Annotated in this window: 136 protein-coding genes, 1 tRNA gene and 2 pseudogenes; 66 read left to right on the plus strand and 73 right to left on the minus strand. The window is 73.0% G+C overall.

The window, feature by feature from the left end; translation table 11 throughout:
* Positions 1 to 35: 35 nt before the first annotated feature.
* Positions 36 to 1,394 carry an ROK family protein gene (locus tag ACFVDM_RS30130; protein ID WP_383647599.1) on the minus strand — a complete coding sequence of 453 codons (1,359 nt, stop codon included), beginning with the start codon at positions 1,392 to 1,394 and terminating at the stop codon, positions 36 to 38.
* A gap of 145 nt (positions 1,395 to 1,539) precedes the next feature.
* On the opposite strand from ACFVDM_RS30130, the gene ACFVDM_RS30135 reads away from it, so the two are divergent.
* The 4 genes from ACFVDM_RS30135 (at position 1,540) to ACFVDM_RS30150 (ending at position 6,162) form a co-directional block, all read left to right on the plus strand.
* Positions 1,540 to 2,850, plus strand: a complete 1,311-nt coding sequence (locus ACFVDM_RS30135; protein ID WP_383647603.1) for an ABC transporter substrate-binding protein — start codon at positions 1,540 to 1,542, stop codon at positions 2,848 to 2,850.
* 9 nt (positions 2,851 to 2,859) lie between these two features.
* Positions 2,860 to 3,870, plus strand: a complete 1,011-nt coding sequence (locus ACFVDM_RS30140) for a carbohydrate ABC transporter permease (protein ID WP_383647606.1) — start codon at positions 2,860 to 2,862, stop codon at positions 3,868 to 3,870.
* A 73-nt stretch (positions 3,871 to 3,943) separates the two neighbouring features.
* Entirely contained in the window at positions 3,944 to 4,783 is an 840-nt protein-coding gene (locus ACFVDM_RS30145) for a carbohydrate ABC transporter permease (RefSeq protein WP_383648035.1), read from the plus strand.
* A gap of 20 nt (positions 4,784 to 4,803) precedes the next feature.
* Positions 4,804 to 6,162, plus strand: coding sequence for a GH1 family beta-glucosidase (locus ACFVDM_RS30150; RefSeq protein WP_383647610.1), 1,359 nt, complete (start codon positions 4,804 to 4,806; stop codon positions 6,160 to 6,162).
* 174 nt (positions 6,163 to 6,336) lie between these two features.
* Here the strand turns inward: ACFVDM_RS30150 and ACFVDM_RS30155 are convergent, their stop codons facing one another.
* Both ACFVDM_RS30155 and ACFVDM_RS30160 read right to left on the minus strand, forming a co-directional pair.
* On the minus strand, positions 6,337 to 6,993 hold the full coding sequence (locus ACFVDM_RS30155) for a hypothetical protein (RefSeq protein WP_383647614.1): 657 nt from the start codon (positions 6,991 to 6,993) through the stop codon (positions 6,337 to 6,339).
* Positions 6,994 to 7,053: 60 nt separating this feature from the next.
* On the minus strand, positions 7,054 to 7,647 hold the full coding sequence (locus tag ACFVDM_RS30160) for a TetR-like C-terminal domain-containing protein (RefSeq protein WP_383647619.1): 594 nt from the start codon (positions 7,645 to 7,647) through the stop codon (positions 7,054 to 7,056).
* Positions 7,648 to 8,124: 477 nt separating this feature from the next.
* Between ACFVDM_RS30160 and gndA the strand changes: the two genes are divergently transcribed.
* A complete protein-coding gene (gndA, locus tag ACFVDM_RS30165; RefSeq protein ID WP_383647622.1) occupies positions 8,125 to 9,564 on the plus strand; it encodes an NADP-dependent phosphogluconate dehydrogenase in 1,440 nt (479 codons plus the stop codon).
* Between the two features lie 21 nt (positions 9,565 to 9,585).
* Here the strand turns inward: gndA and ACFVDM_RS30170 are convergent, their stop codons facing one another.
* From ACFVDM_RS30170 to ACFVDM_RS30180, 3 genes are all read right to left on the minus strand, one after another.
* Positions 9,586 to 10,209 (minus strand): class I SAM-dependent methyltransferase, encoded by a 624-nt coding sequence (locus tag ACFVDM_RS30170; protein WP_383647627.1) that lies wholly within the window; start codon positions 10,207 to 10,209, stop codon positions 9,586 to 9,588.
* 77 nt (positions 10,210 to 10,286) lie between these two features.
* Complete coding sequence (locus ACFVDM_RS30175) at positions 10,287 to 11,507, minus strand: chitinase (protein ID WP_383647632.1); 1,221 nt, start codon at positions 11,505 to 11,507, stop codon at positions 10,287 to 10,289.
* Positions 11,508 to 11,683: 176 nt separating this feature from the next.
* Positions 11,684 to 12,379, minus strand: coding sequence for a type 1 glutamine amidotransferase domain-containing protein (locus ACFVDM_RS30180; RefSeq protein ID WP_383647638.1), 696 nt, complete (start codon positions 12,377 to 12,379; stop codon positions 11,684 to 11,686).
* Between the two features lie 136 nt (positions 12,380 to 12,515).
* Between ACFVDM_RS30180 and ACFVDM_RS30185 the strand changes: the two genes are divergently transcribed.
* Entirely contained in the window at positions 12,516 to 13,475 is a 960-nt protein-coding gene (locus ACFVDM_RS30185) for a LysR family transcriptional regulator (protein WP_383647644.1), read from the plus strand.
* Positions 13,476 to 13,492: 17 nt separating this feature from the next.
* Here the strand turns inward: ACFVDM_RS30185 and ACFVDM_RS30190 are convergent, their stop codons facing one another.
* Positions 13,493 to 14,431, minus strand: a complete 939-nt coding sequence (locus ACFVDM_RS30190) for a MerR family transcriptional regulator (RefSeq protein ID WP_383647649.1) — start codon at positions 14,429 to 14,431, stop codon at positions 13,493 to 13,495.
* A gap of 267 nt (positions 14,432 to 14,698) precedes the next feature.
* Here ACFVDM_RS30190 and ACFVDM_RS30195 point away from each other — a divergent pair, with 267 nt between their 5' ends.
* The 3 genes from ACFVDM_RS30195 to ACFVDM_RS30205 all read left to right on the plus strand — a co-directional run bounded on the left by ACFVDM_RS30195 (position 14,699) and on the right by ACFVDM_RS30205 (position 17,453).
* Positions 14,699 to 15,304 (plus strand): DinB family protein, encoded by a 606-nt coding sequence (locus ACFVDM_RS30195; protein WP_383647656.1) that lies wholly within the window; start codon positions 14,699 to 14,701, stop codon positions 15,302 to 15,304.
* A gap of 278 nt (positions 15,305 to 15,582) precedes the next feature.
* On the plus strand, positions 15,583 to 16,656 hold the full coding sequence (locus tag ACFVDM_RS30200) for a Dyp-type peroxidase (RefSeq protein WP_383647661.1): 1,074 nt from the start codon (positions 15,583 to 15,585) through the stop codon (positions 16,654 to 16,656).
* On the plus strand, positions 16,656 to 17,453 hold the full coding sequence (locus ACFVDM_RS30205; protein WP_383647665.1) for a family 1 encapsulin nanocompartment shell protein: 798 nt from the start codon (positions 16,656 to 16,658) through the stop codon (positions 17,451 to 17,453). Before ACFVDM_RS30200 ends, ACFVDM_RS30205 begins: the two co-directional genes overlap by 1 nt.
* Before the next feature lie 441 nt (positions 17,454 to 17,894).
* Here the strand turns inward: ACFVDM_RS30205 and ACFVDM_RS30210 are convergent, their stop codons facing one another.
* The 3 genes from ACFVDM_RS30210 to panD all read right to left on the minus strand — a co-directional run bounded on the left by ACFVDM_RS30210 (position 17,895) and on the right by panD (position 19,414).
* The gene (locus tag ACFVDM_RS30210; protein WP_383647670.1) at positions 17,895 to 18,530 is read right to left on the minus strand and encodes an arylsulfatase; all 636 of its coding nucleotides are present in this window, start codon (positions 18,528 to 18,530) and stop codon (positions 17,895 to 17,897) included.
* 65 nt (positions 18,531 to 18,595) lie between these two features.
* Entirely contained in the window at positions 18,596 to 18,958 is a 363-nt protein-coding gene (locus ACFVDM_RS30215; protein ID WP_383647674.1) for a GNAT family N-acetyltransferase, read from the minus strand.
* Positions 18,959 to 18,988: 30 nt separating this feature from the next.
* Entirely contained in the window at positions 18,989 to 19,414 is a 426-nt protein-coding gene (gene panD / locus ACFVDM_RS30220) for an aspartate 1-decarboxylase (RefSeq protein ID WP_383647679.1), read from the minus strand.
* A gap of 1,614 nt (positions 19,415 to 21,028) precedes the next feature.
* Here panD and ACFVDM_RS30225 point away from each other — a divergent pair.
* Together ACFVDM_RS30225 and ACFVDM_RS30230 are read left to right on the plus strand one after the other, a co-directional pair.
* Positions 21,029 to 21,673, plus strand: coding sequence for a hypothetical protein (locus ACFVDM_RS30225; protein ID WP_383647685.1), 645 nt, complete (start codon positions 21,029 to 21,031; stop codon positions 21,671 to 21,673).
* Positions 21,674 to 21,939: 266 nt separating this feature from the next.
* On the plus strand, positions 21,940 to 22,137 hold the full coding sequence (locus ACFVDM_RS30230; RefSeq protein ID WP_383647690.1) for a hypothetical protein: 198 nt from the start codon (positions 21,940 to 21,942) through the stop codon (positions 22,135 to 22,137).
* A 235-nt stretch (positions 22,138 to 22,372) separates the two neighbouring features.
* On the opposite strand, the gene ACFVDM_RS30235 is transcribed toward ACFVDM_RS30230, so the two are convergent.
* The 3 genes from ACFVDM_RS30235 to ACFVDM_RS30245 all read right to left on the minus strand — a co-directional run bounded on the left by ACFVDM_RS30235 (position 22,373) and on the right by ACFVDM_RS30245 (position 36,801).
* Complete coding sequence (locus tag ACFVDM_RS30235; protein WP_383647696.1) at positions 22,373 to 28,354, minus strand: hypothetical protein; 5,982 nt, start codon at positions 28,352 to 28,354, stop codon at positions 22,373 to 22,375.
* 222 nt (positions 28,355 to 28,576) lie between these two features.
* Positions 28,577 to 30,901, minus strand: a complete 2,325-nt coding sequence (locus ACFVDM_RS30240) for a hypothetical protein (RefSeq protein WP_383647700.1) — start codon at positions 30,899 to 30,901, stop codon at positions 28,577 to 28,579.
* Positions 30,898 to 36,801: a DEAD/DEAH box helicase gene (locus ACFVDM_RS30245; protein WP_383647705.1), complete on the minus strand. Its 5,904-nt coding sequence runs from the start codon at positions 36,799 to 36,801 to the stop codon at positions 30,898 to 30,900. The genes ACFVDM_RS30240 and ACFVDM_RS30245 overlap by 4 nt, the downstream gene beginning before the upstream one ends.
* A 365-nt stretch (positions 36,802 to 37,166) precedes the next feature.
* Between ACFVDM_RS30245 and ACFVDM_RS30250 the strand changes: the two are divergent.
* Both ACFVDM_RS30250 and ACFVDM_RS30255 read left to right on the plus strand, forming a co-directional pair.
* A pseudogene (locus ACFVDM_RS30250) lies at positions 37,167 to 37,340 on the plus strand (thioredoxin-disulfide reductase); the annotation flags it as partial.
* Between the two features lie 98 nt (positions 37,341 to 37,438).
* Positions 37,439 to 38,884 (plus strand): hypothetical protein, encoded by a 1,446-nt coding sequence (locus ACFVDM_RS30255; protein ID WP_383647710.1) that lies wholly within the window; start codon positions 37,439 to 37,441, stop codon positions 38,882 to 38,884.
* Positions 38,885 to 39,820: 936 nt separating this feature from the next.
* Here the strand turns inward: ACFVDM_RS30255 and ACFVDM_RS30260 are convergent.
* The 3 genes from ACFVDM_RS30260 to ACFVDM_RS30270 form a co-directional block, all read right to left on the minus strand.
* Entirely contained in the window at positions 39,821 to 39,988 is a 168-nt protein-coding gene (locus ACFVDM_RS30260) for a hypothetical protein (protein ID WP_383647714.1), read from the minus strand.
* Positions 39,989 to 40,042: 54 nt separating this feature from the next.
* Complete coding sequence (locus ACFVDM_RS30265; protein WP_383647717.1) at positions 40,043 to 41,179, minus strand: tyrosine-type recombinase/integrase; 1,137 nt, start codon at positions 41,177 to 41,179, stop codon at positions 40,043 to 40,045.
* A gap of 466 nt (positions 41,180 to 41,645) precedes the next feature.
* Entirely contained in the window at positions 41,646 to 42,017 is a 372-nt protein-coding gene (locus ACFVDM_RS30270) for a winged helix-turn-helix transcriptional regulator (RefSeq protein ID WP_383647720.1), read from the minus strand.
* 78 nt (positions 42,018 to 42,095) lie between these two features.
* Between ACFVDM_RS30270 and ACFVDM_RS30275 the strand changes: the two genes are divergently transcribed.
* Positions 42,096 to 42,506, plus strand: coding sequence for a RidA family protein (locus ACFVDM_RS30275; RefSeq protein WP_383647724.1), 411 nt, complete (start codon positions 42,096 to 42,098; stop codon positions 42,504 to 42,506).
* Between the two features lie 15 nt (positions 42,507 to 42,521).
* Here ACFVDM_RS30275 and ACFVDM_RS30280 read toward each other — a convergent pair whose 3' ends face one another.
* Both ACFVDM_RS30280 and ACFVDM_RS30285 read right to left on the minus strand, forming a co-directional pair.
* Complete coding sequence (locus ACFVDM_RS30280; protein ID WP_383647727.1) at positions 42,522 to 43,118, minus strand: NADPH-dependent F420 reductase; 597 nt, start codon at positions 43,116 to 43,118, stop codon at positions 42,522 to 42,524.
* 40 nt (positions 43,119 to 43,158) lie between these two features.
* Positions 43,159 to 44,043 carry an inositol monophosphatase family protein gene (locus ACFVDM_RS30285; protein WP_383647732.1) on the minus strand — a complete coding sequence of 295 codons (885 nt, stop codon included), beginning with the start codon at positions 44,041 to 44,043 and terminating at the stop codon, positions 43,159 to 43,161.
* 138 nt (positions 44,044 to 44,181) lie between these two features.
* Between ACFVDM_RS30285 and ACFVDM_RS30290 the strand changes: the two genes are divergently transcribed.
* The 4 genes from ACFVDM_RS30290 to dhaL all read left to right on the plus strand — a co-directional run bounded on the left by ACFVDM_RS30290 (position 44,182) and on the right by dhaL (position 50,185).
* Positions 44,182 to 45,090, plus strand: coding sequence for a LysR family transcriptional regulator (locus ACFVDM_RS30290; RefSeq protein ID WP_383647736.1), 909 nt, complete (start codon positions 44,182 to 44,184; stop codon positions 45,088 to 45,090).
* A gap of 571 nt (positions 45,091 to 45,661) precedes the next feature.
* Positions 45,662 to 47,608: an FG-GAP-like repeat-containing protein gene (locus tag ACFVDM_RS30295; RefSeq protein ID WP_383647742.1), complete on the plus strand. Its 1,947-nt coding sequence runs from the start codon at positions 45,662 to 45,664 to the stop codon at positions 47,606 to 47,608.
* An 851-nt stretch (positions 47,609 to 48,459) separates the two neighbouring features.
* Positions 48,460 to 49,458, plus strand: a complete 999-nt coding sequence (locus tag ACFVDM_RS30300) for a dihydroxyacetone kinase subunit DhaK (RefSeq protein ID WP_383647747.1) — start codon at positions 48,460 to 48,462, stop codon at positions 49,456 to 49,458.
* Positions 49,459 to 49,513: 55 nt separating this feature from the next.
* Complete coding sequence (gene dhaL / locus ACFVDM_RS30305) at positions 49,514 to 50,185, plus strand: dihydroxyacetone kinase subunit DhaL (RefSeq protein ID WP_383647750.1); 672 nt, start codon at positions 49,514 to 49,516, stop codon at positions 50,183 to 50,185.
* 28 nt (positions 50,186 to 50,213) lie between these two features.
* Here the strand turns inward: dhaL and ACFVDM_RS30310 are convergent, their stop codons facing one another.
* Complete coding sequence (locus ACFVDM_RS30310; protein ID WP_383647753.1) at positions 50,214 to 50,894, minus strand: HAD family hydrolase; 681 nt, start codon at positions 50,892 to 50,894, stop codon at positions 50,214 to 50,216.
* Between the two features lie 549 nt (positions 50,895 to 51,443).
* On the opposite strand from ACFVDM_RS30310, the gene ACFVDM_RS30315 reads away from it, so the two are divergent.
* The 3 genes from ACFVDM_RS30315 (at position 51,444) to ACFVDM_RS30325 (ending at position 53,945) form a co-directional block, all read left to right on the plus strand.
* Positions 51,444 to 52,079, plus strand: a complete 636-nt coding sequence (locus ACFVDM_RS30315) for a ScbR family autoregulator-binding transcription factor (RefSeq protein WP_383647757.1) — start codon at positions 51,444 to 51,446, stop codon at positions 52,077 to 52,079.
* 99 nt (positions 52,080 to 52,178) lie between these two features.
* Positions 52,179 to 53,399, plus strand: coding sequence for a metallophosphoesterase (locus ACFVDM_RS30320; RefSeq protein WP_383647760.1), 1,221 nt, complete (start codon positions 52,179 to 52,181; stop codon positions 53,397 to 53,399).
* A 132-nt stretch (positions 53,400 to 53,531) separates the two neighbouring features.
* Entirely contained in the window at positions 53,532 to 53,945 is a 414-nt protein-coding gene (locus tag ACFVDM_RS30325) for an SgcJ/EcaC family oxidoreductase (protein WP_383647763.1), read from the plus strand.
* Positions 53,946 to 53,999: 54 nt separating this feature from the next.
* On the opposite strand, the gene ACFVDM_RS30330 is transcribed toward ACFVDM_RS30325, so the two are convergent.
* Together ACFVDM_RS30330 and ACFVDM_RS30335 are read right to left on the minus strand one after the other, a co-directional pair.
* On the minus strand, positions 54,000 to 54,950 hold the full coding sequence (locus ACFVDM_RS30330; protein ID WP_383647766.1) for a sigma-70 family RNA polymerase sigma factor: 951 nt from the start codon (positions 54,948 to 54,950) through the stop codon (positions 54,000 to 54,002).
* A gap of 22 nt (positions 54,951 to 54,972) precedes the next feature.
* The gene (locus tag ACFVDM_RS30335) at positions 54,973 to 55,398 is read right to left on the minus strand and encodes a DUF3592 domain-containing protein (RefSeq protein ID WP_383647769.1); all 426 of its coding nucleotides are present in this window, start codon (positions 55,396 to 55,398) and stop codon (positions 54,973 to 54,975) included.
* Between the two features lie 330 nt (positions 55,399 to 55,728).
* On the opposite strand from ACFVDM_RS30335, the gene ACFVDM_RS30340 reads away from it, so the two are divergent.
* Together ACFVDM_RS30340 and ACFVDM_RS30345 are read left to right on the plus strand one after the other, a co-directional pair.
* Positions 55,729 to 56,643: a diiron oxygenase gene (locus ACFVDM_RS30340; RefSeq protein WP_383647772.1), complete on the plus strand. Its 915-nt coding sequence runs from the start codon at positions 55,729 to 55,731 to the stop codon at positions 56,641 to 56,643.
* A 58-nt stretch (positions 56,644 to 56,701) separates the two neighbouring features.
* Positions 56,702 to 58,372 (plus strand): FAD-dependent oxidoreductase, encoded by a 1,671-nt coding sequence (locus ACFVDM_RS30345; RefSeq protein WP_383647775.1) that lies wholly within the window; start codon positions 56,702 to 56,704, stop codon positions 58,370 to 58,372.
* 79 nt (positions 58,373 to 58,451) lie between these two features.
* On the opposite strand, the gene ACFVDM_RS30350 is transcribed toward ACFVDM_RS30345, so the two are convergent.
* Positions 58,452 to 58,982 carry a DoxX family protein gene (locus ACFVDM_RS30350; protein ID WP_383647778.1) on the minus strand — a complete coding sequence of 177 codons (531 nt, stop codon included), beginning with the start codon at positions 58,980 to 58,982 and terminating at the stop codon, positions 58,452 to 58,454.
* Positions 58,983 to 59,212: 230 nt separating this feature from the next.
* Here ACFVDM_RS30350 and ACFVDM_RS30355 point away from each other — a divergent pair, with 230 nt between their 5' ends.
* Positions 59,213 to 61,228 (plus strand): FAD-dependent oxidoreductase, encoded by a 2,016-nt coding sequence (locus ACFVDM_RS30355; RefSeq protein ID WP_383647781.1) that lies wholly within the window; start codon positions 59,213 to 59,215, stop codon positions 61,226 to 61,228.
* 62 nt (positions 61,229 to 61,290) lie between these two features.
* Positions 61,291 to 61,839 carry a PadR family transcriptional regulator gene (locus tag ACFVDM_RS30360; RefSeq protein WP_383647784.1) on the plus strand — a complete coding sequence of 183 codons (549 nt, stop codon included), beginning with the start codon at positions 61,291 to 61,293 and terminating at the stop codon, positions 61,837 to 61,839.
* 4 nt (positions 61,840 to 61,843) lie between these two features.
* Here the strand turns inward: ACFVDM_RS30360 and ACFVDM_RS30365 are convergent, their stop codons facing one another.
* Positions 61,844 to 62,575: an SDR family oxidoreductase gene (locus tag ACFVDM_RS30365; protein WP_383647787.1), complete on the minus strand. Its 732-nt coding sequence runs from the start codon at positions 62,573 to 62,575 to the stop codon at positions 61,844 to 61,846.
* Between the two features lie 95 nt (positions 62,576 to 62,670).
* Here ACFVDM_RS30365 and ACFVDM_RS30370 point away from each other — a divergent pair, with 95 nt between their 5' ends.
* Complete coding sequence (locus ACFVDM_RS30370; RefSeq protein ID WP_383647791.1) at positions 62,671 to 63,519, plus strand: LysR family transcriptional regulator; 849 nt, start codon at positions 62,671 to 62,673, stop codon at positions 63,517 to 63,519.
* 187 nt (positions 63,520 to 63,706) lie between these two features.
* On the plus strand, positions 63,707 to 64,351 hold the full coding sequence (locus ACFVDM_RS30375; RefSeq protein WP_383647793.1) for a GAP family protein: 645 nt from the start codon (positions 63,707 to 63,709) through the stop codon (positions 64,349 to 64,351).
* An 18-nt stretch (positions 64,352 to 64,369) separates the two neighbouring features.
* On the opposite strand, the gene ACFVDM_RS30380 is transcribed toward ACFVDM_RS30375, so the two are convergent.
* The 3 genes from ACFVDM_RS30380 to ACFVDM_RS30390 all read right to left on the minus strand — a co-directional run bounded on the left by ACFVDM_RS30380 (position 64,370) and on the right by ACFVDM_RS30390 (position 67,633).
* A complete protein-coding gene (locus ACFVDM_RS30380) occupies positions 64,370 to 65,701 on the minus strand; it encodes a DUF1254 domain-containing protein (RefSeq protein WP_383647796.1) in 1,332 nt (443 codons plus the stop codon).
* Positions 65,702 to 65,819: 118 nt separating this feature from the next.
* Complete coding sequence (locus tag ACFVDM_RS30385; RefSeq protein ID WP_383647799.1) at positions 65,820 to 66,770, minus strand: hypothetical protein; 951 nt, start codon at positions 66,768 to 66,770, stop codon at positions 65,820 to 65,822.
* Positions 66,767 to 67,633: a phosphatase PAP2 family protein gene (locus tag ACFVDM_RS30390; RefSeq protein ID WP_383647802.1), complete on the minus strand. Its 867-nt coding sequence runs from the start codon at positions 67,631 to 67,633 to the stop codon at positions 66,767 to 66,769. Before ACFVDM_RS30390 ends, ACFVDM_RS30385 begins: the two co-directional genes overlap by 4 nt.
* Before the next feature lie 157 nt (positions 67,634 to 67,790).
* Here ACFVDM_RS30390 and ACFVDM_RS30395 point away from each other — a divergent pair, with 157 nt between their 5' ends.
* The 5 genes from ACFVDM_RS30395 (at position 67,791) to ACFVDM_RS30415 (ending at position 71,665) form a co-directional block, all read left to right on the plus strand.
* Positions 67,791 to 68,420, plus strand: a complete 630-nt coding sequence (locus ACFVDM_RS30395; RefSeq protein ID WP_383647804.1) for a TetR/AcrR family transcriptional regulator — start codon at positions 67,791 to 67,793, stop codon at positions 68,418 to 68,420.
* 219 nt (positions 68,421 to 68,639) lie between these two features.
* Positions 68,640 to 69,653 (plus strand): SPFH domain-containing protein, encoded by a 1,014-nt coding sequence (locus ACFVDM_RS30400; RefSeq protein ID WP_383647807.1) that lies wholly within the window; start codon positions 68,640 to 68,642, stop codon positions 69,651 to 69,653.
* Positions 69,650 to 70,549: a hypothetical protein gene (locus ACFVDM_RS30405; protein ID WP_383647811.1), complete on the plus strand. Its 900-nt coding sequence runs from the start codon at positions 69,650 to 69,652 to the stop codon at positions 70,547 to 70,549. The genes ACFVDM_RS30400 and ACFVDM_RS30405 overlap by 4 nt, the downstream gene beginning before the upstream one ends.
* Positions 70,550 to 70,611: 62 nt before the next feature.
* Positions 70,612 to 71,130 (plus strand): NUDIX hydrolase, encoded by a 519-nt coding sequence (locus ACFVDM_RS30410; RefSeq protein WP_383647818.1) that lies wholly within the window; start codon positions 70,612 to 70,614, stop codon positions 71,128 to 71,130.
* 40 nt (positions 71,131 to 71,170) lie between these two features.
* Positions 71,171 to 71,665 carry an FBP domain-containing protein gene (locus ACFVDM_RS30415; protein WP_383647822.1) on the plus strand — a complete coding sequence of 165 codons (495 nt, stop codon included), beginning with the start codon at positions 71,171 to 71,173 and terminating at the stop codon, positions 71,663 to 71,665.
* Here ACFVDM_RS30415 and ACFVDM_RS30420 read toward each other — a convergent pair.
* The 10 genes from ACFVDM_RS30420 to ACFVDM_RS30465 all read right to left on the minus strand — a co-directional run bounded on the left by ACFVDM_RS30420 (position 71,656) and on the right by ACFVDM_RS30465 (position 82,349).
* Positions 71,656 to 73,002: a cytochrome P450 gene (locus ACFVDM_RS30420; RefSeq protein WP_383647828.1), complete on the minus strand. Its 1,347-nt coding sequence runs from the start codon at positions 73,000 to 73,002 to the stop codon at positions 71,656 to 71,658. The two genes, ACFVDM_RS30415 and ACFVDM_RS30420, sit on opposite strands and share 10 nt — an antisense overlap.
* A 151-nt stretch (positions 73,003 to 73,153) precedes the next feature.
* Positions 73,154 to 74,881 (minus strand): CocE/NonD family hydrolase, encoded by a 1,728-nt coding sequence (locus tag ACFVDM_RS30425; RefSeq protein ID WP_383647833.1) that lies wholly within the window; start codon positions 74,879 to 74,881, stop codon positions 73,154 to 73,156.
* Positions 74,878 to 75,834, minus strand: coding sequence for an MBL fold metallo-hydrolase (locus ACFVDM_RS30430; protein WP_383647837.1), 957 nt, complete (start codon positions 75,832 to 75,834; stop codon positions 74,878 to 74,880). The genes ACFVDM_RS30425 and ACFVDM_RS30430 overlap by 4 nt, the downstream gene beginning before the upstream one ends.
* 38 nt (positions 75,835 to 75,872) lie before the next feature.
* Positions 75,873 to 76,796, minus strand: coding sequence for an alpha/beta hydrolase (locus ACFVDM_RS30435; RefSeq protein ID WP_383647843.1), 924 nt, complete (start codon positions 76,794 to 76,796; stop codon positions 75,873 to 75,875).
* Between the two features lie 4 nt (positions 76,797 to 76,800).
* Positions 76,801 to 77,916: an FAD-dependent oxidoreductase gene (locus tag ACFVDM_RS30440; protein WP_383647847.1), complete on the minus strand. Its 1,116-nt coding sequence runs from the start codon at positions 77,914 to 77,916 to the stop codon at positions 76,801 to 76,803.
* A gap of 11 nt (positions 77,917 to 77,927) precedes the next feature.
* Complete coding sequence (locus tag ACFVDM_RS30445) at positions 77,928 to 78,887, minus strand: phosphotriesterase (RefSeq protein ID WP_383647853.1); 960 nt, start codon at positions 78,885 to 78,887, stop codon at positions 77,928 to 77,930.
* A gap of 54 nt (positions 78,888 to 78,941) precedes the next feature.
* Complete coding sequence (locus ACFVDM_RS30450) at positions 78,942 to 79,916, minus strand: phosphotriesterase (RefSeq protein WP_383647858.1); 975 nt, start codon at positions 79,914 to 79,916, stop codon at positions 78,942 to 78,944.
* Positions 79,917 to 80,267: 351 nt separating this feature from the next.
* The gene (locus ACFVDM_RS30455; protein WP_383647861.1) at positions 80,268 to 80,876 is read right to left on the minus strand and encodes a TetR/AcrR family transcriptional regulator; all 609 of its coding nucleotides are present in this window, start codon (positions 80,874 to 80,876) and stop codon (positions 80,268 to 80,270) included.
* Between the two features lie 106 nt (positions 80,877 to 80,982).
* Complete coding sequence (locus tag ACFVDM_RS30460) at positions 80,983 to 81,657, minus strand: 3-oxoacid CoA-transferase subunit B (RefSeq protein ID WP_383647866.1); 675 nt, start codon at positions 81,655 to 81,657, stop codon at positions 80,983 to 80,985.
* Entirely contained in the window at positions 81,657 to 82,349 is a 693-nt protein-coding gene (locus ACFVDM_RS30465; RefSeq protein WP_383647870.1) for a 3-oxoacid CoA-transferase subunit A, read from the minus strand. Before ACFVDM_RS30465 ends, ACFVDM_RS30460 begins: the two co-directional genes overlap by 1 nt.
* Positions 82,350 to 82,645: 296 nt before the next feature.
* On the opposite strand from ACFVDM_RS30465, the gene ACFVDM_RS30470 reads away from it, so the two are divergent.
* Together ACFVDM_RS30470 and ACFVDM_RS30475 are read left to right on the plus strand one after the other, a co-directional pair.
* Positions 82,646 to 83,422 carry an IclR family transcriptional regulator gene (locus ACFVDM_RS30470; protein WP_383647874.1) on the plus strand — a complete coding sequence of 259 codons (777 nt, stop codon included), beginning with the start codon at positions 82,646 to 82,648 and terminating at the stop codon, positions 83,420 to 83,422.
* Positions 83,423 to 83,852: 430 nt separating this feature from the next.
* The gene (locus tag ACFVDM_RS30475; protein ID WP_383647877.1) at positions 83,853 to 85,475 is read left to right on the plus strand and encodes an MFS transporter; all 1,623 of its coding nucleotides are present in this window, start codon (positions 83,853 to 83,855) and stop codon (positions 85,473 to 85,475) included.
* A gap of 73 nt (positions 85,476 to 85,548) precedes the next feature.
* Here the strand turns inward: ACFVDM_RS30475 and ACFVDM_RS30480 are convergent, their stop codons facing one another.
* The 7 genes from ACFVDM_RS30480 to ACFVDM_RS30510 all read right to left on the minus strand — a co-directional run bounded on the left by ACFVDM_RS30480 (position 85,549) and on the right by ACFVDM_RS30510 (position 115,078).
* Positions 85,549 to 85,788, minus strand: a complete 240-nt coding sequence (locus ACFVDM_RS30480) for a hypothetical protein (protein WP_383647880.1) — start codon at positions 85,786 to 85,788, stop codon at positions 85,549 to 85,551.
* Positions 85,785 to 86,579: an SRPBCC family protein gene (locus ACFVDM_RS30485; RefSeq protein WP_383647883.1), complete on the minus strand. Its 795-nt coding sequence runs from the start codon at positions 86,577 to 86,579 to the stop codon at positions 85,785 to 85,787. Before ACFVDM_RS30485 ends, ACFVDM_RS30480 begins: the two co-directional genes overlap by 4 nt.
* 52 nt (positions 86,580 to 86,631) lie before the next feature.
* Positions 86,632 to 87,879 carry a cytochrome P450 gene (locus ACFVDM_RS30490; RefSeq protein WP_383647886.1) on the minus strand — a complete coding sequence of 416 codons (1,248 nt, stop codon included), beginning with the start codon at positions 87,877 to 87,879 and terminating at the stop codon, positions 86,632 to 86,634.
* The gene (locus ACFVDM_RS30495; protein ID WP_383647889.1) at positions 87,876 to 88,091 is read right to left on the minus strand and encodes an MbtH family protein; all 216 of its coding nucleotides are present in this window, start codon (positions 88,089 to 88,091) and stop codon (positions 87,876 to 87,878) included. The genes ACFVDM_RS30490 and ACFVDM_RS30495 overlap by 4 nt, the downstream gene beginning before the upstream one ends.
* 3 nt (positions 88,092 to 88,094) lie before the next feature.
* A complete protein-coding gene (locus tag ACFVDM_RS30500; protein WP_383647892.1) occupies positions 88,095 to 112,118 on the minus strand; it encodes a non-ribosomal peptide synthase/polyketide synthase in 24,024 nt (8,007 codons plus the stop codon).
* Positions 112,119 to 112,253: 135 nt separating this feature from the next.
* Positions 112,254 to 114,560: an ATP-binding cassette domain-containing protein gene (locus ACFVDM_RS30505; protein WP_383647896.1), complete on the minus strand. Its 2,307-nt coding sequence runs from the start codon at positions 114,558 to 114,560 to the stop codon at positions 112,254 to 112,256.
* A 194-nt stretch (positions 114,561 to 114,754) separates the two neighbouring features.
* A complete protein-coding gene (locus ACFVDM_RS30510) occupies positions 114,755 to 115,078 on the minus strand; it encodes a DUF5132 domain-containing protein (RefSeq protein WP_383647899.1) in 324 nt (107 codons plus the stop codon).
* Between the two features lie 494 nt (positions 115,079 to 115,572).
* Between ACFVDM_RS30510 and ACFVDM_RS30515 the strand changes: the two genes are divergently transcribed.
* The 7 genes from ACFVDM_RS30515 (at position 115,573) to ACFVDM_RS30545 (ending at position 125,395) form a co-directional block, all read left to right on the plus strand.
* Positions 115,573 to 117,147 carry an ABC transporter substrate-binding protein gene (locus ACFVDM_RS30515; protein WP_383647902.1) on the plus strand — a complete coding sequence of 525 codons (1,575 nt, stop codon included), beginning with the start codon at positions 115,573 to 115,575 and terminating at the stop codon, positions 117,145 to 117,147.
* Between the two features lie 12 nt (positions 117,148 to 117,159).
* Positions 117,160 to 118,128 (plus strand): ABC transporter permease, encoded by a 969-nt coding sequence (locus ACFVDM_RS30520; RefSeq protein WP_383647905.1) that lies wholly within the window; start codon positions 117,160 to 117,162, stop codon positions 118,126 to 118,128.
* A 2-nt stretch (positions 118,129 to 118,130) separates the two neighbouring features.
* The gene (locus ACFVDM_RS30525; protein WP_383647908.1) at positions 118,131 to 120,026 is read left to right on the plus strand and encodes a dipeptide/oligopeptide/nickel ABC transporter permease/ATP-binding protein; all 1,896 of its coding nucleotides are present in this window, start codon (positions 118,131 to 118,133) and stop codon (positions 120,024 to 120,026) included.
* An 11-nt stretch (positions 120,027 to 120,037) separates the two neighbouring features.
* Positions 120,038 to 120,814 carry an ABC transporter ATP-binding protein gene (locus ACFVDM_RS30530; protein WP_383647910.1) on the plus strand — a complete coding sequence of 259 codons (777 nt, stop codon included), beginning with the start codon at positions 120,038 to 120,040 and terminating at the stop codon, positions 120,812 to 120,814.
* Positions 120,811 to 122,745: a histidine decarboxylase gene (locus ACFVDM_RS30535; protein WP_383647912.1), complete on the plus strand. Its 1,935-nt coding sequence runs from the start codon at positions 120,811 to 120,813 to the stop codon at positions 122,743 to 122,745. Before ACFVDM_RS30530 ends, ACFVDM_RS30535 begins: the two co-directional genes overlap by 4 nt.
* A gap of 141 nt (positions 122,746 to 122,886) precedes the next feature.
* Complete coding sequence (locus ACFVDM_RS30540; RefSeq protein WP_383647915.1) at positions 122,887 to 124,227, plus strand: glutamine synthetase family protein; 1,341 nt, start codon at positions 122,887 to 122,889, stop codon at positions 124,225 to 124,227.
* A gap of 133 nt (positions 124,228 to 124,360) precedes the next feature.
* Positions 124,361 to 125,395: a 3-oxoacyl-ACP synthase III family protein gene (locus ACFVDM_RS30545; RefSeq protein ID WP_383647918.1), complete on the plus strand. Its 1,035-nt coding sequence runs from the start codon at positions 124,361 to 124,363 to the stop codon at positions 125,393 to 125,395.
* A gap of 34 nt (positions 125,396 to 125,429) precedes the next feature.
* Here the strand turns inward: ACFVDM_RS30545 and ACFVDM_RS30550 are convergent, their stop codons facing one another.
* The 10 genes from ACFVDM_RS30550 to ACFVDM_RS30595 form a co-directional block, all read right to left on the minus strand.
* Positions 125,430 to 127,454 carry a hypothetical protein gene (locus ACFVDM_RS30550; RefSeq protein ID WP_383647921.1) on the minus strand — a complete coding sequence of 675 codons (2,025 nt, stop codon included), beginning with the start codon at positions 127,452 to 127,454 and terminating at the stop codon, positions 125,430 to 125,432.
* Positions 127,451 to 131,716: a DUF5682 family protein gene (locus ACFVDM_RS30555; RefSeq protein ID WP_383647924.1), complete on the minus strand. Its 4,266-nt coding sequence runs from the start codon at positions 131,714 to 131,716 to the stop codon at positions 127,451 to 127,453. Before ACFVDM_RS30555 ends, ACFVDM_RS30550 begins: the two co-directional genes overlap by 4 nt.
* A gap of 3 nt (positions 131,717 to 131,719) precedes the next feature.
* The gene (locus ACFVDM_RS30560) at positions 131,720 to 132,979 is read right to left on the minus strand and encodes an AAA family ATPase (protein WP_383647926.1); all 1,260 of its coding nucleotides are present in this window, start codon (positions 132,977 to 132,979) and stop codon (positions 131,720 to 131,722) included.
* Complete coding sequence (locus ACFVDM_RS30565; RefSeq protein WP_383647927.1) at positions 132,976 to 138,141, minus strand: hypothetical protein; 5,166 nt, start codon at positions 138,139 to 138,141, stop codon at positions 132,976 to 132,978. Before ACFVDM_RS30565 ends, ACFVDM_RS30560 begins: the two co-directional genes overlap by 4 nt.
* Complete coding sequence (locus tag ACFVDM_RS30570) at positions 138,138 to 138,998, minus strand: DUF4132 domain-containing protein (protein ID WP_383647929.1); 861 nt, start codon at positions 138,996 to 138,998, stop codon at positions 138,138 to 138,140. The genes ACFVDM_RS30565 and ACFVDM_RS30570 overlap by 4 nt, the downstream gene beginning before the upstream one ends.
* Positions 138,999 to 139,481: 483 nt before the next feature.
* Complete coding sequence (locus ACFVDM_RS30575; RefSeq protein ID WP_383647931.1) at positions 139,482 to 140,216, minus strand: peptidylprolyl isomerase; 735 nt, start codon at positions 140,214 to 140,216, stop codon at positions 139,482 to 139,484.
* 318 nt (positions 140,217 to 140,534) lie between these two features.
* The gene (locus ACFVDM_RS30580; protein ID WP_383647933.1) at positions 140,535 to 141,728 is read right to left on the minus strand and encodes an ABC transporter permease; all 1,194 of its coding nucleotides are present in this window, start codon (positions 141,726 to 141,728) and stop codon (positions 140,535 to 140,537) included.
* Positions 141,725 to 142,495, minus strand: a complete 771-nt coding sequence (locus ACFVDM_RS30585; protein ID WP_383647935.1) for an ABC transporter ATP-binding protein — start codon at positions 142,493 to 142,495, stop codon at positions 141,725 to 141,727. Before ACFVDM_RS30585 ends, ACFVDM_RS30580 begins: the two co-directional genes overlap by 4 nt.
* Positions 142,492 to 143,556, minus strand: a complete 1,065-nt coding sequence (locus ACFVDM_RS30590; protein ID WP_383647937.1) for a peptidoglycan-binding protein — start codon at positions 143,554 to 143,556, stop codon at positions 142,492 to 142,494. The genes ACFVDM_RS30585 and ACFVDM_RS30590 overlap by 4 nt, the downstream gene beginning before the upstream one ends.
* Positions 143,553 to 144,203 (minus strand): hypothetical protein, encoded by a 651-nt coding sequence (locus ACFVDM_RS30595; protein ID WP_383647939.1) that lies wholly within the window; start codon positions 144,201 to 144,203, stop codon positions 143,553 to 143,555. Before ACFVDM_RS30595 ends, ACFVDM_RS30590 begins: the two co-directional genes overlap by 4 nt.
* A 134-nt stretch (positions 144,204 to 144,337) precedes the next feature.
* On the opposite strand from ACFVDM_RS30595, the gene ACFVDM_RS30600 reads away from it, so the two are divergent.
* From ACFVDM_RS30600 to ACFVDM_RS30620, 5 genes are all read left to right on the plus strand, one after another.
* Positions 144,338 to 145,030: a response regulator gene (locus tag ACFVDM_RS30600; RefSeq protein ID WP_383647941.1), complete on the plus strand. Its 693-nt coding sequence runs from the start codon at positions 144,338 to 144,340 to the stop codon at positions 145,028 to 145,030.
* Positions 145,031 to 145,089: 59 nt separating this feature from the next.
* Positions 145,090 to 146,592: an ATP-binding protein gene (locus ACFVDM_RS30605; RefSeq protein WP_383647944.1), complete on the plus strand. Its 1,503-nt coding sequence runs from the start codon at positions 145,090 to 145,092 to the stop codon at positions 146,590 to 146,592.
* Positions 146,583 to 147,065, plus strand: coding sequence for a hypothetical protein (locus ACFVDM_RS30610; RefSeq protein WP_383647946.1), 483 nt, complete (start codon positions 146,583 to 146,585; stop codon positions 147,063 to 147,065). The genes ACFVDM_RS30605 and ACFVDM_RS30610 overlap by 10 nt, the downstream gene beginning before the upstream one ends.
* 133 nt (positions 147,066 to 147,198) lie before the next feature.
* Positions 147,199 to 148,191 (plus strand): GlxA family transcriptional regulator, encoded by a 993-nt coding sequence (locus ACFVDM_RS30615; protein WP_383647948.1) that lies wholly within the window; start codon positions 147,199 to 147,201, stop codon positions 148,189 to 148,191.
* 96 nt (positions 148,192 to 148,287) lie between these two features.
* Complete coding sequence (locus tag ACFVDM_RS30620; protein ID WP_383647950.1) at positions 148,288 to 148,911, plus strand: cysteine hydrolase family protein; 624 nt, start codon at positions 148,288 to 148,290, stop codon at positions 148,909 to 148,911.
* Positions 148,912 to 149,170: 259 nt separating this feature from the next.
* On the opposite strand, the gene ACFVDM_RS30625 is transcribed toward ACFVDM_RS30620, so the two are convergent.
* Positions 149,171 to 150,265: a lytic polysaccharide monooxygenase gene (locus tag ACFVDM_RS30625; RefSeq protein ID WP_383647952.1), complete on the minus strand. Its 1,095-nt coding sequence runs from the start codon at positions 150,263 to 150,265 to the stop codon at positions 149,171 to 149,173.
* 189 nt (positions 150,266 to 150,454) lie between these two features.
* Positions 150,455 to 151,477, minus strand: a complete 1,023-nt coding sequence (locus ACFVDM_RS30630; RefSeq protein WP_383647954.1) for a LacI family DNA-binding transcriptional regulator — start codon at positions 151,475 to 151,477, stop codon at positions 150,455 to 150,457.
* A gap of 241 nt (positions 151,478 to 151,718) precedes the next feature.
* Here ACFVDM_RS30630 and ACFVDM_RS30635 point away from each other — a divergent pair, with 241 nt between their 5' ends.
* Complete coding sequence (locus tag ACFVDM_RS30635; RefSeq protein WP_383647956.1) at positions 151,719 to 153,104, plus strand: cellulase family glycosylhydrolase; 1,386 nt, start codon at positions 151,719 to 151,721, stop codon at positions 153,102 to 153,104.
* Positions 153,105 to 153,267: 163 nt separating this feature from the next.
* On the opposite strand, the gene ACFVDM_RS30640 is transcribed toward ACFVDM_RS30635, so the two are convergent.
* Entirely contained in the window at positions 153,268 to 154,260 is a 993-nt protein-coding gene (locus ACFVDM_RS30640) for a MerR family transcriptional regulator (protein ID WP_383647958.1), read from the minus strand.
* Between the two features lie 87 nt (positions 154,261 to 154,347).
* On the opposite strand from ACFVDM_RS30640, the gene ACFVDM_RS30645 reads away from it, so the two are divergent.
* On the plus strand, positions 154,348 to 156,030 hold the full coding sequence (locus ACFVDM_RS30645) for a carboxylesterase/lipase family protein (RefSeq protein ID WP_383647960.1): 1,683 nt from the start codon (positions 154,348 to 154,350) through the stop codon (positions 156,028 to 156,030).
* Between the two features lie 330 nt (positions 156,031 to 156,360).
* On the opposite strand, the gene ACFVDM_RS30650 is transcribed toward ACFVDM_RS30645, so the two are convergent.
* Both ACFVDM_RS30650 and ACFVDM_RS30655 read right to left on the minus strand, forming a co-directional pair.
* Positions 156,361 to 156,434 (minus strand) — tRNA-Pro (locus tag ACFVDM_RS30650).
* Positions 156,435 to 156,483: 49 nt separating this feature from the next.
* Positions 156,484 to 159,117: an ATP-binding protein gene (locus tag ACFVDM_RS30655; protein WP_383647962.1), complete on the minus strand. Its 2,634-nt coding sequence runs from the start codon at positions 159,115 to 159,117 to the stop codon at positions 156,484 to 156,486.
* Between the two features lie 106 nt (positions 159,118 to 159,223).
* Between ACFVDM_RS30655 and ACFVDM_RS30660 the strand changes: the two genes are divergently transcribed.
* A complete protein-coding gene (locus ACFVDM_RS30660; protein ID WP_383647964.1) occupies positions 159,224 to 159,757 on the plus strand; it encodes a DUF309 domain-containing protein in 534 nt (177 codons plus the stop codon).
* An 82-nt stretch (positions 159,758 to 159,839) separates the two neighbouring features.
* Complete coding sequence (locus tag ACFVDM_RS30665; protein ID WP_383647966.1) at positions 159,840 to 160,346, plus strand: hypothetical protein; 507 nt, start codon at positions 159,840 to 159,842, stop codon at positions 160,344 to 160,346.
* Here ACFVDM_RS30665 and ACFVDM_RS30670 read toward each other — a convergent pair.
* The 3 genes from ACFVDM_RS30670 to ACFVDM_RS30680 form a co-directional block, all read right to left on the minus strand.
* On the minus strand, positions 160,336 to 161,589 hold the full coding sequence (locus ACFVDM_RS30670; RefSeq protein WP_383647968.1) for an FAD-dependent oxidoreductase: 1,254 nt from the start codon (positions 161,587 to 161,589) through the stop codon (positions 160,336 to 160,338). The genes ACFVDM_RS30665 and ACFVDM_RS30670 overlap by 11 nt on opposite strands.
* Before the next feature lie 31 nt (positions 161,590 to 161,620).
* A complete protein-coding gene (locus tag ACFVDM_RS30675; protein ID WP_383647970.1) occupies positions 161,621 to 163,042 on the minus strand; it encodes an NAD(P)/FAD-dependent oxidoreductase in 1,422 nt (473 codons plus the stop codon).
* Positions 163,043 to 163,103: 61 nt separating this feature from the next.
* Positions 163,104 to 164,537, minus strand: coding sequence for an FGGY family carbohydrate kinase (locus ACFVDM_RS30680; RefSeq protein ID WP_383647972.1), 1,434 nt, complete (start codon positions 164,535 to 164,537; stop codon positions 163,104 to 163,106).
* A gap of 321 nt (positions 164,538 to 164,858) precedes the next feature.
* Here ACFVDM_RS30680 and ACFVDM_RS30685 point away from each other — a divergent pair, with 321 nt between their 5' ends.
* Together ACFVDM_RS30685 and ACFVDM_RS30690 are read left to right on the plus strand one after the other, a co-directional pair.
* On the plus strand, positions 164,859 to 165,866 hold the full coding sequence (locus ACFVDM_RS30685) for a hypothetical protein (protein WP_383647974.1): 1,008 nt from the start codon (positions 164,859 to 164,861) through the stop codon (positions 165,864 to 165,866).
* A 128-nt stretch (positions 165,867 to 165,994) separates the two neighbouring features.
* Complete coding sequence (locus ACFVDM_RS30690) at positions 165,995 to 167,524, plus strand: amino acid permease (protein WP_383647976.1); 1,530 nt, start codon at positions 165,995 to 165,997, stop codon at positions 167,522 to 167,524.
* Between the two features lie 55 nt (positions 167,525 to 167,579).
* Here the strand turns inward: ACFVDM_RS30690 and ACFVDM_RS30695 are convergent, their stop codons facing one another.
* On the minus strand, positions 167,580 to 168,347 hold the full coding sequence (locus ACFVDM_RS30695) for a sulfite exporter TauE/SafE family protein (RefSeq protein ID WP_383647978.1): 768 nt from the start codon (positions 168,345 to 168,347) through the stop codon (positions 167,580 to 167,582).
* 140 nt (positions 168,348 to 168,487) lie between these two features.
* On the opposite strand from ACFVDM_RS30695, the gene ACFVDM_RS30700 reads away from it, so the two are divergent.
* The 3 genes from ACFVDM_RS30700 to ACFVDM_RS30710 all read left to right on the plus strand — a co-directional run bounded on the left by ACFVDM_RS30700 (position 168,488) and on the right by ACFVDM_RS30710 (position 172,685).
* Positions 168,488 to 169,651 (plus strand): substrate-binding domain-containing protein, encoded by a 1,164-nt coding sequence (locus ACFVDM_RS30700; RefSeq protein ID WP_383647980.1) that lies wholly within the window; start codon positions 168,488 to 168,490, stop codon positions 169,649 to 169,651.
* Positions 169,652 to 169,746: 95 nt separating this feature from the next.
* Positions 169,747 to 170,787 (plus strand): hydroxyacid dehydrogenase, encoded by a 1,041-nt coding sequence (locus tag ACFVDM_RS30705; RefSeq protein WP_383647982.1) that lies wholly within the window; start codon positions 169,747 to 169,749, stop codon positions 170,785 to 170,787.
* Positions 170,784 to 172,685, plus strand: a complete 1,902-nt coding sequence (locus ACFVDM_RS30710; protein ID WP_383647985.1) for a DUF2264 domain-containing protein — start codon at positions 170,784 to 170,786, stop codon at positions 172,683 to 172,685. Before ACFVDM_RS30705 ends, ACFVDM_RS30710 begins: the two co-directional genes overlap by 4 nt.
* A 50-nt stretch (positions 172,686 to 172,735) precedes the next feature.
* On the opposite strand, the gene ACFVDM_RS30715 is transcribed toward ACFVDM_RS30710, so the two are convergent.
* From ACFVDM_RS30715 to ACFVDM_RS30725, 3 genes are read right to left on the minus strand one after another with little or no spacing between them, the layout of a single operon-like run.
* Positions 172,736 to 173,368 carry a lactate utilization protein C gene (locus ACFVDM_RS30715; RefSeq protein ID WP_383647988.1) on the minus strand — a complete coding sequence of 211 codons (633 nt, stop codon included), beginning with the start codon at positions 173,366 to 173,368 and terminating at the stop codon, positions 172,736 to 172,738.
* Entirely contained in the window at positions 173,365 to 174,912 is a 1,548-nt protein-coding gene (locus ACFVDM_RS30720; protein ID WP_383647990.1) for a LutB/LldF family L-lactate oxidation iron-sulfur protein, read from the minus strand. Before ACFVDM_RS30720 ends, ACFVDM_RS30715 begins: the two co-directional genes overlap by 4 nt.
* Complete coding sequence (locus ACFVDM_RS30725; protein WP_383647993.1) at positions 174,909 to 175,676, minus strand: (Fe-S)-binding protein; 768 nt, start codon at positions 175,674 to 175,676, stop codon at positions 174,909 to 174,911. Before ACFVDM_RS30725 ends, ACFVDM_RS30720 begins: the two co-directional genes overlap by 4 nt.
* Positions 175,677 to 176,023: 347 nt before the next feature.
* Here ACFVDM_RS30725 and ACFVDM_RS30730 point away from each other — a divergent pair, with 347 nt between their 5' ends.
* Positions 176,024 to 177,700, plus strand: a complete 1,677-nt coding sequence (locus ACFVDM_RS30730; RefSeq protein ID WP_383647996.1) for an L-lactate permease — start codon at positions 176,024 to 176,026, stop codon at positions 177,698 to 177,700.
* Positions 177,701 to 177,717: 17 nt separating this feature from the next.
* Here the strand turns inward: ACFVDM_RS30730 and ACFVDM_RS30735 are convergent, their stop codons facing one another.
* The 4 genes from ACFVDM_RS30735 to ACFVDM_RS30750 all read right to left on the minus strand — a co-directional run bounded on the left by ACFVDM_RS30735 (position 177,718) and on the right by ACFVDM_RS30750 (position 181,165).
* Positions 177,718 to 178,479, minus strand: a complete 762-nt coding sequence (locus tag ACFVDM_RS30735; protein ID WP_383648001.1) for a FadR/GntR family transcriptional regulator — start codon at positions 178,477 to 178,479, stop codon at positions 177,718 to 177,720.
* A gap of 101 nt (positions 178,480 to 178,580) precedes the next feature.
* The gene (locus tag ACFVDM_RS30740) at positions 178,581 to 178,982 is read right to left on the minus strand and encodes a DUF4440 domain-containing protein (protein ID WP_383648003.1); all 402 of its coding nucleotides are present in this window, start codon (positions 178,980 to 178,982) and stop codon (positions 178,581 to 178,583) included.
* 63 nt (positions 178,983 to 179,045) lie between these two features.
* Complete coding sequence (locus ACFVDM_RS30745; protein ID WP_383648005.1) at positions 179,046 to 179,786, minus strand: class I SAM-dependent methyltransferase; 741 nt, start codon at positions 179,784 to 179,786, stop codon at positions 179,046 to 179,048.
* A 137-nt stretch (positions 179,787 to 179,923) separates the two neighbouring features.
* Entirely contained in the window at positions 179,924 to 181,165 is a 1,242-nt protein-coding gene (locus tag ACFVDM_RS30750) for a cytochrome P450 (RefSeq protein ID WP_383648007.1), read from the minus strand.
* Between the two features lie 258 nt (positions 181,166 to 181,423).
* Between ACFVDM_RS30750 and ACFVDM_RS30755 the strand changes: the two genes are divergently transcribed.
* Both ACFVDM_RS30755 and ACFVDM_RS30760 read left to right on the plus strand, forming a co-directional pair.
* A complete protein-coding gene (locus tag ACFVDM_RS30755) occupies positions 181,424 to 182,341 on the plus strand; it encodes a DUF2510 domain-containing protein (RefSeq protein ID WP_383648009.1) in 918 nt (305 codons plus the stop codon).
* 109 nt (positions 182,342 to 182,450) lie between these two features.
* Positions 182,451 to 182,756, plus strand: a complete 306-nt coding sequence (locus ACFVDM_RS30760; protein ID WP_383648012.1) for a hypothetical protein — start codon at positions 182,451 to 182,453, stop codon at positions 182,754 to 182,756.
* Here the strand turns inward: ACFVDM_RS30760 and ACFVDM_RS30765 are convergent.
* Positions 182,741 to 184,084: a hypothetical protein gene (locus ACFVDM_RS30765; RefSeq protein WP_383648014.1), complete on the minus strand. Its 1,344-nt coding sequence runs from the start codon at positions 184,082 to 184,084 to the stop codon at positions 182,741 to 182,743. The two genes, ACFVDM_RS30760 and ACFVDM_RS30765, sit on opposite strands and share 16 nt — an antisense overlap.
* Positions 184,085 to 184,574: 490 nt before the next feature.
* Here ACFVDM_RS30765 and fusA point away from each other — a divergent pair, with 490 nt between their 5' ends.
* Positions 184,575 to 186,668: an elongation factor G gene (fusA, locus tag ACFVDM_RS30770; protein WP_383648016.1), complete on the plus strand. Its 2,094-nt coding sequence runs from the start codon at positions 184,575 to 184,577 to the stop codon at positions 186,666 to 186,668.
* A 120-nt stretch (positions 186,669 to 186,788) separates the two neighbouring features.
* On the opposite strand, the gene ACFVDM_RS30775 is transcribed toward fusA, so the two are convergent.
* Entirely contained in the window at positions 186,789 to 188,234 is a 1,446-nt protein-coding gene (locus tag ACFVDM_RS30775) for a glyceraldehyde-3-phosphate dehydrogenase (protein ID WP_383648018.1), read from the minus strand.
* Between the two features lie 149 nt (positions 188,235 to 188,383).
* Here ACFVDM_RS30775 and ACFVDM_RS30780 point away from each other — a divergent pair, with 149 nt between their 5' ends.
* The 4 genes from ACFVDM_RS30780 (at position 188,384) to ACFVDM_RS30795 (ending at position 196,216) form a co-directional block, all read left to right on the plus strand.
* Positions 188,384 to 189,310 carry an LLM class F420-dependent oxidoreductase gene (locus tag ACFVDM_RS30780; protein ID WP_383648021.1) on the plus strand — a complete coding sequence of 309 codons (927 nt, stop codon included), beginning with the start codon at positions 188,384 to 188,386 and terminating at the stop codon, positions 189,308 to 189,310.
* A gap of 330 nt (positions 189,311 to 189,640) precedes the next feature.
* A complete protein-coding gene (locus ACFVDM_RS30785; RefSeq protein ID WP_383648023.1) occupies positions 189,641 to 192,589 on the plus strand; it encodes an ATP-binding protein in 2,949 nt (982 codons plus the stop codon).
* Between the two features lie 115 nt (positions 192,590 to 192,704).
* On the plus strand, positions 192,705 to 192,857 hold the full coding sequence (locus ACFVDM_RS30790; protein WP_383648025.1) for a hypothetical protein: 153 nt from the start codon (positions 192,705 to 192,707) through the stop codon (positions 192,855 to 192,857).
* Positions 192,854 to 196,216, plus strand: coding sequence for a S8 family serine peptidase (locus ACFVDM_RS30795; protein ID WP_383648027.1), 3,363 nt, complete (start codon positions 192,854 to 192,856; stop codon positions 196,214 to 196,216). The genes ACFVDM_RS30790 and ACFVDM_RS30795 overlap by 4 nt, the downstream gene beginning before the upstream one ends.
* Before the next feature lie 86 nt (positions 196,217 to 196,302).
* Here the strand turns inward: ACFVDM_RS30795 and ACFVDM_RS30800 are convergent, their stop codons facing one another.
* Positions 196,303 to 197,610 (minus strand): cellulase family glycosylhydrolase, encoded by a 1,308-nt coding sequence (locus ACFVDM_RS30800; RefSeq protein ID WP_383648029.1) that lies wholly within the window; start codon positions 197,608 to 197,610, stop codon positions 196,303 to 196,305.
* Between the two features lie 532 nt (positions 197,611 to 198,142).
* A complete protein-coding gene (locus ACFVDM_RS30805) occupies positions 198,143 to 198,760 on the minus strand; it encodes a TetR/AcrR family transcriptional regulator (RefSeq protein WP_383648031.1) in 618 nt (205 codons plus the stop codon).
* 499 nt (positions 198,761 to 199,259) lie between these two features.
* Here ACFVDM_RS30805 and ACFVDM_RS30810 point away from each other — a divergent pair.
* The 3 genes and pseudogenes from ACFVDM_RS30810 to ACFVDM_RS30820 form a co-directional block, all read left to right on the plus strand.
* Positions 199,260 to 200,342 (plus strand): annotated as a pseudogene (locus ACFVDM_RS30810) (MmgE/PrpD family protein); the annotation flags it as partial.
* Between the two features lie 141 nt (positions 200,343 to 200,483).
* Positions 200,484 to 201,668 (plus strand): CaiB/BaiF CoA transferase family protein, encoded by a 1,185-nt coding sequence (locus ACFVDM_RS30815; protein ID WP_383648037.1) that lies wholly within the window; start codon positions 200,484 to 200,486, stop codon positions 201,666 to 201,668.
* Between the two features lie 27 nt (positions 201,669 to 201,695).
* On the plus strand, positions 201,696 to 202,586 hold the full coding sequence (locus ACFVDM_RS30820; RefSeq protein ID WP_383648033.1) for an enoyl-CoA hydratase-related protein: 891 nt from the start codon (positions 201,696 to 201,698) through the stop codon (positions 202,584 to 202,586).
* Positions 202,587 to 202,645: the final 59 nt, after the last annotated feature.

The following is a 202,645-nucleotide window of genomic DNA, read 5'->3' on the forward strand; positions in this document are numbered from 1 at the left end:
GGCGGGCCCCGCCCGCCCCGGTCGCGGCGCACGCCTCACCCCGTCGCGTCCGATGCGGTGCGGGCGCGCTCCCTGCTCCGTACGGTGTCGGCGGCCGTGCGGAAGCCGGGGGGCGGGGCGGCGGGCTGCGGTTCGGGGGCCGGGCGGCTGCCGCCCCGGGCCAGGAAGTCCGCGAGGGGCAGCGTGGCGGCGCCGACCGTCACGGCGTCGGGACCCAGGCGCCCCATCTCGATGGTGGTGCGGGCCGCCGCGTGGCGCAGCGCGTACTCCTCGGCGTAGCGGCGGATGTCGGGCAGCAGATGAGGGCCGATGAGCAGGCCGGCCCAGCCGCCGATGAGGATCCGCTCGGGCAGGAAGAGGTTGATCAGGTCGCCGAGGGCGGCCCCGAGGCATTCGGCGGTCTCGTCCAGGAGGGAGACGGCCAGCGGGTCGGGGTCCGCCCCGCCGTCCGGGTAGGCGGCGGCGAGCAGGGCGGCGAGCGCGGTCTCGTCGTCGGCGTCGGCGGGCAGCGGGCCGCCCGCCTCGTGCCAGCGCCGGCGCATGGCCTCGGCCCCCGCGTACGCCTCCAGGCAGCCGATCGAGCCGCAGCGGCAGCGCCGGCCACGCAGCTGCACGGTGGTGTGGCCCCATTCGAGGGCCATGCTGTCGCGGTCGTCGTCGAGCAGTTCGCCGCGGTTGACGCAGGCGTTGACGCCGGAGCCGATGAGGGCGATGGCCGAGGCGCCCGCGCCCCGTCCGCCGCCGAACCACATCTCCGCCTGGCCGAGCGTCTTGGCGCCGTTGTCGATGAAGAAGGGCACCTCGGCGGGGACCTTGACGGCGTCACGGAGCAGCCGTTCGAAGGGGACGGCGCTCCAGTCGATGGTCTGGCCGTGGACGACCGAGCCGACGTCGCCGATCGCTCCGTCGGGGGCGTCGCGCTCGATGATGCCGGGGACGCCGATGCCGATGCCGAGCAGTGAGCGCGGGTCGGCCCCCGCGTCGCGCAGGACGTCGGCGACGCCGCTGCGGACATGGCCGACGATGCGGTCGACGTCGTAGCCGTGCTGGGCCAGCAGCCGTTCGGTACGGGCCAGCTCGGTGAGCGCGAGGTCGAACAGCTCGACCCTGATCCGGGTCTCGCCGATGTCGATGCCGACGAGGAGCCCCCCGCCGGGGGCGACCCGCAGCAGCGTGCGGGGGCGGCCGCCGTCGGAGTCGACGACTCCGGCCTCCTCCAGCAGGCCCTCCGCGACGAGTTCCGCAACAACGTTGCTGATGGAACCCGAGCTCAGCCCGGTGGCGGGACCCAGCTCCTGGCGGCTCAGCGGGCCGTCGAAATACAACCGTTGCAAAACCCGGGCCCGGTTGCCCCGTCGCAGGTCACGCACGGTCCGTCTGTTGCGCTCAGCCATGTGGCTCCTTCCCTTCCCGCAACATACCGCGACCGCGGGACTTGACGCGACCTTCTCTCACCTCTTAAATCACGTCATAAATTAAGCCCTGAAGGCCGTTCGGTTCCCGGACACGGCCTTCCTCCCCGGAAAGGGGCCATCCCGTATGCGCACCATCAGAGCCGCAGCAGCCGCCACCCTCGCCGTCTCCATCGCCGCCGGAGTCACCGGCTGCGGCGGGGGCACGTCCTCGGGCGGCAGCAACGATTCGCCCAAGACCCTCACGTACTGGGCGTCCAACCAGGGCCCCAGCATCGAGGCCGACAAGAAGATCCTGACCCCCGAGCTGAAGAAGTTCGAGGAGCAGACCGGCATCAAGGTCAAGCTGGAGGTCGTGCCCTGGGCCGACCTGCTCAACCGGATCCTCGCCGCCACCACGTCCGGTCAGGGCCCGGACGTCCTCAACATCGGCAACACCTGGTCCGCCTCGCTCCAGGCGACCGGCGCGCTGCTCCCCTGGGACAAGGCGAACTTCGACGCGATCGGCGGCCGGGACCGCTTCGTCGACTCCGCGGTGGCCTCGGCCGGCGCCGAGGGCAAGGACCCGTCCGCGGTGCCGCTCTACTCCCTGGCGTACGCCCTCTACTACAACAAGAAGAGCTTCGCCGAGGCCGGCATCAGCAAGCCGCCGGCCACCTGGGACGAGCTGGTCGAGGACGGCAAGAAGCTGTCCAAGAACGGCAAGTGGGGCCTGGGCGCGGAGGGCTCGAACCTCTCCAACAACATCCACCAGACCTTCGTCCTGGGCCAGCAGCACGGCGCGGACTTCTTCGACGCCGAGGGCAAGCCGACCTTCACCTCCGACGGCGCCGTCGCGGCCGTGAAGCAGTACATCGACTTCATGGCCAAGGACAAGATCATCGCGCCCGGCAACGCCGAGTACGCCCAGAACCAGTCCCTGACGGACTTCGCCAAGGGCAAGACCGCGATGGTGCTGTGGCAGGCCGCGGCCTCGACCTTCGCCTCCCAGGGCATGAAGCCCGAGGACTGGGGCGCGGCCCCCGTGCCCGTCGCCTCCGGCACCCCCGGCCAGGGCAAGAACGTGAACTCGATGGTCGCCGGCATCAACATGGCGGTCTTCAAGAACACCAAGAACCTCGACGGTGCCAAGAAGTTCGTGAAGTTCATGACGAGCGACGCCGAGCAGAAGCTCCTCAACAAGACCTACGGGTCCATCCCGCCGGTCAAGACCGCCCAGGCCGACGCCGCGTTCTCCGCGCCCGACCTGGCGGTGCTGCGCGACACCCTGGCCAAGAGCGCCGCGCCGCTGCCGCAGGTGCCCAACGAGTCGCAGTTCGAGACCGCCGTCGGCACGGCCGTCAAGGAACTGTGGGCCGATGCCGCGGCCGGACGCCCCGTGACCACCGAATCCGTCAAGGCGCGCCTCGAAAAGGCCCAGCAGACGATGCAGCAGTAAGGCAGCTTCATGACCGCCACCGTGACCACCGACCACCCGAAGCGGACGTCGGGCGGGGTGACGAGCCGGGGCACCGGGGGTGCGCGCAGGAGACTGCCGCGCATCCCCGACCGGATCCGCCAGGGCGGACTGCCCTATCTCCTGCTCCTGCCGGCCGTCCTGCTCGAACTCCTCGTCCATGTGATCCCGATGATCATCGGGATCGTGATGAGCTTCCGCCAGCTCACGCAGTTCTACATCAACAACTGGGGCGGGGCGCCCTGGAGCGGCTTCGACAACTTCAAGGTCGCCGTCGACATCAACGCCCCGATCGGCGAGGCACTGCTGCACTCGTTCTTCGTGACCTGTGTCTTCACCTTCTTCGCCGTCGGCCTGGCGTGGCTGTTCGGCGTCGCGGCGGCGATCATGCTCCAGGAGAACTTCCGCGGCCGCGGCATCCTGCGGGCGATCTTCCTGGTCCCGTACGCGCTGCCCGTCTACGCGGCCGTGATCACCTGGGCGTTCATGTTCCAGCGGGACAACGGGCTGATCAACCACGTGATCCACGACCAGCTCGGGCTCACCGACCAGCCGTCGTTCTGGCTGATCGGGGACAACAGCATCTACGCGCTGATCATCGTCTCGGTCTGGAAGGGCTGGCCGTTCGCCTTCCTCATCGTGATGGCCGGCCTCCAGAACATCCCGCGCGAACTGTACGAGGCCGCCTCGATCGACGGCGCCGGCATCTGGCAGCAGATCCGCAGGATCACGCTGCCCTCGCTCCGCCCGGTCAACCAGGTCCTGGTCCTCGTCCTGTTCCTGTGGACGTTCAACGACTTCAACACCCCGTACGTGCTGTTCGGGAAGGCGGCGCCGGAGAACGCGGACCTCATCTCGATCCACATCTACCAGTCGTCGTTCGTCACCTGGAACTTCGGCACCGGATCCGCGATGTCCGTCCTCCTGCTGCTGTTCCTGCTGCTCGTGACGGCCGTCTACCTGTTCGTCACCTCGCGCGGAAGGAAGGGTTCCCATGCCTAGTCACGCCCAGCCGGCCGCGCTGCCGGCCCAGCGGGGAACGCGCTCGCGCCCCCGTTCCCGCACCCGTTCGCCGATGGCCGCGCCGCAGTCCTTCCTGTGGACCCGCCGCGTCATCCTGACGTTCCTGGCGCTCTTCGCGCTGCTGCCCGTCTACGTCATGATCAGCAGCTCGCTCAAGCCGCTCCAGGACGTGTCCGGGAAGTTCCACTGGATCCCGTCCGGGCTGACCGTCAAGCCGTACTTCGACATCTGGAAGACCGTCCCGCTCGCCCGCTACTTCGTCAACTCGCTGATCGTGGCGGGCACGGCGACGGTCCTCTCGGTGATCATCGCGGTGTTCTCCGCGTACGCCGTGAGCCGCTACAAGTTCCGCGGCAAGCGCGTCTTCACCGTCACGGTGCTGTCCACCCAGATGTTCCCGGGCATCCTCTTCCTGCTGCCGCTGTTCCTCATCTTCGTCAACATCGGGAACAGCACCGGGATCGCCCTGTACGGCTCGCGCGGCGGCCTGATCCTCACGTATCTGACCTTCTCGCTGCCGTTCTCCATCTGGATGCTCATCGGCTACTTCGACTCGATCCCGAGGGATCTGGACGAGGCGGCACTGGTCGACGGATGCGGACCGCTCGGCGCCCTGTTCCGGGTCGTCGTCCCGGCCGCGGTGCCCGGCATCGTCGCCGTCGCGGTGTACGCGTTCATGACGGCGTGGGGCGAGGTCCTGTTCGCCTCCGTCATGACCAACGACACCACCCGCACCCTCGCCGTCGGGCTCCAGGGCTACGCCACACAGAACGACGTGTACTGGAACCAGGTCATGGCCGCCTCGCTCGTCGTCAGCGTGCCGATCGTCGCCGGGTTCCTGCTGCTCCAGCGGTATCTGGTGGCCGGCCTCACCGCGGGAGCCGTCAAGTGACCGCAACGGAAAGGAATCCGGTGAACGACCTCAGCGCCCTCCCGGCCGGCTTCACCTGGGGCGTCGCCACGGCCGCGTACCAGATCGAGGGAGCCGTGGCCGAGGACGGCCGCGCCCCCTCCATCTGGGACACCTTCTCCCACACCCCCGGGAAGGTGGCCGGCGGCGACACCGGCGACGTGGCGTGCGACCACTACCACCGGGTGCCGGAGGACATCGCCCTGATCAAGGAGGTCGGGGCGGGTGCCTACCGCTTCTCGATCGCCTGGCCGCGCGTCGTCCCGGGCGGCGACGGCCCCGTCAACGAAGCCGGTCTCGACTTCTACGACCGTCTCGTCGACGGCCTCCTGGAGTCCGGGATCACCCCCTTCGCCACCCTCTACCACTGGGACCTCCCCCAGTCCCTCCAGGACCGGGGCGGCTGGACCGTACGCGAAACCGCGGAGCACTTCGCCGCGTACGCCTCGGTCGTCGTCGACCGGCTCGGCGACCGGGTCAAGGACTGGGCGACCCTCAACGAGCCGCTGTGCTCGGCGTGGATCGGCCACCTCGAAGGCACCATGGCCCCGGGGCTCACCGATCTGACCGCCGCGGTCCGGGCCTCCTACCATCTGCACCTGGGACACGGCCTGGCCGTCCGCGCCATCCGCGCCGCGTCCCCGGACGCGCGGGTCGGCATCGTCAACAACCTCAGCCCGGTCGAACCGGCCACCGACCGCGAGGCGGACCGCGCGGCCGCGGTCCGCGGCGACGGCCACACCAACCGCTGGTGGCTCGACCCGATCCTCGGCCGCGGCTACCCGCAGGACATGCTCGATCTGTACGGAGTCGAACTCCCCGTCCAGGACGGCGACATGGAGCTGATCTCCGCGCCGCTGGACTGGCTCGGCGTGAACTACTACTTCCGCCAGGTCGTCACCGCCGACCCGGCCGGGCCCGTCCCGCACGCCAAGCAGGTCTACCTCCCCGGCTCCCGCCACACCCACATGGACTGGGAGGTGCACGCCCAGGGCCTGGAGGAACTGCTGCTGCGCCTGACCGAGGAGTACGGCGTCCAGCGCCTCTACGTCACCGAGAACGGCTCCGCCTACCAGGACGTCGTCCTCCCCGACGGCTCCGTCCACGACCCCGAGCGCACGCGCTACCTGGAGGAGCACCTCTCCGCGTGCGCCCGCGCCGTCCGCAAGGGCGCCCCGCTGGCCGGCTACTTCGCCTGGTCCCTCCTCGACAACTTCGAATGGGCCTACGGCTACGACAAGCGGTTCGGCCTCGTCCACGTCGACTACGCCACCCAGCGCCGCACGGTGAAGACCAGCGGCAGGCGCTACGCCGAACTGATCCAGGAGGCCCACGCCCACCGCAACCGCAGAGCCTCCTGACCCCTCCCCGCGAGGGCCCCCACCACCCCCGGCCGCGACGGACCACCGCCGCCGCCGGGGGTTTCGGGGTGCCGGAAGTCCCGGGCGACGGACTCATCATCCGTCGGCCCGGGGCTCCGCCTCCGTCGGAGCGGTCCCCCTGTCCGTCACACCGGCGCTCGTCCCCGCCCTGCGTCAGCCGCCCTCCGCATCGGCCTCCGGCTCATCGCCCGCCCCGTGCCGGGCCTGCAGGCGTGCCACCCGTTCGTCCGACGCGATCCTGAGCCGTTCCGTCTCCGCTTCGAGGGTGTCCTTGCGGCGCTGGGTCGTCGCCTCCAGCTTCGCCCGGGCCACGGAGGCCGCGGCGGTCACGGAGGCAGCCACGGCCCCGCCGGCGAGGATCTCGTTGATCAGCCCGGCTTCGGACTGCCGCGCGAGCGCCTGGGCGGCCGATTCGACGATGCCGGTGGGACCGGTGCCGTCGGTCGTCACGACGTCGTCGGCCGGTCGGTGGGGCACACGGACGGACTTGGTCTGGAGGACGTCCTCGTCACAGGGGGCGTGCGGGCGGGGCCGGGCGTCCTCGGACGGCCCGAACTCCGTTATCTCGTAAGGAAATCCCAGCGTCTGCGCGAACGAACGGGCGATGGGAGCGGCCTGTTCGTCGAGGTGGATCACGGCGGTCAGATACCGCTGTGCGGCCACCCAGTCGGTGGCCAGGGCACTGTCGGCCGCGGCCGTCAGGAGCCGCCGCACGGTGGTCCTTACGGCGTCGTCGGTGAGGTCGGTCGTCCGGTCCAGCGCCGCCCGGAGATCACGGGCGACGGCATCCGCCCGATCGGTTGCGTCCATACGGACAGCTTCCCCCGGGACGGGCGGCCGGAACAGGAGAAGCCCGGTATCCGGCCGCCCTCACTCCGGCTCGTCCGCCTCCCCCACGGCGGCCGGCCAGTGCTCCAGGAGGTAGTGCAGGGCCTCGACACCGCGCTCCCAGGACGTCTGGACGGAGCGGGCCGCACCGAAGCCGCCCGCCGCCTCCAGGGCGGCGAAGCCGTGGAAGGTGCTGCGGAGCAGGCGTACGGCGTCGGTCAGGTCGGGTTCGGTGAGTCCGTAGGCGCGGAGCATGGACGCCGTGGTGTCGAGGGTGCGGTGGTACGCGGGGGACGCGGCGACGGTCTCCGGGTCGACGCGCGTCTGCGTGGCCCGGTACCGGCCGGGGCACTCCAGGGCGAAGGAGCGGTAGGCGTCGGCGAAGGCGGTCAGCGCGTCCTTGCCGGCCCGGCCGGCGACGGCCGCCTCGATACGGTCGATGAACTCGCCCGCGGCCAGCAGGGCCACCCGGGTGCGCAGGTCCTGGAGGTTCTTCACATGGGAGTAGAGGCTGGCGTCCTTGACACCGAAGCCGCGGGCCAGGGCGGAGATGGTGACCCGGTCGAAGCCGATCGAGTCGGCGAGATCGGCCGCCGCCGCCACGACCCGGTCGGTCGTGAGCCCCGCGCGTGCCATTCCTTACCCCCACAGCCGTGCTGCCTAGACCCCTTAGCTTTGTCCCGAATATACACAGCCGGATCCGGACCGCCCGGCCGGGAACGCCTTCGGCCCGCGGCGGTCACGGGGTCGCGCCCGCCGCGGGCCGGTGCACCGCGCCGACAGCGGGGAGTGGGACGGCACGGGCAGTTCCGGGAAGACGGAGAGCGCTCTCCTCCCCAAGGCCGATGAAAGGCCGGCGCACGGCCCGGCCGACGGTCCCACCCGCCGGCCCATCCCCTCCATTCGGCCGGGAGAGCGCTCTCCCTCGTCATGTCAGTGTCGCGTCGGGGCCGAGGGAGTGTCAAGGGAACGGGCGGGCCGGGCGGCGGTGCGCGTCCGCGTCGCCGAACAGGCCGTCCCGGTTCCCCGTATCCATACTGGACAACGCGGCGCCCCCGCGCCCCTCCCCCGGCGGCACCGCCGCCTCCCCCGACGGATTGCAGGTGTGGACCCATGAGCGGCACTGCGCAGATCGGCGTCACCGGGCTCGCGGTGATGGGCAGGAACCTGGCCCGCAACTTCGCCGGCAACGGCTACACGGTCGCCGTGCACAACCGGACGGCGGCCAAGACGGACGCACTGGTCGCGGAGTTCGGCGAGGAGGGGGCGTTCGTCCCGGCGCACACGCCCGAGGACTTCGTCGCGGCGCTGGAGCGCCCGCGCCGGCTGGTGATGATGGTCAAGGCGGGCGAGGCGACGGACGCGGTCATCCAGGAGTTCGCCCCGCTGCTGGAGGAGGGCGACATCCTCATCGACGGCGGCAACGCCCACTTCGAGGACACCCGGCGCCGGGAGAAGGAGTTGCGCGGGCGCGGGATCCACTTCGTCGGCGCGGGCATCTCGGGCGGTGAGGAGGGCGCGCTGAACGGACCGAGCATCATGCCGGGAGGCAGCGAGGAGTCGTACGCGGCGCTGGGGCCGATGCTGGAGAGGATCTCCGCGAAGGCCGACGACGGCGCCCCGTGCGTCACGCACATCGGTCCGGACGGCGCCGGGCACTTCGTGAAAATGACGCACAACGGCATCGAGTACGCGGACATGCAGCTCATCGGCGAGGCGTACCAACTGCTCCGCGATGTCGCCGGATACGAGCCGGCGCGGATCGCGGAGATCTTCCGCACGTGGAACACCGGACGCCTGGACTCCTATCTGATCGAGATCACCGCCGATGTCCTGGCGCACGTCGACGCGGCGACCGGCCGGCCCTTCGTGGACGTGGTGCTCGACCGGGCGGAGCAGAAGGGCACCGGCCGCTGGACCGTGCAGATCGCCCTGGATCTGGGTGTTCCGGTGTCGGGCATCGCGGAGGCGGTCTTCGCCCGCTCGGTCTCCGGTCACGCCGCGCTCCGCGCGGCCTCCCGCCATCTCGCCGGGCCGTCGCCCCGCCCGCTGGACGAGGACGACGCGGCCGCCTTCGCCGACCGGGTCGAACAGGCGCTGTACGCGTCCAAGATCGTCGCCTACACGCAGGGCTTCCACGAGATCGCCGCGGGCAGCGAGCAGTACGCGTGGGGCATCGACCTCGGAAAGGTGGCCGCGATCTGGCGCGGCGGCTGCATCATCCGGGCGGCGTTCCTCGACCGGATCACCCGTGCGTACGAGGAGCGGCCGGACCTGCCGAGCCTGCTCTCCGACCGGGGCTTCGCCGAGGAGATCGCCGCCGCCCAGGACGACTGGCGCGCGGTCGTCGCGACCGCCGCCGCCCAGGGCGTCCCCACTCCCGCCTTCGCCGCCACCCTCGCGTACTACGACTCGCTGCGCGCCGACCGCCTGCCCGCCGCCCTGACCCAGGGGCAGCGCGATTACTTCGGCGCGCACACGTACCACCGCACGGACCGGGAGGGCACGTTCCACACGCTGTGGGGCGGTGACCGGAGCGAGGTCGAGCGCTGACGGCCGCCGGGGGGCGCCGGCTCAGCCCGTGCTGTCAGGGCGGCGGTGCACGCTCACCGCGTAGCCGCCGCCGTCGTAGGGCGCGGCGTCCCAGGTGGCGAAGCGGTCCACGGGGGTGAGGCCGGCCGCGGCGCAGGCGGCGTCGTAGTCGGCGAGGGTGAGGGCGGGCGGAACGGGCAGGTGCGCGGCGTCCAGGCCGAAGCCGGCGACGAGGAGACCGCCGGGGCGCAGGGCCTCGGAGAGCCGGCGGACGACGGTGGATTCGGTGCCGGGGGCGAGGAGGGCCATCACATTGCCCGCGGCGACGACGAGGTCGAAGCCGGGGGCGATTCCGAGGGCGGCCGGGTCGAGGGTGGCGAGGTCGGCGTGGAACCAGGGCAGTGCGGGTGCCTGCTTGCGGGCGACGGCCAGCATCGAGGCGTCGACGTCCACGCCGGCGCAGTCGTATCCCAGTTCCGTGAGCCGGATCGCGACCCGGCCGGTGCCGCAGCCGGCGTCCAGCACACGGGCCCCTGCGGGCACGAGGGCGGCGCAGAGGCTCGCCTCGCCGTGGACGTCCTTGCCGCTGCGGGCCAGGGCCGCGAAGCGGGCGGCGTAGTCCTCTCCCGAGGTGTCTCCGGTCAGTTCCGTCCAGCGGTTGCTCATGCGGCCCACTGTAGACGGGCCGCGCGACGGCCCGGAGGAGCGGCACCGTTCGCTCCTCCGGGCCGGGCGGGAGGGGGTCAGCAGCTCCCGAGGTCCTGCCAGACCCCCCATTCGCCGGTGGAGCCGGGGGTCTCGTTCTGGGTCCACCACTTGGCCTTCCAGGTGTGGCCCGCGTACGAGACGGTGGCGCCTCCGGTGTAGACGGACCCGCTGTTCCACGCGGCGGCGGTGCAGGTGCCGGTGGGCGGGGGTGTGGTGGGCGGCGTGGTGGTGGGCGGGGTGACGCCGGCGAACCGCACGGCGTACTTCGCGAAGTCCCAGTCGGACTGGGCCACGCTGCTGCAGGTGCCGGAGGTCTTGCCGTTGTTGTCCGGCGGGGTGCACTGACGGTCGCGGTTGAGGGACCAGAAGGTGAAGCGGTCCATGTGGTGCGTGGTGGCGAAGTCCAGCACGGTCTGGAAGTCGGCCTGGGTGAAGTACTCACCGGTGTCGCTGCGGCCGTTCATGCCGGAGAAGCCCTCGTGGGCGTACGCGGTCGCCTCGTCCCAGCCGAAGGTGGAGCGCAGGATCGCGTTGAAGTTGGTGAGGGCACCGGTCTGGGCGGCCGCCCCGTTGAAGCCGCCGTCGAAGGGCATGATGGAGAAGTTGTTGGGCGTGAATCCCTGCGCCTTGGCCTCGTTGAGCATCTGCTTGCCGAACCAGCCGGTGCCGTCCGCGGTGGCGGCGGTGGTGACGGAGACGTAGAGGCCGGGGTTGTTCTGCTGGAGTATCTTGGCGGCGCCGATCTCGCGGGCGATGGCCGCCGTGTTCTCGTACTCCGGCTCCTCCAGGTCGAAGTCGATCGCCTTCAGCTGGTACTTGGTGATGACCTGCTGGTACGCGGCCGCGGTGGACGCGGCGTCGGAGCAGGTCTGGCCCAGTTTGGTGCCCCCGTATCCGCCGGCGGAGACCGAGACGTCCCCGCCCTTGGCCCGGATGGCGGCGACGACGGAGGCCACGGCGGTGTCGGTCGAGACGGGCGAGGTCCCGTCCCAGGTCGGGCTGCACCCGCCGCCGTTGGGGGCGAGGACGAACGCCAGCTGGAACGCCTTCAGCCCGGAGGCGTCCATGATGGCGCCCGCGTCGGGCGGATTGTTGTCGTGGGGCATCAGATAGGGCGCGGCGGCGTACCAGCGGGTGCTGAGCGCGGTGTCGGCCGCGGAGGCTCCCGAAGCCTGCTGGGCGGCGAAGGCGGCGAGGCCCGCGGTGGCCAGCGCGGCCGTGACCGCACCACTGAGCAGAGCGCGAAGACGCTTCATAGGGGCTCCCGTCGGAAGAAGGTTCCGCCAGAATCGAAGCGTGACGCATTCACGTCAATGCGTTGGCCTAGACCATTGCTCAGTCTTGAAGATTGCGGGTCGAGGCGCCTCCCCGCGCCCGGGTGCGGACCGCCCCGGACACCCCCGATCCGGCCGGCGGCCGCCCGCGCCCGGTGTCAGGCGATCCGCTTGAGGAGTTCGTCGGCGAGCGGGGCCGACGACGCCGGGTTCTGGCCGGTGACCAGGTTGCGGTCGGCGACCACGTGCGGGGCCCACGGCTCGCCCTCCTGGAAATCGGCGCCCACCTCCACCAGACGGTCCTGGAGCAGCCACTTGGCCCGGTCCGCGAATCCGGCCTGGCGCTCCTCGGCGTTGGTGAATCCGGTGAGCCGGTACCCGGCGAAGGCGTTGGTACCGTCGCCCCGCACCGCGGCGAGCAGGGCGGCGGGGGCGTGGCAGACGACGCCGAGCGGCATCCCCGAGTCCAGCGCCCGCACCAGCAGCCGGCCCGAGTCCGCGTCGACCGCCAGATCCTCCATCGGGCCGTGGCCACCCGGGTAGAACACGGCCGCGTACTCCGCCGGGTCGACCTCCTCGAGCTTCGACGGCGTCCGCAGTTCCGTCATCGCGGCCAGGGTCGCGGCCACCCGGTCGGCGTTCTCCTGGCCGCCGTTGGCCTCGGCGGCCAGACTGCCGGCGTCCGCCTGGGGCACCACGCCCCCGGGTGTGGCGACGGTGATCCGGTGGCCGGCCGCCGTGAACCGCTCGTAGGGGGCGACGGCCTCCTCCGCCCAGAAACCGGTCGGGTGGACCGTGCCGTCGGCCAGGGTCCAGTGGTCGGAACCGGTCATCACGAAAAGGATCTCTGCCATGTCACGCCTCTCGGTGGCCGGGGCGCGCGACGCCCCGGGGTGGTGTGCGCCGGGCGGTCCGCCGGTGGACCGCCCGCGCGCCGACGCCGTCGACCGTACGGCCCGAGACCTCTGCTCCTCCAATAGGATCGGCCGCATGAGCGATAGGGAATCCGATGGGATGACGGGAATGCGGCAGACGGCTGCTCCCGGCCCGCCGGACCTCCCCCTGCTGCGGACGTTCCTGGCGGTCCACCGTGCCGGATCGTTCACCGGGGCGGCGCGTCTGCTCGGTCTGTCGCAGCCCACTGTCACTGCCCAGATCCGTTCCCTGGAAAGGCAGTTGGGACGTGAGCTGTTCGAGCGACGGGCCCGGGGCGTGGTCCCGGTGCCGTACGCGGACACCCTCGCCTCCCGGGTCGGCGCCCCGCTCGACGCCCTCGCCGCAGTCACGGGCGACGACGCCTCCGACACCCCGCCGGAGCCCGGCCCCGTCCAGCTCGCCGGACCGGCCGAACTGCTCTGCGTACGCGCGCTTCCGGCGCTCGCACCGCTGGTGGCCGAGGGCGTACGCCTGCGGGTGACACCGGGCCTCACGGATCAGCTCCTCGACGAGCTGCGCGCCGGCCACCACGATCTGGTGATCGCCACGACCCGGCCGCGCGGACGCGCGCTGAGCGCGGCTCCGCTGATGGACGAGGAGTTCGTCCTGGTGGCGGCACCGGACACCGCCGCCCGCGCCGGGGGCGCACCGGCCGTCGCCGCCGACGGCCCGGCCGCCCTCGACGCGCTGCCGCTGGTGACGTACGCGGAGGACCTGCCGGTCGCCCGCCGCTACTGGCGCCATGTGTTCGGCAGGCGCCTCGGCCGGACGGCAGCCGTGACCGTACCCGATCTGCGCGGGGTGCTGGCCGTGGTCCGCGCGGGGACCGGCTTCACGGTGCTCCCCCGCTACCTCTGCGCCGAGGAGCTGGCCTCGGGAGCACTGGTGCTGCTCGCCGACCCCGAGGACCCGCCGATCAACACGGGCTATCTGGTGCGCAGACCCGGTGCGTCCGCCAACCCGCACGTCGAGCGGGTGAGCGAGCTCCTGCTGCGCGCGGGGCGCGGCTGGTAGCCCGCCGGCCCCCGCGCTCAGCCGGTCGCACGAGCACGCAACGCCTCCTGGAACCAACCGAGTTCGGGCCCCAGCGGCTCCGGGGCCGGCCATCGGTTGACCACGGCGAGCAGTTCGGCGTACCGCTCGCGCCGGGGATCGTGCACGGTCTCCAGCCGGTCCAGCAGCCGCTGCCGGAGCCTGGCGTCGTCGGGGCGCCCGCAGTGGACCGCGTACGAGGCCGTCACCGCGTCCACGACGGACCGCGCCCGCGCGGACCCGGGAGCGACCCCCGCCCTGTGCGCCGGAGCGGCGAGCGCGCACACCACCGTCTCCGGACCCGGCCTCGGCACACCGTCGGCGTGCACGGCCCGGTCTCCGACGTGATGGTCGACGATCCGGCCCATGAGCTCCCGGAACGCGGCGTCGCCGGAGAGTTCGGCCAGCTCGATCCAGGCCGCCACCTCCGCCTCGGCCGGGTCCTCGGCCAGCTGCGGCGTCATCGACCGGGCGACGCCCGGCAGACCGGGGGCCCGGCCCAGGTCGCCGAACACCTCGTCCAGGAACGCCCCGGTCAGCGCCTGCCGTTCGTCCTCGGTCAGTGCGGCCAGTCGATGCATCAGTTCCCACTCCTCGGGGGTCGCGTCGCGTTCCGCGGCGGTCGTCAGAACGGCGCGCCGGGCACCCAGCTCCCGGATGCGCTCGGCAAGCTCCGCCGCGTGCGCCGCCGCGATCTCGCCGGGCGGGGTACCCCGGTCCAGTGCCTCCCGGATCGCCGCCAGCCCGACCCCGAGCGCCCGCAGCGTCCGCACCCACCGCAACCGGGCCACGGCCTCGGGGCCGTAGCGCCGGTAGCCCGCAGGAGTGCGCCCGGCGGGCGGCACGATGCCCCGGTCCGAGTACGAGCGCACGGCCTTGACCGTGAGCCCGGTCCGCCGGGCCAGCTCGCCGATCGAGAGATGCGCGTCGCCGTTCATGGGCCCACAGTGCCGTCTCCCCCGGGGGGAGACACAAGGGGGTGGGGGCGTGCGTGGTTGGGGGGTACGCGGGGCGGGGGCCCCTGTGCTGCGGGCGCCCCTGGGCGGACGGACGCCGGCATACGCGCTCGGGGGGGTACGTGGCCGGTGGGGGCGGGGCATGCTGGGGGCCGGGGACGTGGAAGGTCAGGGGACCCAGCTCCACGTACAGCCTTCGAATCCTTATCTCCGTGGTGCCGGCGGCAGCGGGCGGTCATGATCGGCCCCATGTCCGACACCGACGCACCCACCGCGACACACTCCACCGGTTCCGTGCCGACGGTCTGCCCCGCCCGGCCCTCGCATCGGCACGGCGGGGTCGAGCGCCGGGAGGGCGAGCCGCGAGCCGTCGGCCGACTCCAGGGTGAGCACGACACCCTGGCCGACCGTCTGCGCGACCAGCGCCGCACGCTGGAGCTGAAGTGCTCCGGCCTCGATGCGGAGGCCATGGCTCGGCGTGCCGTGGAGCCGTCGCCCCTGTCCCTGCTGGGTCTGGTGCGCCATCTGGCGGGAGTGGAGGCGCACTGGTTCCGTCGGGTCATGGCGGGCCGGGACGAACAGCGCCCGTACCGGACCGAGGCCGACCGCGACGCCGCCTTCACCGGGGCGGTGGCCGATCCCGCGGTCGTCGCGGAGGCCTGGGCGACCTGGCGTGCCGAGGTGGCGTTCGCCGAGCGGTTCGTGACCGGGGCACCGGGGCCCGGCACGCGCGCGCTCGACGCGGGTGCGTCGAAGGAGCTGCGGTGGGTGCTGGTCCACATGATCGAGGAGTACGCCCGCCACAACGGCCACGCCGACCTGCTGCGCGAGCGGATCGACGGGGACGTGGGGTGACAACCGCCCGGGGCGGTCGGCGGCTGAGCGGGACGGGTACCGGGCGGGAGGGGAAACCGCCGGGCCCAGGAACGGGCGGGCGGCCGGGATGCGACCGGCGGCCGAGGGCGAAGGCAGGGAGGAAGGGACGAGAATGCGGGGTCGCCCGAACGGGTGAGCCGGGGATGCGGTGGCGTTCCGGACGTGGGTAAGTGGCAGCGGGTCCCGCCGTCCTCGTCCGCGACGAGGTCGCGGGCGCACGCCGTCGTCGTCGCCGAGCCAGCGCATGGAGCCGCCGCATGTCCGAGACTCCCGGGGAGACGCCGGCGGCACAGCCGGTCGCCTCGCCCCTGACCAGTGCGGCCCTGATTCTGGTCGCCACGATCGAGCCGGGGGGTGAGCAGGTGGTGCACGAGGCGCTGCCGGACCTGGCGGCGTTCGCCCGCTCGATCGACTTCCGCTATCCGTCGGCCGGGCTCGTCTGTGTCACCGGTTTCGGATCCGACGCCTGGGACCGGCTGTTCTCCGGCCCCCGGCCGGCCTCGCTGCACCCCTTCCGCGAACTGCACGGCGCCCGCCATCACGCCCCGGCCACCCCGGGCGATCTGCTGTTCCACATCCGGGCCGAGCGGATGGACGTGTGCTGGGAGTGGGCGTCGCGGCTCACGGACCGGCTCGGCGACGCGGTGAGGATCGTCGACGAGACGCACGGGTTCCGCTACCTCGACCACCGCGATCTGCTCGGGTTCGTCGACGGCACCGAGAATCCGGTGGGCGACGACGCGCGTGCGGCGGCGCTGGTGGGCGACGAGGACCCGGCGTTCGCCGGCGGCAGCTACGTCATCGTGCAGAAGTACCTGCACGATCTGACCGCGTGGAACGCGCTGTCGACGGAGGAGCAGGAACGCGTGATCGGCCGGACCAAGTTCACCGACGTCGAACTGGACGACGACGTGAAACCCGCCGACTCGCACGTCGCGCTCAACACGATCACCGACCCGGACGGCACCGAGCGCGACATCCTGCGCGCCAACATGCCGTTCGGCCACTTCGGGCAGGGCGAGTTCGGCACGTACTTCATCGGGTTCGCCGCCGACCCGGACGTCACGGAGCGGATGCTCCGCAATATGTTCCTGGGCGATCCGCCCGGGACCCACGACCGCATCCTCGACTTCTCGACCGCGGTCACCGGCACGCTCTTCCACACCCCGGACGCCGACTTCCTCGGCGCTCCGCCGCCGTTGCCCGGTGCCGCGGAAGCCCTTCCCCGGCCGGAACCGGCGTCCGCCCCGGTGGGCGGGCGGCCGGTGGCCGCGCCGGTGGTCCGGAACGGTTCGCTGCGCATCGGCAGCCTGCAAGAAAGCGCCCAGTGATGAACAACCTCCACCGCGAACTCGCCCCTGTCACTCAGGCCGCCTGGGACCAGATCGAAGAAGAGGCCCGGCGCACCTTCAGCCGTCATCTCGCCGGCCGCCGGGTCGTCGACGTCAGCGATCCGGGAGGCCCGGCACTGGCCGCGGTGGGCGACGGTCATCTGCGGGACATCGATCCGCCCACGCCGGACGTCCTGGCCCACGCCCGGACGTCGATGCCGGTCGTCGAGTGGCGGGTGCCCTTCACCGTGACCCGGGCCGCCGTGGACGACGTGGTGCGCGGCTCGGACGACAGCGACTGGCAGCCGGTCAAGGACGCGGCCCGTACCTGCGCGTTCGCCGAGGACATGGCGATCATCGACGGTTACGCGGCGGCCGGCATCACCGGTCTGCGCGACGGCTCCTCGCACACGGCCCTTCCCCTGCCCGCCGACGCCCGCGACTACCCCGCCACCGTCAGCCAGGCCCTGACCCAGCTGCGTCTCGCCGGTGTCGACGGCCCGTACCGGCTCCTTCTGGGCGCGGACGCCTACACCGAGGCGACCGAGACCTCCGACCACGGATACCCCGTCTTCACCCACCTCGCCCGGCTCCTGGAGGACCCGATCCTGTGGGCCCCCGCCGTGAAGGGCGGCGTCCTGCTCTCGACCCGGGGCGGCGACTTCGAACTCTGCCTGGGCGAGGATCTGGCCATCGGCTACCAGGACCACGACGCGACGGAGATCCGGCTGTACTTCCACCAGTCGTTCACGTTCCGGATGCTGACTCCGGAGGCGGTCGTCCCGATCATCGCGTGACGGCGAGCCCCGGCATACGGGGGCGCGGCTCGGCGTACGCCGGCACACACCGACACACGCCGGCGCGGCTCGGCCCCGTTTCGGGAGCCGTGCCGGGCGGCGGGCCGGGTCAGCCGACCGGTGAGGGTTCGGGTTCGGGCGGCGGCACCGGTTCGGGGTCGGGCGAGGGCGGCTGGGGAATCGGGTCGGGTGCCGGTCCGGGCGGGGTGGGCGAGGGCGGCGTCGGGGCGGGGCCCGGCGGGACCGGCGTGGGTTCCGGAAACGGCTGGGGCGGGCCCGGCATCGGTCCCGGGGTCGGCGCCGGCGGGACGGGGTCGGGGTACGGGTGGGTCATCACGGACCTCCGGTCGACATCGGTGGCTCTCTTCCACCGTCTCCCGGAGCGGCTGCCCTCGCCCGCCGAGTCCACACGTGGAGTGGTCCGCCCCTCCCCCGGCCGGCTCAGTGCCCGACCGCGGCCGCGGCGTCGAGACCGGCCCGGGGGCTGGTCAGCACGGGGATCCGGGTGGAGGTCCGGTCGGCCGCGCCCGCCATCGAGACCTGGGCCAGCACGATCACATCGGCGTCGGTCACCAAGTCGGCCGCCGCGGCCACCCGGTCCAGATAGCCGTCGCGGTCACCGGCCTCGAAACGGTCCCAGGCCCCTTCGACCACCAGGGTGCGCACCTCGGCGCCCTCCGCCCCGGCCCGGTGCGCCTCCTCGGCGAGCAGGGCACCGGTCGGCTCCACCGTGGCGGGGTGCGCGACGAGCACGGTGATCCGGCGGGCCCGCACGGCCTCGGCCGCCATGGGCCGGTCGACGCGCAGCACGGGGCGGCCCAGCCGGGCCCCGGCCGCCTCGGCGATGCCGCCGAGCGTGGAACAGGTGCAGAGCACGGCGTCGGCCCCGGTGGCGAAGGCCTCCTCGATCACGGCCCCGACCTCGTCCGCGACCGCGTCCGGCCCGAGCGCGCCCGCCCGGCCGAGCAGGTCCTCGTACACGCGGTGGCGCAGGTCGAGCCCGGGGTGACGGGCGTCGCGCAGGGCGTCGAAGACCGGAATGTGCACCGGCGAGGTGTGCAGCAGAACAAGGCTCATCCGCACACGCTACCGGCGCCCCCGGAACACGTTCCCCGGAGGCGCCGGACGCGAAGGTGTGCGCGTCAGTACAGCTCGGGACGCTCGGCCAGCTGCGCCTTGGCCCGCTCGACCAGCTCCGCCGGTGCCACGGGCGCCTCCTCGGGGTGGCGCGAGGCCCACTTCGCGGCGTACGGGCAGAGCGGCACCACGGGCACGCCCTCGCGCCCGGCCATCGCGTAGAACTCCCTCACCAGGGCGCCCCCGATGCCCTTGCCCTCGTGCCCCGGCTCCACGATGGTGTGCACCGCGACCAGCCCCGCGGGCGTCCCGTCCATCACGAAGTAGACGATGACCCCGGCGGCCTCACCGTCCACGTACGCGAGCAGTCTGCCCGCCGCCCGGTCGTCCCGGATGTCCGGCGTGATCGGTCCGGTCTGCTCTGCCATGGCGGATGCTCCCTCGCTGAATGGAGCGCCTCAGCGCGCCGCGGGCACGGCGTGCGGACTGCGCTCGGTGTCGGATCCCGGCACGGGGGCGGAGGCGTCGGCCCCCAGCTCGACGATCCGGTTCCCCGCGTCGACATGGACGATACGCGGAACCAGCGCCCGCGCCTCGGCATCCTCCACCTGCGCGTAGCTGATCAGGATGACCAGGTCACCGGGGTGCACCAGATGCGCGGCGGCACCGTTGATCCCGATCACCCCGGAACCGCGCTCCCCCTCGATCACATACGTCTCCAGCCGGGCCCCGTTGTCGATGTCGACGATGTGGACCAGCTCGCCGGGCAGCAGATCGGCGGCTTCCATCAGCTCCGCGTCGACCGTGACGGATCCCACGTAGTGCAGGTCGGCCTGGGTGACGGTGGCGCGGTGGATCTTGGACTTGAACAGAGTGCGCAGCACTTGGGACTCCTCGAAGACGGCTCCCTGCCTGCTTTGTGCAGGTCAAGGGCGGTCTCGACTGTACACCGGGACGCACCGAACGATGTTTGTGAGGAACATCGCTCCGGTCGGGCTGGACGACTTTCCACCTGGGCTTTCCCTTAGCACCGGCGCCTGTGGGGACGACCGTCTCGGAACGCGCGGGGACTCATGCTGACCGAATGCTGACTTACCTGATATGCCATCAGGCGGTCGACGCTCGACCGCTCAGGAAGTCGGCTCGCTGTCTGCGGCCCGCCCGAGGTCCCTCGGCAACGTGGAACTCGCGAGCGACGGCGCAGAGCAGCAGGGTCTCCTCCGGGGTGGTCATCGTGGAACTGGACGACAACTGACGCCCTCGCAAGCCGATTCACGAAATGGAGCCACAAACCAGGGCTCGTCGCTCGCGCTGAAGCGCGAGAATCATCGCATGGTTCGCTCATACTCCCGCACTCCTTCTTCCGACCGCGCGGGTGCAGGGCGCCCGCGCGGTGAAGCAGCCGAGGCCAGGCACACCACCGCGATGCGGGCGGCCGGATATGAGCCGCTGGAGCCCTATCCCGGGAGCGGGAATCCGTGGCACCTGGCGTGCGGAAGCATCGTCTCCCCGCGACCGGCGTATCTCAGCGCCAGCCGGGTCGGGTGCACGGAGTGCGCGAAGGAGATCCGCCGGGCAATCTTCCAGGAGCGCGCCGGTGGGGCCGAGCGGGCCGAGGCGGACATGCGAGCGGTCGGTCTGGAACCGCTGGAGCCCTACCGCAACAGCCAGATGCCATGGCGCTGCCGCTGCACCGCGTGCGGGGCCGTCGGCACACCACGGCTGTCCGCGGTCCGGAACCTGATCAAGGAGAAGGTCGCGTCGGGCTGCGCCACGTGCAATCGCAGAGCCCGCGGCCGGCGGCAGCGTGAAGCCAAGGCCGAAAAAGCGGAGGCCATGATGCGCGAGGCAGGGTACGAGCCGCTGGAGCCGTATCTGTCTGCCGCCGCACCGTGGAGCTGCCGTCATGCCGTGTGCGGCAAGGTGGTGCGGGTAAAGGCGTCGAGTGTCCGCAGCGGCTACGACCCGTGCCCTGTCTGCCGGGCGGAGGGATACAAGCAGCGGGCTACTGCCCGCCGTACCGATGCGGCTGAGGCTGCCGCCCTGATGCGGGCGCACGGCTTCGAGCCGCTGGAGCCGTATCCCGGTGCTTCGGTGGGTTGGCATTGCCGCTGCACGACGTGCGGGAAGGAGTCGAAGCCCCTGTACCCCAGGGTCAAGGGCCGTGGGTACGGGTGCGGGCACTGTGCGGGAAGCGCGCCGCTCGACCCTGCGGAGTGCGCGGCCGAGATGCGGGCGGCCGGGTTCGAGCCGCTGGAGTCCTACCCTGGCAGTGACAAGCGGTGGTTGTGCTGCTGTCCGGCGGGGCACGAAGTGCATCTTCGGCTGGCCGGTGTCCGTACCGGCAAGGGATGCCGGATGTGCGCCACCCACGGCATCGACCTGGCAGGACCGGCGAAGCTCTACGTGATCACCCACCGGGAGTGGAACGCGGTCAAGGTCAGCATCGGCGCCTGCACCGGCTACAACTCCCGCCTCCTGCAGCACGAGCGCCAGGGGTGGGAGTTGTACCGGCCCGCGACTACACGACCGGCGCCGCCGCCTACGATGTCGAACAGGCCGTCCTGGACCGCCTACGGGGCGCCAAGCTGTGTCCGCTCCTCACCAAGGACGTCATGCCGAACGGGTGGAGCGAGACCTGCTCCGCCGACCGCGTCACCGCGGACGAGGTGTGGGCCATGGTCGAGGATGAGACCCACCACGGAACCGACGTCTACGCCCCGAGGGCCGGCGCCCGCCCCCGCGCCGCCGTCCTGTTCGACGCCGATGCCGGCGCCGAGGAGATGCGCGCCCGTGGGTACGAGCCGCTCGTGCCCTACCCGGGCCGCACCAACGCGACCTGGCCCTCCCGGTGCACCACGTGCGGGCACGAGGGCCGACCCGCCTTCAACGCCGTACGCAACGGAGGCCAGGGCTGCCGTATCTGCCGGACCAGGGCGGCGCAGGCCAAACGTGCCGCCGCGACCGCGCCCAAGGCGGTTGAAGTGATGCGCGCGGCAGACTCCGAACCGCTGGAGCCGTACCACACCAGTCAGACCCCCTGGCGCTGCCGCTGCACCACATGCGGCCGCGAGACTACCCCCATCTACTCCAACGTCCACAACGGAGGGAACCGCTGCCGCTTCTGCTCCTCCAGCGTGTAGAACGCCGAGCAAGCCGCGGACGAGATGCGCGCGGCTGCTTTCGAACCGTTGGAGCCCTACCCCGGCCGTACAACGGACCCGTGGCGCTGCCGCTGTTCCTGCGGGAACGACGTCATGACGCGTCTGTGCTTCGTCCGGTCAGGAACGACGGGGAGTAAGAAGTGCCCCCGGGGCGGCGGCCGAACCGACGCTTCGAAGGCAGCCGCCGAGGCTCAAGAGGCCGGGTTCGAACCCATGGAGACCTATCCCGGAAAGACCACCGACCGGTGGCGCTGCCGCTGTGTTTGCGGGGCCGAAGCCACGGTGACCTTGACCGCTATCAGGCGCGAGCGAACCAGGTGCGGCGCCTGCTCCAGGGACAACGCCATCTGACCCCTGCCAGAGTCATCGGCGCCTCGGTCAAGGCCGTCGAACACGCCCTGAGTCCTTCCGCCATTGACGAGTCGATCACCAACGTCACGTGATACGCGCTGTCGTCCACCCTCCCGGAACAGGAGGGGGGACTCTGGTTCCACGCTCAGGCCTCTCTGCTCGCTGCCTTGGTTCGCGTGGACGGCGAGTGCACTGGGGTGCTCCGGCCGCTCGCCGGGAACCGCGGCGCACGTGCGGGGAGGCCCTCGACGGAGTGACCGCGGAGCGGGTGGTCAGCGGGGCCGTGAGGGCCGGATCCGGAGGATCGCGGCCCTCACCTCTTCGTCATTACCAGGTGCCCAGGCTGCCGAGGGTTTTGTGAAGGACCGGCTCCACGCGCAGGCGGGCGCCGTCCCGGTCGAGGACCTGGAGGGTTTCCAGGCAGGCGAGGGCCCATCGTGCGTCGTCCGGAGAGAGACCGGCGAGCTCGGCCGCGGTCGTGCAGTCGGCTTCGGGGTTCCACCCGATACCGAGCTCCCCGACGACGGCTTCGTAGCCTTGCCTGACCAGGCCATCCTCACCATCCACGACGGTTGGCGCCAGGCCTGTGGCGTCGACGAAGTCCTGCGCGTTCTCCTTTCGGGCCAGCCACTTCTCCAGCTCCTCCAGGGCACTGTCCTGGTCCCGGTGCGGAGCGCGCAGGTCCAGGACCTTGTCCAGCAGGATCGGCCAACCGCCGGTGGTCGCGGCCAGCCGCGTCAGCCGCTCCTCGGTCTCGTAAACGCTGTGCTGCTGCGTCCAGTCCCTCAGGCCCCGCCGGTCGTAACGGCGCAGCACCACCGCGGTGCCACCGTCTCCGTCCGCCGTCTCGGGGTCGGCGAGCAGGTCGCGCCAGAAGTCGATCTGCTCGGGGCTCGACACCAGGACCACCGAGCGGGTCGCCCCGATGGCGGTGGGCAGTGTCGTCCTGGCCTGTTCGAACGACTCCCGGCAGGACTTGTCGCTGCCCAGCGCGAGGTCGCTGATGAGCAGGCGGCGTTCTTCGGCCCGGCCCCCCGCGAGTTGCCGACGGTAGGTGTTGGCGCTCCCGATCGGCGGGAGGGTCCAGCCGGCGATCCGACCGGTCGCGTCCCTCAGGGTGCGTTCCACGTCCCCGATGCCTGTCGCCCTGGTGCCCATGACGACGCGGACCTGGTTCCTCCGCTCCCCTAGCAGATAGTCGATCTGGTTGATCGTCAGTGGCGCGGAACGGCGCCCGTCGTCAAGGCCGGGACGGCTCTCCAGGACCACGGCCTCCTCCAGGCGGTACTCCCGCTCGGCGCCCAGGAGGCGTGCTTCGATCTCCTGGGCGGTGCCAATCATGCGCAGGGCGTTGGGGCCGCGCAGATGCCAGCCCTGCCCGTCATGGTTCGGCGCGAGGACGCCGAGGCCCACCATCTCCTGCAGATAGGCCCGGAATCCCTCGCTGTCCAGCTTGTCGAAGCCCTGCGGCCACCAGCCGGCGCATTCGTCGCGCAGTTCCCGGTCGCTGAGCCTGGTCTCCAGGCCGTTGTCGCGGGCATGCTGGGCGAGGACATTGGCCACGACGTTGTATCGGTCGTCGAGGGCGAGGGTGTCCTTGAAGGCCGCCGTGATGTCGGAGCGCAGGGACGCGTCCTGCTCCACGGCGTCCACGTCGGCCGCCTCGATCGTGTAGGGCGGGGGAAGCACCGGCTGCCGCGCCCGCTTGTCCTGCATGACCTGCACCATCCTGCTGCCGAAGATCTGCAGCAGGAAGGGCTGGTACGAGCAGAATCCCAGGACCCGGTTGACGAGGTCGACGTGCTCGAACTCGAATCCCAGGGCCCGCATCGGGTGGACGATCAGGTCGGCGGCGAACTGCGGCGTGAGCGGTCCGACGACGGTCGGTGTCTGGGCAAGGTGGCTGAACGGTCCGTTCCTGGCGAGACGCGTGAAGCGCTGCACGGAGTGCAGACCGGCGAAGACGACCTTCGCGCGGCCGCGCGAGTCCTCGCCCAGTCCCCGCAGACGGCGGGTCTCCGTGCACTCGGGCACATCGGCCTCGAAGAAGCGGTCGCACTCGTCGAGCAGGATGAGCAGGCGCCGGTCGGAGTCCTGGTCCAGCCAGGTGGCGATGCCGTCCGTGACCCGCTGCCACGGTTCCGGCTTGGGCCCCCTGCGACGGGGTTCCTCCAGGACGCCTTCCTTGGTCAGCTCCTGGTCCAGCGTGTTCCAGATGGCCGCGGCGCCGAGAGCGGTGCCCTTTCCGATGCCGATCTTGTCGAGGTTGAGGTAGAGCTTGCGGTGCGAACCCGGGCGCTGTTCCACGAACCGGTCGCCCGCGTCGGCGAGGAGTGCCGACTTTCCGAGGCCGCGGCCACCGTAGATGATCTGCGTCCCGGCCGGATCGAGGATGCTCTTGCGTTCGCGGTCGCGTCCGTAGAACATCTCACGGCCGATCTGTCCCCGCTTCTCCTTGATGTAGGGGTTCACTCCGGAGAACGGCAGGAGGGTCTCGGTGGCTGCGTCGACCCGCCGGTTTCCGTGCGCGGCGAGGTAGGCCAGGGCCGCGTCGTCGACGACGAGGATGGGCTTGCCGCCCCTCGAGACGGCGGCGAGTTCGGTCCGGGTCCTGCTGTCGATCGTGCCGAAGTGCACGACGAGCAGGCTGCTGTCGTCGGGATCCTGGGAGATGCGGCTGATAAGCAGTTTCGCCGCCGGGCGTCCCCAGATGAGCAGGGCGCGCAGCTTGTCGCCACGGTCCTTGATCTGTGAGCCGAACGCGGGCGCCCACGCCCTGCCGGTGACCTCCGTCTCGGCGAGTTCGAAGAAGCGGTAGTCGTTTCCGTGCCTCAGCTCGCGCAGGGGCAGGGCTTTCCTCGCCTCGAAACCGAGCAGGGAGAGGGCCGGGGTCAGGTCGACCCTGGGGTTGATGTTGGCCCGGTCACGGGTCGAGGCCAGTTTCGCCCATCGTTCGAGGGCGTCGGCGGCCCGCTCGGCCTCGCCCTCGGACAGCGCCGAATAGTCCAGTACCGCCGATTCGTTCAGCTGCCTGCGAGACCGGACGGCCTCGATCAGATCGGGCGTGACGCCTCCGGGCAGAGCGTCGGGCACGTCGGGGAAGAACATCTCCAGGTGGGAGTCCTCCGCCCTGATCTCCGGGACCGACTCTCCCAGTTCGAGGAAGTAGACCAGTTCCGCGGCGGTGGCCAGGCTGTCCGTTTCCAGGTTGTGCAGAACGCGCTTGCGGTCCTCGTTGCCGACCGTGGGCAGGGCGGCGAGTCGTGCCCGGAGCCGGTCCGCGGCTTCCTTGCGGTGGTGCGGGATCAGTTCGGCCACCCGGTCCAGATTGCGCCGGATCACCGACAACTCACGCGATGAACCGCTCTCCGTCCGGGGGGCGGAGTCCACGAGGAGTTCCTGGAGGTTGACGTCCTGCTCGACGGTGAGGGCGCCGTCCGCCTGGGCCCGGCGGAGTTCCGCCCCGAGTTCCCGTGCCCTGTCGGCGAGCACGCGGTGCCGCTCGCCCTCCGTCTGCGCGAGGCGGGCAAGCCGTTCGCCGGACGACTCCAGGACCTGGCCGTCCGGCAGGACTCCCCGCTCCGCGAGGCTCAGGATCGTCCGTACGGCGCTGAAGCCGTCCCGTGCGGTCTGGAAGCCGATCGCCTCCTCCCACGTCCGGTCCGCGGCCGCGATCAGGGCGGGCAGGGTGGGAGCCGCGCCGGGCCAGTCCGGCAGTTTGTACAGCTCGACGTCCAGCAACTCCCGGACGTCGGTCTCGACCGCGTGGGGGGCCGGGGCCGTACCGGACTCAAGTGCGTCGAAGACTCCGGCGAAGATCTCGCCGGACGCGGCGGCAGCGGCCCTCACCACCGGCCGGGACCCCTGTCCGGCGGAGACCAGGTCGCTCATGGCCCCTTTGCGCAGCCCCAGGAGGGACAGCCGCAGGGCGGCCACCGAGTCCGCGGCCCACGCCGTCTCCTCGGACCGCGCGTTCCCCAGCTCCCGCTGGGCCATGCGCCATTCCCACACCGCGGCGCGCACGCGCTCCAGGAACTGACGCACGTTATTGCGTCCAGCCCCGTGGATGGCGCGTCCGCCGGTACCGCGGAGCTCGCCGTCCATCCGGTCGATCTCGTCCTCGAAGTGCGCTGTCCGCTCCAGCCGTCCCAGCAGGGTGTCGGCGCGGTCCACGGCGTCGGCGGAGCCGTTGACGACGGCGGTCAGCGCACTTCCCAGCAAGCCGTTCGGCAGCAGCCACTGCTTCACCATCTGCGAGGCCCGCTGGAAGCGCATCCGAGGTGCCACCAGAAGGTTCCGGCACGTCTCGACCGCGTCCTGGAGCCGGCTCTCGGTCTGCGACGCGTCAGCGACGACGGTGTGCAGCGGCGCCAGGATCAGCGCGCTGTTCAGGGTGCGTTCGGCCACCTCGGCGGCCACCTTCTGGAGGGTGTCCGGCAGGTGCTGCGAGAGTGCCCTGAGCTGTGCGCCGACGACCGGGGCCCCGGTCACCAACGCGGCCTTCACGAGGACCGGCAGCAGGAGCAGTTCCAGCCCGCCCGCGGCGGCGCCCTCCTGCGCGTCCCCTTCGCGCAGCGAGTCCTCAATGAACCGCGCGGTTCCGTCGGAGCGCGGGTTCAGCAGCGCCGCCGCCACGGAGAGGCGCAACACGGCGGACTCGGCCTGCGGCCGGCCCGCCGTGCCGGACAGGTGGGTGGCCAGTCCGAAGCGCTTCTCCTCGATGAGGCGGGCGAGGATCGGCTCGACGTCCTCCGCTTCCGGGTGGTTGTCCGAACCGCTCTCGGTGTCGGACGTGTCGTCGGCCCCGGCGTCGGCCGGCGGCACGTCGGTGTCGGAACGGAGGGCCGTACCGGTGGGGGAGGTCTTCTTCAGGAGGTCGGCCACCTGCCATTCGGACCGCGACGGTACGGGCTCCTCGGCCGTGGCGGGGGCGGACTCTCCGGTGGTCAGGGGCGTCGCCCCGTCCTCCTCCGGCGCGGACCGGTCGGTGTCCGCCGTGTCGGGCTCGCTCGCCCGGCCCGCTTCCGGAGCGGCCGTGTCCGGTCGGTCCTGGTGCTCCTCATCCCCGGCGGACTCCCCGGTCGCCGTCCGGCGCGTGGCGGCGGGCTCCTGCGGGGGCATCACCGTGATCTGGTCGTGCAGCACGGCGGCCACGGCGTACGGGGGATGGGCCAGCGACAGCTGCTGCTGGACCTCGACCAGCGTCTGCCGGGAGGCCGGATCGTCCTTCACCTCGACGAGGCGCACCAGCAGGGCGAGGAAGTCCGCGGAGGCCTCGTCCTGCTCATCCCACCGCGTCTTGGCGAGGAGGTCCTCAGCGCGCTGCCCGGCGTCCGCGATGACGTCGGCCACCGCGCTGTCGCGCCGACAGCCGAAGTTGAGCACCGTGGCGAGGGACCGGCGGGTCCGGCCGTCCCGCTCGCCGCGCTCCACGGTCACGCGGAAGGCGTCGATGGTCATGCGCACCTCGTCGAGGCGGTCGGGGACGTCGGTGAGGCCTGCTTCTACGAGCCCGGTCCGGGCGCGAGCGAAGGCCGGCTCGACCCCGGTGAGGGATTCCAGGTCGGGGACGGCTGGCGGGCGTCCGTCCTCCAGCGCGAGCCTCACCCGGTCGGCCGCTTCCCGTGCCCGGCCGACGTTTTCCTCCAGTTCCCTCTGGAGGAAAACGAGGCCCTCGAGCACGGTTCGTGCCACGGAGGGCTCCGTCTCCGTCCGGTGTTCCCTGGCGGCTACGTCGGGGTGGGGAGGGGTCGGTACGGCAACGCTCTGCGGCTCCCCTTCCGCCGGCTCCTCCTCGTTCTCGTTCCCGCCGCCACCCTCGTGGAACGCGGTGGCGAGGTCGTAGCCCGGAGCCGCGTCGACGACCCGCTGTGCCGCCGCACGCGCCGTCTCCCGGGCGGTGTCGTCCGCCCCTGCCCCGTACCAGTCCTGCTCTGCGGCCCGTACGAGGAGCTGCGCGTCGAACACCGACGCCTGGACCCGGGTGAAGAGGGCGAGCCGGATCAGCCGGGCGCCCCAACGCTCGACGGGGCTGCCACCACGGTGGTCGGGGGCGTGCTCCCTGGCGTCGTGGACGATGTCGACCACGACGCGGGACGTGAGGTGCGATGCGGTGTGGCTCCGTTCCGCGGCCGGTTCCCGCCGCTGTATCCGACTGAGCACCTGCTCACTCAGTGCCCGGCCGAAACGGCGCGGTACGACCCTGCGGAACCCCAGTCCGCGCATGATCGTCTGCCGGTCCCTCGTGTCGAGGGAGTTGAGCGCGAGTCCCGTCTCCTCGACGGTGAGCTCCGCGAGGGCTCTGTCCACGACCGGGCCAAGTCCGTCGAGGGCCGAAGCCAGCTCTTCGAGAAAATCGATGGGGACGCCTGGCGGCGACAGCGGTGGTTCCGTAACCACCGCATGGCTGAAGGACATTCTGCATCCAGTCTCTTCGTCAATGTGCTGTTCGATGTGTACGGGGGAGGTGAGGGCGGGTGACCAGGGGGCGGGCGTGGTCCTCCGTGGACGGCTCCGGCCGGGCGTGGACCGTCAGCGCTGGCGGAGGTGCGGGGTGACGAAGGTGTAGCCGCGGGGCAGTTCCCACCCGTCCGCTTTTCCGGCGTGGCGGCAGTGGGCGCGATAGGCCGCGCGCTGGGTGTCGCTCGGTTCCCGGCCGGCGGGCAGTCTCCGTAGGAAACCGTGTACGGCGTACTCGAACCCCATGTCCCGGGGAAGCCCGTTTCCCCCTCTCCCCGGTCGCGGTACGGGGACGAAACAGGGCGCGTATCCCACCAGCGGGATGCGGGGCTCGCCGTCGCGGGCGGGGTGATGGGGTTCGCCGTCCGCGCCACGGCTGCCGGCGGCCGGGTAGAGGTGCCGTTCGGTGAGCAGTTCCTCCACGGCCCGCTCCACCGCGCTGATCTGGTGGGGAGCGGGTGGGCCGACATGGATTCCCCTGGGCAGCGCGTCGCGGTCGAGCAGGGCGTGCCCGTCGGGCGTGAGCAGGCCAAAGCGGCGTACGGCTCGCAGTACCAGCCGTCTGGTGTCGAGTCCGGCGGACGAATCGCCGTCCCGGGCGCTTCCCGGAGCACCGTCCCGAGTCAGCACCTGTGGGTCGTACTCGTGGGTGATAAGCCGTCCGTCGATGTCCACGGGCTCCTCCAGTTCCCGGGTGGAGAGCCTGAGGACGGTGCCGCCGCGCGGCCACTGGAGCCACAGGCGGAGTCCCGGGAAGAAGTCGATGGGCCACTGGACGTCGCGGAGCATGCCTCTCTCTTCCGTGAGGTCCAGGGTGACCTCCTGCACCTGCTCAGAGGGGTCGATCACGACGCTGGCGTGGTGTATCTCCAGGCGTACGCGGCCGCTCTCCGGGCCGAGGGAGGCGAGTCCGTCCCGGGCCATCCCGTTCAGCGGCACCCTGTCCTCCATGAGGTGGGCCAGGCGCAACGGTTGCTGCCAGCAGAGTTCGCTGTCGTCGATCCGGAGGTAGTTCCGGAGGCCGATCTCCTCCTCGTCTGTGAGCGGGGTGTCGACGAGGGGAGCGTCGGTCGGCGGTGCGTCGGCGGGTTCCCGCTCCGGCGGAACGTTCGACGAAGAGGGCCCGGCGGACCGGGGTGCGGGCGGGTTGACCGTGTCGCGCCAGCCGCGTCCTGCCGGGACCAGAGGGTCGCTGTCGTCCTCCTCCTCCGAGCCGGGGTGGTGGGAGCGCCAGATGGCGCCGTTCTCGAAGCTGTCGTCGAGGGTGATCCGTACGCCGCTGCCCTCGCACAGGCCGTTGTCGGTGTCGCCGCGGAGGAAGTCCGTCACGGCGAGGTTGGCCCGGCAGACCGAGACCGCGTACTCGGTGCCGGTCAGCAGTGATGCGGCGCCCGCAACGCCACGCAACCACGGGGCCGTCGCCGTGTATACGGTGCGCGAGCCACTCAGTCCGTGGCGGCGGCGTGCACCGGGGACGGCCGCACGTTCCAGGGAGCTCACGAGGTCGTACAGGTCCGATCCGCCCAGTGGCCCGTCCTGGCGGAGACCGGCCCCGACGCGTTCGCGGGTCAGCACGTAGGGGCCCCAGCCGCGGAGGTTGTCGGTGGTGCGCAGGGCATGGGCGATCACGTCCATCAGTCCGGTGAGCGCGGTCCGCAGACGTTCCTCGTCCCGACCTTCGGTCAGATGGGCGAGGGACACGGGCACGAGGGGGCTCAGGAGCGCTTCGCGCTGGTGGGTGAGGAGGTGTGCGACGAAGGCGGCCGTGTCGTCGAGTGCGGCCTCCTGCGGGGTGGAGTAGCGGGCGTCCACCATGACGTGACCGTCCTCGTTGAGCCATTTCCCGCGGGCACGCAGCCTCGTGAGCTTCGTCGCGTCGAGTTGGAGCGCGGGTCCGAAGGCCGTGAGGTCGGGGACGAGGAGCTCCCGGCGTATGCAGGTATCCGCCCGCTGGTCCCGCGGGCCCCGTACGGTGGCCGGGGCTCCCGACACCCAGGCCAGCACCTCGCCACTTTCCTCAATCGCGGGATGGCGGCCCTCCTTGTAGACGATCTCGGCGTACAGCGGATCGGACCCCGTCTCGATGCGGACGAGGGCGCCGACGGGGTGGGCCATCACCTCGTCCCCCAGGGTCAGGACGGGGAAGTCGTCGGGGTCGAAGGGGCCGTTGCCATAGCCTTCGCCGCCGATCTCGAAGCCGAAGTAGGCGGCGTTGAAAGCGACCGCCGTGTGCACCGGGCAGTTGCGATCGGCGACGACCGCGGCCAGGTAGCGGCGCAGCCGGGCGATCTCGTCGGGCGGCGTGGCCCGGTGTCCGCCGGTCATGCGCGGGGTGAGGACGGGGCGGTCCTCGTACGGCCGCCAGATGTCGGTCCCGTCGGTGGTCAACGCGGTCACGCCTCGCTCTCCTCCCTCGTGGCGGGGAGCGGTGTGCGCGGTGACGGACGGGCCGCGCGCCAGAGCCCGTCGGGTCCCTCGGTGGCGGCTCCTCCCGCGGCCAGCCGCGTCAGGCTGTCTCCGACCGCGGCATAGGGGAGGTCCGCCCGACCTCCGAAGTGGCGGCTGTCCCGTACGGCCCTGGGCAGGGAGATCATCTTTCGGCTCCTCGGCTGGTAGGAGGATTCGTCGCCGCGCAGTGCGTGCCAGAGCCGACGGGGGTGCATTCCCTGGGGCTGGAGCTGCAGCAGCCGGTGGATCTGGCGGTCGACCCGCTGGTCGCGCTGTGCCGTGTCGGTGCGGCCGCTGTGTCGGGGGGCCGGGCTGTGGAAGGCCTCGGCCACTGCTGGACGTCGTTCGTCCACGGGTCGGCTGCCGGTGTCCCAGCAGGCGGAGCACCGGCACTCGGGGGTGGTGCAGCATCCCTCGGGGAGGTCTTTGACGCCGAAGTAGTCGGCGAAGGCCCTCTGGGCGCATACGGTGGTCGCCTCGAAGAAGCGGCGGAGCTCCGCCAGTTCCTCCGCGGTCCGGCTGCCGCGCCGGTGAAGCAGCGGGAGGTAGCCGTCGGGCAGAGTGGCCGTGCGCACGGCGAGGCCGGTTACCAGGCGGCGGCTCGGCGCTGCCGAGACGTCCAGCAGGCCGCGGTCGTGGAGGTCGGCGAGGAGCTCCCAGGTCGCCGCGGGCCCGTCGGCGATCGACCGGTAGTCGGGGCAACGGGCGGCGAGTTCCTGATCGAACGCCTGGACGTCCACCTTTCCCGGGGTGTGCCACGACAGGGCCATGTCGACGACGGCCTGCTCGATCCATACCGGTTCGGTCTCCCGTCGGCCGGGCCGGTCTGCCGGTGGATCTGCCCGGCCGACCGCGTGTCGCACCGGATGCAGGTCTCCGGGCTTGACCGCGCAGTATGGCGGATGGTCGCCGAGGTCCTCGACGGCGTCAAGGTCGGCGAGGGCGCCGAAGGCCCGCATGACGCCGCTCCGGTAGCGGTCCTGGATGTACTGGTCCTGTAGTTCGGCCTCCTTCAGGGCACCGTTGGACACGTCCTCCGTCATGAGGGTCTCGGCCAGCCGCACCGGGTCGAGCGTCCCGCTGTGCTGGGCGAGGACAAGATCGCCCATGCGCCGGAGCAGGGCAGCTGGCAGTTCCTGGCCGGTCATGAAGCGGACCATGCGCATTCCCCGGCTCGTGGCAAGGGCGAGGCCGCTGTTGACGGGGCCAGGGTCCGCTGTGCTCCGGCCCGCGCTGTCCCGTCCGGCCCGGCCGATCTGCTGATACAGGGCAGCCAGGTCGGTCGGCGGGGACACGCACATGACGGTACGCACGTCGGGTCTGTTGACGCCGAGCCCGAACGCGGAGGTGGCGACGACGAGCAGGGGTGCGAACCCGTCGTCGCTCTCGCGCGGTGCTTCCCGGAATTCGTTCATGACGGCCGCTTTCTCCGCCTCGGTGAGGCGGCCGTGGAATCGCAGGACGCGTACGCCGGCGTCACCGAGGTACTCGCGCAGATGCGTGTAGAGGGTGTTGACCTCTTTCACGGTGAGGCAGTAGAGGATGGCGTGGCCTTCCAGGGCGTCGACGACGCGCTCGACCAGGCCCACCGCGCCACCCTGCCCGAGCCGGTCCAGGGAGCGGCGGAAGACGGCAAGTTCGGGGCGGATAGGGTTCTCGCGGACGGTCAGGAGTCCGCCGGCGACACCGCGGTGCTCCGCTTCGGTGGCTGCCCGGGTAGAGCCCCGGGCGGGGATCTCGGCGGGCAGGGCGAACAGTCCTTCGCGCAGGGCCTCGTGAACGGCCCGGTTGGCGGTGGCCGTCACGGCGGTGACGGCCACCCCGTGGTCCTGGCGCAGTTCGTCCAGGAACCGGCTGACCCTACGCATGCTGGGGCGGAAGTCCTCCCATTGCGCCAGCGTGTGGGCCTCGTCGACGGCGATCCGGGTCACCCGGCCGGATGCCGCGGCGGCTCGTACCGTTTCACGGAAGCGCCGCTGGCACAGGCGTTCCGGGCTGACGTACACCAGCCGGATGCCGTGGTCGGCGCGGCCGAGGAACTGGTCCGCGACTTCGGTCTTGCCGGCTCTGCTGCTGGACTCCCGCAGCGGGGAGATCAGTGCGCGGACCGCTCCGCCGATGGTCCGGTTGAGTTCGAGGGCCTGGTCGTGCATGAGGGCCACGAGCGGGCTGACGACCAGGGTGACACCGGGCAGGACCAGGGCCGGCAGCTGGAACGTGAAGCTCTTGCCGAAGCCGGTGGGGAGCAGCCCGAGGACGTTCCTGCCTTCGGCGGCGGCGTTGATGACGGCCCGCTGTGCCGGCTTGAGGGAGACGGGGTCGTCGGAGAAGCCGAGCAGACCGCCGATCCTCGCGCAGCGCTCCAGTACTTCTCCGGCGAGCCGGTTCTCCTCGCGCAGCCGGTGGGTCTCTTCGGAGGTCAGCGCCAGTTCCCTGATGCGTCGGGTGTGCGGGAGGAGGGTGTGCCGTTCGAGGGCCGGGTCAGTGCACAGCTCGGCGGCCCGTGCCGGGTCCAGGATTCCTTGTGCGGCCATGAACTCCCAGATGCGGCGCCAGCCTTCGGCCATGGTGGTGACGTTGCCCCCGCCGATGCCGCCGTCGTCCGGGTCGGGGCGCTGCAGTCCCTCGTCGAGGCTACCGAGGAAGGCGCGCCGGTAGGAGCGGCGCAGGCCGCTCCGGCCGCCGAGTTTGCGGTCGCTGATGATCACGACTCCCCGGTGCCGGTCGGACCGGATGAGTCGGCCGACCGCCTGGCGCAGCTGAAGGGCTGCGAGGGGGAGGTAGTAGTGCTCGGTGGCGGCACCCTCCGGGTCGGGATGCCCAGACTGCGCGGCCCGTTCGGCCACGGCCGCGCGCCGGGCCTCGATGATCGGTGCGGCAAACGGTGCGAAGGGCAGTTTGTTGATCCAGACGAGGTTCAGCCGTTCGGCGTCGGAGATGTCGACGCCCTGCCAGAGTCCCTTGGTACCGACGAGGAAACCGCCTCCGTCCCGGCGGTCGGTGAACGCCTGGTGGGCGCGGCCGTTGCCAAGGAGGAGCGCTTCGACGACCGGTGTGTCCAGGCCGCGGGAGCGGAGTTCCTCCACGAGGTGGAAACCGATGCCGGCGGCGGTCGAGCGGGCGGTGGTGAGGATCATGCCGCCGCCGTCGAAGCCATTGCCGTCGGGGCGTGCCCGAGTCGTCTCGGCGGCGAATCCCGCCACCTGGTGGGCCACGGTGCGCAGTGCGCCCTCCTCCTGTTCGGCCCAGGACGGGAAGTCGGAGAAGCACACCACCTCGGCCTGGGTGCTCAGGTCGAACGGGGAGGGCAGGGTGAGCGCTGGCAGCTCGCGCGGCAGCCCCAGCCGGTTGAGGACGAAGTCCCACTCCCCCGAGACGCGGAGGGTCGCGGAGACGTAGTGGACGCGGTCGAACGACTCCAGATAGCGCCGCCATTCCGGGTCGGCGGGCAGGTCGACGGGGCTGGTGGCGATGCGAAAACGGTAGGAGCGCAGTTCCGTCTTCGGCTCGGCCAGCTCCTCCAGGTGGACGACGCGAGAGGGAGGCGTGTCGTCCGGCCGCCCGGCGGGATCGAGGAAGGCTCCGAGGTCGGACGTGATCCGGTCGAGGGAGGTGGTGAGGGTGTCGGTATGCAGGGCGAGCGCGTTCAGGCGTTCGCAGGCCAGCGGGCCGAGGGCGGCGGCGTGCTGGGCGACGTACCGTTCCAGGGTGATGCGGCAGCCCACGAGTGCCTTGGCGATGCGCTCCAGCAGGAGCGACAGCCGCCGGGTGTCCCGGGTGCCGGCGGTGCCGGTGTGGGGGCCGGCGAGCGTGGTGGCCCGGTTGCCGATCCGTACGCCCACGCCCTTGGCCCGGGCGTCGAAGGCCTGTGCCGCGAGTCGGGGGAGCCGTTCGTCGTCGAGCAGCCGGTCCAGTTCCGCGATCGTGTCGATGGCCCGGTCCCGTTCCGGGCCGGATCGTGCTTCCGCCACCCATGTGTGGTGTTCCGCCAGCACCTCTTCGAGGTCCTGGTAGTCGACGGCGACGGTCAGTGCCGTGGTGGCGGCGTTCTCCAGTTCGTGCGCCTCGTCGAGGACGAGGAGGATGTCTGGGCCCGCGGCCCGCAGGTCGTCCAGGTGGGAGAGGACCAAGGCGTGGTTGGCGAGGACGAGGCGGTGGCCGTCGATGGCCTCCCTCACCGTGTTCGTGTGCACGGTGAGGGGATTGCCCGTGGCGGGTCCGTAGTCGCCGTCGCGCTGGGACAACGACTCCAGCCAGAATGGGAGCGCGGCGCCCATGTAGTCCCCGCAGAAGGCAGGCAGGTCCACCGGGTCGACCGACCTCGCCGTCCAGGACCGGGGGGCTTCCGCGGAAGCGATCAGCCGCAGGGCGAGGAGGACGGCGAGTTCACGGAAGCGGAGGGCCCGGGTCTGGCGGCCTCGGCCGCCGGGTGCGCGGTGGGGGGTACGCTCGCGCGTGGCCTCGGCGAGGGCCTTGGTGAGGGCGGCGAGGGAGAGCCTGCTGGACTTTCCCTTGACCAGGTCGGTGACGCCGAGGACACCGGGGAGGGCCCGTTCCAGGTCCTGGACGTCCTTCGCCATCTGGCTCTGGAGCTGCTTAGTGTAGGTGGTGATGACCGCGGTGCGGTCCGGCGCGCCGGCGAGCCAGTCGAGTGCGGCTGCGAGGACCGCGTAGCTCTTGCCGGTGCCGGTGGGAGCTTCCAGCAGGCCACTGACACCGGCGTCGGTCCACTGGTGCAGCGTCGTCGTCATGCGCTGTTGGGCGGGGCGGGGTTCGACGTGGGGGCCGTGCACGACACGGGCGAGGGCGGTCGGGTCGACCCTGCCGTCGGGTCCCCGGAGCGTGTCCGGGACAACGACGGCGCCACGGCCCGGCATCCGGCCGTCCGCGTTCCGGCGCGGCGGATGGTGTGCGACCTCCGCGCCCAGCAGGCGGGCCACGTACGCCTGCTCCCAGACGAGGGGTTCTGGTGGGGTGGCCCGTGTTCCTTCGGTGATCTCCCTCAGCAGCTGCCAGGCGTCGGAGTCGGGGCAGACGTCGGAGACGAGGGCGCGTAGCTCGGGTGCCTTCTCCGAGAATTCGGCGGCGGCCCGCCGCAGGAGGCGGACGAGCAGGATCGCGTCGCCCTCCGCGGTGTGCGCGCGCGGTTCCGCCTCGGCAGAGGTGGGCATCGGGGCCAGGTCCTGAAGCCGGTGGGAGGGAGCCGTCGGCCACATCGCGTGGGCGAGGTACAGCGTGTCGACGAGGCGTACGGAGGCGAGCGGATCGTCCGTACCGGCCTCCGACGCCGCCTGCTCGACGACGGGGAAGTCCAATCCCGTGCCGTTGTGGGCCACGACGACGTCGGCGTCCGCGAGAAAGTCGCAGAGCTCCGTCCACGCCTGCCGCGCGGGGATCCCGCGGTCCAGTACGGCGTCCCGCACGGCAGCGTCGCGCAGTTGCTCGCCGTCGCCCGGGAACCTGAGGTACCGCTGCCAGCGGGGGCCGGCCGCGACCCATTCCCGGTCCGCACCGCATCTGACGGCTGCCACGTCGTACACGTGGCGTTGTACATAGGGTGCGTTGGCGGTGGTGCGTACGACGCTCTCGATGTCGAGTGTGACGGCCCTGAGGAAGGACGTTCTGGAGGGCGCTTCATCGGCACCCGTGGCGTCGCGGCCTTCCGCGCCGTCGTCCAGCGCTCCTGCGGCGTTCATTAACGGCCGTTCACCGGGAAGGACTTCCGGCTGGACGACGGGCATGAGGCAGTCGCCGTCCTCACGCAGCAGACCTCCGGCGACGGCCTCGGCGATCAGTTTGGCCAGCCGCTGCTCGGGAAGCCCCGGGAACCTTCCGGTCGCCTCCGCCACAAGCTCCCGTCGTGAGATCCCGGACGGTAAGTCCTGGACGAGTTCCACGATCCGTCGCGCCGCGACGGAGACCGCCCGCACCCCACTCACGAACACCCCTTCCGTACTAAGCACCTGACCACCGCACGCTCACCACGCACACCAGGCACCCGTCCCCTCCCCAAGGGAACCGAGGCACATGCCTCAGGCACCATTTATGACATCCTCGTCCGACAGAACGGAAGCCCTGCCCCCGGTCGAATATTTGATCATCAGCTTTCGGCGAGGTCTTCCCACAACACGTCCGCCACCAGCTCCTCGGCCACGACGATCCCGTGCCCGGCCAGCTCGGGATCCCACAGGGCTTCGGTGACGCGCCCGGGGCCAGGGCCTTGGCAGAGAGGTTCGGCGCCGAGATGATCAACGCCGACATCGCCTACGTGAACCTCACCGGCGACATCAAGGAGGTCACCGACTCCCAGGGCATCGTCCACCGCACGAAGTCCGTGATCATCGCGACCGGCTCCGGCTACCGCAAGCTCGGCCTGCCCAAGGAGGACGAGCCCCGAACTGGTCCCGGCTCAGCCCCGCGCGCCCCCGCAGCGCCTGCCGGGTCGGCGGGCGCTTGCTGTCATGGCGGCGTCGATAGAGTCCGCTCATGACGTACATAGTGACTCTAACCTCGGCCCAGATGGCCGAGAACGAATCCGACTGGCCCATCACGGAACGCTTTACGAAAGGGCTACCCACAGGGCTTGACACGTCAGACACCGGCACCCGGTTAGCACTTCTGGTGTGTGACAACCGGATTCACCCCACAAGCAACAGCCGCAGGGAGCTCTCCGAACACGGCCGCTTCGTCAGCTGGATCGGATCGGTTCAGCGCTTCAACACCGTGGGACCGGTCGACAACAGCATCACCATCGAGCCCATGCGCAGATGTCCGCGACCGGTGCCTTTGGACGGCCCCGACGGGGTCTTGACCTCCCTTTCCTCGACGCATCGATCCCACGTGGAGCAGGCCCTCTCCGGAAGCGCGGGATACTGCGGCATGACAACCTGGCAGGCTCTCCAGGAAGCCATCCTGAAGAGTCACCCCGAGTTGGCCCGGTACATCGAGTGGCTGCTCGCCAATCTCAACCCGATCCGCTTCGATGTCGACGACGCGGCGGACTGTGCGTGGCAGGAACAAAGAGATGCGGCTCAGGCCCTCACTCGGGTAACCGATTTCCCTCACTCTGCGCTATCGGCCTGGGGACGCCCCGCCTCACGGGACGCGCCGTACCTCGCGGGGCTCATCCCAGACCCCGTGGAGAACAGCCTCATCGACCACGACGTACGAGCCGGCCTGGGCAGCGAAGCTCCGCTCTTCGACGACTGGCGACGCATCAGTGACGTACGATGTGATATTCATGTGTTAGAAGACTCCACCGGACGCCGCCTCGAGGTTGTCAACGTCAATGCCACTCCGGTCGAGAGCCGACTGGGCACGGACATGATCTACTACCACCACCCCAGCCACAGCTTCGTCCTCGTCCAGTACAAGCGACTAACCTCCCGGACCAAGGAGTACCGGGTGAATAAGCAACTCCTGGACCAGATTGACCGCTTGGAGCAAGTGGCAAAGCTCAGCTCGAAGCCTGCTCGCTCCCACGAGTGGCGCCTCTCCCAGGACTCATGCTTCCTAAAGTTCGCACACTGGCGGGAGTCAGCAGCTCCTACCTCCGAGCTGGCCCACGGCATGTACATTCCCGTCTCGTACGCGCGCGTTCTCCTGAACGACGACTGCACGCTCGGGAGTAGGGGTGGGCGCATCTTCAGCTACGAAAGGGTGGGCCGCTACCTCGTCGGCTCGGAATTCGCGGATTTGGTGAAGCACGGCTTGGTCGGAACCGTGGGAACCAGCGTCGAGCAGTTGCGAGACTTCGGGCTGCAGCGTGCCCGTGAGGGGTACAGCGTTGTGTTGGGATACGAAACGAGTGAGGAGACGCCCCGTGCGCGGGCGACACGCGCCCGCAACCGCAGCACGAAGAAGAGACCGAAGGTGAACTCCTACTCCCCGCCTACCTCGCAGCCGCCCTTGTTCGACGTTCCGGGTTCCTGATCCGCAGCGGCCAACAGCGGCCGCTCACGCTCCCATTCCGCCGGAGCGGCCGCACAAGGCACACTCCTCCCGGACGTAGCGGGACCACAATCGACAGAACGACGCCGCACCACACAACACCGGCCGCCCCCGGTGACATTGCGTACGTGGCGATCTGCTGGCACTGAGCACCTCACATCCGTCACCGTGTCCGGGGAAGGCAGCAACACCCCTTCCTCCTTTCACGATAGGGATGTGCACGCCGCAACTGCCATCCACGCTGTGGGGTGACCGCCTCGCCCGACTCTTCCACCCAATCGTGCCCACGTCCGCCCATTGGGACATGGCGAGAGCCACCCGCACCAGGGAACGGTTCTTGCTGCTCCTCGACCGCCAGCCGACCCGCGCCTGGTCGGAACGCTCACCCATCGCCGTATCCGCTGCGCGCTCTGCCCCACACCAACCAGGCCAGGTGGATCGGGTCCGGGTGCGGCCAGGTCCTCCGTAGAGATCTCCCGAGCGCTCGCCAGCGCGTCTCACACCGACTGGCGACCGCTCAAGACCGAACCTGCTGTCCCACATGGGCGATCGTGATCGCCTTTCCACCGGGGAATCGGCCTCGTGCTCGGCGACGGCCCTACGGGCTGATACATCCGTCAGCCCAAGTGCCGAAGGTGGCCGATGTAAGCCATCCCGCTGGCACTGGTCATTGCGTTCACTAAAACCCGGCAGACCAAGCCAATGCTTCGCCACCTCGACTTCCGCGAGCGCCCGACGGTGAGTTCCGCATATACCTCCGCCCCCAGGTGTGCGTGAGGGTCGGGACGCCGAAGTCCCGTTGGGTGAGTGCCACGTCCGTCCTCCGTCCGGATGGGCTCCAGTGTTCTGCCAGGTCAGAGCGGCTTTCGGAACAGGGATAGACCCATGGTTGGCCTACCCCCGACCTACGGGGTTCGCCTACGCCGGGTGCTTCATCAGGAAGGCTCGCACCCCATCGATGAACAGCCGCACCTGCGTGTCGTCGTAGTTCCCGTGCGCAGCCATGTTCCGGAGGTCCGTCCAGGCCGTGATCTGCTTCTGTTGCAGTCCGTCGTAGACGCCGGCCTTCTTGAGGTCGGAGTTCATGGTGTCGGCCTTCTTCAGCAGACCAAAAACTTGCCGTTCTCCCGAAGCCGGAAATCAGGCGGCTTCCCAGAGGCCAGCGTCAAGGATGCGGGCGGCTTTGGTGATGCTGCCCGGCATCAGGTGCCGGTAGGTGCGGTACGTCTCCTCGATGGACTTGTGGCCCATCCACTCCGCCACGTCAGTGATCGGAATCCCGTTCCCGAGGGCGTTCGAGGCGAAGTAGTGCCGGAAGCCGTACATGCCCACACCCTCCTCCGGCGGGAGGTCAGCGAAGAGCTTCCTCACCCGGCGCCGCTCCATACCTTCGGTGAAGTAGCCGCCCGGACCACGCAGCAGGTAGCCCGCCTTCGTGGTGCCGTGCTTCTCCGCGTACCGCTCGATCGTCTCCCGCACCGACCGGGGCAGCGGCACTTCTCGGAACTCCCCCACCTTGCGGTGCTTCAGCTTCGCCGGCTTCAGCGTGTTGGAGTGGATCTGCTCCCGCACCCGGTACACGTCCTGAGCGACAACGTTATTGACGTTCACCGCCCGCGCCTCACCGTTACGCAACCCACATCCCGCCATCATGACGATCTCCAGGGCCAGATCCTCACCAGCTATGGCCAGCGCTTTGGTCACGTACGCGAGGGACGGAATGGCCACCCGTTCGCGCACGTACTCCGGTTCCTGCACGCCCCTCACCGGGTCGTCCGCCATGGCGCCCTTACCGAAGGCATCCCGCAGGATCGTCTTGAGGACCCGGAACACGTTCACCTGATTCCCCCGGCCGACCCCGTCGCTTTCCATCTCGTCCAAGAACCGCTCGACCACGATCGGTGTCACCGTATTCAGCTTCCGCGACCCCAGACGCGGGACAATGTGCACGTTGATCGAACTGTCGACGTGCTCCCCCGTGGAGTAATCCGTCATCTTCCGCTGACGGGGCCGCCACTGCTTCGCGTACTCCTCGACCGTCAACCGCCCCAGCTCCCGACGGGCCGCAGCCACCGACGGCGCCGTCGTTTTCTTCTCCGCGTACAGCTGCGTGAGACGTTCGATCGCATCGTCCTGCGTGCCGTAACCGGACTCCTCGCGCTGCTTTCCCAGCGCGTCCCGGAAACGGATCGAGTACGCGTGAGGGCAGCGGGTCGGCTTCGCGCAGCCGCAGTCCTTGAAGAAGGACCCCATACCGCGGGCGAGTTGTCGGGTCATGTACGCACCATCCGTTCCAGCCCAAGACCCTGCTCAGGCGCCTTACCGCAGGTCGAAGGTCAGCAAGCGGGGACACGTCCGGGACGCATGCTGACCGTTTGCTGACCTGAGGGGGGCACATGATGCCCCTGACCTGCGGCGACGCCAAATGGTCAGATCTTGGACTTGAACATCGTCCGTATCATTGAGGTACTCCTGGGAAAGAGGCTCCCTGCCTGCGTTTTTGCAGGTCAAGTGCTGTTCTCACACTCTACAACGAATCGCAAGTCCAGGCGGTCGTCGCCAGGTTTTCCATGACTGACGCGGCCCATGTGTCAGACCGTCGCCCGGACCGGACGGCCAGGCCACCGTCGCATCGCAGGCCGGGCGGCCAGTGCCAGCGCGACGGCCCCGGCACGGCCGCCCAGCCGGCCGCGGTCCCGGCCGACCGCAGCGCGGGGACGCCCGTCGGAGAGGCCCGTGGCGCTCACGCGCGGGCCTCCTCCCGTTCGTCGAAGTCCTCGCGTGCGCGCTCGATGGCGGCCATGTGCCGCGAAGTCCAGGCCAGCAGTACGTCGATGGGCTCGCGCAGGGTCTTGCCGAGTTCCGTGATGCGGTACCGGACGGCCACCGGGCGGGTGGAGAGGACCTCGCGCTCGATCACCCCGTTGCGTTCGAGGCGCCGGAGCGTGGTGGTGAGCGACTTCTGGGTGACCTGGGGGATGGCCCGGCGCAGTTCGTTGAAACGGCACGGGCGCTCGCAGAGGTCGTTGAGGACGGCGAGCGACCACTTGTCGAGGACTTGGTCGAGCAGTTCGCGGTGCGGGGCGTCGATGCGGACTTCGTCGTCGGTATCCATGGCGAAACCTGGTCTCGTTGAAGTGTCTTCTTCCTACTACGTATCTTCACGATACCTAGCTCGGAAGAGGAGAGACCCATGACCGTCCACCGCTTCACTCCGCCCGGAATGCTCCAGCCGACTCCCTACCACCACGTCGCCGTGGGCACCGGGACCAAGCACGTACACGTCAGCGGCCAGATCGCGCGCAGGCCCGGTGGAACCCCCGTCGCACCCGGCGACCTGTCCGGACAGGTCGCACAGGCGCTGCGCAACACCGCCGTCGGACTGGCGGGGGCAGGGGCGGGCTTCGCGGACGTTCTGCGCCTGACGTTCTACGTGACCGGGTGGGCCCCGGAGAAGATCGGCGACTTCATGGCCGGAGTGGAGGCCGTCGCCGAGGAGATCGGGCTCCCGATCCCGCTGCCGCCGGCCTCGCTCATCGGGGTCGACTACCTCTTCGAGCCGGATGTGCTGGTCGAGGTCGAGGCGACCGCCCTCCTGGACTGACGGAGCGCGCGCGGATCAGCGGGCGATCGAGATCGCGAACGGGGCGAATCCGTTCGCCCGGATCACGTGCGGCACGAACAGCACCGCGGCCTCGGTGGCGCGGGCGGTCCGTATGCCTCCGAGATCGGTGATCCACTCTTCGCGCCAGCCGAGGTCGACGAGCAGTTCGCGCACGGCCGTCCTGGCCTCCGGGTCGTCACCGGACAGGTAGGCGTCGGGTGCCTGCGCCAGGGCGGCGGGCGCGGTCATCACGGGGAAGAGCATCGTGTTGAGGGTCTTGACGACACGCGTCCCGGGGAGCGCCTCCTGGAGTTGCTCGGCCAGGCTGGAACCGGGGTGGATCAGGTCGCCGGGAAGACCGTCGGGCCCGTCGACGGTGGCGTTGGAGACGTCGACGAGGATCTTGCCGCGCAGTTCCTCGCGCAGGGCGACGAGCCTCTCCAGCGAACCGGCCCCCGGGGTGGCGTTGATGACGATCCGGGCGGTCCGCGCCGCTGCCGCGGCGGCGCCCGGCGCGCGGCCCGCCGTTGTCACCTCGTGCCCCGCCCGGGTGAGGGCGGCGGCCAGGCCGCCGCCGACGCGGCCGGTTCCGAGAACTGCGATCGTGGTCATGGTCATCAGGTCCTTCTGTGTGCAGGGGGGTGATGTGCGGTCAGCGGGAGAGCGTGTCGACGGCCTGGGCGTGGACGCCGGGCGCCGCGGCCAGGAAGCTCTCGCTCCGGGGAGTCCAGGGGCGGCCCTCGGCGTCGGTGATCCGTCCGCCGGCCTCGGTGACGAGCAGCGCACCGGGCAGCAGGTCCGCGCGGGCCCCGGCGAACTGCCAGAAGGCGTCGATCCGGCCCGCGGCCACGTTCAGCAGATGCAGGGTCGCCGGTACGGCGGTGCGCACGACGAGCGCGTCCAGGAGCATCGCCGTGATCGAGGAGCCGACGCGCCGCACGACCTTCTCGTCCTCGTCCGGCCGGGCCTGGCTGGTGGCCACGAGGCCCAGGCCCAGGTCCGTGGTCGGGGAGACGCGCAGCGGGCGGCCGTCGAGGTGAGCACCCGCACCGGCGAGCGCCGTGCAGGTCTCTCCGGTCAGGGGCACATGGACCACGGTGAGGACCGGCCGGTTGTCGCGTACGAGAGTGGCGGTCACCGCCCACTCCGGAAGGGCGTGCAGGTGGTTGACGTTGCCCTCGGCCGGATCCACGACCCACCATTCGCCGGACGGCAGTGCCCCGCCGTCCAGTTCATTCTCCACCCAGCCTGCGTCCGGGCGCAGACGCGTGAGGGCGGGGCGCAGGATGCCGAGGGCCGTGTCGTCGTTGTCGGCGAGCGCGTTCATGAGCTCGCCGCGGGTCCGATGGGGGACGACGGCGCCGAACCGCTCGCGCAGCGCCGAACCGGCCTCGCGCACGACGCTCACGACCCGGCCGAGCAGCTCGGCGTCGGAGGCGGTGCCGGTGCCCGTGCCGGTGCCCGTGCCGGTGTCGGTGCCGGTGCCGGTGCCGGTGCCGGTGCCGGTGCCGTCGAGGTTCTCAAGGGTTTCGGTCATGGCTGTACTCCCGTGTGCAGAGGGTGGGTTGAGGCGGCAGGCCCTGGCTTGTTCGCCGTGTCCCGCGCTCTGCTTCCGAAGGTATAGAGACCGATGATTAACATCAAATGCATGTCAGGCACGGCTAGGATTACTCTCATGCAACTGGATTTGAATCTGCTCTCCGCCTTCGACGCCCTGCTCGAAGAGGGGAGCGTGGCGGGTGCCGCCGCCCGCCTGCACGTCACCGCTCCCGCGATGAGCAGGAGCCTGGGGCGGATCCGTCACACCACCGGGGATCAGATCCTCGTGCGCACCGGCCGGACGATGACCCCGACGCCGTACGCGATCGCCGTACGCGAGCAGGTGCACGAGCTGCTCCAACAGGTCCAGGGGGTGTTGGCGCCGAGTCGTGAACTCGACCTGGCCACGCTGGAGCGCACTTTCACCCTTCGCTGGCACGACTCCCTGGTCGCCCTCTGCGGCCCCGCACTACTCCGCGCCGTACGCGAGGAGGCACCGGGCGTACGCCTGCGCTTCCTCGCGGAGGCGAGCGTCGACACCCCCGAACTGCGGCGCGGCGAGGTCGACCTGGAGGCGAACGCCACCCGGCCCGGCGCGCCGGACATCCGTGCCGAGAGCGTGGGCGAGAGCCGCCTCGTCGTCGTCATGCGGCAGGGGCACCCGCTCACCCGCATGCGGACCGTCACGGCGGAGCGGTACGCCGCCGCCGAACACGTCACCGTCTCGCGCCGCGGAAACCTCCACGACGCGGTCGACGAAGCCCTCGCCCACCTCGGCCTCACCCGCCGCGTCGTCGCGTCAGCGCCCACGGAAGCGGCCGCCCTGGAGTTCGCCCGCGGCCGCGACCTGCTGGTCTGCATTCCCGAAGCCACCACGCGCCCAACGGTCACCGACCTCGGCCTGGTCGCACTCCCCCTCCCTCTCGACCTGCCATCCGCCCCGATCTACCTCTCCTGGCACCAGCGCTACGACACGGACCGGGCCCATCTCTGGCTCCGCGACCTGGCCCGCGCGGCGCTGGCCGGCCACACGGCACCGTCGTAACAGCGTCGTCGTCACGACACCGAACCCGGCGCACACCTGACCCACTCCCCATATCGGCGCCGCGCATCGCTTCGATCGCGACGGAGGACGCACCTCTGCGCCCGGCCCACACCCCCGGCCCTTGCGCCCCGGTGTCAACTCGGCTTCGGGCTCTGCCCGTTGGGCCGGTCCGAGGGCCCGGCCGCCCACACGTCACGAGCGCGGCGTTCTCACGATTCCAGCATTCATATCGTCAGCTAATATGCCTGGAGTCCGCGCGACGGGGCTGTTGCAGGGCGCGCTTCGCGCACGGATCGATCAGGCGGCATTCAGCTCGTTCAACGACGCCTTGGGGCCTGATCCGACGGGCGCACGACTCGCCGCACGAGGCGAGCGCGCGCTCCGCTCCACCGCCCCGCGCCGGAGCTGTCCCGGGGGGGGCGAGACCGCTGGAACGCGGGCGGCTTCAGCCTTCCCCTCAACGCGCAGTGACAAGGGGCTGGGGAGCCGAGTGAAGAGACGTTTCTGCATAGTGGGTGCGGCACTTCTGTGTGCCGTGTTCGGTATACAAGGGCCCGCCGTCGGCGCGGGCGTGGAACAACCGGCGACGGTCCGGGCGCTGAACGACAGCGCTGCCGACGCGGACTGGCCTGCTGTCAGTTCCGCTTCCGCGACCGGCAACGACAACGCTCCGCGCACCGTCGCCGGGAGCGCCGCCAGCACCGCCCCGCGGCACGACTACAACGGCGACGGCCGAAGCGACATGGCCTCCTGGTACGACTACTCCCAGGGGCAGGACACCATCCACACCTTCACCGCGCGGGCCGACGGAGGCTTCGCTCCGCCCGCCGAGGGGTGGACGACCCCCAAGGGCAACTTCTGGGCCGAGCACATGAAGCGGGTCACCGGGGACTTCAACGGTGACGGCATCGGGGACGTGGCCGCGTTCTACGGCTACGACGGCGGGAAGGTCTCCCTCTTCACCTGGCTCGGCAAGGGGAACGGAACCTTCGCCGACTACCTCACCTCGTGGTCCGTGGAGCCGGGGAACTGGACCTTCGACGCCATCACCGCGCAGGCCGGTGACTTCAACGGCGACGGCCGCGACGACATCGCCGCCTGGTACGACTACCACAACGGCGACGACAAGCTCTTCACGTTCCTGGCGGACTCCGACGGCGGATTCGCCACTCCCTTCTCCTCCTTCGCGCGCGCCGAGGCCGATAAATGGCAGGTCGAGCGGATGAAGTTCGCCACCGGTGACTTCAACGGGGACGGCCGCGACGACCTCGGGGTCCTGGACAGCTACACGGCGGGCACGGTGCGGCTGATGGCGTTCACCGGCAGGCCGGACGGTGGCTTCGCCGAGCCGGTGAGCGGCTGGCAGTCCACCGGCTGGCAGTTCGACCGGGTGAGCGTGGTCTCGGGGGACTTCGACGGCGACGGCCGCGACGAGTTCGGCACCTGGTACGACTACGCCGACGAACACGACGCCCTGTTCGCCTTCGGCCTCGACGCCACCGGCAAGTTCGCCGGCCAGCGGGAGCTGTTCAACGCGCCGACGGGACACTACGACCGGGCCCGCATGTACCTCGTCTCCGGCGACTACAACGGGGACGGCCGCGACGACATCGGCGCCCTCTACGGCTACGGGGGCGGGACCGTCACGGCGCTCACCTTCACCGCCAGGGCCGACGGGACTCTCGTCGACGCGCTGCACAGCTGGAGCAGCACCGCCACGGACTACTGGACCTTCGCCCGAGTGGCGACGATCGAGCGCTACAACAGTTCCCTGATCGCCTGCCCGACGCTCTTCGGGCACGGTGGATATCCCACCGGGGACAACTCCTGGGCCCGGGACAAGGTCCGGGAGCCGAACCACCCCAAGGGCCTCGCCGATCAGAAGAGCTGGGGCGCGAGCGGCGTGGAAGCCGATCTCCGGCTCACCAAGGACGGCACCAAGGCCGTGATGTGGCACAACAACACGAGCAGGGGGCTGAGCGGCACCAAGTACGACATCGACAAGATGACGTGGGCCACGGGCGCCGAACAGCTCAAGGGCCGCACGATCTACGACGCCAGCCCCTACGCCGGCGAGACCGTCTACACCTTCCGCGAGTGGCTGGAGAGCGCCAGGACCCAGCAGATGGCCGCTTTCGTGGAACTCAAGAAGGAAACGGCGCCGCTCCTGCTCAACGGCGAGACGTCCGCCCGCGAGGCCGGCTGGAACGAGATCATCGCGCCCCTCAAGGAGCGGGCCGCCTCGCAGAAGATCATGATCTACACCCTGAACGACGAACTGCGGCCCGAGCTCCAGAAGCGCGTCAGGGCCGCGGGTCTGGACGCGATGCTGGAGAACCATCCCCGCTGGATCGACGATGCCGAAGTCGGCTGGGAAGAGCCGCCTCCGGCTGCCTCACGCCAGTTCGCCTACTGGCAGTACAAGCTGAACAGGCTCGGCTCCCCGGTCGACTCGGTGCCGATGGTCACCTCCTGGACGAGTGACTTCGCGACCTGGGTGCAGGGGAAGTGCCGCTGAACCGGCACGTCGCACCGCCCGGCGCCCCCGGCGCCTCCGGCGTCACCCGTCGGAACGCGGCCCCGGCCCGCACGGCCGGGGCCGCGTTCCGGCGGTCCGCCTCGCAGGACGCCGGCCGGTCTCCCGCCCGGCATCACGACCACAGGTCACGGAGTGCCGCGTCGACCTGGTCCGGCTGGCGTGTGCGGGTAGTAGCCCGGCACGCACAGCCGGCGGACGCCGATCCTCCGGGCGACGGCTTCCGCGCAGGCGAGCAGCGGCTCTTCGGCGTAGCGGCGGTAGAGCTCCGGGGGCGTCCTCCCGGGTGCCCGAGACGACGAGCTCGGGCCAGGGGGGCGGCGGCGCGTGGTTCCAGGGGCGGGTCCGCCTCCCGGACCGGCCGTTCGCGCATCGACGGGGTGACGGCACGCAGCCGGACGCGGCGGTGGGCGCCGCGCCCAGGCGGTCCGCGAGGGCGGCGGTGACCTCCTTGGCCAGGGCGGGCGTGCAGTGCAGGCCCGGCACCGAGTGGGTGAGGGTCCGCCGGTACAGACCGCTTGCCGGCGCCATCGTCAGGAGCGCGGCGACGGATCCCGCCCCGCCGGCCTGGCCGCCCACGGTGACCAGGTCCGGGTCACCGCCGACGGGGCCCACCGGGAGCGTCGCGAAACGATCGCCCGCGCCCTGTGGAGGGTGGTGGAGACGCGCGGGGTCCTGCGTCTGAGCCTGCGGGAGGTCCGGGAACGTCTTCGGGCAGCGCTCCGCGGCCACGTTCCGCGAGTTGCCGCATGCGTACGGTCACTCCACCATGGAAGTCGCGCCCGCCGGCCGGCCCGGCCGGTTCCGCAGCGGTGGACAGGAGGGATCGGCACATGGCCAGGTACTTCGAGAACGCCGCCGGTGCACTCGTCCCCGATGCCCTGTCGGGCTTCGCCCGCGCCCACGCGGACCTCGTGGCGTACGACGCCGGTGACGGCTTCTTCACCGCCCGGCACTCGTCGCCGGCCCGCCGGGCGGGGCTCCTGTCGGGCGGCGGCTCGGGGCACGAACCCCTGCACGCCGGATATGTCGGCGCGGGCATGCTCGATGCCGCCTGCCCCGGAAGGGTCTTCGCCTCTCCGCACAACCGGCAGATCTTCCGGGCCTCGCGCGCGGTCGCGGGGCCGGAGGGCGTCCTGCACATCGTCAAGAACTACACCGGCGACCGGATCAACTTCGGCATCGCGGCCGAACGGCTCGCCGCCACCGGCATCGGCTGCGCGCGGGTCCTCGTCGACGACGACCTGGCCTCCGACTCCGGACGGATCGCGGCGGGCCGCCGGGGCACGGGCGCCACCGTGCTGGTGGAGAAGGTCCTGGGCGGGGCCGCGGACACCGGGATGGGGCTCGACGAGCTCGTGGAGCTGGGCACCGCCGTCGCGGGGCGGTGCCGTACGCTCGCCGCCGCCTCCGCCGCCCACACCGCACCGGCCAGCGGTGAGCCGGCGTTCGAGCTGCCGGCCGGAGAACTCGAATACGGTGTCGGGATCCACGGCGAGCGCGCCGGCCGGACCAGGGCCCAGGGCGGTGTGCGGGCACTGGTGGAGGAGATGACCGGGGCCCTGCTGGACGCGTTGCGCCCCGGTCCCGACGCCCCGGTGGTGGCCCTGGTCAACGGTCTGGGGGCGGTCACCTCGCTGGAGCTGTACGGGATCTTCGGCGAACTGGGGCGGATCCTCGACGGCCGGCGGGTACGGCTCGCCCGGCATCTCGTCGGTGACTACGTGACCGCGCTCGACATGCGCGGCTTCTCGCTGACCCTCATGGTCGCCGATCACGACACGCTGAGTTTCTACGACGCACCGGTCCGCACGCCGGCGTTGCGATGGTGAGCGGCCCCGGGCCGGTCCCCCGGCGGCCCGGTGACAGGAGCAGGAGGACCGCCCCATGACGACCACGGCCGCGTTCGACGGGACACGGACCCGCGACTGGATGCGCCGCTTCGCCGATTCGGTGTACGCCACCGAGGCCGAGCTGACCGCGCTCGACCAGCAGGCGGGGGACGGCGACTTCGGGACCAATCTCGCGGCCGGTGTCCGGGCCGCCGGTCCTCCGCTCGACCGGACGGAGGATTCGGCCGGGCCCGCGGAGCCCCTGGGCGTCATGGCCGCCTCCTTCCTCGACGAGATCGGCGGAACCAGCGGTCCGCTGTTCGGTCTGCTGTTCCAGGCGCTGAGCAGGGCCGCCGCGGACTCCGGTCCGCAGTTGACGACCGCCGCACTCGCCGAGGGAACCGCCCAGGGCCTTGCCGCGATCCGCCGTGTGGGCGACGCCGCCCCGGGCGACAAGACGCTGGTCGACGCGCTGGATCCGGCGGCGGCCGCACTGCGGGCGGCGGGGAGCGCGCCGGCCGCGGAGGCCTTGGCAGCGGCGGCGGACGCCGCCTGGCAGGGCGTCCGGGACACTGCTTCGCTGGCGGCGCGCATGGGCCGGGCCAGCTATCTCGGCGAACGGGCGACGGGCGTACCCGACCCCGGAGCGGTGGGCATCGCCCTGTTCTTCGCCTCCGCGGCCGGCGCCGTGCCCGCCCTCGGACCGCTGCTCCGGCCCACCGGCTGACCGACGGGCGCCGGCCGGGCCGGTCGCCCTACTCGCCGATGCGGTCGCGGGCCCAGCACTCCAGCTTCGGATCGGCGAGGCTCTCGACCCACAGGTCCGCCCGCTCGGCGTCGGGGCCCTGTGGGCGGGAACCGATTCCGATGACGCGGAGGCCCGCCCGGCGAGCGGATTCCATGCCCGTGAGGGAGTCCTCCACGGCCAGCGCCTCGTTCGGTGGGATGCCGCAGAGGCGGACGGCCGCGCTGTAGACGTCGGGCTCCGGCTTCGGCCGTACGCCCTCGCCGGCCACGACGACATGACTGAAGAAGCCGAGGAGTCCGGCCCTGTCCAGGCATGCCTCCACCATCGTCCGGGGGCAGTTGCTCGCGACCGCCAGGGGAAGGTGCCGGGCGGCCGACCGCACCAGGGCCGTCGCTCCCGGAATGGTGACGGGGTCCTCGTCCACCAGTGCGGTGAACGTGGCGAGGAGCGTGGCCGCCATGTCGTCGGCGAGGTCCGGCTTTCCGGTCTCCTCGGCCATGAGCGTGCCGCACTCCGTGTAGTGCACGCCCTTGGCACGGTCGGCGAATCCGGCCGGAGGCTTCAGACCGAAGACCCTGAAGGTGGCGTTCCGGGCCTCCTGCCAGTGTCGTTCCGTGTCCATCAGGGTTCCGTCGCAGTCGAAGACGATGGCGGACGGGGACCAGGCGAGGATATTGCGAACTGTCATGTAACTGCCGTTCTCGAGGACTGCGCCGACCGCTCGGGCACACGGATGCACGCATGGCGGAGAGATGCCGGGATACGGGTCACGAATGCGCAGCGAGGGGGGAGCCGTGCGACGGGGCACGGCTGCTGCGACCGCGTGCACGGCGCGGGGCGCGTCGCGGATCTGGATCGATGGTCGTGGCTTCGGCCAGAAACATCGTGATGGTTACGTTATTTCGCGACTCCCATTCCCGCAATCACCAATTCGAGTGCACGGAAATGCCCTGGACCCCGATGACCGGGACGCGCGAACGGGGCGGAAAGGGAATCGCGGGGCCCGAAATCCGGCAAAGCACCTGGTGAACACCGCCTTCGGATCCCCACGCCCACCCCGCCCGGCCATGAACCCAGAACAAGCGCCCCTCCCCCACCGCGTGCGGATTGCGTGAACCCGCACCCACGCGCGACGGGCGAATAATAAGATCTTCGCGCGACGCGACTGCGCCCTCGCGGAGAGGAGCCGCATTTCCTGGACGCATTGACAGAACATATGAGCGAAGGCGGAACATATATGCAGGACAGGGCTCGGGCGACCCGCACGGCGCTGCTGGAATCGGCGGCACATCTATTTGCCGAACAGGGATACGCGGGAACGAGCGTCAATGACATAAGTGATCACTCGGGAAAAACCAGCGGCGCGATCTATTTTCATTATGCGAGCAAGGAGAAACTGGCCCTGGCGGTGGCCCGGGAACAGTTCGCCACCTGGCCCCGGCTCGCCGACTCCTACGCCGCGCCCGGAGTCCCCCCGCTGGAGAAGCTGGTCGTCCTGAGCCTGGGGGTCGCACGCTCCCTCACCGAGGACGTGATGGCGCGCGCGGGCGCCCGGCTGTGGGCGGAGCGCCGGGGCATCGACGCGGTCGTGCCCGCCCCCTTCGGCGTATGGGCCGTGGCCGTCACCCGGCTTCTCGCCCAGGCGCGTACGCGGGGCGAGCTGGCGGCCGGAGTGAAGCCGTCGACCGCGGCCGTGACGCTCGTGTGCGCGTTCTTCGGACTGTGCACGCTGGCCGACGAACTGCCGGGCGGACGGAGCCGGAAGGAGCAGTTCGACCAGTGGTGGCTGCTGACGCTCACCTCCCTCCAGGCCGCGCCGGATCCGGCCGGTCTGCTCGCCCGCGCGCGGGAGCGGATGCCGGCCGGGGCGTGAGGACGGCGCCGACCCCTTTCCGGCGCCCTTTCGGGAACGGGACACCGAGGCCCACCGGATACAGTGCGCGGGACGGAAGCCCGGTCGGGGAGGGAACACGTGACCGACACCAGCAATACGCGACGCGCCGATCCGGAGAGGCCGCGCCCGGGGCCGGGCCGGCTGCGGCGCATCATGCGCTTCGTTCCCCTGGTCGCGCCGGTGCTGCTGTGGGCGGTGCCCTGCTGGGCGCTGCTGCACGCCGGGCAGGGGTGGCCGTCCGCGGTCCGGTGGGCCGGGACGGCGGTGTGCGTGGCCGGTCTGGTCGTGATGCCGGTGGCGATGATGCGGGGCCACGGGCGCCGGCAGCGGGACGGGGCGGCGGTCCTCGGGGACGGTCTGCTCGGCGGTGCGTGGGTGCTGTTCACCTGGTCCGTGCTGCTCGGTGTCCTCCTGCGGGCCGCTCTGGCCGTGGGCGGGGTCGGAACGGGGCAGGAGCGGGCCCGCATCGTGACCTGGGCCGTGCTCGGCGTGACGGCCGCGCTGCTGGTCTGGGGGTACGTCGAGGCGCGCCGGGTTCCCCGGGTGCGCCGGGTGGAGGTGGAACTGCCGCGCCTGGGCGCCGGGCTCGACGGCACCCGGGTCGCGCTCGTCACGGACACGCACTACGGACCGCTCGACCGGGTGCGCTGGTCGGAACGGGTCTGCGAGACGGTGAACGGGCTGGAGGCCGATGTCGTCTGCCACACCGGCGACATCGCGGACGGCACCGCCGAACGGCGCCGCGCCCAGGCCGCCCCGCTCGGCACGGTGCGGGCCTCGTGGGCCCGCGTCTACGTCACCGGCAACCACGAGTACTACAGCGAGGCCCAGGGCTGGGTCGATCTGATGGACGAGCTGGGCTGGGAACCGCTGCGCAACCGCCATCTGCTGCTGGAGCGCGGCGGCGACACCCTGGTGGTCGCCGGGGTGGACGACGTCACGGCCGAGTCCTCGGGGCTGGCCGGCCACGGGGCGCACCTCGACGGGGCGCTGGACGGCGCGGACCCCGGTGATCCGGTGCTGCTCCTGGCCCACCAGCCGAAGTTCGTCGACCGGGCGGCGGCCGCGGGCATCGACCTCCAGCTCTCCGGGCACACCCACGGCGGCCAGATCTGGCCCTTCCACCATCTGGTCCGCATCGACCAGCCGGTCCTCGCCGGCCTCAGCCGCCACGGCGAGCGCACCCTGCTGTACACCAGCCGGGGCACCGGGTTCTGGGGTCCGCCGTTCCGGGTCTTCGCGCCCAGCGAGATCACCCTGCTCGTGCTGCGCTCGCCGCGCGCCGGAGCCTCCGCGTAGACCCGGCCCCGGCCCTCTCGCGCCCACCCGGAGAATTCCTCGGGCGGGCGCGATGAGTTCCGGCCCCCTCGCCGGTATGTACCGGTGGGCCTTCGACGGGCCCTCGACACGGCCGAGCACGAGGAGTGAGTCATGACCGTGAACCGAGCGCACGACGAGGCGGCCGTCAGGGCGGTTCTGGAGGGTGTCTACCGGGCGTGGGCGGCGGGGGACGCGGAGGCGTTCGTCGCGGACTACCGGGAGGACGCCACCGCGATCCTGCCCGGTTCGTACCGCAGGTCCAGGGAGGAGGCGCGGGCCACCATGGCCGCCGGTTTCGCCTCCGTCCTCAAGGGGAGCACGACCGTCGACCGGCTGGACAGCATCCGCTTCCTGGGCGGCGGCGGCGCGGTCGTCGTGAGCGAGACCGCGGTCCTGTTCCCGGGCGAGACCGAGGTGCCGGAGGGCCGTTCCGTGTACGCGACCTGGGTGCTGGAGAAGGGCGACGGCGCCTGGAGAATCGTGGCGTACCACAACAGCCCCGTCGTCACGCCGACTTCGGCGTGAGCCCCGCCGCGCCCCCGTCCGTACGCCGGGCGGGGGCGCGGTGCGTCCGGTCCCCTACGGCAGCCGCTGCGGGAGCGCGAAGGCGGCGAAGACCTCCGCGTCCTGGAACACCGTGTTGCGGCTGATCCCCGTCGTGGTGACGGTGAGGACCTGGAGGGTGTGGAGGCGGTACCCGCCCTCGTCCGCCCGCCGGTAGGCGGCGAAGGCGGGCTGGCCGTTCGCCGAGGTGCGCAGGGTGCGCCAGTCCGTACAGCGGGAGAACACCCAGTCCATGAACGCGCCGTAGTGGTCGCGGCCGAGGAACCAGTTGGTCATCGGCGGCATCTCCAGGAGCACGTCCCGGGTCAGCAGCTCCTTGATGGCGGTCACATCGGCGCGTTCGAAGGCCTCGACGAAGCGGTCGATCCGGGCCCGGACCTCCCGTTCGGGCGGCTCGGCGAGGTCGTCCTCGGGGACACCGGCCGTGCGCAGCCGGTCGCGGGCGCGCTGCAGGGCGCTGTTGACCGCGGGGACCGTCATGTCGAGGATCCCGGCGGTCTCGGCGGCGGAGAACTCCAGCACGTCACGGAGGATCAGGGCGGCCCGGCCGCGCGCGGAGAGGTGCTGGACGGCGGCGACGAACGCCAGCCGCAGGGATCCCCGGACGGCGGCGCCCGGGTCCGTGCCGAGCAGGGCGTCCGGGAGCGGCTGGAGCCAGGCGACCTCGCCGCGTACGAGGGGTGCGGCCGGGTCCTCGCTCGGGGCCGCCAGTCCGGAGGGAAGGGGGCGCCGGGCGCGGCCGTCGAGCGCGGTGAGGCAGGCGTTGGTCGCGATGCGGTAGAGCCAGGTGCGGAGCGAGGCCTTCGTGCCGTCGTACCGGTCGCGGGCGCGCCAGGCGCGCAGGCAGGTCTCCTGGACGAGGTCCTCCGCGTCGTGGAGCGAGCCCAGCATCCGGTAGCAGTGCGCGAGGAGTTCGGGGCGGTGGGCGTCGATCCGCCGGCCGAAGTCCGCCGTGGCGGGTGTCATGTGCGTGGTCGTCCCGCGGGGCTCAGAGCACTCCGCCCAGGACGACGGCGCCCACCACCGCGCAGAGCGAGCCGAAGGCGGTGATGACCGCCCTGGCGTGGCGGAGCCCGAAGGAGGGGGTGCGGGCGGTCGCCTCCTCGGGCGCGTCCTCGGCGTAGTACACCGTCACGAAGTCGCCCTCCTTCGGGGCGAGTCGGCTGCGGTCCTCCTCCAACGAGACGGTCCGGCCGTCGGCCGTGGAGAATTCCAGCGTGACGCGGGAGACGGTGGTCGGGACGCCGTCGGCGTCCTGGGTCTCCTCCGTGCGCACGGAGGTGCACCGGGCCTCGGCGGTGCGGCCGTCCCAGGCCGCGCGCAGGCGGGGGCTTTCGAGCTGCCGGTCCATGGACCGGGCGAAGGTCAGGGTCCCCGTCATGGAGATGACGAAGTAGACGAGTGCGATGACCATGGCTCCCCAGAATCCGGTCCGGTCCGCCGTGGGTCCGGGTCCGGTACGGTCCGGCGGCGCAGTCGCCATGATCCCCGGCGGGGACGGCGGCGACAAGGGTCCTGGACGGCTCTCCGGGCCCGTAACGGTGGAGACATCGTACGGATTCTCCGCACGGGGGTAGGCTGCGCGGCCCTCTTGCTATACCTTCCGTCTAACAGCTTGCTAGACGTGACGTCTAACAAGCGCGGGCGGCGCTCATGGGCCCCGCCCCGTCGGCGGACACGGGACGGGGCCGGGGAACAGGGGCAGCCGTCGGATCGGCCCGTCTCGATTCAAGGAGCCCGCACCATGGCAAGCAGCACCGTTCGGCCGGGGGACCAGGACCGGCTCGCCGAGCAGGACGTCGCCCGGCGCCTCCTCGACTCCTCCGCGAAGCTCTCGTACGACCCGGCGACCGAGGTGGACTGGGAGACCCCGCTCGACACCGGGCACCACGGCGCGAGCCCGGAGTGGAGCACGCTCTACGGCACCGCGTACTGGAAGGAGATGACGGAGGACCAGCGCAAGGCGCTGACCCGGCAGGAGGCCGCGTCGGTCGCCAGCACCGGGATCTGGTTCGAGATGATCCTCCAGCAGCTGGTGCTGCGCGACATGTACGCCAAGGATCCGACCGATCCCCGGTTCCAGTGGGCGCTCACCGAGGTCGCCGACGAGTGCCGGCACTCCATCATGTTCGCGCGCGGCGCGGCGAAGCTGGGCGCGCCCGCCTACCGCCCGCAGCGGATGGTGGTCGAGCTGGGCCGCGCCTTCAAGACGCTCGCCTTCGGCGAGTCGGCCTACGCGGCGATCCTCGTGGCCGAGGAGGTGCTCGACGTGATGCAGCGCGACTGGATGCGCGACGAGCGCGTGGCGCCCTTCGTCCGCACCATCAACAACATCCATGTGGTGGAGGAGTCGCGCCACATGAAGTTCGCCCGCGACGAGACCCGCACCCGGCTGCGCGGCGCCGGCCGGCTGCGGCGGCAGATCAACTCGCTGGTCATCGCCATCACCGCGTACTACATCGTCACCAGCATGGTGCACCCCGACGTGTACGCCAACGCGGGTCTCGACGGGGACCGCGCCCGCGCCGAGGCCGCGCGCAACGAGCACCACAAGTCCCGTATGCGGGCCAGCTGTTCGGGCCTGATGGAGTTCCTGGCCTCGTGCCGGCTGCTCACCCGCCCCGCCCTCTTCTTCTACAAGCGCGCCCACCTGATCTGATCCGGCCGAACCGCCCGATCCGCGCGACCCAGTCGATCCGAGAGACCGAGCTGACCCGATGACCTACGCCATCACCCAGACCTGTTGCAGCGACGCCACCTGTGTCGCCGTGTGTCCCGTCAACTGCATCCATCCGACGCCCGACGAGCCGGACTTCGGCCGCACCGAGATGCTCTACGTCGACCCGGCGACCTGCATCGACTGCGGCGCCTGCGCGGACGCCTGCCCGGTGGACGCGATCTTCCCGGTGGACAGCCTCTTCGGGGCGCGGAAGGAGTACGCCGCCGTCAACTCCGCGTACTACGCGGACCGGGCGCCGCAGCGGGCCGCCGCGCCGAACTTCCACGCCTGGGGCGAGCCCTCGTTCCCCCGCAGCCTGCCGTCGGACTTCGCACCGATCCGGGTCGCCGTGGTCGGGACCGGCCCGGCGGGCATGTACGCGGCCGAGGACCTGCTGCTGAACACCGGCGCCGAGGTGACCCTGATCGACCGGCTGCCGGTGGCGGGCGGCCTGGTGCGGTACGGGGTGGCGCCGGACCATCCGGCGACCAAGGGCGTGGGCGAGACCTTCGCCCGGTTCCACTCCCACCCCCGGGTCCGCATGCACCTGGGGGTCGAGGTCGGCAAGGACGTCACCGTCGAGGAGATCGCCGCCCACCACGACGCGGTGATCTACGCGGTCGGCGCCTCCACCGACCGCCGGCTCGGCATACCGGGCGAGGACCTGCCCGGCTCCCTCGCGGCCACCTCGTTCGTGGCCTGGTACAACGCACACCCCGAGGCCGTCCCGGCGGGCGCCGGACTGGACGCGGAGCGCGTGGTCGTCACGGGCAACGGCAACGTCGCCCTGGACGTGGCCCGGATCCTCGTCGCGGACCCGGCGGCCCTGGCCCGTACCGACATCTCCGACCGCGCGCTCGCCGCGCTGCGCGACTCACGGGTGCGCGAGGTCGTCCTGCTCGGCCGGCGCGGGCCCGAGGACATCGCCGCCACCGTCTCCGAACTCCTCGCGCTCACGCACCTCCCGGACGTCGCGCTGGTCGTCGACACCCACGATCCCCGGACCGCCGAGGCCATCGACGCTGCGGCCCCCGGCGACAAGGCGGCCCTGCTGCGGCGGCTCCCCCGCGAGACGGTCGACTGGTCGGAGCCCCCGCCCGAGGGGCGCCGGATCGTGCTCCGCTTCCACTCCGCTCCGGTGGAGGTGGTGGGCCGGGACTCCGCGGACGGGGACTCCGCGAGCCGCGTGGGCGGTGTGCGGGTGTCCGGCGCGGACGGGGAGTCGGTCGTCCCGGCGGGGCTGTTCCTGCGGGCCATCGGCTACCGGGGCGTCCCGGTCCCCGGGCTCCCCTTCGACGAGGCGACCGGCACCGTGCCCCACGAGGGCGGCCGGGTCGCGGGTCGCGCCGGCACCTACGTCGTCGGCTGGATCAAGCGCGGCCCGTCCGGCGGCATCGGAGCCAACCGGACCTGCGCCGCCGAGACCGTCGGCACGCTGCTGGAGGACGCCGTCGCGGGTGCACTGCCCTCCCCCGCCCACCCGGCCAGGGCGTTCGGGAAACTCGCGCGCCGCCGTGGCCGCCAGGTCGTCGATGCCCGGGGGCTGGCGGCCATCGACCGGGCCGAGCAGGCCAGGGGGCGCGCGCTGGGCCGCCCCCGGGTCAAGTTCGACACGGTCCCGGCGCTCGTCGCCGCCGCGCGCGGGGGCCTGCGGCGGTCTCCGCGCTGACCGGTCGCCCGGTCCGGCGCCTCGCGCGGCGTCCGGACCGGGCCGCGCCGGCCGTATCCATCGGGCCTCCCCCGCCCCGTCACTCGTCGAAGGTCTCCAGCGGCTCGGACTGCGCCCTGGCGCGCTTGCCGACGACGGCGGCCGCCGCGGCGGCGCTGCCGAGGAAGGCCAGGGCGACCGTCCAGGGCTGGTTGAAGGCGTGCCGGGTGGCGTGGTCCACGGAATAGCGGCCGGGACCGATCAGCCCGATGGCGGCCGCCGTGAAGCCGAGGAACGCCGGGTACTCGTAGCCGCCGCCCTGGGCGAAGAAGCCCGCCGGGGCGTGGACGGCCACCGCGCCCGCCATGGCGCCCGCGGCTGCGGCCCCGGCGGCCGGGGTGGCCAGGCCGAGCGCCAGCAGGGCGCCACCGCCCGCCTCGCCGAGACCCGCGGCGACCGCGCTGTGCTTCGGCGGGTGGAAGCCCATGGCCTCCATCGCCGCCGTGGTTCCCTCGATGCCTCCGCCGCCGAACCAGCCGGCGAGTTTCTGGGTGCCGTGCGCGGCCAGCACCGCGCCGGTGCCGACCCGCAGGGCCAGCAGGCCGAGGTCATGACGGTTGACGCTGCCCATGAGGACTCCGGATGGGTTCGGGGGCCGGCCGGAAGCGGGCCCGGAGCCGTACGTCCCCCACTCTCCGCGCCGGGCCGTGCCGACGGGCTGCGGTACTGCTCCGTTCGGGCGCACTCCACTGGGGCCGTGACCCGTGACACAGTGCGACATTCGCCATTGTGCAACTTGTTGCACAATGGCGGGCGGCTCCTCTAGAACTGGTGCGACGACACTGCGCGAGGAGACGCCGCATGAGCCCGTACCCCCATCTGCTGAGCCCGCTGGACCTCGGGTTCACCACCCTTCCCAACCGGGTGGTCATGGGATCGATGCACGTCGGCCTGGAGGAGGCCGAGAACGGCTTCGCGCGCATGGCCGCGTTCTACGCCGAACGCGCCCGGGGCGGGGTCGGCCTCATGGTCACCGGCGGCATCGCGCCGAACGAACGCGGCTGCTCGATGCCCGGCGGCGCCAGGATGACCACCGAGGCGGAGGCCGCCCGGCACGCCGAGGTCACCTCGGCCGTGCACGCGGCCGGCGGCCGGATCGCAATGCAGATCCTGCACTTCGGGCGCTACGCGCACCACCCCGCACTGGTGGCACCGAGCGCGATCCAGGCCCCGATCAGCGCGTTCACCCCGCACGCGCTGACGGACGAGGAGGTCGAGGAGACCATCGAGGACTTCGTCACCGCGGCGGCACTGGCCCGGAGCGCCGGCTACGACGGGGTCGAGATCATGGGCTCCGAGGGCTATCTGATCAACGAGTTCATCGCCTCCGCGACCAATCACCGCGAGGACCGGTGGGGCGGTTCGTACGAGAACCGCATCCGCTTCGCCGTCGAGATCGTGCGCCGGGTCCGGGAGCGGGTCGGCAGCGACTTCATCCTGATCTACCGGCTCTCCATGCTGGACCTCGTGCCCGGCGGCTCCTCGCTGGAGGAAGTCGTGCACCTGGCCCGGGAGATCGAGGCGGCCGGGGCGACGATCATCAACACCGGGATCGGCTGGCACGAGGCGCGGATCCCCACCATCGCGACCTCGGTGCCGCGCGGCGCCTTCACCTGGGTGACCGAGAAGGTGCGCGGCGCCGTCTCCGTACCGCTGGTGACCAGCAACCGCATCAACACCCCCGAGGTCGCGGAGGAGATCCTGGCCTCCGGGCGCGCGGACATGGTGTCGATGGCCCGGCCCTTCCTCGCCGACCCGGACTTCGTGGCCAAGGCCGAGGCGGGGCGCGCGGACGCGATCAACACCTGCATCGGGTGCAACCAGGCCTGCCTGGACCACGTCTTCAGCGGCAAGGTCACCTCCTGCCTGGTCAACCCGCGGGCCTGCCACGAGACCGAGCTGACCCTCTCGCCGACCCGGACGCGCAAGCGCGTCGCCGTCGTCGGGGCCGGTCCGGCCGGGCTGGCCTGCGCGGTCACGGCCGCCGGACGCGGCCACGCGGTGACGCTCTTCGACGCCGCCGACGAGATCGGCGGCCAGCTCGACGTGGCCCGCCGGGTGCCGGGCAAGGAGGAGTTCGACGAGACGCTGCGCTACTTCCGCACCCGGCTGGCCGAGGAGAAGGTCGAACTGCGCCTGGGCAGCCGGGTGGAGGCCGACGCTCTCGACGGCTTCGACGAGATCGTCCTGGCGACCGGCGTCACCCCCCGCACGCCGGACATCCCGGGCATCGACCACCCGAGCGTCGTCGGCTACCTGGACGTGCTGCGCCACGGCGCACCGGTCGGGGACCGGGTGGCCCTCATCGGCGCGGGCGGAATCGGCTTCGACGTGGCCGAGTTCCTGACCGACGGCGGCGACGCGGCGAGCCGGGACCCGGAGACGTTCTTCCGGCAGTGGGGCGTCGACACGGCGTACCGCGAGCGCGGCGGGCTCGGCACGGCCGAGCGCGCGAAGTCCCCGCGCACCGTCCACCTCCTCCAGCGCCGCACCGGCAAGGTCGGCGCGGGCCTGGGGAAGACGACGGGCTGGATCCACCGCACCGAACTGCGGCACCGGGGTGTCCGCACGGTCGCCGGGGTCGGCTACGAGCGCATCGACGACGAGGGACTGCACCTGACGGTCGACGGCGAGCCGCAGTTGCTGCCCGTCGACACGATCGTCCTCTGCGCCGGACAGGAACCGCGCCGCGACCTGTACGAGGAGCTGCGCGCCGCCGGGCGGTCCGCGCATCTCATCGGGGGCGCGGACGCCGCGGCCGAACTGGACGCGAAGCGGGCGATCCGCCAGGGCACCGAACTCGCCGCAGCGCTCTGACCCGTCGGCCGGGCCCGGGACGGCGGGCGGCCGGTCCGCCCGCCGTCCCTAGGATGCCTCCCATGTCACTCCCGCACGCGATCCTCACCGCCCTGCTCGAAAAGCCCTCGTCGGGGCTGGAGCTGACCCGCAGGTTCGACCGCTCGATCGGCTACTTCTGGTCGGCGACGCATCAGCAGATCTACCGCGAGCTGGGCAAGCTGGAGCACGCCGGGCAGATCCGGGCCATCGCACCCGCACAGCCGGCCCGGGGGCAGAAGAAGGAGTACGAGGTGCTGCCGGCGGGCCGCGCGGCGCTGTCCGCCTGGGTGGACCTGCCGGAGGACCCCAAGCAGATCCGCGATCCGCTGCTCCTGCGGATCCGGGCGGCTGCGGTCGTCGGGGCGGGGGACCTGGACGCGGAGCTGCGCCGGCACCTCGCGCTGCACCGGCAGCGGCTCGCGGAGTACGAGGCGATCGAGGAGCGGGACTTCCCGCCCGGCCGGGACGCTCCCGAGGACCGGCTGCGCCATCTGGTCCTGCGCGGCGGCATCGATCTGGAGAACTTCTGGATCGGCTGGCTGGCCCGCGCCCTGGACGCGGACGCGGGCACGGCCGCCTCGCACATTTAGCGCGTCACCAGGGCACCGGACCCGCGTCCTCGAAGAACCCGCCGGTCGGACCGTCGTCGGGCAGGGTCGCGAGCCGGATGGCGATCGCCGCTCCCTGGGCGGGGGCGCGAGTGCCGCGGAAACCGTTGAGATCGGTCGCGACGAAGCCGGGGCAGCCGGCGTTGATGAGGATGTTCGTGCCCGTCAGCTCACGGGCGTACTGGACGGTGAGGGCGTTCAGGAACGTCTTCGACGGGGTGTACGCGGCGGAGATCGGCCCCGTCGTGTCCTCGGCACCGTCCTGGGACTGCCGGGTGAGGGAGCCGACCCCGCTGGACATGTTCACGATCCGCGGTGCCGCGGAGCGGCGCAGCAGCGGCAGCATGGCGTTGGTCACGCGGACGACGCCGATCACATTGGTCTCGACGACGGTCCGGATGACGGCGGGGTCGACCCGGGTGGGTTCCTGCGGCATGGAGCCCGTGATGGCCGCGTTGTTGACGAGGACATCGAGGCGTCCGGCCCGGTCCTCGATCAACCGTGCGGCGGCGGTGGCGCTCGCGTCGTCGGTGACGTCCAGCGGGACGCCGAACGCGTCGACGCCGGCGGCCCGCAGCTTCTCCACCGCGGTGTTCCGGCGCTCCTCGTCGCGGGCGCCGACGCCGACGCTCCAGCCGAGGGCGCCCAGGCCCGCGGCGATCTCGTAACCGATTCCCTTGTTCGCGCCGGTGACCAGCGCAATCGTTCGTTCGCTCATGGGGACCATGCTGCTTCCGGGGCCCCGCGACGGTCCAAGACCGATGAGGCCGGGAACGATACCGTCAGGGTATTGATCCGGGGTACGGTGGCGCCGTGGAGACCCGGGAACTTCGTTACTTCGTCGCCGTCGCCGAGGAGCTGCACTTCGGGCGCGCGGCGCAGCGGCTCGGGATCGCTCAGCCGCCCCTGTCCCGGGCGGTCCAGCAGCTCGAACGCCGGCTGGGCACCGTGCTGCTGGAGCGGACCAACCGCTCGGTGTCACTGACCGAGGCCGGGCAGGTGCTGCTGGTGGAGGGCCGGGCGGCCCTCGACCAGGTCGAGGCCGCCGAGCGCCGGACCCGCCGCGCCGCCCCCTCCGCGACCGGCGGACCGAGCGTGGTGCTGGTGGCCAAGGCGAGTGCGTCCAAGGACGTGCTGGCGAAGCTGCTCGACGCCTACGCCGCCGAGCCCGGCGCGGTCCCGGTGGACGTCGTGCTGTGCGGCCCCGCCGAGCAGGAGCGCTATCTGCGGGAGGGCCGGGCCGATGTGGCCCTGCTGCACCGGCCGTTCGATTCCACGACCGGGTTCGACACGGAGGAGCTGGGCTCGGAGGGCCAGGTGGTGGTCCTGCCCTCCGGCCATCCGCTCGCCGCCCGGCCCCATGTGATGCTGGCGGACACCGTCGCGGTGCCGGACCTGCCCCGGCCGCGCTGGCCGCGCCCCGACGGCTCCTACCGGCCCGGACCGGGGCCGGAGGTCCGCGACCACACACAGCTGTTGCAGCTCATCGGGCTCGGCCGGACGTGTGCGGTGCTGCCGGAGTCGGCCCGGACCCATCTGCCCGGTGACCTGGCGACCGTGCCCGTCCTGGACGCGCCGACGGTCACCACGGTGATCGCCTGGCCGCCGCACAGCCGCTCGCGGGCCGTCGCCGATCTCGTCCGGACGGCGACCGGCCTCTGACCGGCGGTCGCGGGGCGGCCGGCCCGGTACCGCCCATCGTGTGGCTCACCGGCGTGGCCTGCTTGACCCGTCACGCCGCCGCCCGGACAGTCGGGGTGCGGCGCCGGGCCGGTGCCGTGTCCCCCTCCCGCCCGGTCCCCGGTCCCCGGGTGGCGGACGGTTCCGACGCTCGGGAGCGACTGGATCCATGGTCCTCGACCTGGCGGTGATCGGCACGGCCATCACCTTGGGGCCCCTGCACAACAGCGCGTTCATCCTGCTGCTCGCCGCCCGGCGCGGCGTACGGCTGGGGCTGGCGTTCCTGTTGTCGTGGCTGGCCAATCTGGTCGCCGTGATCGCCGTGGTGGTGCTGCTGACCGGTGGTCATCCCCCGGCCCGCCACACCGCGCCCTCGACCGCCGCGCTGGCCGCGAAACTCGCCATCGGTCTGGGCCTGGTGGTGTACGGGGCACGGCGCCGGCGCCGGCCGCACCCGCCCCACGGCACCCCGCGCTGGGCCGCCCGGATCGACCACGCCTCCTGGGGCGCGGCGGCCGGGCTGGCATGGCTGGTGCAGCCGTGGGGGCTGGTCGGAGCCGGTGCGGCGACGGCTCTGGACGCGGATCTGTCCGGCGCCGAGGACTGGCTCGCGCTGACCGGCTTCTGTGTGCTGGCCACGCTGAGCCTCATCGTCATGGAGATGTACGCGGTGTGGGCCCCCGCCGCGGCGGGGGCCCGGTTGGACGCCCTGCGGGACTGGCTGGGCCGGCACCAGGAGCAGCTGATCGTCACGCTCTCCCTGGTCGTCGGCCTGTGGCTGATGGGCGCGAGCGTCTACGCCCTGGTCACCTGAGGCCCGCGTCGGACCGCGTCAGCCGGTGCGCCGCAGCGTGGGCGGGGTCCAGTCGCCGGTGAGGGCGGGCCGCTTCGGCCAGTACAGACGCAGGAAGACGTTGAAGCTGCCGGTGGGGGCCGGGAGCCAGTTGCTCTCGTGGTCGGGGCCCGGGTTCTCGTGCTGGACGAGGATGTCCAGGGAGCCGTCGGGGTCGGTCCGCATGCCGCTGCGGTCGCCGATCGCATAGCGGTCCAGCGGGTTGGCGGCGAACAACTGGTGCTCGTTCATCATGGTCAGCGACCAGAAGCCGTCGACGGGCGGGGTGTCACCGGGCCCGAAGTGGAGCACATAGGTGTGCGCTCCGTTCAACGGGCGGCCCTCGGAGTCGGTGGTGGCGTGCGGGTACAGGGCGTCGGCGTCGAGGTTGGCCCCGTAGCCGAAGCGGGTGATGAGGGCGCGCTTGGTGTAGTCGGTCCCGTAGTCACCCAGGCCCCGGTGCACGGTCCAGCCGCCGGTGTTCGCGGACTCCGCGCGGGCGAACAGGGTGCGCAGGGTCTCGGGGCCCTGCCGTGCCCCGGCGTCCAGGGCGGCGCGTTGTGCGGGGGCGAGAGCGTCCGGGTCGGCGCCGGGGGCGATGCCGAGGGCGGCGAACCGCTCCAGGGCCGGGGCGTCGGCGGGGCCGGGCGGGTTGTCCACCATCATTCGGTTGAGAAGGGTGATGTACGCGTGGCCGCTGAGCGCGTGGACCTGGTCGACGGGCGGTGTCGTGGAGTCGACGCCTTCGGCGACGGGGACATCGCTCGGCGGGGTGAAGGCGTCGGGGTCGCCGGTCCACTCCGAGAGCGGGATGAGCCGGGTGGCGTCCTGGAGCCGGTTGACGGCCGGGAAGTCCGCGGGCCCGCTGGTCGCGTAGCGGGCGATGATCCAGTTCACGGCCGTGGGCGAGGTCAGCAGGGTGAGGCCCTGCGGTGTCGCTCCCGACCAGGAGGGTCCGGCGATCAGGAACGGACCGGCGGAGGAGCCGTGCGTACGGCGGCCGACGACGGCGCAGACGTTGGACCAGGCGTCCAGGACGGGGACCATCCAGAACCGGTCGCCGAAGTCGGGCAGGCTCAGCACCAGGGGCTGTTCGGACAGGTCGAGCCAGGCGCTGGAGTACAGGGTGTCCGCGTTCGGCGAGACGACCTCGGTGAAGTCGGCGTCCGGGGTGGTGCGCATGTACGTGAACTGGTTGACGGGCGCTTTGCGGCGCGCGTCGTCGCGGGCCGGGACCGCCGTCATGGTGCGCTTCGTCACCGCTGCCGTGACCAGCGGATATCCGTACAGCCAGGCCTCGGTGGCCAGCTTCTCCAGCGATGCGTCCGTCATGCGTCTCTCCCGGGGGCCGCGGCGTTTCTCGTTCCGGCCCGACGCTACGAGCGTGCCCCGGCGGCCGCGCGACGGATCCGCCGGACGGGTGAGGCGCCCGGTGGTCCGTGCGCCGCCGTCACGGGCGGCCGGCCCGGATCCTTCGTGCCGGGCCGTGGTGCGGGCGCAGGGCGCGCGGGCGGGCGATGACGACGCGGGAGGGGGTGGGGGCCGGCGGGCCCTCGACGGCCGGCGCGGGGGCGGTCCGTGCCTGGGCGCGGCTGAGCAGGATCACCCCGCGTACGGCCGCGGCGGCGCCGAGCAGCGCGGGGATCAGCCCGAGCGTGCCGCCCTGGAGCCGCTCCCCCAGCAGCGCCAGTCCGATGGCCGCGGCGGCGACCGGGTTGGCGAGGGTGACGACGGCGAGGGGTGCGCCGAGGCCGCCCCGGTAGGCGGTCTGGGAGAGGAGGAGTCCGCCCGTCGCGAAGGCCGGGACGAGGACCGCGACGACGACCAGGCGCCAGGTGAACAGCGGGCCGGTGGTGTGGTCGGTGACGGCGACCGTGAGGGTCTGGGTGAGGGCCGAGGCGACGCCCGAGGTGATCCCGGACGCGGCCGCGTGCCGCAGCCCCGGGCGGGTGCCGGGGCGGCTGAGTCCGGCGACGAGGGCCACGGTGGCGGCGCCGACGGCCAGCGCCTCGACGAGGGTGAGCGTCTCGTGCGGCGCCGTGCCCCCAGCGGCGGCGAGGAGGGCGCCGAGGCCCAGCAGGGTCAGCAGGGTGCCGTGCCATTCGGTGCCCGAGACCCGGCGGCCCGCGGCGCGGGCCCCGAGCGGGACGGCGGCCACCAGGGTCAGCGCGCCCAGGGGCTGGACCAGGGTCAGGGAGCCGTACTTGAGCGCGGCGACGTGCAGCAGCGCGCCGCCGGCGTTCAGGCCGACGGCCGCCCACCAGGTCCCGCGCCCGAGGAGGCCCAGGATTCCGGTGCCGGGCGGGGTGCGTCCGGCGAGCCGGGCCTGCGCCACCGCGGCCGAGGCGTAGGCGACGGCGGAGACGAGCGAGAGCGCGACGGCGGCCGCGGTGGCGTTCACCGGCGTGTTCCGGCGGAGGCGTATCCCGTGGACGTACGGGGGGCGGACGGGCCGGGGACGCGTGCGGTGGTGCCGTACGGGGTGGCGGGGGCCGGGGCGCCGTTCGCGGACGGCCACGGCAGCGGGGCGCGGACCGGTCCGGTGCGCGGCAGCCGCAGCGCCGCGAAGGCGACGGAGAGCAGCGCGGCGACCACGAGGGAGTCCATCCAGTAGTGGTTGGCGGTGCCGACGATGACCAGGAGGGTGATCGCCGGGTGCAGCAGCCAGAGCCAGCGCCACCGGGAGCGCGTGGCGACGACGAGGCCGACGCCGACCATGACGGCCCAGCCGAAGTGCAGGGAGGGCATCGCGGCGAACTGGTTGGCCATGGAGTCGGTCGAGGGCGTGGCTCCGTACACCGTCGGTCCGTAGACCTGGCCGGTGTCGACCAGGCCGGTGGCGGCGAGGAGGCGCGGCGGGGCCAGCGGGAAGACCAGGTGGAGGGCGAGCGCGGCGCCGGTGAGGACGGCGAGGATGCGGCGCGACCAGAGGTAGTGGAGCGGGCGCCGCCAGTAGAGCCAGGCGAGGAAGAGCAGGGTCGCCGGGAAGTGCACGGTGGCGTAGTAGGTGTTGGCGGCGTGGATCAGCGTCTCGTTGTGGAGGAGCAGGTCCTGGACCAGGCCCTCGCCGGGCAGGTGCACCGCCCGTTCCAGGTCCCAGACGCGCCCGGCGTTGTGGAAGGCCTCGTCGACGTGGCCGTTGGCCGCCTGGCGGCCGAACTTGTAGACGACGAAGAGTCCTACGACGAGAAGAAGCTCGCGGACGAGGGGCGGTCGGGCTGTGGTGTCCGGCTCTCGATCGGCGGGCCTGCTACCGGCGAACATCACCCGGTGCCCCTTTGCTGACGAACGGTGGATCGAACGGCGCGGGAAGGTCCCGCACCTTATCGATACGCCAGTGTACCGATACGCGACCGTATCGGAACACGCGCGTATCGGTACACTGGCGTATCGAAGGCCTCGCCGCAGAGAGGGAACGCGCATGTCGTCGCAGAAAACGGAGCCGGACCAGGCCACCGCGTCGCGCCGCTCGAAGATCACGCCGGAACGGGCCCAGGAGCTCTACACCGCCGTGCTCGACATGCTGCGGGAGAACGGCTACGAGTCCCTGACCATGGAGGGCGTGGCCGCCCGGTCGCGCTGCGGCAAGTCGACGCTCTACCGCCAGTGGGGCTCGAAGCCCGAGCTGGTGGTCGCGGCGCTGAACGGGACGCGGCGCGGACTGCTCCGCCGGATCGACACGGGCACGCTGGCGGGCGACCTGCGCGAGGCGGCCCGCGCGATCGGCCAGGGCTCCGGGCGGGACACCCCGCTGATGCTCGCGCTGAGCCATGCCGCGCTGCAGAGCCCCGAGCTGCTGTGCGCCATGCGCTCCTCGCTGATCCTGCCGGAGCTGGCGGCGATCGACGCGATGGTCGCGCGGGGCGTGGAGCGCGGCGAGGTCGCGGCGGACAATCCCGCCGTGGAGTTCGTCTCCGCGCAACTGCTGGGCGTCATGCGCGCCCGCCCGCTGCTGGACTGCGCGTACGCGGACGAGACCTTCCTCGTCCGCTTCGTGGAGGGGTCCGTGTTCCCCGCACTCGGCCTGGACGCACAAGCGCCCGGGTCCTGAAAGACGTGGGCCGTCGTCCGAGCGGATGACGACGGTCCGCACGCGCCGCACCGTGGGGACGGGGGCGGCGCACCACCCCCGGCCGGCCGGGGGCGTCGCAGGAAGTCCCCGGCCGGCCGGTGCGTTTTCCCGGCTTCGCACCCCTCTCCTTTTCGTCCTCTTGACGATATGCGGCGCTCTTCATTATCGTCGTCATGACGAGAAAGAGGGGGTCCCATCGTGGCCGACATCACCCGGCGGTTCGGCTGGCGCCATCTGCGTTCCGCGCCCACCGCCCACATCCGCCACCACAAGCGCGGCCGGCTCGCCCACGACGGGGCCGGGCTCAGCTTCTGGTACCGCTCGCTCAGCGCCGCGCTCTCCGAGGTGCCCGTCGACGACCGCGAACTGGCCATGGCCTTCCACGCCCGCACCGCCGACTTCCAGGACGTCACGGTGCAGGCCACCGTCACGTACCGGATCAGCGACCCGGCGGAGGCGGCCGCCCGCCTGGACTTCTCCGTCGACCCGGACACCGGGGCCTGGCGCGGGACCCCGCTGGAGCAGATCGCCACCCTGCTCACCGAGACCGCCCAGCAGCACACCCTCGACGTCCTGGCCCGCACCCCGCTCGCCGCCGCCCTGGTCGACGGGGTCGCCGCGGTGCGCGAACGGGTCGCGGCCGGACTCTCCGCCGAGCCCCGGCTGCCCGCCACCGGCATCGACGTGGTCGCGGTGCGCGTCGTCGCCATCCGCCCCGAGGCCGAGGTGGAGCGGGCGCTGCGCACGCCCGCCCGTGAGCAGATCCAGCAGGAGGCCGACCGAGCGACGTACGAACGCCGGGCCGTCGCCGTCGAGCGCGAGCGGACCATCGCGGAGAACGAACTGGCCAGCCAGATCGAGCTGGCCCGCCGCGAGGAACAGCTCGTCGAGCAGCGCGGCACCAACGCCCGGCGCGAGGCCGAGGAGCGCGCGGCGGCCGACGGGGTGCGCACCGAGGCGGAGGCCGCCCGCACGGTGCGGCTGGCCCGCGCGGAGGCCGAGGCGGCCCGGGAGGCCGGTGCGGCCCGTGCCGAGGCGCAGGCGGCCTGGCTGCGGGCGCACGGCGAGGTGGACGCGGCGACGCTGCACGCGCTGGCCGCGACCCGGCTCGCGGAGAACCTGCCGCGGATCGACAGCCTCACCCTCTCGCCCGACGTGCTGACCGGGCTGCTGAGCCGGCTCGGCCGCCCCGCCCCGGAGGCCGGGGCGTGAGCCTGGCACCCCGGGCGGTCCTGGTCCACCGCACCACCGAGTACGAGGAGCTGCTGGCCCGGCACGGCACGCACGGCCAGGCGGCTTTCTTCCTCTCCAGCCGGGGCCGCTCCCTCGACGAGGTGGCCGCGCGCCACGAGCGGACCGGGCGGGCGCTGGCCGAGGTGGCGGCAGCCGTTCCGCTCACCTGGCGGCAGTCCCGGGTGGAGCGCGCCGATCTGGACCGGTTCCTCTTCGCGCCCGAGGACGTGGTCGTCGTCGTGGGGCAGGACGGACTGGTCGCCAACGCGGCCAAGTACCTCTCCGGCCAGCCCGTCGTGGGCATCGACACCGATCCGGGCCGCAACCCCGGCGTGCTCGTCCGGCACCGGCCCGCCGACGCGGCGGCCCTGCTGCGGGCGTCGGTCGCGGCGGGCGGGACGGCGGACGAGCTGACCATGGTCGAGGCCGTGGCCGACGACACCCAGCGGCTCCTCGCGCTGAACGAGATCTATCTGGGCCCGGCCGGGCACCAGACGGCCCGCTACCGGCTCGCCGGGGACCTGGCGGACGCCCCGGCCGAGTCGCAGGCCTCCTCGGGCGTGCTGGTCGGCACCGGAACCGGTGCCACCGGCTGGCTGCGTTCGCTGTGGCAGGAACGCCGCAGCGCACTGCCCCTGCCCGGCCCCACCGATCCCCGGCTCCTCTGGTTCGTCCGGGAGGCCTGGCCGTCGCCCGCCACCGGCACCTCACTGGTCGCGGGCGAGCTGGGCCGGGGCCAGGGGCTGCGGCTGACCGTCGAATCGGACCGGGTGGTGGTCTTCGGCGACGGGATGGAGTCGGACGCGCTGGAACTGACCTGGGGGCAGAGCGTGCGCGTGGGGATCTCCGCCACCTCGCTGCGGCTGACGGTATGAGCAGGCGGACGGGACGCCGCCTTCCGTAGGCTCGCTCCCGACCCGAGCGACCGAGGAGCGGCATGGACGACGACACGACCACCGGGATCCCCTCCCGCAACGCCCGCCCTCCGCAGGCCCAGGCCGCGCTGGGGGTCGGGGTGCTCGTCCGGGACGGGCGGGGGCGGATCCTGCTCGGCCGGCACCACAGCGGCACCTGGGAGCTGCCCGGCGGCAAGGTCGACGCGACGCACGAATCGGTCGCCGAGGCCGCCGCACGCGAGCTGCGGGAGGAGACGGGGCTCCGTGTGGGCGCGGACGAGGTGCGGGTCCTGGCGATGCTCCACGACTCCGTGCACGGCATCAACCGGGTGACCATGGCCGCCCTCGTCGACATCACGGCCGCCGTCCCGGAGGTCACCGAACCCCATCTGATCACCACATGGCAGTGGATTCGCCCCGAGGAACTGCCGGCCCCGCTGTTCGACCCCTCCGCACAGATCCTGGCGGCCTGGCGGCCGGATCTGGGCATCGCGCACCCGCCCGTGCACCGGCTCGACATCACCCCCGAGGCCGTCCAGGAAGAGTCCTACAGCAATTAATCATTTGCCTAGGAGTCATAGGCACCGTAGCGTCGGTCCCATGAAGGCCTTGACCGAGCGGGAAATCCGCCATGCGTTCGTCAACTGCTCCAAGGGTGAGGCGGGCCGGCTGCCGATGCCCCGCGATTTCGACGAGCTGCCCTGGGACGACCTCGACTTCCTGGGCTGGCGCGACCTGTCCGCCCCCGGGCGCAGCTACCTCGTCACCGAGCGGGAGGGCCGGCCGGCCGCCATCTCGCTGCGCTTCCCCTCCCACCAGCGCGGATTCCTGCACCGGAGCATGTGCTCGCTCTGCCTCACCACCCACCCGGGCAGCGGGGTGTCGCTGATGACCGCCCGCAAGGCGGGCCCGGCCGGCCGCGAGGGCAATTCGGTGGGGCTGTACATGTGCACGGACCTCGCCTGCTCGCTCTACGTACGGGGCAAGAAGGCGGTGGACTCCGGCGCCCGCTTCAAGGAGTCGCTGACGGTCGAGGAGCAGATCGCCCGGACGACGGCCAATCTGGCCGCGTTCATCGCCAAGCTCTACTCCTGACGGCCGGCGGTGCGCCGGGGTTCGCACGGTGCGGCGTACATGGTCAGGCCCTTGGGCGTCGGGGTGAGTTCCAGGCTCACGCCGATCTTGCGGCCCGTCCGCGCCGGGCGCAGCGTGCGCGCGCCGGCCAGGGTCGCCAGGGCGACGGGCAGCATCACATCGGCCGCGGCCGCGCCGGGGCAGTACCGGGGGCCCAGGCCGTAGGCGAGCAGCGCGGCGGGGGACGGTGCCGGCTCGGCGTCGGGGAGCCAGCGCCGCGGGTCGAACACGTCCGGGTCCGGGTAGCGGTCCCTGTCGCGGCGCAGGGATCCCAGAGGCAGCGTGACCACGGCTCCGGCCGGGATCCGCACGCCGTGGTGGGAGGTCTCGTGGCGGGTGCGGCGGACCAGGAACGGGATGCCGTGGAGGCGGGTGACCTCCTGGAGGAAGGCGGTCGCGAGCGGGAGCTGGTGTGCGTGGAGGCGGCCCGGATCGGGGGCGGCGTCGGCCTCGTCCCGGATCTCCCGCTGGAGATCCGGGTGGCGGCCCAGTTCGTAGCAGGCCCAGGCCAGGGTGGAGGCGCTGGTCTCCATGCCCGCGATCAGCAGGGCGCGGATGTCGCGCCCCACCACGTGGGGGTCGTCGGGAGCGGCGGCTTCGAGCAGGGACACCAGGTCCTGGCCGTCCGGGTCGGGCCGGTGGTGGGCGCGTACCTGGCGGACGGCCTCGTCCAGTCCGGCGAGCGCGCGGCGGCTGGAGCGGCGCCGGGGCACGGGCACCCAGGGCCACGGCGAGAGGGCGTAGCGCCAGAAGGTGCCGGCGGACAGGGTGGAGCGGGCGCCCGCGATCCCGGCCAGGGTGTCGTCGCTCAGCTCGCTGTTGAGGACACAGCTGACGAGGAGGCCGCAGGCGAGCCGGCTCATCTCCACCCGGATGTCGAGCGGCCGGTCCGCGGGCAGGCCGGCGAGCAGTTCTTGGGTGCGGGTCTGGACGCCGGGTCCGAGCGCGGTGGCCCGGGACGCGGCGAACGCGGGTCTCATCACGGAGCGACGCTCCCGGTGGGCGGCGCCTTCGAGTCCGACGATCCCGTCCTCGTTGAACTCGCGCAGGCTCGGGTCCGGGCCCCAGAACCGGAAGGTTTCTTCATCGCTGCCGACCTTGCGCAGCAGGACCGGGTCGTTGATCTGGTAGGCGGTCGCCGGGCCGGTTCTGGTCCGCACGACGGGGCCGGCCTGATGGAGGCGGGCCGCGAGGTTGGCGGGGTTCAGCCAGAACCGCAGGGCGCGGGAGTGGGTGAGCACTCCCGCGCCGGGCGGCACGGGCGGTTGTCCGGGGCAGGCTGTCCTGTCCACACGCATCGGCTTCGCCGTCCTGTCCGTGTTCGTCGGCCACCGGGACTCCGGCCGCCAGTACGGATGGGCAACGAGCGACCGCGGGGGCGGTCACGGGTGGACGGGCCCTGTCCGTCGCGGAGTTGTCGCCCGCGACGGCGCCCGGCCCGCCGGTGGATCACCGGTCGGCGGCCTTCGTGTACGGGAGCACCAGCCGGGAGGGGTGCGCCGCGTCGCGGTAGATCTTGTGCGTGACGGGGCGGCCCACCGGCAGGTGGAAGGCGTCCGGCGGCAGCAGGGCGTTGTGGTCGTCGGCGAGGGGTTCGGCGTTGGACAGCTCCGCGACCAGCCGGTGGCCGGGGAGGAGGGTGGCGGCGAAGGGGTAGACGCGCAGGACGTACTCCTCGATCCTGCCCGGCTCGACCGGGACCGCCCGGGTGTGCGGATGGTGGGGATCTCCGTCGGTGGTGCGTTCCGCGTCGAGTTCGCGGTGCGAGGCCTTCAGGTAGGCCGTGGTGAGGAGCTGGCGTCCGCCGCCGGGGGCCTCGTCCCACATCCGCAGGACGAGGTTGGTGTCGGGCTGGTCGATCTCCATGAAGAGGTGCGCGGCGCCCTGGCCGATCATCTCGGTGGGCTCGGTGAACGGGGCGGTGGACCAGCTGAGGATCTCCACCTTGTCGGTCACGGTGAGCGGGGCCTGGTAGAAGCCGTCGGGGGCGGCGTGCTCCGCGCCCATCCGCTCGGGCTCGGGCGACAGGGCGCGGCGCGGGCGGAGGTACAGCGGGCGGTGCTCGACCGGCCTGGGCGGCCAGGTGGTGCCGGTGACGGTCTCCCGGGAGCCCTCGACGTGGACGGTGACGGCGGGTTCGTCCATGACGCCGTTGTCGATGCCCTTCAGCCAGTACGCGTACCAGCGGAACATCTTGTCGTGCTCCTCGACGAAGGGGCGCGACTGCATCGGCGGGTAGGGGCCGATGTCCAGCTTCTTCGGGCCCTTCAGCGCGTGGAAGGTCTCGATGGTGCCGTCCATCGTCCAGCCGCGGCCCTGGTCGATCTGGAGCCAGACGGGGATGTCGACGCGGGGTGCGAGCGTGACCGGGTTGCGCTCCTCGTACCAGTCGCCGTCGACCTCGTTCATGACGATGTCGAACCAGGCCTCGTGGTTCTTGGGGTAGGTGAGGACGTGGACGAGGTTGGGCCAGGCGGCGACGTCCGGGTCGCGCAGCCGTTCGGCGACGCGTTCCCTGATCTCCTCGGGCGTGTACGTCTCCAGCATGCGGGACTTGACGCCGTCGGTGAACGCCCAGCCGGAGTCCCCGCCGCGGCCCTCGCGGGCGGCGCGCGGCATGAACCACATGACGCCGCCGTGGTAGGTCGTCTCGTAGAAGTCGTAGTGGCCGCCGCTGACGAAGATCGCCTTGAGGCTCGGCGGCCGTTCGGCGGCGGCCAGCACCTGCATGGACCCGAAGTAGGAGATGCCGATCATGCCGACGTTGCCGTCGCACCACGGCTGGGCGGCGACCCATTCGATGAAGTCGTACGCGTCCTCGCCGAGCGGGACACCACCGGCGTTGTAGTTGCCGATGTGCTCCCCCTCCGAGGCGCCGGAGCCGCGCAGGTCGCCGATGACGTGGACGTACTCCTCCTCGACGACCCGGGCGATGTCGCCGGCCTCGATGCAGCCGTCCCACATGGGGCTGGGCCTGCGCTGCGGCGGGGTGGTGAGGGCGAGCGCCTGGAGTTCCTTGCCGTACGGGCTGAGCGCCACGAGCGCCGGACGGGGCCTGTCCTCGACTCCGCTGTACGCGTCGGCGGCCAGGGTCACCCCGTCGCGCATGGGCACGCGCAGGTCCTTGCGCACGGCGATCCGCTGTCCGCCCGCCTGGATCGTGTGGTGGTCGGTCATGGTGCGAAGCTCCTGTGCGACGAGTGCGGGTGGTGCAGGCTGCGGTAGCCGTGCATCGAGGTGAAGAACGGTGAGGGTTCGAGGGCCGGGTCGCCGGTGTAGCCGAGTTCCTCGGCGGCGCGGGCGAACGGGGAGTACGGCGAGTCCGTCTCGCGCGGCCCGTCCGCGAGACAGCCGCAGGCCGCCGCGCCGACCCGGGCCTCGGCCTCCAGGCTCTGGGTCAGGGCCTCCCGGGCCTGCTCGGCGTCGAGTTCCACGCCGTACGGGGTGCCGTCGGCCCGGCGGTAGGGGTGGCCGAGGTAGAGGTGGCGGGGGCGCAGCGCGTCGCGGACGTAGACCAGTCCGGCGCGGTAGGCGGCGGGGTCGGTGTATCCGGGGAAGCCGTTGGCGGCGCCGTGGACCTGGACCGCGTCCCCGACGAAGACGTCGCCCTGGCCGTCGAGGGCGTAGGCGACCGATCCGGGGGTGTGGCCGGGCAGGGCGTGCACGGAGACGGTGGTCCCGCCGCCGAGGTCGAGGGATTCGCCGCCCCGGACGAGCAGGGTGGGTTCCATCTCTCCGGAGATGACGGCACGGGTGGCGGCGTCCACCCCGGAGCCGTCGCCGCCGAGGTAGCGGCCCCGGCCCGCGAGGTATTCGTCCACATGGGCGCGGCGCGAGCGGAGCATCGGGGCGTCGGCCTCGTGGATGACGACCCGGGCGCGGCGGCCGGTGCGTTCCCACAGGTCGTACGCGCCGCCGATGTGGTCGATATGACCGTGGGTCAGCAGGATCCAGCGGATGTCCTCGACGCGCCGGCCGAGGGCCTCCAGGGCGGGGACCATGCCTTCGGCGGGCGAGGTGGCGATGCCCGTGTCGACGACGGCGGGCTCGGGTGCGTCGATGTAGAAGCTGTAGAGGCCGAAGCGGCCCCACGGCGAGAACATCGGATGGACGGTGGCGGTGGGAGGCATGTCTGCTCTTTCCGGACTCGTACGGGGGGCCGCCGCGGTCAGAAGGCGCTGAGGAAGTCGCGCGTCTCGGTGAAGACGCGCCGGTACGCGGGGATCCCGGAGAAGTGCTGGACGAAGCCGTGGCCCGCGCCCGCGTACCGGCTGACCGTCGCGTCGACCCCGGCCTCCCGCAGCCGCCGCCCGTAGAGTTCGCCCTCGTCGCGCAGCGGATCGTGCTCGGCGGTGACGACGAGGGCGCGGGGCAGCCCGCGGAGGTCGGTCCGGCGGATCGGCGAGACGCGGGGGTCGGCCGGGTCGGCTCCGCTGTCGAGGTAGAAGGCGTTGAAGGGCTTCAGTCCGGCGGTCTCCAGGCCGTAGCCGACGGCGTTCTCGCGCAGCGAGGGGTAGCGGTCGGTGTCGAAGTCCAGGTCGAGCGAGGGGTAGTAGAGGATCTGGTGGGTGATCCGGTCGAAGCCCTCGTCGTGGGCGCGGGCCGCGACGGCGGCGGCGAAGGTCCCGCCCGAACTGTCCCCGGCGACGGCCAGGGTGGTGCCGTCCCAGCCGAGCGGGTCGTCCTCCCCCGCGGCCCAGCGGACCACGGCGTAGCAGTCGTCGAGCCCGGCCGGGAAGGCGGCCTCGGGGGCGAGCCGGTAGCCGGCGGAGACGACCTTGAGGCCGGTCTCCTTCGCGAGGGAGCGCGCGATGTGGTCGTGCGTCTCCAGGCTGCCGAGGAAGAAGGCGCCGCCGTGGAAGTAGACGAGGACGCCGTGCCGGCCGGCCGGGGCGGGGGTGTAGACGCGTACGGGCACGTCGCCCGCCGGGGTGCGGGCGGTGCGGTCCTCGACGGCGTGGAGCGGGAGGCGTTCGGCGAGCGGGGCAACGTGTGCCTCGTCGGCGGCGCGCATCGCCACCGGGTCGAGCGGGCCGGGGGGCGGCGGGGGCAGCGAGGCCACGAACGCGGCGATCTCGGGGTGCAGGGCCATGGGTTCAGTCCTTCGGTGCGGCGGTCGCGGGGCGCTGGCCGGGGAAGACCTCGTCGATCTCGTCCTCGGTCCAGCCCTGGCGCGAGACGGCCTGGAGCCGGTCGGTGACCGGCTTGCGGGTGGCCTGGTAGAGGGTCAGCGCCTGCGGAACGGAGTCGGCCTCGCGCAGTGCGTCGGCGAGCGCACCGGCGTCCTCGACGGCGGAGTTGGCGCCCTGGCCCTGGTGGTGGAGCATCGAGTGGGCGGCGTCGCCGAGCAGGACCACGCAGTCCGAGTGCCAGGTGTCGATGGGGTCGATGTCGTACACGGCGCGGATGTTGACGCCGGCCATGTCGAGTTCGCGGGTGATGGCGACCAGCCGCTCGTCGAAGCCCTCGACGGTGGCGAGGAGGTCGTCCTTGGTGACCTCGGGGACCCAGGTGCCGTCCGGGCACAGGGCGGTGATGTCGAAGGAGACCTGGTCGCGGTGGCGCAGCGGCAGCAGGTAGATCTTGGTGCCCCGGCCGATGTACATCCGCAGGTCGTCGTCGGTGACCATGCCGTGGGCGTCGTCCAGGGAGATGACGGCGCGGTAGGCGTGCTCGCCGGAGAAGACGGGCTCCTTGTCGCTGAAGAGTTCCCGGCGCACGACCGACTTGATGCCGTCGGCGCCGATGACGAGGTCGGCCTCGACGCGGGCGCCGTGGGCGAAGGAGAGGACGGCGCGGTCGCCGTTGTCCGTGATGCTCTCCAGTTTGTGGCCGAGGTGGACCATGCCCTCGGGGAGGACGCCGAGGAGGGCGTCGATGAAGTCGCCGCGGTGGATCAGATGGGTGTGGATCTGCTCGCCGGCCGGCGGCCAGGTCTCCTTCATGATCGGGTCGCAGGCGGGCGTCAGGATCTCGAAGTGCGCGCTCGGGGAGGTGACCTTCGCGATGGCGTCGAAGATGCCCCACTCGCGGAAGCGGTTCATGGTGGCGGGGCGCAGCCCGATGCCGGCGCCCGCCTCGCGGATCTCGGCGGCCTGTTCGTAGACGTCGACCCGGGCGCCGAGGAGGCTGAGGGCCTTGGCCGCGGAGGCTCCGCCGTAGCCGGCGCCGACGACGGCGATCCTGAGGTTCTGGAGGTCGGAGAGCTGCATGGTGGTTCTCTCTACTTCTGGAGGGTGAGGAAGTCGGCCGGGTTGTCGACGAAGAGCGTCCTGATCGCGGCCTCGTCGAGGCCGGCGGCGCGGAGGTCGGGGACGAGGTCCTCGAAGAGGTAGTTGACGGTGTGGCCCTTGACGCCCGGCCAGCCCAGCGGGGAGCAGTTGGCGTCGGCGGAGGCGAGCACCTGGGTGAGGCGGCTCCGGTCGGCGCCGATGAAGCGGAGGAAGTGGGCGAGCCGTTCCTTGCGGGGGCGGGCCCAGAAGGGCGGGTCGGGCAGCTCGGTCTCGTAGCCGAAGGTGTCGAATCCGATGCGTCCGCCCTGTTCGGCGATCCACACGTCGCGGGTCTTGTCGGCGTTGACGCCGTCGTCGACGTGGCCGAACAGGACGCGGTGGAGCGGGAGTCCCTCCTCGCGGAAGATGGCGACGGCGTTCTCGGCGTCGATCGCGAGGTGGGTGAGAACGGGAACGCCGGTGGTGAGGGCGGCGCGCGCGGCGGCGCGGTAGATGCGCTTGTCCAGGTCGGTCATCCGACCGCCCCGGCTCACCCCGACCTTGATGACTCCGGCGCGGCTTCCGGTGTTCCCGATGCCGACGGTGGTCTCGTGGACGAACTGCCGTGTCAGATAGTCCACATCGGCCCGCGCGAAGTGCGGCAGGGCGGTGTCGCCGCCGACGAAGCCGGTGCAGGCGACGATGTGGACGCCGGTCCTGGCGGACAGGGACTTGTAGTAGTCGACGTCGCGGCCGTTGCAGATGCCGGTGGCGTCGACGAAGGTGCCGCCGCCGTTCTCGTGGAACGCGCGGAGCTTCGGCACGGTCTCGGCGTAGCGCTCCTCGGGGGTCTTCCACCACCGGGTGTCCAGCTCGGAGCCGGGCATTCCGTAGCCGATGTGCTCGTGGACGGCCACGAAGCCGAGTTCCTCGGCCGGGACCGTCCCGAGGACGGTGTTCACTCTCGACACTGCACTCACCTTTGAACGAAGAAACGTGACGGGGGGGGGTACGCGGAGCCGCGCTCAGCGCACGGACAGCAGGTCGCGCGGGTTGTCCACGAGAATCCGCCGGATGTCCTCCTCGCCGAGACCGTGCGTCCTCAGGAGCGGGACGAACACGGTCAGCACCTGGCTGTAGGGGAGGCCGTTGCCGGTGTGGCCCTTGGCCACCCCGGTGGCACCGGCCGACAGCAGGACGCGGTCGCCGTGTCCGTCGCGTACGAGGGCGGCGACGAGCGCGGCGCGTTCGGCGTCGCCGATGTGGTCGTCGTCCTCGGTGCCGACGTGGTCGAAGGCGGCGTACGCGCCCGCGCGGGCGACCGCCTCGGGGGCACCGGCGGCGACGGCGTCGCGCCGGTCGAGTCCGGCGACGGCGATCCGGCCGGCGGGCAGGTCCTCGTCGAGGGCGAGGCCGAGGTCGTGGAGGGCGTCGGCGCCGAAGCGGACGGAGAGCGGGACGCCGGTGGCCAGGGCGGTGCGGGCGGCGCCACGCAGCAGGCTCTCGTCGGTCGCGGTGGCGCCCGTGCGGGTGGCGGCGGTGGCGACGAGCCCGGCGGCGGCGCGCCGCTCGACGCGGGGCACGACCATGCCCTCGGTGATCTCGGCGGTGAACAGGGCCGCGAACTTCTCGGCGGGCCAGGGGGTCGGGGGGTTGGTCTGCGGGGTGAGGAAGTAGCCCCCGAGCATCTCCTCGGGGCCCTGTCCGGTGGAGGCGACGAGGTGGACGCCGGTGGTCCGGGACAGGGCCTCGTAGAGCGGGAGGTCCCGGCCGTGGAACATGCCGGTGCTGTCGACGACGGTGCCGCCGCCGTGTTCCCGGAAGTCCGTGAGTGCGGCGGCCAGGGTCTCGAAAACCTCGGCGCGGTCGATCGTGATGTCGAAGGCGTACTCCGCGCCCGGCACCACCGACAGCAGTGCCTCGTGGACCGCGACGACGCCCAGCTCCTCGGCGGCCACCGGTCCCAGGACGGTGTTGACGGTGTTGGTCTTGAGGCTCATGCCTGCCCTCACAAGTACGGGTGGGGTGCGTCGCACCTTGTGGCAGTCACCGTAGCCATTCGCTTTACATGGCGTCAATGAAACAGACACTTAGAAAAAATAATCACCTTGCAGTGCATTGAGCTGCTGAGACGTCACGTGGCCACGTGCACAGGGGGCCGTACGGGCGGCGGAAAGAGCAGGTCGCGGGCATGCGTCGGGAGCGGTCGGCCTGATTCGGTCGACCGCGATCCACTGGGTGCCGCTCCTCGCGCTCGGGGCGCTACGGAAGGAGGGATCGGTGACGTGGGCAGCGGGACCCTGGTGCGGGCCCGGCCGCCGGGGGGCGTCGGGGACTCGTGAGCGGGGCGCTCAGTTCAGCAGGGCGGCCCAGCTGGCGGTGAGTTCGCCGAGCATCTGCTCCCGGGTGAGCTTCCAGTCGGCCCGGTCCCAGTGCTGGGCGACGAAGTCCAGCTGGGCCATGGCCAGGACGCCCCGGAAGTGCCGCTGGTGCGGCTCCAGCCGGCCGGCCTCCGTCAGCCCGTCCTCGATGTCGCTGACGGCCTCTTCCAGCCAGCGCTCCACGAGGTCGGTGAGGTCGGGGTCGACGACCGCCGCGTCCCGGCCGATCCGGATGATGGGGCGGATCGCCGGCCAGCTGTCGGCGGTCCGTCCGAGCCAGGCGGCGATCGCCTCCGGGGACCCGTCGGCGACGGTGGCCACCAGGCCGAGCGCGGTGGAGCCGTGCTCGGGCGAACCGACGCGCTGGAGCGCCTCGTTGAGCTGTTCGTCGATGAGCGCCTGCATCAGCTCGCTGCGGGAGGAGAAGTAGGCGTAGAACGTGGCGCGCGTGGTGCCCGCCGCGGTCGCGATGTCGTCGACCGTGGTGACGGCGTACCCCTTCGTCTTGAACAGTTCGAGGCCCGATTCCAGCAGCAGCCTGCGGGTCATCCGCTTCTGCGCCTCACGAAGGTTCGCCATGCACGGATCCTAACGCGCCGGCGCCCGCCGGCCGCACGCACCGGATGCCCCGCACACAGGGCGTCGTCTCTCCTGACACCGCGCACGGCGACGGGCCGCGGCCGGGTCACACCAGGTCGACGTCCAGCCGTTCGCGCAGGCCGGCGAGCGTGATGCCGTACGTCTCCAGAACCCTGACGCCGTCCGGGCCGGGCTCGAAGACGCCGTGGTCGGTGTAGACGCGGCTGACGCAGCGGGCACCGGTGAGCGGACAGGTGCAGGCGGGGACGAGCTTGGGCGCGCCCTCGCGGGTGAACAGCCGCATCATCACCAGGACCTCCCGGGCGCCGACGGCGAGGTCCATGGCGCCTCCGACGGCCGGGATCGCGTCGGGGTCGCCGGTGTGCCAGTTGGCGAGGTCGCCGCGGGCGGAGACCTCGAAGGCGCCGAGGACACAGACGTCGAGATGGCCGCCGCGCATCATCGCGAAGGAGTCGGCGTGGTGGAAGTAGGCCGCGCCGGGCCGTTCGGTGACCGGGACCTTCCCGGCGTTGGTGAGGTCCGGGTCGATGTCGTCGCCGGTCGCGGCGGGGCCCATGCCGAGCATGCCGTTCTCGGTGTGCAGCACGATGCCCGCCTCCGGCGGGAGGTGTTCGGCGATCCGGGTCGGCTGCCCGATGCCGAGGTTGACGTACGAGCCGGGCGCGATGTCCCGGGCGATCCGGGCGGCGAGTTCGTCGGTGGTGAGCGGTCCCCGGTCCGCGTGCTCGAAGGGCGTCGTCGTGGTGGTCGTGGACGTCATCAGCGGGCTCCCCGCACGGTCAGGTGCCGGGGTTCGGCACGGACGAGTCGGTCGACGTGGATGCCGGGTGTGACCACGGTCTCGGGGTCGATGGCCCCGGCGGGCACGATCTCGGCGACCTGGGCGACGACCGTGCTGGCGGCGGTCGCCATGACCGGGCCGAAGTTGCGGGCGGTCCTGCGGTAGACGAGGTTGCCCAGGGTGTCGGCGCGGTGCGCCTGGATCAGGGCCACATCGCCCTTGATCGGGTGTTCGAGGACATGGACGCGTCCGTCGATCTCCCGGGTCTCCTTGCCCTCCGCCAGCGGGGTGCCGGCACCGACCGGGCAGTAGAAGGCACCGATCCCGGCACCCCCGGCCCGCATCCGTTCGGCAAGGGTCCCCTGCGGGACGACCTCCAGCTCGACCCGTCCGGCCCGGTAGAGCCCGTCGAAGACGTGGGAGTCGCTCTGCCGGGGGAAGGAGCAGACGATCCTGCGGACCCGGCCGGCCGCGAGCAGCGCGGCCAGTCCCACGTCGCCGTTCCCGGCGTTGTTGGAGACCACGGTCAGATCCCGGGCGCCCTGCCGGATCAGGGCATCGATGAGGTCGAACGGCATACCGGCCAGGCCGAATCCGCCGACCAGGACCGTGGCACCGTCCTGGACGCCGGCCACGGCCTCGTCGGTGTTCGCGGCGATGGTCGTGATCATGCCGGGACCTCCTCGCACGCTGCCGGTTCCCCGGGACGGGCGGGGGCGCGGCCTCCGGTGCTCGGATCGGGGCCGCCGTCGTCGGCGGGAGGGGTGGCGAAGGCCATGGTGTCGTCCTCGGATCGCGGGAAGAGAGGGTGGGAGGGGCGGGGGCCGGCGCGCCCCGCCGGAGCGGGCCCAGCCTGCGCCGGGTCGCTCTGCGGAACATGTAGATTCTGGACAGCAGAACACGTGCCCTGGGTGTGCGCGGGCCCGCCGGGTCCGCCGCCGGGACCGGTCCGGTGCGAGGAGGCCCCGTGGACAAGCCGCTGAAGACGCCCCCGCCGTACCCCATCGCGAGCGTCGACCACGCGCTCAGGGCCGCGACGATGCTCCAGCTGGAGGGCGCGGCGACCGTCTCGCAGATCGCCGAACGGCTGGGGGTGGCCCGGTCCACCGCCCACCGGATCCTGGCGATGCTCGTCTACCGGGACTTCGCGGTGCGCGACGAGAGCCGGGTCTACCGGGCGGGCCCGGCCCTGGAGCTGGCGGCGCACTCGCAGTCGCAGGTCTCCCGGCTGCGCGCGGCGGCGCTGCCCCATCTGCACCGGCTGGTGAGCCTGCTGGACGAGACGGCGAACCTGACGATCCGGACCGGGGACACGGCCCGTTTCATCGCCAGCGTGGAGAGCGGGCAGGCGCTGCGGGTGGGCTCGCGCGAGGGCATGGTGTTCGCCGCCCACCGCACGACGGCCGGGCTGCTGCTGCTCGCCGCCCTGGACGACGACGAGCTGGCGGAGCTGTACGCGGAGGGCCGCTACCGCGACCGCCCGGCGGACCGGCCGGATCTGGCGCGGCTCCGCCCCGAGCTGCGGCGCGTCGCGCGCACCGGCTTCGCGGTGAACCAGGAGCGGTCCGAGCGCGGGCTGGTCGCCGTGGGCGTTCCGGTGCACGGCGCGGACGGCACCCCGCAGGCGGGCCTGTCGGTCTCGCTGCCCAGCGTGCGCTACGACGCGCACGACCTTCCGTCGCTGGTCGCGACGCTCGGCGCGGCGGCGCGCGCGATGGAGGCGGATCTGCGCGCGGCGGAGTGATCCGCCGCGTGAGGAGCCCGGGACCGCCGGGTATACAGCTGCCGGCCGCGGGGCCGCCGGCAACGGGGGCATGACGCGCGCGTCCACCACGCTCCGGGCCGCCGCTCTCGGGGCCGTCGTTAGCCGGGCCGTCACGCTCCGGGCCGTCGTGGGCGCGGCCGCCCCGCCCGATGCCATGACGTCGAGGCTATTCACCACATGCCACGAACATTTCATTGACACAGTGTATGGCGAAGTGTCATTCTCCACGACACCGCGCCGGATCCGAGCCGTGGCTCCACCCCCTCGACCACGAGCACGGCACCGGGCGCGCACGACGAGCGACGCGCGACGCTCCCCTCTCCCCCCTCCCCTCGCTACGGCCGTCGGCCGGAGCCCGCCCCGCCCGGTGGCGGGGCACTCGCCCCTTCCCAGCCAGGGAGAACAAGCAATGACGCTCAACAACGGGACGACGACGTCCTCCGGCCCAACCGCGGGGGCCGCCCGGAGGCCGGGCTACGCGGGAACGCTGGCTGCCACCAGCTGTGCGGTGTTCGTGGCACAGGTCGCCAACGCCCTGCCGGCCTCGCTCAACGGCCTCTTCCAGCAGGACCTGAACACCCACGGCTCCCAACTGACCTGGATCACCTCGGCCTTCATGATCGCCGTGGTGTGCTTCGAGTTCACCTTCGGCGTGCTCGGCGACCGCTTCGGCCGCAAGCGGCTCGTCGCGGCCGGCGCCGCCCTCGTCGCCGTCGGCAGCTCCGTGGCCGCCCTGGCGCCGACCGTGCAGGTCCTGTGGGTGGGTGCCGCACTCAACGGCCTCGGCGCCGGCGCGCTGTTCCCCGGCTCGCTCACCATGCTCGTCTCGGTCACCCGTACCGCCCGGGAGCGGGCCCAGGCCGTCGCGCTGTGGACCGGCTTCCTGTCGGCGGGCGCGGCCCTGTCACCGCTGCTCGGCGGGATGTTCGCCGAGGTCGGCTCCTGGCGCGGCTCCTTCTGGGTCCTCGTGGGCCTCGCGGCGGTGAGCATGGCGCTCACGCTCGTCCTGACCACCGAATCGCGCTCTCCGGAGGGGCGCTCGCTGGACATACCGGGCCAGATCACCTTCGCCATCGGTCTGATCCTGGTGCTGTACGCGGCCGTCGAGGGCCCCGAGTCCGGCTGGACGACGCTGCCCGTCCTGCTGTCCGGGATGATCGGGCTGGTCTTCCTCGCGGGCTTCGTCCTGGTCGAGGTGGGCGCGCGGTCGCCGATCTTCGATCTGAGCCTGTTCCGCAACCGGGCCTTCACGGTCTCGTCCCTGGTCGCCGTGATCGGCATGCTCGCGTTCCTCGGCGCCTGCTTCGCGACCAGCATGTGGCTCGGCCCGGTCCAGCACCAGGACCCGCTGCGCGTCGCGATCCCCTTCCTGCTGCTCCAGGGGCCCGCGTTCGTGCTGATCCCCGTCGTCTCGCGGCTGCTCCACCGGGTGGCCCCGACCTGGCTGCTGACCTCGGGCTTCGTCCTGATGTCCGTCGGATGCTTCCTGTGCACCGGTCTCGATGTGACGGACCCCGGCCTGACCGCGTTCCTCGTGCCGGACCTGCTGATCGGCATCGGCTTCGCGCTCTGCGTCAGCTCCGTGACGGCGGTGGCCCTGGACAGCGTGGAGCCGAAGCTGGCCGGCATGGCGAGCGCGACCACCAACATGCTCCGCGACCTGGGATTCGCGCTCGGCCCCGTGGTCGTCGGCGCGGTCGCCCTGAGCAAGGCCGGATCGGCGTTCACCTCGAAGCTGAGCGGGGCGGACCTGCCCGCCGAACAGCTCGGCGCGGCGCGCGGGATCGCCGCCGAGGGCGGGCCGATCGCCGTGAACAGCCTGCCGCCGGGCACCCCCGGTTCGGCGGCGCACGGCCTCGCCCTCGACGCCCTGGGCCACGGCTTCACCACCGCGTTCCTCATCTGCGGTGCGGCGGCCGCGGTGGCCGCGGTCCTGACGTTCGTCGGGATGATCGGGCTCAAGCACCGTCCCGTGTCCGGCGCGACGGACGGCGAGCCGGCCGCCGCCGCTCCCGCTCCGGCTACGGCGTGACGGCCCCGCACCCGGGACCGGCCCGCCCCGTGCGCGGTGCCGGTCCCGGTGCGGGAGCGCCCTCGGACGCCGTTCAGCGGCGGCGGCGCCGCTCCCCCGGATCGCATTTGGCCTTGAGGGCCGCGAAGAAGACCGGCAGCTTGTCGACCATGGACCGGGGCACCGGTGTCGTCTGGACGGTGCCCCGGTCCACGTCCTGGAGGACGAGCGTGAACCCGCCGTTCTCCTCGACGAGTTCGGCGGCGTAGAGCAGTCTCCCGGCGGAGGCGTCCGCATCCGCGTACGCCTCCGCCTCGCTCAGGGTCTGTGTCACGGCCGTCCTCCGTCTTCCGCTCCGACACCGGCCGGGACCGCCCGGCCGAGGGTGTCGTGGAGCCACGCGGTCCACTCCTCGGTCGCCCGCTCCTCGTCGGCGTCCTCGGCGAACAGGTGGTGGCCCAGCCAGATCGGTACGTTCCAGCTGCTGCCGTTGAAGAAGCGGTACAGGGCGTCCGGGCCGCGCAGCCCGAGGAAATCGGGTCCGGTCCAGTCCACGACCGCCTCGACCGGCCCGTTCCCCGGTCCGGGGACCAGGAGGGGGAAGCGGTCTCCCGCCACGGCTCCGTCCGGCACGCCCAGGCGCCGGCGCAGTGCGGCGAAGTCCGCCGGATCGGCGGTGGGTTCGGGGCACTGGGCGCGGACGTAGACGGCGCGCCGGCCCGCGAAGTGCCTGAGGTATTCGGCCAGGGCGTGCTGGTGGAAGTCGACGTACTTCTCGGCGACGTCCGTCTTCGCGTCCCACTGCCAGGCCTCGTCCACGACGCCCGTGTGCACCCAGTGGATACCCATGCGCAGATGGCTCGTGCCGTCGTCGGCCGGTTCCACGCGGTAGGTGAGCGTATTGGAGAAGCCGCCCTCCTGGGTCGCCTTCACGGCGAGGTGGCGCGGCGGCTCCCAGGCCAGGACGGTGGCGTCGCCCCGGGTGACCCGGCCGCCGACACGGGGCTCGATCTCCATCGGGTAGAGCCAGCCGAGGTTGCCGGGGCCGGTGGCGACCGCTTCCCAGACCTGGTCGGGCGGGGCGGGCAGCCGCTGCTCCCGGCGGACCTGGAACTCTCGGGCCATGGTCGGTTCTCCTTCTCGTCGTCTCGCCGCCGGCGGAGCGGCGGCCGTGGGATCAGTAGGACAGTGGGAGGGCGGTGAGCCGCCGTTGCAGCGGGTTGTCCCGCCACTCCGGCTCCGCCCCTTCGGCGAGCCTGAGCCGGGGCAGCCGGCGCACCAGCGTGCCGAGGGCGATCTCGGCCTGGAGCCGGGCGAGTGGGGCGCCCAGGCAGAAGTGCGGGCCGTGGCCGAAGCTGAGATGGCGGTGGCCGGGGCGGGTCAGGTCCAGCCGGTCGGGGTCCTCGAAGCACTCCGGGTCGCGGTTGGTCGCACCGAGGACCAGATAGACCAGCTCGCCCTCGCGCAGGGTCCGTCCGCCGATCTCCAGGTCCTCGGCGACGACCCGGACGATGGCCTGGGTCACCGTGTCGTAGCGGATCAGTTCGTCGACGGCGCCCCGGATCAGTCCGGGGTCGGCGCGCAGCCGGGCGAGCTGGTCCGGGTGGCGCAGCAGGGCCAGCATTCCGTTGCCGATCACATGGGTGGTGGTCTCGTCCCCGGCGGTGATCAGGACGAAGCAGGTGGAGAGCAGTTCGGAGTCGGTGAGGCGGTCGTCCTGGGCCTGGGTGGCGACCAGGGCGCTGATCAGGTCGTTGCCGGGGGCCCGGCGGCGCTGCCGGACGAGTCCGGCGAGGTAGTCCTCGTACTCCGTGATCGCCTTCTCGGACGTGTCGATGTCCTCGCTGAGCCGGCCGAAGCGGCGGAACCAGCCCTTGACGCGGGGCCGGTCCTCGTCGGGGATGCCGAAGAGTTCACAGACCACGGACATGGGCAGCGGGGAGGCGACGGCCTCGATGAGGTCCATGGAGGGGCCGGCCGCGACGGCCTCGTCGACGAGTCGGTCCACGATCCGCTGGACCCCGTCGCGCAGGGCCTCGACGCGGCGGGCGGTGAAGGCCCGGTTGGCGAGTTTGCGCAGCCGTGCGTGGTCGGGCGGGTCGGTGTTGCTCATCACCCGGCCGAGCCGGTCGGTGAGCCGGCTGAACTCCTTGAGGTCGCCGCCGAGCGCTTCGTAGGCGCGGGTCATCCTGTCGCGGTCGTTGGAGAGCCGCAGATCGCCGAGGGCACGCTCCACATCGGCGTGCCGGGTGAGGTACCAGATGCCCTGGGCGCTGCGGTGGACCGGGTCCTCGCGGCGCATGCGGGCGTAGAGGGGGTACGGGTCGCGGCGGGCCTCGGGGGTGAGCAGGGCCGCGGCGAGATCGCCGGGCCGGGCGGGGCCCGCGGTGGCGCGGGCCCCGCCCAGGGTGTCGGTGGTGGTCACCGCTGGGCTTCCATCGCCTCGGCGAGGCTCCGGGGCCGCATGTCGGTCCAGGACTCCTCGATGTGGGCGAGGCAGGCGGCGTGGGTGTCGGGGCCGTGGACGACGGTCCAGCCGGCCGGGACGTCCGCGAACTGCGGCCAGAGCGAGTGCTGGTTCTCGTCGTTGACGAGCACGAGGAAGGTGCCGTCCTGGTCGTCGAAGGGGTTGGTCATGGGTCAGTCCTCCTGGTGGGAAGGGGTGGTGTCACCGGCGCGGCCGGTGGCGTGGGCGGTCGGGGCCGCGGGCGCGGCTCCGGTGGTGCGAGGGGTGTCGGCGCCGGCCGGGCCGGTTCCGGTGGCTTCGGCGATCCGGGCGGCGAGGACCGGCCCGATCTGGGCGAGTGAGCCCGGCCGGGTCATGTGGTCGTGCCGGGTGGTGACCTCGTGGGACTCGATCCGCCCGGTGAGGTACGGGGCCCAGTGCTCCGGCCGGGCGTCGTTGGCCTCCCGGTCGATCGTGGAGTTGAAGAGCAGCAGGTCGCCGTGGTGCGTGCCGGGGACGAAGTCCACCGCCAGCTTCGAGTTGTTGATCATGATGTCGACGATCACCGCGACCTGCCGCTCGTTCAGCCCGGCCAGCGCGCTGCCGCGCCGGTTGAGGACTTCGGCGACCTCGGCGTAGGTGATCTCGCGGTCGCCCAGCTCGGCCGGGTCGACGTCGAGCACCCCGACGAGCACGTCCCGCACGGTGGGCACCGGCTCGTCGGCGAGGCCCGCGTCCTTGACGGGGTAGGCGTCGAGGATCGCCAGCAGCGCGGTCCGTTCGCCGCGTGCGTGCAGTTCGCAGGCGAGCGCGTGGGCGATGAGCCCGCCGGCGGACCAGCCGAGCAGCAGGTACGGGCCCTGCGGCTGGACCTTCTGGATGTGGTCGGCGTAGTCGGCGGCCATCTCCTCGTACGAGGCGGGCAGTTGCTCGGGCCGGCCGAGGCCGCGTGCCTGGAGGGCGTACACCGGGTGCTGCGGGCCGAGGTGGTTGAGCAGTCCGCTGTACGACCAGCTGATGCCGCCGCCCGGGTGGACGCAGAACAGCGGGGTGCCCGTCCCGGTGCTGCGCAGCGGCAGCAGGACGTCGAGCGCGTCGTCCGGGTTGTTCATGGCCAGGCGTTCGGTCAGTCCGGCCACGGTCGGCGCCTCGAAGAGCATCCGCAGCCCCAGTTCCAGGCCGAGGGTCTCGCGGACCCGGGCGGCCAGCCGGGCGGCCAGCAGCGAGTGGCCGCCCAGGTCGAAGAAGCCGTCGTCGATGCCGACGTGCTCCCGGCCCAGGACCTCGGCGAACAGCCCGCACAGCAACTGCTCCTGCGGGGTGCGGGGGCCGCGCCCGGCGCCCGCACCCCCGTACTCGGGGGCGGGCAGGGCGGCGCGGTCGAGCTTGCCGTTGGCCGTCAGGGGCAGTGCGTCCACGGTGACGAAGGCCGCCGGGATCATGTAGTCGGGCAGTTCGCGGCGGAGCCGGCCGGTCAGTTCGGCCGGTTCGGGCGCGCTGTCGGGGGCGGCCACCAGGTAGGCGACGAGACGCTTGTCGCCGGGCCGGTCCTCACGGGCGACGACGGCGGCCTGGGCGATTCCCGGGCAGCCCGTCAGGACCGCCTCGATCTCGCCGGGTTCGATCCGCTGGCCGCGCAGTTTGACCTGGTGGTCGGCGCGGCCGGCGAACTCCAGGGTGCCGTCGGGGAGCCACCAGGCGAGGTCGCCGGTGCGGTACATCCGGCTCCCCTCCGGTCCGTACGGGTCGGCGGTGAAGCGCTCGGCCGTCAGACCGGGCCGGCCGAGGTAGCCGCGGGCCACCCCCGTCCCGGCGAGGTACAGCTCACCGACCATGCCCACCGGCAGCGGCCGCAGCCGGTCGTCGAGGACGTAGGCGCGCATGTTCGCCATCGGTCCGCCGATCGGCACGGTGGCGGCGTTGTCCGCGAGGGCGTGCACGGGGTGGCGGGCGGCCAGGGTGGTGGCCTCGGTGGGGCCGTATCCGTTGACGACCTCGATGCCGGGGCAGGCGGCGCGGACCCGGGCGACGGCGGCCGGGGAGACGACGTCGCCGCCGGTCCACACCTCGCGCACCCCGGCCAGCAGTCCGGGCCGTTCCTCGGCGACGAGCCGGAAGAGTCCGGCGGTCAGCCAGAGTCCGGTGACCCCGCCCTCGGCGACGGTGTGCTGGAGCAGGTCGAGGTCGAGCTGCTCGGGCGGGGCGACGACGATCCGGCCGCCGTTCAGCAGCGGCACCCACAGCTCGTACGTCGACAGGTCGAAGGCCGTCGGGGAGTGCATCAGCACCCGCTCGTGACCGCCGCCGTGCCATTCGGGGGTGAGGGCGAGACCGACGACGTCCTGGTGGGTGACGGCGACGCCCTTGGGCCGGCCGGTCGAACCGGAGGTGTACATGATGTACGCCAACTGCTCGGGGACGCACGGCACATCGGCGGGCTCCGCGCCGCCCTCCCCGGATTCCTCCAGGGCGGTGAGCACCTCGCGGGTGAGGACCAGGGCGGCTCCGCTCTCCCGCATGATCAGGTCGATGCGGGAGGCGGGGAAGCGCGCGTCGAGCGGGACATAGGCGCCGCCCGCCCGGAGAACCGCCAGGATGGCCACGACGAGGTCCGCCGAGCGGTCCAGCAGGACGGCGACGGGGGTCTCGGGCCGCACCCCCTGCCGGACGAGCGCTCCGGCGAGCCGGGCGGAGCGTCGGTCCAGTTCGGCGTAGCTGAGCACGGTGTCGCCCGCCACCACGGCGACCGCGTCCGGGGTGGCCCGGACCTGCCGGGCGAACAGCTCGGTCACCGAGGCGCGCGGCAGCGGGGCGGCGGTGTCGTTGAATTCATGCAGCAGTCGGTGGCGTTCGTCCCCGGACAGCAGGTCGATCGAGCCGATGGGCAGGTCCGGGTCGGTGACGGCCGCGCGCAGCAGCCGCACCCAGCGGGCGAACAGCGTCTCGACGGTGTCCGGGTCGAACAGGTCGGTGGCGAACTCGACCGCGCCGACGAGTCCGGCGGCGCCGCCGTCCGCGTGGAACCGCTCGGCCAGGCTGAAGGTCAGGTCGACGCGGGCGGTGCCGGTGGGCGCCTCCACATGGCCGGTCTCCAGCCCCGGCAGGGCGAAGTCGCCGAGCGGGGCGTTCTGCAGGGCCAGCATGATCTGGAAGAGCGGGTGGTGGGCGAGCGAGCGCACCGGGTTGGCGACCTCGACCAGGTATTCGAAGGGCACGTCCTGGTGGTCGTAGGCGGCGAGGGCCTTCTGCCGGACCCGGCCGATCAGTTCGCCGAAGCCGGGGTCGCCCGCGGTGTCGGTGCGCAGCACCAGGGTGTTGACGAAGAAGCCGACGAGTTCGTCCAGGGCCTGGTCGGTGCGGCCGGCGATCGGGCTGCCGACCGGGATGTCCGTTCCGGCGCCGAGCCGGGTGAGGAGCGCGGCCAGACCGGCCTGGAGGACCATGAACATGCTGGCTCCGTGCGCGGTGGCCAGTTCGCGCAGCGCCTGGTGGAGTTCGGCGTCGACGGCGACCACGACGCGGCTGCCCCGCTGGGAGGCGACCGGCGGCCTGGGCCGGTCGGCGGCCACCAGCAACTGCTGCGGGATCCCCGTCAGTTCCTCCTTCCAGTAGGCGAGCTGGCGGGCGAACAGGCTGTCCGGGTCGTCGGTGTCGCCGAGCAGATCGCGCTGCCAGCCGGTGTAGTCGGCGTACTGCACGGGCAGCGGGGACCAGCCCGGCTCCTCGCCCAGGCGGCGCGCGGCGTAGGCGGTCGCGAGGTCGGCGGAGAGCGGGCCCATGGACCAGCCGTCGGCGGCGATGTGGTGGACGACGACGAGGAGGACGTGCCGGTCGGGTGCGAGCGCGTACAGCTCGGCGCGCACGGGCGGTTCGCCGGCCAGGTCGAAGCCGCGGCGGGCGGTCTCGGCCAGCCGCGCGGCCAGTGCGCTCTCCTCGATGTCGGTGACCGGGAGGGCGGGCCGGGCCCGGTCGGCGCTCAGCACGATCTGGTACGGCACGCCGTCGCTCTCGCGGAAGACGGTGCGCAGGCTCTCGTGCCGGGCCACGACGTCCCCGAGCGCGGCGGCCAGCGCGGCCCGGTCGAGGTCGCCGGTCAGGGTCAGCGCGAGCGGCATGTTGTACGTGGCGCTCGGACCGTCCATACGGTGGAGGAACCACAGGCGGCGCTGGGCGAAGGACAGCTCGACGTGCGCGGGGCGCGGCCGGGCGGTCAGCGCGGGCCGCGCGGTGCCGGAGCCGTCGAGACGGGCGGCGAGGGCGGCCACGGTCGGCGTCTCGAACAGGGTGCGGACCTCCAGTTCCGCGCCGAGCGTCGCCCGGACCCGGGCGGCGAGCCGGGTCGCCAGCAGGGAGTGCCCGCCGAGGTCGAAGAAGCTGTCGTCGACACCGACCCGGGCGAGGCCGAGCACTTCGGCGAAGAGTCCGGCCAGGAGTTGTTCCTGCGGGGTGCGCGGGGCCCGTCCGGCGACGGCCGGGCCCAGGTCGGGGGCGGGCAGCGCGCGCCGGTCGAGCTTGCCGCTGGCCGTCAGCGGCAGGGTGTCCAGCGCGACGAACGCGGACGGGACCAGATAGTCGGGAAGCCGTCCGCCCAGCCATTCCCGGAGGTCCCCGACGAGCGCCCCGGTGCCCCGGGCCGCGGTGGGCCGGTTGGTGAGCGCGGTGACCGGGCGGGTGGGGGTGCCGGTGGGCCGGTAGGGCTCGACGGGGGCGCCCCGGTCGGTTCCGGGGCCGACGAGGACGACGTCCAGGGCGTCGGGCTCGGTGGCCGACCAGGTGACGGAGACCCGGCGGCCGTGGGCGAGGCCGAGGGTGTGGAAGTCCTCCGGGTCGGGGAGGCCGCCCTCGTCGGGGGCGTGCAGCCGCTCGACGAGGTCGGTCAGCGGGGTGTCGCCGGTGTGCAGATCGCGGGCGAGTGCGGCTTCCCGGACGACGCGGCGGTTCGGCACCCCGGTGATCCGCAGGGTGCCGTCCGGTTCGGCGGCGAGCAGGTCCGCCAGTTCGGCGGTGCCGGTGAGCCGGCGGCCCCAGGCCAGTTCGGTGGTTCCCGCGGGGTCCGCGGCCGGGGCGGCGGGGGTCTTGCGCAGGGTCACGTCGTAGCGGTAGCGGGTCAGTTCGTTGTGGTGGTGGCCGCGCTTGATCTCGATGTCCACGGCCCCGATGTCCGTGTTCCGGTCACGCAGGACGGTGAACAGGTCCGGGTCGACGAGGAGTTCCTTCTCGACCCGGACGGTCTGCTCGACGGCACGGCGTACGGCCGCGCGGTCGGTGGTCCCCTCGGTGCGGTGGAGCTGGACGGCGGTGGCGAGGGAGCGCAGAAGTCGCGGGTTGCGTACGTCGCCGACGAAGAGCGCGCCGCCGGGGGCGAGGAGCCCCATGAGCCGTTCGACGACGTCCACGAGGTAGTCGGCGGACGGGAAGTACTGCACCACCGAGTTGATGACGACGGTGTCGAAGCCGCCTTCGGGCAGTCCTCCGGTGTCGTGCGCCGGACGGGTCTGGAGCACGACGCGTCCCGCCAGGTCCTCCCGGGCGGCGACCTGTGCGGTGAGCGCGTCGATCGCGGTGGCGGAGAAGTCGGTGGCCCAGTAGGAGTCGCAGTGCGGTGCGATCTGCGAGAGCAGGAGTCCGGTGCCGACGCCGATCTCCAGGACCCGGCGCGGGTTCAGCTCCAGGATGCGGGCGACGGTGGCGTCCCGCCATTCCCGCATCTGCTCGACGGGGATCGGCCTTCCGTCGTAACTGCTGTTCCAGCCGACGAAGTTCTGGCCGAACGCCGCTTCCTCGGCGGCGAGGGGCAGCGCGTCGTAGATGTCCTGCCACTCGCCCACGTGGTCGGCCTCGACGGCGTCGTCCCGGACGGTGTCCCGGTGCGGGACGACATAGCCGACGAGGCGGTCGTCCTGGGCGAGGACGACGGCCCGGTCGACGGCGGGGTGCTCGGTCAGGGCGGCCTCGATCTCGCCAGGCTCGACGCGGAAGCCGCGCACCTTGACCTGGTCGTCGGCGCGGCCGGCGTACTCCAGCGCGCCGTCGGCGAGCCAGCGCACCAGGTCCCCGGTGCGGTACATCCGCTCGCCGTCCGCGAAGGGGCTGGCGACGAACCGTCCGGCGGTGAGGCCGGGCCGGTCCAGATAGCCGCGCGCCAGACCGGCGCCCGCCACGTACAGCTCACCGGCGACGCCCGGCGGCACCGGCCGGAGCCGGTCGTCCAGGACGTACACCCGGGCGTTGGCGATCGGCCGGCCGATCGGCGGGGCGCCGGAGCCGGGGGTGAGCGGGTCGCTCATGGTCGCGCAGACGGTGGTCTCCGTCGGCCCGTACGCGTTGATCATGCGCCGGTCTCCGGCCCACCGGTCGACCAGTTCGGGCGGGCAGGCCTCACCGGCCACCACGAGCGTGGACACGGTCACCGAGCCGTCGGGCACGGCGGCGAGGACGGACGGGGGCACCGTCGCGTGGGTGACGCGCAGACCGGGGTCGGTCAGCGCGGACAGGGGTTCGGCGGCCGGGGGCAGCACGAGGGCGGCGCCGCTCAGCAGGGCGGTGCAGATCTCGGAGACCGAGGCGTCGAAGCTGGGCGAGGCGAACTGGAGGACGCGGCTGCCGGGTTCGATCGCGAAGCGCTCGATCTGCGCGGCGACGAGGCTGGCCACACCGTGGTGGCTGACGACGACGCCCTTGGGGCGTCCGGTGGAACCGGAGGTGTAGATCACGTACGCCGGATGCCGCACATCGAGAGCGACCCGCGGATCGGTGTCCGGCCACTCCCCCGCACCCACCGCCGACGGATCATCGACGACCAGCACCGGCCGCGCATCGTCCAGCATGTACGCGATCCGCGCCTTCGGATACGACGGATCGACCGGCAGATACGCCGCCCCCGCCTTCAGCACACCGAGCACAGCGACCACGGACTCCACGGAGCGCGGCAGCGCCACCGCGACGACTCGCTCGGGCCCCACTCCCTGGGCGATCAGCGCACGCGCGAACCGGTTGGCCCACGCGTCCAGCTCGCGGTACGTCAGCTCCCTGCCGTCGCCCACCAGGGCCACCGCATCGGGCGTGGCCGCCGCCTGCGCGGCGAAGGCCTGCGGGACGGGTACGGCAGCCACCTCGCGCGCGGTCGCGTTGCCGCGTTCCAGCAGTTGCCGGCGTTCCTCGGCGTCGAGGAGGTCGATGCGTCCGATGGGCCGGGCGGGGTCGTCGGTGATCGCTTCCAGCAGTAGGATCCAGCGCCGGACGAGGGTCTCGACGGTCGCGCGGTCGAACAGGTCGGTGGCGTACTCCACCGCGCCGGCGATCCCCGCGGGCGTCCCGTCCGGGGCGAACCGCTCGGCGAGGCTGAAGCCGAGGTCGAATTTGGCGGTGCGCGTCGCCACCGCGCCGGTGGCCACGTCCAGTCCGGGCAGCGAGAACCGGCCCATCGGGGCGTTCTGCACGGCCAGGACGGTCTGGAACAGCGGGTGGTGCGACAGCGACCGCGAGGGGTTGAGCACTTCCACCAGGTGCTCGAAGGGCACGTCCTGGTGGGCGTACGCGGACAGGGCCGTCTCCCGCACCCGGCCGAGGAGTTCATCGAATCCGGGATCGCCGCTGGTGTCGGTGCGCAGGACCAGCGTGTTCACGAAGAACCCGACGAGATCGTCCAACGCCTCATCGGTACGCCCCGCGATCGGACTCCCGATCGGAATGTCCGTCCCGGCACCCAGCCGCGTGTACAACGCGGCCAACGCCGCCTGCAGCACCATGAACAGACTCGCGCCCGAACGCCGCGCCAGGCCTGTGAGCGCGGCGTGCAGCTCCGGGGTCAGTTCCATTCCGACGTGGTCGCCGTGCCGGCCCGCGACGGCCGGACGGGGCCGGTCGGTGGGGAGCCGGAGCAGGTCGGGGAGGTCGGCGAGCTGGTGCTTCCAGTAGTCGAGCTGCTCGGCGAAGCGGCTCTCCGGGTCGGCGGCGTCGCCGAGGAGTTCGCGCTGCCACAGGGTGTAGTCGGCGTACTGGACGGGCAGCCGGGACCAGTCGGGGTCCCGGTGCTCGCAGCGGGCGGCGTACGCCTCGGCGAGGTCGCGGGCGAGGGGCCCGGTGGACCAGCCGTCGCCGGCGATGTGGTGCATCACCAGGAGCAGGACGTGCTCGTCCGGGGCGAGGGCGAACAGCTCGGCCCGCAGCGGCAGGTCCGCAGCCAGGTCGAACGGCCGCTGGGCGGACTCGGCGAGCCGCTCGGGCAGTTCGGCGGGCGAGGTCGCGGTCAGCGGGAGCGGGGGCCGGACCCCGGCCGGGTCCAGGACGCGCTGGCAGGGAACGCCGTCGCTCTCCCGGAACACCGTCCGCAGGCTCTCGTGCCGGGCCACCACATCGGCGAGGGCCCCCTCCAGGGCGTCCCGGTCGAGCGTTCCTGTGAGCTGGAGCGAGAGCGGGATGTGGTAGGTCGCTGCCTCCTCGTCCATGCGGTGCAGGAACCAGAGGCGGCGCTGCGCGAAGGAGAGCGGCACCGCGTCGGGCCGCTGCCGCGCGGTCAGTGCCGGGCGGGCGCGGCCGGCGTCCGAGAGCGCCCGTGCCAGGCCGGCCACCGTGGGCGTCCGGAACAGCGCGCGCAGCCCCAGCTCCACGCCGAGCGCCGAACGCACCCGGGCGACCAGGCGGGTGGCGAGCAGCGAGTGCCCGCCCAGCTCGAAGAAGTCCTCGTCCACCCCGGCCCGCGGCAGCCCCAGCACCTCCGCGAACAACTCGCACAGAATCTGCTCCTGCGGCGTACGCGGCGCACGCCCCACCCCCACCGAAGCCGCCTCCGGCACCGGCAACGCCGCCCGGTCCAACTTCCCGTTCGGCGTCAACGGCAGCACCTCCAGCACCACGAACGCGGAAGGGACGAGGTAGTCCGGAAGCCGGTCGCGCAGGTGCGCGGCCAGGTCCTCGGGGCGCACGGCGCTTCCGGGGCGGGGCACGGCGTAGCCGATGAGCCGGTCGTCCCGGGCGAGGACGGCGGCGCGGGCCACGTCGGGGTGCTCGGCCAGCGCGGCCTCGACCTCGCCGAGTTCGACGCGGAAGCCGCGCACCTTGACCTGGTCGTCGGCGCGGCCGACGTACTCCAGCTCGCCGTCGGTCCTGCGGCGCACCACGTCTCCGGTTCGGTACATCCGCTCGCCGTCCGCGAAGGGGCTGGCGACGAACCGTCCGGCGGTGAGGCCGGGCCGGTCCAGATAGCCGCGCGCCAGACCGGGTCCGGCGACGTACAGCTCACCGGCGACGCCCGGCGGGACGACGCGCAGCCGTTCGTCGAGCACATGGACGCGGAATCCGGCGACCGCCCGGCCGATCGGCGGGACGCCGGAGCCGGGGGTGAGCGGGTCGCTCATGGTCGCGCAGACGGTGGTCTCCGTCGGCCCGTACGCGTTGATCATCCGGCGGTCGCCGGCCCAGCGGGCCACCAGTTCGGGCGCGCAGGCCTCCCCGGCCACCACGAGGGTGCCGGCCGTGACGTCGGCGCTCTCCAGGGCGGCCAGGGCGGAGGGCGGAAGGGTCACATGAGTGACGTCGAGCCGTCGGTCGGTCAGGGCCTCCAGCGGGTTGGCGGCCGGGGCGAGGACGAGGGCGGCGCCGGTGAGGACGGCGCTGCACAGGTCCCAGAAGGACGCGTCGAAGCTGGGCGAGGCGAACTGGAGCACCCGGCTGCCGGGGCCGACGCCGAGCCGAGCCGTCTGGGCGGCCACCAGCCCCGACACACCGTGGTGGGTGACGACGACGCCCTTGGGGCGTCCGGTGGAACCGGAGGTGTAGATCACGTACGCCGGATGCCGCACATCGAGAGCGACCCGCGGATCGGTGTCCGGCCACTCCCCCGCACCCACCGCCGACGGATCGTCCACGACCAGCACCGGCCGCGCGTCCTCCAGCATGTACGCGATCCGCGCCTTCGGATACGACGGATCGACCGGCAGATACGCCGCCCCCGCCTTCAGCACACCCAGCACCGCCACGACCGACTCCACCGAACGCGGCAGCGCCACCGCGACGACCCGCTCGGGTCCCACCCCCTGGGCGATCAGCGCGTGCGCGAACCGGTTGGCCCACGCGTCCAGCTCGCGGTACGTCAGCTCCCTGCCGTCGCCCACCAGGGCCACCGCATCAGGCGTGGCCGCCGCCTGCGCGGCCAGCAGGACCGGGAGTGTTTCGGCGGGCGTGGTGGGGGCGGGGGCGGGCAGCAGGTCCCTCCGCTCCGCGTCGGTGAGCAGGTCGACGCGGCTGATCGGCAGGTCCGGGTCGGCGGCGACGGCGGCGAGCAGCCGGGTCCAGCGGCCGACCAGGGACTCGACCGTGGCCGCGTCGAACAGGTCGGTGCTGTACTCGACCGCGCCGCTGATCCCCGCCGGGCTGCCGTCGGGGCCGTGCTGCTCCGCGAGACCGAAGGTCAGGTCGAGCCGTGCGGTCTCGGTGGGCAGGGCGACGCCCGACACCCGCAGTCCGGGCAGGTCGAAATCGCCGCCGGGGGCGTTCTGCACGACCAGCCCGGTCTGCACGAGCGGGTGGTGGGAGAGCGACCGGGAGGGGTTGAGGACTTCCACCAGGTGCTCGAAGGGCACGTCCTGGTGCGTGTACGCGGACAGGGCCGTCTCCCGCACCCGGCCCAGGAGTTCGGCGAAACCGGGATCGCCGCTGGTGTCGGTGCGCAGGACCAGCGTGTTCACGAAGAACCCGACGAGATCGTCCAACGCCTCATCGGTACGCCCCGCGATCGGACTCCCGATCGGAATGTCCGTCCCCGCGCCCAGCCGCGTGTACAACGCGGCCAGCGCCGCCTGGAGCACCATGAACAGACTCGCGCCCGAACGCCGCGCCAGCCGGGCGAGGGAGGCGTGGAGTCCGGCGTCGATGCGCAGTTCCAGTAGACCGCCGGCGTACGACATCACGGCCGGGCGGGGGCGGTCGGCGGGCAGCTGGAGCTGTTCCGGGAGCCCGGCCAACGTCTCCTTCCAGTACGCGACCTGGCGGGCGAACAGGCTGTCCGCGTCGTTCTCGTCGCCCAGGATCTCGTGCTGCCACAGCGTGTAGTCGGCATAGGTGACCGGCAGCGGGGGCCAGGCGGGGGCGCCGCCGCCCTGCCGGGTGGTGTAGGCGGTGGCCAGGTCGCGGGCGAGCGGTCCCATGGACCAGCCGTCGCCGACGATGTGGTGCATCACCAGGAGCAGGATGTGCTCGTCCGGGGCAAGGGCCAGGAGTTCGGCGCGCAGCGGGACGTCCGAGGAGAGGTCGAAGCCGCGCACCGCCGCCTCGCGCAGCAGGGCGGGCACCTCGGCCTCGCCCGCCGGGCGGACGGTCAGCTCCACGGCGACCTCGGCCGGGTCCAGCACCCGCTGGTGCGGAACGCCGGCGACCTGCGGGAACACCGTGCGCAGCGTCTCGTGCCGGGTGACCACGTCCCCGAGCGCGGCGCTCAGGGCGGCGCGGTCGAGGTCGCCGGAGAGCCGCAGGGCCAGCGGCATGTGATAGGTGGCGCTGGGTGCGCCGAACTGCTGGAGGAACCAGAGCCTGCGCTGGGCGAACGACAGCGGCATCGGTTCGCGTCGGGGGCGCGGCACCAGGGCCTGCCGTGCGGTGGCGGCGTCGCGCAGTCCGGCGGCGAGCCCGGCGGGCGTCGGCGTACGGAACAGCGCGCGCAGCTCCAGTTCGACGCCGAGGGCGGCGCGGACCCGGGAGACGAGCCGGGTGGCGAGCAGCGAGTGCCCGCCCAGCTCGAAGAAGTCCTCGTCCACCCCGGCCCGTGGCAGCCCCAGCACCTCCGCGAACAACTCGCACAGAATCTGCTCCTGCGGCGTACGCGGCGCGCGCCCCGCCCCCACGGGAACCACCTCCGGCGCCGGCAGCGCCGCCCGGTCCAGCTTCCCGTTCGGCGTCAACGGCAGCACCTCCAGCACCACGAACGCGGAGGGGACCATGTAGTCGGGCAGCAGGGACCGCAGATGGGCGGCGAGCGCCGGGGTCGTGGCCGGTTCCTGGGCCGACGGCACGACGTAGGCGACGATCCTGGTCTCGTTCCGCTCCTCGCGGGCGAGCACGGCGGCCTGGGCGACGCCCGGGTGCGCGGTCAGCTCGGCCTCGATCTCGCCGGGTTCGATACGGAAACCGCGGACCTTGACCTGGTGGTCGACGCGGCCGGCGAACTCCAGCTCGCCGTCGGCGCGCCAGCGGACCAGGTCTCCGGTGCGGTACATCAGCGCGCCGGGCGGACCGTAGGGGTCGGCGACGAAGCGGGAGGCGGTGAGGCCGGGACGGTTCAGATAGCCGCGCGCCAGACCGGCTCCCGCGAGATACAGCTCTCCCAGGACGCCGGGGGCCACCGGGCTCAGCGCCGCGTCCAGGACATAGGCGCGGCAGTTGTCGACGGGGCGGCCGATCGGGACGGGCTGCGGGCAGTCGGCCGGGTCGTCCGGCAGCGCGTAGGCGGTGATCACATGGGTCTCGGCGGGCCCGTAGTGGTTGTGCAGGGCGCGGTGGCCCGGCCGGCGGGCCTGGAGCCGGCGCAGCGCTCCGCCGAGCCGCATCGCCTCGCCGGCCTGGGCGACGACGCGCAGGTGCGGCAGGTCGAGACCGGCCTCGTCGGCGGCCTCGGCCAGGGCCTCGATCACCAGGTCGGGCGCGAACAGCTCCCCCACCTCGTGCCGGTCCAGCCAGTGGGCGAACAGTTCGGCGCTGCGCCGCTGCTCCTCGGTCGGCACGACGAGGGTCTTCCCGTACAGCAGCGCGGAGAGCATCTCCTGCACGGAGACGTCGAAGCTGATCGCGGTGAACTGCGCGGTGCGGGTGCCCGGTGCGCCGCCGACGGTGCGGTGGTGCCAGTCGAGCAGGTTGAGCAGGCCGGAGGCGGGCATCACCACGGCCTTGGGGCGGCCGGTGGAGCCGGAGGTGTAGATCACGTACGCCGGGTGGCGCGGGTCGGCGGCGGTGTGCGGGTCGTGTTCCGGCAGGTCCCCGTCGGGCGCGGCGTCGGCGAGGTCGTCCAGGACGACGGCGGGCCGGGCGTCGTCGAGCATGTACGCGATGCGGGCGGCCGGGTATCCGGGGTCGACCGGGAGGTACGCGGCGCCCGTCTTGAGGACGGCGAGCACGGCGACGACGAGTTCGGCGGAGCGCGGCAGCCGCAGCGCGACGACCTGCTCCGGACCGACACCGCGCGCGATCAGCGCGTGGGCGAGGCGGTTGGCGCGGCGGTCCAGTTCGCGGTACGTGAGGACGGTGTCCTCGAAGACGACCGCCGGGGCGTCCGGGGTCTCCCGGACCCGGGCCGCGAACAGTCCGGGGAGGGAGGCGACGGGCACCGGGGCCGCGGTGTCGTTGCGCGTGACCAGCAGGTCGTGGCGTTCCTCCGCGGTGAGCACGTCGATCCGGCTCAGCGGGCGGTCCGGGTCCGCCGCGACCGCGGCGAGGAGCCGCAGCCAGCGGGCGACCAGCGTCTCGACCGTGGCGGGGTCGAACAGGTCGGCGCTGTACTCGACGCGTCCGGTGATGCCCTCGGCCGTCCCCCCGTCGGAGCGCTCCAGCAGGTGGAAGCCCAGGTCGAACATGGCCGTGGGGGTCCGGACGAGCAGCACCTCGGAGCGCAGCCCGTGCAGGGCGAACGTGGTGCGGGGCACGTTCTGCAGGGCCAGCAGCACCTGGAACAGGGGCTGGCGGGCGAGCGACCGGGACGGGTTGAGGGCTTCGACGACGTGCTCGAACGGCAGGTCCTGGTGGGCGTAGGCGCCGAGGGCGTCCTCCCGGACCCGGACCAGCAGATCGGCGAAGGTCGGGTCGCCGCTGGTGTCGGTGCGCAGGACCAGTGTGTTGACGAAGAAGCCGACGAGATCGTCCAGGGCCTCGTCGGTACGTCCGGCGATCAGGCTGCCGACGGGGATGTCGCTGCCGGCGCCGAGTTTGGACAGCAGGGCCGCCAGGGCGGCCTGGAGGACCATGTAGACGCTGGATCCGTGGGCGCGGCCCAGCCGTACGAGCGCCGCGTGGAGTTCCGCGTCGAGTTCGACGGGGAGCTGCCCGCCCCGGTAGGTGGTGGTCGCGGGGCGGGCCCGGTCGGCGGGCAGCGGGATCTGCTCGGGCAGTCCGGCCAGCTTCTCCGTCCAGTAGGCGGTCTGGCGAGCGGACTCGCTCTCCGGGTCCTCGCGGTCCCCGAGGATCCGGTCGTGCCACAGGGTGTAGTCGGCGTACTGCACGGGCAGCGGGGACCAGTCCGGCTCCCCGCCCCGGCAGCGCGCCTCGTAGGCGGTGGCCAGGTCGGCGGCGAGCGGGGCCAGGGACCAGCCGTCCCCGGCGATGTGGTGGAGCACCAGGAGCAGGACGTGCTCCTCGGGGGCGAGGGCGAACAGCTCGGCGCGCAGCGGCGGTTCGACGGCCAGGTCGAAGCCGCGGGCGGCGGAAGCGGCGAGCAGCCCGGCCAGCGCGTCCTCGTCGGCCGGGGTGACCGGCAGCCCGGGGCGTACCGCTCCGGCGTCCAGCACCCACTGGTAGGGGGTGCCGTCGGAGGCGGGGAAAACGGTGCGCAGGGTTTCGTGACGGTCGACGAGGTCGCCGATCGCCTCGGTCAGGGCCGCGTGGTCCAGGGGGCCGGAGAGCCGCCAGGCGAGCGGCATGTTGTAGACGGAACCGGTGTCCTCCAGCTGGCGCAGGAACCACAGGCGGCGCTGGGCGTCGGAGAGGGGCAGCCGTTCGGGGCGGGTGGCGGGGACGAGGGCGGGGCGGGCCTGTCCGGCGGCGTCGAGTCCGGCGGCCAGTCCGGCGACCGTCGGGGTGCGGAACAGGGCGTGCAGGGCCAGCTCGACGCCGAGCGTGGTGCGGACCCGGGCGACGAGCCGGGTGGCGAGCAGCGAGTGCCCGCCCAGCTCGAAGAAGTCGTCGTCCACGCCGACCCGGGGCAGCCCCAGGACTTCGGCGAACAGCCCGGCCAGCACGTGTTCCTGAGGGGTGCGCGGTTCGCGTCCGCCGCCGGTGGCGGTGGGGTCGGGTTCGGGCAGGGCGCGCCGGTCGAGTTTGCCGTTGGCGTTCAGCGGCAGTGCGTCGAGGGCGAGGAAGGCGGCGGGCACCATGTAATCGGGCAGCCGCTCGCGCAGATGGGCGCGCAGGTCCTCCGGGCGGAGTGCGGCGCCGGGGACGGGCACCGGGTAGGCGACGAGCCGGGGGTCGTGTCCCCGGTCCTCGCGGACGACCACAGCGGCCCGGCGGACCTTCGGGTGTTCGGCGAGCGCGGTCTCGATCTCGCCGAGTTCGATGCGGAAGCCGCGCACCTTGACCTGGTCGTCGGTGCGGCCGAGGAAGTGCAGGTTGCCGTCGGCGCCCCAGCGGACCAGGTCGCCGGTGCGGTACATCCGGGTGCCCGCGGGTCCGGAGGGGTCGGCGACGAAGCGGCCGGCGGTGAGCCCCGGGCGGTTGAGGTAGCCGCGTCCCAGGCCCGCTCCGGCGATGTACAGCTCGCCGGGCACGCCCGTGGGGACGGGGCGCAGGGCGGCGTCCAGGACGTGCAGCCGGACGCCGGCGAGCGGCCGGCCGATCACCTCGTGCGGGCTGGAGTCCAGGGGCGCGACGACGGAGTCGACGGTGCATTCGGAGGGGCCGTAGCAGTTCAGCGCGGCCACCCCGTCGGTGGTGCGCAGCCGTTCCCACAGCGACTCCGGGACGGCCTCGCCGCCCAGCCCGATCCCCATCGGCCGCTCCAGCAGCCCGTGTTCGACGAGGACCTGGAGGTAGGAGGGGGTGCCCCCGATGAAGTCCAGTCCGGCGCGGGCCGCGTAGGCGACGGCGGCGTCGGGGTCGGTCCAGGTCTCCTCGTCGAGGACGTGGAGCTCGTGGCCGGCGAAGAGGGCGAGGAGCTGGTCGCAGGAGGCGTCGAAGGACACCGAGGTGGTCAGGGCGATCCGCCGGGGCTCCCCGGACGGCCGCGCGAGATACGTCCGCCGGTGGTGGGCGAACAGGTTGAGGAGACCGCCGTGGGTGGCCACGACGCCCTTGGGGCGGCCGGTGGAGCCGGAGGTGTAGATGACGTAGACCGGGTGGGCGGGGTCGATGACCGCTCCGGGGTCGGTGGCCGGGCGGCCGGAGAGCCGTGCGGCCGTCTCCTCCTCGTCGAGGACCAGCCAGGAGGCGGACGCGGTCTCGGGAAGGGCGCTCCGGGTCCGGGTGTCGGTCAGGCCCAGGGTGGGGCGGGCGTCGTCCAGGAGGTACGCGATGCGGGCCTCGGGATAGGCCGGGTCGACCGGTACGTACGCCGCCCCGGTCTTCATCACCGCGAGGATCGCCACGACCAGCTCGGCCGACCTCGGCAACGCCACCGCCACCAGCCGCTCCGGACCCGCACCCCGAGCGATCAGTTCGTGCGCCAGCCGGTTCGCCCGAGCGTCCAGCTCCGCATACGTCCACGACGCCTCCGGCCCCACCACCGCCACCGCGTCCGGCGCCTCCACCACCCGCGCCCGGAACACCTCCGGCAGGCTCTCGTTCCCGGTCTCAAGGGCCGGGCCGGTGCCGAGGGCCGTCAGCGCGGCCCGCTCCTCGGCGGCGAGAAGGCCGTAGCGGCTGAGCGGGCGTCCGGGGTCGGTGAAGACGGCGCGGAGCAGGCGCACCCAGCGCGTGACCATCAGCTCGACGGTGGCCGGGTCGTAGAGGTCGCTCGCGAACTCGACGAAGCCGTCGATCCCCTCCGGGGTGCCGTCGCCGCCGTGCCGTTCGGCCAGGGTGAAAACCAGGTCGAGCTTGGCGGTGGTCGTCGTCGGCGGCAGCTCGGCGGTGCGCAGACCGGCCGGGGCGAAGTCGGCCCGGGGGGTGTTCTGGAGGACCAGCATCACCTGGAACAGCGGGTGGTGGGCCAGCGAGCGGACCGGATTCAGCGCCTCGACCAGGTACTCGAACGGCAGGTCCTGGTGGGCGTACCCGGCCAGGGAGGTGTCCCGGACCCGGCCGAGCAGTTCGGCGAACGTGGGGTCGCCGGAGGTGTCGGTGCGGAACACCAGGGTGTTGACGAAGTAGCCGACGAGATCGTCCAGCGCCTCGTCGGTCCGGCCGGCGACGGGGCTGCCGACCGGGATGTCGTCACCGGCGCCGAGCTTGCCGAGCAGCGCGGCGAGACCGGCCTGGAGCACCATGAACAAACTGGTTCCGTGCGTCCGGGCGAGTTCCCGCAGACCGGTGTGGAGTTCGGCGTCCAGGTCCGCGCGCACGAAGCCGCCCCGGTGGGTGGCGACGGCCGGACGGGGCCGGTCGGTGGGCAGTTCGACGCACTCGGGGAGCCGGGCCAGCTGCCGGGTCCAGTACGCCGCCTGACCGGCGAGGAGGCTGTCGGGGTCGGTGGCGTCGCCGAGGAGCGCGTGCTGCCAGAGGGTGTAGTCGGCGTACTGGACCGGCAGGTCCGCCCAGTCCGGTGCCTCGCCCCGGCAGCGGGCCGCGTAGGCGGTGGTCAGGCCCTGGGTGAGCGGGCCGAGCGACCAGCCGTCCCCGGCGATGTGGTGCAGCACCAGCTGGAGGACGTGCTCGTCGGGGGCGAGCGCGAACAACTCGGCGCGCAGCGGCGGTTCGGCCGCCAGGTCGAAGGGGCGGGCCTTGGCGCGTTCCAGCAGGGCGGGCAGCTCGTCCTCGGTGGCGGGGGTCACCCGCAGGACCGGGCGGGCCGTTCCCGGGTCCAGGATCCGCTGGTGGGGCGTCCCGTCCACCGACGGGAAGACGGTGCGCAGGCTCTCGTGCCGTGCGGTCAGGTCCGCGAGTGCGGCTTCGAGGGCGGGGCGGTCCAGCTCACCGAAGAGCCGCCAGGCGGGGGCGATGTGGTAGTTGGTGCCGGAGCCCTCCAGCTGGTGCAGGAACCAGAGGCGCCGCTGGGCGAAGGAGAGCGGGACCGTCTCGGGCCTGGGCCGGGGGGTCAGCGCCTGCTGGGCGGTGCGGGCACCCGCGAGGGCCGCCGCGACACCGGCCGGGGTCGGGGTCTCGAACAGGGTCCGCAGGTCCAGCTCCACGCCGAGGGTGGCGCGGACCCGGGCGGCGAGACGGGTGGCGAGCAGCGAGTGCCCGCCGAGGTCGAAGAAGCTGTCGTCGGCGCCGGCCTCGGAGACGCCCAGGACCTCGGCGAACAGCTCGCACAGGACCTGTTCCCGGGCGGTGCGCGGGGCGCGTCCGGTCCCGGCGGGGGCGAGGTCGGGCTCCGGCAGGGCGCGCCGGTCGAGCTTGCCGTTGCCGGTGAGCGGCAGGGCCTCCAGCGTGACGAATGCGGCCGGGACCATGTGCTCCGGCAGCCGCTCGCGCAGGGCCGCGCGCAGGGCGGCGGGGCGGGGGGCGGTGCCGGGGGCGGGCACCAGATAGGCGACGAGCCGGGTGTCGTCGGCGCGGTCCCGCCGGGCGACCACGGCGGCTTGGGCGAGGTCGGGGTGGTCGAGCAGCGCCGCCTCGATCTCGCCGAGTTCGATGCGGAAGCCGCGGACCTTGACCTGCTGGTCGGCGCGGCCCACGTAGTGCAGACCGCCGTCCTCCGCGCGGCGCACCACGTCGCCGCTGCGGTACATCCGGTCCCCCGGCGCGCCGAACGGGTCGGCGACGAACCGTCCGGCGGTCAGACCGGGACGGTCCAGATAGCCGCGCGCCAGGCCCGCCCCGGCGACGTACAGCTCCCCCGGCACACCCGGCGGCACCGGGCGCAGACCGCCGTCGAGGACATACGTCCGCAGGTCCGGGAGGCCGGTGCCGATCCGGCCCGCGGGGGCCGGCGCGCGGTCGAGCGCGGCGTGCGTGACGTGCACCGTGGTCTCGGTGATGCCGTACATGTTGACCAGGCGCGGGGCGTTCTCGGCGTGGCGCTCGTACCAACTGGCGAGCCGCGCGTGCTCCAGTGCCTCGCCGCCGAACACCACGGTGCGCAGGGCGAGCCGGCTCCCGGTCTCCGGGTCCTCCTCGTCGGCGCGCATCAGCGGGTAGAAGGCGGACGGTGTCTGGTTGAGGACGGTGACGCCCTCGCGGGCGAGGAGTTCCAGGAAGCGGCCGGGCTCGCGGCTGGTCGCGTGGTCGACGACGACCAGCCGGCCGCCGTACAGCAGCGCGCCCCACAGCTCCCAGACGGAGAAGTCGAAGGCGTAGGAGTGGAAGAGGGTCCAGACGTCGTCGGTGGTGAAGCCGAACAGGTCCTCGGTGGTGTCGAAGAGGCGCAGCACGTTGCGGTGCGGGACGACGACGCCCTTCGGGTCTCCGGTGGATCCGGAGGTGTGGATGACGTACGCGGCGTGACCGGGGTCGACGCGGAGCTCCGGGTCGGTCGCGGGGTACGTGTCGGGACCGGCGGTGTCCAGGAGCAGCCGGTCCACGCCGTCGGCTCCCGGCAGTTCGCCGGTGGCGGCCGTGGTCACGAGCAGCGAGGGCCTGGTGTCGGCCAGCAGATAGGCGATACGGGCGGCGGGGTAGCCCGGGTCCACCGGGACGTAGGCCGCGCCCGCCTTGAGGACGGCGAGGACGGCCACGACCAGGTCGGCCGAACGGGGCAGGGCCAGGGCGACCAGGTCCTCGGGGCCCGTGCCCCGTGCGGTCAGGGCGTGCGCGAGCCGGTTGGCGCGGGCGTTCAGCTCCCCGTACGTCAGCCGCTCCGCCCCGTCCGTGACCGCGATCGCGGCCGGGTTCTCCCGGACCCGCCGTTCGAACAGCGTGGTGAGGGAGACGTCGGGCAGCCTGCGGGCGGGGGCCTCCGGGGCGGGGAACAGGGCGTGGATCTCGTCGTCGGACAGCAGGTCCACCTGGGCGACGCGGCGGCCCGGTTCGGCCACGACGGCGCGCAGCAGCCGCAGCCAGCGCTCCACGATCGCGGCCGCCGCGGGGGCGTCGAACAGATCGGTGCTGTACTCCAGGACGCCGGTGAGTCCGTCGGTCCGCTCGGCCAGGACGAACGTCAGGTCGCACTTGGCCGTGCCGGTGGGGACGAGATCGGCGGCCACGGTCAGCCCCGGCAGGTCGAACGCGCCGAGCGGGGCGTTCTGCAGGGTCAGCATGGTCTGGAACAGCGGGTGGTGCGCCAGGGTCCTGGACGGGTTCAGTGCCTCGACCAGGTGCTCGAAGGGCACGTCCTGGTGGGCGTAGGCGGCGAGCGCGTCGGCGCGCACCCGGCCGAGGAGGTCGCTGAACGACGGGTCGCCGGACAGGTCGGCGCGCAGCACCAGCGTGTTGACGAAGAAGCCGACGAGATCGTCCAGCGCCTCGTCGGTGCGGCCGGCGACGGGAGTGCCGACCGGGATGTCGTCACCGGCGCCGAGCTTGTGCAGCAGGGCGGCCAGTCCGGCCTGGAGGACCATGAAGAGACTGGTCCCGTGCGTACGGGCGATCTCCCGCAGACCCGCGTGCAGTTCGGTGTCGATGTGCAGCGGGAGCTGGGCGCCCCGGTAGCTCATCACGGCGGGCCGGGGCCGGACGAAGGGCAGTTCCAGCTGGGCCGGGAGGTCGGCGAGGCGGTCCTTCCAGTAGGCGAGCTGGGTGTTCAGCAGGCTGTCCGGGTCGCCGCCGTCGCCGAGGAGGTCGCGCTGCCAGAGGGTGTAGTCGGCGTACTGGACGGGCAGCGGGGACCACTGCGGTTTCGCGCCCCCGGCACGGGCGGCGTAGGCGGTCGCCAGGTCCCGGGAGAGCGGGGCGGTCGACCAGCCGTCCCCGGCGATGTGGTGGACCACCAGGAGCAGGACGTGCTCCTCGGGGCCGACCCGGAACAGCTCGGTGTGCAGGGGCGGTTCCTGGGCGAGGTCGAAGCCGTGGCGGGCCGCTTCGGCCAGTCGCCCGGCCAGCGCGGACACCTCGACCTCGGTGACGCGGGGCCGGGGACGGGCCGCGTCGGCGTCCAGCACCCGCTGGTACGGGACGCCGTCGGTGGCCGGGAACACGGTCCGCAGGCTCTCGTGGCGTTCGACGACGTCCGCGAGGGCGGCGCGGAGGGCGCGGTCGTCGAGGTGTCCGGACAGCCGCAGGGCGAGGGGGATGTTGTACGTGGCGCCGGAGCCCTCCATGCGGTGCAGGAACCAGAGGCGGCGCTGCGCGGAGGAGAGCGGGACGGTCGCGGGGCGGTCGTGTGTGGTGAGGGCGGGGCGGGCCCGGCCCGCGACGTCCACGGCGGCGGCCAGTCCGGCGACGGTCGGTGCGTCGAAGAGATCGCTGAGGCGCAGTTCCACGCCGAGGATCCCGCGGGCGCGGGCGACCAGCCGGGTGGCCAGCAGGGAGTGCCCGCCGAGGTCGAAGAAGCTCTCGTCGGCGCCGACCTCGGACACGCCGAGCAGCTCGGCGAAGAGCCCGGCGAGGAGGCGTTCGGTGGTGGTGCGCGGGGTGCGGCCGGGGGTGGCGGCCCGGTGCTCCGGTGCGGGCAGCGCGCGCCGGTCCAGTTTGCCGTTCGGGGTGAGCGGCAGGGTGTCCAGAACGACGAGGGCGGACGGCACCATGTGCGCGGGCAGGCGCTCGCGCAGGTGGTCGCGCAGTTCGGTCCCGGTCACCTCCGTGCCGGCGGCGGGCACGGCGTAGCCGACGAGCCGCGGTTCCCCTTCGGTCCGCAGGACGACGGCGGCCCGGACGATCGCGGGGTGTTCGGAGAGGACGGTCTCGATCTCGCCGAGTTCCACGCGGAAGCCGCGGACCTTGACCTGGTCGTCGGTGCGGCCGAGGAAGACGAGGGTGCCGTCCGCGTCCCTGCGCACGAGGTCGCCGGTGCGGTACATCCGGTCCCCCGGCGCGCCGAACGGGTCGGCGACGAACCGTCCGGCGGTCAGTCCGGGGCGGTGCAGATAGCCGCGCGCCAGCCCGGCCCCGGCGATGTACAGCTCGCCCGGCACCCCGGTCGGCTGCGGGCGCAGCGCGGTGTCGAGCACATGGGTCCGGGCCCGGGTGACCGGTCGGCCGATGACCGGGCGCGGGCTCGTGTCCAGGTCCGCGACCACGGAGTTGACGGTGCATTCGGAGGGCCCGTAGAGGTTGAGGCAGGTCACGCCGTCGACGGCGCGCAGCTCGTCCCAGAGTTTCTCGGGGACGGCCTCGCCGCCCACCGCCACGGTCGTCGGGCGGCGTCCGGGGTCGGCGAGCAGTCCGTGGGCGAGCAGGACCTGGAGGTAGGACGGGGTCGCTTCGACGAGGTCGATGCGGTGCTCGGCGGCGTAGCGGACGAAGGCGTCCGGGTCGGTCCAGGTGGCGTTGTCGGGGACGTGGAGTTCATGGCCGGCGAAGAGGCCGAGCAACTGGTTCCAGGAGGCGTCGAAGGACACCGAGGTGGTCAGCGCCACCCGCAGCCGCCCGCGCTCGCCGTCGCCCTGCGGGGCGTACACCCGTCGCAGGTCGGTGAGGAGGTTGAGCAGCCCGCCGTGGGTCGGGGTCACGCCCTTGGGGCGACCGGTGGAGCCGGAGGTGTGGATGACGTACGCGGGGTGGGCGGGGTCGATGACCGTCCCGGGGTCGGTGGCCGGGCGGCCGGAGAGCCGTGCGGCCGTCTCCTCCTCGTCGAGGACCAGGCGTGCCACGGAGGCTGCTCCGGGCAGCCGGGCGGCCGAGTCGGTGTCGGTGACGACCAGGGCGGGGCGGGCGTCGTCCAGGAGGTACGCGATCCGAGCCTGGGGATAGGCCGGGTCGACCGGCACGTACGCCGCACCGGTCTTCATCACCGCGAGGATCGCCACGACCAGCTCGGCCGAACGCGGCAGCGCCACCGCCACCAACCGCTCCGGACCCGCACCCCGGCCGATCAGCTCGTGCGCCAGCCGGTTCGCCCGCGCGTCCAGCTCCGCATACGTCCACGAAGCCTCCGGCCCCACCACCGCCACCGCGTCCGGCGCCTCCACCACCCGCGCCCGGAACACCTCCGGCAGGCTCCTGACGTCCTCTTCGCTCTCCGGGCCGGTGCTGCCGGGGGCCGTCAGCACCGAGGTCTCCGCGGGCGTGAGCAGATCGATGCGGCCGACGGCCACGTCGGGGTCGCAGTCGGCGACGGTGTCGAGGAGCGCGAGCAGCCGTTCCCGGTGCGCGGCGAGGACGTCGTCGGTGTGGGCCTCGGGTGCGCCGTGCAGGCGCAGGAGCGGGGGGTTGCCGTCGCGGTAGTCGAAGACCCAGACGGCGAGGTCGGTGGTCGAGCCGGAGACGAAGTGGTGCACGTCGGCGGGGTGTCCGGCGAAGGTGGGGCGGGCGTTGAAGGCCATGATATTGACGATCAGCGGGAACGCCGTGCCGATGCCACCGGGGGTGCCGAGGTCGCGCAGCAGGTCCTCGCTGCGGTAGCGCTCGTGCGCGACGGCGGCGTCGACCTCGCGGGCCGCCTGGTCGAGCAGTTCGCGCCAGGGCATTCCGGGCCGCACGGTCAGCCTCAGGGGCACGACGTTGGACAGGGTGCCGGGCACGGACATCAGATCGCGGGCGGCGCCCCGGCGGGCGGGGACGGGCAGGGCGAGCACCACGTCCCGGGCGCCGCTGAGCCGGTGGGCGTAGAGCGCGGTCGCGGCGACGACGACGCGGGACCAGCGGACTCCGGCCCGGCCGGCCGCCTCGCGCAGCGCTCCGGCGCTCCGCAGCGGCCGTTCCTCCGCCACGCGCAGGGTGCGGTGGGGGTCGGTGACGGTGGGGTCGCCGAGCCGGGTCGCGGCGGGCAGATCGGCGAAACGTTCGGTCCAGTAGGCGCGGTCGGCGGTGAAGGCGGCGGAGGACCGGTAGGCGGTGTCGCTGTCGACCAGATCGCGCAGCGTGCCGAAGGGGTTCGGCGGAACGGTGGTGCCCTCGGCCAGCGCGGAGTACACCTCGCCGACCCGTTGCCGGATCATGGAGCTGCTGATCGCGTCGAGCACGATGTGGTGGTAGTTGAGGTACCAGAGGTGTTCCGTCGCCGAGAGCCGGATCAGCGCATGGCCGAACAGCGGGTCGTGGGCGAGGTCCAGCGGGCGGGCGAGGTCCCGTTCCATCCAGGCCAGGGCGGCCGCCCGGGGGTCGGGCCCGGTGGCGAGGTCGAGGTGGGAGGGCTCCCAGTCCCAGCTCTCGCGCAGGATCTGGCGGGGGCCGTCGCCGTCGTCCGCGAAGGTGACGTGCAGGGCGTCGACCTCGTCCACGACCCGGCGCAGCGCCGTGTCGAACAGGGTCCGGTCGACGGGGCCGTGGATCTCCAGGCACTCTCCGACCCGGTAGCCGGGGATCGGCGTACGGGAGCCCTGCTCGGCGAGCCAGATCTCCCGCTGGGCCGCGGTCAGGGGCAGGACGTCGCCGTCACGACGGGACATGGGGGTACCTCCAGGAAAGTGAACGGGGTGTGCGCAGGCAGGCCGGACCGGGCCGGCCGCGGTGATGTCACGCGGCGGGCCGGCGGAGCGGCGTTCTTCTGCGGGGGTGTGGGGGCGGGCGGGACGCGGTGCGCGTCAGGCTGCGATGTCGCCGGCCTGGAGCTGCCAGAGGGATGCGTAGAGGCCTTGCCGGGCGACGAGTTCGTCGTGGGTGCCCTGTTCGGCGACGACACCGCCCTGTTCCATGACGTAGATGCGGTCGGCATGGCGGACCGTGGAGAGACGGTGGGCGATGACGATCATGGTGCGGTCGGCCGCGAAACTGCGCAGGGTGCGCTGGATGGCGGCCTCCGTCTCGTTGTCGACGGCGGAGGTGGCCTCGTCGAGGATGACGACCGGTGAGTCCTTGAGGATCGCGCGCGCCAGGGCGATGCGCTGGCGCTGGCCGCCGGAGAGCGCGGCGCCGCGCTCCCCGATGAGGGTGTCGTAGCCGTCGGGGAGGGCGGCGATGAAGGGGTGCGCCTCGGCCATGGTCGCGGCCTGGACGACGGCCTCGTCGGTGGCGTGGAAGCTGCCGTAGCGGATGTTGTCGGCGAGCGTGCCGTCGAAGAGGAACGGGTCCTGGGCGACGAAGCCGATGGCGTGGCGCAGATCGTGGCGGCGCAGCCCCCGGATGTCCCGGCCGTCGAGCCGTACGGTGCCGGATTCGGCGTCCTGGAAGCGCATCAGCAGTTTGGCGATGGTCGTCTTGCCGGAGCCGGTGGCGCCCACCAGGGCGGTGACCTGCCCGGCGGGGACGGTCAGCGAGAGGTCGTCCAGCGCGGCGGGGCGGCCGGGGTAGGCGAAGGTGACGCCGTCGAGGACGAGTTCGCCCCGGACCCGGCCGGGGTCGAGCGGCATGTCGCCGTCATCGGTCTCGACGGGCAGGGCGCGCAGTCGCTGGACCCGGTCGTAGGAGGTGAGGGTGCGCTGGTACTGGTCGGCGATGCCGCCGAGCCGGCTCATCCGCATCAGCAGCATCTGGGGCAGTCCGATCAGCGGGCTGAACACCTCGAAGCGCAGGGTGCCGTTGAGGACGGAGCGTCCGCCGATGAGCAGGATCCCGGCCATGGAGGCGGTGGTGCAGGCGCGGACGGTCTCGGCGTGGCGGGAGGTGGTGCGGTCGGTCGCGTGGCTGCTGTCGCGGACCTCTTCGCCGAGGGTGTCGATGCGGTCGGCCTCGTACTCCTCGGTGCAGAAGCTCTTGACGGTGGCTCCGGCCTCCAGGGAGTTGATGACCTGGCTGCCGAGCCTGGTCCGGCATTCCCCGGCGACGGCGTAGTCGGCGGCGGCGCGGGACCGGTGGTCGAGCGAGAGCCAGGCGATGACCGGGATGGGCAGGAAGGCGATCCAGGCGATCTGCGGTGCCAGGAACAGGAAGGCGGGCACCAGCAGGGCGAGGCTGGTGGCGAGTTGGAGGATGTCGTTGGCCGGGCCGGCGAAGAAGGCGCCGAGCTGGCCCACGTCGTTGGTGAGCGCCCCGGCGATCCTGCTGGTCCGTTCGCCCTCCAGGTGTTCCATCTCAAGATGCTGGACGTGCCGGTACGTGCGGCCCCGCCAGTCGTGCTCGATGTCCTGGCCGAGCCGGCGCCACTGGAGGGTGGAGGCGTACGAGAGGCCGGCGACGGCGGCGCAGGCGGCGGCCACCAGTCCGGCCAGGCCCCAGAGTTGGGCCGTGGCCGTGGTGAGGCCCAGTCCGACGAGGGGGGCCGCCTCGCCCTTGATGAGGACGAGGCCGGTCCAGCCGAGGAAGGTGCCGAGCGCCATCTCGGAAATCTGGCAGGCGACGGAGAGCGCGGCGGCGCGGTAGAGGCGGCCGCGGTGGGGGCCGATGATCTCCAGCAGGGGATGGCGTCCGGCCTCGTCCCCGTCCGACCCGGTCGCCGTGCGGGAGACCTCGGTGGTGCGGCGCCAGCCCTTGCGGAGGACGGCGGCGGTGGCCGCGGCCACACCCCCGGCCGCCACCAGGTGCCTGCTCAGCGCGGAGCCCTTGACGAGGGCGATTCCGGCCGCGATGCCCCCGCCGACGGCGATCACCGGCCGGGCGACGGTGCCGATGTCGGTCCTCGGGGCCGGGACGGGGGCCGGCCGGGCCGGGGTCCGGTGCTCCGCACCGGCCGCGCGCTCGGCGACGAGGGCGACCGCACGGCGGACGATCCGGCCGACCTCCGCCGCGCCCATGCGTACGTCGTGCCGGACGAGCACCCTGCCGGTGACCGGGTTGGCGCCGGCCTCGGTGATCCCGGGGACGCGGCGCAGCGCGGCGGCGAGGATCTCGGCCGACCGGGGCCGTCCGAGCACCAGCCCGACGTCCCAGCGCTGGCGGCCCGGGGTGACCGAGCGCGGGCTCGCTCCCCGTTCGACGGGGCGGAGTCCGGCCGGGGCATCGAGGAGCGATGGCATGTGTAACGGTCACCTGTTCGCGGAGGTCGCGGAAATCTGTCGGGAATTCGACGGAGCGGAGCGACGGAGCGGGAATTCTTGATCGGCGGAAAAGGAAAGTGGAACGGCCCGCGATCGGCCGCCGCCCGCACACATTCGGCCGAAATCATTCGGTCTGTGTGTCCGGCGACGGCCTCAGGTCCTTAACGGGACCTTCAGTGCGCCTTGGCGGCGGTCGCCCGGATCTTCGGGGTCTTCGCGTCGCCCTTGGCCGCACCCGGGGTCTCGCCCCCGGCATGGCGGTCGTCGGGCGAGGGAATGTCGATCTCGCCGGCGGCCATCTGTGTGGCGACGACGTCGGCGGCCACCTCGACCGCGAGATCGTGGATGTTCTCCCCGGCCTCGTGGGCCGCCTTCTTCACCTCCATCGCGATGCCGACGGACGTCTTGACGACACCACGCACCAGTGGCTTGATCAGGCGCTTGGCCAGTGGCGCGACGATGAGGCCGACCAGGAAGGGCGGTACTACGGGAGGCATGATGCTCCGTCCTCTCTACGCATGGAAATGACAGGGAACCCGGGCCCCGCGGACAACGGAGCGGTGCGGAGCCGGGCGGATGGAAGCATTCCATCTCGGAATTGAGGATTCATCCGCCGAATCGGATTCTCGAATCACCGGCATGCGCCGTCCGACCCTGTGATCACGGTAGTCGAACCACAACCGCCTGAGCCAAATGGATGTCGTTCGATTCACTCGTGTGAGTGCTCCTTGACTTCTCCCCCGTCACCTGTTTCCTCGCAGGCGCCGAACCCACCCATAGGTTTATCGGATTATCATCTTCGCGAATCCCCTTTCCGTCATCCCCACGGCACCCGGTGCACCGCACCCCGAACGGATGAATCGCATCGCCCCGGCCGCACCTCCCCCGGCCGCTCCCGGCCCGGTGGGCGGGCAGTTCGGCCGTATCGAACGCGCTTGACGCACACGCCAGTTGGCACCGAGTGCCCCGGCGCCGGTGGCACGATGGCGCCATGCCCCGACGTACCCCACCGGTCGTCCTGGCGGCCGCGCTCGCCGCCGCGCTGAGCGGATGCGGCAGCGGCGCCACCTCCTCCACGACCACCCCGCTGGTGGACCGCGGCACCGTCCGGATCGCCGAGTCCAGCGAGACACCGAGCTTCGACCCGTACTCCGCCTTCGGCGCCTCCCAGGCCCGTTACGCCTACGACTCCCTGGTCGGCCTCGCCCCCGACGGCACCCCGGTCACCGGTCTGGCCACCTCCTGGCACGCCACGGCCACCACCGCCTCCTTCACCCTCCGCCCCGGCGTCACCTGCTCCGACGGCACCCGTCTCACCGCCTCCGCGGTCTCCCGGGCCCTCACCTACGCGAGCGATCCGGACCACCAGCTCGCGGGCGCCCAGACCGTCCTGCCGAACGTCCCGTTCACCGCGTCCGCCGACGACCGGGCCGGCACCGTCTCCGTACGGACCGCCGCCCCGTTCCCGTTCCTCGTCCGCACCGTCGGTCTGCTGCCGATCGTCTGCCCCGCCGGTCTCGACCGCCCCGGACTACTGGAGCGCACCACCCAGGGCACCGGGCCGTACGTCCTGACCCGCTACACCCCGGGCGGGCCCTACGAGTTCACCGTGCGGGAGGGATACGACTGGGGCCCCGCCGGGGCGACGACGGCCGCACGGGGCCTGCCCGAGCGCCTGGTGCTCACGGTGGTGCCGCAGACCTCGACGGCGGCCAATCTGCTGCTCACCGGCGGCATCGAGATCGCGCATGTGAGCGGACCGGACCGGTCCCGGCTGGACGGGCACGGCCTGTCCGCCACCGAGGTGACCTCCGTGGTCGGGCTGACCTTCTTCAATCAGCGCCCCGGCCGGGCGCTCGCCGATCCGGTGCTGCGCCGCGCCCTGGTCGCCGGGCTGGACCGGCAGGGACTCGCCAATGTCGCCGTCGGCGGCCGGGGCAGCCCCGCGGGCGACTTCGGCGCGGTGGGCGCCGTCTGCCACGCGGCGCTCGCCGACGCCCATCTCCCCTCCTACGACGCCGCCCGCGCCCTGCGGCGCGCCGGATGGACCCGGGCCGGCGACGGCCCGCTCACGCGGGACGGCCGACCGCTGCGGCTACGGCTGATCACCAGCGCCGACCTGGGCCCGACGCTGGCCTCGGTCGCGGAGCTGATGGCCCGGCAGTGGACGGAGCTGGGCGCCGAGGTCGAACTGGTCACCGAGAGCCTGCCGGCCCTGGTCAACGCCATGTACCGGACGGCCGACTTCGACGTGGTGATCGGCAGCACCCCGGGGTTCGCGCTGCCGGTCGGCTTCATCCCGTTCTTCTCCGGTCCGGCCCCGGCCCGGGGCCTGAACTTCGCCGGGGTCGCCAATCCCGCGTACGACGCCCTGGTGGCCCGCGCCCTGCGCGAGACCGACACCTCGGGCTGTTCCACCTGGAACCGGGCCGCCGCCGCACTCTTCCGCTCGGCCGACGCGCTGCCCGTCGCGGAGGGCCGCAGCGGGGTGTACGGCCACCGCACCACGTTCACCACCACGTTCGGCGGCCAGTTGGTGCCCACCAGCATCCGCCTCCACCAGTGATCCGGGGCCCCCATGTCCGTACTTCCCCTGCTGCGGCACCCCTGGACGGTGTTCCTCGGCCGTCGCGGCGCACGGCTGCTGCTCTCCCTCGCGGTGGTGCTCACCGCCTCCTTCGCGATGATCCGGCTCGTGCCCGGTGACCCGGTGCGGGCCGCGCTGGGCGTCGACGCCTCCCCCGGCCTCGTCGCCGCCCGCCGCCACGCCCTGGGGCTCGACGCGCCGCTGCTCTCCCAGTACCGGCAGTACCTCGGCGGGCTGCTCCACGGCGAGCTCGGCACCTCCCTGGTCTCCGGCACCCCGGTGGCGGAACTGGTCCGCACCCGGCTGCCCGCCACCCTGGAGATCGCCGGCCTCTCCTTCCTGGCCACCCTCGCCGTGGCCCTGCCCGGCGGACTGCTCGCCGCCCTGCGCACCCGGGACGGCCGCCGCCCGCGCAGCGAACTGGCCTTCGCCGTGGGCACCGCCGGACTGGCCGGCGTCCCCGACTTCGTGCTGGCCGCCGGGCTCACCGCGCTGCTCGCCGTGGGGCTCCAACTGCTCCCGGTGGCCGGTGCGGCGGGCGTCGAGTCCTTCGTCCTGCCGGTCCTCGCGCTCTCCCTCGCCCCCACCGCCGTCCTGCTGCGCGTCGTGCGGGTGGAGGCGCTGAGGGTTCTCGGTGAGGACTTCATGCGCACCGCCCGTGGCAGACGGCTCTCCCCCGCGCGCCGGCTGCTGCGCCACGCGGCGCCGAACACGGCCACCGCCGCGCTCACCGTGGCCGGCAGCCTGCTGCCCGCGCTGATCGCCGGAACCGTGCTGGTCGAGAAGGTCTTCGCATGGCCCGGCATCGGCTCCGCACTGGCCCAGTCCGTGGTCGCGCAGGACTATCCGGTGGTCCAGGCGATGGTGCTGGTGCTGGGCACCTCGGTACTGCTGGCCGGGCTGCTGGTCGACGTGGTGCTGGCCGTGCTCGATCCCCGCTCGGCGATCCGGGAGATGTGACGATGAGCCCTCGCGTCCGGCTGCTGCGTTCGCCCATGGCCTGGCTGACCGCGCTCATGCTCGCCTCGCTGTTCGCGGTCGCCGTGGCCGGCCCCCTGTTCTGGGGAGCGGAGGCCGAGCGGCCGGACCCCTCGGCCGTGCTCCAGGGCCCGTCCGCGGCGCACCCCTTCGGCACCGACAACCTGGGCCGCGATCTGCTCGCCCGGGTGCTGGCGGCGGCCCGGCCCTCGCTGCTGCTGGCACTGGGGGCCGATCTGCTGGGCGCGGGCGCGGGCATCGCGCTCGGGGCCTCCACGGCCGTGCTCGGCCCTCGGACCCGCCGGCTGGTCGCGGGACTGATCACGCTGTTGCTGGCGTTTCCGGCGCTGCTGGTCGCGATGTTCCTCGCGGTGGTGCTCGGCGCGGGGGCGACCGGGGCGATGCTGGCGCTCGCGGTGGCCGGTGTCCCGGGTTTCGCCCGCCTCGCCCAGACCCTGGCCGCCGGTGTCGCGGGCACCGACCACCTCGCGGCGGCCCGGGTCCTCGGTCTGCGCCGCCTGCGGCTGCTGGCGCGTCATGTCCTGCCGAACATCGCCGAACCGCTTCTGCTGAGCATCACCACGGCGGCGGGCACCTCGCTGGTCGCCCTCTCCGGGCTGAGCTTCCTGGGCCTGGGCGTGCAGCCGCCCGGCTACGACTGGGGGCAGCTGCTGAGCCAGGGCCTGGACCGGATCTACGCCGAACCGCTGCCCGCGCTCGCCCCGGGGCTGGCTGTCCTCTACGCGGCCCTCGCCTTCCAACTGCTCGGTGAGGTGCTGGCCGGGCGGGTGGCGGGACGCGGACCGGCCCCCCGGATCCCCGCCCGGCTGCCCGGCCCGCGCCGCCCCACCGGGGGCGGTTCCGCGGGCCTCGCGAACGGTCCCGCCGAGGACGACGAGGTCCTGTGCGTGGAGAACCTCGGGGTCGAACTCCCGACTCCGGACGGCCCGGTCCGGCCGGTGCGCGGGGTGACTCTGTCGCTGCGGCGGGGCGAGGCGGTGGGTCTCGTCGGGGAGTCGGGGTCCGGCAAGTCGCTCACCGCGCTGGCCGTCGCCGATCTGCTGCCGTACGGCGCCCGGACGTCGCGGCGCACGCTGCGGGTGCTCGGGACCGATCCCGCCTCCCTGTCCCGCAAGGAGCGGGACCGGCATCTCGGGACCGGCCTGGCCCTGGTCTTCCAGAACCCGGCGTCGGCGCTCAACCCGGCGCTGCGGATCTCCACCCAGCTGACCGAGGCCGTCCGGACCCATCGCGGGGCGGGCCGCACCGAGGCGCTGCGGCAGGCGGCGCAGGCGCTGCGCCGGGTCGGACTGGACCCCGCGCTGCTGCGGGTCCGTCCGTACCAGCTGTCCGGCGGGCAGCGGCAGCGCGTCATGATCGCGGCGGGGCTGATGACCCGGCCGGGGCTGATCATCGCGGACGAACCGACGACCGCCCTCGACACCACCGTGCAGCGGCAGATCCTCCGGCTGCTCACCGGCATCCGCCGGGAGGACGGCACGGCGGTCCTGTTCATCAGTCACGACATCGCGCTGGTGGGCGAGTTCTGCGAACGGGTCCTGGTGATGTACGCGGGCACCGTCGTCGAGGCACTGCCCGCCGACCGTCTGGCCGACGGCGCCCGGCACCCGTACACCCGGGCCCTGGTCGCGTCGGTCCCGGCGCTCACCGCCGACCGGGACACACCGCTGCCGACGGTCCCGGGGCCGCCGCCCGACCTCCGCGCGCCGGCGCCGGGGTGCCCCTTCGCGCCGCGCTGTCCGCGCCGGGTGGAGCGGTGTGCCGAGGAGGCCCCGCCGACGGTGGAACCGGCCGCCGGCCATCGGGTCGCGTGCTGGTCCCCGGTACCGGTGGACGACGGGGCGGCGGTGAACTCATGACGTGCCTCCGGGTGAGTGACCTCACCGTCCGCCACCCCGGCCGGTCCGGGCCGCGCACCGCCGTGGCGGGGGTCTCGTTGGAGATCGCGTCGGGCACCACGCTCGGGCTCGTGGGCGAATCCGGTTCCGGGAAGTCGAGCCTGGCGCGCGCGGTCGTCGGCCTGCTCCCCGCTCACGCGGGCCGGATCCTGGTCGACGGCCGGGAGGTGCGGACGCGTACCGTACGCGGCCGGCGACGGCTGGCCCGACTGGTCCAAGTGGTGCTCCAGGACCCGGACACCGCCCTGGATCCCCGGTCGACGGTCCGGAGCACGCTCGTCGAGGCGGCCACCGTCTTCGAACGGCTGGACCGGTCCGCGCGCGACGCGCGGGTCGCCGAACTGCTCGAACTGGTCGGCCTGGACCCCGGGCTGGCCGACCGGCTGCCGCGCGATCTGTCCGGCGGCCAGCGCCAGAGGGTCGCCATCGCCCGCGCCCTGGCCGTCCGGCCCGGCCTGCTGATCGCCGACGAGATGACCTCCGCGCTCGACGTCTCGGTGCAGGCCGCCGTCCTCAACACCGTCCGGTCGCTCCAGCGGCGGCTGGGTCTGTCGATGCTGTTCATCGGCCACAATCTGCCGGCCGTGTGCCATGTCTCGGACCGGGTGGCGGTGATGCGGCACGGCCGGATCGTCGAGACCGCGGCCACGGACGTCCTGCTTCGCGCCCCCCGGCACCCGTACACCCGGGAGCTGCTCGCCGCCGTGCCGAGTCTGCGCCCGCCCCTGCCCGATCGGAGTCCCCCGTGACCGAAGTCCCGCACTGTCCGCAGCAGTTCCCGTCCGGCCCGGACGGCGGGCACGGGCCCGGGGAGCCGTCTCCCGGGGGGTGGTGGACCGCCGGGGATCCGCCGTGGCCGGTCAGCCGTCCGGTGCGGGACCCCTCGGCCGCGTACGTCTCCGAACCGGGTCTGCGGACGGGTGACTTCGCGCTGTCGCCGGACGGGCTCGGCGCCGCGCGGCGGCGCGGGGCGATCTGCGCGCTGGAGCTGTACCTCGCGGAACGGCGGGACCACTTCCTCGGCTACCAGGCCACGCAGGACATGCGGGACACCGTGCTGGATCTCGCCCGGTTCATGCCGAACAACATCAACAACCTCGGCGACCCCTTTCGCAGCGGCGGGTACAAGCTGAACACCAAGGTCGTCGAGCGGGCCGTCCTGGACTACTACGCGGCCCTGTGGAACGCCGCCTGGCCGCACGACCCGGAGAACGGCGAGTCGTACTGGGGCTATGTGCTGTCCATGGGTTCCACCGAGGGCAACATGTACGGACTGTGGAACGCCCGCGACTACCTCGGCGGCAAGCCGCTGCTGCGGCCGGAGCGGGTCGGGGCGGCGGGTCCCGCCCCGGTCCGCGCCCCGGCGTGTGCGGAGCGGCCGGTCGCGTTCCGCCCGGTGGCGTTCTACTCCGAGGACACCCACTACTCGGTCGCGAAGGCCGTGCGCGTCCTGGGCATCGAGACCTTCCACGACGTGGCCGAGTCCCTGTACGGGCCCGGGGACTGCCCGCTCACCGACGCGGGCGGTGCGGCGCTGCCCTGGCCGCGCGAGGTGCCCTGCGAGCCGGGTCCCTCGGGCGGCCCCGGCGACGGCAGCGGCCGGATCGACGTGGACGCGCTGGTGAAGCTGGTCGACTTCTTCGCCGGCCGGGGCCATCCGGTGCTGATCAGCCTCAATCTCGGCAGCACGTTCAAGGGGGCGCACGACGAGGTCGACACGGTGTGCGCGCGGCTGCTGCCGGTGTTCGAGCGGTACGGCATGGTGGACGGGGTCCTCGACCTCGGCACGGACCCGGAGACCGGGGAGCGGATCACCGAACGCCGCCGGCGCTTCTGGATCCATGTGGACGGCGCGCTGGGGGCGGCGTACGTGCCGTTCGTGCGCATGGCGCGCGAGCGGAAGGACGGGGCGGGGCGGGCGCCGGACGCCGGTTCCTCCGCTCCGACCGGTGCCGGTCCCTCCGCCGACGGTCCCGGTCCCGGCACCCCGCCCGGTGACGGTCCGTGCGGAACCGATCCGGCCGATCTCGACCTGCCCGCCTTCGACTTCGGGCTGACGCCGACGAGCCCCGTGACGGGGCGCGGGGTGGACATGGTGGCGTCGATCGCGATGAGCGGGCACAAGTGGCCCGGGGCGCCGTGGCCGTGCGGGATCTACATGACGAAGGTGAAGTACCAGTTGAGGCCGCCCGCGCGAGCCCCGTACATCGACACCCGGGACACCACGTTCGCCGGTTCGCGCAACGGGCTCTCCCCGCTGATGCTCTGGGACCATCTGGCGCGGCATTCCTACGAGGACCAGATCGCGCTGATCAGGAGAGCCCAGCGGCTCAGCGGCTATCTGCTGGAACGGCTCGACGGGCTGAGGGCGACGCACGGCATCGATCTGTGGGCGGCGCGCAGCCCCGGGGCGATCACCGTCCGCTTCCGCCGGCCCGGTGACGCGACGGTGGCGAAGTGGTCGCTGTCCTGCCAGGACGTCCTGACCGACCCGGAGGATCCGGCGGGTCCGCGCGCGTACGCGCATGTCTTCCTGATGTCCTCGGTCACCAGGGAGCGGGTCGACGCCCTGGTCGACGATCTGGTGAGGGACTTCACCGCGGTCCCCCGCCCGGCCTCCGTGCCCGCCGCGCGGACGGCCCTTCCCGGGGCCCGGCGGGCCGTGTCCGCCCGTCCCTGAACGGCCTCGGACACCGCGCGCGGTGCGGGCCGCGAAGGCCCGGGACCCGCGGGGTCACCTCACCGCCGCCCCCGTTCACGGACGGGTGAACTCATCACCAACCAGTCGTCGCCCAGGGGGCGTTGACGCAAGCATGGAGGAATGATCATCAAGCACACCCGAGCGGAACGGGCCGACCGGGCCCGCCGGACCGCTGCCCGGCTCGCCGCCGATGGAATCGACGGGGTGGTGTTCGGCTGGGTCGACAACGCCGGGATCACCCGGGTCAAGTCCGTCCCGCTCGCCCAGCTCGAACACGCCGCCGCGTACGGGGTCGGCGCCGCACCCTGTTTCGACGTCTTCCTGGTGGACGACTCCATCACCGACTACCCGGACGGCGGGGGGCCGGTGGGCGATCTGCGCCTCGTCCCCGACCTCGACCGGCTCACCCCGTTGCACGCCCAGCCCGGCTGGGCCTGGGCGCCCGCCGACCGCCTCCGCCAGGACGGCACCCCGCACCCCGGCTGCCAGCGCCTCTTCGCCCGGAAGACCGTCGGGGAGCTGGAGCGGCGCGGTCTCTCGGTCCGGGCCGGCATCGAGGTGGAGTGGATCGTGGCCGACGCGTCCGGGGCCCCGGCCACGGTGGGTCCCGCGTACGGGATGACGCGCTTCGTCGAGCTGTCGGACTACCTCCGCGACGTCATGCGCGCGCTCACCGCCCAGGGTCTGTCCGTGCTCCAGCTCCACCCCGAGTACAGCGCGGGGCAGTTCGAGGTCTCGGTGGCCGCCGAGGGACCGGTGGAGGCGGCCGACACGACGATGCTCGTCCGGCACACCGTCCGCGCGGTCTCCGCCCGGCACGGTCTGCGGGTCTCCTACGCGCCCGTCTTCACCGAGGGTGCCGTCGGCAACGGGGGCCACCTCCATCTGAGCCTCTGGCGCGACGGCCGCAACCTGGCCCACGGCGGATCCGGCCGGCACGGTCTGCACCCCGAGGCGGAGCATTTCCTCGCCGGTGTCCTCGCCGAACTCCCGGCCCTGATCGCGGTGGGCGCGCCCACCGCGGCCTCGTACCTGCGGCTCGTCCCGTCCCACTGGGCGGGGGCGTACCGCTGCTGGGGGCTGGAGAACCGCGAGGCGGCGCTGCGTCTGATCACCGGGTCGGAATCCGGGCAGGCCAACGCCGAGCTGAAGTGCTTCGACGCGGCGGCCAATCCGTATCTGGCGCTGGGGGCGGTGCTCGCCGCCGGGACGGCCGGTCTGGACGCCGGCCCGTCGCTCCCGCCCGAGACCACCGCCGACCCGGCCTCGCTGGATCTCGCCGAGCGCCTCCCGGCGTCGCTGCCCGAGGCGATCGACGCGTACGAGAAGTCCGTACTGCTCCGCGAGGCGTTCGGCCCTCAGTTGTACGAGGCGGTGCTGGCGGTGCGGCGGGCGGAGGCCGAGCTGTTCGCGCAGTCCACGGACGCGGGCATCGTGGAAGCCGTCCGCTGGCGGTACTGACCCGGTCGCGTGCGTACGCGACCGCTCGTTCTCCCCGGCGTGTGGGCCGGGCCTCTCATGAACCGACGAATGGATACGGAACCATGGCAGCTCTCCGAGGTGGACCGACCGCACGCGGGCGGAGCACGGCGGCATGACCCTCGCGCCGGACAGGACGCTGTCCCACCAGACCGGTGCCGCGCTGGCCGTGCCGTTCGCGGTGGCCGGCACCGGGGTGCACCTGCCGCCACGGGTCGTCACCAACCAGGAGCTCACCCGCACCCTGGACACCAGCGACGCCTGGATCACCAGCCGCACCGGCATCCGTGAACGCCGGCGGCTCGATCCGCGGCTGGCGACGTCCGACATGTGTGTCGCCGCCGCCCTTCCGGCCCTGGAGTCCTCGGGGACCGACCCGGCCCGGCTGGACGCGGTGATCGTCGCCAGCTACACCGGCGACCAGCCGCTCGTCTCCACCGCGCTGATCGTCAAGGAGGCGCTGGGCGCTGACCGCGCCCTGGCGCTGGACGTCACCCAGGCCGCCTGTGCCTCCGGTATCCAGGCGCTGCTGATCGCCGCCCATCTGCTGCAGAATCCGTCGATCACCACGGTTCTGCTCCTCGCCGCCGACTGCGCCTCGCGGGTCACCGACCCCGCCGACCGGACGGCCGGGGTCTTCTTCGGCGACGCCGCGGCGGCCGTGGTCCTGGCCCGCTCCGACACCCCGGGAGCGGGCCTGCTCTCCTACGACCTGGGCTCGCAGCTGTCGTACGACGTCCAGATCCCCGCCGGCGGCTCCCGGCGGCCCACGACCGCCGCCACGGTCGCCGCCGGGGACCACTACCTGTTCATGGACGGCCGCGCCGTCTGGAACACCGCGACGGTCCGGCTGCCGGAGAGCATCGCGAACGCGGCCGGGCGGGCCGGTCTGCCGGTCGACGAGATCCGCCACTTCTTCCTGCACCAGGCCAATCTGAACATCGTCCACGCCGCCCTGACCGCCCTCGGCGTCCCCCACGACCGGGCCCCCATCACCGTGGACCGGCTGGGCAACACCGGTTCGGCCGGGGCGTTCACCGCGCTGCACGCCGCCCGCGCCCGGGGCGAACTGCTCCCGGGCGACACCTATGTGCTCTCGGCCATCGGCGCGGGATTCCAGTGGGGATCGCTCTGTCTGCGCCACGCCTGAACCGGCCCCGCCCGGCCGCCCCTCGGCGGCCGGGCTACGCAGGCCGCTCCAGGGCCGGCTCCGGATCCCAGGCCGCCGCGCACAGGGCCTCGGACACGGCGGCCGTGTACCGGGCGGCGGCAAGCCAGTGGGTGGCGAAGCCGTCGGTGTCGGCGGGCAGCAGCCGTCCGAAGGAGTCGCGCCCCCGCTCGGCGGCCGAGGCCCCGAGGGCGGTGAGGAGACCGGCGGCCGTGGGAAGCCCGCCGCGCCGGATCCTGCGCGCCTCGTCGCCGAGGTCGCCGAGCATGCCGAGGGCGGCACGCCCCGCCGTGACCGCCTGTTCCACACGGCGCTCCAGGAGATACAGCGGCGAGTGCGTGTCGGTGACGCCGTGGTGCGCCGGGGCGGACGGGCCGTGCGCCGCGGGTACGGCGGTGGTCCGGGCGGGGATGTCGGCGCGGCTCAGCCGGTCGAGGCCGAGGTCGACCGTGCCGTCTCCAGTGGGGTGCGAGCAGGCGAGGAGTGCGAGCCGGGGGTGGAGGGCGGGGACCATCCGGCCGATGATCCTCAGCCGTGTCCCCGGCGCCGAGGCCAGCAGCGTCAGATTGTCGCGGTGGGCCAGGGCGGGCTCGTCGTCGGCCGCGGCCAGCCGGAGGACGGGGCCTCCGCCTTCGCACCGTACGAGGAGACAGGCACCGGCCGGTTCCTGTACGGCGCCGAGCAGTTCGACGTCCAGGAACAGCAGATCGCTGCCTCCTCCGGCCGGTTCGGTGTAGCGGGCGGTGGACCGCAGGGCGCGGGCGGCCTGCCGGGCCGGCGGGGTCCGCCACAGCGCGGCGAGCGGCGCCTCCGTCCACGCGACGCCCCGCGCGGTGACGGCCTTGACGTTCTTCCCGGCGCCCAGTCTGCCGTCCGGCGAGACGGTCGCCCCGGAGACGGCCAGACCGGCACGGCCCAGTTCCCGGTGGGTGACCGCGCTGTCCCCCAGGCGTACGGCCCGGTCCGCCACACCCACGGCGCGCCCGACGCCGCCCGGTGCGACGTCCCCGACCGTGAAGAGGCGGCCGTCGGCTCCGGCGACCCAGGTGCGGACGCCGCCGAGTCCCGAATCGGTGACCACGGGTTCGGTGAACAGTCCGTAGAGGCGCAGCGAGCCGTCCGGGCTGTACGGGCGGCGGGCCCGGCCGCGCACGGCGGCGAGCTCGGCCCCGGTCGCCCGCTCCACCCGGTGTGCGGTGCCCAGGAGTTCGCCCAGGGCCGTGACCAGATCGGCGGTGCGGTAGGACGGGTCCCCGGCGCGGGCCGCGCGCAGCAGCGTGACGACGGAGATCGCCGCGCCGGCGGCACGGTGCAGCTGCCGGAGCCTGGCCGTGTGCGCGGCGCGGAGCAGCACCGCCTGGGTGACGGCACCGGCCCCGTCGACCCCCGCCTCCAGCACGGCGGCCCCGGCCGACCACAGCGCGGCGGCCGCATCGCGTTGGGCGCGGGTCGCCACGTCGGTGCCGGGGGCGGCGTCCGGGGCGGGGGCCGGGGGCGCGCCGTCCGCGGCCGGCGAGCGGTCGGGCTCGTGGGCGGGGCCGGCCGACGGGGCGGCGGACTCCGCGGCCCGGTCCGACACCGTATGCGGCGGGGAGGCGGCGGTCGTGTCGGCCACCCGCTCCGCACCTGGCTCCGTCCCCGGATCCGCCGTCTGCCCCTGGGCCGGTTGCGTCTGCTGTCCCTGAGCCGGTCGTGTCTCCTGTCCCCGGGGCGAATCCGCCGTCGGCTCCTCCTCCGGTTCTTCCGTCGGTTCGGCCGCGGGGGCGGTGCATGCGGCGGCGGCGCGGTGGACGCAGGCGGGGGCGAGCAGGCAGCCGCAGGTGATGGCGTCCGCGGTGGCCACGAAGCCGCCGGGGGCGTGCAGGCGCAACTCGGTGTCGTCGTCGACCGCGACGGTCACCGTGTCCCCGTCCCGGTGCACCGGCCGGGCGGCGAGCTTGGCGACCGCCGCGTCCAGGCGCTTGCGCAGCCGGGGCGAGAGGTCCTCCACGAGCGAGGCCGTCACCTCGGGTGCGACGGAGGGCAGCAGGGCGTCGGTCATGCGGTCTTCTCCCCGATCCAGCGGGCCAGTTCGAGCGGGCTGAGCGCCGCCACGGGCATTCCGGCGGCCACGAGCTGCCCGGCGATGCCCGTCGAGTAGCGCGGCCGGCCTGCGTCGTCGAGGCTCGCGCATCCGAGCACATGGCAGCCGGTGGTCACCAGGGCCCGCACTTCGGACAGCAGACCGCCGAGCGGCGCCCCCTCCTCGAAGTCGCTGATGACCACGACGAGGGTGCGTGTCGGCACCGTGATCAGACTGCGGGCGTGCCGCAGCCCGGCGGCGATGTGTGTGCCGCCGCCCACGCTCACCTCCAGAAGGAGCGAGAGGGGGTCGTGCACATGGTCGGTGAGGTCGACGACCTCCGTGGAGAACGCCAGGAAGTGGGTGCTCAGCGTGGGCACGCCCGCCAGGACGGACGCGGTCAGCGCGGACCAGATCGTGGACGCCTCCATCGATCCGGAGACGTCGGTGACCAGGATCAGCCGCCAGTCCGCCGACCGGCGGGCCCGGCTGCGGAACACCGGTTTCTCGGGGATCACCTGGACCGTGCCGTCCGCCGTCCGCCGGGCGGTCGCCAGGTTGGCCCGCAGCGTACGCGGCAGGTCCAGCCGGCCTCCCGGGCGGCGGGTCGGCCGGGCCGTCATCGAGCCGGTGAGCGCGGGCCTCAGTCGGGTGGCGAGCTGACGGGTCAGCTCCTCGACCAGTCGGCGCACCAGGGGCCGGAGCGCCGCGATCCGGGCTTCGGGGAGCCCGCCGGCGTACCGCAGGATCGTCCGCAGCAGCTCCACGGACGGGGTGGCGGCAGCCGGGTCCAGCTCGGTCAGCACGTCCTGCCGTCCCGTCCCGGCCGCGGCGGCCAGGACCTCCTCCCGGACACCGGGGCCGAACAGCGCGGCCAGCTCCTCGGACCACTCGCGCACCCCGGGGAACGACGGTTCACGCCCGCCGCGCGTACCCGGCCGCCCGGTCCCCGGCAGACCGCCACGGGAGCCCTCCCCGTGTCCCGCGCCGTACAGCTCGTCCAACGCGGTCGCCAGCCGGGCCGCCCCCGCCGCCATCTGCTCCGGCCTGCGCCCGAGCACCAGCCGCCACCGGTCGGCGGGCACCAGCGCCCGCACCGCGCCGCCCTCGCTCACGCGCACTCCCCCGCGGCCCGCTCCGGCGGACCGGCCGGACGTCGCGCCGGGCGACGCCTCGTCGCCCGGATCGGTGGCCGCCGCGTTCCCCGGCGCACCCGGACGGGACGTCTCCAAGGGCGAGTCGGCCGTTTCCGGGGACTCGGCCGCAGCACCGTCGCGCGGCCCTTCCGCCGGAGTGTCGGCGGAACCGCCGGTGACCGGCGACCCGGCCGATGCCCCTGAACCGGACGTGCCCGCAGGCACGTTACCGGTGCCCGGCTCCCCTGCCGACGCGTCCGATGCGTCGGATGCGTCCGATGCGTCCGATGCGTTCGATGCGTCCGATGCGTCCGATGCGTCCGATGCGTCCGATGCGTCCGACGGAGACGCTCCCTCGGGCGTGCCCGGACCGGGCGCCGCTTCCTGCGGGTCGTCCGCCGACGCGTCCGCCGGGGGTGGTGGGACCGGCAGGTCCAGGGCGGCGAGGAGCGTACGGGCCGTGAGGTCGGCGGCCGTGCGGCGGGCCAGTTCGGCCGGATCGTCCGCGTCGAGGGTGCCGACCCGTTCGCCGAGGCGTTCCTCGACCATGTCCAGGAGGCGGTCGCGGGCCGCCGGGCTCAGGGTGTCGAAGCCTCCGCGCAGCGCGGGCAGCCTGGCGAGGAACGCCGCGTCGTCCAGCTCGACGACCCGGCGGAGCAAGGGGTCCAGGGCGTCGCCGACGACGGTCAGGAGCGGGCCGGCCACGGTCAGGACGCCGGTGAGGCGGGCGGTGAGCGCGGACCGGGAGGCGCTGTCCACGGCGCCGTCCACCCAGGAGGCAACGCGTCCGCCGAAGCCGTCGGCGTCCTCGTGCCCCATGAGCACCCTGATCGCTCCGGCGGCCGCCGCGATCAGCGGGGTGCCGTCGGCGGCGAGCCGGGCGAGGGCGGCGGTGAGCCGGATCCCGCCCAGCCGGTCGGCCCGCTGGGCCAGTTCGAGCAGGGCACGGGCGTCCTCGGGCTCCTCCGAACCGGTCAGCCCCTCCACCTGGCGGACCGCGGCGGAGGTCAGCATCTCGGCCGTCCGGCCGGTCCGCCCGGCCCGGACCGTGTCTGTTTCTGTGTCTGTTTCTGTGTCTGTGCCACCGGGGACCGGGGCGTCGTCGGGCGCGGCCGTGACCGGCAGGTGGCCCGCGTCGATGCGGTCCAACAGGGCGAGCCCGGCGAGGAGTTCGGGCAGGGTACCGCTCGACGGGAGCACGGATGCCAGCTCCGCGAGCCGTTCGTCGGCGAGGGCGGGGAGCCCGCATTCGGCGGAGTCGGTGAGGCCGCGGACGACCTCGGCGGACGTCGGGCCGCCCGCCCGGCGCTCGGCCGCGTGGCGCTGCCGCAGCGTGCCCTCGGCCGCCTGGGCCGCGGTGACGCCGCGGACCCCGGCCGCGGTGAGCATCGCGGCGGTCGCGGGGGTCCACCGGACCTGCCAGCGCGTGGTGATCCCCTCGGTGCCCGCCGCACCGGTCACCCCCTGCTCCTCGGCGTACGGAATGCCGCACACCGCGAGTCTGCGCAGCAGCAGTTCGCGGCGCCGGTCGAGAACGGAGCGGGCCGGGTCCAGCCGGAGGTCGCGCGGCTGCTTGGCGTGCGCGTCGTCCGGCCCGGGAAGGGACAGGGCCTCGGTCTCGGCCTCGACGGCGGGTCCCAGGCCACCGCGCGGGGCGGCGGGTGTGGGCCGCCCCGTCCGGTCCCCGACGAGCACGCGTTCGAGGGCCTGGGCGACGGCGCGTCCGGTGCCGTAGGTCTCGCCGCGTCCCAGCACCGTCTGCACGGCTTCCAGGAGTTCGCCACGTCCCGGGGCGGGCAGTCCGCGCAACCGGGCCAGGTCGCCGGCCACCCGGACGACCTCGCGTCCGTCCGCCGGTCCGTAGGGATGGCCCTGCTCCCGCAACGCGGCGCAGACCCGGACCGCCGTACGGACCAGCGCCTCGTCCAGCGCGGCCGGGTCCCCGGCGGCGTCGAGGACGGTGTGCTGCCATTCGGGGTCCCGGATCCCGGCCGGGTATCCGGAGCGCGAGTCGAGCAGGGCGTAGGTGTACGGAACGAGGGAGACCGTGCATGCCGCGTCCCCGGCAGGGCCGTCCGTGCGGACGTCCGACCCACGGACGTCCGACCCACGGGCGTCCGACTCACGGGCGGTCGACTCGTCGCCGGTCGGCTCGTGGATGGTCGGCTCGTGGACGGTCGTCCCCGGCCGGCCGTCGGCGGGCGGCCCGGCCGTGGGGTCGCCGGCCGGGCCGGTCCCGTGCGGTCCGGGTCCGGTGTCCGGCCCGTCGTACGCCGGGGTTCCGGGCACGTCGTACGACGGGGTCCCCGGCCCGTCGGACGCCGGGGTCAGCGCGTCCGTACCGGCGGGCAGGAGGGCCGGGGTGTGGAAGGCCCCCACCACCACGGCGGGCCGCCGCCCGTCCGCCAGTGCCTCGGCGATGTGCCGGCGCATCCGGGCCTCGCGCGCCCGGTCCGTACGGGACACCCCGTCTCGGGCCTCCGCCTCGCGACGCAACGCCCAGCCGGTGAGCAGCGCGGCACGACGGATCGACTCGGGTGCCGAGCCCGGGGCGTGGGCCTCGACGAGGCGGTCCCAGAGGTCGTCGCCGTCGCGGCCGGTGAGCCCGGACCGGAGGGCGTCGGTGAGGCCGTCGCCCTCCGCGGCCGCCGTCTCGGGGGCGGGGGACGGGGCGGGGGCGGCGGAACCGCCCTCCGCCCAGGCCCTGTCGGCCAACGGGAGATCGCAGGCCACGGCCGGGACGCCGTTCCGCGCCGCCCAGCGCAGCGCCACCAGTTCGGGCGAGAAGTCGGCGAACGGGTAGAAGGCCGGGCCCCGTTCGCCCGGTGTCCCGGGGCCGGCCCCGGTGGCGGGGACGGCGGCCAGGGCGACCGGGGCCCGGGTCTCCTCATGGGCGAGGAAACCCAGCCAGGGCTGGAACTCGCCGGGCAGTTCGACGAGCAGGACATCCGGGGCGGCCTCGTCCAGCAGCGCCGGGAGCGCCGCCGCCAGCGAGGGCGCGTGGTGGCGTACACCGATCAGGAACGGTGCCCCCGGGCCCGTCGCCGCGAGCGCCGCCACCGCGGCCTCGGGAACGGCGGGCCCGGCCGTCAACGACTGGCTCATCCGTCAGTTCTCCAGCACCGCACGCAGGTCCCACAGGGCGCGCCAGGTGGCCGTCCCCTGTTCCGCGCGCCTGCGGACCGGGCCATCCCAGTACCCCAGCAGCCGGGCGGCGTCCGCGGGGTCGTCCTTGCGGACGACCCCGAGCAGATGGCCGGGCAGCAGGGAGAGCACGTCCCGGTCGCCGGGGAAGTAGGCGGCGGCCAGCCCGAGGGCGCCCGCCACGGACACGGCCTCCGCCGTACTCATCACCGTCGAGGGGCGCTCGACCTCCCAGCCCTCCACGGAACGGCCCTCGCGCAGGTCCCGGAAGGCGGTGACCAGGGCTTCGAGGACCGCGTCGTCCACCTGGTAGGCGGCGCCGACGCGTTCGACGGCGGCCTTCGCCTGGCGCCGTACGAGCGCGGTCTCCGCGTCCACGTTCCCGATGGGGCCCACGGTCTCGAAGTTGAAGCGGCGCTTGAGCGCGGCGGACATCTCCGATACGCCCTTGTCGCGGAGGTTGGCGGTGGCGATGAGCGTGAACCCGGGCGCGGCGTGCACCTGGGCCCCGGGGCCGCCCGCGAGTTCGGGCACGGCGATGCGGCGCTCGGAGAGCAGGGACACCAGGGCGTCCTGGACCTCCGGCAGACAGCGGGTGATCTCCTCGACGCGGGCGACGGCTCCCCCGGTCATGGCGGTGAGCACCGGCGACGGCACCAGGGCCTGTTCGGTGGGGCCCTGGGCGAGCAGCAGCGCGTAGTTCCAGCCGTACTTGAGCTGGTCCTCGGTGGTGCCCGCGGTGCCCTGCACGGTGAGCGCGCTGGTCCCGCAGACGGCCGCCGAGAGGAGCTCCGAGAGCAGGGACTTGGCGGTGCCGGGCTCGCCCACGAGGAGGAGTCCGCGTTCCCCTGCCAGGGTGACCACGCACCGCTCGACCAGGGCGCGTTCGCCGACGAACTTCTGCTCGATCACGAGACGCGCGGGTATGCCGTCCGCGGCCCGGGTCCCCTTGGGCAGGCCGAGGGCCTCGCCCGCGCTGCCCATGACGAAGGTGACGACGGCCCTCGGGGTGAGGAGCCAGCCGGGCGGCCGGGGTCCGGTGTCGTGGGCGGCGAGGAAGGCCAGCTCGGTGGCGTAGCGGTCCTCGGGCGGCGTGACCTGGCGGTGCTGTTCCTGGCCTGAGGCGGCGGCCCGGCCGGGGGCGCCGTCCGTGGTGGTGGTGCCGTTCATGGGAGGGGTGCCGTTCCTGGTGGTGTCGTTCGTGGCGGTGGTGTCGTGCGTCATCGGCGGCGGCCCTTCCGGGACGCGCGGGTGTCCAGTTCCTCGAAGCCGGGGGCGTCGCCGCCCCGGACACGGGCCCAGGCGGTCGCGTACAGCGCGGGCACGGACAGGTGCGGGAGAGTCCGGGAGGAGCCCGTCACGGGGTACAGGCTTTCCTTCCAGGTCTCCAGCGGCAGTCCGGGTGCCGACCGTTCGAGCCAGCCGCAGGGGAGGAACAAGGTGCGGCCGGCCCGGGAGCGCTTCGCCTCCACGACCAGGTCGGTGGCGGCGAGTTCGGCGCGGGCCTTCTTGACACGGGCGGGCTTCCACCCGGTCCAGCGCACGCAGTTGCGGTCGGTGGGGTCGGGCAGGGCGAGCAGCATCAGGTAGAGGGCGGCGGCGTCCGCGCTCAGCCCGAGCGTCCCGGCGGCCTCGGTCACCAGCTCCGGCACCGTGCGGGTGGGGTCCTGGGCCGGGTGGTGCGGGGTGCCGTCCGGGGCACCGGCCGAGACCATCGCGTCGGCCTCCTCGCCCAGCAGGGCGCGCAGGGCGTGCAGGTCCTCCGTGCCGTGACCGCCGACCGTGCCCTCGACGAGGCCGAACGCGGGATCGTCGGGGCCCGTCAGACCGGCCGGGCGGATCAGCAGTTTCTCGCTGTCCCCGTGGCCGGGAGCGAGGAGCAGCGCCTCGCCGGCGCGGACCAGTCCGTCGGAACCGGCGCCGCCGGACTCGGCAAGTCCGTAGGCGGCGCGGACCACGGGACCGATGGAGCCTCCCGACTCGGTCCAGTCCATGCCGAGTTCCAGCACCAGGGCGGGGTCGGCGAGGCGGGCGCGCAGCGCCGCCAGTCCGACGGGCAGGTGGGCGCGCAGCGGGTGCCCGTAGGGCAGGGCATAGGCGAGCGCGCGCAGCGCGGTGTACGCGGACGTGAGTTCGCTCCGCGCGCCGACGCGGAGCAGTCCCTTGCCTCCGGTGCCGTCGTCCGCCTCGGTGCTCCGGGTGAGCCACTTCCGGGAGCCTGTGTTGAGGATCAGGTCGATCGCGCCGTGCGTGGTGCCCGACAGGTCGAGGTCCAGGTCCTCGGGGACGCGGACCAGGGCGGACAGGCGTTCCTTCCAGACGTCGGCGGCGGCCCGGACGTCGGGGCCGTCGGTCCAGAGCGCCGCCGGGTCCTCGGGCAGCAGGGCCCTGATCACGGCGTGCGACGCCTCGTGGGGCAGGGCCTCGACCCTGGACCGCGCGGCCTCGAAGGCACGGGTCTTGGCCCCGAGCAGCGCGAGCGCGTCCGCGCCGGGCTCGCTGATGGCCGCCGACAGGAGGGCGACGGACTGGAGGGCCCCGATCCCGGTGGCCTCGTGGAAGGCCTCGGCGGCCTCCGGGCGCCAGGGGGCCGGTCCCTGTTCCCGGATCAGGGAGGTGCAGCGGGTGAGGCGGTCGCGGGAGATCCCGTGCCGGTACACGTGCTCGTGGTCCAGGGTGAACCCGGGGACGGGGCCGAAGGCGCCGCTGGGATCGTGTTCCAGGGCGAGCCAGCGCACCTCTTCGCTCCAGTAGTAGCGGCCCCGGTCGGCGACGATGACGATCGTGCGGTCGCCCTTGCGCAGCACGTGTCCGAGCCGCTGGGCGGACTCGGGCCGGCCGCTGGACCCGGAGGCCTCGGGCACCGTCTCGACGAGGTCCACCCGCCGGAGCGTGCCGGCCGGGCCGGCCAGCGGGCCCGCGGCCAGGGCGTCGAGGAGTTCCACGAGGCCGGCACGGTGTGCGGGCAGGGTGGTCTCCGAGGCGGCCCGGAAGGCCAGTTCGGGCAGCAGGTCCAGGACCGCGGTCCAGGCCATGGCGTCGCCGGGCACGGTGTGCTCGTCCCGCTGCCAGCCGTCCGTGGGCGTGAACGGGACCTTGGAGGAGATCGCCGGGCCGAACGCCGGCGCGCCGCCGAACACATGGTTCACGGCGAGGATCTGCTGGATCGCGCTCCAGCGCTTCCCGCCGCCCCACCAGCCGCCGTACATCCGGTCGGGGCCCCATGCGGAGGCGTTGCGCAGGGTCTCGTCGTCGGCGTGCTCGGGCTCGCGGTCGAAGAACATACCCTTGGTGCGGGCGGTGTCCCGGGGTGTCGTGGGCTGCACGGGCGCGGGCGGTTCCACGAACCGGAGCGCGGAGAGCGAGCGGTCGACGGCGGTCCACACGAAGGCGGCGACGCCCGCGAGGAGCCGGGGGTCGGTCACTTCGGGCAGCAGTCGGGCGACGGCTTCCCTGCTCATCTCCGCGGCCGAGGGCCCGGTGTACTCGTCGGTGTCCCGGACCGCCTTGTGGTGGCGGACGACCGCCTCGGCGACCGCGTCGAACAGTTCCTCCACTCGGGCGTCCGTCAGGGCGCGCAGCGCGGCGGAGCCCTGCTCGTCCCTCGGGCGCAGCGCGTGCCAGTAGGCGAGCGGGGGCAGGTAGGGCGTGCCGACGGCGCCGTCGCTGCCGAACGTGCCGGGGCTGACGGACCAGAGGGTGCCGCCGGTGCCGTCCGTGTCGGCGGGATAGGCCTGCACCGTGCGCTGGTTCAGCGCCACGACCGTCCGTGCGCCGCCGGGCAGGGCGAGGGCGCCGAGCGGCACCGGTGAGGTCCCATCGGCCAGCGGGTGCGGCAGGGTGACCGTCCTGCCGTCGGGGGTGCCGGCGACGACGCGGTGCCCGTCGGCGGGGTCGGCCGTGCCGGGTTCGGTGACGGTGCGACGGACCCAGCGGCCGAGGATCGTGCCGTCCGTGCCGAACGGGGTGGTCTCCAGGCCGGGCTGGAGCGGCAGCACCTCGCACTCCGCGGTGAGCAGCCGGGATCCGTCGCGCACCGCCGAGCCGAGGAAGGCGGGGAGGGAGGCGCGTCCGTGCGTGCCGGTGACGGGGTCGTACTCCAGCCATACCTGCTGGGTGCCCTGACGGCCCTCGCGCCAGTAACCGGTGCCGTCGGAGATGACGGGGCGCTGGGGCGGGAGGACGGTGTCCCCCGGGTGCAGGGCCTTGCCGCCGGTGGCGCGGCCTCCACCCGGGAGCGGGACGCAGACCTCGGCGCTGGAGCCGTAGCCGCCCCAGCGGGGAGTCTGTTCGCCGGTGACGGTGAAGATCTCGGTGGGGCGGTGGGACCAGTAGCCACGCTGTTTGCCCTCGTCCCACCAGATGACGAGCAGTTCGCCGTCGACGTAGCGGAAGGCGAGCGCGCGCCACTGGTCGGCGGGGCCGGGGATCTGGAGGGTGTGGTGCAACAGGACGCCCTCCGGGCCGACGACCACGGCCCGTTCCGTGGTGTTGAGGATCAGCGCGGGCCAGGCGCCGGTGATGCGGACGCCCTGCGATCCGTGGTTCCTGCGGTTCGCGGCCTCGGTCTCGGCGATCAGTTCGGTGTAGGTCTCGTCGAGTGCCGGCCAGCCGAGTTCGTCGGGGATGCCGGTGCGCAGGGTGGTGGCGAGCACGGGCAGGATGTCGCGCTCCTTGATGACGCTCACCGCCTCGGGGGCGACGTCGGCGGCCACGGCGCGGAAGGCAGAGAGCTTGTGGAGGGCGACGCGCAGGCCGGGGAGTCCGGCCGCGGTCCGGTACTCCTCGGCGCCGGCCGTCAGCCATTCCCTGAGGATCTCGGAGAGCACGGGGTGCTCCGCCAGCCTCGTCATACCAGCGGCGCCGAGCCCCTGGCCGCGATGGCCGCCGATGGCGCCGATGGTCCGGCGCAGCAGGGCGCGGAAGACCGGCCGGGCGGCGACGGCGCCGAGGTCGCGTGCGCCGGGCGTGGTGTCGGTGAACCAGGGGACGAAGGGGACACCGGAGCTCTGTGCATGGTCCGAGTCCAGGTCGTCCGGTTCGGCGACGGGGACGCCGGAGGCGAGGCAGAGGTCGAGGAGGTCCAGGTCGGCGTTGCGCTGCCAGCGGCCCTGGAACAGTTCGACGGGACGTCCGTCGGCGCGCAGCCGGTCCGCCATACGGGCGGCCAGTTCGAGGGTGTGCGGGCTGCGGCCCGCCGTGGCCCGGTTGCGGCGGCGGTGCGCTTCCCAGCGGGCGAGCCAGTCCGCCGGGGAGACGGGCCGTTCGGTGGCGGGGTCCTCGCCCGCGGGGGCGTCCGGGAGGGCGGTCAGCAGATCCTCGGCGCCGGACTCGGCGAGCAGTGCGAGCCAGCCGCGTTCGCCCTCCATGTCCTGGCCGCTCTCGCTGAAGGTCTCGGGGAAGAAGCCGAGCAGCCGGGCGCGTACGGCGGCGTCCTGCCGGGCGAGGGCGAGCAGTGCGGGCCGGTACGCCGTCCAGAACGAGGCCGGGGCGCGGACGACGCCCGGGGAGTCGATCAGATCGGCCACCAGGTCGCGTTCGGCCGCCTCGCGGTCCAGCCCCGCGGCCTTGACCAGTGCGCGTACGTCCTGGGGCAGCGCGGCGTACGGCGGCATGCCGGCCGCGCAGCGTTCGACCAGCAGACGGCGGAACTGGGCCCAGGCGTCCTCCGGTGCGAGCCGGGCCACCAGGTCGCGCACGTACTGGCGCAGCGCCTTGACGGTCAGCGCGCCGGCGAAGGCGAACTCCAGGAAGACGGCCCGCTGCCGGTCCTCGTCCACGGCGAGTCCGTGGACCCGCTCGGCCTCGCGGGCCTTGCCGAAGAAGGAGGCGGCGTAGCTGGTGTTCTCGGCCTGGAGGAAGACGCGGGCCACCTGCTCGTAGTAGGTGGGGAGGAAGTGGGGAACGGCCCGGCCGAGGCGGGTGCCGAGGGCGTCGAAGCCGTCCTTGGCCGCTCCGGCCCGGGTCTTGGCCTGGCGGCCCAGCCGCTCGATGTCCTTGACCAGCGCGAGGGCGTGGTGCCCGTTGGCCGGGTCGTTGACGAGGGCCCAGGCGGGGAAGCCCAAGGTCTCCCTGCGGACCTGGCCGACAACGGGGGCCTCGGCGGTCCGGGCCAGTCCGAGGAAGTCCAGGGCCAGGTCCTCGGCCTCGCCGAGGGTGCCGGGCACGAGCCGGACCACCGCGCGGTCGCCGAGGGCCGTGTGGGTGTAGGTGCGTGCCGTCAGGGTGTCGGCGTCGTCCCGGTCGGTGGTGCCGGCGAGCAGGATCGCGCCGGCGTCCAGCAGGGCCGTCGCGCGGGCCTCGGTGAGGGGCTCCCCCAGGGGGCCGCGGGGCGAGGGCACGGCGGCCGCCGTGGTCGCGTGGGTGTTCGTCGTCGTGGTGCTCATGCCGCCCGCTCCTCGTCCGCCAGATCGCGGCCGGCGTAGAGCGCCGCCGCCATGCGCATGCCCTCGGACCACGCGACGGGGCCGACCTCGGCCGCCGTCAGCGCGCGTCCCGTGGGATCGGTCCAGCCCAGCGGGCCCGTCTCGGTGTCGTAGGCGTCGTAGCCGTCGTGCTCGCCGATCCAGATGCGGGCCTCCGCGGTGGACCCGTTCTCGACGACGGGGCACACCGCGTATCCGCCGCGGACCCGGTAGCCGAGCTGGGTGGCGCGGCCGTGCAGGAAGCGCAGCTCCTTGAACGCACCGCCGGCGTACGTGTCCACGGACGTGGTGTCGGGGGCGAGCCCCTCCGGGCGGTGCCACACCTCGCGGAACAGCTGCTCCACGTTCTGGCTCACCCCGAGCTCGACCGCGAACTCGCGCAGGTCCTCCAGGTCGTCGAGGAGCACGGGGTGCGGCACGCTGACGACGTCCGGGGTGATGCGGACCGTGTCGCCGTCCAGGTCGACGAGGCCGAGTCCGCGGTCGGGGTCGACATCACGGAGGAATCCCGCGACGCCGCCGTCGGCTCCGGTGACGACCGTGTCCCGCAGCGCCTCCTGCCAGGCCGGATCCGGCCAGACCCGCGCCAGCACGGCGGTGGGAACGGGCAGCGACCGCACCATCCACTGCTCGACGTCCGTCAGGCACCGCTGCTCGTGCCGGGTCAGCCACTCGGTCAGCTGCCGGAGGCCGACGACCGCCGGATCGTCCTTCAGCTTGGCCGGAACGGACTTCAGCCGCCGGCCCTTCTCGTTGCGGCAGACCACCTTGCCCGCCTCCAGGGCGACTTCGTAGTCGCCCGCAGGAACCCACCCCATGCGCTGTTCTCCCCGTCGTTCCCGACGGCCGCCGGACCGGCGGCACGCTGATGAAACCCGTCGGCGGCAACACACCGTGACGAGTGAGAGAGACTCTAGGTGCCGCCACTGACAACGCGGATCTCGGGGACGGGGACCGGTCCACGACCGTTACGTGAACGCGAACCGACCACGCGGATCGCGCGAGCGCGTGCATGGCGTCGCGCAGCGGGCGGGTGGGAAGCGGGTGGGAAAGTGACGGACCGTGCTTCGGGGCCGGGCGTCCGTCAGCCGGCCGCTCGTGGTGAACGGCGGCCCGGGAGGGGAGACGTCACGGGCCGGCCCGGGGGGAGAGACGTCACGAGCCGGCCCGCGGAACTGCCGCCCGGCCCGCGGAACTGCGGCCCGGCCCGGGTCGGGCGACCGCCCGGCCCCGGTGGAAAACCCGGCCGGGGGTGGCGGCCGCCCGTGCGCCGGCCTGGAGGCGCCGGCCGGGCCCCCGCGTCAGAAGCGGTGGGACGGCCGGACGCTGAACAGTTCGGTCCGCAGCGCGGGCGTTCCGTCGACGGGTGCGGGATCCTCCGCGGTCGGCACGATGCCGCCGGCGGCGACCTTGTCGAGGGTCTTCAGGCCGTCGGGGCCGACCGTGCCGAAGACCGTGTAGTCCGGCCGCAGCACGGAGTCGCCGTACACGACGAAGAACTGCGAACCGTTCGTGTCCGGACCGGCGTTGGCCATCGCCAGCAGGCCGCGCCCGTAGAGGCGACGGGTGCCGGTCGTGTCGCCCGGCACCGTGGGCAGGTCCACGGGAAGCTCGTCCTTGTACTTGTAGCCGGGTCCGCCCTCGCCCGTGGCGCTGGGGTCGCCGCACTGCAGGACCTTGAGCGTGGGATACGCCGTCAGCCGATGGCACACGGTCCGGTCGTAGAACCGGTGCCGCGCCAGGTGCACGAAGCTCTGCACGGTGCACGGCGCCTTCGCCCGGTCCAGCCGCAGCGGGAGCGCGCCCTGGCTGGTGCGGACCGTCGTGGGAACGGTGCCGTGCGCGGGGGTGTGCCGTGGATCGCGCGGCAGGGGAACGCGACGCGCCGCGGGCTCGTCCGGGGTCTCGGTGTACTGGCACGGACCGTGCGTGGTGCGCGGCGTGGTGGCGGAGCCGGAACCGGAAGCGGAGGCGACGCCGCCCCCGGACGCCACCAGTGCCACCGCGACCACCGCGGTCATGAGAGTTCGGCCCATGCTGCACACCCTCCAGAAGATCGCCCGGTTTCGGAGCGGTCGCAGTCTAGGGCGCGACCCGACGGGCGAGAACCCGCCCGTCGGCCACATCCGCCTGACGGCCTTCGGCCACGCGGTCCGGCCGGTTCCCGTGCGCGCTGCCCGGTTCCGGTGCCGTACGCCCGCCCCGTTTCGTGCCGCGCCCCGGGCTGGCCCGGCGCACAGGCCCCCCGGAACACCGTCAGCACCCCGGGGACCCGGCCCGGCGCCCGGGGTGGCTGACGGTGCGTCCGGACGCGATCGGGGCGTCCGGCACCACGTGCCGCTCCGGCACGGCGGTCAGGAGGTGTTCAGGGCCACCGTGGGATGCAGACGGGACGCCCGGACCGCCGGATAGAGTCCCGCGATCACGCCGATGACCAGGGTCGCCGCCACACCCCCGGCCAGGGACTCGGGCGGGACCACCGCCGTCCAGCCCTGGACGTGTGCGAAGCCGTACGTCGCGGCCGTGCCCAGGAGCGCGCCCGTCACCCCGCCGAGGGCGGAGAGCAGCAGCGACTCGGTGAGGAACTGGAGGCGGACCGCGCCCCGGGTCGCGCCCAGCGCGCGCCGGAGCCCGATCTCCTGGCGGCGCTCCAGTACGGAGATGACCATGGTGTTGGCCACGCCCACCCCGCCGACCAGCAGGGCCACGGCGCCCAGTCCGAGCATGAGTGTGGTCAGTCCTTCGTCGGTGGCGGTCTTCGCGGCCAGCGCGTCCGAGGGGCGGGAGACCTTGATCCCGCCTTCCCGGCCGGGGTCGACGGTGCGGGCCAGGATCGCCCGTACGTCCTCGACGGAGGCGTCGGTGGAGCGCTCGAAGACGGTGGTCGGATGCCCGTCGAAGCCGAAGTACCGTTCGGCGGAGGGGAATCCGACCATGGCCACACGGTCCAGGGCGGGGACCAGTTCGAGAGGCTTCAGGATCCCGACGACGGCGACCCGTATGTCGTTCATCATGATCGTCTCGCCGGTACGGGTGATGCCGAGGCGTCGCGCGGCGAGAGAGCCGAGCACCGCCGTCGGCAGCCGTTCGGAGGCCGGGTCCAGCCAGACGCCCCGGGACACCTCGCCGCCGAGAGCCGCGAGGAGGTCGCGGCGGACCGCCTGCGCGGTGACGCCCGCGGAGCGCTCCTCGGGGACCACGTCGCTCCGGCGGATCCGGGCGTCGATGTCGGCGGAGGCGGTGGCCTGCCGCACCGGGCCGATCCGCTGGACCATCGCCACCGCGTTCTTCGGGAGCTTGATCTCCTCCCCGGTGGGACTCCTGCCGGCCTCCGCCGTGAGCAGATTGGTGCCGAGGCGGTCGAGCCGGGCCATCAGGTCCGCGCGGCTCGACTCGGACAGGCCGACCACGGCGACCATCGTCGCGATGCCGATGGCGATGCCGAGCGCCGAGAGCACCACCCGGGCGCGCCGCGCGCGCAGCCCCACGGCGCCGACGCGCAGGACGTCGCCGGGCGAGAGCCGGGCGGGCCGGAGACCGTCTCTCATGACGTCCCCTCCGACGCGCCGGTTCCGTGCCCGTGCGGGGACGGCGGGCTGCCCGTGTCCGACACGATCTCCCCGTCCCTGAAGCGCACCCGCCGCGGCAGCGCCTCCGCGATCTCCTGGTCGTGGGTGATCACGCAGACCGTCGTGCCGCCCGCGTTGAGCTCGCGCAGCAGATCCATGACGATCCCGCCGGACGCGGTGTCGAGCGCCCCCGTGGGTTCGTCCGCCAGGAGCAGCCGGGGCTCGCCCACCAGCGCGCGGGCGATGGCCACCCGCTGCTTCTCGCCTCCGGACAGTTCGTGGGGCGTGTGCGAGGCCCGGTGGTCCAGTCCCACCCTGGCCAGTGCCTCCCGTGCCCGCACGCGCCGTCGCGCGCGCGGGATCCCCGCGTAGAGCAGCCCGTCGGCGACGTTGTCCACCGCGTCGCGGCCCGCCGCCAGGTGGAAGTGCTGGAACACGAAGCCGATGTGACGGGCCCGCAGGGCCGAGAGCCGGGCGTCGGACAGTTCGGCCACGGGGTATCCGGCGATCCTGACCGTGCCGCCGGTGGGCTTGTCGAGGGTGCCCATGATGTGGAGCATCGTGGACTTGCCGGAGCCGGACGGGCCGACGACGGCGAGCAGTTCGCCGGCCGTCACCGCGAGGTCCACCCCGCGCAGGGCGTGGACGCCCCCGGGGTACGACTTGGTCGCACCCCGCAGTTCGACCACCAGCGGCTCCGGGGGCGCGGCCGGGGCGTGCGTCCCGGGTGCGGGGAGTGCCGTCATGACGCCGCCACCCCGACCTTCATCCCCTCGCGCAGTCCGGCGCCGCTGACCTCGATCCGGCCGTCGGCGGTCATGCCCGTCTCCACCCGTACCATCCGGGACGTGGCGCCCTGGACGATCTGGAGTCCGTAGCCGCCGTTCTCGCCCCGCAGGGCCACGACGGCCTCCACGGGAACCGCGAGGACGTTCCTGCGGGCCTCGCTGACGAAGCGCACGCTCGCGCTCGCCCGGGGGTCCTCGCCGGAGGCGGCCTTCGCCCCGCCGTCCAGGACGACTTCGACGGTGATGCCCTCCTGGGACGCGTCCTCGGAGGCGCCCGCCTCGGGGCGTACCGTCCCGGCGACCTTGCCCGTGACGGTACGCCCGCTCGGCAGGGTGACCTCGACCTTGGTGCCGGAGGCGGTCAACGCGGCGTCGGCCGTCTCCAGTTCGGCCCGGACGACGGGCTGGGGAGAGGCCACGGTCAGCACCGTGTCGCCGGGCGCCACACGGTCGGCGAGCGCCGCGTCGGCGGAGACGACCTTGACCGGTCCGGGCTGGAAGACGACGTCGCCGGCGCCGACCCGGCCGGTGGGCTGCCGGTTGAGGGACTTCTGCCACCGTTCGACGGCGGCCGCGGTGTCCGGGCCGTACCAGACGTCGGCGTACAGACCGGATCCGTAGCCCAGTTCCCTGAGGTTGCGCTCCAGTTGGAGCACATCGCTGCCGCGGTCGCCGGTCTTCATCTCGCGGAACATGGGGACCGGGCCGCGCAGGAGGGTGACGGGCTTGTCGTTCAGCTCGTACAGCGCCTGTCCGGCGGTCACCGTGGAGCCCTCGGCGGCGGCCACCGTGACGGTGCCCTCGACGGCGGCCTTGACCGGGCGGCGCCGTGCGAAGTCGAGTTTCCCGTCGACCGTCGTGGACCGTACGAGGTCGGTACGGACGACGGCGGTGGTGGCGGGCGGCAGATCGCCGCCGGCGGCCGGCGCGGAACCTCCGGCCTCGCCGAGCAGCAGCACGCCACCGGTGGCCACGACGCCGGCCGTGCCGAGTGCGAGGAGTGCGGTGCGTCGTCTCACTGCATGCCTTCCACGCTGTCGATCAGCTTCGGCCGGCAGGTCTCCTGCGCCTTCTTGTACGTGGGCGAGCCGACGTCGAGGACCGGCGAGGCCGGATTCGGGTCACCGCCCGGGATGGCCTGGCCGCCGTTCATGGTCGGGTTGGTGAAACGCGAGACGCCGTTGTCCCGCATGCACGTGGCGTGGGCGAGCATCGACTCGTACGCCTTCTGCTGGTCGACCTCGGGCTCCACGTCCATGGCGGCCTGCATCTCGGGGACGCAGACGCCGTTCCTGCCACCCTTCCACGCCTCCTGCTCGCCGGACCGTTCGACGACCTTCTCGATCTTCGCCCAGTCGAGATACCCGCTCAGCTTGGGGTCGGGGTAGTCCTTGTAGCCGCCCTTGGTGCGCATGCACCGGACGTACGTCAACTGGGCGTCGTAGTAGGCGCTCTTGGCGGTGGGCCGGGGGGTCGCGGTGCCTCCGGCGGCCTCGGGCGTCCCGGAGGAGGGGCCGGCGGACGGGACGTCGGCGATGGGCGGGCTCTTCTCGTTCCCCGCACCGGAGTCGTCGCCGCAGGCGGCCGCGAGCACGAAAACGGGCAGGGTCATCAGGGTGGCGGCGCGCAGCCGCAGGGCGGCCCGGGGCCGCGTTGCGTAGCTCATGGGTCCCACGGTCACCACCCAGCGTGATGGGCCGTCCATGGTTCCATGATGGGAACGTAACAATGCTCTGACCTGCGCCTTCCGCTGCCCCGAAGGAGCGTGGAGCGGTGCGGTGGACGCCCATAATCGTGCTCATGCCGCATGTGCTGCTCATCGAGGACGACGCGTCGGTACGAGACGGAATGGAGTTGGTGCTGCGCCGGCACGGGTACGGGGTGGACACCGCCGCCACGGGTGAGCAGGCCCTCGCCCTGCTCGACGGCCCGGACGGCCGGAAGGTCGAACTGGCCGTGCTGGACCTGATGCTGCCCGGGATGGACGGCTTCGAGGTGTGCCGACGCATCCGGGAGCGGACGGCCGTCCTGCCGGTCATCATGCTGACCGCGCGCGGCGACGACCACGACATCGTGACGGGGCTGGAGGCGGGCGCCGACGACTACGTGGTCAAGCCGGTCACCGCGCCCGTGCTGGAGGCCCGCATCCGGGCCGCGCTGCGCCGGGTGGAGCCGCCGACGGGCCGTGACCGGGCGAGCGACCACGCCGGGCTGGTCATCGACCGTGCCGGACTGACGGTCACCCGTGACGGCGTCCCCGTTCCGCTGCCGCCGGTCGAGTTGCGGCTGCTGCTGGAGCTGTCGGCCGCGCCCGGCCGGGTCCTCAGCCGGGAGCAGCTTCTCGAATCGGTGTGGGACCACAGCTTCCTGGGCGACTCCCGGCTGGTGGACGCGGCGGTCGCCCGGTTGCGGTCCAAGCTGGAGGACATACCGGCCAAGCCCCGGTTCGTGCAGACCGTGCGGGGCTTCGGCTACCGCTTCGGGCCGCTGTGAGACGGGCGGCCGGGCGCGCGGGCGGTGGCGCCGTACGCCCGAGGCGCTTCACCGGCGGGTTGCGTCTGCGGCTCGTGCTCACCTTCGTCGTCGTGGCCCTGCTGAGCGCGGCGACCGCGACCGCCCTCGCCTACCGGGACGCGCGCACCGCCGTCCTGCAGCGCACCCAGAACGCGACGGTGAACGACTTCCGGGCCCAGGTCGGCACGGTGGCCGCCGATGTCGACCTGCCGCCCGACCAGGAGTCGCTGTCCCGGTTCGCGGCACGGGTCTCGGAGCGCGTCGGCGGGCGCACGGTCGTCGCCCGCTACCGGTCCCTGTCCGCGACCTCCGACACCTTCGGCGCCGCGACGCCCTGGATCACCGCGGGCCTGCGCGCCTCCGTGGCGGCCGGCGACCGCATCGCCTTCCAGCGGGTGCGGTGGCAGGGAGAGCCGTACCTCGTCGTCGGCACCCCCGTCCGCTACGTCGACGGGGACCGTCGCGCCTCCGGCCTGGAGGTCTACACGCTGACCGATCTGCGGGCGGAGAGCGCGGACACCGCCGCCCTGCTCGACTCCGTACGGAACGGCACCGTGCCGGTGATCCTGCTCGCCGCCGTCCTCGCGCTGCCGGCGGCCGGGACGGTCCTGCGCCCGGTGCGCAAGCTGGGCCGGGCCACCCGCGGGCTCGCCTCCGGCGATCTGGGCAGCCGGGTCGAGGTCACGGGGGGCGACGAACTCGCCGACCTGGCCCGGACGTTCAACGAGACCGCCGACGCGCTCCAGGCGTCCGACGCCAGGTTGCGCGAGCAGGAGGCGAGGGCACGCCGTTTTGTCGCGGACGTCTCCCACGAACTGCGCACCCCTCTCGCGGCGATGACCATGGTGGCGACGGTCCTGGAGGAGGACGCCGGCCGGCTGCCGCCGGACGCGGCGCAAGCGGCCCGCACCGTCGGCGCGGAGACGGCCCGGCTCGCCCGGCTGGTGGAGGACCTGATGGAGATCTCCCGCTTCGACGCCGGGGCCGTCCGGCTGAACGCCGCCGGAACCGATCTCGCCGCCGCCGTCCGGGCCTCGCTGGCGCTGCGCGGCTGGACGGACCGGGTCCGCACCGAGCTCCCGGCCGAGCTACGCGCGGTGGTGGACCGGCGGCGGATCGATGTGATCGTGGCGAATCTGGTGGGCAACGCGCTGCGGCACGGCGCCCCGCCGGTCACCGTGACCCTGCGCACCTGCCGCACCGGGGACGCGGAGTGGGCGCTGCTGTCCGTCGCCGACCACGGCCCGGGGCTGCCCCCGGAGGTGCGCGAGCGGGTCTTCGACCGCTTCTACAAGGCGGACGCCGCCCGTACGCGCGGCGCCGCGGACGACAGCGGGCAGGGCAGCGGCCTGGGGACGGCAATCGCGCTGGAGAACGCCCGGCTGCACGGCGGCACGATCGAGGTGACGGACGGACACGGGCCGCCGGACCCGGACGCCCGGACCACCCCGGCCGGTGGCGGACGGGACGCCGCTCGCGGCGCGGTGTTCACACTGAGACTGCCCCTGCGACGCCCGGAAGAGGACACGGCATGCGCATAGTGCGGCAGGGGGTCCTGGCCACCGCGCTGGGGATCGCCCTGATGGGATGCGGGGTCCAACCGACCGGCGTGATCGGGGCGGGTGAGCCCGCCTCCGGTCTGACACGCGGGATGCGGCTCTACTACGTCGCGTCGAGCGGGTTGCGGCCCGTGCCGCTGATCGACCGGGAGATCGGCCCGGACATCGGCTGGGTACTGAAACTGCTCCTCGACCCTCCCGAGGGGCTCGTCAACCTCCTCCAGCTGGGCGGCTACACGGTCTCCGTCCGGGGCGCCCGGGTCACGGTCGAGATTGACGGCTCCTACGGGGGAACGGGCCGCGACCTCGGGACGGGCCAGATGGTGTGCACCTTGGCGAGCGCCCGATCCGCGGCCGCCCCGGGGACCGACAGCGACGAGGTGGAGGTGGTCCTGTCGCCGTCGAAGGGTCCGGAACAGGGGCCCTACCGGTGCGCGGACTACTTCGTACGGTGAGACGCCCCGTCGTTCCGGGCGGCCGGGGCACAACATCGCCCGCCGGCGGACCGCCCGCGTGCCGCGCGCCGGTGTCCGGATGTGACAGGGAACCGTCATTGCGGCCACCGGCCCGGTTGACGACGATGGAGACATGTCCCCCGCCCACCGCGTCGTCATCGCGGTCTTCCCCGCAGTCGACCTGCTCGACGTCTCAGGTCCCGCAGAGGTCTTCGCCCTGGCCAACCGGGTGTCCGGGGGCCGCGCCGGTTACGAGGTGCGGCTGGCCGGTCCCGAGGCGGGCGAGGTGCGGACCTCGGCCGGGGTGCGGCTGCTGACCGACCTGACCTTCGACGAGGTGGGCCGGAACGTCGACACCCTGCTGGTGCCCGGCGCGGTCGACATGACCGCCGACGGGCCCGTCGCCCGTATCGACGCGGACATCGTGGCGTGGGTGCGGGAGACCGCCCCGCACGCCCGGCGGGTGGCGTCCGTGTGCGTGGGCGCGCACCTGCTGGCCGCGGCGGGAATCCTGGACGGCATGACGGCGACCACCCACTGGTCGACCGCCGCCCAGCTCGCGGCCGCCCATCCCGAGGTCACGGTCGACGCGGACCCGATCTTCGTCCGCTCCGACCGGGGCCGGGTGTGGACCGGAGCGGGGATCAGCGCCTGCCTGGACCTGTCGCTCGCCCTGGTGGCCGAGGACATGGGCGAGGACACCGCCCTGGCCGTCGCACGGCAGCTGGTGATGTACCTCAAGCGACAGGGCGGTCAGAGCCAGTTCTCCGTACCCCTCAGCCGACCGGCCGCCTCGCGGCGCGACATCGACGCACTGCGGCTGTGGATCGCCGATCACCTCGACGAGAACCTCTCCGCGCCGGTGCTCGCCGCACGTATGCGCCTGAGCGAACGGCACTTCGCCCGGGTCTTCAAGCAGGAGACCGGCCTCTCCCCCGCCGCCTACGTGGAGTCCGCCCGCGTCGAGACCGCCCGCCGGCTCCTCGAAACCACCGACGACCCGCTCGAACGGGTGGCGGCCGCGGCCGGTCTCGGATCCGCGGAGACCCTGCACCGCGTGTTCCGGCGGCAGATCGCCACCACCCCCGCCGCCTACCGCCGCCGCTTCCGCACCGGCGCGGCCTGACCGCAGCGGCCCCTCCCGCCCCGCCGCCACCGGCGGCCTCCCCGCACCCGGGCACCGCGGACACTCCGCCGTGCCCTCCTACAGAAAGGCACCACCATGACCGTCAACCAGCCCTCCGCGACGCTCCGCGAGGTCTCCGGCCTGGACTCCCGGCTTCCCCGCCTGAGCGAGTCCGTCCTGATTCTGATCGACGTCCAGAACACCTACCGCACCGGTGTCATGGCCCTGGAGGGCGCCGAGGAGGCCGTCGCCGCCTGCACCCGCCTGCTGGAGCGGGCCAGGGCTGCCGGCACCCCCGTCGTTCATGTCGTCCACGACGGCGGTGAGGGCTCCCCGTACGACATCCGCGAGCACATCGGCGCCCTCAGCGACGAAGTGGCCCCCCGGGACGGCGAGACGGTGGTCGTCAAGCAGTTCCCCAACTCCTTCCACCGCACGGACCTGGAGAAGACGCTCACCGCCCTCGGCGCGGAGCCCGGCAGCGGCAAGGACCTGGTGCTCGCCGGGTTCATGACCCATATGTGCGTCACCCACACCGCCCAGGGCGCCTTCAACCTCGGCTACCGGCCCGCCGTCGTCGCCGAGGCCACCGCCACCCGCAGCCTCCCCGCACCCGACGGCACGATCGTCCCGGCCGCCGTCCTCAAGACCGCCGCCCTGACCGCCCTCGCCGACCTCTTCGCGCCCGTCGCACCCACGGTGGACGCCCTGCCCGCCTGACGGGACCACGAGGCCGGCGCGGTACGCGGCAGCCCGTCGAAGTCAAACCCGTCCCTGCACGCTCAGCGCGATCCGCACGGTCCCCTCGGCGTCCGGCTGCGCGAGCCGCCAGCGGCATCGGGCGGAGCCGGAGAGCGTGGTCCCGTCGTCCGTCCTGAGGGCGCGCGCCCGGCAGCCGGGAATCGTCACGGGTCAACGCCGGGACAGGAGGGCGGCGGCTCCCGTGCCGTCCGGGAACCGCCGCCCTCCGTGTCAGGGGCTACGGGGTGACGCAGCCGATCGAGCCGACGGGGAAGTCATTGCCCGTCGAGGTGGCCGTGAAGCCGAAGGTGACACTGCCGTCCGGTGGGATCGACCGGTTGTAGTCGGCGTTCCTCACGGTCAGCGTGCCGTCGGACGCGGTGCTCAGCACCCCGCTCCACACGCTGCTGACCGTGGTGCCGGCGCCGGGCTTCCACTGAACGGCCCAGCCGTCGAGCGCCGTCGTGTTGTGGTTCATGACCTCGACGGAGCCCTGGAAGCCGCCGCTCCAGGAGTTGGTCACGTTGTAGACGGCCATGCACCCGGTGTGCGGCTCGGTCGGATCCGTCGGGTCCGGGGTGGGGTCGGTGGGGTCCGGGTCGGGGGTGCTGCCCGAACCGCGGATGCCGGTGACCTCGCCGTGACCGCCGTCGAAGACGATGTCGGAGCAGGAGAAGAAGTTCTCCTGGCTGTCCGAGCGCACCCACTGGATGAACATCACCGCGTCACCCGAGCGGCCCGAGGGCAGCGTCAGGTCCCAGTAGTAGTGACCGCCGTCGGTGCCGGGCGAACCCACCTGGGGCGGGTTGTTCACGGTCTGGATCAGCTCCAGGTCGTCCCAGCCCAGTGCGGTGGTGGGCGAGTAGCCCGGCTTGGAGACGTACACCCGGAACGCACCCGGGTGCGCGGCCCAGTTGCTGTGGTCGACCTCGATCGTGGCGCCCGAGGTGAGGTGCGTACGGGGCCAGTCACCGCGCGGCGCGTTGTAGCCGGTGAAGTCGTACGGGGAACGGTCGCCGGCACTGCACAGCGTGCCGTCCGGCACGTAACCCTCGCCCCGGCCACCGGCGTTGGAGTCGAGCACGGCGAACCAGTTGTACAGGGAGGTCGCGCCGCTCTCCGCGAGCGCGGCCTTGCACGCGGGGTTGGTCGGATCCAGGGAACCGGTGCTGGTCTTGGCGTCCAGCCAGCAGAGGTAGGTGCGCGACCCCGGTGACATGGCGACACCGTGGGCCTGCGCACTGCCCTGACCCAGCAGGGTGAAGGCGATGCCGCCGAGCAGTGTCGCCAGTACCGCCGCCAGGGAGGCGAGTTGTGTTCTGCGTCGTGCCATGGTGTCTCCTTCTGCGGGTGCGGGGGCCGTGGGGAAGATGGAGGCGTACAGGTGGGAGCGCTCCCATATATGCGTTGGTAGGGGACTGTAGAAGGAGGTCGTGTCCCTGACAAGCCTCCGGACAGCATCGGCCGAAACGGTCCGCGGCTCGACGCACACCGCACAGCCGTCCACCAACCGCACGCGGAATCAGGCTGACTGACGCACCATCAGTCGCGTCCGCAGGATGACGTGATGCCAGGCGACCTTCGGCCGGCTCATCTCCTCCAGCAACAGCCGCACCATCGCCCGGCCGATCTCCTCCATCGGCTGGCGGACCGTGGTCAGCGGCGGATCGGTCTGCTCGGCGAGCTCGAAGTCGTCGAAGCCGACCACCGCCACGTCCTCCGGCACCCGCCGCCCCACCGCGTGGAGCGCGGCCAGCGCCCCGGCCGCCATGCTGTCCGACGCGGCGAACACCGCGTCGACGTCCGGATGCCGCTCGATGAGGCGGGCCATCGCGCGCCGCCCACTGGCCTCGGTGAAGTCGCCCTGGGCCACCAGGGACGGCGGCTCGGCGCAGCCCGCCTCGCGCAGGGCCTCACGGTAGCCGCGCAGCCGGCACTGCGCGACGTACATCTCGGGCGGACCGGCGATCGCGGCGATGGTCCTGCGCCCGCCGCGCACCAGATGGCCGACGGCGTCCCGCGCGCCGCCGACGTTGTCGGCGTCCACATAGGTGACCCGCTCGTCGCCCGAGCGGCGGCCGAACAGCACCGTGGGCACCCCGGCGTCCGCGAGCATGTCCGGCAGCCGGTCCTCGGCGCTGACCGACATCAGCAGCACACCGTCGACCCGGCCGCCCCGCACGTACTCCAGGAGCCGCTGCCGTTCGGTGTCCGTGCGGACGAGGGTGAGGAGCAGTTGCACGCCCCGCTCGTCCAGGGCGTCCCCGACCGCGCGCACGATCTCCGAGAAGAACGGTTCCCCGAACAGCCGCCAGTCCGTCTTCGTCATCACCAGGGCGACGGCGCCCGCGCGCTGCCCGGCCAGGGAGCGCGCGGCCAGGTTGGGCACGTAACCCAGTTCGTCGATGGCGCGCTGCACAGCGCGCCGGGTGGACTCCCGGACGCCCGCGGCGTTGTTGATCACTCGGGAGACCGTCCCCCGGCCCACCCCGGCGAGCGCCGCCACCTCTTCCAGCGTCGGCGTGCCCGAACCCCTGTTCAGCATGGACCACCCCCAAGAGCCACCGATCCTACGGCCCGGAGGGTGGGCCTCCGAAGGAGTCGGATCAATTGACGGCGTGATCGCACCGGCCTTCTGGGAGCGCTCCCAACTTTATTTGTGCATGACAGCGTTGGATGACTATGCGCGGGCCCCGGCGGCGTGTACGGTCTCGGGCCGATGGGTTCTGGGAGCGCTCCCATCCAGTGGTTCCTCAGTTGTTCCCCTTCGAACGAGGAGAAATGCTGTGAAACGCTTCTTGGCTCTACTGGCGGCCGGTGCCACGGGCATGGGCCTGACGGTCCTGGCCGGCCCCCCGGCGGCGGCCGCCACCGGATGCACGGTGGAGTACACGGTCGCCAGTCAGTGGCAGGGCGGCTTCCAGGGCGGGGTGAAGGTCACCAACCTGGGTGACTCCGTCAGCGGATGGCACCTCACGTTCACCCTGCCGGACTCGGGCCAGAAGATGGTCCAGGGCTGGAACGCCACCTGGTCGCAGTCCGGTTCCACGGTCACCGCCGCCGGCGTCGACTGGAACCGCACCCTGGCCACCGGAGCCACGGCCGACCTGGGCTTCGTCGGGTCCTTCTCGGGCGCCAACCCGGCCCCCACGGGATTCGCACTCAACGGCGTCGCCTGTACGGGCACCGTCGGCGGCGGGGGCGACGACGACCCGCCGCCCGCCACGGGCGACGGCACTCCGGTCGAGACCAACGGTCAGCTCCGTGTGTGCGGTGTGAACCTGTGCAACCAGTACAACCGCCCGATCCAGCTGCGCGGCATGAGCACGCACGGCCTCCAGTGGTTCAGCCAGTGCTACAACAACGCGTCGCTGGACGCGCTGGCGAACGACTGGAAGGCGGACCTGCTGCGCACCGCCATGTACGTGCAGGAGGACGGTTACGAGACCGACCCGGCGGGCTTCACCGGCAAGGTCAACAGCCTGGTCGACATGGCCGAGGCCCGTGGCATGTACGCCCTGATCGATTTCCACACCCTCACGCCGGGCGATCCGAACTACAACCTGGAGCGCGCCAAGACCTTCTTCGCTTCGGTCGCCGCCCGTAACGCCTCGAAGAAGAACGTCATCTACGAGATCGCCAACGAGCCCAACGGTGTGAGCTGGGCGGGCATCAAGAACTACGCCGAGCAGGTCATCCCGGTCATCCGGGCCGCCGACCCGGACGCGGTCGTCGTCGTCGGCACGCGCGGCTGGTCGTCGCTCGGCGTCTCGGACGGCTCCAACGAGAGCGAGGTCGTGAACAGCCCCGTCAACGCGACCAACATCATGTACGCGTTCCACTTCTACGCCGCCAGCCACAAGGACAACTACCGGGCGGCGGTCAGCCGGGCCGCCTCGCAGCTCCCGCTCTTCGTCACGGAGTTCGGCACGGTCAGCGCCACCGGCGGCGGCGCGCTGGACCGTTCGAGCACCACCGCCTGGCTGGACCTGCTCGACCAGCTGAAGATCAGCTACGCCAACTGGACCTACTCGGACGCCGACGAGAGCAGCGCCGCCTTCAAGCCCGGCACCTGCGACGGCGGCGACTACAGCAGCAGCGGCGTACTGACCGAGTCGGGCGCCCTGCTCAAGTCCCGGATCAGCACCCCGGACAACTTCCCCACCACCTGACCCGCGCGGCGCGGGGGCTCCGACGCGACCGGGGCCCCCGCACCCGTGCGACCACCGGCCGATCGCCGGCACGGCGTCGAAGAGCGCTTCCCGCTGTGCCACCCGCCCCATGTCGACCCACGCCCCTCCGCCGCGGCGGCGCTCGGCAAAACCCGTGGGGCCGCTACGCAGCTGATCCCGGGCGGGCCATCCTCGGAGGTCGAGTACCGTCCGTCGAACCGCGGGCGGAGTCCTCGGCGCCCGGCTCGGTCTCGGCGATCGAGAGGCGCAGCCCCTCGGTCAGCCATGCGTGAGCCGCTGTCATGTTCAGGGAGAGCCCGCCGGTGACGGTGTCCAGCAGACCCCAGTAGCGGCGCAGACGCGGATCGAAACCCGAGGACCTGGACACCAGGGCGTGCAGGAAGCGGCGGAAGGCGGGGGTGTCGGACTCCCTCCGCGCCCGTGCGTGAGCGGACACGAAGGCGTTGACCGCCGCACCGGGGCCCGGCCGCAGCCCTTGCCGCACCGCAGCGGCCGTCAGCGCGGCTGCCTCGTCGATCTCGCCGTAGAAGGCGGGTGCGTCCCGCATCTCCTCCGCATGGTCCCCCGTCCAGCGCGTGAAGCCGGGCGTCGAGACCAGAACGTGGATCTCGGCGTACGCCAGCGCCGAGGCCGGGGAGGGGGCGTGCGAGGGCTCGGGCGACAGCATGGCGATCATGAGGTCGAGCCGCCGCTTCGGCATCTCCGAGGGCAGTTCGCGGTACCAGTGGTCGGTGAGGCTCCGCCGCGCCTTCGGCAGCCGCTGCACCCGGGCGAGGATCTCCAGGCGCCGCAGGCGCTCGCCGTCCGCGCAGCCGTCGAGGGCACCGAGCGTCGCCTCCCGCCACCGCAACTGCGTCAGCTGCTCCTGCACGGTGGCGAGCTCGGCCTGCACGAGATCACCGATGGCCTGCTCCCCGCTCGCGACCCGGGCGATGGCCGCGATCGGGGTGTCCAGCTCCCGCAACCGCCTGATCAGCCCGATCCGCTCCCAGGCCTCCGGTCCGTAGCGCCGATGGCCCCCGCTGCTGCGCTCCGTGACCGGCAGCAGACCGCTGTCCGAGTAGTAGCGCAGCGTCTTCACCGCGATGCCTGTCGCGGCGGCGAGTTCACCGATGCTCCATGTGCGGTGCGTCACAGACCCTTGAACCTCCAGCGCGCGGGAGCTTCTAGCGTACTGAGCACCGGGCGCCTTCGCCCCGGGCCCATCAAGAGGGGTGAGCACATGTCCTCGAACCCACCACCACGCCCGCGCGGGCGAGTTGATCTGCGCGCGCACAGCGGCCGGCTGCTGCGCGTGGCCGTCCTGCTCGCCGTCACGGCCGTGTCGGTCACGACCGCGGCCGCCGAACCGCCGCGTGCCGACGGGGCGCGTACGGGAGCCGTCGTACGGACCGACCACGGTCTCGTCCGGGGCGCCGCCCATGGCTCGTACATCACGTTCGACGGCATCCCCTACGCCGCGCCGCCCACGGGCCGGCTGCGCTGGCAGGAGCCCGCGCCGGCGCCGGCCTGGCGGAATGTACGGGACGCCACGGCCCCCGCCCCGCGCTGCGTACAGATGCCGATGCCCGGCACGGACGGGGTGAGCGGTTCCGAGGACTGCCTCTATCTCAACGTCACCGTGCCGTCGGTGCCTCCGCCGGCCGGCGAACGACGCCCGGTACTGGTGTGGTTGCACGGTGGGGCGTTCCTCGGCGGGTCCGGCGGTGACTACGGGGCCGAGCGGCTGGCCGTTCGCGGTGACACCGTCGTCGTCACGGTCAACTACCGCCTCGGCGTGTTCGGATACTTCGGCCATCCGGCCCTGGGGTCCGCTCCGCCGTTCGGCCTGGCCGACCAGCAGGCCGCGTTGCGCTGGGTGCGGGCGAACGCGACGCGGTTCGGCGGTGACCCGAACGCCGTCACTCTCTTCGGCGAGTCCGCGGGCGCCCTCAGCGTCTGCGCGCACCTCACTTCGCCCAGCGCGGCCGGGCTCTTCCAAAGGGCGGCGCTGCAGAGCGGCTCCTGCCACATGTCGTTCCCGCCGGGTGCCCTCGGCCCCGGAACACCGGCGTACGAGCCCTTCGCCACCGAACGCGACGTCCAGGCAGGCGGCGCCCTGGCCGCACGACAACTCGGCTGCACGGCGAACGACGACGCCCGGGTACTGGCGTGTCTGCGCGAACAGAGCACGGAACACCTCGCCACCGCACAACTGATGGCGTCCTTCAACCGGCCCGCCTTCGGCAACCCGCTACTACCCACCGCACCGGCCACGGCCCTCTCCTCCGGCAGCTTCCACCGAATGCCACTGCTCCAGGGCACCAACCACGACGAGATGCGGATGTTCGTCGGCCAGTCGCTCGCCGCGTACCCCATCCGCACCGAGGAGGACTACCGCGCCCGTCTCGACGCCACCTTCGGCCCGGCCGGCGCCGCCGTGGCCTCGTACTACCCGGCGGCGCGCTACCCCACCCCGGCACTGGCCTGGTCCGCCGCACTGACCGACCGCTCCCTGGCCTGCACCACACTCCGGGCAGCAGGTGAGATCACCGCGAAGTCGCCTCGAACCCCGCTCTACGGCTACGAGTTCAACGATCCGGACGCCCCGGTCCTGACCGGCCTCCCCGCGCACTCCGACCTTCCGTACGGCGCGGCACACGGCTTCGAACTGCCCTATCTCTTCTCCGCCGTGCCCACCGAGCAGCCCCTGACCGAGGCGCAGAGGGCCCTGTCCGACCGCATGATCGACTACTGGGCGTCCTTCGCCCACACCGGGAACCCCCGCACACGCGGCGCTCCGCACTGGCCGGCCCAGCGTGGCACTGGCCCCGTCCTGTCACTGGCCCCAGGCCCCGGGGCGATCCGCACCACCGACGCGTACGACGCCCACCACTGTGCCTTCTGGCGCGAGGCGCAGAAGTGACTCCCGATGACGACCGAACCATCTGCCCCAGGATCACGAGCCGTGCTGAAGCGGTCCCCGAATCGACGCCGGTGAGCTTCTTCCGGCCGGGATCCGGCTCACACTCCGCTGTCGGAGATCTCTGATGCATCGCTCTCAGGGCGGCTGAAGTCCTGGGTTCCGATGACGGACAGCAGCTCCCGTCGCGGCCTCGCCGCAAGACGGGCGCCCGAAGACCGGCGACGAACACCCGGGAGGGGCTTCCAGTTGGTCCCCGGCCGGTCCCCGAAAATGATCAAGGGCCGGTTTCGGATGTCTCCGAAACCGGCCCTGATCTGCGACTGTCTCCAGTCGGGACGACAGGATTTGAACCTGCGACCCCTTGACCCCCAGTCAAGTGCGCTACCAAGCTGCGCCACGTCCCGCTGTCAGTCACCCGGCTCTGCCGGGCGGCTGCGCAGGACAAACATTACCTCACTCCGAGGACCGGATCGACGCCCGTGCCTGCTGGGCGCGGGTCGCCAGGGTCTCGGCGCCGCAGGAGGTGGCCAGTTTCTGGGCGCGGGCGAGCTGGCGCGGGGAACGGGTGGCGACGCCGTGGTCGTAGAGCGCGAGGGCCAGCTCGTAACCGGAGGGCGAGGCCTCCAGATGGCGGACGGCCTCACCGAGGAGGTGGGCGGCCTCCTCCGGGCGGGCGAACAGGGCGACACAGCGCAGGGCCTCGCCGATGGCGGTGGCCGTGCCGAAGCGCTCGGCGTGGACGCGGGCGGAGTTGGCGAGCTGGGCGGCGCGGCCGGGGTCGTCCTCCGCGAGGGCGCGGGCCAGGTCGCCGGCCCAGGGGCCCCAGATGCCGTTGAAGCGGCCGCGCGGTTCGAGGGACTGGCCGGCCGCCTCCAGTTCCGTGACGGCTTCCTTCGTACGGCCTTCGGCCAGGAGCAGTCGGCCCCGGACGCAGGGGGCGTCGGGCAGCACCATGGCGCTGGGGTAGGGCAGGCCGAAGGAGTACAGATCGGCGATCTTGCGGGCCTCGGCGGTCTTGCCGCGGGCGAGCAGGGTGTCGATGAGGAGGCAGGCGGCGTCCCAGTGGACGGGCAGTCCGCTGCCCACGCGGTCGGCGAGGCGCAGTCCCTCGCGCAGGAAGCCCTCCGCCTCCGCCAGGCGGCCGCGACGGCGGTGGACCAGGCCGAGCAGGGTGTGGGCGAACGCCAGGTGGGCGCCGCTCCAGCCGGAGATCTCGAAGGCGCGCACGGCCTCGCCGAAGAGTTCCTCGGCGCGGTCGAGGCGGTCGGTGAAGGCATAGGTGATGCCGAGCAGGGTGGGGAGTTCGAAGCCCCACTCGGTGTCGGTCCAGCCGAGGCCCCGGGCCGGATGGCCGTTGACCAGGGCCCGTTCGCAGAGGTCGACGATCAGTTCGGAGTTCTCGCCGCGGAGCATCGCGTCGAAGGCGCGGAGCGTCAGCAGCGCCCGTTCGGCGTTGTCCCGGCCCTTGAGGTGGTCGGCGTTCGCGGCGAGCCGACGGGAGCGGCCGGGGCCGTCCTCCTCGGTCGCCTGCATGCCCTCCCAGAGGAAGTGGGCGGCCTGGAGCCGCATGAGCCCCGGGCCGGGCGGGGTGCGCTCGGCCTCGGCGGCCAGCGCGAGCGCCGCCTCCTTGAGCTGGTTGTTGTGGGAGAGCGCGGCCGCGAGCCGGAAGGTGGCGTCGACCCGCAGGTCGTCGGTGAGGCCCGGCATGTCGAGGGCGGACCTGAGGTGCTGAACGGTGGTGGCCGGGGAGCTGAGCAGGGTGGCGCAGCCCAGTTCGTACAGGAGCGTGGCGCGTACGTCGTGGCGCGGCGGTTCCTGGAGGGCGCGCTCCAGACAGCGGCGGGCGGCCTCGGGGGCGCCGACCGCCAGATGCTGGGTGGCGGCGGCCCGGAGCTGGGCGACCAGTTCCTGGTCGTCGTCCGGGTGGACCTCCAGGAGGTGCCGGGAGGCGGCGGCCGGGCCGAGGCCGGCACGGGTGATCGCCCAGGCGGCCCGGCCGTGCATGGCGGTCCGGGTGGCCGGCGGGATGGAGCGGTACACGGCCGAGGCGATCAGCGGGTGGACGAACTCCAGCGGGTCGAAGCCGCTCACGATGCGGGCCTCGCGCAGCCGCGCGGTGCAGTCCGCCGCCTCCGCCGAGGTCATGCCGGCCAGGGTCGCGGCCAGGTCCTGGGAGATGTCGGTGCCGAGGACGGCTGCGGCCCAGGCGAAACGGTTGGCGTTGGTCCCCAGCCGTTCGAGGCGGGCGACGAGGCCGCTGCCCCGGGCCGAGGCGCCGAGTTCGCGCAGCAGCCCCGCGGACTCCTCCAGGGGCACGAGTTCGCTGTCCTGGACCTTGGCGACGAGTTCGACGGCCTCGTACGGGTTGCCGCCGGTGACGGCCCACACCTCGCGGCAGAACGGGTCGTCCGCGTGCTCGCCGAGCGTGGCCCGTACAAGTTCGGCGGTGGCGTCCGGGGTGAGCGCCCGCAGGGCGACGCGGACCTGGGCTGGGTGGCCGCCCGCGACCGTGCCCTCGCCCTCGCGCGCGGACAGTTCCTCGGGGCGGTGCGCCTGGACGACCAGGACGCGCAGTTCGCCGAGGCGGGCCGTGAACGAGGCGAGCCAGGCGAGTGATTCACCGTCCGCCCAGTGCGCGTCGTCGATGACGAGGAGCAGCGGGCGATGGCTCATCCGCGAGGCGAGCCGGGCGACGACGTGGTCGAGTCCGTCGCGCACACCCTGCGGGTCGGGCTGGAGGTCGGAGGGTTCGGCCAGTCCGAGGGCGGGGGCCGCGATGTCGAACCACGAGCCGAACAGGGCTCTCACGTCGTCGGCGGGCAGCTGGTCCAGCGCCGGCTGGAGCAGTTGACGGACCACGTGGAACGGCACCGAGGTGACCGTCTCGCCGCCGCGTGCGGACCAGATCGTGCACCGGTCGGCGGCCATGGCCTGGATCTCGCCCAGCAGCGCGGTCTTGCCGATGCCTGCCTCACCGCTGAACACCAGCAGCCCGCCGGCCGCCTGCGCGCCGCAGAGCGCGTCAACGGCTTGTGCGGCGGCAGCGAGTTCCGGTTCGCGCTCGTACAGCGGCCGGGACGGCTTCATGCCTACTCCCCCAATGTCGGATCACTGACGGTCGAGCCTAAACGTGCGCGGGGGTCACCGACAGTGGTTCGGCCAGTTCGCCGCAGGTACGGGGCACAATCGACGGATGAACGCATCGCGCAGGGACCGGGACGCCGAAGGCCGGGCGCACAACGCGCGCCCCCGGGACGGGCTGGGCCGACCCCTGCCGTACGGCACGCCCGGTGTGGCGCGGCAGCCCGAGGGCGTCCTCCGTATTCCGGCCGAAACCGTACGGGAGGCACAGCGCCTGCTGGACGCGGGGATGCCGTTCCATGCGCACGAGGTCTTCGAGGACGCCTGGAAGTCGGGTCCGCCCGCGGAGCGGGAGTTGTGGCGGGGGCTGGCCCAGCTGGCGGTGGGGCTGACGCACTCCGCCCGGGGCAACGCGACCGGTGGGGCGCGGCTGCTGCGGCGCGGGGCGGGGGCGCTGGAGGCGTACGCGCACATCGGCGGCGTGCCGGAGGGCGTCGCGCCGGCCGCGTACGGAATGGACCTCGGCGGGCTGGCGGACTGGGCGCGGGAGCTGGCCGCGCGGGTGGAGGGGGATCCGTCGCGGGCCGTCGACCCGGCGGCCTCGGCACCGAGGCTGCGCGCGGGTACGGACGCGGCGGCGGGGTAGGGGCCGCCAACTCGCCTTCCTTTCCCTGTCCTTGACCGAGAGCGGTGAACCGGGCCGGGTGGAGCCATTACCATCCGGCGTCATGAGCACTTCTGACCAGGACCAGTCCGTGGACACCCCGATAGCCGCCCCCGAGGAGTCGGCGGAAGCCGAGGAGACCGGCGCGGCCGAAGCGGCGGAGGGGACGAAGGCCACCGGGCGCGCGGGCTCCGTCGCGGAGTCGGAGGACGAGGAGACCACGGGGACCTCTGGGACCTCTGGGACCACGGGAACCGGCGGCGAGGGGGGCGGGGCGGACGCGAGCGGGAGGCAGGCCGGAGCCGTCGGGGAGCGCAGACTGACACCCCGGCAGGCGAGACGGCTCCGTATCGTCCTGTCGTCGGTGGGCATGGCGGCGATGGCGGTCGTCCTCGCGCTGCGGATCGCGAGCCGGTCCTCGGTGCTGGTGGTCGGGGTGTACGGCCTGGCGCTGATCCTCTGCGGGATCGTCATCGAACTCAGCCGCAACGGCCGGACGCGGCTCGGCAGCTGGCTGCTCGGGCTCGGTCTGATCGCGGCGATCGGCTCGGACTGGCTGCTCATTCCCTGAGCGGCCGGGCCGTCGGTCCGGCGGTGATGCGGACCGGGCCGCCGCGCGGATCGGCGCGGTCCAGCCAGTGGGCGGGCAGCGGGAGCGAGCGGCCGGGCAGAACGGACCGCAGCAGCCTCCCCCGGTACAGCTCCCGTCCGTCCTGGTGGGCGGTGAGCAGCGGGGCCGTCAGCCGCCGGGAGGCGCGCAGGAGGAAGCGGCCGTCGAGCGGACGGGGTGCTTCCGGGTCGATCAGGTTCGGTGCGATCCATGCGAGCGGGGTCTCGACGGTGAGCGCGGGCCGGTTCTCCGGCCAGTCCCCGGTGGTCAGATACCGCAGTACGGGTGCGGCGACCGCCTGGCCCTCGGCGGCCGCGGTACCGGCCCGTTCGACCGCGTGGAGCAGATTGCCCACGGCGAAAACGCCCGGCCGCGCGGTGCGGTGGGCCGCGTCGTGGGCGGGGCCCCGTGTGCCGGGGTCCAGCGGGACGCCCCCGCTCCGGGCCAGTTCGTGTTCGGGGATCCAGTCGCCGGTGAACACGACGGTGTCGCAGGCCAGGGTCGTCGTACGGCCGTCGGCGTGGCGCAGGGCGACTCCGGTGAGCCGGGTGCGTCCGGTGAGGGCGGTGACGGTGGTGCGGGTGAGGAGCGGGGCGCCGAGCCACGGGGCGAGGGCGGCGGGCAGGGCGGGCGGGCGGTCCGTGACGCGGGCGACGAGGTGGACCCCGGCGGCGCGCAGGGTCCCGGCGGCGGCGACGCTGATCGGCTCGTCGCCGACGACGACGGCTCGGCGGCCGATGCGCTGGTGGTGGAGGTGGACGGCCTGCTGGAGTTCGCCCGTGGTGTAGACGCCCTCGGGGCGGGTGCCGGGGACGAGGCGGGCGCTGCGCGGGCGTTCGCGGGCTCCTGTGGCGAGGACGACGGCACCGGCGGTGATCCGTTCGAGCCCGCCGGGGCCCGTGATGTCGAGGGTGCGGGGTCCGGTCCAGCCGGTGGCGGTGACGCCGGTGCGCAGGGTCGCCCCGGCCCTTTCGGCGGCGGTGACGCACCGCCGGGCGTACTCGGGACCGCTGCTGCCGCCGCCGGCCCGGGTGGAGCCGAACCCCGGGTGGTGGCAGTGGCGCGGGACGCCGCCCGCGGCCTGTTCGCGTTCCAGGACCTCGACCCGGCGTACACCGGCCGCGGCGAGCGCGGCGGCGGCGCCGAGCCCGGCCGGTCCGGCTCCGACGACGAGGACGTCGACGGTCCGTTCACGGCGCTTCATGACGCGGTCTCCTTCGGCCTGTCGGGGTGGGTCATGTCCCCGTCCCCTCGAACCGCGCGCGGAGTCCGGCGCCGCAGGCGAAGCCCTGGCAGCGTCCGTTGCCGGCCCTGGTCCGGCGGGCGAGGCCCGCGGGGGTGCGGGGCGGCAGAGTGGCGGCGAACGCGTCGCGGATCTCGCCCTCGGTGACGCGTTCGCAGTGGCAGACGATCGTGCCGTACGCCGGATCCCGCGCGACGAGCGCGGCGTTCAGGTACGGGCGGCGGTCGTCGGTGCCGAGGTACGGCATGGTGAGGGGGGCGAGTGAGGCCGGCTCGCCGAGGTCGAGACCGATGCCGGCCAGCAGGCCGGTGACGTGGTCTGCGATGGCCATGGAGGCGGTGAGGCCGGTGGAGCGGATGCCGCCGACGGTGACGGCCCGCCGTTCCGGACGGTCCTGGATGCGGTAGTCCTCCCGGCCGGTCGCGGCGCGCAGGCCCGCGTAGACGGCGGTGACCTCCTCGTCGAGGAGGCGGGGCAGGATACGGCGGCCCTTCTCGCGGAGCAGCGCGATGCCCTCCCCGGTCGACTCGGTGGCGGTCTTGTCGTCCAGGTCCTCGGCGGTCGGTCCCAGCAGCACATTGCCGAAGACGGTCGGCGCGACGAGCACGCCTTTCCCGGCGGCGGTGGGGACGGGGAGGAGGATGTGGCGGACGAGGTCGCGGGCGAGTTTGTCGAACACGAGGAGCTGGCCCCGGCGCGGGGTGACGGTGAAGGCGTCGTACCCGAGCATGCGGTCGACGACGTCGGCGTGCAGTCCGGCGGCGTTGACGAGGAAGCGGGTGCGCAGCGGTCCCCGGGAGGTGGTCAGGGTGTGCACGTTCTTGCCGGTGGCGATGGCCGTGACCCGGCAGTCCAGATGCAGATGGACACCGGCGCGCACGGCCTGGGTGGCGAAGGCGAGCGGGGTGGTCCAGGGGCAGATGACGGATTCGTCGGGGATCTCCAGCGCGCCGAGGGCCCCCGGGCCGAGGGCGGGTTCGCGTGCGGCGACCTCGTCGGCGTCCAGGATCCGTGCCGCGTGGTAGCCGTTGGCCTCCGCCTTGGCCAGCAGGGCGGGCAGCGCGGCGTGCTGTTCGTCGTCCCAGGCGACGAGGAGGGCGCCGACCCGTTCGACGGGGATCCCCGTGGCGGCGGCGTACTCCGCGAGCTTGCGCTGCCCTTCGCGGACGAGACGGGCTTCCAGGGAGCCGGGGACGGCGTCGAAACCGGTGTGCAGGATCGCGGTGTTGGCCTTGGACGTGCCGGTGCCGATGTCGTCCGACGCCTCGACGAGGGCGATCCGCAGCGGGTGGTGGGCGAGCGCGCGGGCGAGGGCGGTGCCGACCACCCCCGCGCCGATCACGGTGACGTCGTAGGGGGCGCCGTCGGGCGGCTCCGGGAGCGGGTCGCCGACGGTGGTGACGGTGGGGATCACGGTGCGGACCCCGACCGTGCCGGCATGGGCGGGAAGGGGCTCCGGTCGTGCGGGGCCGTGTTCATGAACGTTCCAGGAGGGTGTCGACGGCCGCGCGGAAGCCGGCGAGCCGTTCGGCGGCCTCGTCGGGGCCGATGCGCGGTTCGTACACGGCGGCCGGGTGCCACTCGGGCACGGCCTCGGCGAGCGTGAGCGCGGGATCGATGCCGAGCCGGGCCACGGCGCCGGCCCCGAGCGCGGTGACATCGGGCAGCGCGGACACCTCGACCGGGCGTTGCAGCAGATCGGCCTGGGTCTGCATGAGGAGGGACGAGCGGGTGAGACCGCCGTCGACGCGGAGCGCGGACAGCGGGGCGCCGAGGTCGTCCGCGACCGCGTCGGCCAGGGCGACGACCTGGGCGGCGATGCCCTCGCACAGGGCGCGCACGAGATGGCCGGCGGTGGTGTCCAGGCCCAGTCCGGTGAGCGATCCGCGCAGATCGCCGCGCCACCAGGGAGCGGCGAGTCCGGCGAGGGCGGGAACGAACGTGACGCCGCCGGTGTCGGGGACGCCGCCGCCGACCGGATCGAGGTCGGCCGCTCCGGAGATGACCTTGAGGTCGGTGAGCCAGCGGACGGCGGAGGCCGCGGTGAGCACCTGGCCGTCCAGGCAGTAGCTGGTACGTCCTCCGAGCCGCCAGGCGACGCAGCTGACCAGGCCGGAGCTGCCCCGGCGCGGGGCGGGGCCGGTCTGGGCGAGGAGGAAGGCGCCGGTGCCGTAGGTGCATTTGGCGGTACCGGGCTCCAGCGCGCCCTGGGCCAGCAGGGCGGCCTGCTGGTCGACGAGGAGCCCGGTGAGCGGGATCTCGCCGCCGAAGGCGGTGGTGGTTCCGAAGGTGCCGGCGGCGTCCACGACGGTGGGCAGGCGTTCGCCGGCCAGCCCGAAGCGGTCCAGGGCGGTGGGCGACCAGCCGGCCTCGTCGAGATCGAGGAGCTGGGTGCGTCCGGCGGTGGCGGCGTCGGTCACGAAGGCACCGGTCAGCCGGTGGACGAGCCAGGAGTCGCTGGTGGTGACCACACCGTCCCGGGTCAGCTCGCGGCGGATCCAGGCCATCTTCGGGGCGGCGAAGTACGGGTCCAGCGGGAGGCCGGTGAGCTGCCTCAGCTCGTCCTCGTGCTCGGCGAGCTCCCGGCACAGGTCCTCGGAGCGGCGGTCCTGCCAGACGATCGCGTCGGTGAGGGGGCGGCCGGTGGCCGGGTCCCAGGCGAGCACGGTCTCGCCCTGGTTGGCGAGGCCGGCCGCGACGACGGGTTCGCCCGCGTCGACCAAGGCCCGCGACCCGGCGTCGAGGACCGAGCCGAGCAGTTCGGCGGGGTCTGCCTCGACGGCGCCGCCGGGGCCGTACCTGGGCCGTACCGGCGCGGATCCGGAACCGATCACGCCGCGCTCCGGACAGATCACCAACGCCTTCGTCCCGGAGGTTCCCTGGTCCACGGCGAGTACCGGGCCTGACATCGGATCTCCTGCGGTACGCAAGCACGGGGCCTGAACGGAATCGTGATCTTCGGTCGCGGGAACCCAGAGTGGTGCAGCCCGGCAGCTACGTCAAGCGGCTCCGGACGATGTGCCCGGAAGCCGACCTCGAATCCCCATCGCCCTTTCCGCACACACGATTTGGAGCAGATCCAGGATTCGTTCGGGAGTTCGGCACGAAGGGCTCTACACTCACCGCCGAGCAACAACCGGACGCTTTACAGCAGTTCATATTTCAACTGCTGCTTGACCCCCCACGTCCCCGAGGATCGATGACACCGACACCGCACACCGAGTACGTGAATGGCCAACAGTGAATTCCGGCCGGTGTACCACCCGGCCGGCCACGACAGCCCACTGCGCTCGGCGTTACAGGACTTACGCACAGGCCGCTGGATCTCCATGCGCGACCTGTTGGAGAGCACGCCCGACTGGACTCTGTGGACCCAGCGCACCCAGGTGCTCGGGGCCGTCGCCGCGGGATCGGACGCGGTCCAGGCCTGGCTGACCGAGGAACCGCGCAGCGTCGCGGGGACCGTGATGCGGGCACGGGTCTGCGTGGAGCGCGCGGTCCGGGCCCGCCGCTCCGGCCACCCCAGCGGCCAGCAGTTGTGGCAGGAGGCCTGGGAGGCCTGCCGCTCGGCCGCGCACGCCTCGCCCTCGGACCCCGTTCCGTGGGTGTGCCTGCTGGCCCTCTCCCAACTGGACGAACGCCAGCGGCTGGAGGAGCACCGGCTCCATCCGCCGGGCCCGATGCTCTTCCCCGGACCGTGGGGGCTCCTCGCGGAGGCCGACAAACGCGACCCGTACAACCGCGAGGCCTACCACCGGATGCTCCAGTTCGTGTACGCCCGCAAGGCCGGCGGCTCGCTCTCCGAGGCCGTCAACTTCGTGCAGTGGGCGTCCTCGTCGGCACCCGACGGATCGGCCCTCCACGTCCTGCCGCTGTACGTACGGGTCGAGCGCTACCGGCGGGAGAACGGCCACGAGAAGGCGCTCGACCTCCACTGGGTCACCGAGGACGCCGAACGCGAGGCGCGACGCGCCCTGGAACGGTGGTTCCGCCTCACCCCTCCGGCCACGCACACCCTGCTCGACCTCAACCATCTGGCGCACGCCCTGTGGGGGGCACTGCGCTTCGCCGACGCCGCTCCCGTGTTCCACGAGCTGGGGCCGTACTTCACGTCGCTCCCCTGGGCGTACCGCACCCGCTCACCCAAGGAACCGGGCGGCGCCGAGGAGGTCTTCCTGCGGGCCCGCAGCCGGGCGCTGACGGCGGCGCGGGACCCCGGGAGGGGGCCGCACGGCTGAGCCGTCCGGGACGGTGGACGGATGCATCGGGCCCGCACCTCGTTCCTTCCGTTTGACCGTTTTTCTTTGGTTTTCGTTTTCGCTTTCGTATGAATCTCCCTTTTCGCTCACCGCTCACGGAGGTCCCCATGTCCGTCACCACCTCGACCCAGAAGGGCTCCGAGGCCATACCGCCCCAGGACGAGGAGCAGCGCCTGCGCGAGCTCGGCTATCAGCCGGTGCTGGCCCGTCGCATGGGCGGCTTCGGAAATTTCGCGATCAGCTTCTCCGTCATCTCGATCCTGTCGGGCTGCATGACGCTGTACGGCTTCGGTATGTCCACCGGCGGGCCCGCCGTGATGATGTGGGGCTGGGCGGGCGTCGGCCTCTTCGTGCTCTGTGTCGGCATGGCACTGGCGGAGGTCACCAGCGCGTACCCGACGTCCGGGGCGCTGTACTACATGGCCGACCGGCTCGGCGGGCGTAAATGGGGCTGGTACACCGGTTGGCTGAATCTGCTCGGTCTCCTGGGTGCGATCGCCGGAATCGACTACGGGGCCGCGTTATTCACGGGCGCCCTGATGAACCTGCAGTGGGGCTTCACGCCCACACCGGGCAAGACGATGATCATCTTTGTCTGCATTCTGCTGCTGCACGCCGTTCTGAACCTTTTCGGTGTCCGTCTGGTGAGCGTGCTCAACTCGATCAGCGTCTGGTGGCACCTGGCCGGTGTCGCGGTGATCGTTTCGGTGCTGGCGATCGTTCCTTCGCACCACCAGTCGCCGTCGTTCGTCTTCACCGAGTTCGTCAATGACACCGGCTGGCACAATCCGCTGTACGTGGCGGCGATCGGTCTGCTGCTGGCGCAGTACACGTTCTGCGGCTACGACGCCTCCGCCCACCTGTCCGAGGAGACGTCGAACGCCTCGGTCTCCGCGGCCCGGGGCATCGTCCGGGCGATCTGGGTGTCCTGGGTGGCCGGCTTCGTCCTGCTCGCGGGGCTGACCTTCGCGATCCAGGACTACGCGGGCACGCAGAGCACCTCGACGAACGTGCCGCCCGCCCAGATCCTGATCGACGCGCTGGGCACCTCGGGGGCCACGGCGATGCTGCTGATCGTGATCGCCGCGCAGCTCTTCTGCGGCAACGCCGAGGTGGCCGCCGCCAGCCGCATGGTGTTCGCCTTCAGCCGCGACAACGCGTTGCCCGGTTCGCAGCTGTGGCGCAAGGTGAGCGCCCGGACGCAGACCCCGGTGCCCGCCGTCTGGCTGTCGGTGATCGTCGCCGGGGTGCTCGCCCTGCCGTCGCTGTACTCGGCGACCGCGTACGGCGCGGTGACCGCGATCAACGTCATCGGGATCACGCCCGCGTACGCCATCCCGATCTTCCTGAAGCTGCGCGCCGGGGGCCGCTTCGAACGGGGGCCGTGGCACCTGGGCCGGTGGTCGAAGCCGATCGGCTGGATCGCCGTGGTCTGGGTCGCGATCGTCACCGTGCTGTTCCTGCTGCCGCAGTCCTCGCCGGTGACGATCGATTCGATGAACTACGCCTCGATCGCGCTGGTCGCCGTACTGGTCCTGGCCACCGTCTGGTGGTTCGTGGCACGGCGCTCGTACGGGACCCCGCAGGCGTACGGCAACGCCCGCGAGCAGGCGGAGATCGAGGAGGACATCGTCTGACCGCCCGCTCTCCCCGTGACGGGGCCCCGTCCGGCATCGGCCGGGCGGGGCCCCGTCACGGATTCAGCAGCAACTGGAGGCCGCCGAGGACGGTGGCGCCCAGGACGAGACGTTCGAAGAGCCGCTGGTTGATCCGGTCCACACAGCGCCGGCCGATCCAGGCACCCGGCAGAACGAACAGCAGCATGCAGGCGTCGAGCAGCAGCGACCGCGCGTCGATCAGGCCGAGACCCACGCTGAACGGCACCTTGGACGTGTTCACGATGAGGAAGAACCACGCGGACGTCCCGAGGAAGCCGAGCTTCCGAAAGCCCGCCGACAGCAGATAGAGCGACATCACGGGGCCGCCCGCGTTGGCGACCATCGTGGTGAAACCGCCGAGCACCCCGTATCCGCGGGCCTTGAGCCGCCCGGCGGCGGTCGGTGGTCCGACCGCCCCGGGTTCTTCGGCCGCCGTCGCGGTGCGCCGCCGCCACATGGTGACCCCTGCCATGAAGAGCAGGATCGCGCCGATGGAGGTACGGACGGCCGCGTCGTCGGCCCACAGCATGAACACCGTTCCCGCCACGACGCCCACGGCTACGGCCGGGAAGACCCGTAGCAGCGTCGGCCAGTGCGCGTGGCGCCGGTAACTGAGCACCGCGAGCACGTCGCCCGCGATCAGGATCGGGAGCAGCACTCCGGTGGACTCCCGGGCGGGCAGTACCGCCGCGAAGACCGCGAGGCTGATCGTGTTGGCACCGCTGACGGCCGTCTTGGAGAAGCCGACGAGTGCGGATGCCGCGGCCAGTGCCGCCAGTTGCCAGAGGGTGAGCGTGTCCATGCCGAGGGGAGAGCGTAGTACGTATGTGCAGGGGTTAGCTCGGGCCCTCTCCTTTCGCTTTGATCGCTATGCTGCGATCAAACGCTCAAACGAAAGCTGTCAAACGAAACCAGGCAGCGGTACGGCGAGGGGGCCTGCACATGGGGGAACAGTTGGACCTGAGGCGTCGGCGCATTCTGGCGATGGTCGAGTCGCGGGGCGCCGTCAAAGTGACCACGCTCGCGGCCGAACTGGCCGTCTCGACCGTCACGGTGCGGCGGGACGTGGACGAGATGGACCGTGCCGGGCTGCTGCGCCGCGGGCACGGTGTCGCCCGGTCCCTCGACGACCGGACCGCACAGGCCGCGCAGGACGCCCAGGCCGCGGTCCCCGCCCCGCGCGCGGGCGACCGGGCCGAGGAGGGCGGCGCGGTCGCCCTGGTCGTCCCGGAGCGCCACTCGTATCTGCAGGAGACGCTGCACGGGGCGCGGAGCGTGCTGGAGGAGGCCGGGATCCGGATCGCCCTGCACATCGCACCGCAGGGGCCGGGCGCGGAACGGCGGCTCGTGGAACGGGCGCTGGCCGACGGAGCGCGGGGCCTGCTGATCGCCCCGAGGTGGCCGAGCGCGCACGCCGAGGAGCGGGACCACGCCTGGCTCGCGAGGCTCGGCGTACCGACGGTGCTGATGGAGCGGCGGCCCCGTCCGGGCAGTGCCCTGCACGCACTGGATTCGGTCTGCTCCGACCACTGGTACGGAGTCCACCTCGCCGTGGAACACCTGGTGGCAGCGGGTCATCGAAGGATCGTGCTGGCCGCCCGCGACGACAGTCCGACGGCCCGGACGGTGCGGGCGGCGTTCGCCGAAATCGCCGCGGGGCGGCCGGAGGTGACGGACTGGTCGGTGGTGCTCAGCTCGCCGGACGCCGCGGAGCACGGCCCCGCCGGGCCGCCGCGCACACCGGTCGGCGCACCGCTCGACCTCGGTGCGGCACTGCGCACCCGCAGGGCCACGGCCGCCGTGCTGCACGGGGACATCGACGCCCTGATGCTGGTGCAGCGACTCGTGGAGAACGGACTGGAGGTGCCCCGGGACTGCTCGGTGGTGGCGTACGACGACGTGGTCGCGGCGCTGGGCAGCACTCCGCTGACGGCGGTTTCGCCCCCGAAGGCGGAGATCGGCCGGACGGCCGCCGAACTGCTGCTGCGCCGGCTGTCCGGACCGCCGGGCACCACGGGGCCGGTCTGCCGCACGGAGCTGCTGCCGACGCTCAAGGTGCGCGGATCGGTGAACGAAAGGCCCCCACCTTTCGAAATGATCGTTTGATCGTTTCCACTTTCCTTTGATCGATTGCTTGACCATGATCGATCAAACGATCAGGATTCCCTGTGACTTCACATCGGAAGCCGCGGAGGAGAACGATGACCGGCACCCTTCCCGTCCCGGCCGACGCGGGCCACCGGCCGCGCGCCGCGCTCGCCATGCGGGCGGACACCGCGACCGCGCTGCTCGGCCCCGACGCGCTGGCGGCCCTGTCCCGGGTGTGCGAACTCGCGCCGCTGCCCGTACTCGACGACTTCACCACCGACCGGGCGCGGGCCGTGCTCGCGGACACCGAACTGCTGATCACGGGCTGGGGCTGTCCGCCTCTGGACGACGCCGTGCTGGCGGCCGCGCCGCGGCTGCGTGCCGTGGTCCACACGGCGGGCAGCGTGCGCGGCCACATCACGGACGCCTGCTGGGAGCGCGGCATCGAGGTTTCGTCGGCCGCCGCGGCCAACGCGCTCCCGGTCGCCGAGTACACCGTCGCGATGATCCTGCTCTCCGGAAAGCGGGCCCTGGAACGCGCACACACCTACCGGACCGAACGCCGTCGCGACGACTCGCTCACCACCTCGCCCGCCCTCGGCAACTACGGTCGCACCGTGGGCATCCTGTCCGCCTCGCTGATCGGGCGCCGGGTCGTCGAGCTGCTGCGTCCCTACGACCTCCGGGTCCTACTGCACGATCCGTACGTCTCCGAAACGGAAGCGAAAGAGCTGGGCGTCCGATCGGTCACGCTGCCGGAACTCTTCGCGCAGAGCGACCTGGTGAGCGTGCACACCCCGCTGCTGCCCGCGACGCGCGGGCTCGTCAGCCGTGAACTCCTGCTGTCCATGCGGCCGGACGCCGTGCTCGTCAACACCGCCCGGGGCGCGGTCGTCGATCAGGACGCGCTCGTCGACGTACTCCGGCAGCACCGGATCCGGGCGGTCCTGGACGTCACCGACCCCGACGCGCTGCCCGCCGGGCACCCGCTCTGGGACTGCGAGAACGCCCTGATCACCCCGCATCTGGCGGGCTCCCAGGGCAATGAATGGCAGCGCCTGGTCGATCTCGCGATCGCCGAGACGGAGCGCTGGGCCGCAGGCGACGGCTTCGCCCATCCCGTACGACGCGAAAGGCTGGCGTTCCTCGCATGAGCGCTCCGCATCCGCACGTCCCGCTGGAACTCCCCGCCGACGACCGGGTACTCAGCCCACGGACCGGCTACACCCGGGCGCACTGGGAGGCGGCCGCCGACGGCCTGTTGAAGGCCGCCTGGCGGTGGGCCACCCCCGGCGGAGCGCTGTTGGACCTGCCGGGCCGCCCGTCCGCCTCCGGGGTGCGGTCCGACGGTCTCGAAGGGTACGCGCGCACCTTTCTGGCGGCCGCGTTCCGGGTTGCCGGGGCCGGCGGCGCGGACCCGCACGGCTGGATCGGCCGGTACGCGGACGGGCTCGCCGCAGGCACCCGTACACCCGGCCGTGACGACGCCGAGTCCTGGCCGCTGATCCGGGACCACAGGGTCTTCGGCCAGCCCATGGTCGAGTCCGCCTCGGTCGCCATCGGGCTGCGGCTGACCCGCCCGTGGCTCTGGGACCGGCTGGACCCGGCCGTGCAGGACCGCACCGAGGAGTGGCTGAGGGGCGCGCTGCGGCACACGCCCGCGGCGAACAACTGGTATCTGTTCCCGTACACGGTGGCCGGGTTCCTGGAGTCCGTGGGCCGGGGCGACGCCGAGACGGCGCGCGCCCGGGAGCGGGCACGCGCGCTGATGGAGGTCTGGTACCGGGGACAGGGCTGGTACGCCGACGGCGACGGCCGCGCCTTCGACCACTACAACGGCTGGGCGCTGCACCTCTATCCGGTGCTCGACGCGTATCTGTCCGGCGAAGCGGAGCCCGCCGCGCTGTACGGGGCGCGGCTGCGCGAGCATCTGGAGAGTTTCGGCCTGCTGTTCGGCGGGGACGGGGCGCCGGTGTACTTCGGCCGGTCGCTGACCTACCGCTTCGCGGCGGGTGCGGCGGTCGGGCTCGGGGCGGTGACCGGGGACACCCCGTTGACGGCGGGGGCCTCGCGCCGGGTGATCAGCGGAGCGCTGCGCTACTTCCTGGACCGGGGTGCGGCCGGCACCGACGGTCTGCTGAGCCTCGGCTGGCACGGACCGCACGAGGCGACGCTCCAGCCCTACTCCGGCCCCTCGTCCCCCTACTGGGCCTCCAAGGCCTTCGTCTCGCTGCTCGCTCCGGCGGACCACCCGCTGTGGACGGCGACCGAGGAGGCCGCACCCGCCGAGGGCCCCGACCGGGTGCTCGCCCTGCCGGCCCCCGGGCTGCTCGTCCAGTCCACCCGGGCGGACGGCATCGTCCGGCTGCACAACCACGGCAGCGACCACCTCCGGCCGCACGAGGGCGAACTCGCGGCGCAGGACGATCCGCTGTACAGCCGTCACGCGTATTCGACGGTCACGGGCCCCACCGCGCGTGCCAACGACGCCGACAACCATCTGGCCGTGGTCGTCGACGGTCTGCGCAGCAGGCGCCGCGCGATCCGTCCGCTGGGCGCGGGCGGCGGTGACGGCTGGGCCTGGGCCGCGTCCTGGCACATGCCGGTGTTCCCGCACGGAGCGTCGACCGAGCCGGGGCTGCGTGTGGAGAGCGTCACGGTGGTGCGCGGCCGCTACGAACTGCGGGTGCACCGGGTGTGCTGCGCTCCGCCCGGGGCCCGGGTCGAGGAGACGGGCTGGGCGACCGGCCCGGAGTCCGGGCTCACCTCGTCGCTGCACGGTCTGCACGGGTGGGAGGAGCGGGACGAGATCCGTGCCCCTCAGGGCACGGCGTACACCCCGTGGGCCGTACTTCCCCGGCTGGGCGCGGACTCCGACGGCACGAAGGTCCTCGTGGCACTCGCCTCGCTAACGGCCGAACCGGACGCGGCCGGTCTCGACACGGTGGTGAGCGCAGTGCGGGTCGACGGCGACGCGGTCGAGGTGACCTGGGCCGAGGACGCGGCGAGGACCCGGATCGTCTTCGGCCCGGTGACCGTCAGCCACGGCTGAGAAGGGGCGGGAGCGGGGTGCGCGGCCCGACCGCCGCACACCCCGCGGGTTCAGACGTCGGTACGGATGACGACCACCAGGGTGCGCGGCCCGTGCACGCCCTCGACGCGTTCGAGTTCGATGTCCGAGGTGGCCGATGGGCCGCTGATCAGGGTCGTCGGCCGCTCCGGCACCAGCCGTGCCACGGCTTCCGGTACGCCGACCTCGACCGTCGACAGATCGACGACGCACACATGCAGGTCGGGCACCAGCGAGAGGGCGCGGCGTCCCTGGTCGGGCGAGCCGTCGAGGAAGATCGTGCCCGTCTCGGCGCAGCTCACTGCGGAGGCCGTGACGACACCGTCGAGGCCGCCGAGTGTGGGGGCCGGGATGTCGGCCGAGTCCTGCTGGACCTCGCCGTCGTAGGCGGTCAGCCACTGGGGGTCGAGCCCCGGGGGGACGCCGATCCGGCGGGCTTCCAGACCGGTCAGCACGTCGGCCACGACCTCGGCCGTGCGGTCCGCGGTGGTGGTGCGGACCCGGGCCTTGTAGTCGACGAGCCGGTCGGTGAAGAGGGCGAGGCACTCGTCGTCGGGGAGGGTGCGGCCCGTGCGGTAGGCGCGCGGCACCTCGGTGCCGGCCGCGGGGGCGAGGGCCAGTGCGTCCCGGACGCGGCCCAGTACGGTTGCGCGGGCGGTCGTCACTTCTCTTCCTCCTGCTGCCGGTTCGGTACGGGTGCCTCGGCCGCCGCGGCCCGCATGGTGGCGCGGCCCTCGTCGGAGGCCAGCCAGGAGCGGAAGGTCTCCTTGGGCGGTGCGGGGGTGTCGCGGCTGTCGCTCCAGCCGTTGAACGGTGGCGGCAGGTGGGAGATCTTCCCGTCGCGTCCGGCGATGACGCGGCCGAGCCCGGACGCCTTCTGTGCGGCGGTGAACAGGGCCGGCCGGCCCATGACCCCGGCCGCCGCCTTCATCGCCAGCTTCTCCGCGGTGGTTCCGGCCTGTTCGGTGTGCTGGTGGCGGAGTTCGACCAGGAGCGAGGGGATGTCGATCTTGACGGGGCAGGCGTCGAAGCAGGCGCCGCACAGGCTGGAGGCGTACGGGAGCGAGCTGTTGGGGTCGTCCTTGGCCGCGTCCATCCCGGCGAGCTGGGGGGTGAGGACGGCGCCGATGGGCCCGGGGTAGGTCGATCCGTAGGCGTGGCCGCCGGCGCGTTCGTACACCGGGCAGACGTTGAGGCAGGCCGAGCAGCGGATGCAGTTGAGCGCCTCCCGGCCGACCTTGTCGGCGAGGGCCGCCGTGCGTCCGTTGTCGAGGAGCACCAGGTGGAAGGTCTGGGGGCCGTCGCCGGGAGTGACGCCGGTCCACATCGAGGTGTAGGGGTTCATGCGCTCGCCGGTGGAGGAGCGCGGCAGCAGCTGGAAGAAGACCTCCAGGTCCTGGAAGCGCGGGAGGACCTTCTCGATGCCCATCACGGTGATGAGGGTGTCGGGCAGGGTCAGGCACATGCGGCCGTTGCCCTCGGACTCGACGACGGAGAGGGTGCCGGTCTCCGCGATGCCGAAATTGGCGCCCGAGACGGCGACCTTCGTCGTCATGAACTTCTCGCGCAGATAGGCGCGGGCCGCGGCGGCGAGGTGGGCGGGGACGTTGTCGAGTGAGGGGTCGACGCCGGGGATCTCCTTGAGGAAGATCTCCCGGATCTCGTCCCGGTTGCGGTGGATCGCGGGCACGAGGATGTGCGAGGGCTTGTCGTGGGCGAGCTGCACGATCAGCTCGGCGAGGTCCGTCTCGTACGCGGTGATGCCGACGGATTCCAGGTGCTCGTTGAGGCCGATCTCCTGGGTGGCCATCGACTTGACCTTGATGACCTCGTCGCTGCCGGTCTCCTTGACCAGCCGGGCGACGATCTCGTTGGCCTCGACGCCGTCGCGGGCCCAGTGGACGGTGCCGCCGTGCTCGGTGACCTTGCGCTCCAGCTCCTCCAGCAGTTCGGGGAGGCGGTTCATGGTGTCGGTCTTGATGGCCGAACCGGCGTCGCGCAGCCGCTCCCAGTCGGGCAGTTCGGCGGTGACGGCCAGCCGCTTCGCGCGGATGGTGTGGGTGGCGCGGCCGAGGTTGCGGCGCAGCTGCTCGTTGCCCAGTTCGTCGTGGGCGGCCTTGGGGAACTTCCGGTCGCCGCGCAGGTTGCCGGTGCCGTACGGGGAGCGCGGCGGGGTCGCGGGCATGCCGAGGAAGGTGCTGCTGCTCATCGGGCGGCCTCCGTCGGGGCGTACGGCGCGGTGCGGGTGGAGGAGAGGATCTGCGCGAGGTGCAGGGTGCGGGTGCCGGACCTGATCCGGGAGAGTCCGCCGCCGATGTGCATCAGGCAGGAGGAGTCCCCGGCGGTGCACACGGCGGCGCCCGTGGTGGCGATGTTGCGCATCTTGTCCTGGAGCATCGCGGTGGAGGTGTCGGCGTTCTTGACGGCGAAGGTGCCGCCGAATCCGCAGCAGGCGTCGGCCTCGGGCAGTTCGACGAGGTCGATCGCGTCGACGGCCCGCAGCAGCCGCAGCGGCTTCTCACCGACCCGGAGCATGCGCAGGGAGTGGCAGGTGGGGTGGTACGTGACGCGGTGCGGGAAGTACGCGCCGACGTCGGTGGCGTCGAGCACGTCGACCAGGAACTCGGACAGCTCGTACGTCTTCGCCTTGACGGTGGCCACGCCCGCGCGGAGCGCCGCGTCCCCGTACCGTTCGGCGACGATCTCGTGCTGGTGGCGGACCGAGCCCGCGCAGGAGCCGGACGGCATGACGACGGCGTCGATGGAAGTGTCGCCGAACTGCTCCGCGAAGTTGCGGACCAGGGGCACGGGCTCGCGCTGGTAGCCGGTGTTGACGTGCATCTGGCCGCAGCAGGTCTGCCCCGGCGGGAACACCACGTCGTGGCCCAGGCGGGCGAGCAGCACCGCGGTGGATTTCACCGCCTCGGGGAAGAGCGTGTCTCCCAGACAGGTGGCGAAGAGTCCGATACGCATAGGAGTCTCCCCGGGTCGCAAGTTGTGGTCCGACCATACTACCCTCCGTCCGATTCTCCGAGGGTGAAGCGCCGTCGATTTCCCGCTCAACCCCGGGCGAGCAAGCGCTTTCTCCCCTTTGACACCTTCGCTCCGTCGGAAAGTGAACTACTCGGCAATTGGTCAGACCTTATTGACATACGACATATGCAGTGTCCTACTGATCGCGGAACCAGCTGTCGGCTGCCACCCCCCACCTCGCGCCGCCGGTGCACTCATGTGCCCCCGCGCTCCCCGGGACGGGGATCCGGTACCCCTCCCCCGGCTCGCTCCGCCCCGCCCCGTACCACTCAGCGAGGAGTCATCCCGTGGCCTCCGCACCACCCGCCACCGTGCTTGCTTCGTACACACCGGACGTCCATGCCGTCGCGGACAGCCTCGTGGCCACCGCGCTGGTGAGCCTCATCCCTCTCGCCATGTTCTTCGTGCTCCTGATGGTGGCGAAGCGTTCGGCGCTGGTGTCCGCCCTGGGCTCGGTGGCGACCGCCCTGCTGGTGGCCGTGTTCGGCTTCGGGATGCCCGTCGGGCTCGGCCTGCTCTCCGCCTCCCAGGGGCTCGTCTTCGGCCTGTTCCCGGTGATGCTGATCGTCGTCGCGGCGATCTGGTTCTACGAGCTGACGGTCGTCAGCGGCCGCTTCGAGGACCTGCGCCGCTCGTTCAGCTCGGTGGGCCGGGGCGATCTGCGCGTCCAGGCCATGCTGATCGCGTTCTGTTTCGGCGGCCTGCTGGAGGCGCTCGCCGGCTTCGGCGCGCCCGTCGCCATCACGGCCGTGATGCTGATGGCGCTCGGCCTGCCGCCGGTCAAGGCGGCGGTGACGGTCCTGCTCGCCAACACGGCGCCGGTGGCCTTCGGCGCGATGGCCATCCCGGTCACCACAGCGGGCAATCTGACGGGCATCCCGGCCGACGACATCGCCGCGGTCATCGGCCGCCAGTCCCCGCTGCTCGCGCTGTTCGTTCCGCTGCTGCTGCTCTTCGTGGTGGACGGCACGCGGGGCATCCGCCAGCTCTGGCCGATCGCCCTGGTCACCGGAGCGGTCTTCGCGCTGGCCCAGTTCTGGTGCTCCGGCCACTTCGCGTACGAGCTCACCGACGTCGTCGCCTCGCTCGCCGGGTTCGGCGCGGCCGTGCTGATGCTGCGCTTCTGGAAGCCCGCCACCCCCGACGACCAGCGCTCGCAGGTCGAGACGGAGACGCTCACCCGGCACCGCGTCGTCTACGCCGTGCTGCCGTACCTGCTGGTCATCGTCATCTTCGCGCTGGCCAAACTGAACGTCGGCGGGATCGACGTGCCGGCGCTGCTCGCCCACGCCAATCTGACGATCGAGTGGCCCGGACTCTACGGCGAACTGCTCACGAAAGGCGGCGAGCCGTCCTCCAGCGCGATCTACAAGCTGGAGGTGCTGGGCAACCCCGGGACCCTGCTGATCCTCTCGGGCATCCTGGTCACGCTGGTCTACCGGTTCGCCAAGGACCGGGACAGCTATCCGATGACCGGCGGCATGGCGCTGTCCGCCGCGGGCCGCACGCTGAAGAACATGCGGGTCGCCATCGCCACCGTCGCCACCGTGCTCGCACTGAGCTATGTGATGAACCAGTCCGGCCAGACCGTGGCCATCGGCACCTGGCTGGCGACGGCGGGCGGCCTGTTCGCCCTGCTCTCACCAACACTCGGCTGGCTGGGCACCGCGGTGACCGGCTCCGACACCTCGGCCAACGCCCTGTTCGCCAATCTCCAGCAGACCGCAGGCCAGACCGCCGGGATCGACCCGACGCTGCTGGTGGCCGCGAACACCTCGGGCGGTGTGGTCGCCAAGCTGGTGAGCCCGCAGAACCTCACGATCGCGGCGACGGCCGTGGGCATGCCCGGCTCGGAACGCATCCTGCTCCGCAAGGTGGCCGGATACAGCATCGGGATGCTGGCCATCCTCTGCGTGCTGGTCTACCTCCAGTCCACGCCGGTCCTGTCCTGGATGCTGCCGTAACGGGGCGGGCCCCCGTGCTACGCGGTGCCGTCGGCCCCGTCGCCGGCGGCACCGGTCCGGTCCTCGTCGACCAGCGTGCCGTGGAAGCCGCGGATATGGCGTTCGGCCAGGTCCGCCGCGGCCTCCCCGTCGCCGGCGCGCACCAGCCGGAGCAGTTCCGCGTGCTGGCCGTTCAGGGCGGCCCGGGTGGCCGGCCAGTCGTCGACCTCTTCGAGCGCCTTCAGAATGAGCGGCCGTACGGACTCGCGCACCGCGGCCGTCAACGTCGAGGTGAGGGCGTTGCCGGAACTGCTGGCCACCCTGACGTGGAACTGGGTGTCGAGTTCGTTGAACTCCTCGGGCGCGATGTCCGCACGCGCCATGCCGTCGACCGCGGCACCGGCCTCCGCCAGGTCCTCCTCGGCCGCGTGCGTCGCGGCGGCGGCGAAGCTGGCCCGCTCCAGGGCGACCCGGGCCTCCATCACGTCGTGGAGGCTGTAGCTGCCGAGGGCGAAGTGGAGGCGCAGCAGCCGGCCGAGCGCGTCGTCGGGGTTGCGCACGATGCGGGCCCCGGAGTCCGGGCCCCGGCCGGGCTGGGCGACCAGCACGCCGATGGTCTCCAGGACCCGGAGGGCCTCGCGCAGGGCGGAGCGGCTGACGCCGAAGACGGGGGCCAGCTCGCGCTCGGGCGGCAGCCGGTCGCCGGCCCGCAGCTTCCCCGCGAAGACCTGCTCCTCGATGCTCTGCAGTACGAGTTCATGGGTGCGGGACTGCCGTACGGGCTGCCATTCGACAGGCATCCGCCGCCCCTGTTCCCCGCTCCGGCCTGAATCCATGAATCCGACTATGTCACACAGATCATGTGGTCGGACCGGAGTAAGGGCATACCGCCGTACGCACCTCAGGCGGGCGGGTGTCCCCCGTGGGTCGGGGTGCCCTGGTGGAAGTACATGCGCCAGCCGGCGTCCGGCGAACGGCGCCAGACGGAGCTGCGCCGGACCCGGCGGTCGCCGTGCTGCGCGACATAGGTCAGGTGGACGATGTCCGGGGCCAGGCGCACACCACGCATCTCGCTGGTGACGGTCGGCCCGGTGCCGTCGTCGGGGGCGGAAGTGACGGCCAGGACAGAGGTGCGGTCGTAGCGGCGCCCCGAGGCCCCGAACTCCAGGAACTCGGGGTCGAGGAGGGCGGTCACCTCGGCGTCCGACGCCCGCACGCGCGGGTCGAGCAGCCGCAGTTCGCCCGCGACGGCCGCGCGGACGGCCGCCTCGTCGTTCTCGGTCGTACGGTTCATCCGGTCCATGCGGTGACCCTAGGCGGTCGCCCGCTCCGGGCGCACGGCGGTTTCGCCGGACGTCGCGTCGGGTCAGGAGAGGACGAGCAGGTCCATCCAGCTGACGGCCGGCCGGCCCGGTTCCCCGGCGGCGGCGCTGCGCAGCCGCAGCATGCCGCGTTCGAATTCGGCATCGGTGAGGCCGCGCAGCTTGGCGTCGGTGTCGCGCCGTATCCGGTCCGCGAAGTCGGCCAGGCTCGGCGCGCTCTCCTGCGGTACGGCGTGCAGGGCGACCCGGGAGAAGCCGGCGGTGGCGAAGGCCGCGCAGGTCTCCTCGACGGTCGGATATCCGTCGACGATGCGTTCGGCACCGGGGAAGAAGCGCACCCGCAGATCACGCGCGCAGCGGCCGGGGAAGGAGTTGCGGACGAGGACGGGGGCGCCGGGCCGCAGCACCCGGCGCAGTTCCGCCGCGGCGGCCTCCAGGTCGCCGATGTGGTGGACGACGGAGCCGAGCCAGGCCGCGTCGGCGCAGTCGTCCGGGAGGGGCAGCGCCTCTGCGCGGCCGTCGTGCACGGAGATGTCGTCGGTGCGCGGGATCAGCGCGCGCATGGCGTCGGAGGGCTCCACGGCGAACACCCGGGCGCCGAACCAGTCGGCGAACGCGGAGGCGAAGGCGCCGGTTCCGGCGCCGACATCCACGACGGTGCTGCCGGGGCGCAGATCGATCTCGGCGGCCACGGCGGCGCGCCAGGCGGTGAGTCCGTCGCGCGGTATCTCGCGGGCGTGCCGGTAGTCCTCGGCGAACTGGCGGTCGGCAGCGGTCGTTTCCATGGTTCCTCGTTCCTGCCGCGCCCGGCCCGGCGCGGTCGTCGGCGGCGGGCCGCTTCGCGGCGGATGCTAGCGAGCGACCGCATCAATTGTCTAGACCATACGGGCCGGACCGGTGCGCCCGGCCGTGCACCCGCACGTCATCGGCGCGCGTCCGCCGGCGCGGCCACCGGCCGCAGGACCACCGGCAGTTCACGGTATCCGTTGGCGATGAACGAGGCCTGCGGGCGGAGTTGGCCCTCGGGTACGGCCAGGGCGAGGTCCGGGAAGGCGTCGAACAGTGCCCGTAGCGCGATGTCCGCCTCCATCCGGCCCAGGGGCGCGCCCAGGCAGAAGTGGACGCCGTGACCGAAGGCCAGATGGTCCGGGGAGACGCGGGTGGCGTCGAACTCGCAGGCCGTGTCGCCGTGGAGGGCCGGGTCGCGGCCCGCCGCGCCGAAGGCGAGGAGGATCGCCTCGCCCTTCCTGATGACCACGTCCCCGAGGTCGATGTCCTCGACCGCGTAGCGCAACGGCATGTGCATGATGGGTGCTTCGAGGCGCAGGGTCTCCTCGATCACCGCGTCCCAGCCGATCCCGCCGGAGCGCACCAGGGCGAGCTGATCCGGATGGGTGACCAGGGCGACGACGGCCTTGGAGATGAGATTGACGGCGGTCTCGGATCCGGCGCCGATCATCAGGAGGAGGGTGGAGACGAGCTGTTCCTCGTCGAGCTTCGCCTCGCCGTCGCGGGCGGCGATCAGATCACTCGTCATGTCCGGTCCGGGGTCCGCGCGTTTGGCGGCGATCAGATCGGCCATGCAGGCGAGCAGTTCGCCGTAGTCGGCGGCCGCGCGCTCCGGCGGGGCACCGGTGTCGAGCGCGGCGTCGATGACCCGCCGCACCCGGGCCCGCATGGCGGCGGGCACCCCGAAGAGATCGCAGATGACCTCGGTGGGGATCACATAGGCGAACCGGGCCCGCAGATCGACGCTCTCGCCGGGGGCAGTGGTCCGGAGGCCGGTGATCAGCCGGTCGACGAGAGCGCGCACGAGGGGGCGCAGCGATTCGGTGCGCCGGGGTGTGAAGGCGGTGGCGATGAGGTTGCGGAGCCTGCGGTGTTCGTCGCCGTAGGAGGTGAAGGCGCTCACCACGCGCACCCAGACGTTCAGGGACCATTCCTGGGGCACCGCGGCGAGCGCGGGCCAGTGCTGCCGGGCGTCGCGGGAGACCCGCCGGTCGGCGGCGAGCCGGCGGACGACGTCGTGCCGGGTCACCGACCAGGCGACGACGTCGCCGGGCAGCCCGACGAGGGTCGCGGAGCCTTCGGTACGGAGCCGGGCGGCCTCGGCGTGGAGGCGGGTGCCGGACGAGTCGAGGACGGGGCAGCGTCCGGATTCCATGCGGGTCCCTCTCCCTGACGTGCCTCGGCCGTGGCGACGGTGCCACCGCGACGCACACGGGGCGACGCCGGGTGACTGGGCACCAGCATGCGCGGGGCACCGCGCACCGACAAGACACCGAAGCGGACAATCGTGACATCGGACAGGAGTGGCCCGAAATCACCCCCGCCGGGGGGCGGGCCGGGCCGCGGTGCGCGGACCTTGGCCCGTCCGACCCGATTCATAGGATTCTCACGCAGCCCGGATACGGTGGCCTGCGTGACGCAGACGAGCCCGCCCGGCTGGCATCCAGACCCCGGGTACACAGGTTATGGCCCCCTCCAGGAGCGCTGGTGGGACGGCACGCAGTGGACCGACCACCTCAGGGTCCCGCCGTCCGCGGTCCGCAGCCGCCGGATACGCATCGGCGTCGGCATCACCGCGGCCGTGGTGGTCCTGGCCGCCATCGGCGGCGGAGTCGTGCTCCTCGACGACGATTCCACGGCGTCGGACGCGAAGGCCTCGGCCCCGTCCGACGGCCCCTCCTCCGCGCCGAGCCGGCAGCCCGGCGGACCGGGCGGCCGGGGCGGTGGCGAGGACGGGGGAGGCAATGGGAACGGCGGCGGGAACCAGGCCCCCGACCAGCAGCTCCCGAAGACCGAGGACGGCTACGCCACCGACCTGGCGAGCGGCATCAGCATCCCGGTCCTCGACGGCTGGAAGGGCGAGTCGGGCATGGGCGCCGGGGTGACCACCGGCACGTACAAGTGCCCCGGCGACAGCGGCGAGAGCTGTGTGCGCGGCGGGGTGTTCTCCGTTCCGGCGGCGGCGCTGAAGCTGACCACGAAGACCGCGAAGGCGACGGCCGAGAAGGACATCGCGGCCAACGCCGAGGAGTCGTACGGCGAGAAGATCTACGGTGGCATCACCTCGCACCGGCAGCTGAAGTCCGAGAGCGTCACCGTGGCCGGACAGCAGGGCTACCGGGTGCGCTGGCAGGTGGTGACGAAGACCGGCGACGACGGATACGTGGAGTCCCTGGCCTTCCCCTCGCCGCACTCCCCCGACATGCTGATCGTCGTCCGCTCCGGCTTCGACATCAATCCGAAGGCGCCCGCCCTGTCCGATCTGGACAAGATCACCAAGGGCATCAAGGCGGCCTCGGGCACGGGATCGGGCCCCGGCACCAACGCGTAGCGCGTACCGGCCACGACGACAGGCGGAGCGGCCCGGGTGAGTACCCGGGCCGTCCGGTCTGAGTACGCCGCCCCATCCCGCCGTGCCCGGTCGGCGCTGGAATGGGGCCATGGCTCCCGAAGCACCCCGCCCGCGCATCCGGAAGATGGCCGGCACCGGCACCGCACTGGCCGTCAGCCTGGCCCCGTTGGTGATCGGTGTCCTGATGGCCCGCACCCTGGCACTCGACCCGCACACCCCGGTCAACGCGCTGATCACCCGCAATCCCCAGGGCTCGGGTGTCTCGCCCGCCGAATGGCGCGACTGCGGGCGCAGCGCCCTGCGCAGCGCCCGCCGGTGGCGGCCGTCGGCGCCGCGCGGGCTGTCGCGGCGCCCGCGATCGGGGCGGCGCCGCCCGGGTCAGCGCTTCCGGTAGACGAAGACCGGCCACGGCCGGTCCGTGGCCCGCTGCCACGCCCGCACGACGGCCTCGTTCCGCCGGGCCTCGGCGAAGGCCACGGCGCAGACCGCGTGGGCGTCGGGCCGCTCGGTGCGGCCTTCGAGATCCCACAGCCGGCGCAGGGCCGCAACCGTCTCGTCGGTCCGGCCCGCGTCGAGGTGGCGGACGGCGATCCGCGCGAGCGCGGGGGCGAGCACCGAGCGGGTCGCGGCGCCCGGACGCGCTCCGGTCTCCCCGTCCTCGTCGGCAGGGTGACCGGTGAAGGAGTCGAGGGCCTCGACGAGCACGGGCTCGTGGCCGACGGAGCCGCCGGCGACCAACTGCGCGCAGAGAGCCAGGTGTTCCTCGCGCAGGACCTGTTCCCGGGTGTGCTCCCCCGCCCGTTCGAGGTGACCGGCGAGTCCGTCCAGGGCGAGCAGGAGCAGCGCCCCGTCGCCGGGGCCGGTCAGGGTCCGGCAGGCCGTGACGGCTTCCTCGGCCGTGGCACGGGCGCGGGTCGGCTCCCCGGTCGCGTCCAGGCACCGGGCGAGGTCCACCAGGAGGGCGGCGCGCAGGGCGGCCAGCTCCGGTGCGACCCTCAGCATGAGGGGGGTGAGCTGTTCCAAGGCTTTGCCGCCCGTCTCCACCGCCTCCCCGAACCGGTCGAGTGCCCGCAGCGCGCCGGTCAGTTCCCCCAGGGCCCTGGCGCCCAGCGCGTGCAGTCTCGTCTGTTCGAGGAACCTCGCCTCCTCGAACGCCGCGCGGCACCGGCGGTACGCCTCGACGGAGTCGGTGGTGCGGCCCAGCCGCCCGAGCACCCAGGCGCGGGCGCGCAGGGCCGCGACCAGACTGCCGGGGCGTCGGCCGGTGCCCCGGGGCGGTGCGGTCCGGTAGGCGGCCTCGGCTCGGTCGGCCGCGGTCAGCGCCTCGTCGAGCCGTCCCAGGGAGGCGAGGCAGAGGGCGCGGACCAGTTCGGCGTAGGCCGTGGGACGGGCGGCGGTGGGGAGGTCCGGGACCGCCAGGGACTCGTCGGCGGTGGTCAGCGCCTCGTCGTAGCGTTCCGCGTCGAGCAGGAGTCCGGAGCGGAGCACCAGCGAACGGGCCAGCAGTGCGGCGTGGTTGAACCGCTCGCGGCCGACGGCCCACCGGGACAGGCGTACCGCCTCGGCGTTCAGGGCCAGCCGTTCGCCGAGCGGGCGGGGCCGCAGCAGCACCCAGCGGGGCGAGGACACACGGATCAGCGCGGCGACGAGCAGCGCGGTGCCCGGCCGCCGGCCGTCGCGTCCTGCGGCCGCGCGCAGGAGCGGCAGGAGCGTGCGGACCACGGGCGCTCACCTCCTCGGCACTCGGCGGTCGTTGAAGTGACACCCCGGGAGACGGCATGGTTGCGCGCCGCGCGCCACGGGTTCGTCCCCGTACGGCGACGGGACCGCCACAGCGCCGGAAAACCGGTTCCCCCGCCGCGCCCGGCTCCCTAGACTCGCTGCGCACCCGCACCGCGGCAGCTCGCCGCCGTGCACACCGTGATCATCGAGGGGAGACCGGCCATGCGTGAGCGCACCGCCGTCGTCGTTCCCCCGTCGCGGTACGAGGTGATCCTGGTGTCCAGGTCCGCCCGGCGCCGGCTGCGCGGCCGGCCCCGGACACCCTGACGAACGCCTGATCCCCACCTGCTTCCTGACGCACCGTCTCCTGCGGCACCGGCCTGGGACGCCGTGCCGCGCGACGGTCGAGGGGATCCTCCGGCCCCGGCGGGGCCGCTTCGTCCGGGCATTCGCGCCGTCTTCTTCCGGATCACCCCGAAAGGCACGGACCGTGCGTACCGAACCCCACCGCAAGCTCACCAGCCCGCTCGACCGGGTGCGCAACCTGGGCATCCTCGCCCATGTCGACGCCGGCAAGACGACCGTCACCGAGCGGATCCTCTACGCCACCGGCACGACCCACAAGCGCGGCGAGGTCCACGACGGCACCACGATCACGGACTTCGACTCCCAGGAGCGCGACCGCGGGATCACCATCTTCGCGGCGGCCGTGACCTGTTCCTGGGCGGGTCACCGCATCAACCTCATCGACACACCGGGGCACGTCGACTTCGCCGACGAGGTGGAGCGTTCGCTGCGGGTGCTCGACGGGGCGGTCGCCGTCTTCGACGCCGTCGCGGGCGTGGAGCCGCAGAGCGAGTCCGTCTGGCACCAGGCCGACCGGTACGGGGTGCCCCGCATCGCGTTCGTCAACAAGCTGGACCGGGCCGGTGCCGACCTGGACGCGGCCGTCGCCTCGATCCGGGACCGGCTGCGGACCGTTCCGCTCGTGGTCCAGCTGCCGATCGGCCGGGAGGACGGTTTCACCGGTGTGGTGGACCTGGTCCGCATGCGGGCGCTCGTCTGGGCCGACGGCCGGGACACGTACGAGGAGGGGGAGGTTCCCGAGGAGCTGCGGGACGAGGCCGGGCGGCGCAGGCGGCTGCTGGAGGAGACGGTCGCCGAACTGCATCCGGAGGCGCTGGAGGAGTTCTGCGCGCGTGCGGCGCTCGCGGACACGACGCTGGCCGCCGCCCTGCGGGAGCTGACCCGGACCGGTGAGGGCGTGGTGGTGCTGTGCGGTTCGGCGTACCGCAACCGGGGGGTCGAACCGCTGCTGGAGGCCGTCGTCGCGTACCTCCCCTCGCCGCTGGACGTGCCGCCGGTACGCGGCGCGGCCGGTGACGGGGAGCAGGAGCGGGCCGCCGATCCGGCGGCACCGTTCGCGGCACTGGCGTTCAAGGTGAGCGCGGGCCCGACGGGCCGGCTGACCTATCTGCGGGTGTACTCGGGCACGGTCGGGAAGGGGGAATCGGTGCTGGACGCCGGAACGCGGCGTACGGAGCGCATCGGCCGGATCCTGCGGGTCCGGGCGGACCGCCATGTCGATGTGGACACGGCGGTGGCCGGGGACATCGTCGCCGTGATCGGTCCGAAGGCCGCGCGGGCCGGGACCACGCTGTGCGCGCCGGACGCCCCGCTGGTCCTCGAACCGCCCGTGGTGGCCGATCCGGTCGTCTCGGTGGCGGTCGAGGCACGGCGGAGCACGGACACGGAACGGCTGATGGCCGCGCTGGTCCGGCTGGCCGAGGAGGACCCCTCGCTGCTGGTGCGCACGGATCCGGAGACGGGTCAGACCGTGCTCTCCGGCATGGGCGAGCTCCATCTGGAAGTGGCGGCGGAGAAGATCCGCCGGGATCTGGGACTGGAGCTGCGGGTCGGCCGTCCTCAGGTCTCCTACCGGGAGACGGTCGGGCGGGGCGTGTCGGGTCTGGTGTACCGGCATGTCAAACAGGACGGTGGCGCGGGGCAGTTCGCCCATGTCGTCGTCGACGTCGAGCCGTGGGAGGCGCAGGAGGACGGGAGTGCGGGCGGGGCGGAGTTCGCGTTCCGTTCGTCCGTGACCGGGGGCCGGGTGCCGCAGGAGTACGTACGGGCGGTCGAGGCCGGCTGCCGGGACGCGCTGGCGGAGGGTCCGCTCGGCGGCCATCCGGTCACCGGGCTGCGGGTGACGCTGACCGACGGCGCGACCCATCCGAAGGACTCCTCGGAGATGGCGTTCCGTACGGCGGGGCGGTTCGCTCTGCGGGAGGCGCTGCGCGCCAGCGCCATGGTGCTGCTGGAGCCGGTGGCGGAGGTCACCGTGACCGTGCCCGACGAGTCGGTGGGCGGGGTGCTCGGCGATCTGGCGGCGCGGCGCGGCCGGGTGTCCGGTTCGGAGGCGCGGGCCGGTGCGGTGGTCGTCACGGCGACCGTGCCGCTGGCCGAGCTGTTCGGCTACGCCACGGCGCTGCGCAGCCGTACGCAGGGCCGGGGCACGTTCACCACCCGGACGGCCGGGTACGCCCCGGCTCCGGCGGCGTCCGTCGCCCGCTCCGGCGGCTGAACACCGGCAGGGGCCGGCCCCGCCCGTCACGGGTGGGACCGGCCCCTGCGGGACCTGCGAGGTAAGTCCGGTGGCCTGCCCGTTCGTGCGAGCGGGCCACCGGGGCCTGGGGTCCGGCGGTCAGTTCGCCGGAACGGGGAACGTCGGGTACTCCACGCCGGAGACGTACTGGACGACCCGGACGACCTGGCACGAGTAGCCGAACTCGTTGTCGTACCAGAGGTAGAGGATGGCGTTGTCGCCGTCGACCTGGGTGGGGCCCGCGTCCACGATGGAGGCGTGCCGCGAGCCGATGAAGTCGCTGGACACCGCGTCGGGGGCGGTCGTGAAGTCGATCTGCCGCTTGAGCGGCGACGTCAGCGACACGTCGCGGAGGTATTCGAGGACCTCGTCGCGGGTGGTCTCGCGGCCGAGCTTGAGGCTGAGGATGGCGATCGACACGTCCGGCACGGGCACCCGGATGGAGCTGCCCGTGATGGTCGCCTCCAGGTCCGGGAGGGCCTTCGCGACGGCCGAGGCGGCACCGGTCTCCGTGATCACCATGTTGAGCGGCGCGGAACGGCCGCGGCGGTCGGAGCCGTGGTAGTTGTCCAGCAGGTTCTGGTCGTTGGTGAACGAGTGGATCGTCTCGACGTGGCCGCGCAGCACCCCGTACTCGTCCGCCATGGCCTTCAGCGGAGGCACGATCGCGTTGGTGGTGCAGGAGGCGCAGGAGATGATCTGCTCGTCGGGCTTGATCATGTCGTGGTTGACGCCGTGCACGACGTTGAGGACGTCGCCCTTGCCCGGGGCCGTGAGGACGACCTTGGCGATGCCGGGACGCAGGTGGAGGGAGAGGCCCTCGCGGTCGCGCCACTTGCCGGTGTTGTCGATCAGGATGGCGTCGTCGATGCCGTACGCCGTGTAGTCGACCGACGTGGGGTCGTCGGAGTAGATGACCTGGATCTCGTTGCCGTTGGCGACGATCCGGTTGTTCTCCTCGTCGACGGTGATGGTGCCCTGGAACTGTCCGTGGATCGAGTCGCGGCGCAGCAGCGAGGCGCGCTTGACGATGTCCTGGCCCTTGCCCTTGCGGACGACGATGGCGCGCAGCCGCAGTCCGTTGCCGGAGCCGGCCTTCTCGATGAGGAGCCGGGCGAGGAGCCGGCCGATGCGGCCGAAGCCGTACAGCACGACGTCGCGGGGCTCGCGGCGCTCGATCTTGTTCTCGCCCGTGGCACCGGCGACGGCGTCGGCGGTGAACTCGGCCTCGGACAGACCGCGGTCGTCGGCCTTGTGGAGGGCGGCGAGCATGCCGATGTCGATCTGCGAGGGGCCCAGGTCGAGCGTGGTGAGGGCCTGGAGGAAGGGCAGCGTCTCGGTGACCGAGAGCTCCTCGCCGTCGATCTGCCGGGCGAAGCGGTGGGTCTTGAGGATGCTCACCACCGACTTGTTCACCAGGGAGCGGCTGTGGAGGAGGACGGTGACGTCCCTCTCCCGGTGCAGCTTCCCGATGATCGGGATCATCGACTCCGCGATCTCCTCGCGGTTCTTCCAGTTGGTGAACGAGTCGTCATTGACAGTCACAGGTTTATCTTTCGAGCTAGGCGGCGCTCATATGGTAACCCGTCGCTCTTTCGATCATGCCGGGGGTGTTCGAACGGCTTCATACGACCGACACGAACCCGTCATACGCGATCCGGAATGCGGGGGCGCCGGTGTCCGGTTCCCCCTGCATGACCTTAGGAGTAGCGCTCAGCGCGACCGCGTCCGAGAACCAGATCGACACCACCGTGGACCTCGCCCGGGAGGCCGCCGCCGCGGGGCTGCGGTCCGCCTGGTTCGGGCAGACCTTCGGCGCCGACTCCCCGCAGCTCGCGGCGATCGTCGGCCGTGAGGTGCCCGGCCTCCAGGTGGGCACCTCGGCGATCCCGGTCTTCGGGCGCCATCCGCTCATCGTCTCCAGCCAGGCGCAGACGGCCCAGGCCGCGACCCACGGGCGCTACCACCTCGGTCTGGCGCTCGGCACGAAACCGCTGACGGAGACGGGCTTCGGCATCCCCTACGAGCGGCCGATCGCCCGGCTGCGGGAGTTCCTGACCGCGCTGCGGCAGCTCACCGAGGAGGGGACGGCCGACTTCCACGGCGAGCTGATCACCGCCTCGACGCCGCTCCCCGCCCGCGTCCCGGGCGCCGAGGGCGGGGTCCCGCTCCTCGTGGCCGCGATGGGTCCGCAGGCGCTCCGGGCCAGTGGCGAACTGGCGGACGGGATCCTGCCCTATCTGGCGGGGCCCCGGGCGCTCGCCGAGCACATCGTCCCGGCCGTCACCGCCGCCGCCGAGGCGGCCGGCCGGCCGGCGCCGCGCATCGTGGCCCTGGTCCACGGCGTGGTCACCGACGATCCCGGGGGCGCCCGCGCGCTGGCGACGGAGCAGCTGGCGTTCTACGAGCAGTTCCCCTCGTACGCGCGGGTCATCGAGCTGTCGGGCGCCCGTCGGGCCGGGGACGTGGCCGTGATCGGCGACGAGAAGGAGGTGGCCGAGGAGGTACGGCGCTACCGGGACGCCGGGGCGACGGAGGTGGTGTTCTCCGGCACGGACCTGGCCGGGGAGCCGAACCGCCGCCGGACGTGGCGCCTGCTCGGGGAACTGGCGGCGGGGTAGGCCGGGCGGCGCTTTCGGAGGGGGGCAGCGACGGTACGTTCGGACGTCTCCGCGTCCGGGGGGGGGCGGGGCGTTCGGAGGGCGGGGCGTCCGGGGCCGGGGGACGGCGTGTTCGGAGATCGCCGCGTCCAGGGGGCGGCTCGTCCGAGGGCGGCGCGTCCGGACGTCGCCGTACAGCCCCGGCCCACGGCTCGTGGGGGACGGGCCACCGGCACCACCCGGTCCCCTGTCCGCACCCTGTCCCGCCCCCGGGCCGCTCTGTCATGATCACCGCTGGAACGGGCGGGCGGGGCCGGACGGCCCGGGGCGGGACGGTGAGGGGGAATCGGTGTGGCGGTCGGGGGCGGGCCGGACTTCGTCGGCCGGGAGTCGGAGGTCGCGGCCCTGGGGGAGGCGGTCGCCGCGGGCGCGGCCCTCGTCGTGGTGGAGGGCGAACCCGGCATCGGCAAGAGCCGGCTGGTCCGCCAGGTCCTCGGCGCCACCACCGGGACCGTGCTGTGGTGCACCGCGCCGCCGCTCTCCGAACCGTTCCCGCTCGGACCGGTCGTGGACGGTGTCAGGCGGCTCAGTCCCGACCGGGTCCCGGACGGGCTCAGCCCGATCGCCGGCGCGCTGCGCCCCCTCTTCCCGGAATGGGCGGCGCTGCTCCCGCCGCCGCTCGACCCGCTGGAGACGGCCGGGGCCACCCGCCACCGGCTCTTCCGCGCCCTGGCCGAACTGCTGGACCGGCTCGCCGTGGACGTCCTGGTCGTCGAGGACGCGCACTGGGCCGACACCACCACGCTCGAACTGCTCCTCACCCTGGTCGCCTCGGGCACCGGCACCCGCTCGCTCGTGGTCACCTTCCGGCCGGACGAGATCGCCGGGGCCCCCTCGCTGCTGCGGCTCACCTCGCGCGCCCCGGTCGGGGTGCGCCGGGTCCGGATCGCCCTCGGACCGCTGTCGGCCGCGGAGACCGGCCGGCTCGTGGGCTCGATGTTCGACGGTGTGCGGGTCTCGGCGGACTTCGCGGCGTTCCTGCGCGAACGCACGGACGGCGTGCCGCTGGCGGTGGAGGAGTGCGTGCGGCTGCTGGCGGACCGCCGCGACGTCGTCCGGCGCGGGGGCCGCTGGATCCGCCGGGTCCTGGACGACCTCGAAGTACCCGCCACCGTGCGCGATTCCGTCCTGGAACGGCTCACCCGGATCACGGGCACGGGGCGCGGGCTGCTGGAGGCGGCCGCGGTGCTCGGTGTCCCGGCCGACGCGGGGCTGCTCTCCGAGGTGGCCGGGACGACGCCCGAGGGGACGGCCGAAGGGCTCGCCGTGGCGCTCTCCTCGGGGCTGCTCCAGGAGAGCGGGGCCGGCCGCTTCGTGTTCCGGCACGGCCTGGACGCCCAGGCGGTCGGCACGTCGATGCCCGTCTCCCGCCGCCGCGCCCTGCACGCCCGTGCGGCGGCCGCCTGGCAGCGGCGGGCCCCGGACGCGCTCGAACGGCTCGCCCACCACAGCCGCGAGTCCGGCGATCCGGTGGCCTGGTCGCGGTACGCGGAGGCCGGGGCCGATGTGGCGCTGGAGTCAGGCGACGACCGCGATGCCGTCGCCCTGCTGCTCCAGCTCCTGGAGACCGATCCGGACCCCGTCTCCCCCTGCGACGGCGTGGAGGGGCCCGCGGGCCGGCGCCGCCGGCTCGCCACCAAGCTGGGCGAGGCGGTGTTCTACGGCGGGGCCGCCCTGGGTGACCTCATGGACACGGCCGTGGACGCGATCCGCTCGGTCATCGACGATCCGCGTCTGGACCGCGCCGACAGCGGTGAACTGCGGCTGCTGCTGGGCCGGGTGCTGTGGCGGGCGGGGCGCCGCCCCGCCGCGTTCGCCGAGTTCGAGGCGGCCGTGCCCGCGCTGCGGCACCGCCCGGACCTGGCCGGGGTGACCATGTGCAGCCTCGCCATGCCGGTGGTCCCCGACTGGCCGGCCGCCCGCCATCTCGACTGGCTGCGCCGCGCGGAGGACCGTGCCCGGCGTGCCGAGTCGGCCCATCTGCGCATCGCCGTCTCCACCGCCCGCGCCGCGACCCTGCTGCTGCTCGGCGACGCCTCGGCGTGGACGGCGGTACGGGAGCTGCGCCGCCCGGAGGACGCGGGCCCGCGCGATCTGGGCGTCCTGGCCACCGGTCTGCTCAACGTGGCGGCGGCCGCCCTGCCCTGGGGCCGTTACGACGAGACCCGGGAGCTGCTGCGCGCGGCCGCCGCTCTCATCCCGGACGCCGAACACCACCGGGTCGCCGAGGGTTCGCGGCTGATCGAGGCCCTGCTCGCCTGGCACACCGGTGACTGGGACGGGCTCCCGGCCGCGATGCGCCGGCTGGCGGACGCCGAGACGACGGAGCTCCACGACACCCTGGTGGCCCGGGTGCTCGCGGGTCTGGTCACGGGGGTCACCGCACCGGCCGCCGACGACGGCACGGCACTGCGCGACGCGGCCCGGGAACTGGACGCGCTGGGCATCGCCGAGCCGGTCGCCCTGCTCCCCCGGGCGCTGCTCGGCCGCCGCGCCCTGCGGGACGGGGATCCGGGGGCGGCGCTGGAGCTGACGGAGCCGGCCGCGCGGGCCGTCGCCGCCAAGGGCGTGTGGCTGTGGTTCGCCGATCTCGCGCCCGTCCACACGGAGGCGCTGGTCCGCCTGGGGCGGGAGGGCGAGGCCGTCTCGTTCGCCGCCGCGTTCCGGGCCGCCGCCGGCCCTTCGCCCGCGCCCGCCGCGGCGGGCGCTTCGTCGCTCTGCGCGGCGGTCCTGGCCGAGCACGGCGGCGACCCCGCCGGGGCCGCCGGCCACTACCGGGCCGCCGCCGAGGTCTGGGCAGCGCTCCCCCGCCCGTACGACGAACTGCTGGCCCTCGAAGGGCTCGGACGCTGTCTGATCGCGGCGGGCCGGGAGGACGGGCTCGATGTGCTGCGCGCCGCGCATCCGAGGCTCACGGCCCTGGGGGCCGCCCGGGACGGGGACCGGATCGCGCGCGTGCTGCGGGGCGCGGGGGACGACGTGGTCCGTCCCTGGCGGCGCGGGCGGCGCGGGTACGGGGACGCGCTCTCGCCGAGGGAGCGCGAGGTGCTGGCCCTGGTGGCCCGGGGGCTGACCAACCGTGAGGCGGCCGAGGCGCTGTTCCTGTCGCCGCGGACCGTGGGCCGCCATCTGGGTTCGGCCATGCGGAAGTTGAGGGTCACGACCCGGACGGCGGCAGCCATGGCGGCGGCCGAGGCCGGACTGCTCGCGGACGACCGGGACGGCTCCGCCCCCGCCTGAGCGGCGTACCGCCTCCGTTCCCCCGCCCCGGACGACCCACTCCAGGGGCGGCCCCCATTGATTGGGTCATCCGGACACTCGCACGGCGGGCCCGGCGCCCCGAGGCTGAGCCGTCATGAACCACCCGTCGCCCGACGGCGCCACGCCCGACACCGGGCCCGACGCCCCACCGCTCCCGCCGGAACCCCCGTTGACGCCCCCGGCCGACCGGCCCGAGGGCCATGCCCACGACCACGAGTCGTACGAGGAAGGGTTCGAACCGCTGTGACACTCCCATGGAAGAACGGACCCGGTCGCGGACGCCCCGCCGTTCCGCGCCTGCGGGCCCTGCTCCTGGCCGCCGGACTCGCGGCGGCCGGGCTCCCCGCCGTCGCCCAGGCCACCCCCGCCGCCGCGCCCCGGGGCGACCGCCCCGCCGTCGAGTCCGAGGTCACCGAGGACCTGGCCGCCCGGGGCCGGTCGACGTTCTGGGTCTACTTCGAGGACCGTGCCGATCTGAGCGGCGCGGCCCGGATCAAGGACCGGGCCCGGCAGGGCCGCGAGGTGCGCGAACGGCTCGTGAGGACCGCGTCCGCCAGCCAGGCCGGGCTCATCGAGACGGTCCGCGACGCCGACGCGCACCGGCCGGCGCGTACCAAGGCGTACACGTACACGCCCTACTGGCTCGCCAACGCCGTCCAGGTCACCGGCGACGCGGATCTGCTCGCCCGGATCGAGAAGCTTCCGGGTATCGAGCGGGTCGCCGCCGACCGGACCTACGCCCTGCCGAAGCTCACCGCCACGGCAGCCGAACCGGCGGTCGACGACGTGGAGTGGGGCGTGGACCGGATCGGCGCCCCGAAGGTGTGGGAGGAGTACGGCGCGAAGGGTCAGGGCATCGTCGTCGGAAGCATCGACTCCGGCGCCCAGTTCGATCATCCGGCGCTGGTGAAGCAGTACAGGGGCAACAACGGCGACGGAACCTTCACCCACGCCTACAACTGGTACGACCCTGCGATCGTCTGCGGCATCATCAACAGCGTTCCCTGTGACAACGTCGGCCACGGCACCCACACCCTCGGCACGATGGTCGGTGACGACGGTCCCGGCAACCACGTCGGTGTCGCTCCGCAGGCCCAGTGGATCTCGGCCAAGGGGTGCGAGCTCAGCAGTTGCACCCAGCGCTCGCTGCTGGCCGCCGGGCAGTTCATGCTCGCCCCGACCGACGCCCACGGGAAGAACCCGCGCCCCGACCTGCGCCCGCACGTGATCAACAACTCGTGGGGCAGCTCGGCCGCGGGCAACGATCCGTGGTTCCAGCAGACGGTGAAGGCCTGGGTGGCGGCCGGGATCTTCCCGGTCTTCTCCAACGGCAACGAGGGGCCCGCCTGCTCCACGGACGGCAACCCGGGGAACATGCCGGAGAGTTACGGCGTCGGCGCCTTCGATCCGGACGGAAACGTCGCCTCCTTCTCCAGCCGGGGCCCCTCGGCCTTCGACGACGGGCTGATCAAGCCGGACGTCTCGGCGCCCGGTGTGGCGGTCCGCTCGGCGTACCCGGGCGGGAAGTACGCCGTCGGCAGTGGCACCTCGATGGCCGCTCCGCATGTGGCCGGGGCCATCGCGCTCCTGTGGTCGGCCGCGCCGTCGGTCGCCCGTGACATCGAGGAGACCCGCCGGCTGCTCGACGAAACCGCCGTCGACGTGGACGACGTCTCGTGCGGCGGCACGGCCGGCGACAACAACGTCTACGGCCATGGCCGACTGGACGCCTACGCCGCCGTGACGAAGGCTCCGCGCGGGGCCACCGGCACCGTCACCGGCCTGGTCACCGACGCGACGAACGGCGAGCCGCTCGCCGATGCGACCGTGACGCTCCGGGACGGCGAGGGCCGTCCGGTGGGCCTGGAGCGGACGACCGGGGCGGACGGCCGCTACACGTTCCCGGCCTCGGTCGGCGCGTACACCCTGTCGGCCTCGGCCCCCGCGTACACCACGGGGACGGCGGACGTCACCGTCACCGAGGGCGCGACGGAGAGCGCCGATCTCGCGCTGGGCGCCCGCCCGGGGAAGGTCCTCGATCTGGCGGTCGGGCGGACGGACCTCGGCTCGGTGCCGATCGGGACCACCGGCGGCCCGGTGACCGTCACACTGACCAGCAACGGCAGCCGTCCGGTGACCGTGTCCTCGGTCACCGACCATGACGGCGCGTTCGTCCACGAGGCCGGGACCTGCGGCTTCGCCCCGTTCACCCTGGCCCGCAAGGAGCACTGCACGGTCGAGATCTCCTTCCGGCCGACCGCCGTCGGCAGGGACAGCGGCACGATCTCGCTCGTCGACGACGCCACCGACCGGCCGCGCGCGGTGGCCGTGAGCGGCACCGGCTCGGTGATCCCGGCGCGCACGGAGACGCTGCGGATGCGCGGCGTGGAGAAGAACATGGACTCCGCGGTCGTCGACCCCGAGGGCCGCTACGCCTACTTCGGCACCTCCAACGCGCAGGATCCGCTCCCCGGGCACATCGCGAAGATCGACCTCAGGACGTTCAAGCGGGTGGGCACCGTCTCGGTCGGGGTCGGGATGAAGCTGCTCCAGGCGGCGGTGATGGACCCGGCCGGGAAGTACGCCTACTTCGCGGTCGCGGCGACCCCCGGGCGCGTGGTGCGGATCGACCTCGCCACCTTCACCATGGACAAGATCCTCGTGCTCGGAGCGGGTGAGGACAATCTGCGCTCTGCGGTGATCGACCCGGCCGGGAAATACGCCTACTTCGGTACGGGCACCAATCCGGGCCGGGTGGTGAAGGTCGACCTGACCACCTTCACCCGGGCCGACGCGGTCACGCTCCCCGCGGGCGAGGACTTCCTCAGCAGCGGAGTCATCGACTCCAAGGGCGCGTTCGCCTACTTCGGCACCCTGACCTATCCGCAGGGGCGTGTGGTGAAGATCGACCTGGCCGCCATGAAGGAGACGGCTTCGCTGGCCCTGCCCGACAACCAGGCCTATCTGCGCTCGGCGGTCATCGCCCCGGACGACCGGTACGCCTACTTCGGCACCGGTGAGGGCAGTGGCGGCGGCAAGATCGCCCGGGTGGACCTCGCGGCCTTCGAGCACGCCGGGACGATCTCCCCGTCCGGTGGCGCGGCGTTCTTCTCCGCCGTGATGGATCCGGGCGGGCGGTACGCCTCCTTCGGCACCCTGTCCGTGCCGGGCCGGGTCGTCAACGTCGATCTGGAGCGCTTCGAGGGTGCGGGCTACACCACCCTCGCCGGTGACGAGGACGCCCTGGTCTCCGGTGTCGTCGACCCGCGCGGCGACTACGCGTACTTCGGCACGATGACCGGGCCCGGCCAGGTGGTCAAGGTGCGGACGGGAGCGCGGTACGAGATGGGGGCCACGGGCGGCCTGGTCCGTGGCGTGCACCGCACGGCGCTCACCTGGGACGGCGCGGCCACCGCGAAGGTCGAGGTCGTCCGGAACGGCAGGGTCGTGGCGACCGTGCCCAACACCGGGCGCTACACGGACCGGATCGGTGTACGGGGCAGGCCGGTGTACACGTACCGGCTCTGCGACGTGGGCACGCGGCACTGCTCGAACGAGGTCCGGATCGACTTCACGGGCGGGTCCGCGGGTTCCGCGACCGGCTGATTGGACGCGGACGCCGGTCCGTTCACGTGGCGGCCGGCCGGCCCGGGAGCGTCCCGGACCGGCCGGCCGTGCGCGTGTGCGCGGGCTCAGTGGTCGGCGCCGCTGCCCCGGACGACGCACGAGCGGTTCTGCTCCCAGCCCCAGCCGTCACCGTCCGGATCCGAAGCGCCCCCGTTCACGCAGTACGGATAACCGTTCGGCGCCGTACCGCTTCCCGATCCGCCGTCACCGTCCGCGCCGCTGCCCCGGACGACGCAGGACCGGCTCTGCTCCCAGCCCCAGCCGTCACCGTCCGGATCCGACGCCCCGCCGTTCACGCAGTACGGATAACCGTTCGGCGCCGTACCGCCCTCCTCGCCACCGCCGGGGTTTCCGCTCCCGCCGCCGTAGACGGTGGCGCGCTCGGACGTGGCGGCGATGCCGTCGGCACCGTCGAAGAAGCGCCGGCCCCAGCCGGTCAGGGAGTCGGCGTCGAAGCCGTTCACCATGTCGAGGTATTCGACGCCGCTGCCGTTGCCGCTCCAGGACCAGCCGAGGTAGCCGATGCCCAGGGACCGGGTGGTCGCCATGATGGCGTCCTCGTCCGGGTTCCCGTCGCTGTGCTGGTCGCCGAACTCACCGACGACAATGGGGAGTTTCGCCGCGACGAAGTGGTTCAGATAGTCCTGGACCTCGGCCGCGGTGTCGTACACGCCGTACATGTGGATCGAGAAGATGGTGTTGCGGTCGGGGTCGGAGGCGAAGACCGAGGCCGCGTTGGAGCGCATGGTGCCGGACCAGTCCTGGCCCCAGTTGGGCGCGTCGACCATGAGGGCGTGGGTGAGGCCGGCGGCGCGCAGTCTGCCGATCGCGTGCTTGGTGGCATCCGTCCACGCCGTGTAGCCCGTGTTGCCGAAGGGCTCGTTGCCGATGTTGACGACGACGTAGTCCTCCTGTCCCTGGAGGACGCTCTTCAGACCGATCCAGTAGTCGGCGGCCTTGTCGAGGGTGGTGGCGGCGCCGTCCTCGCCGTAGCCGGTGGTGTCGTGCACCTCCAGCACGCAGATGACCTTGTTCGCCTTGCACTGTCCGATGATGCCGGTGACCTCGGACGCGCTCGTACGGGTCCACCGGTCGCCGCTGCCCAGCACGACCCGGACAGTGTTGGCGCCCTTGGCCGCGATGTCGGCGATGGCGGTGGTGCGCTCCGGGTACCAGGCGTAGGCGTGGTTGACGCCGCGCATGACGAAGTCGTTCCCGTTCGCCTCGACCACGCGGCCGTCGCTGACCCGGATTCCGGTGGGGGCGGCCGCGGCCTCGCCGACGGCGGGACCGGTGACGGAGGCCAGCAGGCCCAGGGCGGCGGCGCAGGCCAGACCGGCCGTGGTGATCAGGGAGTTTCTGGGCTTTCGCATCTCTCTCCTCGGGTGCGCAGGGGGTGGGACGGGCTCGGGCCGGGCGGCTCCAGGGAGTGGACCGCCCTTCCATGACAACGATGTCCAAGCGCGGCTCCGCCTCGTGCGGACATGCCGGACGAGCACCGTGACCGACCGGCGGGGTGATGCCGGGGGCAGGCTTCGCAGACGTCATGGGTGTGGGGGGTGAACACCGGACAACCGTCCTGGGACGGCGGCGACTTCGGCCCGGTGCACGTCTCCCGGCCCGTCGCACCACCATGAGGCACCGACTGTCACATCCCTGTCAATAGCCGGTTGGCAACTCGTTTACGCATCAGCGGATCAGGCCTCTTACTAAACCGCTAAACCTGCTGGCTAGCCATAAGGAGAAGCCGCAACATACGTTCTGCCTGTACAGAAGTCATATTCCTGGGTGATTGACAGTCGCAACCCAGGCCCATACCTTTCCCGTCAATAAACCGGTACAGGAGTGGAGTTCGGCTCATCCGGACGCATAATCCGGCGCCGGCCGCTCCGCCTCCGGGGGCGGTCAGGGGCGCACCGCGCGGCGGGCCGTGCGCGGCCGGTACTCGACGAGTGTCAGGGCCAGCGAGACGTACCGCTCCACCAGTTCGTCCACGGTCAGCGGACCGTCGGGCCGGTACCACTGGGCGATGGCGTTGCACATGGCGATGACCGCGCGCCGCGCGTCGTCCGGGTAGGGGGTGAGGAAGACGCCCTCCGCGATGCCACGTTCGACGATGCCCCGGAAGCGGCTCGTCCCCCGCTCCTCGTTCTCGCGGTACCGCGCGAGGTGCTCCGGCTCCAGACTGCGGCCCTCGCTGAGCACGATGTTGCTCTGGGCCGGGTGGCCCGCCCGGAACCGCACGGTGGCGGAGACGATGGCCTCCAGTTGCTCGGCCGGGTCGTCGCCCGCCGCCGACAGGGCCGCCTCGCATTCGGCGGCGAACGCCTCGACCCCTTCCTCCAGGATCGCGACGAGCACCTCCTGCTTGCCCTTGTAGTAGTAGTACAGGGCGGAGAGGCTGACGCCGGCGCGCTGCGCGATGTCCCTGATCGAGGTGGCTCCGTATCCCTTGTCGGAGAACTCCGCACGCGCGGCGTCGATGATGGCCTTGTGGCCGGCAGGTGCAGGTCGGCTGGACACTCCGCTCCGATCTCTCGTGGCGCCCGGCCCGGCGGAGACGGCCGGCCCGGCGAACGGCCCCCATGGGCGGCCTCACTGTACCGCTGCGGCCCGACGGACAGCCCCGGATCGCCGCATGAGCCACGCCCACCCGCTCTGAACAGGCAGAACTCATAGAACAAATGATAAATCCAGGGACTCCCCCATCCCTGGAACGCCCGGAAGGGCCTCTCCGTGACCCGTTGCACACATCCCTGGCCTGCACATTTCAGGAACGCGCCCGGAAGCCCCCTGCGCACCGCCTCACGTGTGATTAACGTTCGATCAATTCTACCCCGGGACCCCGCGCGGCACCGAGGATCGCACGCGTCGCGGAGGCGCATCGCAGGGCTAGCTTATCGATCGTTCAGTCAGGTACCGTGCGAGACGACACCACGGCGCGCCCTCCAGGTCTCGTCCGGGCCGATTCCGGACCGGACGCGTCCGACCCGAGGGTCCCTCCCCTGCCCCTGGAGCCCGCATGCCGCACTCCGCCGCCGCACTGGCCCGCTGGGCCACGGCGCTGGCCCCCGCCCCTGACGATCTCGCCCTGGCCGACCGGTCGCTGCGGGACACCCTCGCCGTCACACTCGCCGCGCGCGGCCACGCGCTCGAACGGCTCACGGAGGGGCTGCCCGAGGCCGCCCGCTGGGCGGCTCTCGGGCATGTGCTCGACTTCGACGACCTGCATCTGCCGTCCACGGCCCACATCAGCGTCGTCTGCGTACCCGCGGTCCTGGCCGCCGGCGGCGACGCCCGCGCCTATCTCGCCGCGGCCGGGGTGATGGCGCGGATCGGCACCGCGCTCGGCTGGCGGCACTACACCCGCGGCTGGCACGCCACCTGTACCGCGGGCGCCCCGGCGGCGGCCGTGGGAGCCGGGCTGGCCCTCGGGCTGGACGCCGAGGGGCTCGCCCGTGCGATGGCCCTGGCCCTGCCGGCCGCGGGCGGGGTGCAGCGGGCCTTCGGCACCGACACCAAGGCGCTCCAGGTCGGCTTCGCCACCGACGCGGGCGTGCGTGCCGCGCGTCTGGCCGCGGCGGGGGCGAGCGCGGATCCCGAGGCGTTCGACGACTGGCTCGCCCTGCTCGGCGGCGACCCGGACGCGCTGGACACCGACCCGGCCGCACCCGCCGTGCCGGACGGTCTCGCCGTGAAGGTCTTCCCCTGCTGCTACGCGATGCAGCGCCCCGTCGGAGCCGTACGGTCGCTGCTCGAACAGGCGCCCGTCGATCCCGCGCGGATCACGGACATCGTCGTGCACACCCCCTCGGCCGCCGTCCACCCGCTGATCCACTCCCGGCCCCGCACCGGTCTCGAAGGCAAGTTCAGCCTGGAGTACGCCGTCGCCGCCGCGCTGCTCGACGGGCATCCGGGCTTCGCCTCCTTCACCGACGACGAGGTGAACCGGCCCGCCGCCCGGCGCCTCGTGGAGCTGGTCCGCACCGTGACCACGCCCGGCGGGAGCGGTCTGCTCACCGGCGAGACGCGCGTGGAGATCACGACCGCCGACGGCGAGGTCCACCGGGCCTCGCTCACGCTTCCCCCCCGGCGCGCCCGGACTCCCCCCGACCGACCGGGAGTTCGCAGCCAAGACCGCCGACTGCGGCCCCGACGTACCCGCCCTGCTCGCCCGCCCGGACTGGGCATCCGCACCGGAGATCCTGCGCACCGCGTTCCCCGCCCCCGGCCCCCTGGACCCGTCATGAACCGTCTTCCCCTCGACGGCATCACCGTCGTCAGCCTCGAACAGGCCGTCGCCGCCCCCTTCGCCACCCGGCAGCTCGCCGACCTCGGCGCCCGTGTCATCAAGGTGGAACGCCCGGGGGCCGGCGACTTCGCCCGCGGCTACGACGAGTCCGTGCACGGGCAGTCGAGCTACTTCGTGTGGCTGAACCGCTCCAAGGAGTCCGTCACCCTGGACATCAAGACGCCGGGCGGGCGGGAGGTGCTGGGCCGGCTGCTGGACGGAGCCGACGTCTTCGTGCAGAACCTCGCCCCCGGCGCGGCCCGCAGACTCGGCCTGGGCGCCGACGCCCTGGCGGTCAGCCACCCCGGACTCGTCGTCTGCGACATCTCCGGTTACGGAAACGACGGCCCCTGGGCCGGGCACAAGGCGTACGACCTGCTCGTCCAGTGCGAGACCGGCGTCGTCTCGCTCACCGGATCGCCCGAGGAGCCCGCGAAGGTGGGCATCTCCATCGCCGACATCGCCGCCGGCATGTACGCGTACTCGGGCATCCTCGCCGCCCTGTACGAACGCCGCGCCACGGGTGCGGCCCGGCCCGTGGAGGTCTCGCTCTTCGAGGCGCTGTCGGAGTGGATGGGCTCGCCGATGTACTACACGGCGTACGCGGGCACCCAGCCGGAGCGGGTGGGCGCCCAGCACGCGACGATCGCCCCCTACGGCCCGTACGAGACGGCCGACGGACGGACGGTCCTGCTCGCCGTCCAGAACGCGCGCGAATGGGCCTCCTTCTGCGCGGTGTTCCTGGACGACGCGGGGCTCGCCGAGGACCGGCGCTTCCACCGCAACTCCGCCCGTGTCGCCCACCGCGCCGAGCTCAACGCGATCGTCGCCGCGCGCTTCGCCGAACTCGGGGCCGAGGAGGCGGTGGAGCTCCTGGACGCGGCGAAGGTGGCCAACGCCCGGCTGCGCACGGTCGGCGAGTTCCTGGACCATCCGGTGCTCGCGGCACGCAACCGCTGGCGGGACGTCGACACACCGGGCGGTCCGGTGCGGGCGCTCCTGCCCCCGGCCACGCCCCGGGGGCTCGTCCCGCGCATGGGACCCGTGCCCGCCGTCGGCGAGCACACCGACTCCGTTCTGCGCGGCCTCGGCTACGACGAGGCCGCCGTCTCCGTCCTTCGCGCCGACGGCGCGGTCTGACCCGCCACCGCACAGGGAGCATCGCCCATGACCGAAACAGCGCCGCACACCGCCGCGTACGAGCAGATCGCCTACGAGGTCGCGGACCGCGTCGCGACCGTCACCCTGAACCGGCCCGAGGCCCGCAACGGCTTCACCAAGCCGATGGCCCTGGAGGTCGCCGACGCGCTGCGCCGCGCCGACGCCGATCCGGCGGTACGGGTCGTCGTCCTCACCGGCGCGGGCCGGGACTTCTGCGTCGGCGCCGACCTCTCCGCGGGCGACGGCACGTCCCGGGGCTTCTCGGCGGCCGGCGACACCGAGGCCGCCGAGCAGTACGCGGCCGGGACCTACCAGGAACCGGCCGGTCTCGTCACCCGGGTCCTGTACGCGCTGGACAAGCCGGTGATCGCGGCCGTGCGCGGTGCGGCGGTCGGCGTCGGTTCGACGATGCTGCTGCCGGCCGACTTCCGGCTGGCCGCCGACGACGCGCGGTTCGGCTTCCCGTTCAGCCGGCGCGGCATCGTGCCCGAGGGCGGGTCCGCCTGGTTCCTGCCCCGGATCGTGGGTATGACCGCGACGATGGACTGGCTGGTGTCGGGCCGGATCGTCCCGGCCGACGAGGCGCTGCGCGCGGGGCTCGTGACGCGTCTGCACCCGGCCGACGAGGTGCTGGACGCGGCGTACGCCCTGGCCCGCGAACTGGCGGCGCGGACGGCGCCGGTCTCCGTGGCCGTCATCCGGCAGCTGGTGCACCGCATGGCGTGGGCGGACTCTCCCGAGGAGGTCCACCGGCTCGATTCCCGGCTGGTCTACGACACCGTGCGCGGCCCCGACGCCAAGGAGGGCGTGCTGTCCTTCTTCGAGAAGCGGGATCCGCGGTTCCCCGGCCGGGTGCCCCAGGACCTTCCCGGCTATCTGCCGTGGGCGGACCGCTGAGCCCGTTCGGCGGGCGTGACAGGGGACGGCCCCCGCGGATGCGGGGGCCGTCCCCTGTC

This window comes from Streptomyces sp. NPDC057682 (assembly GCF_042799575.1).
Lineage (GTDB): Bacteria > Actinomycetota > Actinomycetes > Streptomycetales > Streptomycetaceae > Streptomyces.

Coding starts and splice junctions, on each gene's coding strand:
- ACFVDM_RS30360 (WP_383647784.1), top strand. CDS start 61,291: ATGTCACTCCCGCACGCGATCCTCACCGCCCTGCTCGAAAAGCCCTCG.
- ACFVDM_RS30325 (WP_383647763.1), top strand. CDS start 53,532: ATGACCGTGAACCGAGCGCACGACGAGGCGGCCGTCAGGGCGGTTCTG.
- ACFVDM_RS30670 (WP_383647968.1), bottom strand. CDS start 161,589: ATGAAGCGCCGTGAACGGACCGTCGACGTCCTCGTCGTCGGAGCCGGA.
- ACFVDM_RS30285 (WP_383647732.1), bottom strand. CDS start 44,043: ATGACCGAAACCCTTGAGAACCTCGACGGCACCGGCACCGGCACCGGC.
- ACFVDM_RS30335 (WP_383647769.1), bottom strand. CDS start 55,398: ATGGTCATCGCACTCGTCTACTTCGTCATCTCCATGACGGGGACCCTG.
- ACFVDM_RS30175 (WP_383647632.1), bottom strand. CDS start 11,507: ATGAAGCGTCTTCGCGCTCTGCTCAGTGGTGCGGTCACGGCCGCGCTG.
- ACFVDM_RS30195 (WP_383647656.1), top strand. CDS start 14,699: ATGTCCGACACCGACGCACCCACCGCGACACACTCCACCGGTTCCGTG.
- ACFVDM_RS30135 (WP_383647603.1), top strand. CDS start 1,540: ATGCGCACCATCAGAGCCGCAGCAGCCGCCACCCTCGCCGTCTCCATC.
- ACFVDM_RS30690 (WP_383647976.1), top strand. CDS start 165,995: ATGTCCGTCACCACCTCGACCCAGAAGGGCTCCGAGGCCATACCGCCC.
- ACFVDM_RS30160 (WP_383647619.1), bottom strand. CDS start 7,647: ATGGCACGCGCGGGGCTCACGACCGACCGGGTCGTGGCGGCGGCGGCC.
- ACFVDM_RS30425 (WP_383647833.1), bottom strand. CDS start 74,881: ATGACCGACCACCACACGATCCAGGCGGGCGGACAGCGGATCGCCGTG.
- ACFVDM_RS30330 (WP_383647766.1), bottom strand. CDS start 54,950: ATGACACCCGCCACGGCGGACTTCGGCCGGCGGATCGACGCCCACCGC.
- ACFVDM_RS30265 (WP_383647717.1), bottom strand. CDS start 41,179: ATGACCCGACAACTCGCCCGCGGTATGGGGTCCTTCTTCAAGGACTGC.
- ACFVDM_RS30540 (WP_383647915.1), top strand. CDS start 122,887: ATGATCATCAAGCACACCCGAGCGGAACGGGCCGACCGGGCCCGCCGG.
- ACFVDM_RS30170 (WP_383647627.1), bottom strand. CDS start 10,209: ATGAGCAACCGCTGGACGGAACTGACCGGAGACACCTCGGGAGAGGAC.
- ACFVDM_RS30630 (WP_383647954.1), bottom strand. CDS start 151,477: ATGCTGAACAGGGGTTCGGGCACGCCGACGCTGGAAGAGGTGGCGGCG.
- ACFVDM_RS30500 (WP_383647892.1), bottom strand. CDS start 112,118: ATGTCCCGTCGTGACGGCGACGTCCTGCCCCTGACCGCGGCCCAGCGG.
- ACFVDM_RS30255 (WP_383647710.1), top strand. CDS start 37,439: ATGACGTACATAGTGACTCTAACCTCGGCCCAGATGGCCGAGAACGAA.
- ACFVDM_RS30340 (WP_383647772.1), top strand. CDS start 55,729: ATGGCAAGCAGCACCGTTCGGCCGGGGGACCAGGACCGGCTCGCCGAG.
- ACFVDM_RS30685 (WP_383647974.1), top strand. CDS start 164,859: ATGGCCAACAGTGAATTCCGGCCGGTGTACCACCCGGCCGGCCACGAC.
- ACFVDM_RS30350 (WP_383647778.1), bottom strand. CDS start 58,982: ATGGGCAGCGTCAACCGTCATGACCTCGGCCTGCTGGCCCTGCGGGTC.
- ACFVDM_RS30740 (WP_383648003.1), bottom strand. CDS start 178,982: ATGGACCGGATGAACCGTACGACCGAGAACGACGAGGCGGCCGTCCGC.
- ACFVDM_RS30485 (WP_383647883.1), bottom strand. CDS start 86,579: ATGGCCCGAGAGTTCCAGGTCCGCCGGGAGCAGCGGCTGCCCGCCCCG.
- ACFVDM_RS30190 (WP_383647649.1), bottom strand. CDS start 14,431: ATGAACGGCGACGCGCATCTCTCGATCGGCGAGCTGGCCCGGCGGACC.
- ACFVDM_RS30260 (WP_383647714.1), bottom strand. CDS start 39,988: ATGAACTCCGACCTCAAGAAGGCCGGCGTCTACGACGGACTGCAACAG.
- ACFVDM_RS30580 (WP_383647933.1), bottom strand. CDS start 141,728: ATGAGAGACGGTCTCCGGCCCGCCCGGCTCTCGCCCGGCGACGTCCTG.
- ACFVDM_RS30710 (WP_383647985.1), top strand. CDS start 170,784: ATGAGCGCTCCGCATCCGCACGTCCCGCTGGAACTCCCCGCCGACGAC.
- ACFVDM_RS30760 (WP_383648012.1), top strand. CDS start 182,451: ATGGCTCCCGAAGCACCCCGCCCGCGCATCCGGAAGATGGCCGGCACC.
- ACFVDM_RS30620 (WP_383647950.1), top strand. CDS start 148,288: ATGACCGTCAACCAGCCCTCCGCGACGCTCCGCGAGGTCTCCGGCCTG.
- ACFVDM_RS30365 (WP_383647787.1), bottom strand. CDS start 62,575: ATGAGCGAACGAACGATTGCGCTGGTCACCGGCGCGAACAAGGGAATC.
- ACFVDM_RS30505 (WP_383647896.1), bottom strand. CDS start 114,560: ATGCCATCGCTCCTCGATGCCCCGGCCGGACTCCGCCCCGTCGAACGG.
- ACFVDM_RS30345 (WP_383647775.1), top strand. CDS start 56,702: ATGACCTACGCCATCACCCAGACCTGTTGCAGCGACGCCACCTGTGTC.
- ACFVDM_RS30435 (WP_383647843.1), bottom strand. CDS start 76,796: ATGGCCCTGCACCCCGAGATCGCCGCGTTCGTGGCCTCGCTGCCCCCG.
- ACFVDM_RS30600 (WP_383647941.1), top strand. CDS start 144,338: ATGCCGCATGTGCTGCTCATCGAGGACGACGCGTCGGTACGAGACGGA.
- dhaL (WP_383647750.1), top strand. CDS start 49,514: ATGACGACCACGGCCGCGTTCGACGGGACACGGACCCGCGACTGGATG.
- ACFVDM_RS30700 (WP_383647980.1), top strand. CDS start 168,488: ATGGGGGAACAGTTGGACCTGAGGCGTCGGCGCATTCTGGCGATGGTC.
- ACFVDM_RS30550 (WP_383647921.1), bottom strand. CDS start 127,454: ATGACCGACGCCCTGCTGCCCTCCGTCGCACCCGAGGTGACGGCCTCG.
- ACFVDM_RS30660 (WP_383647964.1), top strand. CDS start 159,224: ATGAACGCATCGCGCAGGGACCGGGACGCCGAAGGCCGGGCGCACAAC.
- ACFVDM_RS30735 (WP_383648001.1), bottom strand. CDS start 178,479: ATGCCTGTCGAATGGCAGCCCGTACGGCAGTCCCGCACCCATGAACTC.
- ACFVDM_RS30555 (WP_383647924.1), bottom strand. CDS start 131,716: ATGAGCCAGTCGTTGACGGCCGGGCCCGCCGTTCCCGAGGCCGCGGTG.
- ACFVDM_RS30515 (WP_383647902.1), top strand. CDS start 115,573: ATGCCCCGACGTACCCCACCGGTCGTCCTGGCGGCCGCGCTCGCCGCC.
- gndA (WP_383647622.1), top strand. CDS start 8,125: ATGAGCGGCACTGCGCAGATCGGCGTCACCGGGCTCGCGGTGATGGGC.
- ACFVDM_RS30725 (WP_383647993.1), bottom strand. CDS start 175,676: ATGCGTATCGGACTCTTCGCCACCTGTCTGGGAGACACGCTCTTCCCC.
- ACFVDM_RS30280 (WP_383647727.1), bottom strand. CDS start 43,118: ATGACCACGATCGCAGTTCTCGGAACCGGCCGCGTCGGCGGCGGCCTG.
- ACFVDM_RS30520 (WP_383647905.1), top strand. CDS start 117,160: ATGTCCGTACTTCCCCTGCTGCGGCACCCCTGGACGGTGTTCCTCGGC.
- ACFVDM_RS30130 (WP_383647599.1), bottom strand. CDS start 1,394: ATGGCTGAGCGCAACAGACGGACCGTGCGTGACCTGCGACGGGGCAAC.
- ACFVDM_RS30450 (WP_383647858.1), bottom strand. CDS start 79,916: ATGAGCCTCAAGACCAACACCGTCAACACCGTCCTGGGACCGGTGGCC.
- ACFVDM_RS30310 (WP_383647753.1), bottom strand. CDS start 50,894: ATGACAGTTCGCAATATCCTCGCCTGGTCCCCGTCCGCCATCGTCTTC.
- ACFVDM_RS30790 (WP_383648025.1), top strand. CDS start 192,705: ATGAACCACCCGTCGCCCGACGGCGCCACGCCCGACACCGGGCCCGAC.
- ACFVDM_RS30750 (WP_383648007.1), bottom strand. CDS start 181,165: ATGGAATCCGGACGCTGCCCCGTCCTCGACTCGTCCGGCACCCGCCTC.
- ACFVDM_RS30205 (WP_383647665.1), top strand. CDS start 16,656: ATGAACAACCTCCACCGCGAACTCGCCCCTGTCACTCAGGCCGCCTGG.
- ACFVDM_RS30525 (WP_383647908.1), top strand. CDS start 118,131: ATGAGCCCTCGCGTCCGGCTGCTGCGTTCGCCCATGGCCTGGCTGACC.
- ACFVDM_RS30495 (WP_383647889.1), bottom strand. CDS start 88,091: ATGACCAACCCCTTCGACGACCAGGACGGCACCTTCCTCGTGCTCGTC.
- ACFVDM_RS30410 (WP_383647818.1), top strand. CDS start 70,612: ATGGACGACGACACGACCACCGGGATCCCCTCCCGCAACGCCCGCCCT.
- ACFVDM_RS30380 (WP_383647796.1), bottom strand. CDS start 65,701: ATGACGGACGCATCGCTGGAGAAGCTGGCCACCGAGGCCTGGCTGTAC.
- ACFVDM_RS30560 (WP_383647926.1), bottom strand. CDS start 132,979: ATGACGCACGACACCACCGCCACGAACGACACCACCAGGAACGGCACC.
- ACFVDM_RS30545 (WP_383647918.1), top strand. CDS start 124,361: ATGACCCTCGCGCCGGACAGGACGCTGTCCCACCAGACCGGTGCCGCG.
- ACFVDM_RS30140 (WP_383647606.1), top strand. CDS start 2,860: ATGACCGCCACCGTGACCACCGACCACCCGAAGCGGACGTCGGGCGGG.
- ACFVDM_RS30275 (WP_383647724.1), top strand. CDS start 42,096: ATGACCGTCCACCGCTTCACTCCGCCCGGAATGCTCCAGCCGACTCCC.
- ACFVDM_RS30355 (WP_383647781.1), top strand. CDS start 59,213: ATGAGCCCGTACCCCCATCTGCTGAGCCCGCTGGACCTCGGGTTCACC.
- ACFVDM_RS30625 (WP_383647952.1), bottom strand. CDS start 150,265: ATGGCACGACGCAGAACACAACTCGCCTCCCTGGCGGCGGTACTGGCG.
- ACFVDM_RS30155 (WP_383647614.1), bottom strand. CDS start 6,993: ATGGACGCAACCGATCGGGCGGATGCCGTCGCCCGTGATCTCCGGGCG.
- ACFVDM_RS30375 (WP_383647793.1), top strand. CDS start 63,707: ATGGTCCTCGACCTGGCGGTGATCGGCACGGCCATCACCTTGGGGCCC.
- ACFVDM_RS30460 (WP_383647866.1), bottom strand. CDS start 81,657: ATGACGTCCACGACCACCACGACGACGCCCTTCGAGCACGCGGACCGG.
- ACFVDM_RS30185 (WP_383647644.1), top strand. CDS start 12,516: ATGAGCGATAGGGAATCCGATGGGATGACGGGAATGCGGCAGACGGCT.
- ACFVDM_RS30430 (WP_383647837.1), bottom strand. CDS start 75,834: ATGCCTCCCACCGCCACCGTCCATCCGATGTTCTCGCCGTGGGGCCGC.
- ACFVDM_RS30565 (WP_383647927.1), bottom strand. CDS start 138,141: ATGAGCACCACGACGACGAACACCCACGCGACCACGGCGGCCGCCGTG.
- ACFVDM_RS30440 (WP_383647847.1), bottom strand. CDS start 77,916: ATGCAGCTCTCCGACCTCCAGAACCTCAGGATCGCCGTCGTCGGCGCC.
- ACFVDM_RS30570 (WP_383647929.1), bottom strand. CDS start 138,998: ATGGGGTGGGTTCCTGCGGGCGACTACGAAGTCGCCCTGGAGGCGGGC.
- ACFVDM_RS30510 (WP_383647899.1), bottom strand. CDS start 115,078: ATGCCTCCCGTAGTACCGCCCTTCCTGGTCGGCCTCATCGTCGCGCCA.
- ACFVDM_RS30415 (WP_383647822.1), top strand. CDS start 71,171: ATGAAGGCCTTGACCGAGCGGGAAATCCGCCATGCGTTCGTCAACTGC.
- ACFVDM_RS30820 (WP_383648033.1), top strand. CDS start 201,696: ATGACCGAAACAGCGCCGCACACCGCCGCGTACGAGCAGATCGCCTAC.
- ACFVDM_RS30780 (WP_383648021.1), top strand. CDS start 188,384: ATGACCTTAGGAGTAGCGCTCAGCGCGACCGCGTCCGAGAACCAGATC.
- ACFVDM_RS30210 (WP_383647670.1), bottom strand. CDS start 18,530: ATGAGCCTTGTTCTGCTGCACACCTCGCCGGTGCACATTCCGGTCTTC.
- ACFVDM_RS30705 (WP_383647982.1), top strand. CDS start 169,747: ATGACCGGCACCCTTCCCGTCCCGGCCGACGCGGGCCACCGGCCGCGC.
- ACFVDM_RS30420 (WP_383647828.1), bottom strand. CDS start 73,002: ATGCGTGTGGACAGGACAGCCTGCCCCGGACAACCGCCCGTGCCGCCC.
- ACFVDM_RS30595 (WP_383647939.1), bottom strand. CDS start 144,203: ATGAGCTACGCAACGCGGCCCCGGGCCGCCCTGCGGCTGCGCGCCGCC.
- ACFVDM_RS30475 (WP_383647877.1), top strand. CDS start 83,853: ATGACGCTCAACAACGGGACGACGACGTCCTCCGGCCCAACCGCGGGG.
- ACFVDM_RS30315 (WP_383647757.1), top strand. CDS start 51,444: ATGCAGGACAGGGCTCGGGCGACCCGCACGGCGCTGCTGGAATCGGCG.
- ACFVDM_RS30655 (WP_383647962.1), bottom strand. CDS start 159,117: ATGAAGCCGTCCCGGCCGCTGTACGAGCGCGAACCGGAACTCGCTGCC.
- ACFVDM_RS30815 (WP_383648037.1), top strand. CDS start 200,484: ATGAACCGTCTTCCCCTCGACGGCATCACCGTCGTCAGCCTCGAACAG.
- ACFVDM_RS30585 (WP_383647935.1), bottom strand. CDS start 142,495: ATGACGGCACTCCCCGCACCCGGGACGCACGCCCCGGCCGCGCCCCCG.
- ACFVDM_RS30270 (WP_383647720.1), bottom strand. CDS start 42,017: ATGGATACCGACGACGAAGTCCGCATCGACGCCCCGCACCGCGAACTG.
- ACFVDM_RS30145 (WP_383648035.1), top strand. CDS start 3,944: ATGGCCGCGCCGCAGTCCTTCCTGTGGACCCGCCGCGTCATCCTGACG.
- ACFVDM_RS30745 (WP_383648005.1), bottom strand. CDS start 179,786: ATGGAAACGACCGCTGCCGACCGCCAGTTCGCCGAGGACTACCGGCAC.
- ACFVDM_RS30680 (WP_383647972.1), bottom strand. CDS start 164,537: ATGTCAGGCCCGGTACTCGCCGTGGACCAGGGAACCTCCGGGACGAAG.
- ACFVDM_RS30215 (WP_383647674.1), bottom strand. CDS start 18,958: ATGGCAGAGCAGACCGGACCGATCACGCCGGACATCCGGGACGACCGG.
- ACFVDM_RS30290 (WP_383647736.1), top strand. CDS start 44,182: ATGCAACTGGATTTGAATCTGCTCTCCGCCTTCGACGCCCTGCTCGAA.
- ACFVDM_RS30575 (WP_383647931.1), bottom strand. CDS start 140,216: ATGGGCCGAACTCTCATGACCGCGGTGGTCGCGGTGGCACTGGTGGCG.
- ACFVDM_RS30390 (WP_383647802.1), bottom strand. CDS start 67,633: ATGTTCGCCGGTAGCAGGCCCGCCGATCGAGAGCCGGACACCACAGCC.
- ACFVDM_RS30455 (WP_383647861.1), bottom strand. CDS start 80,876: ATGGCGAACCTTCGTGAGGCGCAGAAGCGGATGACCCGCAGGCTGCTG.
- ACFVDM_RS30395 (WP_383647804.1), top strand. CDS start 67,791: ATGTCGTCGCAGAAAACGGAGCCGGACCAGGCCACCGCGTCGCGCCGC.
- ACFVDM_RS30645 (WP_383647960.1), top strand. CDS start 154,348: ATGTCCTCGAACCCACCACCACGCCCGCGCGGGCGAGTTGATCTGCGC.
- ACFVDM_RS30695 (WP_383647978.1), bottom strand. CDS start 168,347: ATGGACACGCTCACCCTCTGGCAACTGGCGGCACTGGCCGCGGCATCC.
- ACFVDM_RS30300 (WP_383647747.1), top strand. CDS start 48,460: ATGGCCAGGTACTTCGAGAACGCCGCCGGTGCACTCGTCCCCGATGCC.
- ACFVDM_RS30665 (WP_383647966.1), top strand. CDS start 159,840: ATGAGCACTTCTGACCAGGACCAGTCCGTGGACACCCCGATAGCCGCC.
- ACFVDM_RS30465 (WP_383647870.1), bottom strand. CDS start 82,349: ATGATCACGACCATCGCCGCGAACACCGACGAGGCCGTGGCCGGCGTC.
- ACFVDM_RS30615 (WP_383647948.1), top strand. CDS start 147,199: ATGTCCCCCGCCCACCGCGTCGTCATCGCGGTCTTCCCCGCAGTCGAC.
- ACFVDM_RS30180 (WP_383647638.1), bottom strand. CDS start 12,379: ATGGCAGAGATCCTTTTCGTGATGACCGGTTCCGACCACTGGACCCTG.
- ACFVDM_RS30720 (WP_383647990.1), bottom strand. CDS start 174,912: ATGAGCAGCAGCACCTTCCTCGGCATGCCCGCGACCCCGCCGCGCTCC.
- ACFVDM_RS30800 (WP_383648029.1), bottom strand. CDS start 197,610: ATGCGAAAGCCCAGAAACTCCCTGATCACCACGGCCGGTCTGGCCTGC.
- ACFVDM_RS30610 (WP_383647946.1), top strand. CDS start 146,583: ATGCGCATAGTGCGGCAGGGGGTCCTGGCCACCGCGCTGGGGATCGCC.
- ACFVDM_RS30200 (WP_383647661.1), top strand. CDS start 15,583: ATGTCCGAGACTCCCGGGGAGACGCCGGCGGCACAGCCGGTCGCCTCG.